General features: G+C 71.6%; 148 protein-coding genes and 12 pseudogenes. 80 read left to right on the top strand and 80 right to left on the bottom strand.

Features of this window, described 5'->3' with window-relative positions:
- Positions 1-190: 190 nt before the first annotated feature.
- Entirely contained in the window at positions 191-1,294 is a 1,104-nt protein-coding gene (locus tag RMT89_RS07600) for an XdhC family protein (protein WP_315883148.1), read from the top strand.
- 9 nt (positions 1,295-1,303) lie between these two features.
- Here the strand turns inward: RMT89_RS07600 and RMT89_RS07595 are convergent, their stop codons facing one another.
- Complete coding sequence (locus RMT89_RS07595) at positions 1,304-1,798, bottom strand: metallophosphoesterase (RefSeq protein ID WP_315883147.1); 495 nt, start codon at positions 1,796-1,798, stop codon at positions 1,304-1,306.
- A gap of 112 nt (positions 1,799-1,910) precedes the next feature.
- Here RMT89_RS07595 and RMT89_RS07590 point away from each other — a divergent pair, with 112 nt between their 5' ends.
- The 4 genes and pseudogenes from RMT89_RS07590 to RMT89_RS45895 all read left to right on the top strand — a co-directional run bounded on the left by RMT89_RS07590 (position 1,911) and on the right by RMT89_RS45895 (position 5,280).
- The gene (locus RMT89_RS07590; RefSeq protein ID WP_315883146.1) at positions 1,911-3,836 is read left to right on the top strand and encodes a glycosyltransferase family 2 protein; all 1,926 of its coding nucleotides are present in this window, start codon (positions 1,911-1,913) and stop codon (positions 3,834-3,836) included.
- Between the two features lie 4 nt (positions 3,837-3,840).
- Positions 3,841-4,437, top strand: a complete 597-nt coding sequence (gene rfbC, locus RMT89_RS07585; RefSeq protein ID WP_315883145.1) for a dTDP-4-dehydrorhamnose 3,5-epimerase — start codon at positions 3,841-3,843, stop codon at positions 4,435-4,437.
- A 194-nt stretch (positions 4,438-4,631) separates the two neighbouring features.
- A pseudogene (locus tag RMT89_RS45900) lies at positions 4,632-5,045 on the top strand (methyltransferase); the annotation flags it as partial.
- The gene (locus RMT89_RS45895; protein WP_399497726.1) at positions 4,969-5,280 is read left to right on the top strand and encodes a methyltransferase; all 312 of its coding nucleotides are present in this window, start codon (positions 4,969-4,971) and stop codon (positions 5,278-5,280) included. The pseudogene RMT89_RS45900 and the gene RMT89_RS45895, both read left to right, overlap by 77 nt.
- Here the strand turns inward: RMT89_RS45895 and RMT89_RS07575 are convergent, their stop codons facing one another.
- From RMT89_RS07575 to RMT89_RS07550, 6 genes are read right to left on the bottom strand one after another with little or no spacing between them, the layout of a single operon-like run.
- Positions 5,281-6,081 carry a class I SAM-dependent methyltransferase gene (locus tag RMT89_RS07575; RefSeq protein WP_315883143.1) on the bottom strand — a complete coding sequence of 267 codons (801 nt, stop codon included), beginning with the start codon at positions 6,079-6,081 and terminating at the stop codon, positions 5,281-5,283.
- Positions 6,078-6,941, bottom strand: coding sequence for a dTDP-4-dehydrorhamnose reductase (gene rfbD, locus RMT89_RS07570; RefSeq protein ID WP_315883142.1), 864 nt, complete (start codon positions 6,939-6,941; stop codon positions 6,078-6,080). Before rfbD ends, RMT89_RS07575 begins: the two co-directional genes overlap by 4 nt.
- Positions 6,938-7,918: a dTDP-glucose 4,6-dehydratase gene (rfbB, locus tag RMT89_RS07565; RefSeq protein WP_315883141.1), complete on the bottom strand. Its 981-nt coding sequence runs from the start codon at positions 7,916-7,918 to the stop codon at positions 6,938-6,940. The genes rfbD and rfbB overlap by 4 nt, the downstream gene beginning before the upstream one ends.
- Entirely contained in the window at positions 7,915-8,982 is a 1,068-nt protein-coding gene (locus RMT89_RS07560; protein WP_315883140.1) for a glucose-1-phosphate thymidylyltransferase, read from the bottom strand. The genes rfbB and RMT89_RS07560 overlap by 4 nt, the downstream gene beginning before the upstream one ends.
- Positions 8,983-9,020: 38 nt before the next feature.
- Positions 9,021-9,440, bottom strand: a complete 420-nt coding sequence (locus RMT89_RS07555; protein ID WP_315883139.1) for a CBS domain-containing protein — start codon at positions 9,438-9,440, stop codon at positions 9,021-9,023.
- Positions 9,441-9,487: 47 nt separating this feature from the next.
- The gene (locus RMT89_RS07550; protein ID WP_315883138.1) at positions 9,488-11,941 is read right to left on the bottom strand and encodes a SpoIIE family protein phosphatase; all 2,454 of its coding nucleotides are present in this window, start codon (positions 11,939-11,941) and stop codon (positions 9,488-9,490) included.
- Positions 11,942-12,128: 187 nt separating this feature from the next.
- Here RMT89_RS07550 and lanKC point away from each other — a divergent pair, with 187 nt between their 5' ends.
- The 4 genes from lanKC (at position 12,129) to RMT89_RS07530 (ending at position 18,514) form a co-directional block, all read left to right on the top strand.
- The gene (gene lanKC / locus RMT89_RS07545) at positions 12,129-14,735 is read left to right on the top strand and encodes a class III lanthionine synthetase LanKC (protein WP_315883137.1); all 2,607 of its coding nucleotides are present in this window, start codon (positions 12,129-12,131) and stop codon (positions 14,733-14,735) included.
- A 58-nt stretch (positions 14,736-14,793) separates the two neighbouring features.
- Entirely contained in the window at positions 14,794-14,910 is a 117-nt protein-coding gene (locus RMT89_RS07540; RefSeq protein ID WP_315883136.1) for a SapB/AmfS family lanthipeptide, read from the top strand.
- 83 nt (positions 14,911-14,993) lie between these two features.
- Positions 14,994-16,670: an ABC transporter ATP-binding protein gene (locus tag RMT89_RS07535; RefSeq protein WP_315883135.1), complete on the top strand. Its 1,677-nt coding sequence runs from the start codon at positions 14,994-14,996 to the stop codon at positions 16,668-16,670.
- A complete protein-coding gene (locus tag RMT89_RS07530) occupies positions 16,667-18,514 on the top strand; it encodes an ABC transporter ATP-binding protein (RefSeq protein WP_315883134.1) in 1,848 nt (615 codons plus the stop codon). Before RMT89_RS07535 ends, RMT89_RS07530 begins: the two co-directional genes overlap by 4 nt.
- On the opposite strand, the pseudogene RMT89_RS45890 reads toward RMT89_RS07530, so the two are convergent.
- A pseudogene (locus RMT89_RS45890) lies at positions 18,437-18,997 on the bottom strand (LuxR C-terminal-related transcriptional regulator); the annotation flags it as partial. The gene RMT89_RS07530 and the pseudogene RMT89_RS45890 overlap by 78 nt on opposite strands.
- Before the next feature lie 246 nt (positions 18,998-19,243).
- Between RMT89_RS45890 and RMT89_RS07520 the strand changes: the two are divergent.
- Positions 19,244-21,391 (top strand): SpoIIE family protein phosphatase, encoded by a 2,148-nt coding sequence (locus tag RMT89_RS07520; RefSeq protein WP_315883133.1) that lies wholly within the window; start codon positions 19,244-19,246, stop codon positions 21,389-21,391.
- A gap of 280 nt (positions 21,392-21,671) precedes the next feature.
- On the opposite strand, the gene RMT89_RS07515 is transcribed toward RMT89_RS07520, so the two are convergent.
- The gene (locus RMT89_RS07515) at positions 21,672-23,000 is read right to left on the bottom strand and encodes a S1 family peptidase (protein ID WP_315883132.1); all 1,329 of its coding nucleotides are present in this window, start codon (positions 22,998-23,000) and stop codon (positions 21,672-21,674) included.
- Between the two features lie 189 nt (positions 23,001-23,189).
- Between RMT89_RS07515 and RMT89_RS07510 the strand changes: the two genes are divergently transcribed.
- From RMT89_RS07510 to RMT89_RS07455, 12 genes are all read left to right on the top strand, one after another.
- Positions 23,190-23,603 carry a PaaI family thioesterase gene (locus RMT89_RS07510; RefSeq protein WP_315883131.1) on the top strand — a complete coding sequence of 138 codons (414 nt, stop codon included), beginning with the start codon at positions 23,190-23,192 and terminating at the stop codon, positions 23,601-23,603.
- Between the two features lie 477 nt (positions 23,604-24,080).
- Complete coding sequence (locus RMT89_RS07505) at positions 24,081-24,296, top strand: type A2 lantipeptide (protein ID WP_315883130.1); 216 nt, start codon at positions 24,081-24,083, stop codon at positions 24,294-24,296.
- 115 nt (positions 24,297-24,411) lie between these two features.
- Entirely contained in the window at positions 24,412-25,218 is an 807-nt protein-coding gene (locus RMT89_RS07500; RefSeq protein WP_315883129.1) for an HlyD family efflux transporter periplasmic adaptor subunit, read from the top strand.
- Positions 25,215-27,437 (top strand): NHLP family bacteriocin export ABC transporter peptidase/permease/ATPase subunit, encoded by a 2,223-nt coding sequence (locus RMT89_RS07495; RefSeq protein WP_315883128.1) that lies wholly within the window; start codon positions 25,215-25,217, stop codon positions 27,435-27,437. Before RMT89_RS07500 ends, RMT89_RS07495 begins: the two co-directional genes overlap by 4 nt.
- Position 27,438: 1 nt before the next feature.
- Positions 27,439-30,255, top strand: coding sequence for an NHLP bacteriocin export ABC transporter permease/ATPase subunit (locus RMT89_RS07490; protein WP_315883127.1), 2,817 nt, complete (start codon positions 27,439-27,441; stop codon positions 30,253-30,255).
- A gap of 273 nt (positions 30,256-30,528) precedes the next feature.
- Positions 30,529-32,031 carry an MFS transporter gene (locus RMT89_RS07485; protein ID WP_315883126.1) on the top strand — a complete coding sequence of 501 codons (1,503 nt, stop codon included), beginning with the start codon at positions 30,529-30,531 and terminating at the stop codon, positions 32,029-32,031.
- Positions 32,032-32,124: 93 nt separating this feature from the next.
- Positions 32,125-33,132, top strand: a complete 1,008-nt coding sequence (locus RMT89_RS07480; protein WP_315883125.1) for a Ppx/GppA family phosphatase — start codon at positions 32,125-32,127, stop codon at positions 33,130-33,132.
- A gap of 26 nt (positions 33,133-33,158) precedes the next feature.
- Positions 33,159-33,341 (top strand): hypothetical protein, encoded by a 183-nt coding sequence (locus RMT89_RS07475; protein ID WP_315883124.1) that lies wholly within the window; start codon positions 33,159-33,161, stop codon positions 33,339-33,341.
- A gap of 97 nt (positions 33,342-33,438) precedes the next feature.
- Positions 33,439-34,476, top strand: coding sequence for an iron-containing redox enzyme family protein (locus RMT89_RS07470; RefSeq protein WP_315883123.1), 1,038 nt, complete (start codon positions 33,439-33,441; stop codon positions 34,474-34,476).
- Positions 34,477-35,151: a HemK2/MTQ2 family protein methyltransferase gene (locus tag RMT89_RS07465; RefSeq protein ID WP_315883122.1), complete on the top strand. Its 675-nt coding sequence runs from the start codon at positions 34,477-34,479 to the stop codon at positions 35,149-35,151.
- Positions 35,105-35,329 (top strand): CDGSH iron-sulfur domain-containing protein, encoded by a 225-nt coding sequence (locus RMT89_RS07460; RefSeq protein WP_399497713.1) that lies wholly within the window; start codon positions 35,105-35,107, stop codon positions 35,327-35,329. Before RMT89_RS07465 ends, RMT89_RS07460 begins: the two co-directional genes overlap by 47 nt.
- 143 nt (positions 35,330-35,472) lie before the next feature.
- Positions 35,473-36,273 (top strand): VOC family protein, encoded by an 801-nt coding sequence (locus tag RMT89_RS07455; RefSeq protein ID WP_315883120.1) that lies wholly within the window; start codon positions 35,473-35,475, stop codon positions 36,271-36,273.
- A gap of 149 nt (positions 36,274-36,422) precedes the next feature.
- On the opposite strand, the gene RMT89_RS07450 is transcribed toward RMT89_RS07455, so the two are convergent.
- Positions 36,423-36,857, bottom strand: a complete 435-nt coding sequence (locus tag RMT89_RS07450; protein ID WP_315883119.1) for a protease inhibitor — start codon at positions 36,855-36,857, stop codon at positions 36,423-36,425.
- Positions 36,858-37,181: 324 nt separating this feature from the next.
- Between RMT89_RS07450 and RMT89_RS07445 the strand changes: the two genes are divergently transcribed.
- The 4 genes from RMT89_RS07445 (at position 37,182) to RMT89_RS07430 (ending at position 41,402) form a co-directional block, all read left to right on the top strand.
- The gene (locus RMT89_RS07445; RefSeq protein WP_315883118.1) at positions 37,182-37,745 is read left to right on the top strand and encodes a hypothetical protein; all 564 of its coding nucleotides are present in this window, start codon (positions 37,182-37,184) and stop codon (positions 37,743-37,745) included.
- A 164-nt stretch (positions 37,746-37,909) separates the two neighbouring features.
- Positions 37,910-39,475, top strand: coding sequence for a cytosine permease (locus RMT89_RS07440; RefSeq protein ID WP_315883117.1), 1,566 nt, complete (start codon positions 37,910-37,912; stop codon positions 39,473-39,475).
- The gene (locus RMT89_RS07435) at positions 39,472-40,161 is read left to right on the top strand and encodes an alpha/beta hydrolase (protein WP_315883116.1); all 690 of its coding nucleotides are present in this window, start codon (positions 39,472-39,474) and stop codon (positions 40,159-40,161) included. Before RMT89_RS07440 ends, RMT89_RS07435 begins: the two co-directional genes overlap by 4 nt.
- 71 nt (positions 40,162-40,232) lie before the next feature.
- Positions 40,233-41,402, top strand: coding sequence for a lactate 2-monooxygenase (locus RMT89_RS07430; RefSeq protein ID WP_315883115.1), 1,170 nt, complete (start codon positions 40,233-40,235; stop codon positions 41,400-41,402).
- 164 nt (positions 41,403-41,566) lie between these two features.
- Here the strand turns inward: RMT89_RS07430 and RMT89_RS07425 are convergent, their stop codons facing one another.
- The 3 genes from RMT89_RS07425 to RMT89_RS07415 form a co-directional block, all read right to left on the bottom strand.
- Positions 41,567-43,150 carry an RICIN domain-containing protein gene (locus RMT89_RS07425; RefSeq protein WP_315883114.1) on the bottom strand — a complete coding sequence of 528 codons (1,584 nt, stop codon included), beginning with the start codon at positions 43,148-43,150 and terminating at the stop codon, positions 41,567-41,569.
- Positions 43,151-43,638: 488 nt separating this feature from the next.
- Entirely contained in the window at positions 43,639-44,016 is a 378-nt protein-coding gene (locus tag RMT89_RS07420) for a toxin Doc (RefSeq protein ID WP_315883154.1), read from the bottom strand.
- A 3-nt stretch (positions 44,017-44,019) separates the two neighbouring features.
- Complete coding sequence (locus RMT89_RS07415) at positions 44,020-44,265, bottom strand: hypothetical protein (RefSeq protein ID WP_315883113.1); 246 nt, start codon at positions 44,263-44,265, stop codon at positions 44,020-44,022.
- Positions 44,266-44,339: 74 nt separating this feature from the next.
- Between RMT89_RS07415 and RMT89_RS07410 the strand changes: the two are divergent.
- Positions 44,340-45,075, top strand: a pseudogene (locus tag RMT89_RS07410) (cytochrome b N-terminal domain-containing protein); the annotation flags it as partial.
- Between the two features lie 15 nt (positions 45,076-45,090).
- Positions 45,091-45,537, top strand: a pseudogene (locus RMT89_RS07405) (hypothetical protein); the annotation flags it as partial.
- Between the two features lie 739 nt (positions 45,538-46,276).
- On the opposite strand, the gene RMT89_RS07400 reads toward RMT89_RS07405, so the two are convergent.
- The 3 genes from RMT89_RS07400 to RMT89_RS07390 form a co-directional block, all read right to left on the bottom strand.
- Complete coding sequence (locus tag RMT89_RS07400) at positions 46,277-47,410, bottom strand: effector-associated domain 2-containing protein (RefSeq protein ID WP_315883112.1); 1,134 nt, start codon at positions 47,408-47,410, stop codon at positions 46,277-46,279.
- A 34-nt stretch (positions 47,411-47,444) separates the two neighbouring features.
- Complete coding sequence (locus tag RMT89_RS07395; RefSeq protein ID WP_315883111.1) at positions 47,445-49,688, bottom strand: glycoside hydrolase family 9 protein; 2,244 nt, start codon at positions 49,686-49,688, stop codon at positions 47,445-47,447.
- A 143-nt stretch (positions 49,689-49,831) separates the two neighbouring features.
- Entirely contained in the window at positions 49,832-52,924 is a 3,093-nt protein-coding gene (locus tag RMT89_RS07390) for a glycoside hydrolase family 2 TIM barrel-domain containing protein (protein ID WP_315883110.1), read from the bottom strand.
- Between the two features lie 255 nt (positions 52,925-53,179).
- On the opposite strand from RMT89_RS07390, the gene RMT89_RS07385 reads away from it, so the two are divergent.
- Together RMT89_RS07385 and RMT89_RS07380 are read left to right on the top strand one after the other, a co-directional pair.
- Entirely contained in the window at positions 53,180-55,555 is a 2,376-nt protein-coding gene (locus tag RMT89_RS07385) for a SpoIIE family protein phosphatase (RefSeq protein ID WP_315883109.1), read from the top strand.
- An 80-nt stretch (positions 55,556-55,635) separates the two neighbouring features.
- Positions 55,636-56,289 (top strand): DUF4232 domain-containing protein, encoded by a 654-nt coding sequence (locus RMT89_RS07380; protein ID WP_315883108.1) that lies wholly within the window; start codon positions 55,636-55,638, stop codon positions 56,287-56,289.
- Between the two features lie 12 nt (positions 56,290-56,301).
- Here RMT89_RS07380 and RMT89_RS07375 read toward each other — a convergent pair whose 3' ends face one another.
- Both RMT89_RS07375 and RMT89_RS07370 read right to left on the bottom strand, forming a co-directional pair.
- On the bottom strand, positions 56,302-58,119 hold the full coding sequence (locus RMT89_RS07375; protein WP_315883107.1) for an RICIN domain-containing protein: 1,818 nt from the start codon (positions 58,117-58,119) through the stop codon (positions 56,302-56,304).
- 280 nt (positions 58,120-58,399) lie between these two features.
- Complete coding sequence (locus tag RMT89_RS07370; protein WP_315883106.1) at positions 58,400-59,335, bottom strand: helix-turn-helix domain-containing protein; 936 nt, start codon at positions 59,333-59,335, stop codon at positions 58,400-58,402.
- A 64-nt stretch (positions 59,336-59,399) separates the two neighbouring features.
- Between RMT89_RS07370 and RMT89_RS07365 the strand changes: the two genes are divergently transcribed.
- Positions 59,400-60,197 carry a phytanoyl-CoA dioxygenase family protein gene (locus RMT89_RS07365; RefSeq protein WP_315883105.1) on the top strand — a complete coding sequence of 266 codons (798 nt, stop codon included), beginning with the start codon at positions 59,400-59,402 and terminating at the stop codon, positions 60,195-60,197.
- 118 nt (positions 60,198-60,315) lie between these two features.
- On the opposite strand, the gene RMT89_RS07360 is transcribed toward RMT89_RS07365, so the two are convergent.
- The gene (locus RMT89_RS07360) at positions 60,316-61,284 is read right to left on the bottom strand and encodes an aldo/keto reductase (protein WP_315883104.1); all 969 of its coding nucleotides are present in this window, start codon (positions 61,282-61,284) and stop codon (positions 60,316-60,318) included.
- Positions 61,285-61,463: 179 nt separating this feature from the next.
- On the opposite strand from RMT89_RS07360, the gene RMT89_RS07355 reads away from it, so the two are divergent.
- On the top strand, positions 61,464-62,324 hold the full coding sequence (locus RMT89_RS07355; RefSeq protein WP_315883103.1) for a hypothetical protein: 861 nt from the start codon (positions 61,464-61,466) through the stop codon (positions 62,322-62,324).
- A gap of 35 nt (positions 62,325-62,359) precedes the next feature.
- On the opposite strand, the gene RMT89_RS07350 is transcribed toward RMT89_RS07355, so the two are convergent.
- From RMT89_RS07350 to RMT89_RS07335, 4 genes and pseudogenes are all read right to left on the bottom strand, one after another.
- The gene (locus RMT89_RS07350) at positions 62,360-63,277 is read right to left on the bottom strand and encodes an adenosine kinase (protein ID WP_315883102.1); all 918 of its coding nucleotides are present in this window, start codon (positions 63,275-63,277) and stop codon (positions 62,360-62,362) included.
- Positions 63,278-63,377: 100 nt separating this feature from the next.
- Positions 63,378-63,911, bottom strand: a complete 534-nt coding sequence (locus RMT89_RS07345) for a flavoprotein (protein ID WP_315883101.1) — start codon at positions 63,909-63,911, stop codon at positions 63,378-63,380.
- 9 nt (positions 63,912-63,920) lie between these two features.
- Positions 63,921-64,139 (bottom strand): annotated as a pseudogene (locus tag RMT89_RS07340) (DUF1348 family protein); the annotation flags it as partial.
- A gap of 210 nt (positions 64,140-64,349) precedes the next feature.
- Complete coding sequence (locus RMT89_RS07335) at positions 64,350-64,541, bottom strand: ferredoxin (protein WP_315883100.1); 192 nt, start codon at positions 64,539-64,541, stop codon at positions 64,350-64,352.
- A gap of 136 nt (positions 64,542-64,677) precedes the next feature.
- Here RMT89_RS07335 and RMT89_RS07330 point away from each other — a divergent pair, with 136 nt between their 5' ends.
- Positions 64,678-65,127: a nitroreductase family deazaflavin-dependent oxidoreductase gene (locus tag RMT89_RS07330; protein ID WP_315883099.1), complete on the top strand. Its 450-nt coding sequence runs from the start codon at positions 64,678-64,680 to the stop codon at positions 65,125-65,127.
- Between the two features lie 63 nt (positions 65,128-65,190).
- On the opposite strand, the gene RMT89_RS07325 is transcribed toward RMT89_RS07330, so the two are convergent.
- Entirely contained in the window at positions 65,191-66,159 is a 969-nt protein-coding gene (locus RMT89_RS07325) for a cation diffusion facilitator family transporter (RefSeq protein WP_315883153.1), read from the bottom strand.
- Positions 66,160-66,252: 93 nt separating this feature from the next.
- On the opposite strand from RMT89_RS07325, the gene RMT89_RS07320 reads away from it, so the two are divergent.
- Together RMT89_RS07320 and RMT89_RS07315 are read left to right on the top strand one after the other, a co-directional pair.
- Positions 66,253-67,263, top strand: coding sequence for a glutathione S-transferase C-terminal domain-containing protein (locus RMT89_RS07320; protein ID WP_315883098.1), 1,011 nt, complete (start codon positions 66,253-66,255; stop codon positions 67,261-67,263).
- Between the two features lie 9 nt (positions 67,264-67,272).
- Positions 67,273-67,602, top strand: a complete 330-nt coding sequence (locus tag RMT89_RS07315) for a DUF4235 domain-containing protein (RefSeq protein WP_315883097.1) — start codon at positions 67,273-67,275, stop codon at positions 67,600-67,602.
- Positions 67,603-67,621: 19 nt separating this feature from the next.
- Here RMT89_RS07315 and RMT89_RS07310 read toward each other — a convergent pair whose 3' ends face one another.
- From RMT89_RS07310 to RMT89_RS07300, 3 genes are all read right to left on the bottom strand, one after another.
- A complete protein-coding gene (locus RMT89_RS07310) occupies positions 67,622-68,014 on the bottom strand; it encodes a VOC family protein (protein WP_315883096.1) in 393 nt (130 codons plus the stop codon).
- 79 nt (positions 68,015-68,093) lie between these two features.
- The gene (locus tag RMT89_RS07305; RefSeq protein WP_315883095.1) at positions 68,094-68,558 is read right to left on the bottom strand and encodes a pyridoxamine 5'-phosphate oxidase family protein; all 465 of its coding nucleotides are present in this window, start codon (positions 68,556-68,558) and stop codon (positions 68,094-68,096) included.
- 60 nt (positions 68,559-68,618) lie between these two features.
- Positions 68,619-69,332 carry a TetR/AcrR family transcriptional regulator gene (locus tag RMT89_RS07300; RefSeq protein ID WP_315883094.1) on the bottom strand — a complete coding sequence of 238 codons (714 nt, stop codon included), beginning with the start codon at positions 69,330-69,332 and terminating at the stop codon, positions 68,619-68,621.
- 124 nt (positions 69,333-69,456) lie between these two features.
- Between RMT89_RS07300 and RMT89_RS07295 the strand changes: the two genes are divergently transcribed.
- From RMT89_RS07295 to RMT89_RS07285, 3 genes are all read left to right on the top strand, one after another.
- Positions 69,457-70,950, top strand: a complete 1,494-nt coding sequence (locus RMT89_RS07295; protein WP_315883093.1) for an APC family permease — start codon at positions 69,457-69,459, stop codon at positions 70,948-70,950.
- 10 nt (positions 70,951-70,960) lie between these two features.
- Entirely contained in the window at positions 70,961-72,592 is a 1,632-nt protein-coding gene (locus RMT89_RS07290; protein WP_315883092.1) for an amidohydrolase, read from the top strand.
- Between the two features lie 180 nt (positions 72,593-72,772).
- Positions 72,773-74,482 carry a hypothetical protein gene (locus RMT89_RS07285; RefSeq protein ID WP_315883091.1) on the top strand — a complete coding sequence of 570 codons (1,710 nt, stop codon included), beginning with the start codon at positions 72,773-72,775 and terminating at the stop codon, positions 74,480-74,482.
- A gap of 48 nt (positions 74,483-74,530) precedes the next feature.
- Here RMT89_RS07285 and RMT89_RS07280 read toward each other — a convergent pair whose 3' ends face one another.
- The 5 genes from RMT89_RS07280 to RMT89_RS07260 are packed head-to-tail and all read right to left on the bottom strand — an operon-like array spanning position 74,531 to position 78,854.
- On the bottom strand, positions 74,531-75,778 hold the full coding sequence (locus RMT89_RS07280) for a cytochrome P450 (protein ID WP_315883090.1): 1,248 nt from the start codon (positions 75,776-75,778) through the stop codon (positions 74,531-74,533).
- Positions 75,775-76,380, bottom strand: a complete 606-nt coding sequence (locus RMT89_RS07275) for an ATP/GTP-binding protein (protein WP_315883089.1) — start codon at positions 76,378-76,380, stop codon at positions 75,775-75,777. The genes RMT89_RS07280 and RMT89_RS07275 overlap by 4 nt, the downstream gene beginning before the upstream one ends.
- Positions 76,361-76,732 (bottom strand): DUF742 domain-containing protein, encoded by a 372-nt coding sequence (locus RMT89_RS07270; protein ID WP_315883088.1) that lies wholly within the window; start codon positions 76,730-76,732, stop codon positions 76,361-76,363. Before RMT89_RS07270 ends, RMT89_RS07275 begins: the two co-directional genes overlap by 20 nt.
- Complete coding sequence (locus tag RMT89_RS07265; protein WP_015655861.1) at positions 76,729-77,139, bottom strand: roadblock/LC7 domain-containing protein; 411 nt, start codon at positions 77,137-77,139, stop codon at positions 76,729-76,731. Before RMT89_RS07265 ends, RMT89_RS07270 begins: the two co-directional genes overlap by 4 nt.
- A complete protein-coding gene (locus tag RMT89_RS07260) occupies positions 77,136-78,854 on the bottom strand; it encodes an ATP-binding protein (RefSeq protein WP_315883087.1) in 1,719 nt (572 codons plus the stop codon). Before RMT89_RS07260 ends, RMT89_RS07265 begins: the two co-directional genes overlap by 4 nt.
- A 282-nt stretch (positions 78,855-79,136) precedes the next feature.
- On the opposite strand from RMT89_RS07260, the gene RMT89_RS07255 reads away from it, so the two are divergent.
- Positions 79,137-79,499, top strand: a complete 363-nt coding sequence (locus tag RMT89_RS07255) for a DUF1304 domain-containing protein (protein ID WP_315883152.1) — start codon at positions 79,137-79,139, stop codon at positions 79,497-79,499.
- Complete coding sequence (locus tag RMT89_RS07250) at positions 79,496-80,059, top strand: TetR/AcrR family transcriptional regulator (RefSeq protein ID WP_315883086.1); 564 nt, start codon at positions 79,496-79,498, stop codon at positions 80,057-80,059. Before RMT89_RS07255 ends, RMT89_RS07250 begins: the two co-directional genes overlap by 4 nt.
- Positions 80,060-80,062: 3 nt before the next feature.
- Here RMT89_RS07250 and RMT89_RS07245 read toward each other — a convergent pair whose 3' ends face one another.
- Positions 80,063-80,917 (bottom strand): hypothetical protein, encoded by an 855-nt coding sequence (locus tag RMT89_RS07245; RefSeq protein ID WP_315883085.1) that lies wholly within the window; start codon positions 80,915-80,917, stop codon positions 80,063-80,065.
- Positions 80,918-80,977: 60 nt separating this feature from the next.
- Positions 80,978-81,937, bottom strand: a complete 960-nt coding sequence (locus RMT89_RS07240; RefSeq protein WP_315883084.1) for a helix-turn-helix domain-containing protein — start codon at positions 81,935-81,937, stop codon at positions 80,978-80,980.
- Positions 81,938-82,008: 71 nt separating this feature from the next.
- Here RMT89_RS07240 and RMT89_RS07235 point away from each other — a divergent pair, with 71 nt between their 5' ends.
- Entirely contained in the window at positions 82,009-82,959 is a 951-nt protein-coding gene (locus tag RMT89_RS07235; RefSeq protein WP_315883083.1) for an NADP-dependent oxidoreductase, read from the top strand.
- A 135-nt stretch (positions 82,960-83,094) separates the two neighbouring features.
- Here the strand turns inward: RMT89_RS07235 and RMT89_RS07230 are convergent, their stop codons facing one another.
- The gene (locus RMT89_RS07230) at positions 83,095-84,201 is read right to left on the bottom strand and encodes an NAD(P)-dependent alcohol dehydrogenase (RefSeq protein ID WP_315883082.1); all 1,107 of its coding nucleotides are present in this window, start codon (positions 84,199-84,201) and stop codon (positions 83,095-83,097) included.
- Positions 84,202-84,213: 12 nt separating this feature from the next.
- Complete coding sequence (locus tag RMT89_RS07225) at positions 84,214-85,668, bottom strand: aldehyde dehydrogenase family protein (protein WP_315883081.1); 1,455 nt, start codon at positions 85,666-85,668, stop codon at positions 84,214-84,216.
- A 115-nt stretch (positions 85,669-85,783) separates the two neighbouring features.
- Here RMT89_RS07225 and RMT89_RS07220 point away from each other — a divergent pair, with 115 nt between their 5' ends.
- Both RMT89_RS07220 and RMT89_RS07215 read left to right on the top strand, forming a co-directional pair.
- Positions 85,784-86,221, top strand: coding sequence for a MarR family transcriptional regulator (locus RMT89_RS07220; RefSeq protein ID WP_315883080.1), 438 nt, complete (start codon positions 85,784-85,786; stop codon positions 86,219-86,221).
- Positions 86,222-86,440: 219 nt separating this feature from the next.
- Positions 86,441-86,821 carry an anti-sigma factor antagonist gene (locus RMT89_RS07215; protein WP_315883079.1) on the top strand — a complete coding sequence of 127 codons (381 nt, stop codon included), beginning with the start codon at positions 86,441-86,443 and terminating at the stop codon, positions 86,819-86,821.
- Between the two features lie 6 nt (positions 86,822-86,827).
- Here the strand turns inward: RMT89_RS07215 and tuf are convergent, their stop codons facing one another.
- From tuf to RMT89_RS07200, 3 genes are read right to left on the bottom strand one after another with little or no spacing between them, the layout of a single operon-like run.
- Positions 86,828-88,021, bottom strand: a complete 1,194-nt coding sequence (gene tuf, locus RMT89_RS07210; RefSeq protein ID WP_315883078.1) for an elongation factor Tu — start codon at positions 88,019-88,021, stop codon at positions 86,828-86,830.
- Between the two features lie 56 nt (positions 88,022-88,077).
- A complete protein-coding gene (locus RMT89_RS07205) occupies positions 88,078-89,031 on the bottom strand; it encodes a ribose-phosphate pyrophosphokinase (RefSeq protein WP_315883077.1) in 954 nt (317 codons plus the stop codon).
- A 60-nt stretch (positions 89,032-89,091) separates the two neighbouring features.
- Positions 89,092-90,267 (bottom strand): cytochrome P450, encoded by a 1,176-nt coding sequence (locus RMT89_RS07200; RefSeq protein ID WP_315883076.1) that lies wholly within the window; start codon positions 90,265-90,267, stop codon positions 89,092-89,094.
- Between the two features lie 141 nt (positions 90,268-90,408).
- On the opposite strand from RMT89_RS07200, the gene RMT89_RS07195 reads away from it, so the two are divergent.
- Complete coding sequence (locus RMT89_RS07195) at positions 90,409-91,074, top strand: DUF4230 domain-containing protein (protein ID WP_315883075.1); 666 nt, start codon at positions 90,409-90,411, stop codon at positions 91,072-91,074.
- On the opposite strand, the gene RMT89_RS07190 is transcribed toward RMT89_RS07195, so the two are convergent.
- The 7 genes from RMT89_RS07190 to RMT89_RS07160 form a co-directional block, all read right to left on the bottom strand.
- A complete protein-coding gene (locus tag RMT89_RS07190) occupies positions 91,075-92,838 on the bottom strand; it encodes a complex I subunit 5 family protein (protein WP_315883074.1) in 1,764 nt (587 codons plus the stop codon).
- Positions 92,838-93,188 carry a sodium:proton antiporter gene (locus RMT89_RS07185; protein ID WP_315883073.1) on the bottom strand — a complete coding sequence of 117 codons (351 nt, stop codon included), beginning with the start codon at positions 93,186-93,188 and terminating at the stop codon, positions 92,838-92,840. Before RMT89_RS07185 ends, RMT89_RS07190 begins: the two co-directional genes overlap by 1 nt.
- Positions 93,185-93,925, bottom strand: a complete 741-nt coding sequence (gene mbhE, locus RMT89_RS07180; protein ID WP_315883072.1) for a hydrogen gas-evolving membrane-bound hydrogenase subunit E — start codon at positions 93,923-93,925, stop codon at positions 93,185-93,187. The genes RMT89_RS07185 and mbhE overlap by 4 nt, the downstream gene beginning before the upstream one ends.
- A complete protein-coding gene (locus tag RMT89_RS07175; protein WP_315883071.1) occupies positions 93,922-94,182 on the bottom strand; it encodes a DUF4040 domain-containing protein in 261 nt (86 codons plus the stop codon). Before RMT89_RS07175 ends, mbhE begins: the two co-directional genes overlap by 4 nt.
- On the bottom strand, positions 94,175-94,507 hold the full coding sequence (locus RMT89_RS07170; RefSeq protein ID WP_315883070.1) for a hypothetical protein: 333 nt from the start codon (positions 94,505-94,507) through the stop codon (positions 94,175-94,177). The genes RMT89_RS07175 and RMT89_RS07170 overlap by 8 nt, the downstream gene beginning before the upstream one ends.
- Positions 94,500-94,952: an MrpF/PhaF family protein gene (locus RMT89_RS07165; RefSeq protein WP_315883151.1), complete on the bottom strand. Its 453-nt coding sequence runs from the start codon at positions 94,950-94,952 to the stop codon at positions 94,500-94,502. The genes RMT89_RS07170 and RMT89_RS07165 overlap by 8 nt, the downstream gene beginning before the upstream one ends.
- Before the next feature lie 77 nt (positions 94,953-95,029).
- Positions 95,030-95,206, bottom strand: coding sequence for a hypothetical protein (locus RMT89_RS07160; protein ID WP_315883069.1), 177 nt, complete (start codon positions 95,204-95,206; stop codon positions 95,030-95,032).
- Between the two features lie 208 nt (positions 95,207-95,414).
- Between RMT89_RS07160 and RMT89_RS07155 the strand changes: the two genes are divergently transcribed.
- Both RMT89_RS07155 and RMT89_RS07150 read left to right on the top strand, forming a co-directional pair.
- The gene (locus RMT89_RS07155; RefSeq protein ID WP_315883068.1) at positions 95,415-95,963 is read left to right on the top strand and encodes a VanZ family protein; all 549 of its coding nucleotides are present in this window, start codon (positions 95,415-95,417) and stop codon (positions 95,961-95,963) included.
- 75 nt (positions 95,964-96,038) lie between these two features.
- A pseudogene (locus tag RMT89_RS07150) lies at positions 96,039-97,036 on the top strand (IS5 family transposase).
- A gap of 199 nt (positions 97,037-97,235) precedes the next feature.
- Here the strand turns inward: RMT89_RS07150 and tgmB are convergent.
- From tgmB to RMT89_RS07135, 3 genes are all read right to left on the bottom strand, one after another.
- The gene (tgmB, locus tag RMT89_RS07145; RefSeq protein WP_315883067.1) at positions 97,236-98,189 is read right to left on the bottom strand and encodes an ATP-grasp ribosomal peptide maturase; all 954 of its coding nucleotides are present in this window, start codon (positions 98,187-98,189) and stop codon (positions 97,236-97,238) included.
- A gap of 14 nt (positions 98,190-98,203) precedes the next feature.
- Entirely contained in the window at positions 98,204-98,395 is a 192-nt protein-coding gene (gene tgmA / locus RMT89_RS07140) for a putative ATP-grasp-modified RiPP (RefSeq protein WP_315883066.1), read from the bottom strand.
- 223 nt (positions 98,396-98,618) lie between these two features.
- Entirely contained in the window at positions 98,619-99,395 is a 777-nt protein-coding gene (locus tag RMT89_RS07135) for a sulfite exporter TauE/SafE family protein (RefSeq protein WP_315883065.1), read from the bottom strand.
- Between the two features lie 185 nt (positions 99,396-99,580).
- Here RMT89_RS07135 and RMT89_RS07130 point away from each other — a divergent pair, with 185 nt between their 5' ends.
- Entirely contained in the window at positions 99,581-100,813 is a 1,233-nt protein-coding gene (locus RMT89_RS07130; protein WP_315883064.1) for a ricin-type beta-trefoil lectin domain protein, read from the top strand.
- A 3-nt stretch (positions 100,814-100,816) separates the two neighbouring features.
- Here RMT89_RS07130 and RMT89_RS07125 read toward each other — a convergent pair whose 3' ends face one another.
- Positions 100,817-101,053 (bottom strand): hypothetical protein, encoded by a 237-nt coding sequence (locus tag RMT89_RS07125; RefSeq protein WP_315883063.1) that lies wholly within the window; start codon positions 101,051-101,053, stop codon positions 100,817-100,819.
- A 101-nt stretch (positions 101,054-101,154) separates the two neighbouring features.
- Here RMT89_RS07125 and RMT89_RS07120 point away from each other — a divergent pair, with 101 nt between their 5' ends.
- From RMT89_RS07120 to RMT89_RS07110, 3 genes are all read left to right on the top strand, one after another.
- A complete protein-coding gene (locus RMT89_RS07120; RefSeq protein ID WP_315883062.1) occupies positions 101,155-102,186 on the top strand; it encodes a PHP domain-containing protein in 1,032 nt (343 codons plus the stop codon).
- Between the two features lie 56 nt (positions 102,187-102,242).
- Positions 102,243-102,899, top strand: coding sequence for an HAD family hydrolase (locus RMT89_RS07115; protein ID WP_315883061.1), 657 nt, complete (start codon positions 102,243-102,245; stop codon positions 102,897-102,899).
- 302 nt (positions 102,900-103,201) lie between these two features.
- Complete coding sequence (locus tag RMT89_RS07110; RefSeq protein WP_315883060.1) at positions 103,202-104,230, top strand: SDR family oxidoreductase; 1,029 nt, start codon at positions 103,202-103,204, stop codon at positions 104,228-104,230.
- Positions 104,231-104,259: 29 nt separating this feature from the next.
- Here RMT89_RS07110 and RMT89_RS07105 read toward each other — a convergent pair whose 3' ends face one another.
- From RMT89_RS07105 to RMT89_RS07095, 3 genes are all read right to left on the bottom strand, one after another.
- Positions 104,260-104,475, bottom strand: a complete 216-nt coding sequence (locus RMT89_RS07105) for a hypothetical protein (protein WP_315883059.1) — start codon at positions 104,473-104,475, stop codon at positions 104,260-104,262.
- Positions 104,476-104,541: 66 nt separating this feature from the next.
- Entirely contained in the window at positions 104,542-105,801 is a 1,260-nt protein-coding gene (locus tag RMT89_RS07100; RefSeq protein ID WP_315883058.1) for an ROK family protein, read from the bottom strand.
- A gap of 44 nt (positions 105,802-105,845) precedes the next feature.
- Positions 105,846-106,811, bottom strand: coding sequence for an aminoglycoside phosphotransferase family protein (locus RMT89_RS07095; protein ID WP_315883150.1), 966 nt, complete (start codon positions 106,809-106,811; stop codon positions 105,846-105,848).
- A gap of 189 nt (positions 106,812-107,000) precedes the next feature.
- On the opposite strand from RMT89_RS07095, the gene RMT89_RS07090 reads away from it, so the two are divergent.
- From RMT89_RS07090 to RMT89_RS07075, 4 genes are all read left to right on the top strand, one after another.
- The gene (locus RMT89_RS07090; protein ID WP_315883057.1) at positions 107,001-107,495 is read left to right on the top strand and encodes an FBP domain-containing protein; all 495 of its coding nucleotides are present in this window, start codon (positions 107,001-107,003) and stop codon (positions 107,493-107,495) included.
- A 60-nt stretch (positions 107,496-107,555) separates the two neighbouring features.
- Complete coding sequence (locus RMT89_RS07085; RefSeq protein ID WP_315883056.1) at positions 107,556-108,800, top strand: FUSC family protein; 1,245 nt, start codon at positions 107,556-107,558, stop codon at positions 108,798-108,800.
- Positions 108,801-108,825: 25 nt separating this feature from the next.
- Entirely contained in the window at positions 108,826-109,857 is a 1,032-nt protein-coding gene (locus tag RMT89_RS07080; RefSeq protein ID WP_315883055.1) for a hypothetical protein, read from the top strand.
- Between the two features lie 157 nt (positions 109,858-110,014).
- Positions 110,015-111,199 (top strand): lactonase family protein, encoded by a 1,185-nt coding sequence (locus RMT89_RS07075; RefSeq protein WP_315883054.1) that lies wholly within the window; start codon positions 110,015-110,017, stop codon positions 111,197-111,199.
- Here RMT89_RS07075 and RMT89_RS07070 read toward each other — a convergent pair.
- Both RMT89_RS07070 and RMT89_RS07065 read right to left on the bottom strand, forming a co-directional pair.
- Positions 111,167-111,892, bottom strand: coding sequence for a DUF2470 domain-containing protein (locus tag RMT89_RS07070; RefSeq protein ID WP_315883053.1), 726 nt, complete (start codon positions 111,890-111,892; stop codon positions 111,167-111,169). The genes RMT89_RS07075 and RMT89_RS07070 overlap by 33 nt on opposite strands.
- Positions 111,893-111,988: 96 nt before the next feature.
- Complete coding sequence (locus RMT89_RS07065) at positions 111,989-112,600, bottom strand: TetR/AcrR family transcriptional regulator (protein ID WP_315883052.1); 612 nt, start codon at positions 112,598-112,600, stop codon at positions 111,989-111,991.
- 109 nt (positions 112,601-112,709) lie between these two features.
- On the opposite strand from RMT89_RS07065, the gene RMT89_RS07060 reads away from it, so the two are divergent.
- On the top strand, positions 112,710-114,188 hold the full coding sequence (locus RMT89_RS07060) for a cytochrome P450 (protein WP_315883051.1): 1,479 nt from the start codon (positions 112,710-112,712) through the stop codon (positions 114,186-114,188).
- 330 nt (positions 114,189-114,518) lie between these two features.
- Here RMT89_RS07060 and RMT89_RS07055 read toward each other — a convergent pair whose 3' ends face one another.
- From RMT89_RS07055 to RMT89_RS07010, 11 genes and pseudogenes are all read right to left on the bottom strand, one after another.
- Positions 114,519-115,349, bottom strand: a complete 831-nt coding sequence (locus tag RMT89_RS07055; RefSeq protein WP_315883050.1) for a pentapeptide repeat-containing protein — start codon at positions 115,347-115,349, stop codon at positions 114,519-114,521.
- Between the two features lie 237 nt (positions 115,350-115,586).
- A pseudogene (locus tag RMT89_RS45885) lies at positions 115,587-115,649 on the bottom strand (hypothetical protein); the annotation flags it as partial.
- Between the two features lie 34 nt (positions 115,650-115,683).
- Positions 115,684-115,926, bottom strand: a pseudogene (locus RMT89_RS07050) (PIG-L deacetylase family protein); the annotation flags it as partial.
- Positions 115,927-115,947: 21 nt separating this feature from the next.
- Positions 115,948-117,249: an alpha/beta fold hydrolase gene (locus RMT89_RS07045; RefSeq protein ID WP_315883049.1), complete on the bottom strand. Its 1,302-nt coding sequence runs from the start codon at positions 117,247-117,249 to the stop codon at positions 115,948-115,950.
- A 101-nt stretch (positions 117,250-117,350) separates the two neighbouring features.
- On the bottom strand, positions 117,351-118,376 hold the full coding sequence (locus RMT89_RS07040) for a LacI family DNA-binding transcriptional regulator (RefSeq protein ID WP_315883048.1): 1,026 nt from the start codon (positions 118,374-118,376) through the stop codon (positions 117,351-117,353).
- Between the two features lie 79 nt (positions 118,377-118,455).
- A complete protein-coding gene (locus tag RMT89_RS07035; protein WP_315883047.1) occupies positions 118,456-119,868 on the bottom strand; it encodes a BNR repeat-containing protein in 1,413 nt (470 codons plus the stop codon).
- Positions 119,869-119,883: 15 nt separating this feature from the next.
- Positions 119,884-120,204, bottom strand: a complete 321-nt coding sequence (locus RMT89_RS07030) for an L-rhamnose mutarotase (protein WP_201047760.1) — start codon at positions 120,202-120,204, stop codon at positions 119,884-119,886.
- A gap of 17 nt (positions 120,205-120,221) precedes the next feature.
- Positions 120,222-121,304 (bottom strand): rhamnose ABC transporter substrate-binding protein, encoded by a 1,083-nt coding sequence (rhaS, locus tag RMT89_RS07025; RefSeq protein WP_315883046.1) that lies wholly within the window; start codon positions 121,302-121,304, stop codon positions 120,222-120,224.
- A 40-nt stretch (positions 121,305-121,344) separates the two neighbouring features.
- Positions 121,345-122,358, bottom strand: a complete 1,014-nt coding sequence (locus tag RMT89_RS07020) for an ABC transporter permease (protein WP_315883045.1) — start codon at positions 122,356-122,358, stop codon at positions 121,345-121,347.
- On the bottom strand, positions 122,351-123,391 hold the full coding sequence (locus RMT89_RS07015) for an ABC transporter permease (RefSeq protein ID WP_315883044.1): 1,041 nt from the start codon (positions 123,389-123,391) through the stop codon (positions 122,351-122,353). The genes RMT89_RS07020 and RMT89_RS07015 overlap by 8 nt, the downstream gene beginning before the upstream one ends.
- Positions 123,388-124,905, bottom strand: a complete 1,518-nt coding sequence (locus RMT89_RS07010; protein WP_315883043.1) for a sugar ABC transporter ATP-binding protein — start codon at positions 124,903-124,905, stop codon at positions 123,388-123,390. Before RMT89_RS07010 ends, RMT89_RS07015 begins: the two co-directional genes overlap by 4 nt.
- A 272-nt stretch (positions 124,906-125,177) precedes the next feature.
- Between RMT89_RS07010 and rhaI the strand changes: the two genes are divergently transcribed.
- From rhaI to RMT89_RS06980, 6 genes are all read left to right on the top strand, one after another.
- The gene (rhaI, locus tag RMT89_RS07005) at positions 125,178-126,338 is read left to right on the top strand and encodes an L-rhamnose isomerase (protein ID WP_315883042.1); all 1,161 of its coding nucleotides are present in this window, start codon (positions 125,178-125,180) and stop codon (positions 126,336-126,338) included.
- Between the two features lie 114 nt (positions 126,339-126,452).
- Positions 126,453-128,492, top strand: coding sequence for a bifunctional aldolase/short-chain dehydrogenase (locus RMT89_RS07000; protein ID WP_315883041.1), 2,040 nt, complete (start codon positions 126,453-126,455; stop codon positions 128,490-128,492).
- Positions 128,493-128,500: 8 nt separating this feature from the next.
- Positions 128,501-129,928: a rhamnulokinase family protein gene (locus tag RMT89_RS06995; protein ID WP_315883149.1), complete on the top strand. Its 1,428-nt coding sequence runs from the start codon at positions 128,501-128,503 to the stop codon at positions 129,926-129,928.
- A 70-nt stretch (positions 129,929-129,998) separates the two neighbouring features.
- Entirely contained in the window at positions 129,999-130,754 is a 756-nt protein-coding gene (locus tag RMT89_RS06990) for a (Fe-S)-binding protein (protein ID WP_315883040.1), read from the top strand.
- Positions 130,751-132,229 carry a LutB/LldF family L-lactate oxidation iron-sulfur protein gene (locus tag RMT89_RS06985; protein WP_315883039.1) on the top strand — a complete coding sequence of 493 codons (1,479 nt, stop codon included), beginning with the start codon at positions 130,751-130,753 and terminating at the stop codon, positions 132,227-132,229. The genes RMT89_RS06990 and RMT89_RS06985 overlap by 4 nt, the downstream gene beginning before the upstream one ends.
- Positions 132,226-132,882 carry an LUD domain-containing protein gene (locus tag RMT89_RS06980; RefSeq protein WP_315883038.1) on the top strand — a complete coding sequence of 219 codons (657 nt, stop codon included), beginning with the start codon at positions 132,226-132,228 and terminating at the stop codon, positions 132,880-132,882. The genes RMT89_RS06985 and RMT89_RS06980 overlap by 4 nt, the downstream gene beginning before the upstream one ends.
- 135 nt (positions 132,883-133,017) lie before the next feature.
- Here RMT89_RS06980 and RMT89_RS06975 read toward each other — a convergent pair.
- Positions 133,018-133,461 (bottom strand): annotated as a pseudogene (locus tag RMT89_RS06975) (alpha-L-rhamnosidase); the annotation flags it as partial.
- 256 nt (positions 133,462-133,717) lie between these two features.
- Here RMT89_RS06975 and RMT89_RS06970 point away from each other — a divergent pair.
- Positions 133,718-134,071: pseudogene (locus RMT89_RS06970) on the top strand (ATP-binding cassette domain-containing protein); the annotation flags it as partial.
- 105 nt (positions 134,072-134,176) lie between these two features.
- Here the strand turns inward: RMT89_RS06970 and RMT89_RS06965 are convergent.
- Positions 134,177-135,103 (bottom strand): hypothetical protein, encoded by a 927-nt coding sequence (locus tag RMT89_RS06965; protein ID WP_315883037.1) that lies wholly within the window; start codon positions 135,101-135,103, stop codon positions 134,177-134,179.
- Positions 135,104-135,279: 176 nt separating this feature from the next.
- On the opposite strand from RMT89_RS06965, the pseudogene RMT89_RS06960 reads away from it, so the two are divergent.
- A pseudogene (locus RMT89_RS06960) lies at positions 135,280-135,503 on the top strand (ATP-binding cassette domain-containing protein); the annotation flags it as partial.
- Positions 135,500-135,759 (top strand): annotated as a pseudogene (locus RMT89_RS06955) (ABC transporter permease); the annotation flags it as partial. The pseudogenes RMT89_RS06960 and RMT89_RS06955, both read left to right, overlap by 4 nt.
- A gap of 44 nt (positions 135,760-135,803) precedes the next feature.
- Here the strand turns inward: RMT89_RS06955 and RMT89_RS06950 are convergent.
- Positions 135,804-136,370, bottom strand: coding sequence for a TetR/AcrR family transcriptional regulator (locus RMT89_RS06950; protein ID WP_315883036.1), 567 nt, complete (start codon positions 136,368-136,370; stop codon positions 135,804-135,806).
- A 120-nt stretch (positions 136,371-136,490) separates the two neighbouring features.
- Here RMT89_RS06950 and RMT89_RS06945 point away from each other — a divergent pair, with 120 nt between their 5' ends.
- Both RMT89_RS06945 and RMT89_RS06940 read left to right on the top strand, forming a co-directional pair.
- On the top strand, positions 136,491-137,348 hold the full coding sequence (locus tag RMT89_RS06945; protein WP_315883035.1) for a MoxR family ATPase: 858 nt from the start codon (positions 136,491-136,493) through the stop codon (positions 137,346-137,348).
- A complete protein-coding gene (locus RMT89_RS06940) occupies positions 137,345-138,703 on the top strand; it encodes a VWA domain-containing protein (RefSeq protein WP_315883034.1) in 1,359 nt (452 codons plus the stop codon). The genes RMT89_RS06945 and RMT89_RS06940 overlap by 4 nt, the downstream gene beginning before the upstream one ends.
- Here RMT89_RS06940 and RMT89_RS06935 read toward each other — a convergent pair whose 3' ends face one another.
- Positions 138,704-139,405: an SDR family oxidoreductase gene (locus tag RMT89_RS06935; RefSeq protein ID WP_315883033.1), complete on the bottom strand. Its 702-nt coding sequence runs from the start codon at positions 139,403-139,405 to the stop codon at positions 138,704-138,706.
- A gap of 193 nt (positions 139,406-139,598) precedes the next feature.
- On the opposite strand from RMT89_RS06935, the gene RMT89_RS06930 reads away from it, so the two are divergent.
- On the top strand, positions 139,599-140,573 hold the full coding sequence (locus RMT89_RS06930) for an NAD(P)-dependent alcohol dehydrogenase (protein WP_315883032.1): 975 nt from the start codon (positions 139,599-139,601) through the stop codon (positions 140,571-140,573).
- A gap of 6 nt (positions 140,574-140,579) precedes the next feature.
- Here RMT89_RS06930 and RMT89_RS06925 read toward each other — a convergent pair whose 3' ends face one another.
- From RMT89_RS06925 to RMT89_RS06910, 4 genes are all read right to left on the bottom strand, one after another.
- On the bottom strand, positions 140,580-140,942 hold the full coding sequence (locus tag RMT89_RS06925) for a cupin domain-containing protein (RefSeq protein WP_315883031.1): 363 nt from the start codon (positions 140,940-140,942) through the stop codon (positions 140,580-140,582).
- A gap of 157 nt (positions 140,943-141,099) precedes the next feature.
- A complete protein-coding gene (locus RMT89_RS06920) occupies positions 141,100-142,074 on the bottom strand; it encodes a pyridoxal-phosphate dependent enzyme (protein ID WP_315883030.1) in 975 nt (324 codons plus the stop codon).
- Complete coding sequence (locus RMT89_RS06915; RefSeq protein ID WP_315883029.1) at positions 142,071-142,766, bottom strand: PAS domain-containing protein; 696 nt, start codon at positions 142,764-142,766, stop codon at positions 142,071-142,073. The genes RMT89_RS06920 and RMT89_RS06915 overlap by 4 nt, the downstream gene beginning before the upstream one ends.
- Positions 142,767-142,977: 211 nt before the next feature.
- The gene (locus tag RMT89_RS06910; RefSeq protein WP_315883028.1) at positions 142,978-143,151 is read right to left on the bottom strand and encodes a thiamine pyrophosphate-binding protein; all 174 of its coding nucleotides are present in this window, start codon (positions 143,149-143,151) and stop codon (positions 142,978-142,980) included.
- Between the two features lie 193 nt (positions 143,152-143,344).
- Here RMT89_RS06910 and RMT89_RS06905 point away from each other — a divergent pair, with 193 nt between their 5' ends.
- Complete coding sequence (locus RMT89_RS06905; RefSeq protein WP_315883027.1) at positions 143,345-144,067, top strand: FAD binding domain-containing protein; 723 nt, start codon at positions 143,345-143,347, stop codon at positions 144,065-144,067.
- A 10-nt stretch (positions 144,068-144,077) separates the two neighbouring features.
- Here the strand turns inward: RMT89_RS06905 and RMT89_RS06900 are convergent, their stop codons facing one another.
- Both RMT89_RS06900 and RMT89_RS06895 read right to left on the bottom strand, forming a co-directional pair.
- A complete protein-coding gene (locus tag RMT89_RS06900; protein WP_315883026.1) occupies positions 144,078-148,043 on the bottom strand; it encodes a tetratricopeptide repeat protein in 3,966 nt (1,321 codons plus the stop codon).
- A complete protein-coding gene (locus RMT89_RS06895; protein WP_315883025.1) occupies positions 148,040-148,477 on the bottom strand; it encodes a hypothetical protein in 438 nt (145 codons plus the stop codon). Before RMT89_RS06895 ends, RMT89_RS06900 begins: the two co-directional genes overlap by 4 nt.
- Positions 148,478-148,806: 329 nt before the next feature.
- Between RMT89_RS06895 and RMT89_RS06890 the strand changes: the two genes are divergently transcribed.
- A complete protein-coding gene (locus tag RMT89_RS06890) occupies positions 148,807-150,240 on the top strand; it encodes a Gfo/Idh/MocA family oxidoreductase (RefSeq protein WP_315883024.1) in 1,434 nt (477 codons plus the stop codon).
- Positions 150,241-150,285: 45 nt separating this feature from the next.
- Positions 150,286-150,714 (top strand): DUF5959 family protein, encoded by a 429-nt coding sequence (locus RMT89_RS06885; protein ID WP_315883023.1) that lies wholly within the window; start codon positions 150,286-150,288, stop codon positions 150,712-150,714.
- 2 nt (positions 150,715-150,716) lie between these two features.
- On the opposite strand, the gene RMT89_RS06880 is transcribed toward RMT89_RS06885, so the two are convergent.
- A complete protein-coding gene (locus RMT89_RS06880) occupies positions 150,717-151,922 on the bottom strand; it encodes an MFS transporter (protein ID WP_315883022.1) in 1,206 nt (401 codons plus the stop codon).
- A gap of 72 nt (positions 151,923-151,994) precedes the next feature.
- On the opposite strand from RMT89_RS06880, the gene RMT89_RS06875 reads away from it, so the two are divergent.
- The 3 genes from RMT89_RS06875 to RMT89_RS06865 are packed head-to-tail and all read left to right on the top strand — an operon-like array spanning position 151,995 to position 154,506.
- Positions 151,995-153,455 (top strand): helix-turn-helix domain-containing protein, encoded by a 1,461-nt coding sequence (locus RMT89_RS06875; protein ID WP_315883021.1) that lies wholly within the window; start codon positions 151,995-151,997, stop codon positions 153,453-153,455.
- Positions 153,452-154,072, top strand: a complete 621-nt coding sequence (locus tag RMT89_RS06870) for a S8 family serine peptidase (RefSeq protein WP_315883020.1) — start codon at positions 153,452-153,454, stop codon at positions 154,070-154,072. The genes RMT89_RS06875 and RMT89_RS06870 overlap by 4 nt, the downstream gene beginning before the upstream one ends.
- A 26-nt stretch (positions 154,073-154,098) precedes the next feature.
- Positions 154,099-154,506 (top strand): MBL fold metallo-hydrolase, encoded by a 408-nt coding sequence (locus RMT89_RS06865; protein WP_315883019.1) that lies wholly within the window; start codon positions 154,099-154,101, stop codon positions 154,504-154,506.
- A 15-nt stretch (positions 154,507-154,521) separates the two neighbouring features.
- On the opposite strand, the gene RMT89_RS06860 is transcribed toward RMT89_RS06865, so the two are convergent.
- Positions 154,522-155,022, bottom strand: coding sequence for a hypothetical protein (locus RMT89_RS06860; protein ID WP_315883018.1), 501 nt, complete (start codon positions 155,020-155,022; stop codon positions 154,522-154,524).
- A 175-nt stretch (positions 155,023-155,197) separates the two neighbouring features.
- On the opposite strand from RMT89_RS06860, the gene RMT89_RS06855 reads away from it, so the two are divergent.
- On the top strand, positions 155,198-155,560 hold the full coding sequence (locus RMT89_RS06855) for a hypothetical protein (RefSeq protein WP_315883017.1): 363 nt from the start codon (positions 155,198-155,200) through the stop codon (positions 155,558-155,560).
- 179 nt (positions 155,561-155,739) lie between these two features.
- Positions 155,740-156,186 carry a large conductance mechanosensitive channel protein MscL gene (gene mscL, locus RMT89_RS06850; protein WP_315883016.1) on the top strand — a complete coding sequence of 149 codons (447 nt, stop codon included), beginning with the start codon at positions 155,740-155,742 and terminating at the stop codon, positions 156,184-156,186.
- 194 nt (positions 156,187-156,380) lie between these two features.
- Here mscL and RMT89_RS06845 read toward each other — a convergent pair whose 3' ends face one another.
- Together RMT89_RS06845 and RMT89_RS06840 are read right to left on the bottom strand one after the other, a co-directional pair.
- The gene (locus RMT89_RS06845) at positions 156,381-157,847 is read right to left on the bottom strand and encodes a WGR domain-containing protein (RefSeq protein ID WP_315883015.1); all 1,467 of its coding nucleotides are present in this window, start codon (positions 157,845-157,847) and stop codon (positions 156,381-156,383) included.
- 183 nt (positions 157,848-158,030) lie between these two features.
- A complete protein-coding gene (locus RMT89_RS06840) occupies positions 158,031-158,639 on the bottom strand; it encodes a DUF998 domain-containing protein (RefSeq protein ID WP_315883014.1) in 609 nt (202 codons plus the stop codon).
- 123 nt (positions 158,640-158,762) lie between these two features.
- Between RMT89_RS06840 and RMT89_RS06835 the strand changes: the two genes are divergently transcribed.
- The 5 genes from RMT89_RS06835 to RMT89_RS06815 all read left to right on the top strand — a co-directional run bounded on the left by RMT89_RS06835 (position 158,763) and on the right by RMT89_RS06815 (position 167,903).
- Positions 158,763-160,124 carry an acyltransferase gene (locus RMT89_RS06835; RefSeq protein ID WP_315883013.1) on the top strand — a complete coding sequence of 454 codons (1,362 nt, stop codon included), beginning with the start codon at positions 158,763-158,765 and terminating at the stop codon, positions 160,122-160,124.
- 294 nt (positions 160,125-160,418) lie between these two features.
- Entirely contained in the window at positions 160,419-162,404 is a 1,986-nt protein-coding gene (locus tag RMT89_RS06830) for a beta-galactosidase (RefSeq protein ID WP_315883012.1), read from the top strand.
- Between the two features lie 16 nt (positions 162,405-162,420).
- Positions 162,421-164,556, top strand: coding sequence for an alpha-galactosidase (locus RMT89_RS06825; protein ID WP_315883011.1), 2,136 nt, complete (start codon positions 162,421-162,423; stop codon positions 164,554-164,556).
- Between the two features lie 44 nt (positions 164,557-164,600).
- A complete protein-coding gene (locus tag RMT89_RS06820; RefSeq protein ID WP_315883010.1) occupies positions 164,601-166,112 on the top strand; it encodes a glycoside hydrolase family 43 protein in 1,512 nt (503 codons plus the stop codon).
- Between the two features lie 36 nt (positions 166,113-166,148).
- Complete coding sequence (locus RMT89_RS06815; protein WP_315883009.1) at positions 166,149-167,903, top strand: cellulase family glycosylhydrolase; 1,755 nt, start codon at positions 166,149-166,151, stop codon at positions 167,901-167,903.
- Positions 167,904-168,087 lie beyond the last annotated feature (184 nt).

The raw sequence follows: 168,087 nt of genomic DNA, 5'->3' as shown, positions 1-168,087 counted from the left end.
CACAGCCCGCGGCGCTGGAACACGCGGCGGCCGTGGTGAAACGAGCCCACGATGCGTGACGTTCTCCCGGCGCTGGGAGCCTGGTACGCGGCCGGACTGGCCCCGGCCGCTGCCGCGTGCCGACGCGCTCGCCCAAGGCCACAGCCCGCGGCGCTGGAACACGCGGCGGCCGTGGTGAAACGAGCCCACGATGCGTGACGTTCTCCCGGCGCTGGGTGCCTGGTACGCGGCCGGATCGCCGTTCGGGCTTGCCACGGTCGTCGCGACGAGCCGCAGCGCGCCGCGTGATCCGGGGGCCGTGATGGCCGTGGGGCCGGGCGACGAGGTCGTGGGGAGTGTGTCGGGTGGCTGTGTCGAGGGGGCGGTGTTCGAGCTGGCCCAGGAGGTGGTGGCGAGCGGCGAGGCACGCCTGGAGACCTTCGGGTACAGCGACGAGGATGCCTTCGCCGTGGGGCTGACCTGCGGTGGCGAGATCACTCTCCTCGTGCGGCCGGTGACGGCCGCCGACGATCCGTCCTTCGGCGCCGTCGCGGAGTCCGTCGCCGCCGGTGAACCGGTCACCGTGGCGTCCGTGGCCGACGGGCCCGCACCGCGCGGGGCGACCCTCGCGGTCTGGCCCGACCGGGTTCTCGGCACGCTGGGGACCGAGGGGCTGGACGCGGCGGTCACCGCCGACGCGCGCGGCGAACTCGCCCTCGGTGTCACGGAACTGCGCCACTACGGGCCGCACGGCGAGCGCCGTGAGGACGCCGTCGCCGTCTTCCTGCACTCCTTCGCGCCGCCGCCGCGGATGCTGGTCTTCGGCGCGATCGACTACGCGGCCGCCGTCGCCCGGATCGGCGACTTCCTCGGCTACCGGGTCACCGTGTGCGACGCCCGCCCGGTCTTCGCCACCCCCAAGCGCTTCCCGGAGGGCGTCGAGGTGGTCGTGGACTGGCCGCACCGCTATCTGAGCGGCACCGACACCGACGGGCGCACGGTGATCTGCGTCCTCACCCACGACCCGAAGTTCGACGTACCGCTGCTGGAGGAGGCCCTGCGCAGGCCGGCCGCGTACATCGGGGCGATGGGCAGCCGCCGTACCCATGACGACCGGATGCGACGGCTGGCCGCGGCCGGGCTCACCGGGGCCGAGCTGTCCCGGCTGCGCTCTCCGGTGGGGCTCGACCTCGGGGCGCGTACGCCCGAGGAGGTCGCCGTGTCGGTCGCCGCCGAGATCGTCGCCCTGCGCTGGGGCGGCACCGGCGCCCCGCTGACAGCGACCGCCGGCGCCATCCATCCACCGGGCGCGTGAAGCATGAAGTCATGGAAGGCGGTGCAGTTCCACGTCCGTGAGGCTGCCGTCGGTGACCGAGGCGGTGACGTAGGTGCAGTGCGGCTGGCGGCGCCGGTCGGTCGGGGAGCCCGGATTGAGCAGGCGCAGTCCGGTCGGCGCGGTGGTGTCCCACGGGATGTGGCTGTGGCCGAACACCAGGACGTCCAGGTCGGGGAAGCGCGCGGCGCACCGTATCTCGCGGCCCGCCGCCGGGCCCGTCTCGTGGACCACACCGAAGCGCAGGCCGCCGAGGTCCGCGCGGGCCACTTCGGAGAGGCGGGCCCGCAGATCGGGGCCGTCGTTGTTGCCGTACACGCCGATCAGCCGGCGGCTGCGGCTCTCCAGCAGGTCGAGGGTGGCCGTGTCGACCCAGTCACCGGCGTGGATCACCACGTCGGCGCCCGGGAGTTCGGCGAGGAGCTGTTCGGGAAGTGCGCGGGCGCGCCTGGGGAGGTGGGTGTCGGACATCAGCAGCAGACGCACTCCGCCAGGCTACGGCCCCGGCCCGGGCGGAGGTGGCAAGCGACGGGGAGCGGGTTAGCATCGGGCGAGACCCATACAAGGCAGGCGACGACCCGAGGGGACTTCGAGCGCGATGCCGGTCAAGGTCAGCGTCATCGTTCCCGTGTACAACCCGGGGGCGTACATCGAGGACTGTGTCTCCTCGCTGCTGCGGCAGTCCCTGCCCCCGGACGAGTACGAAGTGATCTTCGTCGACGACGGCTCCACCGACGACACGCCCGGCCGGCTCGACGAGCTCGCCGCCGAGGAGCCCCGGGTGACCGTCATCCACCAGGAGAACTCCGGCTGGTCGGGCAAGCCCCGCAACGTCGGCGTCGCCGCCTCCCGCGGCGAGTACGTGATGTTCGTGGACAACGACGATCACCTCGGCGACGAGGCGCTTGAGCGGATGTACGACTACGGCGTGGCGAACGGCGCCGATGTCGTCGTGGGAAAAATGGCCGGTCAGGGCCGCGGGGTGCCGGTGGAGCTGTTCCGCCGCAACCATCCGCGGGCCACCGTGGAGAGCGCGCCGCTGATCGACAGCCTCACCCCGCACAAGATGTTCCGCCGCGCCTTCCTCGACCGCATCGGCCTGCGCTTCCCGGAGGGCAAACGCCGCCTTGAGGACCACGTCTTCGTCACCGAGGCGTTCCTGCGGGCGGACAACGTCTCGGTGCTCAGCGACTACGTCTGCTACTACCACGTCCGCCGGGACGACGCCGCCAACGCGGGCTTCCAGCGCTTCGACCCGGTCGGCTACTTCAAGAACCTGCGCGAGGCCCTGGACGTCGTCGAGCGGTACACCGAGCCGGGACCGGTGCGCGACCGGCTGTTCCGCCGCTGGCTGCGCGTGGAGATGGTCGAACGGATGCGCGGCAAGCGGCTGCTGGCCATGCCCGCCGACTACCGCAAGGAGATGTTCCGGGAGATCCACTCCGTCGTCGTCGAGCGGTTCGGGCCCGGTGTGGCGGCCGGTCTCCAGCCCACCCAGCAGGTGGTGGCCGCGCTGATCGCCGCCGACCGGTTCGGCGATGTGGAGGCGTTCGCCGAGTGGGAGGCGGGCATCGCCCTCAAGGCCGTCCCGGAGGGACTGGAGTGGGAGGACGGCACCCTGCGGGTGTCCTTCGCCGCGGAGTACCACTCCGGCGGGGCGCCGCTGACGTTCAGTGCCACCGGTGGCGGCGATCCGCTGCAGGCCCCGCCGAAGGACGTCACCGAGGCCATCGCCTGGGTGGGCGCCGACACCGTCGCCCGGTTCGGCTCCGCGACCGCGGATCTGCTGCTGCGTCAGCGCTCCAATGCCGCCCAGTACTTCCAGCCGGTGCAGTTCACCCGGGAGACCGTGCCGACCGAGGACAGGGGACGCTTCCGGCTGGTGCTGCGGGCCACGGCCACCGTGGATCCGGCACAGGCGGCCGGGGGCGCTCCCCTGGCCGGCGGGCTGTGGGACGCCGTGGTCCGGGTGAAGCTGGGCGGCTGGACCAAGGAGTGCCGGCTCGCCCCTGCCCCGCGCGCCGAGCGCCCCACGGCGCACGCCGGTGTCGTCGCCGGGCGTGTGGTGCTGCCGTACTGGACCGCCCGGCACCTCACGCTCGCCCTGGACGTCGACCGCGCGAGCCGGAACCTCGGGCTCGGGCGCATCGCGCTGGAGGAGATCGCCGTCGCACACGACCGGCTCAGCGCCCCGGTGCCGTTGTACGTCCCGGGCGACACCGACGTGCTGCTGCGGCTGACCGCGCGGGCCAGGGAACTGGACGCGGCCGGCACGCTGTCCCCGGCGCCCGGCGGATCCGGGGCGCTGCTGACGGCCGCGCTGCCCGCACTGGTGATGGGCGGGACGACCTGGCGGACCGCGCTGGTCCCGGTCCCGGACGCCACCGAACAGCGGCCGCTGGCGCTGCCGTTCGCGCTGCGCTCGGGAGCGCACGGGGTGCAGGTGGGCCGCACGCCGGGGCCCAGCGTGCTGCGCCGGCTGGTACGCAAGGCGAAGGCCCGGCTCAGGGCCGCACGGAGGTGACGGAGTGCGTTCACTGGGGATCGACGGTGCCTGGGTGCTGGAGCCCAAGGTCTTCCCGGACGACCGGGGCAGCTTCCACGAGTGGTACCGGGGCGAGGAGTTCCGCGAGGCCACCGGCCACGACCTGACCCTCGCCCAGGCCAACTGCTCCGTCTCCCGGCGGGGCGTGGTGCGCGGGGTGCACTTCTCCGATGTGCCGCCCGGTCAGGCCAAGTACGTGACCTGCGTGCGGGGCGCCGTCCTGGACGTGGTGGTCGATCTGCGCACCGGTTCCCCGGCGTTCGGTCAGTGGGAGGCCGTACGGCTCGACGACGACACCCGGCACGCGGTGTTCCTCGCCGAGGGTCTCGGGCACGCCTTCATGGCGCTCACCGACGACGCCACCGTCATCTACCTGTGCTCCACCGGCTATGCCCCGGACCGGGAGCACGGCGTGCACCCCCTCGACCCGGACCTGGCGCTGCCCTGGCCCGAGGGCGTGGAGCCGGTGCTGTCCCCCAAGGACGCCGAGGCGCCGACCCTGGCCCAGGCGCTGCGCACCGGGCTGCTGCCGTCGTACGAGGACTGTGCCGCCCGCTACCGGACGCTGCGCGGCGGCTAGATACCGGCCCGGCCCCTGACCGGAGTTCGAGCTTCCCGCGACCGGTGCGCGGCATCGTCGGTGGCGGTGTGACGGCCCCTTCTCAGTGAGGAGACGGGCGCGACGACAAGCTCGATCGGTGAGTCGTACGACCCCCTCGGCGCGCATCTGCAGGACCCGTACCCCTTCTTCGCGCTGGCCCGTGATTCGAGGCAGTGTTCGGCATGCCGGCCTTCGACTCCATCGGCCGGGATCCGGAACTGTCCGCCCTGTTCAACAAGGCGATGGCGGAGACGGCACAGGGCGCGGCCGACGTGGTGGCGGCCGGCTACGACTTCTCCGGCGTCCCCACCGTCGTGGATGTCGGCGGCGGCAACGGCACCCTGCTCGGGGCCCTGCTGACCGCGCACCCCGACAGCCGGGGCGTCCTCTTCGACACGCCGACCGGGGTGCGGGAGGCCGCCAAGGTGCTCGCGGACGCCGGCGTCGCCGACCGCTGCGAGATCACCACGGGCGACTTCTTCACCTCCGTACCGGGCGGGGGCGACGCGTATGTCCTCAAGAGCGTCATCCACGACTGGGACGACGACCTGGCGCGCACCGTCCTGCGACGCTGCCGCGAGGCCATGCCCGACCACGCGAAAGCTGCTCCTCGTCGAGCCGGTCCTGCCGGGCGAGAACGGCCCCGCGGCCGAGCTCAGCGTTGTCCTGAGCGATCTGAACATGCTGGTCATGGCCGGAGGCCGGGAACGCACCGAGGCGGAGTACGCCGCCCTGCTCGACTCGGCAGGCCTCGAACTGACCCGCGTGGGCGAGCCGCTGACACCCACCCACTTCCAGGTGCTGGAAGCAGTGCTCCGCTGATCAGCGGCCGGTGAGGTCTTCCAGGAGGCGCCGCAGCGGTGGCCAGCCCCGGGAGCGTGCGACGCCGAGATTCCTGGCCCGGGCCAGGGGGCGCCAGAAGCGCGCCTCCAGCAGGGCCTCGGGGCGTACCGCTCCGGTCCGCTCCAGGATCGACTCGGGCACCTTCTGCGGATCGGGCACGTCGTACTCGGCGACGATCTCGTCGTACTTGTCCCGCAGCACGGTGTTGTGCGGGTCGGCGCCGAACACCACCAGCTGTCCGGTGGGTTGGGTGTCGACGAGGACGGCGACCAGGTCGGGGCGGTGGCGGGCGAGGATCTCACTCAGCTTGTAGACGTCGCCGGTCCAGGCGCCGGTGTGGCGGTCGCGGGCCGCCTCGTCGATGTTGCGCGGCAGCATGTCGTCGAAGACGATCACACTGGCCCAGTCGGAGTGCTGCTCGACGTTGATGAAGTCCCGCAGCGCGTACTCGAACAGGTGCATGCCGTCGATGAACGACAGATCGAGGGTGGTGCGCCGCCAGTGGCCGACCGGGCTGCGGCCCCGGCGCAGGTTGCGCACGGGATGGCGGCCGCCCTTGAGGTGGGCCAGGGGGTTGTCGCGGGCGAAGAAGTCGTCGCTGGTGGCCTTCACCAGATGGACGTCGCAGCGGATCTCCGTGACCACCTTGAACGCGGGGTCGATCGCGATGCTCGGCACCCGGGACAGTCTGAGGCTGCGACCGTCGTTGACGCCGATCTCCAGGTAGTTGCGGTTGGCGGTGACCTTGTGCAGTTCCTTCAGGAACTCATGGCGTTTCACGAAGGGGACTCCTTGCGGATCCGGGGAAGTGCCTCGTGCAGGGCGGTACGCCAGTCGCGCAGCGGCGGCAGGCCGAGCGTCTGCCAGCGGCCGTGCGCGAGGGCGCTGTACTGGGGGCGGGGCGCGGGCCGGGGGAAGGCCGCGCTGTCGGTGGGGCGCACCCGCTCGGGGTCGGCGCCGAGCAGCCGGAACACCTCACGGGCCAGCTCGTACCAGCTCGCCTCGCCCGAATTGGTGGCGTGCACAATGCCGTTGACGTCCGGGCCGAGGTCGGCGATACGGGCCGCGACATCGGCGCTCCAGGTGGGCTGCCCGCGCTGGTCGTCGACCACGTCGACGGTGGGGCGGCTCGCTTCCAGGCCGATCATCGTCCGCACGAAGTTCGGGCCGCGGACGCCGTAGAGCCAGGCGGTGCGCACCACCGTGCTCGCCTCGGGGAGTTCCTCGCGCACGGCCTCCTCCCCGGCGAGTTTGGTGCGGCCGTAGGCGGTGCGCGGGCCGGGCGGATGGTCCTCGGGGTACGGGGTGGCGCGCGAGCTGCCGGAGAAGACGTAGTCGGTGGAGACGTGGATCAGCCGGGCGCCGTGGGCGGCGCAGGCGCGGGCCAGCAGACGCGGGCCTTCGCCGTTGACGCGCAGGGCGGTCGCCTCGTCGGTCTCGGCGTCGTCCACGGCCGTGTAGGCGGCGCAGTTGACGACGGTCTGCGGCCGGTGCGCGGCGAACGCCCGCTCCAGGGAGCCGGGTTCGGTGATGTCCAGGGCGTGGTGGCCGAGGCCGGTCACCTCGGCGCCCCGCGCGCGGAGTTCGGCGACGACGTCGTGGCCGAGCATTCCGCCCGCGCCGGTGACCAGCCACCTCATCCGTGCTCCTCGGCCGCCCGCCGCTTCAGCGGTTCCCACCAGGCCCGGTGGGCGCGGTACCAGTCGACGGTCTCGGCGAGCCCGGCGCGGAAGTCGTGCCGGGGCCGGTAGCCGAGTTCCTCGCGGGCCTTGCTCCAGTCGACGGAGTAGCGCAGATCGTGGCCCTTGCGGTCCGCCACGTGCGTCACCCGGTCCCAGTCCGCCCCGCACGCCTCCAGCAGCAGTCCGGTGAGCTCCTTGTTGCTGAGTTCGGTGCCGCCGCCGATGTTGTAGATCTCGCCAGGGCGGCCCTGGGCGCGGACGAGTTCCACGCCGAGGCAGTGGTCGTCGACGTGCAGCCAGTCGCGGACGTTGAGGCCCTCGCCGTAGAGCGGGACCTGATGGCCGTCGAGGAGGTGGGTGACGAAGAGCGGGATGACCTTCTCGGGGAACTGGCGCGGGCCGTAGTTGTTGGAGCAGCGGGTGACCCGCACGTCCAGGCCGTGGGTGCGGTGGTAGGACAGGGCGAGCAGGTCGGAGGAGGCCTTGGAGGCGGAATACGGCGAGCTGGGCCGCAGCAGGTACTCCTCGGTGGAGGAGCCGGAGTCGACGGAGCCGTACACCTCGTCGGTGGAGATGTGCACGAAGGTCGACACACCGCCGCGCAGGGCACCCTCCAGGAGGGTCTGGGTGCCCACGACATTGGTCAGGACGAAGTCGGACGCCCCGGTGATCGAGCGGTCCACATGGGACTCCGCGGCGAAGTGCACCACCTGGTCGGCCTGGGCGGTGAGCTTGCCGACGAGTTCGGCGTCGCGGATGTCGCCCTGGACGAACTCAAGGCGCGGATGGTCGAGGGGGAGGTTGTCGAGGCTGCCGGCGTAGGTCAGCTTGTCCAGCACGGTGATCTGCGGCGCGTCGGGCGCGTCGGAGGCGAGCAGCATGCGGACGTAGGCCGAACCGATGAACCCGGCGGCGCCGGTGACGAGGAGGTTCATGTGTGGATCTGCACCTTGCTGTGGTCGCCGAGGACGAAACGGTGGGCACTGGGGACGTGGTGCGCCGGCGTCACCTCGGCGTGCCGGCCGATCAGGGAGGACTCGATACGGCCCACTCCGGCGATCGAGGAGTCCCGCAGCACGATGGAGAACTCCAGCTCGCTGTCGGTGATCCGGCAGTTCTCGGCGATGGAGGTGAACGGGCCGACGTAGGAGTTGTCGACGAGCGATCCGGCGCCGATGACGGCGGGGCCGACGATGCGGGAGTTGACGATCCGGGCGCCCTCCTCGACGACCACCCGGCCGACCGTCTCGGACAGTTCGTCGACCTGGCCGTCGATCCGCCGGTCGAGCCCTTCCAGGACCGTCCGGTTGACCTCCAGCATGTCGTCGACGTTCCCGGTGTCCTTCCAGTAGCCCTTGATGACGGTGCACCGGACGTCGGCGCGGGCGTCGATCAGATGCTGGATGGCGTGGGTGATCTCCAACTCGCCGCGCCAGGACGGCTCGATGGCGCGCACCGCCGCATGGATGGCGGGGGTGAAGAGGTAGACGCCGACCAGGGCGAGGTCGCTCTTGGGGTGCTCGGGTTTCTCCTCCAGGCCCACGACCTGTCCCGCGCCGTCGAGTTCGGCCACGCCGAAGGCGCGCGGGTCGGGGACACGGGTGAGGAGGATCTGGGCGTCGGGGCGATTGCTGCGGAACTCCTCCACGAGGCCGCTGATGCCGCCGACGATGAAGTTGTCGCCGAGGTACATCACGAAGTCGTCGTCGCCGAGGTAGTCCCGCGCGATCATCACCGCGTGGGCCAGGCCCAGAGGGCGTTCCTGGGGGATGTAGGTGATCTGCAGACCGAACTTCGAGCCGTCGCCCACCGCGTCCTGGATCTCCGCGGCGGTGTCGCCGACGATGACGCCGACATCGGTGATGCCTGCTTCGGCGATGGATTCCAGCCCGTAGAACAGCACAGCCTTGTTCGCAACCGGTACCAGCTGTTTGGCCGATGTGTGAGTGATCGGCCGCAGCCGTGTGCCGGCTCCACCGGACAGCACGAGAGCCTTCATCTGGTTCACCATAGCGTCGATCCCGCGTAACCGACTGGTCAGATGTTGGGCCGTGCGGCACTGATGTCGCCGAGCGCCGTGTCCGGATCGCGCTCCATCGCCACGTCCCCGAGGGCGACGATGCCCACGGGACGGCCTTCGTCGACGACCGGAATCCGCCGTACGGCGTGCTCGCGCATCAGCCGTATCGCGTGGTCCAGGTCCTCGTCGGGTCCTACGGTGACCAGGTCGTCGCTGCACGCCCCGGCCACCGTGGTCTCCTCCGGGTCGCCGCCCTCGCACAGGGACCTGACGACCAGGTCGCGGTCGGTGACCAGGCCGCGCAGCCGGTCGTCGTCCATCACCAGGACGGCTCCGAGGTCCCGGTCGCGCATGATGCGGGCCACCGCCGCCACGGAGGCCTGCGGGCCCACGGTGGCCGGGGCGCCGGTCATGATGTCGCGGACGTGCTGGGCCATGACGTACTCCTTCGCCGGGGGTCGATGGACCCCCGGGTACCCGGGACTCAGCGGTTCAGCTGGATCTCGCTCCAGACCTGTTTGCCGCCGCTGACCGGGAGCGTCCCCCAGGACGCCGACATGGCCTCGACCAGGAGGATGCCGCGGCCTCCGGTGGCCTCCCAGCCGATGCTGGTGGGTTTGACGGGGCTGCGGGGCGAGGTGTCGGCGACGGCGACCCGCAGCCGGCTGTTGATCAGGGTGAGGTCGAGGCGGACCGGGCCCTCGGTGTGCACGAGGGCGTTGGTGACGAGTTCGGAGACGACCAGCAGGACCGCGTCGGTCTGGCCCGTCAGGTCCCAGGAGCGCAGGGTGCGGCGGGTGAAGCGGCGGGCGTGGCCGACCGCCTCGGGCACCCGCCACACCGTCCAGCTCTCGCGCAGCGGGCGCAGCTCCATGCCGTCGTAGCGCATCAGCAGCAGGGCGACGTCGTCGCTGCGGCGGGCGTTGCCGAGCAGGGCGTCGGCGACCAGGCCGAGGTGGGCCGGGTCGGCGGCGGCCAGGCCGCGGGCGAAGCCGTCCATGCCCACGTCGATGTCGGCCTCGACGGACTCCACCAGGCCGTCGGTGGTGAGCGCGATGAGGGTGCCGGGCTGGAGCCGCAGGGGGCTCATCGGGAACTCGGCCTGTGTCATCACGCCGAGCGGGGGTCCGCCCTCGGCCTCGGCGATGTCCGTTGTGCCGTCCGGGTGGCGCAGCACCGGCGGGAGGTGTCCGGCGCGGACGCACCAGGCGGTGCCCTCCTCCAGGTCGACGTCGACATAGGCGCAGGTGGCGAAGAGGTCGGTCTCCAGCTCCATCAGCAGCCGGTTGGCGTGGGAGACGACCACGTCGGGCGGGTGGCCCTCGGCGGCGTAGGCGCGCAGGGCGGTGCGCATCTGGCCCATCAGGGTGGCGGCGGCCGCGCTGTGGCCCTGGACGTCGCCGATGACGAGGGCGACGTGGTTGTCGGGCAGCGGGATCACGTCGTACCAGTCGCCGCCGAGCTCCAGACCTGCCGTGCTCGGCAGATAGCGGGCGACGGCCTCCGCGCCGGGCAGCCGGGGCAGTCTGCGGGGCAGCAGCTGGCGCTGGAGCATGCCGACGAGTTCGTGTTCGGCGTCGAAGGCGCGGGCCCGCATGAGGGCTTGCCCGGTGAGTCCGGCGGAGGCGATGAGCAGGGCGCGTTCGTCGGGTCCGAAGTGGTGCGGGGCGTCCCAGCCGATCAGACAGGCGCCCGCCATCCGGCCGGCGGCGGGCAGCGGCAGGACGGCCAGGCCGCCGGGGCCGACGTCGGCGAGGGCGGGTTCCAGCGGGGTGCCGGCCGGCCAGATCTGGGCGCGGCCCTCGCGCAGGGCCGCGGCGAGGGTCGGCATCGCGCGTACCGGCGCGTCGGGCCACTCGGTGCGCCACTCCAGGCGCCACAGCTCGGGCCAGGACTCCGGCTGGGGCGGGTCGAGGACGGTGACGACGAGCCGGTCGTTCTCCAGCTCCGCCAGCGCGATGCGGTCGGCGCGCAGGGGGGCGCGCAGGGCGGCGACCACGGCCTGGCTGACATCGCGGACGGTGCCCGCCGTGGCGAGGGCGGCGGCCAGCCGCTGGACACGGGCCACGTCGGTGACGTCGGAGCGCAGCTTCGAGGCGTCGGCGACGGTGCCCGCGAGCCGCGCCGGCTGCCCCTCGCCGCCGGGCACCAGCCGCCCGCGCAGCCTGAGCCACTTGGGCGGGCCGGCCGGCTGGAGCACCCGGAACTCCAGCTCGCGGTCGCCGATGGACATGTGGTCGGCCTCGACGACGGACATCAAGGAGGGCAGGTCCTCGGGCACGGTCAGGCCCAGCAGGGTCTCCACCTTGCCGTCGAACTCGTCCGGGCCGATCCCGAACAGGTCCAGGATGTCGTCGCCGGCCTCGACGCGGCCGGTGTCCATGGCGAGGCTGAAGGCGTTGGACTGCAGTTCGCCGCCCTCGGCGCGCGGTACCGGGGCGGGGTAGGCGAGGGCGTTGGCGATCAGGTCCAGACAGTCGCGGTCCTCGGCGTCGAACCCGTCGGGGTACTCGCTCACCGCGACCAGACAGCCCCCGTCGTCCTCCGCTCGCGCGGGCAGCACCGCCAGATGGAAGTCGCCCGCCGACGCCCGCCGGGACTGGGCGCGGTCGGCGAGTTCCTTCGGCCCGAGCCAGGCGGGCCGCCCGGTGTGGTGGGCGTCGGCCAGCGCGGAGCCGCCGGTGGCGGCATAGCTGTCGCGCAGTCCGTACTGGGTGCGCGGGGCGCCGGCCCACTCGACCAGGCACAGCAGCTCGCCGTCCTCGGTCAGCGTGTACACGGCGGCGAGGGCCGCGTGGGCGAAGACGAGCGCTTGTTCGAGGATGCGGCGCAGCCGGTCGGGCGCCTCGGGATCGTCGGTGACCGTGTTGAGGGCATCCTTGGCACGCTGCCTTCTCGATCTGCTTCTCGCAGCGCCCTCACCGCCCACGTTGGCCATTACAGCGCTTATGAGACACGTGCGCAGCCCCTGTGCGCGTTCGATGGAGTGCTTGCGAAGGCTGGGCTCGAAACCCACCGAACAAGTCTTGACGCATGCGTTCCGCACGGTGGTCTGGTGACAGAGACGACTGTCCGCGCCCCGCCGCCCCCTGGAAGCTCGTTGCCGGGCCATCGAAGGGGGAGGTATGGACAAGCGGTACGAGGTGTACGCGCTCGCCGACCGGCACTTCTACGAGACGCCGGACCGGCTGTCCGCGGGTGCGCGCCGGACGGCGCCGCTGTACGAGACGGCGCGGCGCGAGGTGCCGGACGGCTGGGACGCCGCCCGGATCGGCGACTGGCTGAACCTGACTCCGCTCGGCCCGGACGGCGCCCCGGTGGCCGGGCCGTCCCAGGGCTGGAAGATCCATGCCTCGGCCACCCGGGCGAACGCGGAGCGGATCGCGGCGATCGTGTGGGACTACTGCGTGCCGCGGCGCATCCCGTTCAAGTTCGTGCCGGGCCCGCATCTGCTGCACTTGCGCAACACCAAGTACGCGGCCCGCGACAGCAGCGGCAAGTTCGTCACCGTCTATCCCGCCGACGAGGAACAACTGCACCTCGTGCTGCGCGAGTTGGGCACGCTCCTGGAGGGTTTCGAGGGGCCGTACATCCTGACCGACCTGCGCTGGTACGACGGTCCGCTCTATGTGCGCTACGGCGCCTTCGCGCGCACCTTCGTCGTCGACGAGCGGGGGGCGCTGGTGCCGGCGGTACGGGACGGCGAGGGGCGGCTGGTGCCGGACCGGCGGGCACCGTCCTTCCAGGTCCCGGAGTGGGTGACGTTGCCGGCCTTCCTCGAACCGCACCTGGCGGCGCGCAACACGACGACGGTGGGCGAGCTGCCGTACCGGATCGAGAAGGCGCTGCACTTCTCCAACGGCGGCGGGGTGTACGCGGGCACGGACACCCGGGACGGGAGCCGCGTCGTCCTCAAGGAGGGGCGGCCGCACGCGGGGCTGGCCTCCGACGGGGCGGACGCGATCGCCCGGCTGGAGCGGGAGAAGCACGCGCTGGAGCAGGTGGCCGGGACGGGGGTGGTGCCGGAGGTGCGCGACTGGTTCACCCTCGGCGACCACCGGTTCCTGGTGATGGACTTTCTGGAGGGACGGCCGCTCAACTCGTGCGTCGCCGAACGGCATCCGCTGCTGACGCCGGATCCCGATCCGAAGGACGTCGCCGACTACACGGCCTGGGCGCTGAAGATCTACGGCGGCGTGGAGCGGGCGGTGGAAGCTGTCCACGCGCGCGGCATCGTCTTCAACGACCTGCACGTCTTCAACATCATGGTCGCGCCCGACGAGGAGTCGGTGTCCCTGCTCGACTTCGAGGCCGCCGCCCCGGTCGCCGAGCAGGGCCGCCAGGTGGTCGCCCACCCCGGCTTCTTCGCCCCACCGGACCGTACGGGCGTCGAGGTCGACCGCTATGCGCTGGCCTGTCTGCGGATCGCCCTGTTCCTGCCGGTCACCACGTTGTTCGTGGTCGACCGGGGCAAGGCGGCCCATCTTGCGGAAGTGATCCTCGGTCAGTTCCCGGACGTGCCGGGGGAGTTCCTTCAGGAGGCGGTTTCGGAGATCACCCGGAACACCGAGGCCCCGGCCGCGGCGCCCCGCTCCTTCGTGGAGCCCGGCGACTGGCCGTTCAGCCGCGACTCCATGGTCAAGGCGATCCTCGCCTCGGCCACCCCGGAGCGCGACGACCGGCTCTTCCCCGGCGACATCACACAGTTCTCCGACGGCGGAGGCCTCGGACTCGCGCACGGCGCGGCCGGTGTGCTGTACGCGCTGGACGCGGTCGGCGCCGAGCGGTACGAGGAGGGCGAGCGCTGGCTCCTCGCCCGGACCGCGCCGCCGCCGACGGGCACCCCGCTCGGGCTGTACGACGGTTTGGCGGGCGTCGCCCACGTCCTGGACCGCCTCGGCCACCGGCAGCGCGCCCTCGACCTGGTCGAGTCGATCCTCGCCGAGCGGTGGCAGAACCTCTCCTCCGACCTGCACGGCGGCCTGGCAGGACTCGGCCTGGTCCTCGGTGAACTCGCGCACAGGACCGGCGAGTCCGAGCTGCGGATCCGTGCCGCCGAGGCCGCCGACATCCTCGTACGGCGTCTCGCGGAACCCCTTCCGGACACCCCCCGGCGGCGCCGGGCCGGGCTGCTGCGCGGGGCGAGCGGGCCCGCGCTCTTCCTGCTGCGCCAGTACGAACACACCGGTGACGCGCGCTTGTTGGCGGCGGCGGGGGTGGCGCTGCGGCGGGACCTGGACTGCTGTGTGCGGCACGAGAACGGCTCGCTTGAGGTCGACGAGGGCTGGCGGACGCTGCCGTACCTCGGTGAGGGCAGTGCGGGCATCGGCATGGTCCTGGACGACCATCTCGCCCATCTCGCCGACGCCGAAGGGGAGTTCGAGCAGGCCCGCGCCGGCATTCTCACCGCCGCCACCTGCCGCTTCTACGTGCAGCCGGGCCTGCTGCAGGGCCGGGCCGGCACGATCCTGCACCTCGCCCGCACCAGCACGCCCGGCGCGAGCCCGGAACGGCTCGCCGGCCAGATCGCCGGGCTCGGCTGGTTCTCCATGTCCTACCAGGGCCAACTGGCCTTCCCCGGGCACCAGATGATGCGGCTGTCGATGGACCTGGGCACCGGAACGGCAGGGTGCCTGCTCGCGCTCGGCGCGGCCCTCGACAGCGAGACAGACGCCCACCTGCCGTTCCTGCCGCCGCTCGGGCGGCCCCCACAGCGCGGTTCCGCGAACTGACGGAGCCGTGATCCAACCCCGTCCCCACGGGTGACCACACCTACGGAAGGAAGACACCATGGCACTTCTCGACCTGCAGACGATGGAGTCCGACGAGCAGACCAGCACGGGCGGCGTGAGCACCCTCAGCCTGCTGTCCTGCGTGAGCGCGGCGAGCATCACGCTCTGTCTCTGACCAGCACCGTGCGACCACGGCCCCGGGCGGTCCGCTCCCACCAGGGAGGGCCGCCCGGGGTCCCGCACACCGAGAGGGCGCCCATGACCACGCGCACCACAGAGCCCGGCCCGCTCGGTCCGGCCCCCGCCCGCTGGCTGGCCCTGTGCCTGGCGAGCACGGCCGCCACCGGCGCCGGGCTGCTGCTGCCCGCCGCGCTGGGCCGCACCCTGGACCTGCTGCTGGCCGACGCCCCGGCCACCCGCTGGGTCCTGTACTGCGCCGCGCTGGTCCTGCTGCTCGCCCTGCTCGACGCGGGCGAGACCGTGCTCGGCGGCACGGTGGACGCCCGCACCACCGGCTGGCTGCGCCGGCGCCTGAACCGTCAGGTCCTGGCCGTGGGTCCGCGCGCCGCCGACCGCTTCGGGTCCGGAGACCTCGTCGCCCGCCTCGTCGGCAACGCCGCGCAGGCCGGCACGGCACCGGCCGCCCGCGCCGCCCTGCTCGCCGCGCTCGCCGGACCGGCCGGCGGATTCGTGGCCCTCGCTCTGATCGACCCCTGGCTCGCGGCCGTGCTGCTGGCCGGGGCACCCGTGCTCGCGCTGCTGCTGCGCGCCTTCAGCCGCGACACCCGGGACTGTGTGGCCCGCTACCAGGAGGTGCAGGGGCGCATCGCGGGGGCGCTCTCGGAAGCCATCGGCGGACACCGCAGCATCCAGGCGGCGGGCACGGCGCAGCGGGAGACGGAGCGGATCCTCAGGCCGCTGCCCGAGCTGTCCCGGGCCGGCCGTCGCATGTGGCGGGTGCAGGGGCGGGCCGCCGGGCAGTCCGCCGCCGTGGCCCCGCTGCTCCAGCTCGGGGTCCTCGCCGTCGCGGGATTCCTCCTCACCCGGGACCGGCTGACGGTGGGTGAGCTGCTCGCCGCGTCGCGGTACGCGGTGCTGGCGACGGGCGTCGGCGTGCTGGTGGGACAGCTCGCGAGCCTCGCCCGCGCCCGGGCCGCCACCGGGCGGCTCGCGGAGGTGCTCACCGAACCGTCCCCGGCCTACGGGGACCGCCGGCTGCCGCCCGGCCCCGGCCGTCTTGAGCTGCGCGGGGTGATCGCGCTGCGCGGCGGGCGGGCCGTCCTCGACGGGATCGATCTCGTCGTGCCCGGCGGGAGCACGCTCGCCGTGGTGGGCCGCTCGGGCTCCGGCAAGTCCCTGCTCGCCGCGGTCGCCGGGCGCCTGGCCGACCCGGACGCCGGGGAGGTCCTGCTCGACGGGGTGCCTCTGCGCGAGCTGTCCCACGACGAGCTGCGCGGGGCGATCGGCCACGCCTTCGAACGCCCCGCCCTGCTGGGCGGCACGCTCGAAGAGGAGATCGGCCTCGGCCCGGTGCCCCGCTCCCCCGCCCGGGTCCGGGAAGCGGCCCGCAAGGCCCACGCGGACGAGTTCGTGCGCCGGCTGCCCGCCGGTTACGCCACGCTCTGCGCCGACGCGCCACGCTCCGGCGGGGAGTCCCAACGCCTGGGCCTCGCCCGGGCGTTCGCCCACGGCGGCCGGCTGCTCGTCCTGGACGACGCCCTGTCCAGCCTGGACACGGTGACGGAGGCGCTGATCACCGACTCCCTGATGGGGGAGGGCACCCGGCTGCTGATCGCCCACCGGCCCGCCACCGCGGCCCGTGCGGACGCCGTGGCCTGGCTGGACGAGGGGCGGATCCGGGCGGTCGGACCGCACGAGAAGCTGTGGGAACTGTCCGGCTACCGGGCGGCGTTCGCGGACGGGGAGCGGCCATGAATCTGCCGCGTCTGGGGCTGCGGTTCCTGCGGGAGCGGTGGCGGGTCGGCGCGCGGCTCGCGGTCTGGTCGGTGCTGGAGACCGGGCAGACCTTCCTCACCGGGTACGCGCCCGCGCGCGCCCTCGACGACGGGTTCCTGGCGGGACGGACGGGCACGGGCGTGGCCTGGCTCGCGGTGGCCGGGCTCGGGGTGCTCGTCGGGGCGTACGGGACGGCGCGGGTGTACGCCGCGGTGGCCGAACTGGTCGAACCGCTCAGGGACGGTCTGGTGTCGCGGGTCGTGGCCCGCGGAGTGCGGGAGGGTGACTCCGCGGCGCTGTCCGGGCTCACCCAGCAGGCCGAGATCGCGCGGGACACGTTCGCCGGTCTTGTGCTGGTGTCGCGTTCGTTCGTGTTCACCGCCGTGGGCGCGCTGGTCGGCCTGTTCTCGCTGGCCCCGCCGCTGCTGCTGGTCGTCGGGGTGCCGCTGCTCGCCGGGGTGGCCCTGTTCGTGGTGACGCTGCGGGCGCTGGCCCGTCGGCAGGAGGCGTTCCTCGTCGCCGACGAGGCGCTCGCCGAGCGGTTCGGCGCGGTCTGCCCCGGCTTGCGGGACATCACGGCGGCCGGGGCCGAGGAGCCGGTCGCCGCCGGCACCGGGGAGCGGATCGACGCCGAACAGCGGGCCGCATGCTCCCTCGCCCGCTGGGGCGTGCTGCGCGTGGTCTCCCTGACGATCGGCGGCGAGCTGCCCATCGTGCTGCTGCTGGCCACCGCGCCCTGGCTGCTGCGCCACGGCGTCACCCCGGGCGCCCTGGTCGGCGCGCTCGCCTACATCACCCAGTCCCTGCTGCCCGCCCTGCGCAACCTCGTCCACGGCGTGGGCACCAGCGGCTCGCGGCTGGCGGTGGTGCTGCGCCGCCTGCTCCGCGGGGCCGTACCGCACGAAGAGCCACCGCTCCAGCTCCCCCGCCCCTGCGAGGTGACCTCCGGCACCCCCGCGCTCTCCCTCGCCTCCGTCACCTTCGCCTACGGCCCCTGCGCGGCCCCCGTCGTCGAGGACCTCGACCTCGTCCTCCCGCCGGGCGCCCACCTCGCCGTGGTGGGTCCGAGCGGCATCGGGAAGTCCACGCTCACCGCACTGATCGCCGGGCTGCTGGAACCCGGCCGGGGCACCATCCGGGTGTGCGGGCACCCGGTGCCGGGGCCCGGGGCCGCGGTGCGTCGCGTGCTCATCCCGCAGCAGGCGTATGTCCACACCGGCACCCTCGCCGAGAACCTCGGGCAGCTTCGGCCGGATCCCGTGCCCGAGGCGGAACTGCTCGCCGCGGCGGACGCGGTGGGGCTGCTGCCGCTGCTGGAGGCCCTCGGCGGGCCCGGCGCCCCCGTCGAACCGGCGGCGCTGTCCGCCGGAGAGCGGCAGCTCATCGCCCTGACCCGGGCCTATCTGTCGTACGCCCCGCTCGTCCTGCTCGACGAGGCGACCTGTCATCTGGACCCGCGGGCCGAGGAGCGCGCGGAGCGGGCCTTCGCCGCGCGGCCCGGATCCACCCTGGTCGTGGTGGCGCACCGCATCAGCTCGGCCCGCCGCGCCGACCGGGTCCTGGTCATGGACGGCCGCGCGACCGCGTACGGCACGCACGGCGAGCTGCTGCGGCGCTCGGCCCTGTACCGGGACCTCGTCGGGGGCTGGACGCCCGTACCCTCACAGCCAGCCCTCGCCCTGCGAGATCCGGATCGCGTCGATGCGGTTGCGGGCCCCGGTCTTGCGGGTGATGGCCGCCATGTAGTTGCGCACGGTCCCGTTGGACAGGTGCAGACTCCCGGCGATCTCCGCGACGGAGGCCCCCTCGGCTGCGAGGACTAACACGCTCAGCTCCCGTCTGGTCAGCGGCATTTCGGCGGCGCGGAGGAACCCGAAGCCCAGCGAGTCGTCAACGAAGCGTTTCCCTGCGGCGACCAGCCGGATCCCCTCCACCAGGCGCTCCGGCGCACCCTCCTTGTCCACGTAGCCGAGCGCCCCCGCCTCCGCCGCGCCCTTCAGCAGACCCGGCCGGTTCCCGCTGGCCAGGACGAGGAGCCGGGGCGGCGGCATGCCCGGAACGCGTTCGTGGAGCTCACCCAGCGGCGGTATCCCGTAGGTGTCCGCGCACTCCAGGTCGGCCGCGCAGACATCCGGCCGCACACTGCGCAGACGGGCCAAGGCGCTGCGCCACGGGGCGTGGAACACGCCGAGGTCCGATTCCCGGCGCAGCCAGTCCGCCAGGACCGATCGGACCAGACACTCGTCGTGCACCAGAAGAACCCGGATCACTGATCGTCCCTTCGCGTCGCCGTTCGCCGGTTCCATGGGTGAGGTGCGCGTGCCCCATTTTTCGCGCCGCCCCTCCGTCCTGCGCGCGTAGAACCAGCCATCACGGGGCGCGGGGGCGCACTTCCGGCTCCCGTGCCCCGGCAAGCGCTTCTACTGCGGGGCATGGGCCGGGACCGAGGGGGTACACCCCGGGCCTCCGCGGCCGGTCCCGCTCGCCGTGCGCGCCGGGCCGCCAGGAGGGAGATTTGTTCCCTGGGACCCGTCACCCGGCCGTGCGAGGAGGTGGTCGGCGTGTCCGACGGGCAACCGTCCGCCCAGGCACCGGCGACCGCCCGGACGCGGGTTGGCCGACCGCTGCTGTCGCTCGCGCTGGCCTCGATGATGGACGAGGTCCACGCGCACTCCGGCGCGGTCTATCTGCTGGCCGGCCAGGAGCCGGTCCTGGAGATGGCGGTGATGGCGGGACTCCCCCGGGCGTTCGCGGCGCCCTGGGAGCGGGTGGGGCTCAGCGCGCCGATCCCGGTGGCCGACGCGGTGCGCGAGCGGCGGCTGGTGTGGGTGGGCGGCGAGGAGGAGATGGCCCGCCTGTATCCGCGGATCTCCGTCGTCCTGCCCTACCCCTTCGCGCTCGCGGCGCTGCCGGTGGCCACCGAGTCCACGGCCTACGGCGCGGTCTTCGTGACCTGGCCGGGATCGCACCCGCCCGAGCTGTCCGACCGGGAGCGCACCCATCTGAGCGCCGCCTGCGACCGGCTCGCCGCCCGGCTGGCCCGCGCCCTGGAGGACAGCGTCCCGGTGCTGCCCGAGCCCGATCTGCTCGCCGCCCCCGTCCTGGCCGGTGCCGCCGGCACGCTCGGCACGGTCGAGTCGGCGCGGATGGTGGCCCGGCTGCCGTACGGGCTCTGCTCGCTCGATCTGCACGGACGGATCTCCTTCGCCAATGCGGCGGCGGCCGAGCTGATCGGCGTCCCGGTGAGCCAGTTGCTGGGCGCCCAGCTGTGGGCGTCGGTGCCGTGGCTCAACGACCCGGTCTACGAGGACCGCTACCGGGCCGCGCTGTTCAGTCAGCAGACCACCTCTTTCATGGCGCTGCGTCCGCCGGGCGACTGGCTGTCGTTCCGGCTGTACCCGAGCACCAGCGGGCTCACCGTCCGCGTCACCCGGGCGCGGGCCGTGACCGAGATGAACCGGGTGCCCCGCCCGACCGCCGACACCCCCTCCCGGCTGGTCACCATCTCTCAGGTGCTGAGCCTGGCCGGAGCGCTCACCGAGGCGGTGAGCGTGCAGGACGTGGTCCAGCTGGTCGCGGACGAGATCGCCCCGGCCGTGGGCAGCCAGGCCCTGGTGGTGCTCGGCTCCCGGGCGGGCCGACTGCATGTGCTGGGCCACCACGGCTATCCGGACGCGCACGTCGTGGAGCGGTTCGACGGCCTGCCGCTCAGCGAGCGGACCCCGGGCACCCATGCCCTGACCACAGGTGTGCCGGCGTTCTTCGAGGACCAACAGCAGTTGGAGCGGCTGTATCCGGCCCGGGAGGCCACGCCCGACGGATTCGCCGCCTGGGCCTATCTGCCACTGATCGCCTCCGGCCGCCCCGTCGGAACCCTCGTGCTCACCTACGCCGAACCGCACTCCTTCCCCGCCGACGAGCGGGCGGTGCTGACGAGTCTGGGCGGGCTGATCGCGCAGGCCCTGGAGCGGGCGGTGCTCTACGACGCCAAGCACCAGCTGGCCCATGGCCTCCAGGCGGCCCTGCTGCCGCACTCGCTGCCGCCGCTGCCCGGCATCGACGCGGCCGCCCGCTATCTGCCGGCCACTCAGGGCATGGACATCGGCGGCGACTTCTACGACCTGGTGCCCGCGCAGGGACAGGCCGCGGCGGTGATCGGGGACGTGCAGGGCCACAATGTGACGGCGGCCGGTCTGATGGGGCAGATCCGTACGGCCGTACGGGCGTACACGACCGTGGGGCAGCCGCCCGGGGAGGTCATGCGCAGTACCAACCGGCTGCTGATCGACCTGGGCGCCGATCTGTTCGCGAGCTGCCTGTATCTGCGGCTCGATCCGGAGCACGGGCGGGCCGTGATGGCCCGGGCGGGTCATCCCCCGCCGCTGCTGAGACGGCCGGACGGGCGGGTGCGGGTGCTGGACCTGGCCGGGGGGCCGCTGCTGGGCATCGACGGCTCGGCCACCTATCAGACGACGCAGGTCGATCTGGCGCCCGGATCCGTGCTCGTCCTCTACACCGACGGGCTGATCGAGTCCCCGGGCACCGACATCGAGGAGGCGCTCGCCGATCTCGGGCGGGTGCTCGGGGAGGCGGGTGACCTGCCGCTGGACCAGCTGGCCGATCACCTCGTGGAGTCCTGCGCGACGCCCCGGGGGCGGATCGACGACGTGGCTGTGCTGCTGTTGCGGGCCCGGAGCTGACACGCTCGCTGGATCTGACCTGCCGTGTGGTCGCGTACGCGCTGAGGCGGCCGGCGGCCGGCTGTCCGAGGGCGTCCATGAAGACGTTCCCCAGGCTGGGCTGGACGGGGAAGGCGCCGAGGTCGGATCCCGCGGCCCGTGGGATCGGGGGTCACGATGGCGGCGCCGACGTCCCCTTGCGTACGGCCCGGGTTGTCGTCCACCACAGGGCCGCAGCGGTCCGGGTGGCCGGCCCTCCCGCCGAAGGGCCGGCCACCCGGAGTCGTCCGGTGACGCGGGGTCAGCGCGTGTCGGTCAGGCCGGACTCGTCGGCCGCGCCGGCACCGGCTTCCTCACCGGCACCCGCACCTGCCTCCTCGCCGCCGACATCCTGGCCTGCGCCGGCCTCTTCACCGGCGCCCGCCTCCTCGCCGACGCCGGCCTCTTCACCGGCGCCCGCCTCTTCACCGGCGCCGGCTTCCTCGCCCGCGCCGGCGCCGCCTGCCGCGTCACCCGCGCCGAGGGTCGCGCCCACCGCTTCAAGCGCGGTCGTGACCGGCTGGAAGAACGTCTCGCCGCCCACCGTGCAGTCGCCACTGCCGCCCGAGGTCAGGCCGATCGCGAGGCCGTCCTGGGTGAACAGCGAGCCGCCGCTGTCGCCGGGCTCGGCGCAGACGTCGGTCTGGATGAGCCCGGTGACGGTGCCCTCGGGGTAGTTGACTGTGGCGTCGAGGCCGAGGACCTGACCGTCGCTCAGACCGGTGGTGCTGCCCATCCGGAAGACCTGGAGGCCCACCTCGGCGTCCGCGGCCTGGCTGATCTGGACGGTCTGCCCGCCGCCGACGTTGACGTCGCTCGGCGCCTCGGTGGCCGGGTCGTCGTACTTGACCAGCGCGAAGTCGCCCTCGCCGGGGAAGGTGGCCTGGTCGACGGTGGCGATCGGCTCGCCGCCCTCGGCGTCCGACCACGCCTCGGCGGCGACCCCGCAGTGACCCGCCGTCAGGAAGGCCGGGGTGCCGTCGCCCGCGGTGACGTTGAAGCCGGCCGAGCAGCGGGCGCCACCGGCGAAGATAGCGTCGCCGCCGGAGAGGAAGGTCTTGAAGGTGCCCTCGGACTTCTTGATGGTCGCCATGCCGGAGCCGAGGCTCTCCACGGTCGACTCCAGCTGGTCCCACTTGGCGCCGGTGACGGTGCTGTCGGCGGTGACCAGGATCTTGTTGGTCCGGGGGTCGACGGCCCAGGCGGTGCCCGGGATGGTCGCCTCGGACTTCAGGGTCTGCGCACCGGCGTCCAGTTCGGCCAGGCTGTTGTCGACCTCGCGGACGGTCGCGCCGGCCTTCTTCGCCTGGACGATGATGTTGTTGTTGTCGCCCGGCACCACATTGACGACCAGCTGCTGGCTGTCGGCGTCGTAGTACGAGCCGGCGAAGGCGTCGCCGAGCAGTCCGGCGAGCTGTGAGGCGAGGTCCGAGGCGTCCGCCGCCTTGAGGGTCCTGGGCGCTGCGGCGTCGTCCGAGGCGCCGTCCTGGGACGCGTTGGCCTGGGGCAGCAGGATGGCCGCCGCTCCGAGCGCCGCCACACCGCCCGCCGCTATCGCGGCCTTGCGCTTCGGCATTCGCTTGTGACTCAACCTTCTCGACCTCCTGGGGGGACGGGGTCCGTGCCGCCTTGTCCGCGGCGGCTGTTCGGGGCGCCTGGATGGCCAGTGGTACGCACGGGTCACTCGGGGCGTTCAATTCCGTTTCCGGGCGCCCCACGCGAAACGCCGATTCGGCCAAGGGCCGCGTCCCCTCGGCCGGGGCCGGGAACAATCCCCCATATGACGATGACCACCGCCGAAGCCGACAAGATCCTCGCCGACAGCTTCGCCCCTTGGGTGCTCGAACTGGGCCTCACCGTGGAGGGGTTGGACAGCCATCGCGCGATCCTGCGTCTGCCCTGGTCGGACCGGCTGGCCCGGGAGGGCGGGGCGCTGTCGGGCCAGGCCCTGATGGCGGCGGCCGACACCGCGACGGTGATCGCCGTGTCGGCGGCGCGCGGGGCGTACGGGCCGATGACGACGGTGCAGCAGTCCACCTCGTTCCAGCGCGCGGTGTCCGGATCGGATGTCCTGATCGAGGCGGTGGTCACCAAGCTGGGCCGCCGGATGGCGTTCGCCGACATCACGATGACCGACGGCGGGACGGGCGAGATCGCGGCCCGGGCGAGCACGGTCTACGCGATTGTGGGCTGAGGTCCTCGGCGGTCGCGGACTGACACGCACCGCATCCGGTCGGCAACGGTCCGTTGCGGGCACCTGGCGGAATCCCGGCTTCAGCGAATCTGCACATCGAATGCCCAACCAAGGCACCGGCGACCGCATCCCCACACAACCCGCTACCGTCAGTTACACCATTGGGGCGGGAGTGTCGCATTCGCCTTCCGTCCGGCAAGAGCGCGCACGAGCCGATGCCGTGACGCATGTGAAGAAGTCGCCGACAAGCCGTGCGCACGCCTGCACGGATGACCGCTTCTGAGGCTCAAGTGCCCAGGTGAGGCAGTTGGTTGATTGGAAGCGCGCACCCGCAGCGTGCTTTGATCCATCGCACCGCGGGGGCCGCAACGGCACCCGGAAACGGGCGCCGGGCGCCTGCGGTCGCGGCCGTCCATCTGTCCCCCAGAGGGGGCCGCTCCCCCCTTGTGAAATACCCATACGAAGGGAAGTTCCATCATGAACTCCACCCCCCAGGTTGAGACCGTCGAGATCTCCGACGCCGAGCTGGACAACGTCTCCGGCGGCCTTTCCGTGAACGCCCTCGGCACCGTCACCGGCCTGGTGGACGGCATCGCCCCGGTTTCCGGCCTGGTCGGCACGGTCGTCGGCACCGTCGAGGGTGCGACCGGCCTGAACACCGCCCCGGTCACGAACCTGGTCGCCGGTCTCTGATCGCGCCTTTTTGTGACGTCGAGTCCCGGAGCCGTACCCCGGCTCCGGGGCTCTTCGGGTGCCCCAGAGCTCCCGTATGCCGTAACAGCTCTCCCGCACAGGTGAGGGAAGTTCCTTGCAGTTCCGCCAACAGGCCCTCGCCAAGCTCCAGTCGCCGGAGGAGCTCGATCTTCCGGTGCGTTTCGCCCGTCCTCAGGGCTGGCTCACGCTGTCCGTGACGGTCGTCGTCATGGCGGCGGCCTCCGTGTGGGCGGTGACCGGCTCGGTGGCCTCCACGGTCGGCGCGCCGGCGATCCTCACGTACGGACAGGGCAGTTACATCCTGCAGAGCCCGGTCGCCGGGCAGGTCACCGCGGTCCTCGCCGAGCAGGGCGAGCGGCTGCCGGCCAACTCCCCCGTCCTGAAGGTCCGTACGGCCGAGGGCGACACGATCGTGCGCACGGTCGCCGCGGGCCGGGTCACCGCGCTCGCCGCCACCATCGGACAGATCATCTCCACCGGCGCGAATGTCGCCGCCGTGGAGAAGGTCGCCCGGGCGGAGGACCCCTTGTACGCGACGGTGTACGTGCCCGCCGAGAACGCGGCCTCCATCCCGGCCGACGCCGTCGTCGACCTCACCGTCCAGTCGGTGCCCGCCCAGGAGTACGGCGTGTTGCGCGGCCATGTGAAGTCGGTGGACCGCAGCGCCCAGTCCGCGCAGTCCATCACCTCCTTCCTCGGCGACAGCCAGCTCGGCGAGCAGTTCACGAAGGACGGCAGGCCGGTGGCCGTTCTGGTGAAACTGGACAAGTCGCCAGACACGAAGAGCGGTTACCGGTGGTCGTCCGCGGACGGGCCGCCGTTCTCCCTCACCTCGATGACCATGGCCGACGCCTCGGTCCGGCTCGCCGACCAGCGTCCCGTCGACTGGCTGCTGCCATGAGCGCCGCGCAGGACACCCGGGGCCGCCGACGCGCCGCCCCGCCGAAGAGACCCGTACCCAAGGGCAGGGCCAAGACGGTCCGCACCCCCACCGTGCTCCAGATGGAGGCCGTGGAGTGCGGCGCCGCCTCCCTCGCGATGGTGCTCGGCCACTACGGCAAGCACGTGCCGCTGGAGGAGCTGCGCATCGCCTGCGGTGTCTCGCGTGACGGCTCGCGCGCCAGCAACCTCCTCAAGGCCGCCCGCAGTTACGGCCTGACGGCCAAGGGCATGCAGATGGACACGGCCGCCCTCGCCGAGGTGAAGACCCCGGCCGTGCTGTTCTGGGAGTTCAACCACTACGTCGTCTACGACGGCATGGGGCGCCGCTTCGGGCGCCGCGGGGTGTACATCAACGACCCCGGCAAGGGCCGCCGTTTCGTCCCCATGGAGGACTTCGACGGCAGCTTCACCGGTGTCGTCCTGGTGATGGAGCCCGGCGAGGGCTTCAGCAGGGGCGGCCGCAAGCCGGGGATCCTCGGCGCCATGCCGGCCCGGCTGCGCGGCACCGCGGGGGCGATGCCCGCCGCGGTGCTGGCGAGCCTGCTGCTGGTGGTGGTCGGCGCGGCGGTGCCCGCGCTCAGCCGCACCTACATCGACATGTTCCTGATCGGGGGCCAGACCTCCCTGCTCGGCGTGCTGTTCGCGTCGATGGGGGCGTCCGTCCTGCTCACGATCGTCCTGACCTGGCTGCAACAGGCGAACCTGCTGCACGGCCGGATCATCTCCTCCACCCTCTCCAGCGCCCGATTCCTGCGCCATCTGCTGCGGCTGCCGGTGACCTTCTTCTCCCAGCGCAGCCCCGCCGACCTGGTGCAGCGCCTGCAGTCCAACGACGCGGTGGCCGAGACCCTGGCCCGCGATCTGGCGGCGGCGGGCGTGGACGCGGTGGTCGTCATCCTGTACGCCCTCCTGCTGTACACCTACGATCCGCAGCTCACCGCCGTCGGCATCGGGGTCGCCCTGCTGAACATCGTGGCGATGCGGGTGGTGATCCGGCTGCGCGCCACCCGTACGGCGAAGCTGCGCGCGGACAGCGCCCGGCTCACCAACACCGCCTACACCGGCCTTCAGTTGATCGAGACGATGAAGGCGACCGGCGGCGAGGACGGCTACTTCCGCAAGTGGGCCGGACAGCACGCCACCACCCTGGAGGAGCAGCAGCGCCTCGGGGTGCCGAGCGCCTGGCTGGGCGTGGTCGCGCCGACGCTGGCGACGCTGAACAGTGCGCTGATCCTGTGGATCGGCGGTATGCGCGCGGTCGAGGGCCATATATCCGTCGGCCTGCTGGTCGCCTTCCAGGCCCTGGTCACCCGCTTCACCGCCCCGCTGACCCGCCTCAACGGCGTCGCGGGCCGCATCCAGGACTTCGCGGCCGACGTGGCCCGCCTGAAGGACGTCGAGAACTTCCAGGCGGACCCGCTCTACGACCGCCCTGGCGGCGCCGACTCCACGCGCCGGCTGCAGGGGCATGTGGAGCTGCAGAACATCACCTTCGGCTACAACCCGCTGGACAAGCCCCTGTTGGCCGGCTTCGACCTCACCGTCGGCCCGGGCCGACAGGTCGCCCTGGTCGGTGGCTCGGGCAGCGGCAAGTCCACCGTGTCCCGGATGATCTCGGGTCTGTACACGCCGTGGGAGGGCGTGATCCGTATCGACGGACAGCGGCTGGACGACATCCCGCGCGGCGCCCTCGCGGCCTCCGTCTCCTTCGTCGACCAGGAGGTCTTCCTCTTCGAGGGCACCGTCCGGGACAACGTGGCGCTGTGGGACCCGTCCATCCCGGACGACGCGGTGATCGAAGCCCTGCGGGACGCGGCCCTGTACGACGTGGTCATGCGCCGCCCCGGCGGCATCCAGAGCCGGGTCGAGCAGGACGGCCGTAACTTCTCCGGAGGGCAGCGCCAACGCCTGGAGATCGCGAGGGCGTTGGTGCGCCGGCCCAGCATCCTGGTGCTGGACGAGGTGACGAGCGCGCTGGACGCCGAGACCGAGCTGGTCGTGATGGACAACCTGCGCAAGCGCGGCTGCGCCTGTGTGGTCATCGCGCACCGGCTGAGCACCGTACGCGACAGCGACGAGATCGTCGTACTCGAACACGGAACGATCGTGGAGCGCGGCCGGCACGAGGAGCTCGTCGCGCGCGGCGGCGCGTACGCGACGCTGGTCAGGGAGCGGTGAGATGACGTCCGTGCACGAGGGCGATCTCGTCCTGAACGCGCTCGGTTCGATGGGCAGCCGGATCGACTGCGCCGGGTTCAACCGCCTCGACCTCGAAGGCCCGCAGGTGCTGTGGCTGGTCGCGTCCGGCGCCGTGGACCTGTTCGCGGTCGACGCCGAACAGCAGGGCCACTGGCACCACTTGGGCCGCCTGGAGGCGGGCTCGCTGCTGCTGGGCCCGGTCGCGGGCCCGCAACACACCTTGGTGGCACGCCCGTTGCGCGACTGCGTGGTGCACCGCATCGGACTGCGCGAGCTGTACCAGCCCGCCCACACGCAGACCTGGTCCTACGACGAGTACGGCAACCCGCAGTACGTCCCGCCGACCACGAGCCCGCTGGAGTACGCGCTCGCCCTCGGCGTCGGCCGCAGCCTGTCCATCCTCTTCCAGGCGCCGATGGCCACGGAACGCGCCGCCGAGATCACCGACGACGACGTCTTCTGGATGCAGGTCCCGCCCGGCAGCGTCCAGTACGGCTCCCTGTACGGCCAGGAGGCCGCCGCCGACCTGCTGATGGACCCGGCGGTCTGGCAGTCGATGGTCGACCAGCAGTACCGCCTGCTCACGACGCTGGACCGCTGGATCGAGCAGTTGGAGCGCACCCACGAGACACGGACCGCGGAGGGCATCAGGGCCGGGGAGGCGGTGCGCGCGCAGGCCGACCGGACGCTGCTGGCGTCCATCGGCAAGCGCAGCGACAAGCGCACGACGGACGCCGACTCGGACGCCGGCTACGCGGTCTGCAAGCTGGTCGCCGAGGCGGCCGGGATCGCGCTGGCCGAGCCCGCGCAGAGCGGCACCGAGAGCGACCGTCTCGACCCGGTCGAGCGGGTGGCCATCGCCTCCCGCGTCCGTACCCGGGCCGTCCGCCTCGACGGCCGCTGGTGGCGGGACAACATCGGCCCGCTGGTGGGCCGTCGGGCCCTGTCCGGGGCGCCGGTCGCGCTGCTGTGGCGGCGCGGCGGGTATGTCGCCGTACACCCGGCGACAGGCCGCGAGACGCCGGTCGAGAAGGCCAACGCGGAGGAGTTCGAGCCGCGCGCGGTGATGTTCTACCGGCCGCTTCCCGACCGTGCGCTCAGCCCGCTGAGGCTGCTGCGGTTCAGCATGCGCGGCACCGGTGGCGATCTGACGAACCTGCTGCTGAGCGGCCTTGTGACGGTCGCGATCGGCGCGCTGGTGCCGATCGCGACGGGCAAGGTGCTCGGCCAGTTCGTGCCGAAGGCGCAGACGGGCCTGATCGTCCAGGTCTGTCTGGCGGTGATGGTCAGCAGTGTGGTGGCCGCGGCCTTCATGCTGCTGCAGAACCTGACCGTCCTGCGCCTGGAGGGCCGGATCGAGTCGACCCTCCAACCGGCCGTCTGGGACCGGCTGCTCAGGCTGCCGACGAAGTTCTTCACCGAGCGCTCGACGGGCGAGCTGGCGAGCGCGGCGATGGGCATCAGCGCGATTCGCCGTCTGCTGGCGGGAGTCGGCCCCACGGTCGCGCAGTCGGTGACCGTCGGCGCGATGAATCTGGGCCTGCTGCTGTGGTTCAGCGTCCCGATGGCGCTCGCGGCGATCGGCATGCTGGTGGTCATCGCCGCGGTGTTCCTGGGGCTCGGGCTGTGGCAGGTGCGCTGGCAGCGGCGTCTTGTGGTGCTCGGCAACAAGCTCAACAACCAGGCCTTCCAGACCCTGCGCGGACTGCCCAAGCTCCGGGTGGCCGCCGCCGAGAACTACGCGTACGCCGCCTGGGCCGCGCAGTTCGCCCGCAGCCGGGAGCTCCAGCAGAAGGTCGGCCGGATCAAGAACCTCACGACGGTGCTGGGCGCGGTCTATCTGCCGCTGTGCACCCTGCTGATGTTCATGCTGCTGGCGGGCCCGGCCCGCGGGTCGATGTCGGCGGCGGCGTTCCTCACCTTCAACACCTCGGTGACGATGCTGCTGACGTCCGTCACCCAGATCACCGGCGCGTTCGTCTCGGCGGTGGCCGCACTGCCGCTGTTCGAGGAGATCAAGCCGGTGCTGGACGCGACCCCCGAGGTACGCACGGCGAGCACCCGCCCGGGCCCGCTCACGGGCGCGATCGAGGCCCGCCGTCTGTCCTTCCGGTACTCCGACGACGGCCCGCTGGTCCTGGATGACGTCTCCTTCTCCGTCCGCCCGGGCGAGTTCGTGGCGGTCGTCGGCCCGAGCGGCTGCGGCAAGTCGACGCTGCTGCGCCTGCTGATCGGCTTCGACAGACCGGTCTCGGGCAGTGTCCTGTATGACGGCCAGGACCTGGCCGCCCTCGACCAGTCCGCCGTACGGCGCCAGTGCGGCGTGGTCCTCCAGCACGCGCAGCCGTTCACCGGCTCCATCCTGGACGTCATCTGCGGCACCGAGCCGTACACGCCGGAGGAGGCGATGGCGGCGGCGGAGATGGCGGGGCTCGCCGAGGACATCAAGCGGATGCCCATGGGCCTGCACACGATCGTCTCGGGCAGCGGCGCGATCTCCGGCGGTCAGCGGCAGCGTCTGATGATCGCGCAGGCGTTGATCCGGCGGCCCCGGATCCTCTTCTTCGACGAGGCGACGAGCGCGCTGGACAACGAGACACAGCGGACGGTGATCGAGAGCACGAAGGCGCTGAACGCCACGCGGATCGTGATCGCGCACCGGCTGTCGACGGTGCTGGACGCGGACCGGGTGATCGTGATGGAGGACGGGAAGGTGGCGCAGGAGGGGGCGCCGGGGCAGTTGCTGGCGGAGACGGGCGGGCGGTTGCACGAGTTGGTGCGGCGTCAGTTGGCGTAGAGGCCGGCCTGGTTCTCGGCTACGGCGCCGATCACAACAGGGGTGTCCTGTCGCGCCCATCGCCCCCCAGCTGACCGTGGGCCTGCCGCACGGCGTCGTGCAGCGGTGATCGCGCCGCCGCTGTTGCCGGGGACATGCCCGGCCGCCCAGACACTCACCTTGCCAAGCGAAACGTTGCCGTTTCGCTGAAACTGCTCTAGGCTCGATGTGTACGAAACCGTTTCGTTCAGGACGGGCACTCGTCCGGGCGACTTTCCCTGGAGTGGTTTCCCCATGTCCCAGAAGACCGTGACCGACAGCGCACCGGCGCGTGCGGCCGCACAGCCGGCCGCCGCCTCGGCGAAGCGGTGGTGGATCCTCGCGATCGTCGCCCTGGCGCAGCTCATGGTGGTGCTGGACGCCACCATCGTGAACATCGCCCTGCCCTCGGCCCAGGCCGACCTCGGCTTCTCCGACGGCAGCCGGCAATGGATCGTCACCGCGTACGCCCTGGCGTTCGCCTCCCTGTTGCTGCTCGGCGGCCGGACAGCGGACCTGTTCGGCCGTAAGCCCGCCTTCCTGATCGGGGTCCTCGGCTTCGCCGCCGCCTCCGCGCTCGGCGGCGCCGCAACCAGCTTCGAGATGCTGGTCGTCGCGCGTGCCCTGCAGGGCGTCTTCGGCGCGCTGCTCGCTCCGGCGGCGCTCTCGCTGCTGAACACCACGTTCACCGACGCCCGGGAGCGCGCCAAGGCGTTCAGCGTGTACGGCGCCATCGCCGGGGCCGGCGGTGCGGTGGGCCTGCTGCTCGGCGGGGTGCTCACCGACGCGCTGGACTGGCGCTGGACGCTCTACGTCAATGTGCCGATCGCCCTGGTCGCCCTGGCCGGTGGCTGGCTGCTGCTGTCCAACCACCGCGACGCCACGAACTCCAAGCTCGACGTGCCGGGCACGATCCTGGTCGCCGCCGGTCTTTTCGCCGTGGTCTACGGCTTCTCCAACGCCGAGAGCCATGACTGGGGCTCCCCCCTGACCTGGGGCTTCCTGCTCGCGGGCGGAGTGCTGCTGGCCGCCTTCGCCTGGTGGCAGACCCGGGCCGCGCACCCGCTGCTGCCGCTGCGGATCCTGCTCGACCGCGACCGCGCGGCCTCCTTCCTCGCGGTGCTCATCTCCGGCGCGGGCATGTTCGGCGTGTTCCTCTTCCTGACCTACTACCTCCAGCTCAACCTCGGCTTCAGCCCGACGAGGACCGGAGTCGCCTTCCTGCCGATGGTCGCCGCGCTGATGGTGACGGCGCAGGTCGGCACCACGGCCCTGGTGCCACGGATCGGGCCGAAGGCCGTGCTGCCGCTGGGCTTCGCGATCGCCGCCGGGGGCATGGCCTGGCTGACCGGGATCGGCGTCGGCTCGGACTACGCGACGGACGTGCTGCCCCAGCTGATCGTCATCGGCCTCGGCCTGGGCCTCGTGATGCCGCCCGCCATGCAGCTGGCCACCGGCGGGGTGGCGGCCGAGGACGCCGGTGTGGCCTCCGCGACGGTCAACGCCATGCAGCAGGTGGGCGGTTCGATCGGCACGGCGCTGCTCAGCACGCTCGCCGCGAGCGCGGCGACGGACTACCTCGCCGGTCGGGACGCCACCAGCAAGGTGGTGCGGGCGCAGGCGACGATCGAGAGCTACACCACCGCCTTCTGGTGGTCGGCGGGTCTGTTCGCCGCCGGTTCGGTGATCGCGTTCTTCCTCTTCCGGCGCGGGGTGCCGGAGCAGGACCCCTCCGCCGCACCGGTCGTCCACATGTGACCGTCCTGTCACCTGGCCGAAGAGGGACCGCCGTCCGCAGGGAGACGGCGGTCCCTCGTTCGTTCCCCGGGAAAACGGGGTACTCACGGCGCCATGCGAATCAGCGTGGTGGATGTGGGCTCGAACACGGTCCGGCTGGTGGTGGCGGACGCCCAGGACGGCGTACCGCTCCCGGTGCACACCGCCAAGTGGCGACTGCGGCTGTCCGAGTACGTCAGACCGGGGGACGCGATTCCGGAAGAGGCCGTCGAACGGCTGGTCGGCGCCGTCGCCGAGGCGAGCAGGACCGCGACGCGGTGGCGGGCGGCCGAACCGCTGGCCTTCGCCACGGCCGTGGTGCGGGCCTCGCCGAACCGGCGCGAGGTGCTGTGCGCGATCCGGGCGCGGACGGGAGTGGATCTGTGCACCCTGCCCGGTGAACTGGAGGCCGAGCTGACCTTTCTCGGCGCACGGCGGTGGATGGGCTGGCGGTCGGGGCCGCTCGCCCTGCTGGACATCGGCGGCGGCTCGCTGGAGGTGGCGTTCGGCCGGGGCCGGCTGCCGGACTTCGCGGCCTCCTTGCCGCTCGGCGCGGGACGGCTGACCCATGAGTTCTTCGACGGCGGCGATCCGCCGTCGTCCGAGCAGGTGCGGGCGCTGCGCCGCAAGGTGCGCCATCAGCTGCGGGACGTCGCGGCACGGATCCGCTGGGAGGGTCCGCGCACGGCGGTGGCGACCTCACGGACGTTCCAGCAGCTGGGCCGCTTGTGCGGGGCGGCGCCGGGGCGCGACGGCCCGTTCGTGGAGCGCCTGCTGCACCGCCGTGACCTGCGCGAGGCCGCGGACCGGCTGGCCGCGCTGCCCGCCGCCGAGCGCGCCCGGCTGCCGGGCATCTCCGCGCCCCGGGCCGCGCAGAGCCTGGCCGGCGCGGTGGTCGGGCACACGGCGATGAAGCTGACCGGACTGAGAACGGTCACCGTCTGCCCGTGGGCGATCCGCGAGGGAGTCCTGCTGCGCCACATCGAGGACGGCGCGTCCTGGTGGGCGCAGGTCGCCCGCGTCGCCGACGAGCCGCCCGCGCGCGACCCGGTGCCGTTGCGCGTCGCGGGCGCCACCAGCTGAAGGCCCGGCCGAGGAAGGGAGACCCCATGAGCCACGATCGCGAGCATCCCGAGGAGAAGCCGGAGACAGCTCTGGAAGAGGTGCTGCGCGAGATCACGGACGCCGAGCACCGCACCCGCGACTCGGACGAGCAGCGCCGCCGCAGGGGCGAGGCCGCCGAGGCCGTCACCCCCAACACCCGGGCCCAGGAGGAGTCCGAGGGCGACTGAGCGTCCCGGCCCCGGTGGGCACCGACCGCGGCGGCGGGCCCACCGGCCGGTCGGCCCACGCACGGGTGGCCGTGCGCCGCCCGGGTACCCGGCCCGCATGGCACACGATCGCGAGGCACCCCGGCTGCCGGCCGCCCGGGGCCCGGTGTCCGAAGGAGTCGTCCGGTACCTGCGGGACGCGGGTCCGCTGCCGCGAGGCGCCGAGCTCGCGGGCGGCGACGTCTACGGCGACGACCTCCAGCTCGCCCTGTACATCTGCTACGAGCTGCACTACCGCGGCTTCCCCGGCGTGCCCGCCGACCACGAGTGGGACCCGGACCTGCTGCGGGTCCGCGCGGCGCTGGAGCACCGGTTCCTGTCCGCCCTGCGCTCGGACGCCCCGGCCCACGAGGGCGTGCAGGACGCCCTCGCCGACCTGCTCGTCGAGCCGGTGGAGAGCACGGGTGTCACCCACTTCCTGTGCGAGAAGGGCGAGTTGTGGCAGCTGCGCGAGTACGCGGCGCTGCGCTCCCTCTACCACCTGAAGGAGGCCGACCCGCACGCCTGGGTGCTGCCCCGGCTGTGGGGCCGGGCCAAGTCGGCCATGGCGGCGGTGGAGTTCGACGAGTACGGCGGCGGCCGCCCCGAGCGGGTGCACGCGCGTCTGTTCGCCGACCTGATGACGGACCTCGGCCTGGACCCGTCGTACGGCCGCTATCTGGACGCGGCGGGCGCCGAGCCGCTCGCCACCGTGAACCTCATGTCCCTGTTCGGTCTGCACCGTGTCCTCAGGGGCGCCCTCGTCGGCCACTTCGCGGCCGTGGAGATCACCTCGTCGCCCGGTTCCCGACGGCTGGCGGAGGCCATGCGCCGCACCGGAGCCGGGCCCGCCGCCGAGTACTTCTACGACGAGCACGTCGAGGCGGACGCGGTGCACGAGCAGGTCGTACGGCACGACGTCATCGGCGGGCTGCTGGAGGAGGAGCCGCATCTGACGCCGGACGTCGCCTTCGGCATCGACGCCACCTCTCATGTCGAGGACCGGCTGGCCGCCCGGCTGCTCACCGACTGGCAGGCGGGCAGGTCGGCGCTGCGCGTCGCGCTGGACGCCGCCCCGGGAGCCCGCCAGGGTTCGAAATCACCCCATATCTCCTGAATGCCGGGGTACCCGGAGCCGGTGGACATTCTGGTGCTGCCGGGCGTGTACGCCCCTCAGGAGGACACCGAGCTGCTGGCCGACGCTCTCGCCGACGAGCCGCTGCCGAGAGGCGCGGAGGTCCTCGACGTGGGGACCGGATCCGGCGCGCTGGCGCTCCAGGCGGCGCGCCGGGGTGCACGGGTGACCGCGGTGGACGTGTCGTGGCGGGCGGTGTGCACGGCGCGGCTGAACGTCTGGCGGACCGGCCTTTCGGTGCGGATCCGGCACGGAAACCTCTTCGCCCCCGTGCGCGGGCAGTCCTACGACCTCATCCTGTCCAACCCGCCGTACGTGCCCACACCCGTCGCCGATCCCGAGCCGCACGGCCCGGCCCGCTCCTGGGACGCGGGGAACGACGGGCGGCTCGTCCTGGACCGCATCTGCGGGGAGGCGCCCGCTCTGCTGCGGCCCGGCGGGGTGCTGCTGGTCGTGCACTCCGCGCTCAGCCGCCCCGGCCGGACCGTGGACCGGCTGCGCGAGTCCGGCCTGAAGGCGGCCGTGTCCCGGCGACAGCGGATCGCCTTCGGTCCGGTACTGCGCGGGCGCGCGCCGTGGCTGCGGGAACGGGGGCTGCTATCGGCGGCCGATGAGAAGGAAGAGCTGGTGGTCGTCCGTGCCGAACGCCCGGTCTGAGCCGCCCCGCCGGATCAAGGTCCAGCGCCGGGGCCCGCTGCTGCTGGAGGGACCCGTCGAGGTCGAGTTGGAGGACGGCACCGTCGTCACCTCCGACCGCTTCCGCGTGGCCCTGTGCACCTGCCGTCGCAGCCGTCGCTACCCCTGGTGCGACACGAGCCACCGCGACCGCGCCTGAGAACCCGTCGGCGGTGGTGCGATGAGTTCCGGGGGCGGGGGCGGTCCAAGCTTCAGGAGTCGGCCGTACGGCCTCTCGGTCGCCCTGCGCGACCCAGGGGCCGGTGCCAGGCTGGCATGCACGGACCTTCGAAGGGAAAGCTCATGATCACCACCGACCCCGTCCCCGGCGCCCCCTGCTGGCTCGACCTCGGCGCTCCCGACGTCCCGGCCGCCGCGGCGTTCTACGGCGCCGTGCTCGGCTGGCAGTACGAGGCCATGGAGGGCGGCGAGGACATGGAGGGCGGGATGTTCCGCAGGGACGGCAAGATCGTCGCCGGGCTCGGCAAGCTCACCGAGGAGGGTGCGCGCTCGGCCTGGATGATCTACTACAACGTCGCCGACGCGGACGCCACCACCCAAGCGGTCGAAAAGGCGGGCGGCACCGTGCGCGTCGCCCCCATGGACCTCGGCGAGTGGGGCCGCATGGCCCAGTTCAGCGATCCGCTGGGCGGCCAGTTCGCCGTCTGGCAGCCCGGCACCAACGGGGGCGTGGAGCTGGTGGACGCGCCGGGCTCGCTGTCGTGGACGGAGCTGTACACGAGCGACGCCGAGGGCGCGAAGAAGTTCTACGGCGATCTCTTCGGCTGGTGGTACAGCGACATGGAACTGCCGGGCGGCGGTGGCGCGTACACCCTGATCACCCCGGCGGGGCTGCCCCAGGAGCGGATGCAGGGCGGCATCATGGCCCTGCCGAAGGAGCACCTCGCGCTGACGGGCGGCAAGCCGTACTGGCACCCGGTCTTCGACGTCGAGGACTGCGACGCCGCGGTCGCCAAGGTCACCGAGAACGGCGGCAGTGTGCAGATGGGCCCGGAGGACGCCGAGGACGTCGGCCGGCTCGCCGTCTGTGTCGACCCGTCGGGCGCGGACTTCGTGGTGCTGAGGCCGGTGCCCAGGAGCTGACGCGGGCTCTGAACCCGAGGTGCCGGCCGGGTGGCCCCACTCCGCCCGGCCGGCCCTCGGTACGAGATCACAAGGTCCCACGACAGAACTCGCACTCCCCAGCTACGAGCCGCTGCACTTGTTCACGGGAGCCGTGCGATCCCGGTCCCTCAGAAGGCGAAGACACTCGCCCCGAGGGAGCTCTTCACACACTCGTTGGAGAAGGTCCGCTCATAGGAGACGCGCTCGCCCCGCCAGACGCCGTCGACCGTGACGACGACGGGGTCGTACTCCCTGGTGCACAGCATGTCGTCGGCGCTCGCGAGGGCGTCGAAGTCCCCTTGGGCGGCGCGCAGTTCGGCGCAGGCCTGGCCGGCCGCCGGGTGCGTGCCGGAGGGCGCGGGGGCGCAGAGGAGGGTGACGGCGCGCTCCGGGGCGGCGAGCGCCGCGCTCTCACCGTGCGCCATGGTGAGCACGAGCGCGGAGGGGGCGTAGAGCGAGGCGGGCGCGTTGCCGGGGGCCGCGGGGGCGGCTCCGGCGAGGGGGCCGCAGACGGCGGCTGCCGTCAGGCCGAGGGTCGCTGCCCAGCGCGCGGTGTTCCGCATTGTGTGCATCCTTCCGCTTGAATCGGGGGTGTGCCGGATGCCGCCCGATCGGGCCGGAACCGGCGAGCGCGAGTCTGCCGAGTCCGGCGCCGGAACACACATCGACCCCATGTGTTTCAGTAACCTTTCGTGTTGAATCAGTGGCGTGAAGTAACGGAATTCGAACGTTCCAACCCCCTGGGTGGGCGGTTCTTGATCGCCCGAAGCAGCCAAGTGGCCGAATTCCATGCGCTCCTTAATAGGCCTGAAACATTCCGATTCCGCTCTGGGCCGATCTCTCCGCGACCCCTTGTGTTCGTGTTCGAGCGGAGTAATCGTCATTACATGATTACGACAGAGCAGCGAGAGAAGCTGCGCGGCTGGTTCGCCGGCCGCCTGCCCGACGATCTCTTCGAGCAGCTGACCGAGGTCACGGTCGACCGCGAGGAGATCACGGTGATCGGCCGCATCCCCGAACCCCGGCTCGCCGAGGACGCCTCGGACGCCGAGCGGGACGCGGCCGTCCAAGGACGCGTCCAGGAGTTCCGCGAACGCACCCGGGAGGACCGGATGGCGGTGGCCCGCGAGGCCGAGCACCGGTTCGGCCGGAAGGTCTCCTGGGGCGTGGAATGCGGCGCCGAGCGCGCCCTGTTCACGCATGTCGCCGCGCCCGTGATGACCCGGCTGCGCCAGCGCGAGCGCCAGGTGCTCGACACGCTGATCGCCGGCGGGGTTGCGCGCAGCCGGAGCGAGGCCCTGGCCTGGTGCGTACGGCTGGTCCAGCGCCACACCGACGACTGGCTCGCCGAACTGCGCGAGTCCCTGGAACACGTCCAGCGGGTACGGGCGCAAGGGCCCGACGCGTCGGTGGTGGAGGATTCATCCACTGACGAAGCCAAAGATGGATGAACCGTCACCTGGTCCAGCTCTTGACCTCGGCCGTACGGTCGGCAGATCCCTGAGGGACGGCCTGACTTCGCCGCGCACACCCCCGCGCCGGCGAACGGCCGTCCCCTCCCCGCCGCCGCGCCACCCCCGCGCTCCACCGCCCGCCCCCGCCGCTGGAGCCCCTTGTGTCCCCGACTCCCCCGTCCCTCACCGAGGTCGAGGCCCACGGCGTCGACCGCATCCCCGACGCCGACCGCACCGCCACCCCGCTGGATCTGTTCCGGCTCGCCTTCGGTGGCGCCAACACCTTCTCCACCTGCGTCCTCGGCGCCTTCCCGATCCTGTTCGGGCTCTCCTTCTGGCAGGGCCTGGCCGCCACCCTCCTCGGGGTCGTCGCGGGTGCGCTGATCCTGTGCCCGATGGCCGTGTTCGGCCCGGTCAACGGCACCAACAACGCGGTCTCCTCTTCCGCGCACCTGGGTGTGCACGGACGTGTGGTCGGCTCGTTCCTCTCCCTGCTGACCGCGGTCGCCTTCTTCTCGATCTCCGTGTGGAGCTCCGGCGACGCCCTGGTCGGCGGTGCCCACCGGCTCTTCGGCCTCAGCCGCGGCGATCTGTCGTACGTCGTCGCCTACGCGCTGTTCGCCGGGCTCGTCCTCGCGGTGTGCGTGTACGGCTTCCGGTTCATGCTGTTCGTCAACAAGGTCGCGGTGATCTCGGCGAGCCTGCTGTTCGTGCTCGGCGCGGTGGCCTTCGCCGGCGACTTCGACCCCTCGTACGCGGGCGTGTTCACCGACTCCGCCGACGCGGCGACGCAGTCGCTGTTCTGGCCGTCCTTCATCGGCGCCGCGCTGATCGTGCTCTCCAACCCGGTGTCGTTCGGGGCGTTCCTCGGTGACTGGTCGCGCTACATCCCCGCGAGCACCCCGCGCCGCAAGGTGATCGGCGCCGCGTTCCTGTCGCAGATCGCGACCCTGCTGCCGTTCGTGTTCGGTCTGGGGACCGCGAGCATCATCGCCAACAGGGCGCCCGAGTACGTCGATCCGGCCGCCCCCGACTTCGTCGGCGGACTGCTCGCCATCTCGCCGGGCTGGTTCTTCCTGCCGGTCTGCCTGATCGCGCTGATCGGCGGCATGTCGACGGGCACGACCGCGCTGTACGGCACCGGGCTCGACTTCTCGTCCGTCTTCCCGCGGCTGTCCCGGGTGCAGGCGACGGTGCTGGTCGGCACGCTCGCCATCGCGTTCATCTTCATCGGGCGGTTCGGCCTGAACCTGGTGCAGTCGATCTCCACCTTCGCCACGATGATCATCACCTGCACCACTCCGTGGATGGTCGTGATGATGCTGGGCTTCTGGACCCGGCGCGGCTGGTACGACCCGGACGCCCTGCAGGTCTTCAACCGCCGTCAGCGCGGCGGCCGTTACTGGTTCGCGCACGGCTGGAACTGGCGCGGCATGACCGCCTGGTGGGTCTCCGCGCTGCTCGGTGTGCTCTTCACCAACATCCCCGGCCAGTTCGTCGGCCCGTTCGGCGACCTCGCGAGCGGCGTCGACATCAGCCTGCCGCTGTCCATGGCCGTGGCCGCCGTCCTGTTCCTGACCCTGCTGCGGCTGTTCCCCGAACCCCGGGCGGTCCACGGCCCCGAAGGCGCGCGGCTGGCCCGTACGGTCGACGTGCCGGTGCCGCCGGTCACCGGGCCCGGCGCCGAGGGGCCGTTGTCAGACCCGTCGGTTACGTTGCGGGCATGACTCACTTCGTACTGGTGGCAGGAGCATGGCTCGGGGCGTGGGCGTGGGACGAGGTGGCGGCGGAGCTGCGGGCCGCCGGGCATGAGGTCCATCCGCTGTCGCTGTCGGGCCTCGCCGAGAAACAGGGCGAGCCCGCCGGGCAGCAGACCCATGTCCAGGACATCGTCGACGAGGTCGAGCGGCTGGATCTGCGGGAAGTCGTCCTCGTGGGGCACAGCTACGCGGGTGTGCCGGTGGGGCAGGCGGCGGAGCGGATCGGTGAGCGGCTGGGCCGGGTGGTGCTCGTCGACGCCCACGTCCCGGTCGACGGCGAGTCGTTCCTGTCCGGTTGGCCGAGCGACGCCGTGCGGGAGGCCATCGCCGCGCACAACGGCTTCTGGCCGTGCCCGGAACCGGCCGAGTTCGCCGGTCAGGGGCTGACGGACGACCAGGTGGCGAAGTTCGTCACCGGCGCCACCTCGCACCCCGGTGCCACGCTCACCGAACCGGCCGTCCTGTCCCGCCCGTTCGGCGAGCTGCCCGGCACCTACGTCACATGCCTCCTGGACGGCGAGGAGCCATGGGGCGCGGCGGCCGAACTGCTCAAGAGCGAGCGCTGGAATCTGGTGAACCTCGACACCGGGCACTGGCCGATGTTCTCGCGCCCGCGCGAACTCGCCGCGATCCTGGAGGCGTCGGCCGGCTGACCACCCCTCCCTACTGGTCGGTATGGTCTGCGTACTGCGCGTTCTCAGCGACGAGAGGCGGGATGTACGACATGGCCAAGCACTGGGCGGACTTCCAGTACGAGATCTACCTGAACGGCATGACGGGTGCCGTACCCCGGCTGCCCACCGACCTGACCCGGCTGGAGGAGCTGACCGAGCAGCGCCTCGGCCCGGGTCCGGTCGGCTACGTCGCCGGAAGCGCCGGGGACGGCAGTACCGCCCGCGCCAACCGGGCGGCCCTGAAGCGGCACCGGATCGTGCCGCGCATGCTGCGGGATGTGCACGAACGGGACCTGTCCGTCGAGGTGTTGGGGCGGGCCCTGCCCGCGCCGCTGGCGCTGGCCCCGGTCGGCGTGCTGTCGATCATGCACCCGGACGCCGAGTCGGCCGCCGCCCGCGCCGCCGCCGCGCAGGGCGTGCCGTACATCCTGTCCTCGGCCTCCAGCACGCCCCTGGAGCAGGTCGCCGAGGCGATGGGGGACGCCGAGCGCTGGTTCCAGCTGTACTGGCCGAGGGACCCGGAAGTGGCCCGGAGTTTCCTGAACCGCGCGAAGGCGGCCGGGTACACCGCCCTGGTGGTCACCCTGGACACCCCGCTGCTGGCATGGCGGCCCCGCGATCTGGACCAGGCGTATCTGCCGTTCCTGCACGGTGTGGGCACCGCCAACTACTTCACCGACCCGGCGTTCCAGGCGGGCCTCGCCAAGCCGGTGCACGAGGACCCGAACGCCGCCGTGATGCACTTCGTGGGGATGTTCGCCGACCCCGGCAAGACCTGGCCGGACCTGGCGTTCCTGCGCGAGAACTGGGACGGCCCGATCGTCCTGAAGGGCATCCTGCACCCCGATGACGCTCGTGCGGCGGCCGACGCCGGGATGGACGGGGTCGTCGTCTCCAACCACGGGGGCCGGCAGGTGGCCGGTTCGATCGCGGCGGCCGACGCACTGCCCGGGGTCGCGGCGGCGGTCGGCGACCGACTCACCGTCCTGTTCGACAGCGGGATCCGCACCGGCGACGACATTTTCAAGGCGCTCGCGCTCGGCGCGCGGGCGGTGCTGGTCGGACGGCCGTACGTGTACGGGCTCGGGCTCGACGGACAGGCCGGTGTCGAGCACGTCATCCGCTGTCTGCTCGCCGAACTCGACCTCACCCTCGCCCTGTCGGGACACGCGGGCCCCGCCGGCCCGAGCCCCGCCGACCTGGTCGAGGAGTCCGCATGAACGTCCTCGCCGTCATCGCCCCGCACGTCGGCGGCCGGAACGTCGGAGCCGGACTCGGCCACGCTCTTTCCCGCCGAGGCGAACGTCACCGTCGTCGAGACGGCGGACGAGGACCCGGCCGCCCTGCGCACGTTTCCTGTCGGGCGAGCCGCCCCGGGACGTGGTCAGCCAGCGCCGCCGGACGGCGCGGCGACCGACAGCGAGCCGGATTTCGCCGACTCCCCCGGATCGGCCAGCCAGCGCTGGTCGTCGGAGCCGTTGCGGACCTTGACTACGATGTCAGAGCCCGCTTCGCCGTTGGTCGAGGTGAGGGCGAGCCGTTCGTCCCAGCGGGGCAGCAACTCGCCCTGCACGGTGAGGTCGTAGCGGACATCGCCGGCGCGCTCGCCGTCCTCGTCGGCGCACCGTCCGAGCACGACGACCCCGGCGTCCACATGCGAGTCCAGGCACAGCCCGGGCTCCGCGGCACTGCGCAACAGCCCGTCCTCCTCGTACGACCACTGCTGGGTGTCCGCCGCCGAGCATGCCGCGAGCTCGGTCCCGGCGCCGGCCTTCGGCTCGTCGCTGATGTCCAGGCACAGGTCGGCTCCGGCGTTGCGCAGCCTGGTCTGCCGTGGCGGGACGGGGAGCTGGGCGGTTCCCGGGGGTGCCGTGGTCACCGTGGGCGGGGCCTGGGCGCCGGTGTTGGCGTCCGTCGCCGAGGCGGCCGGACTTGAGCCGTCGTCGTCGGACCAGACGCCGGCGGCGAAGACCGACGCGAGCAGCCCCGCCGAGGCGATGCCGACACCGGTGAGCAGCACCCGGGACGGTCGCGGCCCCTCCGCCACCCGGCGCGCCTGCGCGGGGATACGGGCCAGGAGGCGTCGGCGTCCGCCGCCGTGCCGGGCCGAGCCGCGAGGGCGGGGGCCCTGCTGGGTGCGGCCCGGGCGGGACTCCAGATAGCGGCGGGCGCCCCAGCCGAGGACGGATTCGGCGAGCAGGGTGCCCAAAGCGCCCTCGAAATGGCTCAGTTGTTCGGCGGCGGAACGGCAGTAGCGGCACTCCGAGAGATGCTGCTGGACGTCCGGCAGCAGGGCTCCCCCGCGGCGAATGGGGACGTCGAGGAGCCGGTTGTAGAAGCGGCAATCCTTCGTCGGAGCGAGTTCTCGATGGGCAAGTACACAGCCCTCACGGAATTTTTCACGCGCTTGTTCGAGCGCGACCGACGCGGTGTCGGTATCCATGCCGAGCAGTCCGGCGGGCACGGTTATCGCTTCCGCCTCCACCTCGGTGTGCCAGAGCAGACACCGGGCCAGTCCGGGAAGGGCGTTGAATGAACGTCCGGCCAGCTTGCGATTTTCCGGAGTCATGGACTTCGCGGCCCGCATACCGCGACCGCCGGCCGGTTTCCCGAGATCCGGCAGGACAACCGATATTCGCTCCTCGGCCGCCCACACCCGGACCGTGTCGCGCACGGCGACCAGCAGCCGGGGGCGCAGGGCCGTGGCCGGTTCGCCGAGCGCCAGCCGGTCGAGGACCTGGTGGAAGGCGGCGGAGGTGACCATGGCGGCGGACTCCGTCCGGGAGGCGAGGCAGATCACCGCGTATTCCTGGGCGGGTCGCCAGTGTCGCGCCATCAGCAGGGCGACCGTATGGGTCGTCTCGCCGTCCGGTCTGCCTCTGAGGCGGGCGGCCAGTGCTTCGTCCGATTCCTCGGGGACGCCGGCGGGCGGGGGGTAAGGGGGGCGAGGGGGGTGGGGGGTGGGCACTGAGCGGATTCCTTCCCACGCGCAGAAGAACAGCGCGGGGAGCGTGAATTCACCAACCCCCATCCGGGACCGATCCCCCATCGGTACGAATGCGACCCGGCTTTACCCCCCGCACGGGCACTTAACCCTTGCACAAAACACTCACGGCCAACAAGGCACTCGGGCAACATCCGCACCTTTGAAAGAAAGTCAGAAACGACGGCAACTCCCGTCACCCGCGCCGACTTTCGGCTTTGCCCTGCGCCCCGTGTGAATCACGCACCCGCGCCGGAGCGCCACGCACGCTCCCCGCGCGGACGGCCACGTAGTGAAGTGGAACCGGCCCCTCGGAAGGCCCCGCACAGGACGGCGGCTCTCCTGTGCGAACGGCCGCCGACCTCGTTCCTCCCGCCCTCGGTCGGCGGCCCCGAGGGGGGCGGACCCGGCCGGCGGCCCCAGAGCCCCGGATCCGGATCCGGATCCGCCAAGGCCTCGGCCGTCCCAGAGCCTCAGATCTGCCAGGAGCGCAGGCGGTCCGCGGCGCCGAAGACGTCGGTCTTGCCGTCGATCAGGTCCCGGGTGAGGTCGACGAGAGCGCCGTAGGGCGGATCGATGCCGACGCCGCTGACGAACATGTAGGCCACGGCCGTGGCACAGGCGAACCGGGCGTTGGCCGCGGGCAGCGGCTTGAGCAGGGCGAGGGTGTGCAGCAGGGCGGCCGCCCGCCAGGCCGGGTCGGAGTTCACGCCGAGGCGCGGCGGGTCGACACGGTGCCGGGCGACGGCCGCGACCAGCGCCGAGAAGTCGTTGATCGTGGGCTGGTCCGGCAGGACCTCCTCGTGCCGCTGGAGCAGCCAGGGCACGTCGATGTGGATGACGGGTGCCATCACTCAGGCCGCCCGCCCCTCGCCCTTGGCGGGCGGTTCGTCGTCCGGGAACGCTTCCGCGAACTCGTCGGCGTGCGAGGCGAAGAACCGGCGGAAGGCCTCCGCGCCCTCCTGGAGCGCCCGGTGCCGGGCGATGTCGGCCGCCGCCGCCTCCCGTACGAGCGCCTTCATCGACGTACCGCGCTCCTTGGCGATCTGCCGCAGATCCTCAAGTTCGCGGTCGCTGAACTCCACGTTGAGAGCTGGCATGACCTCACGGTACCGCGCGGGTACTTACCCGTAAATACCAGCAGGTCAGATGGGGTGTACAACGGTACCTTCCGGGAGCGAGCACGCCGGACGATCTGCTGTCGGGCACCGGCCTCAGGTTCGTCAACGGCGCGCTGCTGTCCGTCCCGATCGTGGGGACGTACCTGTCGATGTTCCTGTTCGGCGGCGAGTTCCCCGGCGACGACATCGTGGCGCGCTTCTACTCGCTGCACATCCTGATCATGCCGGGCATCATGGCGGTCCTGGTCGTCGCGCACGTCCTGCTGGTCGTCTACCACAAGCACACCCAGTTCGCGGGCCCCGGCCGTACCGAACGCAACGTCGTGGGCGCCCCGTTGATGCCGGTGTATCTGGCGAAGGCGGGCGGGTTCTTCTTCCTGGTCTTCGGCACCCTCACCCTGCTCGCCGCGGTCGCCACGATCAACCCGGTCTGGGCGTACGGCCCGTTCCGCGCCGACCAGGTCTCCACGGGCGCCCAGCCCGACTGGTACCTGGGCTTCGCGGAGGGCCTGGTGCGGGTGATGCCGGGCTGGGAGATCAGCCTGTGGGGGGCACACACTGGTCCTCGGCGTGCTGATCCCGATCGTCGTGTTCCCCCTGATGCTGGTGCTGATCGGCGTCTACCCGTTCCTGGAGTCCTGGATCACGGGCGACAAGCGCGAGCACCACCTCCTGGACCGCCCCCGCGACCACCCGGTCCGCACAGGTCTCGGCGCGACCTGGAGCAGCCTCTACCTGGTACTCCTGGCGGGCGGCGGCAACGACATCGTGGCGACCCAACTGCACCTGCTGCTGCTGTTCTGCATGAAGGACGCGCCGGGCGGCCACGGCCCGGACGGCCTGGCGTGTCTCGCCGCCGCCCTGGACCTGCTGGATCCGGGCTCCGCGGAGTCCCTGCTGATGTTCCGGCTCTGCGACGAGTGGCGGGCCGCGCGCACGCTGCCGGCCGAATTCGCCGAGTCCTGGGCCCTGTTGGCGGACTGCCTGAAGGCGCTGCGACTCCCCGACGACGAGCGCCGGCGCCTGCTGGCCCGGGCGACCCTGTCCCGATTACGCACCCCGCCCGACCACTCCACCACGCCCTGGTCGGACTTCCTCTACCTCGTGGGACAGAACACGGCACCCGGACAGGTACCGCCGTGGATGGCGTACCTGGACGAGGCCTCGGCCTGGATGGACGCGCCGCACCGCCAGGAGATCCGCGCGATCAACCGACAGCGCGCCGTGCGCTGGGAGTTCGGGGAGACGCTCGACCGCCGACGCTACGGCCGGCAGGCGGAGCGGCAGCCGGCCATCCATGACGAGCACCTCGCCATCCGGATCATGCCGGCGCCCTTCGACGAGGGCCACTACACGGTGTCGTACTGGTTCCACTCCGATGCCCGGGGGCCGGACTTCGAGGGGCGGGACAGCGCGGTGATCCCCTTCGCCGATCTCCAGCGCACGGTCAGCGAGGTGATCTCCGAGGTGGAGCGGGCCGAGGGCGACCGTCCGGGGCAGCTGCGGCTGGAGCTCGTGCTGCCGCTGGAACTGATCAACCTGCCCGTGGCGCGCGTGCGTCGCCTGGACCCTTCGCCGGTGGAGCAGAGCATCCCGAAGGAGACGTCGTCGAGACGGTGCGGCCGCAGGGGCTGCGCGGAGCTCTCGGATTCCTCGACGGCTTCACGTGACGTGCCCACGAACGCTTTCCTCACCCACGGTCTCCACGGCCCCGGACCGGTCGGATCCGACGTGCAGCGCAGACTGCCCGCCGAGGCGGAAGGTGAGGCGGATCTCGGTCAACTGGGCTCGCTGCCACCCCTGGTGCTGAACGGCCGGTCGACGCCGGCGAGCAGCATGTCCACCGCGGGCCGCAGGGCGACCTGGCCCACCTGGGGAAGCTCGTCCAGCGAGAGGTGGGACAGGCGGGGCAGCCAGGACTCGACGCTCGCGGACTCCGCCGCATCACGGGACTCGTACATGGGGCCCGATCGTAGGGACCGCGGGCACCTCACGCAGACGCCTCGACGATCAGCCGGTGCGCGCTCTCCGCCTCCGGACTGCCCCCCGCGCACAGCAGCACCGCTTCCGCCAACTCCCGGAGCGCGCCCGGGCGGCGGGCGCAGGTGCGCAGGATGCTGATGGTGTCCATGCGGGGGCGGCTGTGCCGGGGGATGGCGGCCCGGACGCCGATTCTCAGGAGGCCGAGGATCTCCTCCCGGCCCTGTGGTTCCACGAACTCCTCCACCGCCAGGAGAGCGTCCGTCAAGGCGCGGAGCCGGTCGGGGGCGAGGTCGGCGTGTGCGGGGACGGTGGGTTCGGGGCCGCCACGGGAGAGGAGCTGGCCCTCGTCGCCGTCCCAGGTGCGGGACCACAGGTAGGTGGGGGTCTGTGCCGCGTGCCCCTCGGCGCGCAACCGGGAGAATCTCTCGCGCAGGCGGTCCATCACCACGCCCGGGTCCGGTGGCCAGCCCATGCCGACCGTCTCGTCGTCGGTGAGGACCGCCAGTGCCTCACGGCTGAACAGGCCCGTCCCGGGGACGGACAGGTTCGTCGCCGCCTCCCCCGGCCGGGCCGCGAACAGCACCGCCTGGTCGCGTGCGGTCCGCGGCATCGGCGTGCCGTAGTCCTCACGCGGCAGTTGGCGTCGGGCGCGCCACGGGTTGTGCAGCAGCTGGCAGGCGTCGACCAGCCAGATCTGGCGCGGGTGGCGGAGCGCGGCACGGTAGTACGTCAACAGCGCGTCGAAGTCCAGGTTGAGCGGGTCGTCCGCGGTGGCGTCCGCGTAGAAGAGCCGCCGTCTGCCTTCCGCGTCCACCACGCCGTGCCCGCCCCACACCACCCACAGCAGCTCGCTCGGCTCCGCCGCGACGGTCCGCAGCAGTGTGCTGTGCACGGTGGCCCGGTCCGCGCCGAGGACGGTGTACGGCACCTTCGGCGCGGCTGCCGCCCGCTCCGGCGGCGCGGACAGCAGCGCGGTGATCCGCTCGGGCGGCACACCCCGGGCGAGGAACCAGTCCGCGAACCGCAGCGCGTCGGACACGGGGCCGTCCAGCGCCCAGTGCGACCCCGCCTCGTAGGCGTCGACGCCCACCACGACGACGGTCGTGCGGCGGGGATCTGCGTGCGGAACCGGTGAGTTCATGCGCCCAGTGTGCCGCCCGAGCGGGCTCAGCGGGTCACCCTTGGTCCGCCACGAAGGACGCCATCCGGGTCAGTGCCGAGTTCCAGTTGATGGTGTGCTCGTTGGTCGACCAGGACTGGATGTCGTCGATGTAGCAGAACTGGCCGACGCAGCCCTGGAGTTTGCTCTGTGCGAAGGGGTCCTGGATGCTGGAGTTGGGTCCTCCGGCGAGGGTGCCGACCGGCGGGTTCGGCTGGTTCGGGTCGAGCTGTTTGGCGTACCAACGGGAATGTTGATTCTTGGAGTAGACCTCGCCGTAGCCGGTCACGTACGAGATGTTCAGCGCGTTGCGGCCGAAGAGGTAGTCCATGCTCTGCAGCGCGCCGTCCCGGTACTTGGATGCTCCCGAGATGTCGTACGCGGTCGCGATGACCACCGCGTTGTGCAGGATCTGGTGGTTGGAGCCCCAGTCGTAGAGGTTGCCCTCGGGGGCGTAGGGCATGCCGTATGCCTGTGACTTCAGCGTGGCCAGGTAGCGGTCCGCTCCCTTGATCACGGACTGGCGCACCTTGTCGCGGCCGGGCAGTCTGTTCGGCACGGTCGCCAGGTCGAGGCGGGCCGCTGCGGCGGTCCTGGCCCAGTCGTAGCCATTGGCGCCGAAGATGTCGGCCGTGTGGACCGGGGAGTTCAGGACGCGGTCCGCGAACTGCTTCTCGCCGGTGGTGAGATACAGCTCGGCGGCGGCCCAGTAGAACTCGTCGGTGACGTTGTTGTCGGCGTAGGCGCCGCCGCCGGTGCCGTCGCTCTCGGAGGCGTACCGGTCGGGATGCGCGAGCGCCGCCGACCATGCCTTGCGGGCGGCGGCCAGCGCCTTCGCGGCGAAGTCCCGGTCGTACGGCTTGTACAGGCGCGCGGCCTGCGCGGCCGTCGCCGCCAGGTTCAGGGTCGCCGCGGTCGACGGCGGATGCAGTTCACGCTTCTGCGGATCGTCGCTCGGCAGCAGCGGCAGTCCTGTCCACTGCTCGTCATGGATCTTGTGGTGGGCCATGCCGGCCAGCGGCTTCCCGTCGGGCACCTGCATCTTCAGCAGGAACTCCAGCTCCCAGCGGGCCTCGTCGAGGATGTCCGGCACGTTGTTGCCGCTCTCGGGAATGGCGAGGGTACCGTCGCCCAGCCGCTCCGGCTGTCCGGTGCGGGCATGCAGCGCGCGCTCGTAGGTGCTGAGCAGCTCCCACACCGAAATACCGCCGTTGACGACGTACTTGCCTTGGTCGCCGGCGTCGTACCAGCCGCCGGTGACGTCGAGGGTGTAGTCGCACACGCCGGGCTGGCAGGGCACGGCCCCGTCGCCCTGGTTCGGTGTGACGCCGACGTGGCCCGCCGGACGGCCGTAGCCGGGCCGCAGATCATCGCGTATCGCGATGCCGCTGCGCTGCGTGTAGTAGTACTTCGCGGCGTCCAGGCGCAGCCGCTCGTAGGCGCTCGCGTCGATGTCGAAGGGGCGGCTGGTCTCCCCGTCGGCGACCAGGGTGAGGCCGGTGCCGCGGGAGCGGTAGGAGCCGAAGTCGATGGTGTGGACGTTCTGCCCGGAGGAGGCGTCGGTGCCGCGCGGCACGGTCCAGCCACGGGCGACCACGGCTCCGCCGGCGCCGCGAAGCTGCCACGGCAGCCGCTCGGTCGCGTCGGTGACGAGGGTGGCGTTCTTGGGTCCGGCGGGCAGATAGGCGACCTGGTTCACCCGCACCCGAGGCCCGGTGTCGGGCTCGTAGGGCTCCGGCTCCACACCGCCCACCAGCGAGACGTCGTCCATGCAGAACCGCCAGGCGTCCGCGCTGCCGCCGACCTGGAGGCCGACCTGTCCCTGCGCGGTGTCGACGGGTGCGGTGAAGGTGTACGAGTAGCGGTTCCCGGAGACGCTGAGCTGCGGGGCGACCTCGAAGTAGGTGTCGTACGGCGCCACTTGGAGGCCGACGATCGCGCGCACGACGTTGGCGTCGGGTACTCCGGAGGCGGTGAAGGAGAAGCGGTACGACTCTCCCTTGACCAGGGTGATGTCGTTCTGGCCGATGGCCGCGTCCCAGCGGTTGGTGGTGCCGCCGGGCACGTCCGCGCAGAGCTGTCCGTCGGACAGGCCCGCGGTGACGTTGCTGCTCGTCCACCACGGTTCGGTGGTGGTCTCGAAGGTGCCGTTCCTGACCTGTTCGACCTCGTCGGCGCCGGCCACGGGGGCGGGCAGGGCGATCAGCGCCGCTCCGAGCAGGGTCGTCAGCGACAGTACGGCGGTTCTGCGTCGTTTCACGCCTGGGCTCCTCGGGGGGAGGTACGGGCGACGCTCTCGTGGGAGCGCTCCCAGATGCGGACGCAGGACATGCTTGTTGCCGGTGTGACACGCCGTCAACGGTCCGGACAGGACTGCTTCCCGCCCGGACCGGGAAGGCGACCTCAGACGCCCGGCGCCTCCAGCTTGCCGATGCGGATCGCGCCGCGCGCCTGACCTGGGTGGGCGCTGGTCAGCGTGAGGCGCAGCCGGGAGCCGCGCACCGGGTCGAAGGTGATCGCGGTCGGAGTGTCGGAAGCGGTGGCCCAGTCGACCGAGACCCCGGTTGCCCCGGCCCATCGGCGGCCGTCCCAGACGTCGACCTCGATGGCGGCGGGCAGGGTGTGCGTCGCGTCGACGGTGAAGGAGACCTCGGCCCTGTCGAGGGTCCGGAGGCGCCCGAAGTCGACGCTCACCCAGTCCTCGGCCCGCGCTCCGTCGAAGGCGGGCAGCAGAGCCGTGGCCGCCTTGTGGAAGCCGTTGGACCAGCCGGTGGCCGGATCGCCGTCGAGCATGGCGGCCGGGAGGGTGTCGGGGCGGCCGGAGTAACTGGCGTCCGCGTGCGGGTGGTTCACCGGTGCCGGAAGGTCCGGCTCGAAGGACGCGGCCGGGGTGAGCGCGACCGGGTCGGCACGGGTGGTGCGCACGGTGAGCGTGCCGGCCCGCAGCCCGTCCGCCCGTGCGGTCACCTTCAGCGTGCCCGCCTTCGTCCCGGACCGCACGATGGCGAGTGCCTTGCCGTGGAAGGCGGTCCGGGTGCTCGCCTGGTAGCGCTCGGCGCTCTCCTGACGGCCGTTGTCGAGTCCGGCGAGCGAGCCGCCGGCCACGTCGAAGGCGATCAGGTCCTCGGCGTCGGGCACCACCACTCCACGGGCGTCGACGACCTCGGCCGTCACGAACACCAGCGAACGGCCGTCGGCGGCCAGGGAGTCACGGTCGGCGCTGAGCCGTACGGCGTGCGGCTTCCCGGCGGTCCGCAGCACATCCGTCGTCACGACCTTGCCGTCGCTGCGCGCGACCGCCTTCAACTCGCCCGGTTCGTACGCCACTTCCCAGGTCAGATGGAGTTTGCCCGCGCTGCCGTTCGGGCTGGTGTAACTGCCGGGCCAGGGGCCGTCGGTGAAGGTCTTGTCGTCGCCGGTCGCCTCGGTGGTCTCCAGGTAGACCCGGCCGTCGGTGGTCTTCTTGGTGTCGAAGGTCCGGGTCCCGAGGGAGCGTCCGTTGAGGAAGAGCTCGACGGTGTCGACGTTGGCGTACGCCCATACCTCGACCGTGTCGCCCTTCTCGTGGTTCCAGGTCATCGGCAGCAGATGGACCATGGGCTCGCTCGTCCACTGGCTCTGGAACAGGTAGTACATGTCCTTGGGGAACCCGGCCGTGTCGACGGCGCCGAAGAAGGAGGCCTTCACGGGGAAGACGTCGTACGGCGTGGGCTCCCCGAGGTAGTCGATGCCGGACCACAGGAACTGTCCCGTGAACCACTTCCGGTCCCGGTCCTTCTTGTGCCCGTACTCACCGCTCATGGTCCAGGAGGCGAGGTTGTTGTCGTACGACGAGGTCGCCCGCTTCCCCGGGGTGTAGTTCTCGCCGGTGTTGAGGCGCTCCGGCTCCTGGTAGGTGCCGCGGCTGGAGGTCTCCGAGGAGGACTCGGACTCGAAGAGGAACAGGTGCGGGTAGGTCGCGTGCAGGGCGTCGACGGACTTCGCGGTGTTGTAGTTGAGACCGAGGCCGTCCAGCTTGGCGAGCATCCGGTCGGCCGCCGAGCCCTTGGCCGGAAGTCGCCGGTACTTGTCGGAGCCGATGACCAGCGGGCGGGTGTCGTCGGCGGCGCGGATGGCGTCGATGACACGGTCGGCCATGGCGAGCCCGGCGGTGGAGGTGGAGTCGGGGACCTCGTTGCCGATGGACCACAGGACCACAGCTGGACAGTTGCGGGCCGCGAGCACCATCTCGGTGGCGTCCCTGTCGCCCCACTCGTCGAAGAACCGTCCGTAGTCGTAGCGGTTCTTGCCGGTGCGCCAGCAGTCGAACGCCTCCACCATCATCACCACACCCATCTCCTCGCAGACCTGGAGGACTTCGGGCGCGGGCGGGTTGTGGGAGGTGCGCAGGGCGTTGACGCCCATCGACTTCATGATGGTCATCTGTCTGCGGACGGCGTCGATGTTCACGGCGGCACCGAGCGCGCCCAGGTCGTGGTGGAGATCGACACCCCGGATCTTGGTGTAGGCGCCGTTGAGGAAGAAGCCCTCGTCCGGGTCGAAGCGGAAGGTGCGGATGCCGAAGGGGGTGCGGTAGGTGTCCACGGTCCGTCCGCCGACGCGGAGTTCGGTGTGGAGGGTGTAGCGGTGCGGGGCCTCGAAGTCCCACAACTTCGGTTCGGGGACGGTGAGTTCATGGGTCTCGGTCGCCCGGTCGGTGACGGCGGCGATGGAGGACGCGCGGGCCACCGTCCGGCCGCCGGGGCCCGCGATCCGCGAGACGACCTCGACGTCCGCCCCGCTGCCGGAGCCGTTGACCACGGAGGTCCGCACCCGCACCAGGGCGCGCTCCCCGGTGACCTCCGGGGTCGTGACGTACGTGCCCCAGCGCGCCACGTGCACCGGCTCTGTCACCACGAGCCGGGCCTCGCGGTAGATGCCGCTGCCGGAGTACCAGCGGCTGCTGGGGAGCTGGTTGCGGACCATGACGGCGAGGACGTTCTCGGTGGTGCCGTCGGTGTGCAGCAGCCCGGTGAGGTCGAGGGCGAAGCCGGTGTAGCCGTAGGGATGGCGGCCGATCTCCTGGCCGTTGCAGTGCACGACGCAGTCCATGTAGACGCCGTCGAACTCCACCGAGATCCGCTTCCCGGCGAGGGCGGGCGGCAGGGTGAAGGCGAGCCGGTACCAGCCGAGGCCGCCGGGGAAGAAGCCGGTGCCGCTGGTGGTGCCGTGCTCGGTGGTCGGGGCGAGCTCGATGCTCCAGTCGTGCGGAACGGCGGTCTCCCGCCACGCCGAGTCGTCGTACGCGGGGTCGGCGGCGTCGGCGTACGCGCCGGTCGGATCGGTGATCCCGCCCGGGTTGACCAGGGCGAACCGCCAGCCGTCGCGCAAGGGCACGGTACGGCGGCCGGAGCGCCCCCCGGCGGCCTCGGCGGCCTGCGCCGGGGTGCCGATCAGCGCTCCGGCGGCCGGCGTGGCCGTGGAGGCGATCAGAACCGATCTGCGAGTGACCGTCATGGCGGCTCTCCCTCATCAGGGCCCAGAAGTAATCACAACTGATCGTGAACACACGGATTCTGACGGGCGGACACACAGCAGCGTCAAGAGCCATGAGAAAGCGCTTGCGCCTCAGAGGTCACAACGGCCGGATTTCGACCTTGACTGTTCGACCGCCCGCACAGGGGGTTCCCCGTCCGCCCGGGGCGCCGACGCACTACGCTGGAACTCAGGTGACCACCGGTCACTGTGAGTGTCCGCGTTGGAGTGGCGACGATGAGCCCGCACGACCCGATCGACGACGCCGCGACGGCTCGGGCCGTCATCGACGAACACGGCACCCTGGTCGAGTGGAACGCCGGCGCCCGGCGACTGCTGGGCTGGCCGGCCGCCGACGTCGTGGGCCGCCCCGCCGCCGAGCTGCTGGCCGACGGCTCGGTTCCCGTCCCGGAGGGCCCCCGCTGGGACGGCACCGTCCCCTTGCGCCATCAGGACGGCCACCGGGTCCGGGTGTGGCTGCTGGCCCACCACCGCCCGCCGCGCGAGGACGGCCCGGCCCACTGGCTCGTGGTCACCCCGCTGGAGCCGGGCGGCCCCCGCTCCCCCGACGACCCGCTGGCCACGGCCGCGCTCACCCAGTCGCCGTGCGCCGTCGCCGTCTATGACGAGCGGCTGCGGCTGCGCCGGATCAACGACGCCATGGCCGAGGTGATCGGGCTGCCCGAGGACCGCATCCAGGGGCTCAGACTCTCCGAGATCGGCGGCAAGGCGCAGAGCGAGGAACTTGAGGGGCACATGGCCGATGTGCTCGCCACCGGACGGGCCCGGGACGTGCAGATGTACATGCGCGCCGGCGGTGAGACCCGTGCGCACGCCTGGCTGGCCCGGATGGCTCCCGTCACCGACGGTCACGGACGGGTGCGGGGCGTGTGCCTGGCCGCCCATGACTTCACCGACAACTACCTCTCCCGGGAGCGGCTCCAGCTGGTCAACGAGGCCAGCGTGCGCATCGGCAGCACCCTCGACGTCACCCGGACGGCACAGGAGCTCGCCGATGTCTGCGTCCCCGCGCTCGGCGACTTCGTCAGCATCGACCTCCTCGACCCCGACGAGGAGGGCGGGGGCCCGCCGGCGCCGGTCTCGGCTCCGGTCGGACTGCGCCGCGCCGCCCACCGGTCGATCAACCCGGGCAGCCCGGAGGCCGTCGTGAAACCGGGGCACCTGGAGCTCTACCCCGCCGAGTCCCCGCAGGCCGCCTCGCTGACGGCGGGCCGCACCGTCGTCGCCACGGTGCCCTCCGGCGACCTCGACGCCTGGCTGAGCTGGGACCGCAGGCGCAGCGCCCGGGTCCAGGAGTACGGCATCCATTCCACGATGTCCGTGCCGATCCGGGCCCGGGGCCTGACCCTGGGCGTCGCGGTGCTCACCCGGTTCCGCCGCCCCGACCCCTTCACCCCCGACGACGTGCTGCTCGCCGAGGAGATCACGGCCCGCGCGGCCGTCTGCGTCGACAACGCCCGCCGCTACTCCCGCGAACGCGAGACCGCGCTCGCCCTCCAGCGCAGCCTGCTCCCACGGGGACTGCCCCGCACGCCCGCCGTCGACGCGGCCTCCCGCTATCTCCCGGCGGCCCGCTCCGGGGTCGGCGGCGACTGGTTCGACGTGATCCCGCTGTCCGGGATGCGGGTCGCGCTGTGCGTCGGGGACGTGGTCGGCCACGGCATCCAGGCCTCGGCGACGATGGGCCGGCTGCGCACCGCCGTCCGCACCCTCGCCGACATCGACCTGGCCCCGGACGAGCTGCTCACCCACCTCGACGACCTGGTCGTCCGGCTGTCCGAGGAGGCCGGCGGGGAGGGCAGCCCGGGTGAGGTCGGTGCCACCTGCCTGTACGCCGTGTACGACCCGGTGTCACGGCGCTGTGCGCTGGCCCGGGCCGGGCATCCGCCGCCCGTGATGGTCCCGCCGACGGGTGCGCCCCGGCGGATCGACATGCCCGCCGGGCCGCCGCTCGGCTTCGGCGGGCTGCCGTTCGAGTCGGCCGAGCTGGATGTGCCCGAGGGCAGTGTGCTGGGGTTCTTCACCGACGGTCTCCTCGAGAACCGCGCACGCGACGTCGACGCCGGCCACGCGCTGCTCCTGGACGCCCTGGCGATCCCCACCGAGTCGCTGGAGGAGGCCTGCGACCGGATCCTGCGTGCCCTGCTCCCGCCCGGCGGTGCCCCCGACGACGTGGCGCTGCTGCTGGCCCGCACCCGGGGTCTGCCCGCCTCCCAGGTCGCCACCTGGGACATCCCCGCCGACCCGGCGCTGGTCTCACCGATCCGCAAACAGGTCGTCGACCAGCTCGCCTCGTGGGAGCTGAGCGCGGCGTCGTTCACGGCCGAACTGGTGGTGAGCGAACTGGTCACCAACGCCATCCGGTACGGCTCGCAGCCGATCCGGCTCCGGCTCATCCATGACGCGACCACACTGATCTGCGAGGTGTCCGACGCCAGCCACACGGCCCCGCATCTGCGCCGTGCCAAGACCTGGGACGAGGGCGGCCGGGGGCTGCTGCTGGTCGCCCAGCTCACCCAGCGCTGGGGCAGCCGGCACACCGCCCAGGGCAAGACGATCTGGGCGGAACTCGCCCTCCTCGACCTGGACTGAGCGGGCGTCCGCTTTCCGCGTTTCTCCTTGAGTACGGCGGACACCCGGGAATGTGACGAACCCTCAGGAGCGTGGAGAACATGGCGAACACGTCCTCGTCGGTGCGCCGGGCCGCGCTGCTCGTGAGTGCGGTCGCGACGCTCGGCGCACTGACCGCCTGCGGCAGCGCCGACGGCACCACGACCGCTCCCCCGCAGCCGCCGCCCACCTCGCACGACCGCACGGCCGCCGGCTCCCCGAGCGAACAGGGCGCCGCCACCGAACCGGCGCCCTCCCCCTCACAGGCGGCCGGAGGCACCGAGAAGCCGGCCCGCTGCCACACCGGCGAACTGCGCGCCGAGGTCGGCCGCATGGATCCCGGTGCCGGCCAGCGCAACGTCCCGATCGTCCTGACCAACGCCTCCGCACGCACCTGCACGGTGTACGGCTATCCGGGCGCCGCCTTCGTCGACGCGTCCGGCGAGCAGCTCGGCCCGGACCCCGAGCGCGCTCCCGGCTCACCGGCGCGCGTGACGCTGGCGCCGGGTGACAGCGCGTGGGCGGGTCTTTCGTACTCCAGCCCGGAGATCAGCGGGGCGCGAACCGCCCGTCCGGCGGCGCTGCTGGTGACCCCGCCCGACGAGCGGGAGCCGATCGAGGTGCCGTGGACGGCGGGTGCGGTGCCGGTGTCCGGCAACGCGTCCTCGGTGTCCTTGACGGTGTTCGCCCCCGGCTCGGGGCCCGGACAGTCCTGACGGCCCTGGTGTTCAGCGGCGTCCGCCGCCGTAACCGCCGCCGCCCCAGCCACCGCCCCAGCCGTTGTCGTGGTCCCATGAGCAGGAGTACCGGTCGCTGTAGCAGTCGGTGGCCGAAGGCGTCGGTGTGGGCGACGGGGTCGCGGTGGCCTTCGGGGTCTTCGCCGGCGTGGGTGTGGGCTTCGGCGCGGGTGGCGCTACCGGGGTCGCGGGTTCGGCCCAGTTGACCGCCTCCAGCTGGAGTTCGGGCCTGGAGGTGTCGATCACCCAGCGCTGGGCGGTGTCGTCCTTGCGGGTCTTGAGGACCAGCGCGCCGGAACCGTCGGTGGCGGCGGGCGTCAGGGCAAGCTCCTGGTCCCCGCGCGGGACCAGGGTGCCCTGGAGCGTGAAGTCGTAGCGGACCTCTCCGGTGTCCGTGCAGGAGTCGAGCCGCACCGAGTAGCCGAGGCCGGAGTCCAGACACAGTTCGGGATCGGCGGCGCTGCGCAGCCGGCCGTCGGTCTCGTACACCCACTGCTGGCCGGCCTGGGCGGAGCACTCCGCGAGTTCGGTCTCGGCGCCCTTGACCACCTTGCCGCCGACGACGCCGACGCACAGCCCGGAGGCGATGTTGTACAGCCGCCCGGTCAGCGTGCCCTGCGCCGCCTCCTCGGCCCCGGCCCACGAGGGGCCGGTCGTGGGTGTGCGGCCCTGGGAGCCGGTGCCCTCGGTGGCCCGGCCGCCGTCGGCGGGAGCTGTGTCGCCCTCCGAGCCCAGGGCGGCCCACAGCACCAACGGCACCACGACCAGCGCGCCGACGGTCACGACGCCGACGGTGAGATTGCGCCGCCGCACGGCACGGCGGGCGGCCTTGCGGGCCGTACGGCGGCACGAGGACGGCGGGGCCGCCGTCGGGGGTGTGTCACGCGCTTGGCCCGCGCCGAAGTTCTCCCCCACCACGGTCGCCGCCTCCGCCACCGGCACGCTCTCGTCGTCCGCGCTGCGCGCCCTGGACTCCACGTACTCCCGCGCGCCCCACCCGAGCACCGCCTCCGCCAGGGCCGGGCCGAGTCCGTGGTTGAAGCAGTCCAACTGGTCGGCGGTGTCCCGGCAGTGCTTGCACCCGTCCAGGTGCCCGCGCAGGTCGGGGTCGATGTCGACGCCGCCGCGCCGATAGGTGACGTCGAGCAGCCGCAGGTACTGGCGGCACTCCTGGTCGGGAGCGAGCTCCCGGTGGACCTGGAGGCACTCCTCGCGCAACCGGTCGCGGGCACGGCCGAGTTCGACGCGGGCGCCCTCCTCGTCCAGGCCCAGCAGCCCGGCCGGGATCCTCAGCGGTTCGGACTCGACCTCGGTGTGCCACAGGAGACAGCGGGCCGACTGGGGCAGCCGCTGGAAGGCGCCGGACAGCAGCCGGCGGTGGGCGGGCGGCAGCAGGCGGGCGGCGGCGCGCTCGCCGCCGGCGGCGCCGGTCCGCAGCTCGGGGTGGAGCAGTTCGCGCCGCTGATCGGTGTCCCACCCCCCCGCGACACGCCGTACGGTGAGCAGGAGTTGAGGGCGCCACGCGGAGGTCGGTCCGGTCTGCCGCAGGGTCTGCCCGAAGAGCCTGGTGAATGCCGCGGTGGTGAGCATGCCGGCGGCTCGGGCGGTGCTGGTGCACAGCCGCGCGTAGGCGAAGCCCGCCGCCCAGTGCCGGTCGAGGAGTTCACCCACGGGCTGCAGCGCGGGCGACGCCCCCGTCCACTTCTTGAGTTCGGCGCTCAGTTGCGCGTCCGTCAATTCGAGGAGGTGGGCGTTTCCTGGGGAATTCGGCAAGCCTGCGTCGTGCACGCGGCATTCCTCCGAGGGCATGCGGCATTAAATGGTCCATACCAAAGGGTATGCTCCGGGCGCGGCTCTTTTGAAGCGTCAGGGCGTATGGGAGCGAGGCACACCTTTGCACAGGTCAGCAGCAGGGAACAAGAGTTCCCGGGGTTTTGCGCACGGTGTGCGCGGCTCAAGTAATTGAACACGTGTCAGTAAAGGTTCGAGGCGTCTCACCCTCGGGCCGGACAATCGTATTCATTGAGCGCGGGGCAGATGCCTCCACAACCATTACGGCCACCCATCAGGCTGGTCGTGCGGCCGGAAATCACGGCCCGCCAGGACCCTGGTCCACGCCCGCAACCATTGGGCCGTTCACCCGGTAGGCGCCGGGCGGGGTGCCGTAGCGTTCGCGGAACACCCGGTTGAAGTGAAAAGGACTGGCGAATCCCGAAGCCGCCGCGATCCGTTCCACGGACAGGTCGGTGCCCTCCAGCAGCCGTGCGGCATGGCGCAGCCGCGCCTCGCGCAGCGCGCGCATCGGCGGCACGCCGAGTTGCCGGGTGAAGAGATGGGCGAACCGGGACGGCGACAGGGCGACGTGTCCGGCGAGCGAGCGGACGGTGTGCGCGGCGCCCGGGTCGGCGGCGATCAGGGACTCCGCCCGGCGCACCCGGGCGTCGACTCCGGGCGGGGGCGAGGGGGTGCGCGCGGTGGCGGCGGTGAGCAGGACGGCCTCCTCCAGGGCGCACAGGGCGAGTTCGCGGGCCGCCGAACCGTGGGCCACGGCGACCCGGTCCGCCTCGGCCCCGGTCTCGGGCGGCGCGCCGGTGCCGGTCCATCGGGCGTCGGCGAGCATCCGCCGGAACGCCGCGCCGACACGGTCGTGCAGGGCGTGCGGGGTCGGCGAGACGACGTACAGGCCGTCCCCGGCGTCGTACGGCCGCAGCCAGGCCTGCCACATCGGCCGGGCCTGGCAGTGCGCCCACCAGAACTGCCAGTGAAGGGCACCGGGTTCGACGCCGTAGCGGTGCCGGACGCCGGGCGCGAGCACCACGAGGTCGCCGGGCGATGCCCGGGCTTCCGCCGCGCCCTGGCGCAGGCGGCCATGGCCGCCGGTGGTCCAGGTGAACAGCCAGCTGTCGGCGCCTTCCGGCCGGTTGACGCTGTACCCCGCCGCTTGATCGAAGCGGCCGACGACCACCAGACCGGGCGGCGGGGCCGGGTCGGCAGTCTCAGGCAATCCGTCAGCAACCACGGGCATCCTCCTCGGGCGGGCGTCGGCCTAGCGTGACGTACGGATACCCCCTGACCGAAGGAGTGGACGCATGACAGCCACGGACATCGACGCCGGGCTCCGGCAGTTCCGTGAGGACGGGTTCATGGTCGCGCGCGGGCTGTTCGGATACGACGAGATCGACCGGTTGTGCGAGCGGTTCGCGGCGCTGCACGCGGGCGGGCCGGTGCCGGGGCATTTCGAGCCGCGGGCGGCGGACGGCGATCCGTTGCTGGTCCATCCGAGGGTGATGCAGCCGCATGAAATCGACGAGTTGTCGCTGCGGGTGCTGCTCGATCCCCGACTGCGCGCGGTGCTGGAACGGCTGCTCGGCGAGGAGGTGCTCGCGGCGCAGAGCATGTTCTATTTCAAGCCACCGGGCGCTCGGGGGCAGGCGCTGCATCAGGACAATTTCTATCTGCGGGTGGAGCCGGGCACCTGTGTGGCGGCGTGGATCGCGTGTGACGTGATCGACCGGGAGAACGGCGGCCTTGAAGTCGTACCCGGCACCCATCGCATGGAGCTGTTCTGCCCGGAGGAGGCGGACGAGCAGGTGTCCTTCGCCCGGGAGCATGTCCCGCCCCCGCCGGGACTTACGGCCGTGCCCATCGATATGGCGCCGGGGGATGTGCTGTTCTTCAACGGCAGCCTGGTCCACGGTTCTCGGCCGAATCGCAGCGCCGGTCGGTTCCGGCGGTCGTTCATCGGCCACTATGCGGGGCGGTCGGCCGAGCGGATCGGTGGCTACTACCGGACCCTGTCGATGCGCGGTGAGCGGGTTGCGTTGCCGGAGAGTGCGGGGGCGGGTCCGTGCGGAACCGAGTTCGGGGTCCCGCACGGACCGCACTAGGAGACCACTGAGAATCTTGAAAACCCGCCCGACTTGCACCGGATTGCCCCGATCGACTTTTGCGGGCGAACCTGGGCGATCGGGGCGGCCCAAGCAAGATCTTCAGGACACTTCTAGGTCAGTGCCCGACGATGGCCCGCGCGGTGTAGGGCTGCTCCAGCTCCTCGATCTCCTTCTCGCTCAGCGTCAGTTCGACCGCCGCTGCCGCGTCCTCGATGTGCTGGGGCTTCGCGGCGCCGACGATCGGGGCCGCCACCGTGTCGCGATGCAGCAGCCAGGCGAGAGCGACCTGGGCGCGTGGGACTCCTCGGTCGTTCGCCACGCGGGTGACCGCCTCCACGATCGTGCGGTCGCTCTCCTGGTAGAGGCGGCTGCCGAAGTTGTCGCCCGCGCTGCGTTCGGTGACGGTGCCCCAGTCGCGGGTGAGGCGGCCCCGGGCCAGCGGACTCCAGGGCAGTACGCCGACGCCCTGGTCCGCGCACAGGGGCAGCATCTCGCGCTCCTCCTCGCGGTAGAGGAGGTTGTAGTGGTTCTGCATGGACACGAACTTGGTCCAGCCGTACCGCTCGGCGGTGTACTGCATCTTGGAGAACTGCCAGGCGTACATCGAACTCGCGCCGATGTAGCGCACCTTGCCGGCCTTCACCAGATCGTGCAGCGTCTCCATCGTCTCCTCGACCGGGGTGTGCGGGTCGAAGCGGTGGATCTGGTAGAGGTCGACGTAGTCGGTGCCGAGGCGGCCGAGGCTGTGGTCGATCTCCGCCAGGATCGCCTTGCGGGACAGGCCCGCGCCGTTGGGCCCGGGCCGCATCCGGCCGTTCACCTTGGTGGCCAGCACATACTCGTCGCGCCGGGCGAAGTCGGCGAGCGCCCGGCCCACGATCTCCTCGCTGGTGCCGTCGGAGTAGACGTTCGCGGTGTCGAAGAAGTTGATGCCCGCTTCGAGCGCCTGACGGATCAGCGGGCGGGACGCCTCCTCGTCGAGCGTCCAGTCGTGCACGCCTCGGTCGGGCAGCCCGTAGGTCATGCAGCCCAGACAGATCCGCGACACGTCCAGGCCCGTCGAACCGAGCTTCACGTACTGCATCGTTGCTGCTCCTGCCTTCGGGGTCGGTACCAGGGGGAGCGTACGACGTGGCGTGCGCCGCGCATTGCTGCCCGCAGGTGACCGTGCGGCGTGGGAGCGGCCCGGTGGCCGGATCACTCGCGCATTCTCGGCGCAGTGGACCGGCGTCCGGCCGGTCGCGGCCGTACGGGAGGAACGCGGTGCGGACACGTCCGACCAGGCTGAGGATTCTGCTCGGGGCGGCCGCGGCGCTGCCGCTCGGCGTCGTGGCGCCGGCGTGGGCCCTGCCGGACCCGCCGCCGGCACCGGCTGTGGTGGGTCCGGCGACGCTGTGCGCGCCGGCCGGGGTCCTGCAGGGGCCCGGCGGGCAGCGGGCCTCGGTGTCGCTGTGCCTGGGCAGCGGTACGCCGATGATGGCGGTCTCGGCCCCCGCGACCTGCCGCCGGGCCGGCTCGCCCGCCCGCTCGGCCTGTCTGACCTCGGGGACCTGGACCGCTCGGCGCGACGGCGTGGCGGTCGCCTCCGGGACCCTGCCCGGCTCGCGCGAGTACCCCGGACCCGGCACCTACGACATCGAGGCCGAGGTCCGGGTCCGCTCCGATCCTGCGGGCGTGGACCTGAGCGGAACGGTCCGGGCCACCCTCACGCTGAGCGCGCCCAAGGCGGCGCCCACGCATCGCGTCGAGGTCGACCGCGGCACGCTGCGGCGCGGTACGGCGACGACCCTGACGTACAGGGTGCACCGCGACAGCGAACGGGGCGACGGCAGCGCACGGTTCGAGCTCATCGGCGAGGAGGCCTCCGGGGTGGAGCTCACCACCGACGATGCCCGTTGCGTCAATCCGCTGGTCGGCCGCCACCCCTCGACGGCCCGGAACCTGTACGCCCTCGACTGCGCCCTGACCGACCTCCAGCCGGGGCGCCCCGCCACCGTGGTCGTCCGGGTCGCCCTGCGGGACACCTGCTCCACGGTCGTCTCCAAGCTGGGCTACTGGATGCCCCAGGGGCAGGCGCTCTACACCGGCGGCATGCTGGCGGGGCCGACGGCGGAGTGCGTCTGACCCGGCTCGGACCTCCCGGGCGCCGTAACGGCGCGTCATACGGGGTCCGCGGCCAACTCTGCGACACGCGCCTGGAGTTCGGTGCGGTCGATGGCGTCGGTGCGGGCGGACGGCACGGTGCAGGCGTGGGCCCCGGCGACGGCGCCGTACAGGGCGCAGCGGGCGGGGTCCTCGCCGCCCAGCCAGCCGAGCAGGAAGGCGGAGGCGAAGGCGTCGCCCGCGCCGTTGGAGTCGACCACCGGGGCGGGCGGGGTGACGGCGGGGATGTGTGTGAGCGCCTCGTCGGCCAGCAGGTAGGCGCCGTCGGCTCCGGCGGTGGCGACGACGACGCGGGCCCGGCCGCGGGCGGCGATGTCCCGCATGGTGCGCTCGTGGTCGGCGAGGGCGGTGGTCGACAGGAAGACGAGGTCCGAGGCGAGGGCGAAGGGCTCGTGGTGGGGGTTGGCGCCGTCCCAGTTGTGCAGGTCCGTCGAGATGGTCAGCCCGGCCTCCCGCAGCAGCGGCAGGGCTTGGGCACAGGGGTGGGTGATGACGACATGCGCGTGCCGGGCGGCGGCGGCCAGGGTGCGCACGGTCCCCTCCGGGAAGCGGTCGGCCTCCCTGGAGCGCGTGTCGTCGTACAGGGACAGCCGGCGCCCGTCGGGGCCGACCAGGTTGACCGCCCGCTTGGTGCCCGCGGGCTGCGGTACGGCGGTCAGCGGGATGCCGTGGTCGCGGTGGAGGGCGCGGACCAGGTCGCCCTCCGCGTCGTCGCCGATCATGTCGAGGTGGTGGGTGCGCAGGCCCAGGGCGCTCAGACCGAGCGCCACGAAGTCCCCGCTCTGTCCCGCGCGGGTCTTGATGCCGGGCCGGATCAGGTAGCTGTCGGCGTACGGCAGGGGCAGTTCGGGGACGTGGACGATCGTGTCCACGCCCGCGCCGCCCAGGACGAGGACGTCGGTCTCGGTGCGCATGGGGTTGGCTCGTTCCTCTCGGCTCGGAGAGGTGAGTCAAACAGCCCGGCACCAGGACTGCAACAACTTGCAGTAATTTACGGCAAGTTGTGAACGGCGCCTACGGAATGTCCAACAGGTCCAGCGCCCGCTCCCAGCCGAACTCCGGCCGACTGCCGCCCCCCTGGGGATCCCCGGTGTACGGCTCACCGAAGTGGACGCCCATCCCGCGCAGCCGCGCCAGGCTCTCCTGGTAGGCGGGGTGGGCGGCGAGCGCGTCGGCCACGCAGGGCAGGGCGGCGACGGGGACGCCGAGGCCGTACGCCTCGCACAGAGTGGCCACGGCGAGCGTGTCGGCCAGGCCCTGCGCCCACTTGTTGACGGTGTTGAAGGTGGCGGGCGCGACGACTACCGCGTCCGGCGGTGGGAAGGGGCGCGGATCCGCGGGAGTGCGCCAGGCCGAGCGGATCGGGCGGCCGGTCAGCGCCTCGACGGCGGCGGTGTCGAAGAAGCCGTTCATCGCGACGGGCGTCGCGATGACACCGACCTCCCAGCCCCGCTCCTGCGCGGCGACGACGAGCTTGCTGACGCCGGCGGCGATCCCGGCGGCGCAGACGACGACGTAGAGGAAGGGTTTTCCGGCCTGTTCGCTCATCCGCGCACCCTACTGAACGGGCAGCGGCTCCTCCCCGCGCGGGCCGAGGATCCGGCGCTCGTGCTCCTCGATGCGGACGTCGTTGATGCCGGCCTCCCGCCGGGTCATCAGACCGTGCGCGTCGAACTCCCACAGCTCGTTGCCGTACGACCGCCACCACTGGCCGTCGGCGTCGCGGCACTCGTACTGGAAGCGGACCGCGATCCGGTTGCCGTCGAAGGCCCACAGGTACGGGCAGCAGCCGCCGGAGCGGGGCGGCGGTGCGGGCGATCCCGAGGACACGGCGCTGCTCGGCGACTCGGTGGGGCTGGCCCTGCTGGTCGTCCTGGACCGGCTGGAGGGTCACCGTCGAGGGCGAGCGGATCCTTTCCTACGAGGTGATCGCCGATCCGGACCGGCTCGGCCGCCTGGAGGTGGCCGTACTCGATCCGCCGCGGCTCAGTCGGACACGGTGATCGCGCCGACCGGGCAGGCGCGGGCCGCCTCGCGGAGCATCGGACCGCCCGAGCCGGTCTCGTGGCCGGGGAGCAGGGTGCTGAAGCCGTCGTCGTCCTGGGTGAAGACGCCTGGCGCGGCCAGCGCGCACTGTCCGGCGCCGATGCAGACGTCCTTGTCGATGTCGATGTGCATGACCGTCAGCCTCTTACCAGGTCACGGGGAGGTCCAGCATCCCCTGGCTCGTGTCGCGCGCCGGGCGGATGAAACGCGCAGGCATCTGTGTTGAAGCAGAGAGTCAGTCGCGGAACATGACGATGGGACCGATGCCATGCCTCTTGAGGGCGAGTACGAACCCAGCCCGACCCAGTGGGTGCGCGAGCAGGTGGAGCTGTACGAGAGCTCCGGCGGCACGAAGGGGACGACCCTGCAGGACACCGGCTGGCCGGTGATCCTGCTCACCACCCGGGGCGCCAGGAGCGGCAAGATCCGTAAGACGCCGTTGATGCGGGTGGAGCACGAGGGCCGCTACGCCGCGGTCGCCTCGCTGGGCGGGGCGCCCAAGCATCCGGTCTGGTACCACAACGTCAAGGCCGATCCCCTGGTGGAACTCCAGGACGGCCCGGACAAGCGGGAGATGACGGCCCGTGAGGTCACTGGCGCGGAGAAGGCGGAGTGGTGGGAGCGTGCCGTGGCGGCGTATCCGCCGTACGCCGACTACCAGGAGAAGACCGAGCGCGAGATTCCGGTGTTCGTACTGGAGCCCGTCGAGGGCGACTGACGGCCCTCGGAGAAATTCTTGTGCCCGGGACGCATGAAGCCGCGTCCGCAGGGCACCCGTGCGTCAGGCCCCGCCGCGTTCCCCCGTCGCGGCGGGGCTTTGCCACGCCTCCTGGGCGGCGCGGTCGGTGATGTCCAGGAAGATCTGTTCCGCCTCGGGCACGGCGTCGGCGACGGCCCGCTTGATCCGTACGGCGACCTCCTCGACCTCCTCGCTGTCCAGGCCCGGTACGAGGTCGACCCGGGCGGCGATCAGGGCCGTCTCCAGTCCCGTCTTCATGGTGAACAGCGCCTCCACGCTGTCGATCTCGGGCTGCTCCCTGAGCAGCGACCGGATCCGGTCCGCCGCCTCGGGGTCGGCGGCCTCGCCGATCAGCCGGTCGCGGGCGTCGCGGCCCAGACGGTAGGCGACGTAGACGAGCAGGGCGCCGATGGCGAGGGAGGCGGCCGCCTCGTAGACCGCCTGGCCGGTGACCATGTGCAGGGCCATGCCCGCGAGGGCGAGGCTCACACCGAGGACCGCGGTGCCGTCCTCGGCGACGACGGTGCGCAGGGCCGGGTCGCGCAACCCGCCGTCGGCGAGGCCGCCCTGCCGGTGCGCCTGGTGCAGGGCCCGGGCGAGCGACGTGCCCTCGGCGAGGAGGGCGACGCCGAGCACGATCATGCCCGCGACATAGCCCTCCAGCTTCTTCTCGGTGCCGTTCCTGAGGGCCTCGAAGCCCTGGAAGAAGGAGAAGCAGCCGCCCATGACGAAGATCCCCACGGCGGCGAGCAGCGACCAGAAGAAGCGTTCCTTGCCGTAGCCGAAGGGGTGCCGGCCATCGGCGGGGCGGCGGCTGCGGCGCAGGGCGGCCAGCAGGAACACCTCGTTGACGCTGTCGGCCACCGAGTGGGCAGCCTCCGACAGCATCGCGGGTGACTGGGCGATCAGGCCGCCGACCGTCTTGGCCACGGCGATGACGAGGTTGGCCGCGAGCGCCACCAGCACGGTGACCCGCGTCCTGCGGTCCGCCCTTGTCGCCTCGCCGCTCATCATCGCCGAATGCCCGGGAAGGGGCGGATCACACCGTGCCGACCGGCGAAATCGGGGGACCCGGTGAATGTCCGCCAGGGAAGGAGGGGCGTGATGCCCGACGACGGCAACGCGGCCTACGGCCACAGGTCGTTCAAACGGTCCCCGAGCCATTTCACCGACCGGATCACCGCCGACGGCCGGGACGGCTGGCCGGTGGAGGCGGGCCGCTACCGGCTGGTCGTCAGCCGTGCCTGTCCGTGGGCGAGCCGGGCGGTGATCTCGCGGCGCCTCCTCGGCCTGGAGGACGCCCTGTCGCTGGCCGTCGCCGATCCCATCCAGGACGACCGCAGCTGGCGCTTCACCCTCGACCCGGACGGCCGCGACCCCGTTCTCGGCATCCGCTTCCTCGCCGAGGCCTACGACGCGCGCGAGAAGGACGCCCCGGGCGGGGTGAGCGTGCCCGCGATCGTGGACGTGCCGAGCGGTCAGCTGGTCACCAACGACTATCAGCGCATCACCCTGGACCTGGCCACGGAGTGGACGGCCCTGCACCGGGACGGGGCGCCGGATCTGTATCCGCGGGAGCTGCGGAGCGAGATCGACACGGTGATGGCGGAGGTCTACGAGGACGTCAACAACGGTGTGTACGCGGCCGGGTTCGCCGTGGACCAGGAGGAGTACGAGGCGGCCTGCGCGGGCGTGTTCCGCAGGCTGGAGCTGCTGTCCCGGCGGCTGGAGGAGCAGCGGTATCTGGTCGGCGACACGATCACCGAGGCGGACATCCGGCTGTTCACCACGCTGGTGCGTTTCGACGCCGTCTATCACGGTCACTTCAAGTGCAACCTGCGGAAGCTGGCGGAGAATCCGGTGCTGTGGGCGTACGCCCGCGATCTCTACCAGACGCCCGGGTTCGGTGACACCGTCGACTTCGACCACATCAAACGGCACTACCACCAGGTGCACACCGGTATCAATCCGACCGGCATCGTGCCCCTCGGACCGGATCTGTCCGGCTGGCGGAGCCCGCACGGCCGCGAGAGGCTGGGCGGCCGGCCCTTCGGCACCGGCACCCCGCCCGGGCCGCTACCCGCGGCCGAGACGGTTCCGGCCCTGACCGCATAGGAGGCAGACATGGCCAAGAAGGACAAGCAGCAGAAGCTCAAACTCCCCCTGGCCTACAAACCCCTCGGGTTCGTGATCGGCTGGGCGGGCGGCACGCTCGCGGGTCTCGCCTTCCAGGCGACGTGGAAGGCGATCCGGCACGAGGACGACGCCCCCGATCCACTGGACCGGGAGCGCGGCTGGGGCGAGGTCCTGCTGGCCGCCGCGCTGCAGGGGGCCATCTTCGCGGTCGTTCGCAGCGCCGTGAACCGCACGGGCGCGAAGGCCGTCGAGCGGACCACGGGCGTGTGGCCGTCGGACGGGAAGAAGGACGACAAGAAGGCCGAGGCGGCCTCCTGACCGCCCCGCCTCCGCTCGGCTAACCCCGCTTCGGCGCCGTCGGTGTGACCCGGCGCAGGGTGAAGGAGTGGCCGGCCGGGTCGGCGTACCCGCGTTCCTCGAAGGGGCCGGAGACGTCCTTGGTCTCCAGCGGGCGCCCGCCCAGGCCGATCACCCTGCGCTCGGCCTCGTCCAGGTCCTCCACCACGAAGTCCAGATGCGCCTGGAGGGAGTTCTCCGGGCGCGGCCAGCTCGGCGGGGTGGCGTTCACATCGCGGCGGAACGCCAGCCGGGTGCCGCCGGCGCCCCTGATCTCCACGCGGTTGGCGGTCGCGTCGGTCTGCTCGGCCTCCAGCAGCTCCTTGTAGAACACGGCGAGCTTCTCGGGCTCGGCACAGTCGAGCACCACCACGCCCGCTTTCACCAGTGCCATGTCTCCTCCGTACGGTTCCGGGCGCGGAGCCGAACTGCCCCGCCGCCCTCCACCGTTCGGATATCCCGGCGCGGGGAAATCAGTCCGCGACCAGCCACGCTCCGTCGCGCATCAGCTCGCGCCCGGCGAGCTCGTTCGCCTCGCGCCAGGCCTGGACGCGCTGCGGCCGCACCCGGAAGTACCGGTAGTCGGTGGTGAGTTCGCGCGGGTCGAAGCCGGTCTTGGCGGCGAACCGGTCCCCCTCACCCGCGCGCAGCTCGGCCACGGTCAGCGCGTCGACGGCGCCGTCGATCATCACCACGTCACGGGTCGGCCCGAGGCCTGTCCGCACCGTGCCGGTCGCCTGGAGGTTCCGGCCGGTGGGACTGGCCGCCGGGGTCGCGAGGAGCAGCGTCTCACCGTCCCAGAGGAAGGACAGCGGCACGAGGTACGGCGCTGACCCGTCGGCCCCGGCGGTGGCGACCCACACGTCCTCGTCGTGCTCCAGGCGGTGCAGGGTGTCGAGCTTGCGCTGCTTCGGGGGACGTGCGGGCGGTGGGGTCATCGGGGACAGCCTCCTGGCGGGACGTCATCGGTCGGTGCGGCCCAGTCTGGCAGCGGATGATCACGTACGTCCCTGGATTTCCGCGAGCCGCGTGGCCGCCGCCCCGAGCAGCAGGTCCAGGGCGGCCGGATAGGAGCTGCGCCGCATGTCGGCGACGAGATGGCGGGCGGTCGCGGCGATGTGCGGGTGGGTGTCGGCGGGCAGCCGGGCGTACGTCGCCTCCCAGACCGCCATCTCGGCGTCCCGGGCGGCCTTCGGCAGGGCCAGGCTGGCCGAGTCCAGCGCGGCGAAGGCGAGCGCCTGGTCGACGAAGGCGTGGTAGACGCGCACCGCCTCGGCGTCGGGGAAACCGGCTCCGCGCAGCACCCCGAGGCCGGTCTCCACGGCCTGGATCTCGTGCACCCGCCCGGTCACCCGGTAGGAGCTGAGCACGGCGGCGCGGGGGTGGGTGAGCGCCCCGGCGTGGATGCGCAGGCCCAGGTCGCGCAGGTCGGCACGCCAGTCGCCGGTCGGCCGCCAGATCCGCAGCGTCCGTCCGATCAGCTCGTCGGCGATGGCGAGCATCAGGTCGTCGGTGTGCCGGAAGTAGCGGTACAGGGAGCTGGGGTCGGCGCCCAGGGCCCGGCCCAGACGGCGCACGGACAGCGCCTCGGCGCCGTGCTCCTCGATGAGCCGCAGCGCGGTGGCGACGATCAGCTCCTCGGACAGGACGACGCCCTGTTTGGTGGGGCGTCTGCGCCGCCGGTCGGCGGCCGGGACGACACGGTCGCTCATGGTTGCCTCCGTGGTGCCGGGTGGCCCCACCTTATGACAACACCGTTGACCTGTGAAGTGCACGGCCAGTTTCATGTGCGGTCACCGGGGCCGACCAGGCCCCCTGGTGCGAGCGGAGCCCGCCATGACCGACACTCCCCCAGCCGTGGACCCACCCGCGCTGCGCAAGTCCCTCGGCGTCCTCGACGGCGTCGCCATCGCCGCGTCCAGTACGGCGGCCACGACCAGCATCGGGATCGGTCTCGGCGTCACCGCCGGGGTGGTCGGCCTGCATCTGCCGGCGATCATGCTGCTGGCGTTCCTGCCGGTGCTCGGCATAGCGGGTGCCTACGCCCGCCTCAACCGCGTCGAGCCGAACGCGGGCAACGGCTATGTATGGGTGGGCCGTTCGCTCACTCCCTGGCTGGGCTTCATGGTCGGCTGGGTGAGCATCGTGGCCGTGGTGGCGTTCCTCGCCTACACCACCGCCGTCACCGGATCGGCCGTCATCCAGCTCGCCGGGGACGCCGGGCTGCGCCGGCTGGGCGGCCTGAGCCTGGACCCGGGCTCGACCGCGCAGACGACCGCGGTGGGCATCGTGGTCCTGGCCGCGGTCACCGTGACGGCCGTGACCGGCGTCCGCAAGGCGGCCCGCCTGCAGGGCTGGCTGCTGGTCTTCGAGTACGCCGTCCTGCTGGGCTTCTGCGGATACGGCATCGTCACCGGACCGCACGCCTTCAGCCTGAGCTGGTTCGACCCGTTCGCGATCCCCTCGGCGACGGCGCTCGCCCAGGGGATGCTGCTGTCGGTGTTCTGCTACTGGGGCTTCGAGGCGGCGTTCACCGTCAACGAGGAGGTCCGCGACCCCCGCGACGCGTCCCGGGCCGGTTTCACCACCCTGTTCACCATGCTGGCGCTGTTCCTGCTCGGCTCGGTCGCCTTCCAACGCGTCCTGTCCGAGGACGAGTTGGCCGGTCATGGCGCCGAGGGACTGGCGTTCTTCGGCGACCGGCTGGCCTCCCAGCCGCTGGCGGCCCTCCCCCTGGTGGCGCTGATGTTCTCGGCCGTCGCCTCGCTCCAGGCGGGGGTGATCCCGGCGGCCCGGGGCATGTTCGCGATGAGCCGGGACCGTACGCTCGGCCCGGTGTGGTCCAAGGTCAGCCCCCGGTACGGGACTCCGGCCGCCGGGACGCTGCTGATCGGCGCGCTCGCGGCGGCGGTCGCGACGCTCGCCCTGGTCATTCCGCGCCTCGCCGACATGATCATGGCGACCGTGACCGCGGTGGGCATCATCGTCGCCCTGTCCTACGCCCTCACCGCACTGGCCGCCGCCGTCCGCTTCCGTTCCCTGCTGCGCGAGGACTGGCCGCAGGGGATACGGGCCGTGGTGCTGCCCACGCTGAGCGCCCTGACCCTGCTCGGGCTCGGCGGATACCTCGGCTGGTCCTTCTACACCTCCGCCGACCACTTCGAAGTCAGCGCCGACAACGGCTGGTTCCTGCTGGCCACGCCCCTGGCGATGATCGCCTCCGGCTTCCTGGCCGCCGCCTGGGCCCGCTACGTACGCAAGTCACCGTACTTCCGCACCGGCCGGGGCTCCGACGCCGAAGCCCCGCAACTGATCCCGACCGCCCCTTAGGAAACGGAACATGCACGCAGATCTGCTCTTCACCGGCGGCCCCGTCCTCACCCCCGAGGGCCGTACCGCCACCGCCGTCGCCGTCACCGGCGGCCGCATCACCGCCGTAGGACGGGAGGAGGTACGGGAACTCGCCGGACCGCGGACCGAAGTGGTCGACCTGGCAGGGCGGCTGCTGCTGCCCGGCTTCCAGGACGCGCACGTCCATCCGGTACCGGCGGGCCTTGAGCTCACCCAGTGCGATCTGACCGGCGCCAAGACGGCCGCCGAGTCCGTCGCCGCCGTGCGCGTGTACGCCGAGGCGCATCCCGAGCGGGAGTGGATCACCGGCGGCGGCTGGTCCATGGAGGCCTTCGAGGGCGGTACGCCGACCAAGGAGCTGCTGGATGCGGTCGTGCCCGACCGGCCGGTGTATCTGCCCAACCGCGACCACCACGGCGCGTGGGTCAACAGCCGGGCCCTGGAGCTCGCCGGCGTCACCCGCGACACGCCCGACCCGGCCGACGGGCGCATCGAGCGCGACGCGGCCGGTGAGCCGAGCGGCACGCTCCAGGAGGGGGCGATGCGGCTGGTCGGCCGGCTCACCCCGCCCGCCACGCCGGAAGACCGGCTCGCCGCTCTGCTGCACGCCCAGCGCCATCTGCACTCCCTCGGCATCACCGCCTGGCAGGACGCGCTCGTCGGTGACTTCCTCGGCATGGACGACCCGGCCGAGGCGTATCTGGCGGCCGCCCGCGACGGATCGCTGACCGCGCGTGTCGTCGGCGCCCTGTGGTGGGACCGCGGACGCGGGGCCGAGCAGATCCCCGAACTCGTCGAACGCCGGGAGGCGTTGCGGTACGGCCGGTTCCGGGCCGGCACCGTGAAGCTGATGCTCGACGGGGTCGCCGAGAACGGCACCGCGGCGCTGCTCGACCCCTACTTGGACAAGTGCGGCTGCGCCACCGCCAACCGGGGCACCAGCTTCGTCGACCCGAGTCAACTCCCCAAGTACGTCACCGAGTTGGACGCGCTCGGCTTCCAGTGCCACTTCCACGCGCTGGGCGACCGGGCCGTACGCGACGCCCTGGACGCGATCGAGGCGGCGCGCGCGGCGAACGGACCGAGCGACACGCGGCCCCACCTGGCCCATCTCCAGATCGTGCACCCCGACGACGTACCGCGGTTCGCGGCGCTCGGGGCCACGGCGAACATCCAGCCGCTGTGGGCCGCGCACGAACCGCAGATGGACGAGCTGACGATCCCCTTCCTCGGGGCCGAACGAGCCGGGTGGCAGTACCCGTTCGGCGCGCTGCTGCGTTCCGGTGCCCGGCTCGCGGCGGGCAGCGACTGGCCCGTCAGCAGCCCCGACCCGCTGGAGGGCGTCCATGTCGCGGTGAACCGGGTGGCGCCGGGCAGTGCGGGGCCGGTGTTCCTGCCGGGTGAACGCATCGGACTCGCCGAGGCGTTGACCGCCTACACGGCCGGATCGGCATATGTGAACCACCTGGACGACACCGGAGTGGTGCGGCCCGGGGCGCTGGCGGATCTCGTGGTCCTGGACCGGGATCCGTTCGCCGTTCCGCCGGAGGAGCTCTCGGCGACACGGGTGGCGCTGACCTATGCGGGGGGCGAGCGAGTATACGCAGCTCAAGTGGCTTGAGCAGTAACGGATATCACGGTCGGGTCACGGTGTAGATCATTTACGCTCTGGGCAGTCTCGTTCCGCTTCTCGATTCAACTTTCGCATCGGGAAGGCGAGTTCGAATCAGCGGGCGGTCGTGCGACCGCCCCGGCCGCAGGGCGCGGGGGACCTTGCGCCACGTCTCCCGAAAGGAAGCACATGCCTCAGGACGTCCGGTTCGACGTCACCGACAGCTTGCTCCCGACGCAGCCGAGCGCCCGGCTCCAGGCGGGAAACGCCCTGGCCCGCCTCCTGGTGACACACATCAATGGGTGCACCGAGCAGTACCGAGATGGCCAGAACGCCGCTCAGCAGCGGCTGGACGCACTCCGCTCCCCCCACTCCAGCACCACGCTGCATGTGGAGGGAGCCCTCCAACTGGCGCCGCGCGCGTTCCTCCCGCCCGACGAGGAGGGCTACGCGAGGTTGGGGCGGCTCGACTCCAGCCTGCGCGTGATCGAAGCGGCCTTCCCCCAGGTCAGCACCGATATCGAGGTCTGCCGACTGACCTCCATGATGCTGGAAGGGGCCTGGAGGAGCCGGGCACTCACGCCGCCGCACGAGGACGAGCAGACAACCGTCTGCCCCTGCCCTCTGTGCCGGCGGCTGCCCACGCCCCCCGAACGCACAGTGGCTGACTACCGCTGGCGGCAGAGCGCCGGTCGTCCCCTCACCGTCAAGACCTGGCCGTACCGCCGGGAACTCGACAGCGTCCTGACCGGTGGATGGTCCGTGGTCCGGCAGATGAACGACCTGGAGCGAGACCTCGGCTACCGCCACCGCTTCGAGGACGACATCCTCCTCTTCCACGAGTACAAACGCGTGATCGACACCATAGACACCACGCAGCTCACCCAACTCATCGAAGGCCGCCTGGCCGAGAGTTTCAGCACCAACAGCGCACGGGCCCTGGTCTGCGGCCTCTACGCGGCCCACAAGCGATCCGTCGACGAGTACTGGCTCCAGCAGCACCACGCGGGCAGCGTCACGCTCCCCCAGACCAACCCACTCGGCCAGAGCACCTACTCAGCCCTGCAGATGATGGACTGCCTGTTCTGGCACGTCTCCCCCGACACCGAACTCTGGCAGGAAGAGCACCTCGCCTCCCTGCTGCTGTGCCGCGTCGTCGACGACATGACCGACGTACGGGTCGACGCGCTCACCGGCGAGATCAGCAACTTCTGGCTCGCCGACCTGCCCACCCACACCAAGGCCCTCTACGCCGCCTGCGCCATCGCCCTCATCAAGTACGGCTGCATGCCCGAGGCGCATTCCTCGATGTGGAACACCTGGCTGATGACCAGCACCGTCGTCTGGATGGGGCTCACGGGCCGCCACGCCCTGTGGTTCGACGGCATCACCCAGGGCCTCCCCCCGGCCCAGGAGTGCCCGCTGTGCGACCTTCAGCCCAACGCCTGCACCGGCATCCTCACCCACGGCACCACCCTCACCATCGCCCCGCGGCCCTCCGCACCGGCTCTGAGCACCCGGACGGCCGAGCTGTCCGCGCGCTGCCGAGCCCAACACCCGGAGACCTGGCCCCTCTTCGACGCCGAGCTCCATGCCTTCGAAGCGCTGCACGGCCCCTGGCACGGCAACACCGACAGCACTTGGGAGATCCTGCGCCGCACGTACATCGCCGCTGTGGAGGCATCCCGCGCCGCACCGTCCACGGCCCGCGCCCGTCAGGTCCAACAAGACTCCGGCGCGGTCGGATCCGAATTCTTCTACGCCCTGTACGACCCTCGGACCGGGAGGGAGGACACCGCACTGCTCGCCTACATGTTCGGCTGCGCCCACCCGCATTTCCTCTGGAACGCCACGGGATACCGTCCCTCGGACCTCGCAGGCGACTGGCTCGACGGATAACGCCGCTGCCCGGCCGGGTGACCCGGCCGGGCAGCGGCGTCTGAGGGCCTATACCTCGAACTCGACCGGCAGGCTGTCCAGCTGGGACATCCATGTGGACGCGGTCGAGGTGAGCTCCTCCGGCGGCACGGCCAGGCGCAGGCCCGGCAGACGGTGCAGCAGGACGTCCACCGCGATCTCGATGATGGACATCCCGATGTTCTGCCCGGGGCACTCGTGGGGGCCCGCGCCGAACGCCAGGTGCGCCTGGTTGCCCTGCACCGAGACACCCGGGTCGGGCCGGACCTCGGGGTCGAGGTTGCCCGGGGCGAGACCGAGGACGAGCAGGTCGCCCTCCTCGATGCGGTGCCCGCCCAGTTCGACATCGCTGGCGGCGAAGCGCCCCGGCAGGACGGCCAGCGGCGGAGAGTTCCACATGGCCTCCTCCACCACCGCCGAGACGGTCAGCTGACCGCTGATCAGCCCGGAGAGCCGGGTGGAGTCGGTCAGGACCAGCTCCAGCACCCGGGCCAGCAGGTTGGTCGTGACGTGCGCGGCGATCAGCACCGCGCGCAGGTGGGCCACGACCTCGTCGTGGTCGAGAGCCGCGTGATGCTCCAGCAGGCCGGTGGCGAGGTCGGAGCCGGGTTCGGACCGCCTGCGCTCGGCGAGTTCACCGAAGATCTCCCTGATCACGCCGTCGTGCATGACGGCGTCCTCGCCGCCCTTCATCACCTGGGCGCAGGACTCGACCAGGCGCCGCCCCTCCGCTTCGGCAAGCCCCAGAATGCGGGCCACCACGAGCATCGGCAGTAAATCGGCGTAGTCCGCCACCAGATCGGCGCGGCCGGAGCCCGCGAACGCGTCGATCTGCTTGTTGGCGAAGTGCGTGGCGTGGCGCCGGATACCGCGGTCGGCGGCGGACTGCAGCCCGTCGCTGACGGCACCGCGCAGTCGGCGGTGAGCCTCGCCGTCCTGGGACACACAGTCGGGGCGCCAGGCGAGCATCGGAACCAGCGGGGAGTTGTCCGCGACCCGGCCCTCCCGCCAGTCCCGCCAGATCCGCCCGTCCCGGGCGAACTGGCGGGGATTGTCGAGCACTCGCCGGCTGTCCCGGTAGCCCAGGACCAGCCAGGCGGGGATGTCGCCCTCCAGCAGCACCGGCGCGACGGAGCCGTGCTCCTTGCGCAGCCGCTCGTAGATGCCGCGCGGGTCGGTCGCCGCCTCGGGCCCGTACAGCCGGGCCGGTTCTGCCGAACCGTGCGCGACCGGGCAGCCGCGGGGGGCGTCGGGACTGTCGAGGTTCTGGTCGTTCATCGGGGCTCCAGTGCGACGGCAGAGCGTTCCTTCAGATGACGCATCAGGGTGATCAGTACATCTCGGCTGGAGGCCCGGTCGCGGGCGTCGCAGACCACGACCGGGGTGTGGGGGGAGATGTCCAGGGCGTCCCGTATCTCCTCGATGGGGTGTTCCTTGGAGTCGGGGAAGACGTTGAGGGCGATGACGAAGGGCACCTCCTGCCGCTCCATCTCCTCGATGGCCCGGAAGCTGGAGGCGAGCCGGCGGGTGTCCACCAGCACGACCGCGCCGAGCGCGCCCTTGAACAGGCCGTTCCACAGGAACCAGAAGCGTTCCTGGCCCGGCGTCCCGAACAGGTACAGCATCAGGGTGTCGTTGATGCTGATCTTGCCGAAGTCGAGGCTGACCGTGGTCTCCGTCTTGTCGGCGACACCGATCAGGTGGTCGACGTCCGCGCTCGCCTGGGTGAGGGTCTCCTCCGTGGTGAGCGGCTTGATGTCGCTCACCGAGCGGACCATGGTGGTCTTCCCGGTGCCGAACCCGCCGGCGATCATCACCTTCACCGAGCGGGTGCCACCGGCCGAAAGACCACCGGGGTGGTCAAAGCCTTTCAAGTCCACTGAGTACCTCCTCAAGGAGCGCGAGGTCGGGCCCGCGGCCGGCGCCGTGCACCGGGATGGGGTCACGGGCTTCGACGCGGCCTGCCTCCAGCAGATCCGCCAGCAGCACCGCGAGAATGTTGAAGGGCAATCCGAGGTGGGCGCCGAGTTCGGCCACCGACAGCGGATCGCGGCAGCGCCGCAGGATCTCCTCGTGCTCGTGCTGCATGCCCGGTACGGGGGCCACACGGGAGACGATGAGGGTCGCCACGTCCAGGCTCGACGCCGAACCGCCCGGTCCGCTGCGCCCCTTGGTGAGGACGTAGTAGCGCTCAAGACCGGACGGGTCCGTGGGCCGGCGGGGAGCACTCATCCAGAGTGCTCCTCCAGGCGCGGAGTGGTGCCGAGCAGCTCGCCCATTCTGCGCGCCAGGTCCCTCATCTGGTGTCCGAGCAGCCCCTGGTCGAGGCCCTCGCGGGCGAGGACACCGAGATACGTCTCCACCCCGGCCCGTACGACGAACAGGTGACCGCCGTCGACCTCGATCATCGCCAGCCGGAGCTGCCCCGCGTATTTGGGGAACTGCTCGGCGACCGGCTGGGCCAGCGCCTGGAGGCCGGCCACCACGGCGGCGAAGCGGTCGACGTCGTCGGGGTCTTCGGCGCCGTAGGAGGTGATGGCCTTGCCGTCGCTGGAGGCCACCAGGGCGAAACGGATCTCCGGGATGGACTCCACGAGATCGCGGAGCGCCCAGCTCACGTCGGTTCCCTGCTGCGTCATACGGACTTGTCGCTCTCTTCGGTGTGGTGCTCGGTGGACTCGCGCCCGGCGGTGACGTCGTCGCCGGCCCCGCTGTCGCTCTCGCCGGACTCCCGGCCGGCGGTGGCGAAGGCGGCCAGACCGGCGAAGGACGCGTCCGGCGGGACGGCCGCGACCGCGGTCCCCTCGCTGCGTTCGGTGCGTTCGGCCGGCTCGTGGCGGGCCGCCTCGCTCCGCTTGCTGCGGCGCCGGGGCAGTCCTCCGGGCGTGGTGTCCACATCGTCACCCGCGACCGTCTCGGCCGGCGCGATGGCGACGGCGGTACGGGAGGCGGGCTCCGTCGCGGTCGCGGCCGGGGCGGTGGCCGCGGCGGACGCCGGGAGCGGGCTGAAGTACTTGTGCGGGACCACGATCACCACCGAGGTGCCGAGCCACGGCGAGTCGGCGTAGGTGACCCGGATGCCGTAGCGACGGGCCAGCGCGCCGACGACCCTGAGTCCGATGCTGGCGTCCTCCGAGATACCGCCGAGTCCCGCGCCGGGCGCGGTGCCGGCCAGGGCGTGCTCGGCCTCGCGCTTCTTCTCCTCGCTCAGGCCCTTGCCGGAGTCCTGGATCTCGATGCCGACGCCGTTCGGCACCTCCTTGCCGGAGACGACCACCGGCTCGGTGGGCGGCGAGTAGCGGGCCGCGTTGTCCAGGACGTGGGCGAAGATCAGCGTGAGGTGGTCCACCAGGCCGCCGTCGACGCCGAGTTCGGGCAGATGACGTACCTCGACGCGGTGGAAGTCCTTGATCCGGCCGATGCCGCCGCGGACCACGCTGAGCAGCCGCTGCGGCTCCTGCCACTGCCGGCCGGGGCGGTCCGAGCCGCCGAGCACACCGATGCTGGCGGCGAGACAGTCGGCGGGGCCGATCGCCTGGTCCAGCTCCATCAGACCGCGCGCCACGGACGGCAGCCGTCCGTGCTCGCCCTGCATCTCGTGCAGGCGCCCGCGCAGCTTGCTGGTCAGGACGTGGATACGGTTGCCGATGCTGATCACGGCCTGCTCGGCGGAGGTCGAGCGGTTGAACTCCGCCTCGACACCGATCAGGGAGGTCCGCAGGACCTTGCGCAGCTCGGCCTGGAGCTCGGAACTGACCTTGGCGCACTGGTTGACGGCCGGCAGCAGGTCGTCGACCGCCTCTCCGGCGCGCAGCCGCTCCAGCGCCTCGGGCAGCTGCTCACCGGCGAGGCGCGCGACCGCGTCGTGCTGGTGCGTCAGCTGTTCCTTGTAGACCTCGGCCTGGTCGGCGAGCTGGGCCTCGTAGGACTGGGCCTGTCCGGCCAGCCGCTCCTCGAACGCCCGGGCCTGCTCGGCCAGTTGCGCCTCATAGGCGCCGGACTGCTCGACGAGCCGGCCCTCCACGGCGGCGCGCTCGCCCTCCCGGGCCACGCGCTCGGCCGCGAACTTCCGCTCCAGGCCCGCCACGTGCTGCTGCCACTGCTGCGAGTGCCCGGCCTGGGAGGCGCGGAACTCGCTCTCGGCGCGGCGCAGTTGCGTGCGGGTGCGGATCAGGAGCCGTACGCACACGGTGCTGGCCGCGGTGGCCGCGGCACCGGCGACGACGGCGGTTATTCGCTCGGAGCTCATGAATGTCGCGGCAACCGTCCCGCCTCCTAAGGCCAGCGGCATCAGCCACCAGCTGTACCAGGCGACAGGGGCCCGCGCCGCCGGGGGCGGAGTGGCGAGTTCCATCTGCATCCTTCGAACCAACACGATCGAACAAGGGGGGTGTGCAAGGGGACCGCACTCATGAGTACGCACCGCGAGCGAACCGAACGCGATCGGGTCAACTCGCAGCGCCGTACGGGAGCTTATCGGGTTCGAGGACCAAAGGATCAACCATGCCCGGTCCATGGAGGTGAGGGTTCCGTCACTCTCCGCCAGGAATCGGTCCGAATCGAACATGGACAGATGTCCATGTACAGTGGACACCTGTCCAGGATCTGGTCGGGAAACATGGAGAGCGGAGCAGCCATGGAAACGGTCGCGAACGTGCTGGTGGGCCTGGTGGCCGCGCTGCACCTCTACATCCTGGTGATGGAGATGTTCCTGTGGCAGAAGAAGCCCGGGCGAGGGCTGCACGGCTTCGAGCCGGACATGGCCCGCGCGACCGCTCCGATGGCCGCCAACCAGGGCCTGTACAACGGCTTTCTGGCGGCCGGTCTGGTCTGGGGTCTGATCGCGGCCGACCCCACGGGCCACCGCGTCCAGATCTTCTTCCTGTCCTGCGTGGTGATCGCGGGCGTGTTCGGCGCGGCCACCGCGAACCCCCGCATCCTGATCGCGCAGGCGCTGCCCGGCGCGCTCGCCCTGGCCGCCGTGCTGGTCGCCGGATGAGCACGCCCCCGCCCGAGGAGCCACGGGCCGCCCGCACCCGGGAGCGGCTGCGCCGGGCCCTGCTCGACGAGTGCGCCGAGCGGCCGCTCGCCCGGGTCTCGGTGGCCGCGGTGGTACGCCGCGCCGAAGTCGGCCGGGCCACGTTCTATCTGCACTACGACGGCCTGGAGGCGCTGGCCGTCGACGCCTGCGCGGACGTGGTGCGGGAGGCGGTGGAGGCGCTGCACGCCTGGCGGGGCCGCCCGGACCCGGTGCACGCGCCGCCCGCGCTGGTGGAGTTCTTCGCGTCCCTCGCTCCGCACGCCGGGCTGTACCGGGAGTTGCTGAGCCCGGGCGGCGGCGGCCCGCTCGGCCGGGTCCTGCACCGCGATCTCAGGGCGTACAGCCTGCGCGAGCGGGAACTGGCCGGGGCGGCGGACGCGCCCCTCGTCGCGTCCGCCGTCGCCGCCACGTTCGCCGGGGTGCTGGGCGACTGGCTGCACGGCCTGATCGAGGCCACGTCCGAGGAAGTGGCCCATCAGGTCTGGCAGTTGCTGGTCGCGCTGCACGCCAGCCGGTGACAACTACTTGCAGCCGTACCCGTCCTTCACCAGGGGCCAGGCCTCGACGCCGTCCGGGGTGCGGACGTACGCCTGCGTCGGGTCGGCGTCCGTGAGCCACAACTGACGGTCCTCGTACCGGTATCCGGTGTCGCGGGCGTCGGCAGGCAGCCTGGCGTCACCGTCGTAGGCGGAGGTGAGCATCCCGGGCGGGAGCACGCTGCCGGGGTCCCGGGCGTACGACCTGGCGTCCTCGCCCCAGCCCGTCGCCAGGAAGTGGGCCGTCTCCCAGTCGCAGTGGTTCGGTCCCACGTTGCTGTGCACCGTCGTGATCGGCACCCGCCGTCCGTCCCGGTCGGTCCAGATCTCGTACCCCTGCGAGTCGGTGAAGCTCTCGGGGAGTTCGGCCGGATCGCAGGAGGCGCTGGTCTCCGGGCCCCAACCGGGGCGGTTCTTCCGGCCCTTGGCGACGATCACCGCGACCTTGGTGCGGCCCTCGACGTCGAGGGAGTACAGCACCCGGTCGCCCTCCCGGCGCTCCTCGCGGTAGCCGGTGCGCGGGACGTCCGGCTGTTCGATGTCGAAGTACGCTTCCAGCCCCTCCGCCGGAGTGGAGCCCCCGTCGCCCTCGCTCCACGGCCCGCTGCCGCCACCCGAGTGGATCTCCCCGTCGCACTCCAGCGCGCGGCCCGCGGCGCCGGACTCGATGCGCACCGCCCGCGGGCTGTCCTCGTCGAGGTTCTTCGCGGGCACCTGCAGCGGCCCGCTGTACGGCGTGGCCGGTGCGGCGCCCTCGACGACCAGGCCCTCCCCGTCGTCACCGCAGCCCACCGCGGTCACGGCCACCGCGAACACCACCGCCATCAGCCTGGTGCGCATGCCCATCCCCGTCCGCCATTGCGTTCCTCGCTCCTCCGACGCGGCTGCGGACAAGAACGTTCAGGCGCGGCCGGATTCCTGGAACGTGCGCCGGTAGGCCTGCGGCGAGACCCCGATCGCCGCGTGCAGATGCTGGCGCAGGGAGGCACCGGTGGCGAAGCCGACCTCGCCGGCGATGTGGTCCACCGGCAGATCGCTGGCCTCCAGCAGGTGGCGGGCCCGGGCGACGCGCTGCTGGACGATCCAGCGGCCGGGGCTGAGGCCCACCTCGTCGTTGAAGCGGCGGGCGAAGGTGCGCCGGCTCATCCGGGCGTGCGCGGCGAGGTCGGCCAGTGTGAGCGGTTCGCCGAGGCGTTCGAGGGCCCAGGCGCGGGTGGCGGCGGTGCCGGCGGCGCCCTCCTCGGGGACCGGCTGCTCGATGTACTGGGCCTGGCCGCCGTCCCGGAAGGGCGGTACGACACAGGCGCGGGCGACGAAGTTGGCGAGCCTGCTGCCGTGGTCCTTGCGGACCAGATGGAGGCAGACGTCGATGCCGGAGGCGGCGCCGGCCGAGGCGAGGATGCGGCCGTCGTCGACGAAGAGGACATCCGGGTCGAGGTCGATGTGCGGGTACATCCGCCGGAAGTGGTCGACCAGGTGCCAGTGGGTGGTGGCCTTGCGGCCGTCGAGCAGTCCGGCCGCGGCGAGCACGAAGGCGCCGGTGCAGATGGAGACGATGCGCGCCTCGGGGCGGATCAGCGCGAGGGCGGCGCTGACCTCGTCGGGGAGTTCCTCGGTGATGTGCGCGGGGTCGATCGCCGCGATCACCACGGTGTCGGCGGTGTCCAGGATCTCGGGGCCGTGTGCGACGCCGATGGTGAAGTCGGCGTTGCTGCGCACCGGCCGCCCGTCGACGGAGCAGGTCAGCACCTCGTACCGGCCGTCCGCCGCGCCGAGGATCCGGGCGGGGATACCCAGTTCGAAGGGGTAGACCCCGTCGAGCGCCAGGACGACCACGCGTTCTTTGTGCCGCTTCACCATGGCACGATCCTATCGAAGGTTGGCAATCGTGCCATTTCCCGGGCTCGCCGTCCAGGGCAGGCTGAATGACCATGAGCACTGTGAACACCATGCGCGCCATCGGTCAGGACGTCCTCGGCGGTCCCGAGGTCCTCAAGGAAGTGGAACTGCAGCGGCCGTCGCCGCGCCCCAACGAGATCCTCGTCCGGATGCGGGCGGCCGGGCTCAACCCGACCGACTGGAAGCACCGCGAACACGGCGGCTTCCTGGGACAGCCGCCCTTCGTCCTCGGCTGGGACGTCTCCGGCGTGGTCGAGCAGGTCGGCATCGGCGTCGCCCGCTTCCGGCCCGGTGACGAGGTCTTCGGCATGCTGCCGTACCCCTTCGGCCATGGCTCGCACGCCGAGTTCGTCACCGGCCCGGCCCGCGCCTTCGCCCTGAAGCCGGCCGTGATCGACCACGTCCAGGGCGGGGCGCTGCCGCTGGTGTCCCTGACCGCGTGGCAGGCGCTGGTGGAGACGGCCGGGCTCCGGCCGGGGCAGCGGGTGCTGATCCACGCGGCGGCCGGCGGGGTGGGGCATGTGGCCGTGCAGATCGCCAAGGCGCGCGGCGCGTATGTCATCGGCACGGCGAGCGAGGGCAAGCACGACCTCCTGCGCAAGCTGGGCGCGGACGAGCTGATCGACTACCGGTCGACGGACTTCACCGAGGCCGTGCGGGACGTCGATGTCGTCCTGGACACGATCGGCGACGACTACAGCCTGCGTTCGCTGCGCGTGCTGCGTCCGGGCGGGCTGCTGGTGTCGATCCTGCCGGTCGGCTCGGACGAGCTGTACACGGAGGCCGAGCGGCTCGGTGTGCGCGCGCTGCGGATGCTCGTCGACGCCTCGCACTCCGGGATGAAGGCCATCGCGGACCTCGTCGAGCAGGGCGCGCTGCGCGCCACGATCGCCGGGACCTTCCCGCTGGCCGGCGCCGCCGAAGCACACCGCCTCGGCGACACCGGCCGGACCACCGGGAAGCTGGTCCTGCTGGGCGAGTGACCCGTGGCCCAGTGCCGCGGCAGGCGACGTTTGCCCGTCAGGGAGCGGCGTCCGGTGCGTGCCCTCGGCGTGCCGGCCGGAAGCCCTCGTACTGGACGCACCTGGGCTTTCGGCCGGTGCGGCGAGAGTGGGTTCCTAGAACACCAGCACGGGCTTGACGGCCTTGCCCGCGCGCATGTCCCGCACCGCCTGATCGATGTCCGCGAACGGATAGCTGCTGATCAGGCGGTGCAGCGGCAGCCGCTCCTCCTTCACCAGCCGGACCAGGGCGGGTACGAAGGTCTGCGTCTCGGCGTCGCCGAGGGTGAGCCCGACGATGCGCTTGCCGCCCAGCAACCCGTTGACGTCCAGGGCGACTTCGGTCCCGAACGGCGGGGCGCCCACGACGACCAGGGTGCCGCGGGCGGCGAGCGCGTCGACGCCCTGGCGCAGCACGCCGACGTTGCCGGTCGTCTCGACGACACCGTCGGCGCCCCGGCCGCCGGTGATCTCCGCGAGGGCTTCCCCGAGGTCCTCCTCGGCCGCGTCAATGGTGTGGGTGGCGCCCAACTCGCGGGCCAGGGCCAGGCGTTCGCCGACCCGGTCGACGGCGATGACCGTGGTGGCGGGGGTGAGCGCGGCCGCCATCACGGCCGACAGACCGACGGCACCCGCGCCGAGCACGACGAGTGTGCTGCCGGTCGTCGGATTCAGTACGTTCCACACGGCGCCGACACCGGTGAGGACCCCGCAGCCGAGCGGGGCGAGGGACTCCAGCGGCACGTCGGGATCGACCTTGACCAGGCTGCGCTCGTCGGCCAACGCCCGCTCGGCGAACGAGGACTGGCCGAAGAAGTGGCCTCCCAGCGGCTCGCCGGCACGGCTGAGGGTGCTGGTGCCGTCGGCCCGGCGACCGCCGATGAGGTTCAGCGGCAGCCAGGCGGCGCAGTACGCCGGGTGTCCTCCCCGGCAGTCCCGGCAGCCGCCGCAGGAGGTGAAGGACAGCACGACATGGTCGCCCGGCGCGACCCCGGTGACGGCCGGGCCGACGGCCTCGACGACACCGGCGCCCTCGTGGCCGAGGACTCCGGGCAGCGGGAAGGGCAGTCCGCCGCTCGCGACGGAGAGGTCGGTGTGGCACAGGCCGGCCGCCACCATCCGGACGACCGCCTCGTGCGGGCCGGGGTCGTCCAGGACGACGTCATTCAGGGCGAACGGCGCGCCGCCGGACTCGACGACGGCGGCACGGGTGGGGATGGGCATCGCAGAGGCTCCTCAGTCGAGCGAGACGACGACGGACTTGACCTTGGTGTAGGCGGCGAGCGCCTCGGGGCCGTACTCGCGGCCGAACCCGGAGTCCTTCACCCCGCCGAAGGGGACGGCGGGGTCGAGCATCGCCCAGTCGTTGATCCAGACGATGCCCGCCTGGAGCCGCTCGGCGACGCGGTGGGCGCGGGCGAGGCTGCCAGTCTGGATGCCGGAGGCGAGGCCGTACGGCGTGGAGTTGGCGAGGGCGACGGCCTCGTCCTCGGAGTCGAAGGGCTGAACGGTGAGGACCGGCCCGAAGATCTCCTCCTGGACGACGCGGGAGTCGTTGGGCAGGTCGGCTATCACGGTGGGCCGGTAGTAGTAGCCGCCATCGAGATCGAGCCGCTCACCGCCGCAGACGATGCGGCCGCCCTCCTTGCGGGCCAGGTCGACGTACTCCTCGACCTTCCTCAGGTGCTTCTCCCCCGCCATCGGGCCGACGACCGTCTCGGGCCTGCGCGGATCGCCGACGGGGACGCCGGGGACGGCCTCGGCGAGGATGCGCAGCAGGGTGTCGTGGACCGGGCGGGCCACCAGCAGCCGGGGGCCGCCCATGCAGAACTGGCCGGTGTTGAAGACGAATGCCTTGATGACGGCGCCGACCGCCTTCTCCAGGTCGGCGTCCTCGAAGACGATGTGGGCGGCGTTGCCGCCGAGTTCCATGGTGACGGGCTTGAGGGCCTCCCCCGCGGCGCTCGCCACGTGCCGGCCGACCGCGGTGGAACCGGTGAAGGCGACCTTGTCCACCCCCGGGTGGCGCAGGAGGGCCTCGCCCGCCCCGGGGCCTGTGCCGGTGACGACGTTGACCACGCCGTCCGGGACACCTGCCTTCTGGAGCAGTTCGGCCATGAACAGGGCGCTGAGCGGGGTCTCGTCGGCGGGCTTGTGGACGATGGTGTTACCGGCGGCGAGCGCCGGGCCGAGCTTCGAACCGGCCAGGATCAGCGGGAAGTTGAAGGGCGTGATCGCGGCGACCACGCCGAGCGGCTCGCGGCGGGTGTAGGCGAGTGCGTTCAGGGGAGTGTCTCGGTTGGCGCCGTGCAGGGAGTGGGCGAGGGCGGCGAAGTGCTCGTAGTCGTTGGCCGCGTTGGTGACGTCGACGGCGTGGCACAGGGTGATGGGCTTGCCCACGTCGAGGCTCTCCAGCCGGGCGAGGTCGTCGGCGTTCTCGCGGATCAGCTCGGCGACGCGGTGCAGCACCCGGCCGCGCTCGCGTCCGCTCAGCCCGGACCAGGTGCCGCTGTCGAAGGCCTCCCGGGCGGCCTGCACGGCCGCGTCCACGTCGGCGGGGCCCGCCGCCGCGGCCGTGGTGACGACGGTGCCCCGGGACGGGTCGACCACCTCGGTGCGCGCCCCGTCGGCGGCCTCGCGCCACCGGCCCCCGATGAACAGTCGGCCGGGTTCGATCTCGAAGGTGGTCATCGCCACTCCTCAGCTGTATCGCCAAGATTTCAACCAACAGGATTCCTGTTGATTCATCGTCTGGTTCGCAGTCTCATTACAGACAGGTTTCCTGTCAATGCCCTAGGCTCGGACCATGACCGGCACCCAGACGACCAAGGCACCTCCGTCGCTTCTCTACATGGTGAAACAGGTGGAGCTCGTGGTGCGCTCCCACCTGGACGAGCTGGTCAGGGCGTCGGGGATCACCGCGCTCCAGTACACGGCGCTGACCGTCCTGCAGCGGCACGACGGACTGTCGGCGGCCCAGCTGGCCCGCGACTCGTTCGTCACCGCCCAGTCCATCGCCGACCTCGTACGGTCACTGGAGACCCGCGGTCTGGTCCGGCGGGAGCGCAATCCGCGCAACCGGCGCGAGCTGCTGATCCTGCTCACCGCCGACGGGCGCGAGCTGCTGGCCCGGCACGAGGGGCCGGTGCGGGAGCTGGAGGAGCGGATGGTGCGGGATCTCACCGCACACCAGGCCGAGCAGTTTCGCCAGGCCCTGTCGAAGGCCTGGCACGCACTGTCCTGACCCTGCCCGAAGACCCCGGCGCGCAATTGACAGACATATGTCAATCGAACATGCTCAGATTCACTCCATCGAGGGTAACTTGCAGTGCGGGGAACGGTTTTGCTCGCACTCGGTGCCCGGTGACGGCCCAGCGCTCGTACGCTCGCTGCACGATGTCACCCCGGCCCCCGGTGACCTGCAACCCCGCCGCCGAAGGAGCAGGTTGGAGGCGATGTCGTCGTGCAGCAGGAGCCTGCGCCGCTCACCCGCCACTTGCGCGTCCGCCAGGACCGGGGGCATACGGTGCTGGAGTTCCACGGCGAGATCGACATCGCCGCGGCCGTCGAACTCCTCCCCTACCTGGACCGGATGACGGCCCGCCCGCACGCGCGCATCGTGATCGACCTGCGGCCCGTGGAGTTCTTCGACTGCTCCGGGCTGCGGCTGCTCTACCGGGCGCGCGGCCGGGTCCTCGACCAGGGCGGACAGCTCCATCTGGTCTGCGTCCATCCGCTCACCCTGCGCGTGCTGCGGCTGACCGGCCTGGCCCGGCTGCTGCCCCCGCATCCGACGCTGGACGCGGCCCTGGGCCAGCCCGAGGCCACGTCCGGCTCGGTGTGAGGGCGGCTACTTCACGATCCTGGTGACCTGACCGGCGCCCACCGTCCGCCCGCCCTCCCGGATCGCGAACTTCAGCCCCTCCTCCATCGCGACCGGCTGAATCAGCTGGACGTACATCGTGGTGTTGTCGCCCGGCATCACCATCTCGGTGCCCTTCGGCAGCGTCACCACGCCCGTGACGTCGGTGGTGCGGAAGTAGAACTGCGGGCGGTAGTTGTGGAAGAACGGCGTGTGCCGGCCGCCCTCGTCCTTGGACAGGATGTACGCCCGCGCCTCGAACTCCCTGTGCGGGGTGACCGACCCGGGCTTGATGACGACCTGCCCGCGCTCGACGTCCTCCCGCTTGACCCCGCGCAGCAGCAGCCCGACGTTCTCCCCGGCGCGGCCCTCGTCGAGGAGCTTGCGGAACATCTCGATACCGGTGACGGTCGTCTTCGTCTTCTGTTCGTGGATGCCGATGATCTCGACCTCGCTGTTGACATGCAGCGTGCCGCGCTCGATCCGGCCGGTGACGACGGTGCCGCGGCCGGTGATGGTGAACACGTCCTCGATCGGCATCAGGAACGGCCGGTCCACGTCCCGCTCCGGCTGGGGCACGAACTCGTCGACCGCCGCCAGCAGCCGCAGGATCGACTCGGTCCACGCGGGATCGCCTTCCAGCGCCTTGAGCGCGGAGACCTGGACCACCGGGACCTCGTCACCGGGGAACTCGTACGCGCTGAGCAGCTCGCGCACCTCCAGCTCGACCAGTTCCAGGATCTCCTCGTCGTCGACCATGTCGGTCTTGTTGAGCGCGACGACGACATACGGCACACCGACCTGCCGGGCCAGCAGCACATGTTCCTTGGTCTGCGGCATCGGCCCGTCGGTCGCGGCGACGACCAGGATCGCGCCGTCCATCTGGGCCGCGCCCGTGATCATGTTCTTGATGTAGTCCGCGTGCCCCGGACAGTCGACGTGCGCGTAGTGCCGCCGCTCCGTCTGGTACTCGACATGGGCGATCGAGATGGTGATCCCGCGCTGCCGCTCCTCGGGCGCCTTGTCGATCTGGTCGAACGGCGTATACGGGTTGAGGTCGGGGAACTTGTCGTGCAGCACCTTCGTGATGGCCGCCGTGAGCGTCGTTTTGCCATGGTCGATATGACCGATGGTGCCGATGTTCACGTGCGGCTTGGTCCGCTGGAACTTCGCCTTCGCCACCGCTGGCCCTCCTGGTCACCTGGGTGATGCCGGGGTCGCCTTGCCCTCCCTCCTGTCTATTCGTTTCCCAGCGCGTCGAACAGGGCGCTGACGGACTCGCCGTTGTGAATACGGCGTACGGCCTCGGCGAGCTGCGGGGCGACGGTGAGCACCCGAAGCATCTCGGTGCGCTCCTCCTCCGGGACCGGCACGGTGTTGGTGCACACGATCTCCAGGACGTCGGGCTGCTCACCGATCCGCTTGAGCGCACCGGACGTGAACAGTCCGTGGGTACAGGCGACGCGAATCGAGCGCGGCCCCAACTCCCGCAGCCGGTCGAGGAGTTCGAGGACGGTGCTGCCCTTGGCGATCTCGTCGTCCAGCACGATGACATCGCGGCCGGCGACATCGCCGATGACGGAGTTGATGCTCACCCGGTCGTCCGCGAACCGCTGTTTGGCGCCGGCGGCCACCTGGGCGCCGAGCATACGGGCGAAGGCGGCGGCCTCCTTGGCGTTGCCGAGGTCGGGCGAGACGACGGTCGTGCGGGACAGGTCGTAGTGGCGGAAGTGGGTGGCCAGTTCGCGCAGGGCGTGCAGATGGTCGACGGGGACCGAGAAGAAGCCGTGCACCTGGGGCGAGTGCAGCGTCATGGCGAGGACCCGGCCGGCTCCGGCCGCGACCATCAGATCGGCGACCAGACGTCCGCCGAGCGAGATCCGGGGCTGGTCCTTCTTGTCGGAGCGGGCGTAGGAGTAGTGCGGCATGACCACGGTGATCCGCCCGGCGGAGGCCCCGCGTGCCGCGTCGCACATCAGCAGCAGTTCGACGAGGTGTTCCTGGACCGGGGCGACGAGCGGCTGGATGAGGAAGACGTCCCGCTCCCGGCAGTTGGCCTGGAGCTGTACCTCCAGACAGTCGTTGGCGAACCGGCTGACCCGGGTGGGGCTGAGCGGCACCCCCAGATGCGCGCAGACCTCCGCCGCCAGTTCGGGGTGGGCACTACCGCTGAACACGGCGATGTCTCGCACGAATCCGCTCCTCGCATGATCATTCCGGCTGCCGGCCTCATGCTACTGAGCGGATCCGTCTCACCATGACACGGGCAGCCGCCGTGGGCTGCGGGTGAGCTGTCCCTCCCGCCAGTCGATGGTGGCGGCGCCGAACTCGGCGCGCAGCCCCGGGAAGCGGGCGGCGAGGCGGTGCAGTGCGATGCCGAGTTCCAGACGGGCGAGCCAGGCGCCGAGGCAGTGGTGGGGTCCGGCGCCGAAGACCACGCTGGGCACGTTCAGGGGCGTGAACAGGTCCGGCGGGCCGGGCGGGAAGACCTCGGGGTCGCGGCTCGCGGAGTTGGTCTGGACGGCGACGACACTGCCCGCGGGGATCTTCACCCCGCCGACCTCGGCGTCCTCGACGGCCCGGCGGATCAGGCCGGGCAGCAGCCGTCCCTCGCTGAGCGGGACGGCGCGCAGGAGCTGCTCCACCGCCATCGACGCGGCCTCCTGGTCCTGGCCGAGCCGGGGCCAGGCCTCCCGACGGTCGGTGAGGAGGTAGACGAGGGCGTTGCCGAGGGCGGTCATGGTGGTCTCGTGTCCCGCCACGACCAGACCGCACACCAGGGACACCAACTGCCGCTCGTCGACGCCGAGTCCGTCCCCCGCCGTCACCAGCGCACTGACCAGGTCGTCCCCCGGCTTGCGCCGTCGCTCGTCGACCAGTTCCGCCGCGAAGGCACCGAACTCCCGCATGGCCGCCCCCACTTGCTCGGCGGTGTGCGCTCCGCCGGACAGGGCGTGGTCGGCCCAGGAGCGGATCCGGTCGCGGTCCACGTGCTCCAGACCCATCAGCCGGCAGATCACCGACACGGGCAGCGCCAGCGCGAACCCGTCGACGATGTCGGCCGGCCTGGACCGCTCGGCGAAGGCGTCCAGCAGTTCCTCGACGACCGAGGCCACCCAGGGCCGCCAGCGGGCGACGGCACGCGGAGTGAAGGCCCGCTGCACGGTCCCGCGCAGCCGCTGATGGGCGGGTCCGTCCTGGTTGAGCAGCCCGCTTGGGTCGTCGAGCAGATTCGGTACGACGAGCAGCGGCGGGGCGTCCGGCGCGTGCAGGGAGCTGCGGTCGAACCGTGGGTCCATGAGCACCTGCCGCACCTCGGCATGCCGGGTCACGATCCACACCGGGGTGCCGGTGGCGAGAGTGCCGAGCCGGGGCGGTCCTGGCACGGGGAACGTGACGCGGTGCATGGGGCGAAGGGGACGGCTCATCGGTGTCTCCTGGCCGAAAGATGGGCGGGCCCTCACGCTAATGCGCCCCACCTGCCTCCGTCAGGGGCACCAATCGGCCAACCAGCCTGTCTCACAAGGCCTTTGGGGGGCATCCGAACAGTAGGAAGGAGGGCCGTCGCCATGACGACTCCCATCAGACGCCTCCCCAGGCGCATGCCCGGCTGGGCCAAGGCGGTGAGCGCCGTCGTGCTGGTGCTCGCCGTACTGTTCGCCGGGATCGGGCTCAGCGTGCTCCCGGGTCTGAAGGACCTCTTCGGCACGGAGACCAACGACCGCTCGGGCCCCGCACTGCTGGAGTCCATCCAGGACATCAGCCGTTACGATGCCGCCTCGGGCAACTTCCAGGTCGTGGTGGACCTGGAGAAGGACGCCAAGTACCTGCCCGACGCGATCCGCGGCTCCCGCACCCTGTATGTCGGGGCGGGCACCGTGGACGCCTACGTCGACCTCGGCAAGGTCGGCGAGAACGACGTCAAGGTCAACGACGACCGTACGTCGGCCACGCTCCGGCTGCCGCACGCGGCACTCGGGGAGCCCGCCCTCGACCCCGACCGCTCCTACGCCGTCTCCAAGCAGCGCGGGCTGCTCGACCGGATCGGCGATCTTTTCTCGGACAACCCCAACAGCGAGCAGGCGGTGCAGAAGCTCGCCGCGAAGCACATCGGCGACGCCGCGAAGGAGAGCGAGCTGACGAAGCGCGCCGAGGGCAACACCACCGGCATGCTCAAGGGCCTGCTGCGCTCGCTCGGGTTCAAGGAGGTGAAGGTCACCTACGAGGCCGCCTGATCAGGCCGCCAGGACACCGGGCAGGGCGAGCGCACCGAGCACCACGGCGCCCACCAGCAGCCAGGCCACGTAGTCCCCGACGTGGCCGGACTGAAGGCGCCTGAGCGGATCCGCCCAGCCGGGTGCGGCGAGCCACCTCGGGCGGGCCACGGCGACGGCGGCGAGAGCGGCGGCCAGCAGGGTCGACAGCAGGCCCAGCAGCACCCCGGCCGGGGTCCAGTGCACGGAGGCGACCACGGCGCCCGCCGACCCGGCCTCGTTGACGGAGTGCGCGACGACGTCGGCGAAGCCGGGCGCCACGCCCACGGCGAGCGCGCCGGCGAGCAGCAGCGCGGGGACCGCGGTCATGGTGTCCGGGACCCGGCTGAGCCGGTGCCGGGTCTCGGGCCGCTCGCCGGAACCGGTGGTCTCGTAGTCGGTCGCGTCGCCCGGGGCGGGGCCGAGGCCGAGGAAGACGCGTGCGGCGACCCGCAGCACCGCCCCGGCGGTCAGCGCGGTCGCCGCCACGTACAGCACGGTGAGCGGGCCGCCGACGGCCTCCTCGGTGAGCGCCTTGCCGAGCGCGGTGCCGAACGGGGGCAGGCCGGCGAGGGCGAGCGCGCCGATGGTGAACAGCACGGCGACTCCGCGCAGTTCCCGGGCCTGTCCGTGCAGGGCGTGCTCGTCGACGCTGCCGTAGCGGTCCAGCAGGATGCCCGCGCAGGCGAACAGGGCGGCCTTCACTCCGGCGTGGCCGAGGATGTACAGCGCGACCCCGTCGTCGGCCTCGGGGGTCAGCACGCCGATGCCGGTCAGGAAGAGTCCGGTGTGCGCGACCGTGGAGTAGGCGAGCAGCCGTTTGATGTGCCGCTGGTACCAGCACATGACGGCGCAGATCGCCGCGGTGAGCGCGCCGAGCGTCACCAGCACCCGCTCCAGGTCGGCGGGCGGGACGCCACCGGGCCCGGCGAAGACGGTGCCGTACGCCCGCCAGACGCCGTACACGCCGAGTTCGACCATGACGCCCGAGAGCAGCATGCACACGGGCGTGGGGGCGACGGCGTGGGCGTCGGGGAGCCAGAAGTGAAAGGGCACCGCCGCCGCCTTGACCAGCATTCCGGTCAGGACGAGGACGAAGGCCGCGAGGACCAGTGCGTCGGGCGGGCCGTGCGCGTCCAGGCCCCGGCCGATCTGGCTCATGGCGAGTTCGCCGGTACGGCCGTACAGCAGCGCGATGCCCATCAGCATGGCGTACGCGCCGAGCGAGGTGACGACGGCGAAGGTCAGGGCGCCCTGCACCGCCCGGGCCTCCTCGACCCGGTGACCGGTCAGCGCGTAGGCGACGACGCTCATCAGCTCGAACCACACGAAGGCGTTGAACAGGTCGCCCGCGACGGCGAATCCGCACATGCCCGCCTGGAACAGCAGCATCAGCGCGGGGAAGGACCCGGCGTGCCTTCGCGGCGGTTCGTCGAAGTAGTGCCAGGAGTACGCCAGGGCCGCGAGGGTGAGCAGGGAGGCGAGGGCGGCCATGCCGAGGCCCGGGCCGTCGCCGACCAGGACGATACCGACGCCGCGGCCGTCCACGGGGGTCCAGCCGCCGACCCATTCGACGTACGGCGGTGAGGAGTTCAGCAGCAGCACCAGCGCGAGGGCGGCGGTGCCGGCCGAGAAGGCGCAGCCCATGGACTCGGCGGCGACCCGGGGCAGCCGGCGTCCCCCGGCGACCAGCAGGGCGGCGCCCAGCAGCGGGACCGCGATGAGCAGCGGCAGCAGGTCGTCCATCAGCCGCGCAGCTCGGAGAGCTCGTCGGGGTCGACGGTGCCGTGCCGTTTGGCGATCTGCACCACGAGGGCGAGGAGCAGGGCGGTGACGGTGGCGCCGACCACGACGTCGGTGAGGGCGAGGGCCTGGACGACCGGGTCGACGACGGGCCGGGAGCCGGGTTCGATGTCGGAGAAGACGGGCGCGGTGGCGTCGTCGCGGTAGCCGACGGCCAGCAGCAGCACGTAGGTGGCGGACTGGCACACGCTCAGACAGCCGACCGCGTGGATCAGATTGCGGCTGGTGGCGAGGCCGTAGCAGCCGGCCAGGAAGATCCACGCGGCGACCAGGTAGGGGAACACGTCCATCATGTGCCGTTCTCCTCCTCGATCTCGACGGCCTGGTCCAGGAAGCGGGCGAGCAGGACGACGACCGCGCAGGCGACCTCCATGCCGACGGCCGCGTTCAGCAGGGGCACGGTGCCGCCGGAGGACAGCGTGTTGAACGTGCCGTAGGGCAGCAGGGTGTTGGCGAGGAACGAGCCGGCGCCGATCAGACAGGCGAGGCCGGTGACGAGGTAGGCGGAGACGGCGAGCGCGTCGCCGACCTCGTACAGGCCGACCGGGCGGATGCGTTCCAGGGCGCGGTAGTCGGCGCCCAGGTAGAGCAGGTGCAGGGCGGTCGCGGCGACGACGCCGCCCTGGAAGCCGCCGCCGGGGCTGAGCTGGCCGTGTGCGATGACGTAGAGGCCGGTGAGCAGGGCGACGGGCAGGACGGCGAGGGCGTAGCGGCGCACCGGGCGGGCCACGTCGGCGGGTTGGGGCTTCGCGCGGTGTTCGTCGCGGGTCTGGCGGAGCAGGACGACGCAGCCGAGGACGGCTGCGAACAGGATGCTGATCTCGCCGAGGGTGTCGAAGGCGCGCTGGTCGAAGTTGACTGAGGCGACGGTGTTGGCGGTGTGCCGGGCGAGCGACTCGTGCACGGCGCGGTCGCCGTAGGGGTGGCGGTCGCCGCCGAAGGCGGGGAGTTCCAGGCAGGCGGCGGCGAGCAGCGCGGCGAGCCCCGCGCAGCCGGTGGCGACGAGCCAGAGCCGGGTGCGCCGGTTCACCGCTCGCGTCCCTTGCGCCGACGGGGGCGTTTGACCTTGCGGACGGCGAGCAGCATCAGCAGCGGGGTCAGGGCGGAGCCCACCGCGAGCTGCGAGAGCGCGACGTCGGGCGCCTGGAGGACGGTGAACAGCACCGCGAGCACGGTCCCGAGGACAGCGAGGACGAGGGCCTGGTGCACGGGTTCGCGGACCAGGACGGCGGTGGTCGCGCACCCGGCGACAAGGAGCAGCGCCACCAGCATCACGGCGTCAGCCACCGCGCACCCCCGACAGGCCGAGGGCGCGGGCACCGATGAACTCCCCGCCGGCCAGCAGCCCCACCACCCTCACCGCGCCGACACCGCACACCCCCGACAAGCCACCCGCCACGGCGCGGGCACCGATGAACACCCCGCCGGCCAGCAGCCCCACCACCCTCACCGCGCCGACACCGCACAACCCCGATGGGCCGCCCACGATGAACTCCCCGCCGGCCAGCAGCCCCACCACCCTCACCGCGCCGACACCGCACACCCCCGATGGGCCGCCCACGATGAACTTCCCGCCGACAACCAGCACCCCGACCCCCACCACGTCAGCCACCGCGCACCCCCGCGATACCGCCGGCCAGGGCGCGGGAGGCGATGACGTTGCCGCCGATCAACAGCGCGCCGGTGACCAGGAGTTTGACCAGGGCCCGGCTCGGTCCGGTGACGGCGCACAGCACCAGCACCACTGCCGCGCCGAGGCCTGCCGCGGCCCAGCTGACGCCCCAGGCGCGCGGCGGGTCGGCGGCCAGTTCGTCGGCGAGCAGCCGGGCGAAGACGAGGGTGCCGACGGGGCCGAGCAGGGCGAGGACGAGGGCGACATCGGCGTAGGACGGGCGGTCGTAGGCCTGGGCGAGGAGGAGCAGCCCGGGGCAGGCGAAGGCGGTCGAGAGGTTCTGGGCCACGACGCGGCGCCGCAGCGGTCCGGTGGCCACCCCGCCCAGGGCCACCGCCCCGCCGGCGGCGAGGACCAGGCCCGCCGTGAGGAGCCAGCCGTTCACTACGCGGTCACCGCCCGCCGTGAGGAGCCAGCCGTTCACTACGCGGTCACCGCGCGCCGTGAGGAGCCAGCCGTTCACTACGCGGTCACCGCCCGTCGTGCGGCGGTGGCGGCAAGGGCGCCGAGACCTGCCGCGCCCGCGCCGACCGCGAGTTCGAGGATGTCCACCGCGCTGATGAGCACCAGCCACAGCGCGACGAGCGCGGCCCACCAGGCCAGGAACTCGGCCGTGGCGAGCACCGTCCTGCGCCTCATCCGCCACCTCCCTCACCGATGCGGCGAGATGTCCGTTTACGCCGCTTTGCGCGCCATCCAAGCACCGTGCCCGGTGAGGGGCGTGACGGCGCGCGGGTCTCCGCCCGGAGTGCCCCGGGAGCGGCCGGAGAAACGACTCGGCGGCATCCTCGGCCGCTGGGCGGGTAACCGCCTTGTCACACAGGGAAGTTGAAGACTGGAGGACCGAATGGCCCGTGCAGCCTCACGTTCCCGCATCGGGGTGCGCCGTCGGCGCACCCGTAAATCCGCACCGGCGGCCGAGCCCGAGCGGCCGAAGTCCCGGTCCGCCGACACGCTCCGCTTCCTGGCCCGGCTGGTGGCGATGCTGTGCGCGTTCACGCTGATGGTGGCGTTCGCGGTGGTGCTCGCCAAGCTGACCCTGGAGCCCTCCCCCGCCTCGGAGTCCCTGACGCACACCAACATGCGTCCGGGCCGGTCGATCAGGGCCTATCTGGACCAGCCCGAGCTGCGCGACGCCGTCCGGCAGATCGGCGGGAACCTGCTGCTGGGCATCCCCTTCGGAGTGCTCGCCCCGGTCCTCGCACCGAAGGCGCGCGGACCGCTGCGGGTGCTGCTGCTGACGGCGACGGTGATGCTCCTGGTCGAGTTCGCCCAGGGCGCCCTGGTCACCGGCCGCGCCTTCGACATCGACGACGTCATCCTGAACACCACGGGGGCGCTCATCGGCTATCTGCTGCTGGGGCGGCGGCTGGGGCGGGCGGTGCATGCGCGCTAGGGCCTGTTCTGAGTTGAGATCACGGGATCGGTCATTCCCGCTTCAGGAGGGTGCTGGCTGCGGTAGACCGGTCGCGTGACTCGTGGTGATCTGACCGATGCCGAGTGGGAGTTGATCGAGCCGCACCTGCCGTTGGGGGCGTTCGGACCGATCCCTGACCTGCGCAGCTACTTCAACGCGGTGATGTGGCGGTTCCGTACCGGCAGTCCCTGGCGGGATGTGCCGGCAAGCTACGGCTCCTGGTCGACGATCTACGACCGGTTCCGGATGTGGGCGCGTGACGAGGTCTTCCAGACCCTCATGGACGCGATGATCGCCGAGGCAGCCGCCCGCGACGATGTCGATCTCAGCCTGGTCAGCGTGGACTCGACCGTTGCCCGCGCACATCACCACGCGGCGGGCATGGTCGTCGACCCGGAGCTCCTTGAGGACCTGGAAAAGGCCATGGCGGAGGAAAAGGGGCTGCAGCAAAGGGGCAAAACGACCCCGTAGGAGAGGGATCCGCGGACATGGAGGATCCCGAGCGGGAACAGCGCCGCGCCGTGCGCCGACGACGCAGGGCCCGGCTGCGGGCCGCCGAACTGGGGCGCTCCCGGGGCGGGCTCACCAGCAAGGTCCACCTCGCCGTTGAGCGGCGCTGCCGCCCCCTGTCCATCATCATCACCCCCGGTCAGGCCGCGGACAGCCCGCGCTTTATCCCCGTCCTGAAGAAGATCAAGGTCCGCGGCCGGGTCGGTCGTCCCAGGACCAGGCCGGACGCAGTGGCCGGCGACAAGGCTTACTCCTCCCGCGCCAACCGCGCCCACCTGCGCAGACGCAACATCAAGGCGGTGATCCCGGAGAAGGCCGACCAGGCCGCCAACCGCAAGAAAAAGGGACACTCCGGCGGCCGCCCGGTCAGCCACGACGCCGCGCTCTACAAAGATCGCAACACCGTCGAGCGCGCCATCAACAAGTTCAAGGAATGGCGAGGGCTGGCCACCCGCTACGACAAGACATCCGAGAGCTATGCCGCCGGGCTCCACCTGCGCGGATCCATCCTCTGGTTACGCAGCCTGCCAGCCCTCCCGTGATCTCAACTCAGAACAGGCCCTAGGGGGTGTTTTGAAAGTCCTGTGCGGTGCCCGCGGTGTTCGGTGCGTGCCCTCGGCGTGCCGGACGAAGGCCCTCGTACTGGACGTACTTGGGTCTTTGGCCGGTGCGGCGAGGGTGCGTGCCGGGCGCCGTGGGTGCTGTGCGGGACTTTCAAAACACCCCCTAGCGCCTTCGACGTCAGCGGCGCCCCAGGACCCGGCGGTCCGCCGTGCGATGGGCCAGCCAGTGCGCGACCGCCGCGGAAATGGGCTGTCCGGTATCCAGTTCGACGAAACCGAACTGGCCACCCTGGTTGCACTCCAGGAACCACCACAGGCCGTCCTCGTCCTCGGCGAAGTCGAAGGCGGCGTACGCCAATGAGGCGAGGGCGACGTACTCGCGCACCGAGCTCGCGATGCGTTCGGGTACGGCGACCGGCTCCCAGGCGTGCCCGGTCTCGCCGTAGCGCCCGTCGACCTGGTCCGGCTCGGCCGTCTTCCGTGCGGCGAACAGCCGGGCACCGACACAGGTCAGCCGGATGTCGGCGCGCTTGGGCACGTACCGCTGGAGCAACGCGGGACCGGCCGCGACGGCGGAGAAGTCCGCGTCGGGGCCGATCAGCGTCGTGGGCAGGGCCACCGCGGGTTCTCCCGGCGGCGGACCCGAGGCGGACTTCACCACCACATCCCGGTGTTCCTCGGCGAACTCCCGCGCCAGGCGCGGCGAGGTCGTGAACACCGTCGGCGGTACGGCGAAGCCGCTGAGGTGGGCGATCCGCAGCTGCCAGGGCTTCAGCCGGGCCCGCTCCGCGTCGCGCGGGTGGTTCATCCACCGCGCGGGAGCGGAGTACAGCATGCCGTACAGCGCCTGCCGGGTCTCGGCGGTCAGCCACGGCGAGGGGTGTGCCGCGTGCGCCGCCGGTTCGCCGGGCCTGCGCATCCATACCGAGCGCAGGCCGCCCATGCTGAGCACGTGCCCGTTGACCGATAGGTGGCCGGCGAAGTCGCCGTGCGCGTAGTCGGCGGACAGGACGGCCTTGCCGGGCAGATCGGCGGGGTTCAGGCGCATCACGGGGGTTCCCGTGGCGTGCAGCCTGGCCACCACCATGTCGGCGGTGACGTCCTCCTCGGACGTAAGGATCAGTACGGTCATGCGGTGACGGGTCCTCAGTCGTCGAAGTGCGTCTGGGAACCCGCGGTGGACGTCGTGGTACCGGCCGCGAGGAGGAGCTCCCGGTCCATGACGGCCGGGCGGCCGTCGGGCAGCACGTTCAACTGACGTGCGGCGTCGAAGCTGTACGGCGTCACCATGGTCGTAGGCCCGCTGGGACAGGCGTAGTTGAGGGTGAACGGTCGCACTCGAAAAACCTCCAGAAGTCGCGCGGCACCCGCGTACAGTCCCTTACGCGTCTGTTGCGTAAGGGATTCATCACTTTCGGCTACATGGGAGTGAAGGTCGTCACATCACCTGCATCATCTGCATCAGATGCACCGCGAGTTGACACTTTCCCCACATATAAACCATCGGATGCCGCGCCGCAGGTTTCACACCGTCACGAGGCGCTCAGCCGGCGTCAGCGCGTCAGCGCGTCAGCATCACGAGGATGGCCGTGGAACCGACCGTCACGATGAGCGCGCGCAGGACGGCGGGGCTCAGGCGGCGGCCCACGCGGGCGCCGAGCTGCCCGCCCGCGGCGGAACCGATCGCGAGCAGGGCGACGGCCCTCCAGTCGAAGTCGGCGGCGACGAGGAAGAACAGTGCGGCGACCGAGTTGACGACGGCGACGAGAACGTTCTTGACGGCATTGAGGCGTTGCAGGTCGTCGTCGAGGGACAGGCCCATCAGGGACACGTAGATGATGCCTTGGGCGGCGGAGAAGTAGCCGCCGTAGACGCTCGCGAGCGTCAGTCCGGCGAGCAGGAGCGGGCCGCCGTCGGGGCGGGCGGATCGGCCCGCCCGGGCGCGGCGTTGCCGCATGCGTCCGCGGATCAGCGGCTGGACGGCGACCAGGACGAGGGCGAGGCCCACCAGGACCGGCACGACCGTCTCGAACACCTCGGCGGGCAGGGCCGGCAGCAGCGCGGCACCGGTGACCGCGCCGAGGGCGGCACCGGCGCTCCACAGGGCGATGCGCCGGCCCCGGCCGCGCAGTTCGGCGCGGTAGCCGAGGGCGCCGCCGAGCGAGCCGGGGATCAGGCCGAGCGCGTTGGAGACGGTGGCCGTGACGGGCTGCAGGCCGGTCGCCAGCAGGACCGGGAAGGAGATCAGGGTCCCGGAGCCGACGACGACGTTGACGGCACCGGCGGCGAGACCCGCGCCCAGAACGGCGAGCATCTCCCCGAGGTGTGCGGGGTTCATGGCGGCGAGCTCAGGAAGCCGGGGTTTCGGCGGAGACCGAAGGGTGCCCCGGGGAGCGCTCAACTCATGGTCCGGACCAGGGTATTGACGGGCCCTTAGCTCACGCCTTGAATCAAGAGGCGACACCTTCACCCCCCACCTCGATCGGCGCCCTGCCCCACGAGACGCCGACGGAAGGGAGAGTCGTGCCCTCTTCCCGCAGAATCCGCACCTGGCTGCTGGCCGCGCTGTCGGCCGCCCTGGTCGCCACCGCCGCCACAGGACCCGCCCGAGCGGAGGACGAAGCGGACGCTGGCGTCGCCGCGGTGACGTTCTCCGACACCTTCGACGGGCCCGCCGGCTCCGCGGTCGACTCCTCGAAGTGGCAGGTCGAGACCGGCGACAACGTCAACAACCACGAGCGGCAGTACTACACGGCGGGCAACCGCAACGCCGCCCTCGACGGCCAGGGCCATCTGGTCATCACGGCCCGGCGCGAGAACCCCGCCAACTACCAGTGCTGGTACGGCACCTGCCAGTACACCTCGGCCCGGCTGAACACCGCGGGGAAGTTCACCGCGCAGTACGGGCGCATCGAGGCGCGTATCAAGGTGCCGCGCGGGCAGGGCATGTGGCCCGCGTTCTGGATGCTGGGCACCCCCGTCAACTGGCCGGACTCGGGCGAGATCGACATCATGGAGAACGTCGGCTTCGAGCCCTCCACGGTCCACGGCACGATCCACGGCCCCGGCTACTCCGGGTCGGGCGGCATAGGCGCCGCCTACTCGCTCCCGAACGGACAGGCCTTCGCCGACGCCTTCCACACCTTCGCCGTCGACTGGGCGCCCGACTCGATCACTTGGTCCGTGGACGGCAACGTCTACCAGCGGCGCACACCCGCCGACCTCGGCGGCCGGCAGTGGGTCTTCAACAAGCCGTTCTTCCTGATCCTCAACCTGGCGGTGGGAGGCTACTGGCCCGGCGACCCGGACGGCTCCACGGTCTTCCCGCAGCAGATGGTGGTCGACCACGTGACCGTGACCACCGCCGACACCCCCACGGGCGGCGCGATCAGGGGCCTGGCCGGCAAGTGCGTCGACGTCGCCGGCGCTAACTCCGCCAACGGCACCCCCGTCCAGCTCTACGACTGCAACGGCACCGCGGCCCAGCAGTGGACCGTGGGCACGGACGGCACGATCCGGGCGCTCGGCAAGTGTCTGGACGTCACCGGCAACGGCACCGCGGACGGCAGCCCCGTCCAGCTGTGGGACTGCACCGGCGGCCCCAACCAACGCTGGACCGTCACCGCGGCACGCGACATCGTCAATCCGCAGGCCGACAAGTGCCTGGACGTGACCGGCAACAACTCGGCCAACGGCACCCGGCTGCAGATCTGGTCCTGCACGGGCGGCGCCAACCAGAAGTGGACCGTCGGCTGATTCCTAGTGCCGGGTCCAGGTGAACTTGTCGCCGCCGACCCAGCGCACCACATCCGGGTCGTCCAGATCATGGACCGTGATGCCGAACGCTGCGGCGGCGGACAGGACGTCGGTGACGGCTTTCGCCTCACCCACCACAATGCCGTCGATCTCCACGATGCGGAACGGCGGCGTGCCCGGCTGGACCCCGAGCACCATGATCCGGGGGTGGGAGATGTACGGGCTCGCGATTTCGGTCATGCAATAGAGCGTAAAGCGGATCCGGCCGTTCCGACCCGGCGAGCGGCCGGTCCGTCGTGCGGACGCCGCGCCCGTGGGGAACCCTGGAGGCGGAGGTGGCGATGGATCCCGTTGAGGCACTGGAGCGGATCGCCTTCCTGCTGGAGCGGTCCCTTGCGCCCACCTATCGGGTGCGGGCCTTTCGCACCGCGGCCCGGGCACTGGCGGCGCTGCCGGAGGCGGAGCTGCGCGAGCGGGCCGCCGCCGGGACGCTGGAGTCGCTCAGCGGCGTCGGCCCGAAGACGGCACAGGTGGCGCGGGAGGCGCTGGCCGGACAGGTGCCCGGCTACCTGGAGAAGCTCCAGGCCGAGGCGGCGACCGGGGAGAACCGGGCCGGACTGCGGGCACTGCTGCGCGGGGACTGCCACCTGCACTCCGACTGGTCGGACGGCGGCAGCCCGATCGAGGAGATGGGCCGGACCGCGGCCGAGCTCGGGCACGAGTGGGCGGCGCTGACCGACCACTCCCCCCGGCTCACGGTGGCCCGCGGGCTCTCGGCGGAGCGGCTGCGCGAGCAACTGGAGGTGGTGGCGGCGCTCAACGAGACCTGGGCGCCGTTCCGGCTGCTGACCGGCATCGAGTGCGACATCCTCGAAGACGGCTCCCTGGACCAGGAGCCGGAGCTGCTGGAGCGGCTGGACGTGGTGGTGGTCTCGGTCCACTCCAAGCTGCGGATGGACGCCCGCTCGATGACCCGGCGCATGGTGGCCGCCGTACGGAATCCGCACTCCGATGTGCTCGGGCACTGCACAGGGCGGCTCATCACCGGGCGCGGGCGGCCGGAGTCGCAGTTCGACGCGGACGCCGTGTTCGCCGCCTGCGCGGAGACCGGCACGGCCGTGGAGATCAACAGCCGGCCCGAGCGGCTCGACCCGCCGCGCCGGCTGCTGCGGCAAGCGGTGGAGGCGGGGGCGCTGTTCTCGATCGACACCGACGCGCACGCGCCCGGCCAGCTGGACTGGCAGGTCCTCGGCTGCGCCCGGGCCGAGGAGTGCGGGGTGCCCGCGGACCGCGTGGTCACCACCTGGACGCTGGAGGAGCTGCTGGCCTGGACCCGGGAGCGGCAAGTGCCGTCACGCGTGGCGGGCTCCTGACGCGGTACCCGTGCGGCACGCGCGCACGGACACGACAACGGCGAAGGGACGGGCGTATGGGACGCGCGGCCGTGTTCGACGTCGACGGCACGCTCGTCGACACCAACCATCTGCATGTGGCGACCTGGTGGGAGGCCTTCCGGCAGGCGGGCCACCGGGTACCGATGCACGCCATCCACCGCGCGGTCGGACTCGGCTCCGACGACCTGATCGCCCATCTGCTCGGCGACGACCGGGACAAGGCGGGCGACGAGGAGCTGAGCGCCGCCCACAAGGCGCTGTACGGGCAGTACTTCGACCGGCTGCCCCCGCCGGCGGACGCCGGACGGTTGCTGCGGCGGCTGCGCGACGACGGCTGGACGGTGGTGCTGGCCACCTCGGCCGGCGGCGCGGAACTGGGCGCGCTGCGGCGGGCGATCGCCGCGGACGACGCCATCAGCGCGACAGCGAGCGCGGACGACGTCGAGCGGGGAAAGCCCGCGCCCGAGCCCGTGGAGCACGCGCTGGAGCTGGCCGGGGTTCCCGCCGAGCACTCGGTGTTCGTCGGGGACACGGTGTGGGACATGCGCGCGGGCACCCGGGCCGGGGTGCGGTGTGTCGGCGTGCTGTGCGGGGGCATTCCACGGGCCGACCTGGAGGAGGCGGGCGCGCAGGCGGTCTACGACGATCCCGCGGACCTGCTGGCATCGCTCGCGGAGAGTCCGTTCGCCTGAGGTGACACGGATCACCGGCGGCCGTGGAACACCCCAGGGTGGTTGCCCGTTGAACGATGCGTGGGTACGGATGGGACAGTGTCCCCGGGCCTCACCTTTTGCCCACAGGGACGATCGTTCGGCTGAAGCCCTGTGGAGCCTTTCGCCGAGAGGCGACCGCCATCCGTACCCGCCCTTGATCGCCCCGATCGTGATTCCCCCGTCGCGGTCGGGGCTCTGTGCCCGGCCTTGTCGGGTGCCGTGCCTTTTCGGCGTCATGGGGGTACTCGGCCAGTCCCCGCAGCAGCCGAGAGGAGCCGAAGGTGACCAGCGCACAGGACAGCAGGATCGTCGTCACCGGCGCCACCGGTAACGTCGGTACGAGTGTGGTGCGGCTCCTCTCGGAGGACCCCGAGGTCGGCTCGGTGCTGGGTCTGGCCCGCAGGATCCCGGATTGGTCGCCGCCGAAGACGGAATGGGAGGCGGTCGACCTGGCGTCCGCGCAGGCCGATCTGGTGAAGCTCTTCGCGGGCGCCACCGCCGTCGTCCATCTGGCCTGGGCGTTCCAGCCCACCCATGATCCGGCGGCGACCTGGCGGACGAACGTGCTGGGTGGCATCCGCGTGTTCGACGCGGTGGCCGAGGCGAGGGTGCCGACGCTGGTCCACGCCTCGTCGGTCGGCGCGTACTCGCCGGGATCGAAGGACCACGCCGTGGACGAGTCGTGGCCCACGCACGGCTGGCCGGACGCCGCCTACTGCCGGGAGAAGGCCTATCTGGAGCGGACGCTGGACACCTTCGACCGGGCCCACCCCCGGGTGCGGGTGGTGCGGATGCGGCCCGCGTTCCTGTTCAAGCGGGAGTCGGCGAGCGAGCAGCGCAGGATCTTCGGCGGACGCTTCCTGCCGGGGCCGCTGGCGCGCCCGGAGCTGTTGCCGTTCCTGCCCGACATCCCCGGTCTGCGGGTGCAGGCGCTGCACACCGACGACGCGGCCGAGGCGTACCGGCTCGCGATCGGCTCGGATGTGCGCGGCGCCTTCAATCTGGCGGCCGAGCCCGCGGTGGACGCGGCCCTGCTGGGCGAGATGTTCGACGCCCGTCCGGTACGGCTGTCGCGCACGGCGGCCCGCTCGGCCATCGCCGCCGCGTGGGGGCTGCATCTGCTGCCGGCCTCGCCGCATCTGTTCGACGCGGTGCTGCGGCTGCCGCTGATGGACTGCACCCGCGCCCGCACGGAGCTGGGCTGGAGCCCGCAGCACTCGGCCTCCGAGGTGCTGCAGGAGTTCCTGCGCGGTCTCCAGCGCGGTGAGGGCGCGGACACGGAGCCGCTGCGGGGCCGCAAGGCGAGCTGAGAGCGGGGCGGCAATCTGCCGCCCCCTGGTCAGGCCGTTGACTCGTCCGGCGCAGGGTGCTCGGGGTTCACGTTCGCGTCCCGCGGTGCTCCCTTGCGGGCCGTCCCGGCCTCGTCGGAGTCGGGGACGTCGTCGTCCTGTTCCTCGTCCTCGGGGGCGGGGTCCACGTCCCAGGGGTCCAGGCCCTCTCCCGCCTGCTGGTCCGGCAGGTCCCGCGGGACGGGCTCGCCGTTCTCCTCGGTCACGGCGTCCTCCTTCCCTCGCGTCGCCAGAGGCCCACGCGAGTACCTCCGGTGGCCCGCGGCGAAACGTCAGCGCGGCGTGCGTTCCTCCAGCGCCGCCCGCCACGCGGGCTGCGGGGCCTCGGGGGCGGGGTCGGCGCGGCGGCCGCCGTGGGTGAAGAAGTCCGCGAGCGGAAGGATGGCGGCTCCGACGGTGACCGCGTCGGGGCCAAGACCGCCGAGGTCGATCGTGACCCGCTCGGCGGGGTGGCGCAGCGCGTACGCGGCCGCGTGCCGGCGTACGTCGGGCAGCAGCGCGGGGCCGAGCCTGAGGCCGGCCCAGCCGCCGATGAGGATCCGCTCGGGCTGGAAGAGGTTGATCAGGTCGGACAGGCCCGCACCGATGTACTCCGCGGTCTCCTCCAGCAGCGGCCGGGCCCCGGGATCGGCGACCAGCGCGGTCAGGGCGCTCTCCTGGCCGGCCCCCTCCGGCGGGCGCCCGCCGCTCTCGCGCCAGCGGTCGAGGAGGGCCTCGGCACCGGCGTAGGCCTCCAGGCAGCCGAGCGCGCCGCACCGGCAGCGGCGCCCCGCGACCCGTACGGTCAGATGCCCGGCTTCGACCGCCCGTCCGTCCTCGGCCTCCGGGGTGACCACACAGGCGCCGACGCCGGAGCCGAAGAGCACGACGATCGCGCTGCCGGCGCCGCGTCCCGCGCCGAACCACATCTCCGCCTGGCCGAGGGTCCGGGCGCCGTTGTCGATGAAGTACGGGACCGCCGCGGGCAGGGCGCAGCGCTCCCGGAGCAGCGACTCCAGCGCCACCGCGTCCCAGCCGACGGTCTGCCCGTGCACCACGGCCCCGCGGTCGGGCGTGTGCTCGACGATGCCCGGGACGCCGATCCCGACGCCGAGCAGCCGCTCCGGGGCGGTGCCCGCGGTGGCGAGCACCTCGGTGAGGGCGTCGCGGATGTGCCCGACGACGACCTCGACCTCGTACCCCTCAGAGCCCAACGGCCGCTCCGCGCGGGCGAGTTCGGTCAGCGCCAGGTCGAACAGCTCGACCCGCACCCGGGTCTCGCCGACATCGACGCCGATCATGTGGCCGCTGCCGGGCGCCACCCTCAGCAGGGTGCGGGGCCGTCCGCCGTCGGAGTCGACGTTGCCGGCCTCCTCCAGCACTCCGTCCGCGAGCAGGTCGGCGACGACATTGCTGACCGAGCCGGAGCTGAGTCCGGTGGCCGGACCGAGCTCGAAGCGGCTGAGGGGGCCGTCGAAGTAGAGGCGCTGGAGGACGATCGAGCGGTTGGCCCGCCGGAGATCACGTACCGTGCGCCTGTTCCGCCCCACCATGTGGCTCCCCCTTCGACACGCCGTCCGACCTGGAAGATACCGGCTCAGCGGCTCAGCTCGGAGATCTCGTCCAGAGCGGCGACGAGCTCGGGCCCGACGGCCTCCCGCGCCCATCGCCGGCGCCCCTCGTCGACGGCGCGCGGGACGGTCTCCGTGAGCATGATCAGGTCGAGGTAGGCGCGGTACAGGGCGAGTCGGAGCCGGGTGGAGGGGTCGAACTCGACCAGACCACCGGCCTCCCGGTACCCGGCGAGGAAGGCCGCGTCCTTCTCGATGTCCCCGAGCAGCGCCAGGGAGACGAAGTCGGCGACCGGGTCGCCCCAGAACATCCGCTCCCCGTCGATGAGACCCCCGATGCGCGGCACGCCGGCCGAGCGGTCCACCAGGATGTTGCCCGGCCACAGGTCGAAGTGGACCAGGCAGGCGACGGTGACCTCGTCGAGCGCGGGGGAGGCGGCCCGGAGCGTGTGGGCCACCTCCTCGACAGGACGGGGCAGCCAGGGCCGGTAGCGGCGGGCGTCGTCGAGGACGGCGTCGAGCATGCCGGTGAAGGCGGTCCGCCAGTCGGCGGCGAGCGGGCCGAGGGCGCCGGACGGGTAACCGAACGCCGAGCCGCTCACCCGGTGCAGCCGGGCCACCTGACGCCCCAACTCTGCGCGCAGTTCCTGCTGTTCGGCATCCGTGAGCGAGCCGTCCCACGGATCTCCGGGGCAGGCCGTCATCAGCAGCTCACCCGAGGTGGTGGCCACGACACGCGGCGCCGGTACGCCGACGGTGGCGGCGGCGCGATAGAACTCCGCCTCGGAGACCAGCAGTTCCCGCTCGTGCCGCAGCCCCGGCACGGTCTCGGCGGGCGGCACCTTCAGCACATAGCGGCTGCCGTCGGCGAGCAGGAGCTCCTCCACGGTGTTGTAGGTGCCGCCGGTCAGCGGGCGGACGCGTGCGAGCTCACCGGCCGGCAGCCCCGCCACGCCCAGAATCCGCCGTGCCCGTTCCCAGGAGTCCGCCACCGCGCCCCCACCCCTCCCCCTCGGCCGGCCGGGCCCGTCGGCCCGCGGCCGGTGCTTGCCGTACAGGGTACGAAAGGCCTCCGCACCCTGGCGTTCGAAATTCACTGGACCCTCCTGGAGAATGGCGCTTAGCCTTAGCCAGAAACCTAGGGCGCCTAGGTTTCCCGCCGCACACTTCAGGAGGCCCCGATGAAAGCACTCACCGAGCCCGAGATCCGCAACTCCTTCATCAACTGCTCCAAGGGTGAGGCCAAGCGGCTCGCCGTACCCCGGGATCTCGATCACCTTCCGTGGGACGACCTGGACTTTCTGGGCTGGCGAGATCCAGGGGCGCCCGACCGCAGCTATCTCGTCACCGAGCGGGACGGGCGGCTCGTCGGGGTCACTCTCCGGTTCCCCTCCTCTCAGCGCGGGTTTCTGCACCGCAGCATGTGCTCGCTGTGTCTGACGACCCATCGGGGCGGCGGCGTCTCGCTGATGACCGCGCGCAAGGCCGGTCCGGCCGGCCGGGAGGGCAACTCGGTCGGCCTGTACATGTGCACCGACCTCGACTGCTCCCTCTACGTCCGCGGCAAGAAGCTCCCGGACTCGGGGGCCCGCTTCGAGGAGAGCCTGACGCCGGCCGAGCAGATCGCGCGGACCGAGGGCAATCTGAAGGCGTTCCTGGACAAGCTGTACGCCTGAGCGGCGGGGCAGCGGCCGGGATCGTGTTCGTTGCTCCGCGAGAGGGGAACAACCCCAAGGATGCAAGACGTACAGGAGTGGCGGGTGTCGCGGCAGCGGCTGATGAAGCGGCGCCGGGACCCCGTGGTCGTACAGGCGCTGCGCTCGTCGGCCGCGGCGACGATCGCGTACGTCCTCGCCCTGCGCCTGAGCCCCGACGACGCGCCGCCGCTCACCGCTCCCCTGACCGCGCTCCTGGTCGTCCAGGTCACCCTCTACGCCACCCTCACCAACGGCATCCGCCGGGTGAACTCGGTGGTCGCGGGCGTCCTGGTGGCCATCGCGTTCAGCCTGCTGGTGGGTCTGACCTGGTGGAGCCTGGCCCTGCTGATCGTGGCCTCGCTGGCCGTGGGCCATCTGGTCCGGGTCGACGAGTATGTCCCCGAGGTGGCGATCAGCGCGATGCTGGTGCTCGGCGTGACCGCCGTCGGCGACTACGCCTGGGCGCGCGTGGTGGAGACGCTGATCGGGGCGGTGGTGGGCCTCGCCATCAATGTGCTGCTGCCGCCGCCGGTGTGGGTGGGCGAGGCGGGCGAGTCCATCGAGGGCCTGGCCCGCCGGGTGCGGCAGTTGATGCTGAGCATGGGCGAGGAGGCCGCGGGCCGCACCCCCGTGGAGCGCGCGGCCGCCCGGCTGCACGAGGCGCGCCGCCTCGACCACGACATCGTCGGGGTGGACGCGGCGCTCCGGCAGGCCGAGGACAGCCTGCGGCTCAATCCGCGGGTCCGCGAGGGCGTGCTGCACCGGGTGGTGCTGCGCACCGGCCTGGACACCCTGGAGATCTGCACCGTCGTCCTGCGGGTGATCGCCCGTACCCTCACCGACCTGGCGAAGGAACGGGATCCCGAACCGCTGTTCGCACCGGAGATCGGCGCCTCGGTGGAGCAGCTGCTGTCCGAGATCGCCGACGCCATGGTGAGCTTCGCGGTGCTGGTCACCGCCCATGTCAGCGAGAACGCCGAGTCCGCGGAGGAGCGGCTCACCACCGAGCTGCGCCATGCCGCGGCGACCCGCGACAAGCTCGCCCAGCTGCTGCTGGAGGAGGTCCAGCGCGACGCCCGCCAGTGGCAGCTGCACGGCGCGGTGCTCACCGAGGTCAACCGCATCCTCGACGAGCTGGACACCGAGCACCGCTCGCGCCGGCTGCTGGAGGAACTCGACCGGGTCTCGCAGGAGCAGCGCGAGCGCATGCCGCGGCTGACGCGGTTCCGGGAGAGCATGCAAGGGGGCAGGAACCGTCTGGCCGCCGTCCGTCGTTCTAGGTGACGAAGTCACAAAAGGGGGCGTGTGCATGAGCGGCGACGGCGTACGGATCGACGGGAACACCCTGCGGCTGCCGGGCGGGGTGGCGGTGCGGTTCGTCCGCACCCTGCGGCTGCCCGAGACGGGGACGCATCCGCTGCCGCCCGGTCTTGGCGAGTTCCCGCTGCGGCGGGTGGCGGACTTCCCGGACACGGTTCCCGAGGCATGGCGGGCACGCGGCGGTGTGATGCTGCCGATGTATCTGCGCGAGGCGATGTGGCTGAGCTTCGCCGGCACCACCGAGCCCGCGGCGCTCCAGGTCGGCGTCGGCAAGGTGTGCGCGGTCTCCGGCAAGCCATGGAGCAACCGGCTGATCCGGGACCCGCAGAACTACGTCGTCCTCCCCCGCCAGCCCTGGCTGGACGGCATCAACTCCGGCCAGGGCACGGTCCGCCAGTTCGTGGCCGTCCCCCTGGGCCTCGGGGCGACCGTCGAGGGCCAGGTGACCGGCGAGGAGGTCTGGGGCGGCGTCCAGCTGCAGTCGTTCCCGCTCGGCCCCGAGGCGCTGGCCCGCTGGCGCGAGCAGGAGCGGCTGCGGGCCGAGCGGACGCGGGCGTTCACCGCGCCCGGGGGTTACGGCGCCGCGATGCCGATGGCGATGGCCGCGCCGGCCGCCCCCGGTGCGGCGCCCAGATCGGCCCCCGCGATGGGCCTGGGCGTCGGCGGCTCCATGCGTCAGGAGGTCTACCGGGACGACCGCCCGGCGACGGACTGGGCCGAGGAGCCGGCCGGCCGGGTCTTCGTCCACCTGGTGACACCCCCGGAGTGGCGCCGTATCACCGGCGAGGAGCCGCCCCCGTCCCCGGTGAACCGCGCGGCCTACACGCGCGCGGGACTGCCCTGGTTCGACTACTACGACGACCAGGCGCAGGATCTCGCCCCCACCGGCACGCTGGAGGCCGTCAAGCCCGTCGGCGACTGGATCGGCGACGACCACGAGCCCTGGCAGCAGCCGTCACCGGGCCAGGTGAAGCCCCTGAAGGACGCGCCGGGCAAGCCGGTGGAGGACGGGGACTGGTAGCCCGCCGGTGTGCGCCGGCCGACACCCGTCGGCCGGCGGCTGCGGCACGCAGGGCAGACCCGGGGGAGACCGACACCGGTAGCGCCCCTCGGTTGCACCGGCCGGGTGGTCCACGCCAGGGTGGCTGTCGCGACGACGGACGACTGAAGGTGTGGACATGGGCAGTGGGGGCGTGAGCAGGCGCCGGTTCGTCGGCGCCCTCGCGGGAACCGCCGCCGCGGTGGCGCTCCCGGCCTGCGACGAGGCCTCGGCACCGGCGAAGGAGACGACGGAGGCCACCCCGAGCGCCTCGCGCGAGGCCGCCAGACCCTCCGGCCCCCACCCGCTGTACCTCGGCACGTACACCTCGGCGGAAGGCGGCGGCAAGGGCATCGGTGTCGCCTCGTACGACTCCGCCACGGGCCGGATCACCGGCGAGGGAACCATCGCGGGCATCGCCGACCCGTCGTATCTCGCGCTGCATCCGAACGGCCGCACGCTGTACGCCGTGAACGAGCGGAAGGACGGTGCCGTGACCGCGGTCCGGCGGTCCGACCGCAGGGTCCTGGGCAGCCGGAGCACGGGCGGGGCGGCCCCGTGCCACCTGTCGGTGCATCCGGGCGGGCGCTTTCTGTTCAGCGCGAACTACGGCACCGGCAGTGTGGCCGTGCACCCCGTCGACACCTCGGGTGCGCTCGGGGAGCGCACCGACCTGGTCACCCACTCCAGTCCGGCGCCGGGCCCGGGCCAGGACGGACCGCACGCCCACCAGATCGTCACGAGCCCCGACGGCGGCCATGTCCTCGCCGTCGACCTGGGCACGGACACGGTGTACACCTACCGCCTCGACGAGTCGAAGGGCACGCTCGCCGAGGTCTCCCGGGCACAGACCCGCCCGGGCGCGGGGCCGCGCCAGCTGACCTTCCATCCCGGCGGCCGGTACGCGTATCTCGCCAACGAGGTCGACAACACCGTCGCCGTCTGCGCCTACGACCCCGGAACCGGCGGTATCACCGTCGGCGACGCGCAGTCCACGGGCACCGGCTCGGGCACCAACTACCCGGCGCAGCTCGTGGTGACGCCGAACGGGCGGTACGCCTTTCTCGCCAACCGGGGCCACAACAGCCTCTCCCGGTATGCGGTGGAGGCGGACGGGGCCCGGCTCAGGCTGCTGGGAACTGTGCCGGTGGCCGGGGACTTCCCGCGCCAGATCGCCCTCGCGCCGGACGGCGGGCCGCTGTTCGCGGCGAACCAGCGGTCGAGCACCGTGAGCGTCTTCCACGTCGACGAGGACAGCGGTGAACTGCGGCTCGCGGGCGAGCCGTTCGCGTCACCCGTCGCCGTCTGTGCGCTGCCGCTGTAGCGCCCGCGGGCAGGACGCGGCGCTCGCCTGTCCGAGCAGCACATGCATGCGCTCGGTGAGCTGGGCGACGTCGTCGGCGGGGCGGTGGAAGGGCAGTCGTACGTCGCCGTGGGCGCGGGTGCGCTCGATGCGCAGCGTCAGTCCGTGCCGGTCGACGGCGAGGGGCTGGACGCGGACCACGCCGTGCAGGCTCTCGGGCTCGACGAGCCGGGTGAGCCGTTCGACCGCGTCGGAGTGGCAGTCGGCGAGGTGGGTCAGCAGCCGGGCCTCGGCCGTGGCCAGCGGGTCGGGCGCGGCGGCGGCGAACTCGTCGAGGTCGACGACGACGGCACCGCTCGGCTCCCGCAGCACCACACGGGTCGCCCGGAAGGCGAGGTGGCCCTCCTCGGCGCCGAACCAGCCGGCGATCCACAGCCGGGCCCGGATACGGTTGCGTACGGGGACGGGCGCGACGTCGGCGAACTCCAGCACCGCGGACGGCTCTCCGCGCGGCGCGCAGATCGCGGCCGTGACCAGGGCGCTGTCCTCGGGCACCTGCAGCAGCACCCGGCCGTCGTCGGCGACGGTGTGCGCGCCGACGAACTCCTCCCGGCTGCCCTCCGCGGTCACCGCGCAGGACCACGCCGTGGCGAGCACCGACCGGGCGCGTTCCGCCGCGGCAGGCGTGGCCGTCCAGTTCTGGCTGTCACCCATTCCCGAACCTCCTTAGGTAAGCCTTGCCTAACCTATCGAAGATCGGGGCGCACGCCAACCACCAGCCGCGATCGTGCGCGGCGTCACGGGACGCGTTCAGGGAGCGATGACACCCAACAGGGCGCGGGCGCACAGGTCGCGCACCTCATCCCGGGTCAACTCCTCCGAGCCCCGCAGCCACTCCAGGCAGACAGCGGTGGTGAACGCCAGCCAGCCCCGCACCGCGAACCGGATGTCGGGGCGCCGCTCGAAGACCGGGCCGAACTCGGGGTCCACCGCCACCGCCGCGAGGATCTGCTTCTCCTGTGCGGCCAGGGCCCGCCGGTAGACCTTGCGCACGGCCCGGTCGCCGGAGGCCTCGGCGCGATGGAAGGCGCGGAAGCCGTGCGCGTGCTCCTCGACGTACGCGAGATATGTGTCGAGGTGCGCGGTGAGCTGTTCACGCACCGGGATGCCGGGCACGGCGGCCGTCATCTTCAGCATGCGCGCGCTCTCGCGGTCCACCACGGCGGCGAAGAAGTCCCGCTTGGTCGGGAAGTAGTGGTACAGCAGCCCGCGCGAGACCCCGGCGATCCCGGCGACCTGCTCGATCCACACCTCGTCGTACGGGCTCTCCGAGAACAGCCGCGCGCCGACGGCGAGGAGTTGCTCCCGGCGCTCCTCGGTGCTGAGCCGACGGCGGGTGCGCTCGCCCTGGTTCGCGCTCATGTCCGCACCTTACTTGACGCCGGTTCAACAACCGGACCAGACTGAAGCGGCACTATTGAACCCACGTACAACAGACTCAACCTGCCGCAGGATCAAGGGAGATCGCGTCATGGCCGAGACGACGAGGTCCGCGCTGCCCAAGGGGTTCCGCAGTGCCGAGCAGGGCTGGCCCGAGCTGCACCGCATCCCGCACCCGCCCCACCGGCTCCCGCTGCTCGGCGACGTCCTGGGCGCGAGCCGGACCAGACCGCTGCAGGACTCCGTGCGGTACGCGCGCCGGCTGGGGCCGATCTTCCGGCGCAAGGCGTTCGGCAAGGAGTTCGTGTTCGTGTGGGGCGCGGACCTCACCGCCGACCTGGCGGACGAGACACGGTTCGCCAAGCACGTCGGCCTCGGCATCGCCAATCTGCGGCCGGTCGTCGGGGACGCGCTGTTCACGGCGTACAACCACGAGCCCAACTGGCAGCTCGCGCACGACGTCCTGGCCCCGGGGTTCAACCGGGAGGCCATGGAGGGCTATCACTCGATGATGCTGGACGTGGCCGGGCGGCTGACCGACCACTGGGACCGGGCGGCCGGGGCCGGCCGGACGGTGGACGTGCCCGGCGACATGACCAAGCTGACCCTGGAGACCATCGCGCGCACCGGTTTCGGCCACGACTTCGGCTCCTTCGAACGGTCCCGGCCGCATCCGTTCGTCACGGCGATGGTCGGCACGCTCGCCCACGCGCAGCGGCTGAACACCGTGCCCGCGCCGTTCCTGCTCCGCAGGTCCGCCCGGCGCAACGAAGCGGACATCGCCTATCTCAACCACACGGTCGACGACCTGGTCCGGGCCCGCCGTACGACGAGCGGGGACGGCGACCTGCTCGACCGGATGCTGGAGACGGCCCACCCGGAGACCGGGGAGCGGCTCTCGGCCGAGAACGTCCGCCGCCAGGTCATCACCTTCCTGGTGGCCGGCCACGAGACGACTTCCGGCGCGCTGTCCTTCGCCCTGTACTACCTCGCCCGGCACCCGGACGTCGCCGCCCGCGCCCGCGCCGAGGTGGACCGCGTCTGGGGCGAGGCGGACCTGCCCGGCTACGAGCAGGTGGCCAAGCTGCGGTACGTACGCCGGGTCCTGGACGAGTCCCTGCGCCTGTGGCCGACCGCGCCCGCCTTCGCGCGGGAGGCCCGCGAGGACACGGTGCTGGCCGGGGAGCATCCGATGCGGCGGGGCGCCTGGGCGCTGGTGCTCACCCCGATGCTGCACCGGGACCCGGAGGTCTGGGGCGCCGACGCCGAGCGCTTCGACCCGGACCGCTTCGAGCCGAAGGCGGTACGGTCCCGCCCTCCGCACACCTTCAAGCCATGGGGCACCGGGGCACGGGCCTGCATCGGCCGCCAGTTCGCCCTGCACGAGGCCACGCTCGTCCTCGGCCTGCTGCTACGCCGCTACGCGCTCCTGACGGACCCCGCCTACCGACTGCGCGTGACGGAGCGGCTGACGCTGATGCCGGAGGGGCTGCGCATGGGGCTGGAGCGCCGCGCTGCTGCCGAGGTCGGCTCGCAGCAGCGGTGCCCCGTGGGCGAGGCTGGGGACTGACTCGCGCTGCGCAGCGCCGGGCCGGATCGGCGAGCGGCGTCGGAGCGAGGGGCTCGGCGCGGCAGCGTCGGAGCGACGCCACTCGCCACGCCGGCGTGAATGGCGCGGCCCCCGCGCCGCCCGCACCCTGCTCCACCGGATCGCCCACCAACGCGCGCCACCCAATCCGTGGACCGCGCCACCGAACCCGGCAGCCTGCTCCCCCACGCCGCCCCCGACCTGCTCCACCGGATCGCCCACCAACGCGCGCCACCCAATCCGTGGACCGCGCCACCGAACCCGGCAGCCTGCTCCCCCACGCCGCCCCCGACCTGCTCCACCGGATCGCCCTCAGGCGCGCGCCGCCCAATGTGTGGGCCGCGCCAGCGATCCCGGCAGCCTGGTCTTCTCGCTCCCCCGGGCCGCGTTCAGCTGCGGCTGGGTCAGGAAGAAGGCGTCCGTCAGGTCCGTGTCCGTGAGGTCGGCGTCGCGCAGGTCGGCGCCCAGGAGGTCCGCGCCGCGCAGGTCCGCGCCCGTCAGGTCGGCGGCGATCAGATACGCGCCGCGAAGGCTGATGCCTCGCAGGTCGGCGCCCTTGAGGCGGGCGCCCATCAGGTCGGCGCCCCTTCTGTCCTTCCGGCGGCCGCGCAGACCCGCCCGCGTCAGCTCGCTGGCCTGCATCAGGACCGCACCCACCTCCTGCCGGTGCGCGCCCACGTCCAGCCGGGCCAGCTCCTGCGGGCTTCCCGCGGCAAGCTCCTCGGTCTTCTTCAGGAGCCGGCGCAGATCGGCGTGGACAGGCCGGGCCGCGGGCAGGGTGAGGGCCTCGGTGAGGTACCAGAGGAGTTCGTGCAGCTGACGGACGACCGGGAACACGTCGAACATGCGCCGGGCGTCCTCGGCGGATCCGGTACGCCAGTCCTGGCCGCCGAAGGTGACCTGCGAGACCCGCTGTCCGGCGCCGAAGCAGTCGTAGACGGTGCAGCCCGTGAAGCCCCGCTGCCGCAGCCGCGCGTGGATGCCGCAGCGGTGATCGTCCTGGAGGTTGCGGCAGGGCGTCCCGGCCCGCTTGTCGACCGCGAAGTCGGCGGACGCGGCGAAGGGCAGGGCGACGCAGCACAGCCCGAAGCAGTTCGCGCAGTCGCCGCGCAGGTCGGCCGGGTCGAGGGTGAGGACTCGCATACCGACCAGCCTACGGGCGACCGTCCGCCGCTCAGCCCCCCAGGTCAGGCAGGTCCAGCCGGGCCAGCCGCTCGGGGTCGGCCAGGATGTACATACCGGTGATACGGCCGTCGGCGATGGTGAGCCCGGTGATCGACAGCAGCTGTCCGTCGGGCGCGTTGAGCATGCCGAGCTCGCCGTTGACCAGGACGAACTGGTCAGCCAGCCGCCGAGGTTGCGGACGTCCTCGGTGTCGCTGCGGCTCAGTTTCAGCCAGGCCTCCTGGACGGCGTCCTCCGCCTCGGCGAGCGAGCCGAGCATGCGGTAGGCCACGGCGTTCAGATGGTCGCGGTGCTCCTCGAACCGCTCGGCCAGTATCAGCCCCTCGGTCGTCATCGGCCGAACACCTCGAACGGGTGTCGATGCCGGCCGCGCCCCGGGACGCCAGGACGTAGGCGATCTCCCGGCCCCGGTCGGTCCACGCGGCGACGGCCGCCGAGCACCCGTACTCCAGGTCGTCGGGGTGTGCCACGACGGCGAGGGCGCGCTGCCAGTCCTCGGGCATGGGCCGGAGCTGCGTGATCAACTGATCGGTCATGCCCGCAGATCAGCCCCGCTGTCACACCTCGTCGCGCGCCAGCGCCAGCAGACGGTCCAGTACCCGGGGGCCGCCGGCGCGCACTCCGTCGTGCTCGAACTCGTCGGTGACCCAGGTGCGCAGACCACGGATGGCGCGGGCGGTCCGCAGGGAGTGGGCGGTGTCGACGTACATGTCGTCGTGGTAGACGGCCGCGGCGACCGGGACCTCGTTGGCGGCGAGCCGGTCGGGGTCGTACAGGGGCAGCCAGCCCCGGTTGCGGGCCAGGTCCTCCGCGGTCTCGCGCAACGGGCGCAGGGCGGGGTCGTTGTCGAACATCCAGGGGTGCACGGACTCGCCGGTGAACAGCAGCGGACCGTCCCCGGCCAGGGTCTTGGCGGCGTCGAACTGCGGGAACTCGCCGCGCACCCGTTCCGCGGCCCAGTCCGTGCCGCCCGGGTCCTGGCCGTAGATCGCCTCGTGCAGCAGCGCGTACAGGGGATGGCCCGCATACGACAGCAGCCCCTGGACCTCCTCCTGGAAGGAGTCCGCGAGGGCGGTGCCCCGCGGGGTGCGGACGAAGGCGTCCTCCAGGAGGAAGTGCAGCCGGTGGCTGCCGTCCCCGCGGCCGAGGAGGATGCCCAGGGACTGGAAGGCCTCGACGGTGAACCGGTAGCCGTTCGGCAGGACGACGTCGTGCTGCAGCAGGTGCTCGGCGATCCGCCGGGCCCGCTCGACGTCCTGCGGGTAACGGGCGTAGTGGGCGGCGACCTTGCGTTCGATGCGCGGGTAGGCGGCCCGGTAGACGTCGTCGGCGGTCGCGTCGAGGGACGGCAGTCCGCCGGTGATGAGGGCGGAGCTCAGGCCCTCGGGCGCGCGGGACAGATAGGTGACGGTGCAGAAGCCGCCGAAGCTCTGGCCGAGGACGGTCCAGGGTGCGCCGCCGGTGACCTGGCGTCGGATGGCCTCGCAGTCGCGGACGATGGAGTCGGCGCGGAAGTGCGCGAGGTAGCCGGCCTGTTCGGCGGGGCCGCCGCGCAGCGGGAGCGTCTGGCGGTTGGCCGGGGTGGAGGCACCGGTGCCGCGCTGGTCCAGGAGCAGCACCCGGTACTCCGTCAGCGCCCGCTTCAGCCAGGCTTCCCGGCCGACGAACCGGTTCGCCCCGAAGCCGGGTCCGCCCTGGAGGTAGAGCAGCCACGGCAGGTTCTGCCCGGCCTTGTCACCGGCGACGACCTCGCGGGCGTAGAGCTCGATGGTCTCCCCCGCCGGGTCGTCGTGGTCGAGGGGCACGGTGAAGCGGCGGTCGGTGAGGACGACGCCGGGCTGGCGGTAGGTCGCGGTCAACAGGGCTCCCGGGACGGACGGATGGTCGGGCGCGTCCCAGTTCAGCACATGTCCGTCCGATATCCGATCCCCGGGATCATGAAATCGTACTGAACGCCGGATCAGCGGGCGGACAGGCTGGAGCGCCGCACCACCAGCTCGGGCTGGAGCACCACGCGCCGGTGCTCGTGGCCGCGCGCGCCGCCCTCGCCCTCGGTCTCCTCCAGCAGCAGGTCCGCGGCGAGGGCGCCCATGGTGACGGCGGGCTGGCGGACCGAGGTGAGGGGGACGGCCGCGGCGGCGGCGAACTCGATGTCGTCGTAGCCGACGATGGCGAGGTCGTCGGGGACGCTGACGCCGGCCGCGTACATCGCCTGCAGGACGCCGAGGGCGAGCAGGTCGTTGGCGCAGAAGACGGCGGTGGGTCGGTCGGCGAGGCCGAGCAGGCGGGCCCCGGCGTCCCGGCCCGCGGCGACGTCGAGCCGCTCGCTGGGCAGTTCGCGCATCACCTCGGGGCCGAGACCCGCCTCGGCGAGCGCGGACAGCGCACCGGTGCGGCGGTCGCGGACCTGGTTGAGGCTGGGCGGTCCGCTGACGTAGGCGATGGAGCGGTGCCCGGCGTCGACGAGGTGGCGTACGGCCAGCGCGCCGCCCGCGACGTCGTCGACGGAGACCGAGCACTCGGTGGTGCCCTCGGCGACCCGGTCGACGAGGACGAAGGGGATGTTGTGCCGCCGGAACGTCTCGATGTTGCGCCCGGTGGCGTCGGCGGGGGTGAGCAGCACTCCGCGCACCCGCTGCTCGGCGAAGAGGGAGAGGTACTCGGCCTCCTCGGACGCGTTCTGCGCGCTGTTGCAGACCATCACGCCGAGTCCGGCCTCGCGCGCGGCCCGCTCGGCGCCGCGCGCGACGTCCACGAAGAAGGGGTTGCCCATGTCGAGGACGAGCAGCCCCATGATCCGGCTGCGGCCCGCGCGCAGCTGGCGCGCGGACTCGCTGCGGACGTAGCCCAGCCGGTCGATCGCCGACAGCACCCGGGCCCGGGTCTCGGTGGCGACCGAGTCCGGACGGTTGATGACGTTCGAGACCGTGCCGACGGAGACTCCGGCGGCGCGGGCGACGTCCTTGATACCCACCGACTGGGCCATCAGGCAGGAACCTCCGGGTGAACGAGGGGCGGCGGGCGGGCCTTCACATTACCGTCATGCCGCCCTTGGACGGCATCGGTCAGACAGGGAGCCGGAAGTCGACGACACGGAGCGCGGAGGGTGTCGTACCGCTGGACTTCACCTGGTACATCACCGACAGGACGTCATCCTGCGCGATCCGCGTCTCGTCGATGACGACCTCGCCGAAGGCGTTCAGCCCGGCCCCGTCGTACAGCAGCGTCCAGTCGGTGTACCCGGACGCCCTGGAGGCGCCGGCGATCCGGCCGAACGGGAGGATCGCGTACGCGTTGTCGTACTTGTCCAGGACCAGTTTGGTGCGCTGGCTGGAACTGAGGGGGACCGGGATCTCGGTCTTCTGCCAGGTGCCCGAGGCGTTCTTGCGGACGTGGAAGGCGCGTCCGTTGGCGGTGCGGTCGGCGACGTAGTTCGTCGTGCACTGGCCGAAGCGGCCGGGGACATAGCTGATGATCGCGTGCGGCAGGCCGGCGGAGTCGGTGAACTGGCTCTCCTGGTTCATCAGGGAGTGGTCCGGGTTCAGCGGGTCCACGACGAGCCCGGCGTCGGTGACGGCGACCTTGTCGGAGCCGCCGGTGGTGCCGACGACCGTGCCGGCGTTGTTGCGCCAGGTGCGGCCGCGGTCGTCGGAGTAGACGTAGCCGGTGTCGTGGTTGGTGATGCCGCCGCCGTTGCACATCACGGCGTTGTTCTGCTCGCGCCAGGTGAAGAAGGAGTGCAGCCGGCCGTCCCGGTCGTAGTCGATGCCGTGCAGGTACATGTTGCGGGCGGTCGAGGAGCCGCGCTCGCTGGTGTACGTGCCCGTCGAGCTGGTCCACTCCCCGAGCGCGGTCCACTTGGTGCCGTCGTACTCGGCGAGGGCGTTGCGGCCGTTGCCGGAGACGGCGACCCGGTAGCTGAGCTGGAGGCGGCCCTCGGGGGTGGCGATGAACTGGGGGTAGGTGAACTGGCTGGTCAGCGTGAGGCCGTCCAGCGTGGACTGGGGTGCGCCGAAGCGGTCGGCGGTCCAGGAGAGACCGGCCGGGTTGTCCATCAGGCCGGCCACCGACTTGACGTAGGTGAAGCCGTCGCTGTGCGAGTCCATGTTCAGGTGCAGGCGGCCGTCGATGCGGGAGACGCCCATGGAGATCACGTTGTGCGAGTCGTTGTACCGGAGCGTGTGGCCGACCTTGACGGTGGACCAGGTGCTCGCGCCGAGCGCGCGCCGGCCGACGACGGCGTTGCGGTCGGCGGTGTACCAGACGGCGTACTGGTAGCCCTTGTAGGTCAACAGGCCGTTCTTCTGGAACGAGTTGTTGTTGACCAGGCCGTCGTAGGAGACGAAGAAGATGGCCTGGGTGTCGAGCGTGGTGGTACCGGTCAGGGTGACGGAGGGGCCGGGGTCGGCGGCCCGCGCCGTGCCCGGGGTGGCCACCGCGGCCAGCAGCGCGGTGGTCAGCACAGTGCGTCTTCTCATGAAAGCAACTCCGGCTCAGGCTAGATGGAAGACTTCGGTGAGGGGTTTCATCGCTTCGTCGGGTCGGGCGCCGTCCAGCGACTCGAAGAACGGCGCCATCTCCGCCTGCCAGCGGGCGTTGACCTCGGTGGCCTCCATGCCGGCCTGGGCGGCGGCGAAGTCCTCGGTCTCCAAGTAGCCGACCAGCAGGCCGTCTTCACGCAGGAAGAGCGAGTAGTTGTGCCAGCCGGTGGCCGAGAGCGCGTCGAGCATCTCCGGCCATACGGCGGCGTGCCGCTCGCGGTACTCGTCGAGGCGGTCCGCCCGGACCTTCAGCAGAAAGCACACACGTTGCATCAACAGCCCCCTGGTGATCAGAAGTTGAACTGGTCGATGTTGTCCTTGTTGAACACGGTCGGCTTGCCGAGGCTGATCACGCCGTCCTTGCCGATCGTGTACTCGCCCATGTCACCGGCGGTGAAGGTCTCGCCCTCCTTGCCGGTGATCTGCCCGGACACCAGCGCGACGGCGGTACGGGCGGCCAGCTCGCCGAGCTTCGCCGGGTCCCACAGCTCGAAGGCGTCGACGGTGCCGTTCTTGACGTACTTGCGCATGTCGTTCGGCGTGCCGAGGCCGGTCAGCTTGACCTTGCCCTTGTACTTCGAGCCGGACAGGTACTGGGCGGCGGCCTTGATGCCGACGGTCGTCGGGGAGATGATCCCCTTCAGGTTCGGGTACTCCTGGAGCAGGCCCTGGGTCTGCTGGAAGGACGCCTGGGCGTCGTCGTTGCCGTAGGCGACCTTGACCAGCTTCATGTCCTTGTACTTGGGATCCTTGAGCTCGTCCTTCATGAACTCGATCCAGGTGTTCTGGTTGGTCGCGGTCTGTGCGGCGGACAGGATCGCGATCTCGCCCTTGTAGCCGATCTGTTCGGCGAGCAGCTGCACCTCGGTGCGGCCGAGGTCCTCGGCGGAGGCCTGCGAGACGAAGGCGTTGCGGCAGTCGGCCTTGGTGTCGGAGTCGTAGGTGACGACCTTGATGTCGTTCTTCATGGCCTGCTTGAGCGCGGTGCACAGGGCGCCGGGGTCCTGCGCCGAGACGGCCATGGCGTCGACCTGCTGCTGGGTGAGCGTGTTGACGTAACTGACCTGCCCGGCGGTGTCGGTGGCGCTGGACGGGCCGACCTCCTTGTAGCTGGACCCGAGCTCCTTGAGGGCCGCCTCGCCGCCCTTGTCGGCGGAGGTGAAGTAGGGGTTGTTGACCTGCTTGGGCAGGAAGCCGACGGTCAGCCCCTTCTTGAGTTCGGCGTTGGGGTCGGCCTTGCCGGCGGTGGCGGCGGAGGCGTCCTCGTTGGCGACATCGTCCTTGGTGGTGCCGCCACAGGCGGTGAGGGCCAGGGCGAGGGAGGTGGCGGCGGCGAGTGCCGCGCAGGAACGACGGAGGGATGACTTGCGCATGACGGCTCTTCCTTACGGGAGGCTGGGGTGAGCGGAGGGTTTACGAGGTGGGGGTGGGGGCCTTGGACGCCGGCGCCGGGGCTGCTGCCCTGCGTCCGGCGCGGGCGACGGCGATCTGCCGTGCGACCCGGGGGCCGAGCACGGAGAGCACGAGCAGCACACCGGTGACGAGGATCTGCGACTGGGCGGAGACGTCCTGGAGGCTCATCACGTTCTGGAGCGCGCCGAGCAGGAAGACACCGGCGATCGCGCCGCCGAGCGTTCCCTTGCCCCCGTCGAAGTCGATGCCGCCGAGCAGCACCGCCGCGACGACGGAGAGTTCGAGTCCCGTGGCGTTGTCGTAGCGGGCGCTGGCGAAGTGCAGGGCCCAGAAGATGCCGGTGAGGGAGGCCATCAGGCCGGTCAGCGTGAACAGGATCAGCTTCTGGCGCTTGACGCGGATGCCGGCGAATCGCGCGGCCTCCTCGCTGGCGCCGATCGCGAACAGCGACCGCCCGAACGGGGTGGCGTGCAGGGCGACCACCGCGATGGCCAGCAGTACCAGGAAGGGCAGGAAGGCGGACGGGATGAAGGTGTCGCCGATCCGTCCGGAAGCGAACTCCAGGTACGGGGTGGGGAAGTCGGTCACCGCGTCGGAGCCGAGCACGATCTGTGCGATGCCCCGGTAGGCGGCGAGGGTGCCGATGGTGACGGCGAGGGACGGCAGTCCCAGCTTGGTCACCAGCAGACCGTTGATCAGTCCGCACACCACACCGAGCAGCAGACAGATCGGAATGATCGCTTCGATCGTCATGCCCTGGTTCCACAGGACGCCCATCACGGCGCCCGAGAGACCGGCGGTGGAGGCGACCGAAAGATCGATCTCGCCCGAGACGACCAACAGCGTCATCGGCAGGGCGATCAACGCGATCGGAAGGGTGTTCCCGATCAGGAACGACAGATTGAGCGAGTTTCCGAAACCGTCGACGAATCCGAAGGACAGCAGGAGCACGACGATCAGAAGGGCGCCCACCACCGTGTCCCAGCGGACCGCGCGCGTCAGGGAGTCAGGCATGGCGGGCGTTCCTCTTCTTCAGGGCCGAGGCCACGCGCAGCGCGACGACCCGGTCGACCGCGATGGCGAGGATGAGCAGGATGCCGTTGATGGCGAGCACCCACACCGAGCTGACGCCGAGGGCGGGCAGCACGCTGTTGATGGAGGTCAGCAGCATCGCGCCGAGGGCGGCGCCGTAGACGCTGCCGGAGCCGCCGGTGAAGACGACACCGCCGACCACGACCGCGCTGACGACGGTGAGCTCGTAGCCGTTGCCGGTACCGGAGTCGACGTTGCCGAACCGGGCGAGGTACATCGCGCCGGCGAGGCCGGCCAGCGCCCCGCAGAAGGTGTACGCGGCGAGGATCCGCTTGCGGACCGGGATGCCGGCGAGGCGGGCGGCCTCCGGATTGGAGCCGAGCGCGTACAGCTCGCGCCCGCTGCCGTAGTGCTTGAGGTAGTACGCGGTGGCCACCAGCACCGCCAGCGCGATCATCGCCGGCCAGGGCACCGCGGAGATGCCGCCGGAGCCGAAGTCGACGAAGCCGTCCGGGAGGTCGGCCGCGGTGATCTGCCGGGAGCCGACCCAGATCGAGTCGATGCCGCGGATGATGTACAGCGTGCCGAGCGTGACGACGAGCGCGGGCACCTGGCCGAGGCTGACCAGCAGGCCGTTGAGCAGGCCGAAGCCGATACCCATCAGGACCGCGAGAACCACGGCCACGACGGGGTTGCCGCCGCCCTGGAGATACGTACCGGCGGCGAAGGCGCTGATGCCGAGCGTCGAGCCGACCGACAGGTCGACATTGCGGGTGATGACGACCAGGGACTGGCCGACGGCGACCAGCACCAGGATGGTCGCGTTGAGCAGCAGGTCCTTGATGCCCTGTTCGGTGAGGAACTCGCTGTTGCCCGCCTGGGTGACGGCGATCATCACCAGGAAGACGAGCAGGATGGCCAGTTCGCGCATCTTGAAGACGCGGTCGACGAGCCGGGTGCCACTGGACTTGGGCACCTCAGCGACGGGGGCTTGCTGAGGGGTGGTCACCGTCATGCGGCGGCCCTCCCCGTGGCTGCGGCCATCACGGTTTCCTCGGTGGCTTCGGAGCGTGCGATCTCGGCGGTGAGCCGGCCCTCGTGCATCACCAGCACGCGGTCGGCCATGCCGAGGATCTCGGGCAGGTCGGAGGAGATCATCAGGACGGCGACCCCGTCGGCGGCGAGCTGGGAGAGCAGCCGGTGGACCTCGGCCTTGGTGCCGACGTCGATGCCACGGGTCGGCTCGTCGACGATGAGCACCTTGGGGCCGGTGGCGAGCCACTTGGCGAGGACGACCTTCTGCTGGTTGCCGCCGGAGAGGGTGTTCACGGTGTCGGCGATCCGGGCGTACTTGACCTGGAGCTTGACGGCCCAGTCGAGGGAACGGCTGCGCTCGGCGCCGCGGTCCATCAGCCCGGCCTTCACGGTCGTACGCAGCCCGGTGAGCCCGATATTGCGCTCGATGGACATGTCCATCACCAGGCCCTGGGCGCGCCGGTCCTCGGGGACGAGGGCGAGCCCGGAGGCCATGGCGGTGGAGGGGGCGCCGTTGACCAGGGCCTTGCCTCCCACGGACACCTCGCCGGCGTCCCAGCGGTCGATGCCGAACACGGCCCGCGCGACCTCGGTGCGGCCCGCGCCGACCAGCCCGGCGAGGCCGACGATCTCACCGCGCCGCACGTCGAAGGAGACGTCGGTGAAGACGCCCTCGCGGGTGAGGCGGCGGACGCTGAGGGCGACCTCGCCCGGTTCGACGTCCTGCTTGGGGTAGAGCTCGTCGAGGTCGCGGCCGACCATGCGGCGGACCAGGTCGTCCTCGGTCATGCCGTCGATCGGCTCGCCGGCGATCCAGGCGCCGTCGCGCAGGGTGGTGACCCGCTGGCAGATCTGGAAGATCTCCTCCAGCCGGTGTGAGATGAAGAGCACGGCGGCGCCCTGTTCGCGCAGGGTGCGCACGACGCCGAAGAGACGGGCGACCTCGCTGCCGGTGAGGGCGGCGGTCGGCTCGTCCATGATCAGGACCCGGGCGTCGAAGGAGAGCGCCTTGGCGATCTCGACGATCTGCTGGTCGGCGATGGACAGACCGCGCGCCGGGCGGTCGGGATCGAGTTCGACGCCGAGGCGCTCCATGAGAGCCAGGGTGGCGGCGTGGGTGGCCTTGTGGTCGATCCGGCCGAGCGCGCGGCGGGGCCGGCGGCCCATGAAGATGTTCTCGGCGATCGACAGGTCCGGGAAGAGGGTCGGCTCCTGGTAGATCACGGCGATGCCGGCGTCCCGGGCGTCGCCGGGGCCGTGGAAGACGGTGGGCGCGCCGTCGAGCAGCACGTGGCCGGCGTCCGGCCGGTGCACTCCGGCGAGCGTTTTGATGAGGGTCGACTTGCCCGCGCCGTTCTCTCCGGCGAGGGCGTGCACCTCCCCGGGGAACAGCTCCAGGGAGACGTCCCGCAGGGCGCGGACCGCGCCGAAGGACTTCGAAACGTCCCTCAGCGCAAGAACCGGGGCCGGACCCGTGGTGGACGGGTGGGTCATGGGGGCTCCTCGACGACGTCGGCGGGACGGCCCTCGCGACGTCGTGAAAGGTTTCAACTTGGTTGCCGGGACGTTAGGCACGCCGCCCATGTCACGTCAATGGGTCCGTATCGAAAAAGTTTCGATGAACGAAGGTCACGGCGGGGTCACGAGCAACAGCCTTGAGCTTGGGGCTTGACACCCCTTCGGGGGGCTCATAGCTTCCCGTCTTGAATCGTTTCACAGTGATGCGTTTCTGAAGACTTTCCGCCCCGACGTCACAGGAGCCCTAAGTGACCGACCTCGCAGCGGTGAAGGCCGCGCTCAAGACCCAGGCCGTCGAGACGCCGTCGTGGGCGTACGGGAACTCGGGGACCCGGTTCAAGGTGTTCGCCCAGCAGGGGGTGCCGCGGACACCGCAGGAGAAACTTCAGGACGCGGCGCAAGTGCACGCGTTCACGGGGGTGGCGCCGACGGTGGCTCTGCACATCCCGTGGGACAAGGTCGAGGACTACGCGGCTCTCGCCAGGTTCGCCGAGGAGCGGGGGGTGAAGCTGGGTGCGATCAACTCCAACACCTTCCAGGACGACGACTACAAGCTCGGCAGCATCTGCCATCCCGAGGCGGAAGTGCGCCGTAAGGCCGTCGATCATCTGCTGGAGTGCGTCGACATCATGGACGCGACCGGCTCCGCCGATCTGAAGCTGTGGTTCGCCGACGGGACGAACTATCCCGGGCAGGACGACATCCGTGCACGGCAGGACCGGCTGGCCGAGGGGCTGGCCGAGGTGTACGAGCGGCTCGGGGACGGGCAGCGGATGCTGCTGGAGTACAAGTTCTTCGAGCCGGCCTTCTACACGACGGACGTTCCGGACTGGGGGACGGCGTACGCGCACTGCCTCAAGCTCGGGCCGAAGGCCCAGGTTGTCGTCGACACCGGACACCATGCGCCTGGTACCAACATCGAGTTCATCGTCGCCACGCTGCTGCGGGAGGGGAAGCTCGGTGGATTCGACTTCAACTCGCGGTTCTACGCCGACGACGATCTGATGGTCGGGGCCGCCGATCCCTTCCAGTTGTTCCGGATCATGTACGAGGTGGTCCGGGGTGGGGGGTTCACCTCCGAGGTCGCGTTCATGCTCGATCAGTGTCACAACATCGAGGCGAAGATTCCGGCGATCATCCGGTCGGTGATGAATGTGCAGGAGGCGACGGCGAAGGCGCTCCTGGTGGATCGCGTCTCTCTTGCCGAGGCGCAGGCTTCCGGGGACGTGCTCGGAGCGAATGCCGTGGTCATGGACGCGTACAACACCGATGTGCGGCCGCTTCTTCGTGAGGTGCGGGAGGAGATGGGGTTGGACCCCGAGCCCCTTGCCGCGTACGCGCGGTCCGGGTGGGCCGAGAAGATCGTTGCTGAGCGGGTTGGAGGGGAGCAGGCCGGTTGGGGCGCGTGAGCGTCTGCCCGGTTCTGTTCGTCGCGGGGTGCGGGTTGTGTGTGGCTGATCGCGCAGTTCCCCGCGCCCCCAGGGAAGTGCACTCGCCCTTTCTCAAGAAGTAAGGAATGTTCCATGGCCATCCATCCCGAAGCCGCCGCTCTCCTCTCCCGTTCGCATCGGCTCGGCTCCGACCCCCGTAACACCAACTACGCCGGCGGCAACGCCTCCGCCAAGGGAACCGACATCGATCCCGTCACGGGGGGTGACGTGGAGCTGATGTGGGTCAAGGGGTCCGGTGGGGATCTGGGGACGCTCACCGAGGGCGGGCTGGCCGTGTTGCGGCTGGATCGGATGCGGGCGCTCGTCGATGTGTATCCGGGCGTCGAGCGCGAGGACGAGATGGTCGCCGCCTTTGACTACTGTCTGCACGGCAAGGGGGGCGCCGCGCCCTCCATCGACACCGCCATGCACGGGCTCGTCGAGGCCGCTCATGTCGATCATCTGCATCCGGATTCCGGAATCGCGCTCGCCTGTTCCGCCGACGGGGAGAAGCTGACCGCCGAGTGCTTCGGCGACACCGTGGTGTGGCTGCCCTGGCGGCGGCCCGGGTTCCAGCTCGGACTCGACATCGCCGCCGTGAAGGCCGCCAATCCGCAGGCCATAGGGTGTGTGCTCGGTGGGCACGGGATCACCGCCTGGGGTGAGACCTCCGAGGAGTGCGAGCGGAACTCGCTGCACATCATCCGGACCGCCGAGGCGTTCCTGGAGGAGAAGGGGAGAACGGAGCCCTTCGGGCCCGTCATCGAGGGGTACGAGGCTCTCGGCGCCGGCGAGCGCGGGGAGCGGGCCGCGGCTCTCGCGCCGTACATCCGTGCCGTCGCGTCTCAGGACAAGCCTCAGGTGGGGCACTTCACCGACTCCGAGGTCGTCCTCGACTTCCTCGCCCGCGCCGCGCACCCCCGGCTCGCGGCGCTCGGCACCTCCTGCCCTGACCACTTCCTGCGCACCAAGGTCCGGCCGCTCGTCCTCGACCTGCCGCCGAGTGCCCCGCTGGAGGAGGCCATCGCGCGGCTGGAGGAACTGCACACCGCCTACCGCGAGGAGTACGCCGCCTATTACCAGCGGCACGCCGTGGCCGACTCCCCCGCGATGCGCGGCGCGGATCCGGCGATCGTGCTCGTTCCCGGTGTCGGTATGTTCTCCTTCGGCAAGGACAAGCAGACGGCCCGGGTCGCCGGTGAGTTCTACGTCAACGCCATCAATGTGATGCGTGGCGCCGAGGCGGTGTCGTCGTACGCGCCGATCGAGGAGTCCGAGAAGTTCCGCATCGAGTACTGGGCGCTTGAAGAGGCCAAGCTTCAGCGGATGCCGAAGCCCAAGCCGCTCGCGACCCGGGTCGCGCTGGTGACCGGGGCCGGCAGCGGGATCGGGAAGGCCATCGCGCATCGGCTGGTCGCCGAGGGCGCGTGTGTCGTCGTCGCCGATCTCAACGGTGAGAACGCCGCCGCCGTCGCCGAGGAACTCGGAGGGCCGGACAAGGCCGTCGCCGTGACCGTCGACGTCACCTCCGAGGAGCAGATCGCCGACGCCTTCAAGGCCGCCGCGCTCGCCTTCGGCGGTGTCGACCTGGTGGTGAACAACGCCGGGATCTCCATCTCCAAGCCACTGCTGGAGACTTCGGCCAAGGACTGGGACCTGCAGCACGACATCATGGCCCGCGGGTCCTTCCTGGTGTCGAGGGAGGCGGCCCGCGTGATGATCGCGCAGCAGCTCGGCGGCGACATCGTCTACATCGCCTCCAAGAACGCCGTCTTCGCCGGTCCCAACAACATCGCCTACTCCGCCACCAAGGCCGACCAGGCCCACCAGGTCCGGCTGCTCGCCGCCGAGTTGGGTGAGCACGGCATCCGCGTCAACGGCGTCAACCCGGACGGCGTGGTGCGCGGCTCGGGGATCTTCGCCGGTGGGTGGGGTGCCCAGCGGGCCGCCGTGTACGGGGTCGAGGAGGAGAAGCTGGGTGAGTTCTACGCCCAGCGCACCCTCCTCAAGCGGGAGGTCCTGCCGGAGCATGTCGCCAATGCCGTCTTCGCCCTCACCGGCGGGGACCTGACGCACACCACGGGACTGCACGTCCCGGTCGACGCCGGCGTCGCGGCCGCCTTCCTGCGGTGAGCGGGTCCGTGAAGTCGTACGCCGCGGTCGACCTCGGCGCGTCCAGCGGACGTGTCATGGTCGGCCGCGTCGGCCCCGACAGCCTGGAGCTGACCGAGGCACACCGGTTCGCGAACCGGCCGGTGCGGGTGCCGGAGGGGCTGCGATGGGACGTCCTCGGGCTCTACGCGGGCGTACTGGAAGGGCTCAGGACAGTCGGGCAGGTCGATTCCGTCGGCATCGACAGCTGGGCCGTGGACTACGGCCTGCTGGACGCGGACGGGACGCTGCTCGGCAATCCCGTGCACTACCGCGACTCCCGTACGGAAGGGGTCGCGGAGAAGGTGTGGGCGACCGTGCCCGCCGAGGAGCTGTACGCGGCCACCGGACTCCAGTACGCGCCCTTCAACACCCTGTACCAGCTAGTGGCCGATCATCTCGCCGGTGCGCAGCGCCTGTTGCTCATCCCCGATCTGCTGACGTACTGGCTCACCGGCGAGCAGGGCACCGAGCTCACCAACGCCTCCACCACCCAGCTCATCGATCCCCGCACCCGCGACTGGTCGTACGACATCGCCGCCCGGCTCGGCATCGACCTGGATCTGTTCGCCCCGCTGCGGCAGCCCGGTGACCCGGCCGGGTTCCTGCGGCCCGAGGTGCTGGAGGAGACGGGGCTGGCCGGGCCGGTGCCGGTCACCGCGGTCGGTTCGCACGACACCGCCTCCGCCGTGGCCGCAGTCCCGGCCGCCACCGGTGAGCGGTTCGCGTACATCTGCACCGGGACCTGGTCGCTGGCCGGTCTGGAGCTGGAGGCTCCGGTGCTGACCGAGGAGAGCCGGGCCGCCAACTTCACCAACGAGCTGGGGCTCGACGGCACGGTCCGGTACCTGCGCAACATCATGGGCCTGTGGCTGCTCCAGGAGTGCCTGCGCGCCTGGGGCGAGCCGGATCTGGGCGGGCTGCTGCTCCAGGCGGCCAAGGCGCCGGCACTGCGGTCGGTGGTGGACGCGGGCGGCGCGGCGTTCCTCGCGCCGGGCCGGATGCCGGAGCGGATCGCCGAGGCCTGCCGGGACTCCGGTCAGCCGGTGCCCGAGTCGCCCGCCGAGATCACGCGCTGCATCCTCGACTCGCTCGCCCTGGCCCACCGCAGGGCCGTCGCCGACGCCCAGCGGCTGGCCGACCGGCCCGTCGATGTCGTGTACGTCGTCGGGGGCGGCACCCGTAACGCCCTGCTCTGCCAGCTCACCGCCGACGCCTGCGGGCTGCCGGTGGTGGCGGGTCCGACGGAGGCGGCGGCCCTCGGCAACGTCCTGGTCCAGGCCCGGCCGCACGGACTGGTGCGGGACCTCGCGGACGGGCGGCAACTGCTCACCCGTACCCAGCCGTTGACCCGGTACGAGCCACGGGGCGACGCCGCCCGGTGGCGCGAGGCGGAGGCCCGGCTCGCCCACGGGTGAGCGGGTCTCCCCCGGGCCGCGACCCCGCACTACCCTGCACTCATCCGATGATCGACGACAAGGAGCCGCGATGCGTGTCGCTCTGTTCCTGACCTGTGTCAACGACACGCTCTATCCGGACACCGGGCGCGCCGTGGTGAAGCTGCTGACCAGGCTCGGTGTCGAGGTCGACTTCCCGATGGCCCAGACCTGCTGCGGGCAGGCGCACTACAACACCGGCTACCGCCATGGCGCGGAGCCACTGGCCCGGCATTTCTCCGATGTCTTCGGGGGGTACGAGGCGATCGTCACCCCGTCCGGGTCGTGCGGGGCGATGGTGCGGGAACTGTACCCGCGGATGGGCGAGCGGGCGCGGGCGGAAGGGCGCGGGGACACCCTCGCGGCCACCCTCGCGCTCGTCGTGCCGAAGACCTACGAGCTGACGGAGTTCCTGGTGGATGTGCTGGGGGTGACGGACGTCGGGGCGTACTACCCGCACAAGGTGACCTACCACCCGGCCTGTCACGGCCTGCGCGGACTCGGTCTCGCCGACAAGCCCCAGCGGTTGCTCCAGGCGGTCAAGGGACTGGAGCTGGTCGAGCTGCCGGGCGCCGACGAGTGCTGCGGCTTCGGCGGCACCTTCGCCGTGAAGAACTCCGATGTCTCGGCGGCGATGGGAGCCGACAAGGTGCGCAACGCCGAGTCGACGGGCGCGGAGGTGCTGTGCTCGGCCGACAACTCCTGTCTGATGCACATCGGCGGGACCCTGGCCCGGCTCAGGACCGGGATGCGGCCCGTCCACATCGCCGAGATCCTGGCGAGCACGGAGGAGGAACCGGCCGTATGAGCGGGACGTTCGTAGGCATGCCGGCCTTTCCGAAGGCCGCGCACGAGGCCGTGCACAACCAGACCCTGCGCGGCAATCTGCGCCACGCCACGCACACCATCCGCGGCAAGCGGGCGAGGGCCGCGGCCGAACTCGACGACTGGGCACAGCTGCGGGACGCGGGCGCGCGGATCAAGGACCACACGCTCCGTCACCTCGACCGCTACCTCGTGCAGTTGGAGGAGTCGGTCACCGCGGCGGGCGGCACCGTCCACTGGGCCACCGACGCCGACGAGGCCAACCGGATCGTCGCTGAGCTGGTGAAGGCGACCGGGGAGTCGGAGGTAGTCAAGGTCAAGTCGATGGCCACCCAGGAGATCGGGCTCAACGAGGCCCTGGAGGCGGAGGGCATCCGCGCCTACGAGACCGATCTCGCCGAGCTGATCGTGCAGTTGGGAAGGGACAGGCCCTCGCACATCCTGGTCCCGGCGATCCATCGCAACCGCGGCGAGATCCGGGACATCTTCGCCCGCGAGATGAGTGAGTGGGGCCGCCCCGCCCCCGACGGCCTCACCGACACCCCCGCCGAACTCGCCGAAGCCGCACGCCTGCACCTGCGCGAGAAGTTCCTGCGCGCCAAAGTCGGCATCTCCGGCGCCAACTTCATGGTCGCCGACACCGGCACCCTCGTCGTCGTGGAGTCCGAGGGCAACGGCCGCATGTGCCTGACCCTGCCGGAGACGCTGATCTCGGTCGTCGGCATCGAGAAGATCGTGCCGACCTGGCAGGACCTGGAGGTGTTCCTGCAGACCCTCCCCCGCTCCTCCACCGCCGAGCGCATGAACCCGTACACGAGCACATGGACGGGCACCACGGACGAGGACGGGCCGCAGAACTTCCACCTCGTCCTCCTCGACAACGGCCGCACCGACACCCTCGCCGACGAGGTCGGCCGCCAGGCCCTGCGCTGCATCCGCTGCTCCGCGTGCCTCAACGTCTGCCCGGTGTACGAGCGGGCGGGCGGCCATGCGTACGGCTCGGTCTACCCGGGCCCGATCGGCGCCATCCTCAGCCCCCAACTGAGGGGCACGGCAAGCGAGATCGACGCCTCCCTGCCGTACGCCTCCTCTCTGTGCGGCGCCTGTTACGAGGTGTGCCCGGTCGCCATCGACATCCCCGAGGTGCTGGTGCATCTGCGGGAGCGGGTCGTGCAGGGCGGGCAGGTCATACAGCGCGGCAACAAGGTCGTGCTGCAGCCGGCGAAGGGGCACGCCGCCGAACGCGCGGCCATCCGGGCGGCGGGCTGGGCCTTCGCCCGCCCGGCGGTCCTGCGCACCGGCCAACGACTCGCGTCGCGGACCCGGCGCCTGCATCCGCGCAGTCTGCCCGGTCCCGGCAAGGCGTGGAGCGACACCCGGGACCTGCCCGCGGTGCCGCCCGAGCCGTTCCGGGACTGGTGGAAGCGGACGCAGGGTGGAAAGGACGGCGCCAAGTGAGCAGCAGGGAACGCATTTTGGGCCGGGTACGGCGCGCGCTGGCCGACGTGCAGGGCGAGGACGCCCCGATCGAACGCGCCTATCTGAGGGAGCACGGGGAGCGCAGCATCGAGCAGACCGTGGATCTGCTCGCCGAGAACCTCGCGGACTATCGGGCGGTCGTGCACCGGTGCGCAGACGGGGAGTTGGCGGATCTGATCGCCGGGCTGCTTGCCGCGCGGGGCGCAAGGACGGTGCTCGTGCCGTCGGGCCTGCAGGCGCGCTGGCTCGCCAGGGCCGACGCGGAACAGGTCCAGGACCGGGCCGGGAGCACCCCGCACGAACTCGACCGCGTCGACAGCGTCGTCACCGCCTGCGCCCTCGCCATCGCCGAGACCGGCACCCTCGTCCTCGACGGCAGCCCCGACCAGGGCCGCCGTCGGATCACCCTCGTGCCCGACCACCACATCTGTGTCGTACGAGTGCCGGAGCAGGTCGTCTCCTCCGTGCCGCAAGCGCTCGAACTCCTCGACCCGACCCGGCCGTTGACCTGGATCTCCGGTCCTTCGGCGACCAGTGACATCGAGCTGGACCGGGTCGAGGGGGTGCACGGTCCGCGCACCCTGGAGGTGGTGCTGGTGAGCGGTCAGGCGAGCGCGGACATGAGCGCGTAGCGGCCGGAGGGCAGGCGGTACGAGGCGACGCCGTCGGTGAAGCCGGCGTACTCGACGCCCTCCGCGCGCGACAGGGGTGTCCGGCCCTCGCGGACGGTCTCGGGGTCGGCGGTGGGCAGGCGCAGGGTCGCGGTGCTCCGCGGTACGGCCGGTGGCGCGGGCCATGTCGGCCATGAGGCGGGCGCTGTAGCCGTAGTAGACGTCGCAGATGAGCTGGGTGCTGGTCGCCTGGAAGGCCAGCCAGTCGCCGAAGATCGCGCCCTGTCCGGCGTAGGTGTCGCCGGTGCGCTCACGGATCCAGTCCAGGTACGCCTTCATCGCCGGCCAGCTGCGGTCGATGACCGTGGTGTCGCCGGACATCTGCCACACCGTCCAGGGGACGACGACACCGCAGTCGGCCCAACCGCTGGCGGGGATGGGCTGGTTGTAGCGGGCGCCGGGGGCGATCCAGGTGAACTGGGCCTTGTCCTGGCCGTAGGTGCGTTGCGAGTCGATCAGCATGTCCTGGAAGTGGCTGAGGAAGTTGACCGCGTCGGCGTTGAGCAGGCCTGTCTTGGAGAAGAGTTGGGTGTCGCCGGTCCCGTTTGTGCTGTCGACTGCGTCGGTCATGCCGTTGTCCCTTCGGCTCGCTCGGAGTTGTATCGATTCAGCTCGGTCGGCGGTGGAAGCCAGTGGCAGATGCGAAACGTGTCCACCCGTTGAGCAGCGAAATATGTGGCAGATTCACACAGAACCGATCGGCTTCCATCGGCCGGATTGAAACCGCTCAAAAACGGAGTCCGCAATTCGCCAACGCTGGAGGGCCGGCCTCGGGCAGGGCGGTTGGCGTGCGGACATGATCCGGTTCGAGCAGGTCAGCAAGCGGCATCCGGACGGGACGACGGCCGTGGACGGACTCAGCTTCGAGGTGAACGAGGGTGAGCTCGTGACCCTCGCGGGCCCGTCCGGCTGCGGCAAGACGACGACCATGATGATGGTCAACCGCCTGATCGAGCCGGCCTCCGGGCAGATCCACGTCAACGGCGAGGACGTCATGACGGTCGACCCGGTGCGGCTGCGCCGCCGGATCGGGTACGTCATCCAGCAGGTCGGGCTCTTCCCGCACCGCACGATCCTCGACAACACGGCGACCGTGCCGACACTGGTCGGCTGGAAGCGGGCCAAGGCGCGGGCCCGGGCGGCGGAGCTGACTCCGGCGAAACTGCACGAGGCCCTGCGCCGCTCGGTGGACGCGGACGCGCTCGGTGTGCCGCGGTACCAGGTGCGGTTCGACTCCGTGGCGGACGCGTGACCGTCAGGCGCCCTTCGGCTTACGCGTCGACTCGCGCCCCAGGATGCCGAACGCCCACCGCTCGTTGAAGCCGGCGACAAAGCCTATGGCGCACCAGAACCCCCAGAACTCCGTGCCCTTGGCAGCCGATCCGGGGCTCCCGGCGGACGGGCAGATCTCGGCCGCGGTGGCCGGTACCTCGAAGACGGGCACGATACCGCCGCTGAGCAGGAAGTACACCGCGAGCGCGAGGATCCACCCGACGAACACCCGGTACACGCCCTCGTGGCGCATGCTGCGGGCCATCTGACCGGGCACGATCAGTCCGTCCCGGGCACTGTTCTGACGCTTCGTCAACTGCTCGGCGCTGCCCCGCAGCCGGACCAGCACACTGAGCACCGCCCCGAACGCGCCGACCCCGCCGCACACGAACGCGCCCAGTAAATGCCAGCGGTTGGTGCAGTTGAGGGTCACACCGAGCGCCTGGAGCAGTCCGACGCCCCACAGCAGCGGTACGAGGAGCAGCACCAGGCTGGCGGCGGAGCCCAGCGTCAGACCGACGTTGAGGCCGCGGCTGACGGCGGTCGCACTGTCCTGCGCGAGCCGTCCCCGCAGATCGGCTATCTCCTCGTCGAGGTACTCGACCAGGTGGTCGCTCGGCTTGGCGTCCTCCAGCCGCGGATCCCTCAGCGCGTTGCCGAGGACACGCTGCACGGTGACGCGCGCCGCGACTCGGGTGTTGCGCTCGAACGCGCGCTGCGAGGCGCCGTACAAGAGCTGTAGTTGTAGCTGCTGTTCGGGGTACAGGTCCCCGAACTTCACGTAGGCCGGGCCGAGTCCGGCCGGCACGATGTGGGTCAGTCCCTCGGGACGCAGATCGGTGTCCGCCCCCTCGACCGACTCGCGTAGTCCCTGCCACCACGTGTGGCGGCGTCCCCCGTCGACCGTCATGAGGTACCTGTACCCCCGCGCGGGACGGCCGGGAAGACGGCGCGCCGCACCAGTACCGTGACGGTTGTCACGGGCGCGTCACTTCAGCAGGCCCTTGTCCTGGAGACAGGCCCGGGCCACATCGGTCGCCAACCGCCCCCAGCACGTACGGGACGGACGACAGCGCGGTTGCCACGCTGCGGGATGCCGCTCCCCAGACCCTGCCGTGACCCTTCACCGCGTGAGGGGCCCCTCGGGCTCCGGCAGGACGACGCTGCTGCACTGCGCGGCGGGTCTGGACCGGCCGGACAGCGGGATCGTGCGGGTGGACGGCACCGAGCTGACCGGCGGTGACGAGACGGCGCTGACGAAGTTCCGGCGCGGGCGGATCGGGTTTGTGTTCCAGCAGGACAACGTGCTGCGCCCGGCCAGGTGCTGGGTGTGATGGGTGCCGAGGGGCTGATCCTGACGCTGCCCGGTGTGGTGTTCGGGGCGGTGGCGGCGCCGGCGGGAATCGTTCCGTTCACCGTGGTGCGCACCGACCAGGTGCTGCCGGGTGAGGTGTCCGGCATCGGCGCCAGGAGGTCGCCGTCACGGCGGCGACGCTGGGCACGAGCCTGGTGACGGCACGACGGGTGCTGCGGACTCCGGCGGTGGCGGCGGTCGCGGTGGCGTGACGGAAAGGGAGCAGCGGGGGGCGGTCGCTTCGGCGGCCGTCCGCTCACCGCATTCCGGCCGCGTCCATCAGTGCGGTGACCGTGGCGGTCGTCAGCCCGTCCAGCGTCTCGATCCGGGCGCCGGCGCGGGCACTCGCCCCGTCGAAGACCAGCATCAGCTGGCGGGCAAGCAGCTCAGGATCCCGTGCGCCACCCTCCTCGGCCCGGTCGCGGAGGGAGGCCTGAAGGCGCTCCTTGACCGTACGGGCGACGGTGCTCGCCGGGTGCTCGGGGTCCTTCAGCTCGACCAGGGCGGCCAGGAAGGGGCAGCCGCGGTAGTCGGGCAGCGTGGACGCCTCCTCCAGATGCCCGAACAGGTGCAGGATCCACTCGCGGGGTGGGGCAGCGTCCTGCGGGTCGCCCACCAGCCGGGCCTCGTACGCCGGGATCCGCCGCTCCAGGCTCGCCGCCAGGACCTCGTCCTTGCTCGTGAAGAGCTGGTACATCGAGCGCTTGGAGACACCGGCCGTCCGGCACAGCGCCTCCACTCCGATGGAGACGCCTTCCCGGTAGAAGAGCTCGCCGGCCGCGTCGAGGAGCCGGTCCTTGGTGGACGCCTTGTCTGTGGCCATACGGCGAGGTTACCGCGCGTCGGAGCCCTCGAAAACCGATCGGTATCCAGCTGGCTTTCCACGTGACACAAGCTCTGAACAAGCGCTTAGATAGGAGCAGCATCTGACCTGGAGGCCCCGTTGTTCACATCCGTCGACGACGTCGCCACGCGACTGGCCGAGACCGGCTACCTCGCCTCGCCCGCGGTCGCCACGACCGTCTTCCTCGCCGACCGGCTCGGCAAGCCACTGCTGGTGGAGGGCCCCGCCGGCGTCGGCAAGACGGAGCTCGCCAAGGCCGTCGCCGAGGTCGCAGGGGCCCGGCTCGTGCGCCTGCAGTGCTACGAGGGCGTCGACGAGTCCCGCGCGCTGTACGAGTGGAACCACGCCAAGCAGCTACTGCGCATCAGCGCGGGCCGCGACGAGACGTGGGACGAGGCGCGCACGGACATCTTCAGCGAGGAGTTCCTGCTCCCGCGCCCGCTGCTCACGGCGATCCGCGGCGACGACCCGAAGGTGCTGCTGATCGACGAGACGGACAAGGCGGACGTCGAGGTGGAGGGCCTGCTGCTGGAGGTGCTCAGCGACTTCCAGGTGACGGTCCCCGAGCTCGGCACCGTCACGGCCACCCGCCGCCCCTTCGTCGTCCTCACCTCCAACGCCAGCCGCGAACTGTCCGAGGCGCTGCGCCGTCGCTGTCTCTTCCTCCACATCGGCTTCCCCGACGAGGAGTTGGAGCGGAAAATCGTCCGGCTGAAGGTGCCGGGCCTCGACGAGGCACTGGCCCGTTCGGTCGTCCGGGTGGTGGGCGCGCTGCGCGCCATGGACCTGCGCAAGCTGCCGTCGGTGGCCGAGACCATCGACTGGGCGCGCACCCTGCTCGCGCTCGGCGCCGACACCCTGGACGAGACCGTCGTACGGGACAGTCTCGGCGTACTCCTCAAGCACCAGGACGATGTCCTGAAGGCCGCGGCCAAGCTCGACCTGGACGCCCTGTGACGACGCCCGCGGGGGTCGCCGAGCGGCTGACGTCGCTCGTCGCGGCGCTGCGGGCACACGGCATCCGGATCGGCACCGGCGAGACCGTGGACGCGGCGCAGGCCATGGCGGCGCTCGGGCTGACGGACCGGGAGCGACTGCGCGAGGGCCTGGCGGCGACGCTGTTGCACGGTACGGCCCAACGGCCGGTGTTCGACCCGGTCTTCGACCTGCACTTCCCGCGCGGTGTCGGCGCGCCGGAGCGCGAGGCGGCGGGGCGGGACGACCTGCGCGGCCGGCTGGCGGCGGCGCTCGCCGCGAACGACCAGGCGATGATGGGCCAGTTGGCCACGGAAGCGGTCGACGGCTTCGGCGGATACGGCTCCTCCCCCGCGTCGGACGGCTGGTCGTCGTACCAGGCACTCGACCGCATCCGCCCACAGACCCTGCTCGCCCGGGTCCGCGACGACATCCGTGCGCGGGGCGGGAGGCCGGGGTTCACCGACCGGCTGCTGGAGGACGAGATCCGCCTGCGCATCGAGGCCTTCCGGGCGCTGGTGACCGCGGAGGCGCGGCGCCGGGTGGCGGAGCGGCGCGGCCGGGACGAGATCGCCCGGCGTGCGGTGGCGCCGAGCGCCGACCGCGTGGACTTCCTGTTCGCGGGCAAGGCCCAACTGGCCGGACTGCGCAGGGCGGTTCAGCCGCTCGCGCGTAAGCTCGCGACCCGGCTGGCGGCCCGTCGGCGCCGGGCCGCGCGCGGCTCGATCGATCTACGGCGGACCCTGCGCGGTTCGCTGTCGACGGGTGGCGTGCCGATGAAGCCGGTGCTGCGCAGGCGGCGGCCGGCCCGGCCGGAACTGGTGCTGCTGTGCGACGTCTCGGGCTCGGTGTCCGGGTTCTCGGACTTCACGATGCTGCTGGTGCAGGCGCTGCACGACCAGTTCAGCAAGGTGCGGGTGTTCGCCTTCGTCAACCGCGTCGACGAGGTGACCGGCCTCCTGGTGCACGGCAGGGGCGACCCGGAGGGGCTCGGCGCCCGCATCCGGACGGAGGCCACGCTCACGGGCTGGCACGGCAGCAGCGACTACGGCATGGCGCTGGGCGAGTTCGCCGAGCGGTTCGGCGACGCGGTCGGCCCGCGCACCACGGTGTTCGTGCTCGGCGACGCGCGCACCAACATGAGCGACCCGAACCTCGCGGCCGTCCGGCAGATCGCCGAACGGGCGCGCCGCTTCTACTGGTTGAACCCCGAGCAGACCGCGAGCTGGGGCACGGGCGACTCGGCCGCGCCCGCCTACGCCGCGCTGGTCGAGATGCACGAGTGCCGCAACGCCCGCCAGCTCAGCGATCTCGTGTCCCGGCTGCTGCCGGTGTGATCAGGCCGCGAGCTGCGGGTAGAGCGCCGAGACGTCCGCGGACAGAGCGGCCTTGACCTGCCGGGAGATGTCGTCGGCCAGCACCTCGTAGGCGCCGGCCTCGATGCCGTCGAGGGCCTGCGCCGCCACACTCCCGGGCGTGGACTTCGGTGCGTCGATGTTCGCCGTCAGGTCGGTGTCGACGTAGCCGACGTGGAGGCCGGTGACCTCGATGCCGCGCGGCTTGAGGTCCAGGCGCAGGGAGTTGGTCTGCGACCACAGGGCGGCCTTGGAGGCGCTGTAGGAGCCGGCGAGCCCGATCCAGGACAGCACGGAGTGGACGTTGAGGATGTGGCCGCCGCCGTTGTGCTCGATGACCGGAACGAAGGCACGGGTGACCAGGAGCGGCCCGTAGAAGTTGGTCTCGAACTCACGTCGGACGTCCTCGACGGACGAGTCCAGGAAGTTGGCGTTCACGCTGGCGCCCGCGTTGTTGATCAGCAGAGTGACGTCCTGCGCCTGCTCTGCGGCGGCCGCGGCGGACGCCGGGTCGCCGACCTCCAGGGCCAGGGGTACGGCCTCGGGGTGGGTGACGCTGCGCGGGTCGCGGGCGGTGGCGTACACCTTCTTCGCGCCCCGCTCGTACAGGGCGGCGACCAGTGCCCGGCCGATCCCGCGGCTGCCGCCGGTGACCAGGGCGACGGAACCTTCGATGGTGGTCATGGGGACTCTCCCGACTCGCGCATGGCGATCTCACACGGCGAAAACCGATCGGTTTCCCTTCCTGGTTGCCAGCGTAAACCGATCGGTTTCCTCAGGGCAAGCGGGGGTCACCCCCAGGGGAAGAATCAGGGTTCGCCCCTGATGCCCGGCCCTGGCCGGATCCGTAGTCTCGAAGGTGGCGAAGGGGGAGGCCATGAAGGCAGTCGTGCAGGACCGGTACGGCTCGGCGGACGTGCTGGAGTTCAGTGACATCGAGCGGCCGGTGGCGGGGCCCGGTGAGGTGCTGGTGCGGGTGCACGCGGCGTCGGTCAACGCCTACGACTGGCATTTCATGCACGGCGACCCGAAGCTGGCGCGCGGGATGATGGGGTGGCGCGGGCCCAAGGCGCGGGTCAGGGGCCGGGACTTCGCGGGGCGGGTGGAGGCGGTGGGCAGCGGGGTCACGGATCTCGCACCCGGTGACGAGGTGTTCGGCGAGGCCGACGGCGCCTTCGCGGAGTATGTGTGCGCACCGGGCGACTCCGTGGGCCCGAAGCCGTCCAACCTCACCTTCGAGCAGGCCGCGGCGATACCCCTCGCGGGGAACACTGCCCTGATCGGCGTGCGGGACGTGGCCGCGGTGCGGCCGGGGCAGACCCTGCTGATCAACGGCGCCTCGGGCGGCGTCGGCACCTTCGCCGTGCAGCTCGGCAAGGCGTACGGCGCGGAGGTGACCGCGGTGTGCAGCGCGCGCAACGCGGACATGGTCCGCTCGCTCGGCGCGGACCATGTCATCGACTACGCGCAAAAGGACTTCACCCGCGCGGGCCGGCGCTACGACGTGGTGCTGGACCTGGTCGGCAACCACTCACTGACGGCGTTCCGGCGCGCGCTCACCCCGTCCGGCGCACTGGTGCTGTCGGGTGGCGGGGTGTACGAGGGCGGCAGCCTGCTGGGGCCCATGGGGCTGTTCTTCAAACGGCGTCTGATGGCGCCCTTCACGCGTCAACGGCTGCTCGAACTCCCCGCTCACCAGAGCAAGAAGAACCTGGCGGCCCTGAAGGAGCTGGCCGAGTCCGGGCGCATGGCGCCGGTCGTCGAGCGGACGTATCCCCTCAGCGAAGCGGCCGAGGCCATTCGGTACCTGGAGGTGGAGCACGCGCGCGCGAAGGTCGTCATCACGGTCTGAGCGTCGCTATTCCTTGGCCTTGGCGTACTCCGTCGCCATGACGCCCGCGAAGTCGTACAGGACGACCTGTTCGTCGCCCACGACCCAGGCGTCGTGTCCCGGCGGGATCACGAAGACGTCGCCCGGGCCGACTTCGACCTCGCCGCCGTCCTTCATCGTGACGTGCATCCGGCCCTGGACGACATAGCCGTTGTGGTGGACCTCGCAGCTCTCGGTCCCCGCGATCGGGGCCACGGACTCCGACCAGCGCCAGCCGGGCTCGAACGTGCCTACGGCGAAGTCGAGTCCGGTCAGGTGTACGGCTTCCAGGTGCCCTCTGGGGAAATCGCGCCTCTCGTCCGGCTTGTCGAGCGTCTTCACTTCGATCATCACGGCTCTCCCTTCCGGCCGCGCTCGGTACGGCCGGGGCCGGTCTCCGTCTCCCGACCGCCGGCGAGCGGCCCCGGCGGGGGCCGGACCCCACCCCTCCATCGTCCGCCCGTCCAGTCGGCGCCGCCATACGGGCGGCACCGGCCCCCGGCCGGTGTCAGCCGGCGCCTTCGCAGAGCCGGGCGAACCGCTCGGCGTCGACGTTGCCGCCGGAGACGATCACTCCGACCCGGCGCGGCAGCGCACCCGCCCGGCCGGAGAGAAGAGCCGCCAGTGGAGTGGCGCCGCTCGGCTCGACGGCGATCTTCAGGCGCTCGAAGGCGAACCGCATCGCCTCCCGGATCTCGTCGTCGCTGACCAGCGCGATGGCGTCGACGATCCGTCGGTTGACGGAGAAGGTGAGTTCACCGGGCGTGTGCAGGGCCTGGCCGTCGGCGATGGTCTTGGGCACCGGGATCTCGATGCGCCGCCCGGCTTCGAGGGACTGCTTGGTGTCGTCCCCGGCCTCGGGCTCGACACCGATCAGTCGCAGACCCGGGTACAGCCCCTTGGCGACGGTGCCGCTCCCGGCGATGAGCCCGCCGCCGCCGACCGGAGTCAGAAGCGCGTCCAACTCGCCGACTTCTTCGAGGAGTTCGAGCGCGGCCGTGCCCTGCCCCGCCATGACGTGGGGGTGTTCATAGGGCGGGATGACGGTCAGGCCCCGCTCGGCGGCCAGGGCCTCGGCGATGGCGACACGGTCGCCGGTGTAGCGGTCGTAGCTGACGATCTCGGCGCCGTAGCCCTCGGTCGCCCGCCGCTTGGAGGGCGGGGCGTCCTCGGGCATGACGATCACGGCGGTGGTGCCGAGTTCCCGGGCGGCGAGGGCGACGGCTTGGGCGTGGTTGCCGGAGGAGTATGCGGCGATGCCCCGGGCGAGTTGCTCCGGAGTCAGCCGGGAAGCGGCGTTGTAGGCGCCGCGGAACTTGAAGGCGCCCACGCGCTGGAAGTTCTCGCACTTGAGGAAGACCTCGGCGCCGACGAAGGCGTCGAGGGTGCGGGAGCGCAGGACCGGCGTGCGGTGGGCAACGCCCTTGAGGCGTACGGCCGCGCTGCGGACGTCGTCGAGGGTGAGGGGCGGGGTGCTGGTCACGCTGGTCCTCCATCGGGGTCGGAAGCCGGGCCGGTTGTGGCGCGTGCCTGGGCGAGGTAGCTGTAGGCGGAGGCGCGGGAGATGCCGAGCCGGGCGGCGACCTGCTCGACCGCGCGCCGCACGGCGAACACGCCCCGCCCGTCCAGACCGCGGAACAGCTCAAGACGCTGGTCGCGGTCGAGCTCCGCCCAGCCGCGGTTCTGCCGGAGCTGGTGGGCGTCGAGGATGGCGTCGACGACGGAGTCGATGTCGTTGCCGAAGGCGGTGACCGGCGCTTCTGCGCTGTCGCGGCCGATGCCGGCGAGGGCGCCGAGCAGGGCGTGGGCCTCGTTGACGGCGGTGACGTCCAGGTTGACGCAGAGGGCGCCGAAGACCTCGCCGGTGGAGTCCCGCAGCACCATGGTGGACGCCTTGACCAGCTTCCCGGTCCGGGTCCGGGTGACATAGTTGAGATCGTCGTCCGCCTCGGCGCCGCGGGCGACGATCCGCATGCCGATCTCGCTCATCACACCGCCGACGGACCGCCCCGTCACCGAGCCGGCGACCGCGACCACGGACTCCTCCGGCCGGCGGTAGTCATGCAGGACCACCTCGCACAGCGGCCCGAACGTCGCCACGAGGCCGTCCACGACGGGCGTCAGCGCCGCGATGATCGCGTCGCGCTCGGAATCCAGGGCCTGTCCGGCCGCCATCGCTCACTCCTGTCCGTGCCCGGTCACAGGGCTCGACGGCCTCCCCGTCGAGCCCCGTCCAGACTACACGTCCAGAGACTGTACAAGCAGTCCAAGCAATGTCAGTCGCGGACCGACCCCGGCGCACCCCCCAGCAGCAGCGGCCAGACGCTGGGCATCTCGCCCACCGGCACCTCGATCACCGAGGGCCCCGGCTCGCCGAGAGCCTCCTTCAGCGCGCCGGCGAGAGCGCAGGGCGCGTCGGCCAGATCGGGCCGCCGGCGGCCCGGGCGCGGCCGAGGGCGTCGAGGACATGGTCGAGCTGGACGCCCGGCACGCCGAAGACATGGCGTACGCCCTCCTGTTCGAGCTGCCGGACGAGCAGTTCCGCGCCGGTGCAGGTCACGTCAGCACCGCCTGCGACGGCTCGCGGGGCTCATCGGCCCCGCGTGCCGGTGGAGCTGGTGGTGCGCCGTAGCACTGCGCGGTGCCCCAGGGGGCGCGCGCAATGACACCGTGAACCCTGCATGCGCCCCCTGCCCGGCGGGGAGAATGCGATACGCGTGTGAACGAGACCCATCGGGAAAGCAGGCCGCTCCGTGTTGTTGCATCTGCCCACGTCCGTGTCGGAGGTCCAACAGCACATAGCCGAGGGGGCGCTGCCGATCGGCGGGGCGACGCTCGTGTGGGCGACCTTCCAGCGCGACGGCTTCCCGGACCGGGCCATGTCGCTGCGCCACCTGTCGGAGGCGAACGTCCTCGGACCCGAGACCCTGGGCTCGGCCGTGGTGCTGCAACGGATCGACGACCGGGTGCCGGAGGTGCTGCGCCGGGCGGCCGGCACCATCGGCACGGGCGCCGTACGCCGCGCCGCCACGGTCGGCGGCAACATCGTGGGCAGCACGCTGCGTTGCCTGCTCCCCGCCGCCCTCGTCCTGGACGCCCGCGCGACGGTCCTCGACGCGGCCGGCGTCTACGACACCGACCTGACGGAGCTCCTGGCGAAGGGCCCGGTCCTGCTCAGCATCAACTGGCGCACCCCGCTGGTCAGCGGCTACCACAAGCAGGACAGCGACCCCGGCGGCCCCCCGCCCTTCGTGGTCGCCACCGCCGTACACACCGAACCGAACGGCACGAAGCGGCTACGACTGGCAGTCCGCGACGGCTACGAGTTCCTGACCGCGACGGCGCCGTACGACACGGATGTCGAGGCGGTCCTGCACGCCGTGGAGAGCACGGACATCGGGGGGCTTCCCGCGGACGCGCGCGATGTGATCGGACGCCAGATCACGGACGTGCTGTCCCGCGGCGACAGCGGCTAGGCCATTCCGGTCAGTCGTCGGTTCGCCCCAGTGCCTCCAGAAGGGCGGCACGCTGCGATTCCGCCTCTCGCATGGCGGGCTCCGTGTCGGGGAGCTCTCGGTAGCGGGTGATGGCCTCGTCCGTGGCCGCGAGGGCGTCCTCGTGGCGGCCGACTGCCGCCAGGTCATGGCCGAGATCGAGAAGGCTGCCGGCAAGTTCCGGCTCCTGGGCGGCACCTTCGGTTGCCACGAGCCGCCGCAGGAGGTCCACGACTTCAAGGGTGGCAGTGAGTGCCTTGTCGTGGCGATCGAGCGACGTGAAGTAGTAGCTGAGGTTCCTCAGCGAGCCGACGAGAGCGGCTGCCTGCGCATCCACGTCGGCGCCCGTCGGCTGCCTGCGAACGCTGACAGCCTCCTCGGTCACGGCAATGGCTTCCTCATGGCGCCCCACACGCGACAAGTAGTGGCCGACATTGGTGAGTGCGGTGGCGAGGGCGCCCCGGCGCGCCACGGGACCGGCATCCGCCAGCTTCCGGTACAGGACAAGAGCCTCTTCGCTGGCGGCGAGAGCCTCCTCGGCACGATCCTGTTCCGCCAGGCAGTGGCTGAACGTGTCAAGTGCGTCGGCGAGGTCGAGCTCGTACTTGACGGGTTCGGATGCGGCCAGACCCCGGCAGAGAAGGACAGCCTCCTCTGCAGCTGTCAGAGCTTCCCCGGAGCGTCCCAGTGCCGAGAGGTCGTTGGTGAGATTTCCCAGTACGCGGGCCACATGGGCCTGGTGCACGGAGGGGTCGGCCACCGCCAGAGCCCGGTAATGGCCGAGGGCCTCTTCCGTGGCGGCCAGGGCCTCCTCATTCCGTCCTTGGAGCGTAAGGACGGAACTGAGGTTGACGAGTGTGCGAGCGAGGTGCGCCAGCTGTCCGGCAGGCTTGACCGCCACGTGCCGTCGACGGATCTCCAGCGCCTGCGCCATGGCGCCCAGGGCCTCCTCGTGACGGCCGACCGCCGACAGGTCCTGGCCGAGGTTGGACAGCGCCAAGGCGAGGGAGGGTTCATGGGTGACCGGCTCGGCCCCCGCCAGCCGTCGGTAGAGGCCAATAGACTCTTCGGTCACCGTCAGAGCCTTCTGATGGTGACCCAGCTCCGTCAACGCGCAGCTCTGGTTGGTGAGGGAGGCAGCGAAATCGGGTGTATGCGCGGCAGGGTTGGCCTCCACCAGTGACCGATAGAGACTCACAGCCTCGTCGATGGCGGCCAGCGCCTCCTCATGGCGCTCCATGTCCGAAAGGTCCTGGCTGAAGTTGGTCAGCGCACGAGCCAGGACGGGAGCGTGGGCGAGGGGAGTGTCCTGCATCAGCCAGCGGCTGAGGGCGACGGCACTCTCACCGGCCGTGAGGGCCTCCTCTCGGCGCCCCAGTTCCGACAGGCACTTGCCGAGGTTGTTGAGGGACAGGGCGAGAGGCATCCGGTGCACGGCAGGGTTGAACTCGGCCAGGCCCTGGTGGAGCGCCACGGCTTCTTCCGTGGCCGTCAGGGCCTGGGCATGGTGCCCCAGTTCCAGCAAGTGCCTGCCCAGGTTGGTGAGGGTGACGGCGAGAAGCGGCTGATAGGCGGCGGGATTGGCCTCCGCCAGAGGCCGATAGAGGCGCACCGCCTCCTCGACTGCGGCCAGAGCCCCTTGAGAAGGACCCGACGCAGAAAGACAGTGGCCGAGGTTGCCGAGCGCACGGGCCAGGTCGGCGGAGTGGGCAGCGGCGTTGGTTTCGGCCAGACGACGGTAGAGACCGACAGCTTCTTCCGTTGCGGCCAGAGCCTCTTGGGCGCGGCCCAGATCCGACAGCGCCTTGCCGAGATTGGTGAGGGCGAGCGCGAGGTCGGGTTCATGGGCTGCCGGATTGGCGTCCGACAGCCGTCGGTAGACCACGAGTGCCTCTTCCGCGGCCGCGAGGGCTTCCTCATGGCGCCCCAGATCCGACAGGCCCTTGCCGAGGTTGGTGAGTGCGCGCGCGAGGCTCAGTTCCTGCGCGCCGCCGGTCCCGGTGAGCGTCCGGTAGAAGGCGACGCCTTCCTCGATGAGCGGCAGGGCCTCCTTGTGACGGCCCAGGGCCGACAGGTGCCCGCCGCAGTCGGCGAGCGCACCGGCCAGGTACCTCAGGTACGTGTCAGGTTCGACTTCCGCGAGCACCCGGAAGTGCTGGACGGCCTCCTCACACGCGGCCAGGGCTTCCCGGGGCCGACCGACCGCCGACAGGTGAAGCCCCAGACCGGACAGGGAGTTGGCCAGGCCAGGACGGTAACCGGGATCTGCCCTGACAAGGTGGCGCCAGGCAGGCAGAGCGTCCTGGGCGGCGACAAGGGCCTCGATCCTCAGCCCGGCATTGTGGAGGCGCCGGGCGAGGCTGTCGCGTACCCGACCGTGCTGCACCGGATCCTGAGTCGCGCCCAGACGATGATGCGCCAGCCTGTACACGACCGTCGCGATGCCGACGTCGAGGTCCGTGTGGCGTTCCGCGGGCAGACACGGCTCGATCGCTTCCAGGACGGCGGGATCGACGCCGTCGAGGTTGGCGAGCGCCGCCAGTGCCGCGCCGCCGGCGTGCAGGGCCAGCTCAGGATGCTTCTTGAGCAGAGGGTAGAGCTCACCGGTGGCGATGTGCGGCCAACGGCGGGCGGTCTCGATCAGTACGATCAGGGCCTCGCGCGTCCAGGGCGCCGGCGCTCCAGGTGCGGTGAGCAGACGTTCGGCGGCGTGCTGGGCCCAGTCGTCGGTGACCGCGTCCGGTACGGGATGGTCCCCGGCAGGGATGGTCAGCCCGAGGAAGTCCTCGCCCAGGCGGTCGGGGTAGAGCGGTTCGAGAACGCTGTCGGGGCGGGCCGGCGGGTAGCAGTACTGATGGTCGTCCAGGAGGACGTTGGCCGTTTCGGTGGAGTCGGCAAGTCCCGCCTGGCGCAGTGCGGTCCAGCCGTGCGGGCGGGCCAGGGCACGGGTGAGGGTGGCGGTCAGGACGGTCCGGCCCATGGCGCTCGGAGTGCTGTTCAGGGGGTTGGACATGCGCTCGTGCAGGGCCGTCCAGTGAGCCCTTTCACGCTTGAGGAGGTACGCGGAGGCCCGGGCGGGATCACTGGGAGGCTGGTCACCGCGCATCCGTGCGTCGACGGCGGCCAGGGCGGCCATGTGAACGGTCAGGACCTGCGCGTAGTCGTCGTCGGTGTCCAGGTCGGGCGGCGGACTGATCGACGTGGCTTGGCCGTGGGGCAGGCCGAGGTGTTCGGCAAAGCGGTCGCGGGCCTGCTCGAAGAGCTGGCCGCGCGCCTGCGCAGTGGTGGCCAGCGGCGGCAGCGGGCGGGCGTCCGAGGGAGCGTCCAGTGCGTCGTCGAGCCACGTGGCCAGACTCTCCCACCAGGCCCCCGCCGGCCGGGCGAGCATCAGCACGCGCACCGGGAAGCCGCCCCGGTACAGAAGGGGCTCGCGCAGCAGCCTGCGCAGGTCCGGTACCGGCCACCGCTCGGCGTAGTCCACCACCAGAAGCACCCCACGGGTGGTGGCCTGGGGTGCCGTGGTGTCGAGGGGGTCCGCGCCGGCCTCGTTGACGGACGCCTGCCACACCGACCACTGTGCCCAACGGCTGAGTTCGGCGAAGTGTGCCGCCAGACGCGTCTTGCCCTGCCCGCCGGGACCGTGTATCAGACTGACGGCCAGGCGTTCCTCCGCGTCGTCGCGCCACTGTGTCAGCCCGTCCAGCTCCGGGCGCCGCCCGGAGAAGGCCACCACCTGGTGCCCCGCTCGCAGGAGCCGGGACGGCTGCTCGGCGAGGTCGCGGTGTCTGATCCGGCGAGGCGTCGAGGGGAAGTCCTCGATCCGGTACGCGCGCTGCCACTGGTAGACGAACTGGTTGTACTGGACGTTGCGCTGACCGCTCTGGAAGGGAGCGGGGCCGTGGAAGACATTTCCGGCCACTCCGGCGCCGTCGGACGGCGTCGGCGCGGAGGCGGTCATGTCAGCGGGCCGAAGCGATTGTCCTGCTTGTTCTGGTCACCGGCTTGGAACGCGGTGTTCCCCTGGAAGGTGTTGCCGTGCACCCCCTCTCCAGCGCCTGACTTGCGGCCGGCCTCTTCCAGCAGGGCCCGCAGGTCCTCCGCGGCTCGCTCACGCTCACTGTCGGCCAGGCTCTCCAACAAGGTCTCGATACGAGCCTGCCAACCAGCCTCCTGACGTGCCCTCACCTGCGCCGCCTCGCCGCCCTCGACGGCCAGCAGGTCTGCGGCACTGCGATCCAGCCGTTCCAGCTCCCTGCTCTCCGACTCGGCGTTCCCGCGTCCGAACCACCGTGCCAGCCGGGCCCGTAACCCCTCCCACGCGTCGGTTCCCGCCGCCTGAACCACTGCGGTTCCGCCCGCCGCGGCCAATGCCACCAAGGTCTCCGCGAGCATCGTGCCCCCTTGCCATGCCCGTTCCGCACCGATTCGCCTGACCGTAGCGACTCGCCACCCTCTGCAACATGCCGCAGGCAAGCAAATACGTTCAGTGACATGCGGCTCATACCGTCCCCGCCGTACGGGCCCCGGTCTGCGGCCCGGTTCACCTCTGTCCTCCACACGCGCCAAGCTAGCGCGAGATCAGACCAGTTGACAGTCCGCTTGCTCGTTTCTGCTCGCAACTCCTTCTTTTCAAGCACCTATTGACACACGGCGCTCCCGTGGACAAAGTCATGCGGCAGCAAGAGCAGCCGGCCGCCACGCATTAGGGAGCGATCCGCGCCATGCATGAAACCCCTGCTGTCTCACGCCGTACCGTCATGGGCGGTGCCCTGGCCTCCGGTGCCGTGGTCGCCGGACTCGGCACCAGGGCCTCCGCCGCCCCCGACGCCCCGACCGCCGAGGGCCCACCGTCCCGGCGTCCGGGCCAGAAATCGATGATCGGTGTGCCGTTCGGTGAGTATCCGACGGTCCGCGTCGGCATGATCGGGCTCGGGAACCGGGGCCACGGCATGTCCTCGGGCTGGGGCGCCGTCCCGGGATGCACCGTGACCGCCGTGTGCGACATCCGCGCCGACCGGGCCAGACGCACCGCCGACCGGCTCGTCGCCGAGGGCCGCCCCCGCCCGGCCGAGTACGGCGGCTCCGCCGACGCCTACGCGCGCATGCTGCGCCGCGACGACATCGAGCTCGTGTACATCGCCACCCCTTGGGAGTTCCACTACGAACAGGGCCGCGCCGCCCTGCTCGCCGGCAAGCACGTCCTCGTCGAACTCCCCATCGCCACCGAGCTGGACGAGCTGTGGGACCTGGTCGACACCAGCGAGCGCACCCGCCGGCATCTGATCCTGTCCGAGAACTGCTCCTACGGCCGCAACGAGCTGGCGATGCTGAAGATGGCCCACGACGGCCTGTTCGGCGAGGTCACCAACGGTCACGGCGGCTATCTGCACGATCTGAGAGCCCTGCTCTTCTCGGACACGTACTACACCGACTCCTGGCGGAGGTTGTGGCACACCCGCAGCACCGCGTCCTTCTACCCCATGCACGGCCTGGCCCCGATCGCGGCGGCGATGGACATCAACCGCGGCGACCGGATGACGATGCTGCGCGCCACGGCCACCGAGCCCCGTGGCCTCGCCGACTACCGCGAGCGCTTCATCCCCAGGTCCCACCCGAGCTGGAAGGAGACATACATCAACGGTGACCTCGTCACCTGTCTGATCGACACCGCGCAGGGCCGGGTGATCCGCGCCGAGCACGAGGTCAGCTCGCCGCGCCCGTACAGCCGTATCAACTCACTCGCCGGCAGCCGCGGCATCTTCGAGGACTACGCGGGGGTGACGTCCGCGGGCGGCGGCCGCATCTATGTCGAACCGGACCACAGCGACCACACCTGGCGGGCCTTCGACGCCTACCGCAAGGAGTTCGACCACTGGCTGTGGCTGAAGATCGGCGACGACGCGGAGAACAACGGCGGTCACGGCGGCATGGACTACGTCCTGCAGTGGCGTACGGTCCAGCAGATGCGCGCCGGTCTCGTCCCCGACATGGACGTCTACGACAGCGCGGTCTGGTGCTCCCCCATCCCGCTGAGCGTCAAGTCCCTCGCGGCGGGCGGCCGTCCGGTCCAGGTTCCGGACTTCACCCGAGGCTCCTGGGTCAACCGGCGCACGGGCCTCGACTCCCGCCCGAGCGAGATGCCTCCGGTCGTCTGACCGGCGGCTATTCTTCGGCCAGACAAGCGGACGGGGAGGGCACCGGTGACTGACGGACCGATCGATCTGATGCGCCTGGAGGGCGACGGCAACAGCGTCGTCCTGCGCATCACCGGGACGGACGGCCAGGGCGCCGCCGGGAGCCAGGTCCTGACCGGTGCCTTCCTCGTCGAGACGCCTTTCGTGAAGGGCAGTCTCCAGGTCTGGGTCTTCCCCCGTGAGCTGCGGGAGTGGCAGGAGGCGCTGGACGCGCTCGACGCCGGGCGGGACGTCGCGTGGCGTGAGTTCTCCCGGGGGCCCTCGGTGTTCGTCGAGCGCGACGTGGAGGAGGAGCGGGCGCACGTCACGGTGAAGGACAGCGCGGGGTCGCTGACGTCGGTCACGGTCACCGTACCGATGGACGACTCCTGGTTCGACGACGCCTATGAGCGCCTGGAGCTCGTCCGGAAGACCTGGCCTTCGGCCGAGGACTGACGCTAACGGACGCCGCCCGCTTCCGTCGTAGCCGGTACCGGGCGGCGCAGCAGATAGACGCCCGCCGTCGACACCAGCAGCGCCATGCACGCGATGAACACCAGGCCGGCGCCTTCCAGGCCGATCGGCCCGACGAGCAGGCCCACACCGATGACCGGTACCGAGATACCGGCGTAGGCCACCACGAACAGCGCCGAGATCACCGCCGCGCGTTTGTCCTCCTCTGACACCTGGGCCACCGCGGACAGCGCGCCGCGGAACGACAGGCCCTGGCCGGCGCCGCCGACGAGAGCGCTCAGCACCACCAGGGGCAGCAGATCCCAGCGCAGTGCGCCCGCCAGCAGCGCCAGGCCGGCGAGGAGCGCGATGCACCCCAGCGGCAGTGACCTGCCCACGCCGACCGGCCCGACGGCCAGCTGCCCTGCCGTGGACGCGAAGAAGGCCAGCGCGACCACCAGCCCGCTCACCGCGTGGTTGTGCACGTCCAGGGATTGGGCGAGGAAGGACGGGCTGACCGAGGTGAACACCCCGAACAGGGCGAACCCCACGAAGGACGCGGCCGCCGCCGGTCCGAAGACCGCCCGCACCCTCGGGGGCAGACCGGGCTTCTGCGGCCGTACGGTGTTCAGCGGCCGCCGCTCCCGCACCGTCTCCGGAAGCCACACAAGGACGGCGGCGGAGCAGGCCACCAGGGCGAGGTGGACCACGAACGGCAGATACAGCGGCCAGTCCGCGTACTGCGCGAGCACCCCGGCGATCAGCGGCCCGCAGCCCAGGCCGCCCATGTTCGCGGCGGTCGCCACGAACGTGGCCCGCGAGGCGCCGGGCGGTGCCAGTTCGAGGACGTACGCCGAGGCGGCCCCGGTGAACAGGCCCGCGGACAGGCCCGACAGCAGCCGTCCCACATACAGCCGGCCCAGGGCGGTGGCGCCCAGGAAGCAGACGGCGCTCGCGGCCGCGAATCCCAGGCCCCACCACAGCACCGGCCGTCTGCCCACGGCGTCGGAGGCGTTGCCCGCCAGCAGCAGCACGCCGATGACTCCGAAGGCGTACACGGCGTAGACGACCGTGACGGTGAGCTCGGAGAAGTCGAACTTCTCCTGGTACAGGCCGTAGAGGGGGGTCGGGAGCGTCGTACCGGCCATGCACACCGCGAACACCGCTCCGGCGAGCAGGCACGGGCGCCAGCCGCGAAGGTCACCGTCCATGGGCGGGAAGTCCTTCCGTCTCCGGTCACCCATACCCGAATGAAGATGGTCGTATCGGGTGTTCGGCGAGAGGTGTCGGGAGACGCGCGTCACTCGGGCCACTGGGAGTTCTTCACCCTGGCCCGGACCGAGGCGGCCACCGCCATCGGGCCGGTCGACACCCTCGTGGTCGCCGGAGCCGACCGGCTCGCCGAGCAGACCCCGGAAGCGGAGCTCCTGGCCGCGGCCGCCCACCTCGCCGAGCGGACACCCCGGGTCGCCTCGGTCTGCACCGGCGCCTTCGTCCTCGCCGAGCTGGGCCTGCTCGACGGACGCAGTGCGACCACACACTGGCGGCACGCCAACACGCTCGCCCGCCGCCACCCGCGGGTGCGCGTCGAACCGGACGCGCTCCACGTCCGCGACGGCCGCTATGTCACCTCCGCCGGCATCAGCGCGGGCATCGATCTGGCGCTCGCCCTGGTCGAGGCCGACCACGGAGCGGACACGGCAAGGGAGGCCGCCCGTGAACTGGTCGTCTTCATGCAGCGCCCAGGCGGGCAGTCGCAGTTCTCCACGGCCCTGGAGACCCCGCCGCCCCGCAGCGACCTGCTGGCCTCGCTGACCGCGTCCGTGCTCGCCGACCCGGCCGCCGACCACAGCCCGCCCGCCATGGCCGCGGCTGCCGCCCTCAGCACCCGGCACCTGACCCGCCTGTTCCGCACCGAGCTGCACACCACCCCCGCCCGCTGGGTCGAACGCGTCCGCCTCGACCGCGCGCAGCAGCTCCTCCTCGACGGCCACAGCGTCACCTCGGCGGCCCACCACAGCGGCCTCGGCAGCGACGAGACCCTCCGCCGCGCCTTCGCCCGCCACCTGGGCACCACCCCGACGGAATACCGCAGCCGCTTCACCACGACCCGGCCCCCGGCCGGCCCGCCACCGGGGCGCCTCGGCATGCCGGACCGCCCCGGAGGCCCAAAACTGGAGCTGTGCGGCCCGGCCCGCACACGGGGGCGCCGGCCCAGTAGGAGTGAGGCGCCCATGAGTGCGGACGCAAGACGCGTCGCCGTCGTCGGCGACTGCCCGTTACTGCGCAACGGCGTGGCCCATGTCGTCGAGGACGCCGACGGCTTCGCGCCCGCCCTCACCACCCGGTCGGCCGACGAGGCCGTGGACGCGCTCGGACCGGGTGACCTCGCGCTCGTGGACCTCCAGGTACCGGCCGCGTGTCTGTCGGACATGGTGGGACGGCTCACCGCCCGAGGCGTCTCGGTCCTGGTCTTCTCCTCGGGCCTGGACAACCACGCCGTGCCCGCCATGCGCGCCGGCGCCCACGGCTGCGTCAGCCGCCAGGCCGACGAGCGCGAGCTGCTGGCCGCCCTCCGTCTCGTCGCCGACGGCTGCTCCTACATCTCCGCGGATCTCGCCGTACGTCCGGACACCGAGCCGTCCTGCCGGGTCACCGATCGCGAACGGCAGATCCTGGAGCTGATCGCGCACGGGGAGACCGATCACGACATCGCCGGACGGGGGACGAGTTCTCCATCGTGACGGCCCTTCAGGCCATCCGGTACATCAATGAACAGGCGGGTCGGTTCGTCATCGCCGGGGCCAACATCAGCCTCTCGGTGCCGCATGACGTGGCGAGCCACTCCACCGGCTGGACCCCGGTGTGCATCGAATGCGACCGCCTGGTCCGCTCGGGGGTGGTGGTCCTGGCCGCGGCCGGGAACTCCGGGTACGCGGGAGCCGTACGCACGTTGGGCAAGGACTACCGCGGCGCCAGCATCTCCGATCCCGGGAACGCGGAGGCCGTCATCACGGTCGGTTCCACCCACCGCAGCAATCCGCACCGCCACGGCGTCAGCTACTTCTCCAGCCGCGGCCCCACCGGCGACGGCAGGCCGAAGCCCGATCTCCTGGCACCGGGCGAGGACATCGACGGGCCTGTGCCCGATCAGGGCGTCGCCGCACTCCACGGCACCAGTCAGGCGGCGGCGCATGTGAGCGGGGCCGCCGCGATGCTGCTGGCGCGCAACCGGGAGCTGATCGGGCGCCCGGAGCGGATCAAGCAGATCCTGTGCGCGACGGCGACGGATCTGGGCCGGGAGCGGTTCTACCAGGGATACGGCCTGGTCGACGTGTTGCGTGCGATGCAGTCCATCTGAGGGGCCGAGCTCGAAAGGAGCGTGCCATGTTCACCTTCGACTTCCTCAACGCTCGGCACGGAGATGCCTTCCTGGTGCGATGGGGGGCGCCGAAGGAACGGGCCATGCTCGTCGACGGCGGGCCGAGCCAGGTCTTCGAGACATCGCTGCGCGACCGCCTGTCCCAACTGGCTCCGGACGCCCAGGGCGCCCCGAGGATCGATGTCGTCTGTCTGTCCCACGTCGACGACGACCATGTGGTCGGGCTGCTCAAGCTGCTCAGACAGATACAGCGCGCCAGAGACGACCAGGAACCCGATCCCTTCGCCGTGAAGCGGGTCTGGTTCAACTCCGTGGACGAACTGGTGGACCGTGTTTCGCCCGGGCTGAGCGCCTCGACCCAGGAGATCGTCGACCGTGCCGGCGAGAACAGCAGTGCCGTCAGGGCCAGTTAAAACCAGGGCCGTGCCCTACGTGACGTGGCGGCCAAGCTGGGTCTCGACGGCAATCCCCTCTTCGACGGACCGCTCATCGAAGGCGAGGGGGCGACCCTCGACCAGCTGCAGATCACGGTGGTGGCCCCGGACGACGCCGCCCTGGAGAAGCTGACGGCGCGCTGGCTCAAGGCGCGGCAGCTCCAGGACCCGACCGTCATCACGTCGGCCTACACGGACGGCTCCATACAGAACCTCTCCAGCATCGTCCTGCTGCTGGAGCACGACGGCCGTACCGCACTGCTCACCGGAGACGCCAGAGGCGACCGCATCCTCGCCGGGCTGCGCGCCACCGGGCTGCTCAACGACGCGGGACCGCTCCGCGTCGACCTGCTGAAACTTCCTCACCACGGCAGTGATCGCAATGTGGAGAGCGACTTCTTCGACAGCATCCACGCCGATCACTACGTGATCTCCGCCGACGGAGTGAAACACCACCATCCCAGCGAGGAAACCCTGCGCATGCTCGTGCGGCACCGACGCGCCCGCCCTCCTCGACGGAGGCGTCTACGACAACACCGGCACGCAGTCCCTCGACAGCGAGCGCTACCGCGATGTCTTCCTGCTCGTCCTCAACGCCGGCGGCCTGCTGCGCCCCGGCGTCTACAGCGGCATCCCCGTCATCCGCGATCTCGCGCGCGCCAACTCCCTCTTGTATCGCCAGAGTACGGCGCTGCGCACGCGGCTGATCGTCGAGCGCTGCCAGCGTGGCCGAACCGCGGGCCCCGACGAACCGCTGCCCCCGGGCACCCGCAGGGGCGTCCTGGCGGGCCTGGCCACGGACTTCCCCCAGGACTCCGCCGGGCAGTTGGACGAGTGGCGGAACACCTTCGAAGAGCACCGCACCCACGACGGCCGCGATCTGGCACTCGTACCGACCGTCTTCGACGAACTGCAAGAACCCCTGTGCCGGGCCCTGGTGTACCGCGGCTGGTGGCTGGCGGGCGCCGGGCTCGCGGCCTTCCACCCACACCGCCTGCCGGAGATGGCCTCACTCAAGGCTCCGCCACTGTGACGGCCCTTGTTTGCGGGTGCAGTTCCTTGTCGAACGCGCTGTCATCACGCCGTCAGGTGGTTCACCGGAACTGATGAGCCGGGTGGACGCCGGAGAGAGCGACCGGCAGCATTGCCCGCCGGCGGCAATCCGGCCGCCCTGCCCTCGGCGCACAACGCGCCTCATTTCAGGAGTACTTGGTGTTCACAGGGTTTCGCTCGTTCCTGCTGCGCGGCAACGTGGTCGATCTGGCGGTCGGTATCGTGATCGGCGCCGCGTTCACCGCCGTTGTCACCGGCTTCGTCACCGCGTTCCTCACACCACTGATCGGTGTGGCGACCGGTGCGGTCGGCGACTTCAGCAAGCAGACGTTCACCGTCGGGGAGACCGTCTTCCCCTACGGCGCCTTCCTGAACGCCCTGATCAGTTTCGTGCTGGTCGCCGCGGTGATCTACTTCGCCGTGGTGCTGCCCGTGGGCCGGCTGCAGGAGCGTTTCAACCCGGTCAAGGACCAGCCGGTGGCCAAGACGGACTGCCCGGACTGCCTCAGCACCGTGCCCGCCGCAGCACTGCGATGCGCTTTCTGCACCTCCGAACTGGCAGGCCGCCCCGGATTCCCCGCCCAGGCAACCACCTCCGTGGGCTGACCGCCCTCGCGGGGACTGGACGGCTCGCATGCCGAGGTGACTCGTAGCCACACCTCCAAGGGCTACGTTCCTCCGGCCCTGCCGCTCCTTTGTGCATAGCGCCATGCGCGCTATGCACACCCAGCCTCCCGCCGCTGGAGCGCGGCGGCGCGTTGTGACGCGTCGAATGACGAGCACCGCCACCGCGCCGCCTGTCACACCAGACGTCTGATCTCTCCGCGCACTCGGTAGAAGCCACCCGAGGAGGAGTGCAACGCGTCCACCACATAGCGTGCGCCGGGCTCGCGTATCGCACGAGGGAACTGGACGTTCCAACTCGGCTCGTAGCCCTCGGAGACCACACGCACGCGCACTCGTCCTCCTTGCTCAAAGCACTCCACGACGACTCCGCTCCCCGCTGCGGGGACAGCGCTGACCGTGGCAACGGAGGCGGCCGTGGTCAGCGGTGCGTACGTCGGCAGCGCAGCCGCCAGTTTGATGTCCGCGGCAACCGGGACGGTGCCCGACTGAGCAGCGTTGATCGCGGCCTCGCTCGCGTCGATGCAGGCAAGTGAGCCGTCGGTGGAGACGATGTACAGCTTCTCGTCGTGGTACTGCATGGAGAGTGCCGAGCCGCCGCCGGTGCCGAGCTTCCACAGCCGGGTGCCATCGGCGGTGAAGCAGTAGACGGAGGAAGCGGAGTCACCCGCGAAGACGTACCGCCCGCCGGTGGACGTGGCACACGAGTACACCGCGGCGTCGCACTGATAGGAAGCCTCGACGGACCCGGAGGACTTGGCGAGCCGCTGGACGACCCGCCGTCCCGTCCCGGCGTAGACCGCGTTCTCCTCCTGCCATCCGAAGAGCACATTGCCGCTGGTCGCGGTGTGCCAGAGCTGGCTGGTGCCGTCCGCCGCGTAAGCCGTCACACCATGGCTGTGGCCGTGGTACACGGCACGGTCGTCGGCCCGCACCATCCACCCTTGCTCCCCGGACGAGTTGCGCGACCACTGGAGCTCGTCCTCATGGTCGATGACCGTCAGCCCGCCGCTGCGGTCGGAGACATTCAGCACGCCCGCGTGGATGTCCAGCCAGAAGATGTCCACCTCAGCCGCGATCTCGTAAGCGGCGAACGGCACCTTCGCCGACAGGTCGTACACCCGGCCGTCGTCACAGCCCGCGTAGATCCAGAAATCGTCCGCCACCAGGCACTTCACACCGTCGGGCAGGGAGTAGTGAGCCAGCACCTCACCGTCGTGGCTCAAGTTGTAGACGCTGCCGTTCTGGTTGCCGACCCAGCAGCGGTCCTCGTCCACATGGATACCGAACGCCGAGGCGCCCGTACGGAACCGCCACAGCACCGGGGCGGTCGCCCGCGCCGTGGACGGGGCGGACGTCACCTGACGGCGCGTCACGGGACGGGCCGCGCGCTGCCCCTGAACGGCGGGCGCATACCCCTTCCGCACCTTCTCGGCTATCTTCTTCGCCGCCGCTGCCTTCGCCTTCTCGGCGGTCGGAAAGGTGGAGGTCTGGCGCTGCCCGTCCACGCCGATCCGCCCGTACCGCACGGAGACGGTGGCCCCTTCGACGGTCACCTCGTAGAACTTGTGGGCACCGCCGCTTTCCTGAGACAGCTCCAGATACGTCGTGTTCCCCGACTGTCGTGCCTGCGCAGCGGACACAGCACACCCCTCCCCAAAGGCCCGATCGGCCGGTACGGCCGATCTCCGGTGACTCCAAACTAGTGGTCACCACTGACATCGACGGCTGGCCGGCTTGGGGGGTGACCCGAACGATCCGCTCGCCGCCATGGACGCTGCCGAGACCACGACCAAGGCGACGGCCGGACTTGGCAGCCCAGCCCGTCACGTGCGTTCAGCCGTCAGCCGTCGTTGTGCGGGATGGCGGAGACAGGAGACGACGACCACGAAGGGCCAGAGGGACTGCATGAACGTCACCAGGCGTTCGGCGACTCCGATGGTGCCCTGCTGACGCACCTCGAACAGAAACCAGACGGCGCCCATGCCCATCAGAGCGCTCGCGAGCAGTGAGGGCGTGGGCCGCAGGCCCCATGGGGCGGCTCCGTCTCGATGCGCGGCGAGAAGCGGCCACACCGCGAGGAGGGTGAAGCCGACCACGGCAACGGAACCATGGCGCAGGTCGCCCCGGCTGGTCGCCGCCGGTACCACCACCACCGCCAGGGCCGAAACGCCGCCGCCCGCCAGCGCCATACGGCCGGCGAACGCGGCCGCGCGCAATCCCCAGGCGGTGAGCAGGTGACAGACGCCGACGGCGAGCAGCGCCGCGGTCATCACCCAGAATCCCGCGGCTCCGCAGGCCGCCAGGACGCTGATCGTCTGCGTGGCCGAGTCATAGGCGGACCCCTCCAGCAGCGCCGCGATGGCCCACCCGGCCACCAGAAGAGCAGGCGCGCATCCGGACGAGAAGAACGCCCACCAAGGGACAAGTCGCATCAGACCACCGTAAATCGCCGATGGTTGTCCGCAGGACGAACACCACGAGGCCCGCCCGTTGTCTCACCCGGCCGCCCGGGCGGGTCGCCGATCGCCGTCGGTCGCCGTTCCTATGATGGCCGCATGCACGGCCTGCGCGAGCTCGCGGAGGGCACACCGCCGGAGCGGGAACGCTACATCGACCTGCTGCGGGCGCTGGCCATCGTCATCGTGGTGCTCGGCCACTGGACGGTCATCGTGGTCACCGGCGGGGCCGGCGGCCTGGACGGCTTCAGCGCCCTCGAAGTGCTGCCGTGGGGCCGCCCGATCACCTGGCTGCTCCAGGTGATGCCGGTGTTCTTCCTGGTGGGCGGGTTCGCCAACGCCGCCTCGCTGACGTCACGCACCCGTGGGCGCGGCGACGCCGGGGACTGGTTGCTCGACCGCAGCGCGCGACTCGTACCGCCGACGACCGTACTGCTGATGACACTTGCCGCCGCCGCGCTGATCGCCCGGCTGGCGGGTGTCGAACCGGTCGAGGTGGGACGGGCGGTGTGGCTGGCCTCGATCCCGCTGTGGTTTCTGCTCGTGTATCTCGTGGTGGTCTTCCTGACCCCGCTCATGCACCGCCTGCATCGGAGGTTCGGGCTGGTCGTGCCGCTGGTGCTGGTGGGGCTGGTCGCCGCGGGCGACGTGGTGCGGCTGGTGTCCGACGCGTCGGCGCCGCAGTGGGGCAACTACCTGTTCGCCTGGCTGGCGGTGCATCAGATCGGCTTCGCCTGGCAGGACGGGACGTTGCCGGTGCGGCCCACGGCGGCCGTGCCGCTGCTGGTGGGGGGTTCCGCGGTGGCGGTGCTGCTGACGGTGGCCGGCCCCTACCCGGTCAGCATGGTCGACGTCCCCGGTACGTCGTTTCGCAACCTCTCGCCGCCGACGCTCGCGCTGCTCGCGTTGGCAACGGCTCAGCTCGGGCTGGTGCTGCTGCTGCGCGACGCGGGGAACCGGTGGCTGCGAGGGTTCGGGCCGTGGATGGCCGTGATCGCCGTGAACTCGGTGATTCTGACCGTGTTGCTGTGGCACATGAGCGCGTTCGTGCTCGTCGCCTGTGCCGGGTACGCGTTCGGGCTGTTCCCGCTGCCCGAACCCCCTGGCAGGACAGGCGCCTGGCTGCTGTGGAAGCTGCCATGGCTGGTCCTGCTCCTCCTGGTGCTCGGCACGTTGGTGGCCGTCGTCGGCAGGGTCGAACGACGCGGTGCTGCTTCCTCGCGCAGTCCGTGGGCACCTCGGGCACTCGGCCGCCCCGGGCCCCGCGCCCTCGCGACCTGCATCGGTTACGCGGCCTGCGTGCTCGGTCTGCTCGGTGTCGCCGTCACCGGCCCGGCCGAGCACGGCACCCTGGGACTCCCGGCCGCGGGGCTGGCCGCCTTCCTGTTCGGCGCCGCCGTGCTCCGCGCGGCACGCGGCGTACGAGGCAGGAGACGCAACGGGGATCCCGCGGTCACCTGACGACGGATCAGCAAGACCTCTGACCCCTCGCGGGTGCGCCGACCCGCCCTCAAGACCCGTGTCGGCCGAGCGGCTGTCGAAGCGCTTCGACGATGACATTCTCCCTGTGGTCTGTCAATGGGCCCGTAAAAGAGAGCATCGCCCGGTCAAGGCCCTTGTTTCACACGAAACTTGTCCGTTAGCTTTCCCGCCGGGAAGTGAAGCGCTTCGACAGCCGCCATAGCAAGCACTGCCGCCACCCGCCCTGACGGTCTGTCAGCGCACGACTCGGCTCTCCGTACCGGAGGAAACGTCATGACGACTCGCAGCATCACCGACCGCCTGGGCGGCCTGGCCTTCGGCGGGGACTACAACCCCGAGCAGTGGGACGAGCCGGTCTGGAAGGAGGACGACGAGCTCATGCGCCGGGCCAGGGTCAATCTGGCCACAGTGGGCGTCTTCTCCTGGGCCCTGCTCGAACCGGAGGAGGGACGCTACGACTTCGCCTGGCTCGACGCCCACATCGACCGCCTGCACGCGAACGGCGTGGCCGTCGACCTCGCCACCCCGACCGCCTCCCCGCCGCCCTGGTTCACCCTGGCCCACCCCGACGCGCTGGCGGTCAGGGCCGACGGCACCCGCCTCGTCCACGGCAGCCGCGACACGTACTGCCTCGCCGCCCCCGCCTACCGCAGCGCGGCCCGCCGGATCGCCTCCGCGCTCGCCGAGCGATACGGCGACCATCCCGCCCTCGCGCTGTGGCACGTGCACAACGAGTACGGCACGCTCTGCTGGTGCGACCACACGGCCGCGGCGTTCCGGGTGTGGCTGCGCGCCCGCCACGGCTCACTGGACGCCCTCAACGAGGCCTGGGGAACGGCCTTCTGGAGCCAGCGCTACACCTCCTGGGAGCAGGTACTGCCGCCTCGCGCGACGCAGTGGCACAAGAACCCCGGCCAGGCACTGGACTTCCACCGCTTCTGGTCCGACGAGATCATCGCCGCCTACCGCGAGCAGCGCGACGCGATCCGCGCGCACAGCGACCGGCCGGTGACGACCAACCTGATGCTGCCCGCGTACCAGAACATCGACCTGTGGACCTTCGCCCGGGAACTCGACCTGGTCACCTGTGACCAGTACCCCGGCGCGCCCGGCCTGGCGGCCGCCGCCGACGTCGCCTTCCACGCTGACCGTGCCCGCTCCCTGGGCGGCGGCCGTCCCTGGCTGCTGATGGAGCAGGGCACCAGCACCGTCTACGACGGCGACCGGGTCCTCGCCAAGGACCCCGGTGACATCCTGCGCCACACCCTCGGCCACATCGCGCGGGGCTCGGAAGGCGCCCTCTTCTTCCAGTGGCGGCAGTCCCGGGCCGGCGCCGAGACCTGGCACTCGGGGATGGTGCCGCACGCAGGGCCCGACAGCCGGATCTTCCGCGAGGTCACACAGACCGGGGAGGCGGTCGCCCGCCTCGGCGACCTGGCGGGATCGACGGTGTCCGCGTCGGTGGCCGTGCTGCACGACCCGGACGCCTGGTGGGCACTCGGCGTGGACGGCCTGCCCTCCCCGGAGCTCGACTACCACTCGGCACTCGCCCGGGCGCACCGCACGCTGTGGGACGCCGGCGTCACGGTCGACTTCGCCCACCCCGAACACGAGTTGAGCCACTTCCCGCTCGTCGTCGCACCGGCCCTGTTCCTCCTCTCCGACCGGGCGGCCGAGAATCTGCGCCGTTACGTCGCCGACGGCGGGACGCTCCTCGTCCAGCACGCGAGCGGCTACGCCGACGAGCGCCTCCACGCCCGCCTCGGCGGCTACCCGGCCGCTCCCCTGCGCGAGGCAGTGGGCATCCGCGTCGAGGAGTACCGGCCACTGCGGCGCGGCGAGCGGATCGCCCTGTCGGACGGAACACAGGGCACGGTGTGGAGCGAGTCCCTGCGTACCGAGGGCGCGGAGACGCTCGCCACCTACACCCACGGCATGCTCACGGGCAGCCCCGCCCTCACCCGGCACCGCTCCGGCACCGGGCAGGGCTGGTATCTCTCCACCCGCCTGGACGACGCCGCCTACGCCGCCCTGGTCGGCCGCCTGCTGAAGGAGGCCGGCGTCGAACCGGGCGTACCTGGCCTGCCGGCCGGTGTCGAAGCCGTCACCCGGCACGCATCCGACGGCCGCCACTGGCACGTCCTGCTCAACCACACCCCCGAGGCCGTGTCCTTGCCGGACCCCGCCCACGATCTGCTCACCGATGAACTCACCCACGAACTGCCGCCCGGCGGTTGCGCGGTTCTACGCGGGCACTGACCTCGAAGGGGCCGCCATGACCACGGAACAAGGGACCTTCCACTGGGGGAACGGGGCCCTTCACCTCGAGATCGTCCTCGATGACGAGGGCAGTCCGCGCCTCACGCATCTCGGACCGCCCGGCGAAGCGCAGCGACTCCCCGGTGCGTCCCTGCCCCTGGTGGAGGTGACGGCCGCCGGTCATGGCCGTGGCTGGTCGGGCAACCGACTTGTGGGCACCGAACTCGGCGGGCGGCTGCGCCACCGGAGCCACCGCGCGACCCACGACGGCGACTGGCACACACTGACCGTGCATCTCCACGATCCGGAAACCGGTCTGGTAGCGGAGGTGACCTACCGGTCACCGGACGGCATCCCCGTGCTCCGCAGCGAGGTGACCCTGCGCAACGAAGGGCAGACCACGCTGCACCTGGAGTCGGTCAGCTCGCTCGCGGTGGGCTGCCTCACCCCGCAGGATCCGGCGGCCCTCGACGCCGCGGACCTGCTGTGGGCGGAGAACGACTGGCTCGCCGAATGCCGCTGGCAGCGACAGCCGATGCGCCTGACGACACCGGCCCTCAGCGGCCGCGTGAGCTACGGGCACGGCAGAGCCGGCTTCGCCCTCAACGGGCAGGGCGCCTGGTCCAGTTGCGGACGCCTCCCCATGGGCGGCCTGACGGACCGGCGTACCGGCCGCACCTGGGTGTGGCAGATCGAGCACAACGGCGGGGGCTGGCGCTGGGAATGCGAAGAGCGGGACAAGGCAGCCTACGCGGCGCTGTTCGGACCCACCGACACCCACCACGGCTGGCGGCACTCACTCGAACCCGGCGCCGTCTTCCGCACCGTACCCGCCGCGTTGTCCTTCAGCGCCGACGGCGGCCCGGACGAGGCGTTCGCCGCGCTGACCCGCTACCGCCGCGCCCAGCGCCGCCCGCACGCCGACCACCAGCGCCTTCCCGTCGTCTTCAACGACTACATGAACTGCCTGATGGGCGACCCCACGACCGAGAAGCTGGTGCCGCACATCGACGCGGCGGCCGAGGCGGGCGCGGAGTACTTCGTGATCGACGCCGGCTGGTACGACGGCGACAACGGCGGCTGGTGGGACACCGTCGGCGCGTGGGAGCCCGCCGCATCCCGGTTCCCCGGGGCGCGCGGCATCCACGAGGTGCTGGACCGCATCCGGGAGCGCGGCATGGTTCCGGGTCTGTGGCTGGAGCCGGAGGTGATCGGCGTACGCAGTCCGCTGGCCGAGTCCCTGCCCGACGAGGCGTTCTTCCGGCGGGGCGGGGTGCGCGTCACGGAGGCCGGCCGGCACCACCTGGACCTGCGCCACCCGGCCGCCCGTGCCCACCTGAACGAGGTCGTGGACCGTCTGGTCGGCGAGTGGGGCGTCGGGTACCTCAAACTCGACCACAACATCGACCCCGGCTCCGGCACCAGCGCCCACCCCGGGGAGGCCCCCGGCGCCGGACTGCTCGGCCACAACCGGGCGCATCTCGACTGGCTCGACGGCGTCCTCGACCGGTACCCGCAGCTGGTGCTGGAGAACTGCTCCTCCGGCGGCATGCGCTGGGACCACGCCATGCTCTCCCGGCTGCAGTTGCAGTCCACCAGCGATCAGCAGAACCTCCACCTGTACGCGCCCATCGCGGCCTCCGCGCCCACCGCCGTCACCCCCGAACAGGGTGCCGTCTGGGCCTACCCGCAGCCGGAGGACTCCCCGGACGAGGTGGCCTTCACCATGGCCAACGCGCTCCTCGGCCGGATCCATCTCTCCGGCCGCATTCCCGAACTCTCGCCGGAGGCCCGCGCCCTGGTCCACGAGGCGGTTGCGGCGTACAAGGCCATCCGCGCCGACCTGCCGGGGTCCGTGCCGTCCTGGCCACTGGGCCTTCCCGCCTGGGACGACCCCTGGATCGCCCTGGCCCTGCGCACTCCCGCCACCACCTACCTCACCGCCTGGCGCCGCCCCGGAACCGACGCCACGGCGACGCTCCACCTGCCCCACCTGCGGGAGGCCGCCGCCCGGGTCGACCTGCTCTACCCCTCGGTCAGCCGGGCCGTCTCCGCCTGGATGCCCGACACGGCCGAGCTGAGCCTGACCCTGCCCACCGCGCCGTCCGCCGTTCTGCTCCGCATCACCGCCACGGACCCCGGCCCTTCCTGAACCACCCCACGCCCGCAGCACGAATCGACGAGAGGACCTATCGGGTGCCCCCTCTGCGCCAGCCGGACGGACGCTTCGCCAACCCCGTGATCCCCGGCTTCCATCCCGACCCCAGCGTGTGCCGCGTCGACGACGACTACTACGTGGCCTGTTCCAGCTTCGAGTACTTCCCCGGGGTCCCCCTCTTCCACAGCCGTGACCTGGTGCACTGGACGCAGATCGGCAACGCCCTGGACCGGCCGGAACAACTGCGGCTGTCGGACGCGTGGTCCTCCGGCGGGATCTACGCGCCCACGCTGCGCCACCACGACGGCCGCTTCTGGCTGATCGTCACCAACTGCACCGAGGGCGGCGGCAACCTGATCGTCACCGCCACCGACCCCGCCGGACCCTGGTCGGACCCCATCTGGGCGCCAGGTGTCCCCGGCATCGATCCCGACCTGGTCTGGGACGAGGACGGCACGTGCTGGTGCACGGTCGCCGGGGTCTCGCAGGTCCGTCTCGACCCGTCCACCGGGCAGACGTACGGGACTCCGCACCGGCTCTGGTCGGGCAAGCCCGGCGCCAAGGCCCCGGAGGCGCCGCACCTGTACCGGATCGGCGACTACTGGTACCTGCTCATCGCCGAGGGCGGCACCGAGCGCGGCCACGGTGTCTCGATCGCCCGCGGCCGTACGCCCGCCGGCCCCTTCGAGCCGTGCCCGGCCAACCCGATCCTCACCCACCGCGGCACCGACCACCCCGTCCAGAACACCGGGCACGCGGACCTGGTCCAGGGACCCGACGGCTCGTGGTGGGCGGTACTCCTCGGCGTCCGCCCGGGCGGCGGCACGCCGGGCTGGCACGTGCTCGGGCGGGAGACCTTCCTGGCCCCCGTGACCTGGGTGGACGACTGGCCGGTCGTCGGCGAGGTCGCCCTGGATCTGCCCGAGCTGCCGTGGCCGCTCTCCCCCAGCCCTGTCGAGGAGCACCGGGACGACTTCGAACTCGCCGGACTGCGACCGTCCTGGATCTCCCTGCGCGACCGGCCCGCCGTCCACTGCACCACCAAGGAGCGCCCCGGCTGGCTGTCCCTCCGCGCGCGGGGCCGCTCCCTGGACGAGGCCGACGTGGTGTTCACCGGTCGGCGTCAGCAGCATCTGTCGTGCCGGGCACGCACTCTGATCGATACGGCGGAGGGAAGCGGCGGGCTCGCCGTCCGGCTGGACGAGCGGCACCACTACGCGATCGAGGCGTCCGGCACGCGGGTCCAAGTGATCGCGCGCGTCGGCTCGTTGCGGACGGTCGTAGCCACGCAGCCCGTGCCCGCCGGGCCGGTGGTCCTCGCCGTCACGATCACGGACCCGCCGCCCCCGCACGGCCCGACCACCGGACCCGACGTCGTCTCCCTCGGCGTCGAGCAGCCCGACGGCTCGTTCACCGAACTCGCGACCCTCGACGGCCGCTACCTGTCGACCGAGGTCGCCGGCGGCTTCACCGGCCGGGTCATCGGCATGTACGCCGCCGAAGGAACCGTCCACTTCGACTGGTTCGACTACGAGCCCCTCGACGGCTGAACCCACCGAACAGGTACCGACAGAAAGGAACGACACATGAAGCTGATACGGCAACCCGCACACCACCGCAGACGAGGCCCAGGCCGCCTGGCCGCCCTGCTGCTGACGCTGGTCGTCATGGTGGGGCTGACCGGCGGCACCGCGCTGGCCGCGCCCGACGGCACGAAGAAGGCGTCACCGTCGGCGGTCACTGTCCCGGCTTCCGCCATGGACGCCGTCGCGGCGATGCAGCCCAGCTGGAACCTGGGCAACACCCTGGACGCCATTCCCAACGAGGATTCCTGGGGCAACGGGCAGACCACCAAGGCGACGTTCGAGAAGATCGCCGCGGAGGGGTTCCGCAGCGTCCGCATCCCGGTCACGTGGAGCGGCCACCAGTCCGCCACCGCGCCGTACACCATCGACGCCACCTACATGGCACGCGTCAAGCAGCTCGTCGACTGGGCGCAGGACAGCGGCCTGTACGTCGTGCTCAATGTCCACCACGACTCGTGGCAGTGGGTCGAGAAGATCACGAGCGACCACGACAACGTGATGGCCCGCTTCAACTCCACCTGGTCCCAGATCGCCACGGCCTTCCGTGACGAGCCGCGCACTCTGGTCTTCGAGGGCATCAACGAGCCGAGCTTCGCCGGCGCCACGGATGCGCAGAAGTTCAAGTACCTGCGGGAACTGCAGACCGCGTTCCACTCCGTGGTCCGCTCCTCGGGCGGCGCGAACGCGAGCCGCCTGCTGAGCTTGACCACGCCGGGCGGCAGCCCCGACCAGGCGTTCATGGACGATCTGTACGCCACTATCACCGGGCTGAACGACAGTCAGCTCGTGGCGCAGGTGCACTTCTACAGCTGGTATCCGTTCAGCGTGAACGTCGCGGGCGGCACCCTCTACGACGCCACCGCGCAGAAGAACCTGGACGACACCTTCGCCAACATGTACAAGACCTTCGTCGCCAGGGGCATCCCGGTCTACATCGGCGAGTACGGTCTGCTCGAATATCCCAATCACTTCCGCCCCTCCCGCGTCGAGCGGGGCGAGGCGCTGAAGTACTACGAGCATGTCGGCTACACGGCGCGCAGGTACGGCATCACCACCGCCCTGTGGGACCCGTTCTCGTACCTGAACCGCGACACCCTCCAGTGGCGTGACCCGGCCCTGTTCGCCTGGATCAAGTCGAGCTGGACCACCCGCTCGGGCACGGCCTCCTTCGACAAGGTCTTCGTGCCGAAGTCCAGCCCGGTCACCGCCAAGTCGCTCACGCTGAACCTCAACGGCACCAGCTTCCGAGGGGTGTGGCAGGGCAACACCAAGCTGACCGCGGGACGGGACTACACCGTCTCCGGCAACCAGCTGACCTTCACCGCCAAGGCGCTGACCCGCCTGGTCGGCGACCGCGCCTACGGCGTCAACTCGACGCTCCAGGCCCGTTTCTCCAGAGGCCTGCCCTGGAACATCGACGTCGTCACCAACGACGTTCCGGTCCTGACGGACGCCACCGGCACCACCGAGTCGTTCGCCGTTCCCACCCGGTACCGGGGCAACGACCTGGCGACCATGCACGCCACGTACACCGACGGCAGCAACGCCGGCCCGACCGACTGGACGCCGTACCAGGAGTTCAACAAGGCGTTCTCGCCCGACTACCCGAACGGGACGATCATCCTGACCCCCGAGTTCCTCGGCTCGCTTCGCGACGGGGAACCGGCGACGCTGGTATTCCACTTCTACAGCGGCGCCAAGGTCACCTACCAGGTCACCAAGTCCGGCACCTCGGTCACCGGCACGGTCTCCTGACCGGCCACTCCTTCGCCCTGGCCGCCCGCTCCCCCGGGCGGCCAGGGTGGCGCTGGGGTCGGTTTCCTCGTCACCGGTCACGCGCGCATGGTTCGAAGCGCTTCACGAAGCTTGGAGAGCTGGATGGTCACCCTCGCCGAGGTCGCCCAGCACGCCGGAGTGTCGGCGAGCACGGTGAGCTATG

The organism is Streptomyces sp. P17 (assembly GCF_032436805.1).
Lineage (GTDB): Bacteria > Actinomycetota > Actinomycetes > Streptomycetales > Streptomycetaceae > Streptomyces.
The sequence above is the reverse complement of the archived record's forward strand: the minus strand, read 5'-3'. Positions and strand labels throughout refer to the sequence as shown.

Excerpts from the sequence above, each read along its gene's own strand:
- RMT89_RS07415 (WP_315883113.1), bottom strand. The coding sequence starts at position 44,265 with ATGCCAGCTCTCAACGTGGAGTTCAGCGACCGCGAACTTGAGGATCTG.
- RMT89_RS07335 (WP_315883100.1), bottom strand. The coding sequence starts at position 64,541 with ATGCACATCGACATCGACAAGGACGTCTGCATCGGCGCCGGACAGTGC.
- RMT89_RS07365 (WP_315883105.1), top strand. The coding sequence starts at position 59,400 with ATGACAGCCACGGACATCGACGCCGGGCTCCGGCAGTTCCGTGAGGAC.
- RMT89_RS07390 (WP_315883110.1), bottom strand. The coding sequence starts at position 52,924 with ATGACGGTCACTCGCAGATCGGTTCTGATCGCCTCCACGGCCACGCCG.
- RMT89_RS07380 (WP_315883108.1), top strand. The coding sequence starts at position 55,636 with ATGGCGAACACGTCCTCGTCGGTGCGCCGGGCCGCGCTGCTCGTGAGT.
- RMT89_RS07120 (WP_315883062.1), top strand. The coding sequence starts at position 101,155 with ATGGATCCCGTTGAGGCACTGGAGCGGATCGCCTTCCTGCTGGAGCGG.
- RMT89_RS45895 (WP_399497726.1), top strand. The coding sequence starts at position 4,969 with ATGTCCTCAAGAGCGTCATCCACGACTGGGACGACGACCTGGCGCGCA.
- RMT89_RS07100 (WP_315883058.1), bottom strand. The coding sequence starts at position 105,801 with ATGGTGGGGCGGAACAGGCGCACGGTACGTGATCTCCGGCGGGCCAAC.
- RMT89_RS07375 (WP_315883107.1), bottom strand. The coding sequence starts at position 58,119 with ATGCCCTCGGAGGAATGCCGCGTGCACGACGCAGGCTTGCCGAATTCC.
- RMT89_RS07035 (WP_315883047.1), bottom strand. The coding sequence starts at position 119,868 with ATGAGAAGACGCACTGTGCTGACCACCGCGCTGCTGGCCGCGGTGGCC.
- RMT89_RS07160 (WP_315883069.1), bottom strand. The coding sequence starts at position 95,206 with ATGAGGCGCAGGACGGTGCTCGCCACGGCCGAGTTCCTGGCCTGGTGG.
- RMT89_RS07125 (WP_315883063.1), bottom strand. The coding sequence starts at position 101,053 with ATGACCGAAATCGCGAGCCCGTACATCTCCCACCCCCGGATCATGGTG.
- RMT89_RS06880 (WP_315883022.1), bottom strand. The coding sequence starts at position 151,922 with ATGGACGGTGACCTTCGCGGCTGGCGCCCGTGCCTGCTCGCCGGAGCG.
- rhaS (WP_315883046.1), bottom strand. The coding sequence starts at position 121,304 with ATGCGCAAGTCATCCCTCCGTCGTTCCTGCGCGGCACTCGCCGCCGCC.
- RMT89_RS06825 (WP_315883011.1), top strand. The coding sequence starts at position 162,421 with ATGACCACGGAACAAGGGACCTTCCACTGGGGGAACGGGGCCCTTCAC.
- RMT89_RS07055 (WP_315883050.1), bottom strand. The coding sequence starts at position 115,349 with ATGCGAGTCCTCACCCTCGACCCGGCCGACCTGCGCGGCGACTGCGCG.
- rfbB (WP_315883141.1), bottom strand. The coding sequence starts at position 7,918 with ATGAACCTCCTCGTCACCGGCGCCGCCGGGTTCATCGGTTCGGCCTAC.
- RMT89_RS07360 (WP_315883104.1), bottom strand. The coding sequence starts at position 61,284 with ATGCAGTACGTGAAGCTCGGTTCGACGGGCCTGGACGTGTCGCGGATC.
- RMT89_RS07490 (WP_315883127.1), top strand. The coding sequence starts at position 27,439 with ATGACGTCCGTGCACGAGGGCGATCTCGTCCTGAACGCGCTCGGTTCG.
- RMT89_RS07280 (WP_315883090.1), bottom strand. The coding sequence starts at position 75,778 with ATGAACGACCAGAACCTCGACAGTCCCGACGCCCCCCGCGGCTGCCCG.
- RMT89_RS07460 (WP_399497713.1), top strand. The coding sequence starts at position 35,105 with ATGAGAAGGAAGAGCTGGTGGTCGTCCGTGCCGAACGCCCGGTCTGAG.
- RMT89_RS07445 (WP_315883118.1), top strand. The coding sequence starts at position 37,182 with ATGATTACGACAGAGCAGCGAGAGAAGCTGCGCGGCTGGTTCGCCGGC.
- RMT89_RS07505 (WP_315883130.1), top strand. The coding sequence starts at position 24,081 with ATGAACTCCACCCCCCAGGTTGAGACCGTCGAGATCTCCGACGCCGAG.
- RMT89_RS07495 (WP_315883128.1), top strand. The coding sequence starts at position 25,215 with ATGAGCGCCGCGCAGGACACCCGGGGCCGCCGACGCGCCGCCCCGCCG.
- RMT89_RS07400 (WP_315883112.1), bottom strand. The coding sequence starts at position 47,410 with ATGAACTCACCGGTTCCGCACGCAGATCCCCGCCGCACGACCGTCGTC.
- RMT89_RS07245 (WP_315883085.1), bottom strand. The coding sequence starts at position 80,917 with ATGCGCACCAGGCTGATGGCGGTGGTGTTCGCGGTGGCCGTGACCGCG.
- RMT89_RS06835 (WP_315883013.1), top strand. The coding sequence starts at position 158,763 with ATGCACGGCCTGCGCGAGCTCGCGGAGGGCACACCGCCGGAGCGGGAA.
- RMT89_RS07455 (WP_315883120.1), top strand. The coding sequence starts at position 35,473 with ATGATCACCACCGACCCCGTCCCCGGCGCCCCCTGCTGGCTCGACCTC.
- RMT89_RS07000 (WP_315883041.1), top strand. The coding sequence starts at position 126,453 with ATGGCCATCCATCCCGAAGCCGCCGCTCTCCTCTCCCGTTCGCATCGG.
- RMT89_RS07200 (WP_315883076.1), bottom strand. The coding sequence starts at position 90,267 with ATGAGCCGTCCCCTTCGCCCCATGCACCGCGTCACGTTCCCCGTGCCA.
- RMT89_RS06865 (WP_315883019.1), top strand. The coding sequence starts at position 154,099 with ATGTTCACCTTCGACTTCCTCAACGCTCGGCACGGAGATGCCTTCCTG.
- RMT89_RS07590 (WP_315883146.1), top strand. The coding sequence starts at position 1,911 with ATGCCGGTCAAGGTCAGCGTCATCGTTCCCGTGTACAACCCGGGGGCG.
- RMT89_RS06950 (WP_315883036.1), bottom strand. The coding sequence starts at position 136,370 with ATGGCCACAGACAAGGCGTCCACCAAGGACCGGCTCCTCGACGCGGCC.
- RMT89_RS07450 (WP_315883119.1), bottom strand. The coding sequence starts at position 36,857 with ATGCGGAACACCGCGCGCTGGGCAGCGACCCTCGGCCTGACGGCAGCC.
- RMT89_RS07465 (WP_315883122.1), top strand. The coding sequence starts at position 34,477 with ATGCCGGGGTACCCGGAGCCGGTGGACATTCTGGTGCTGCCGGGCGTG.
- RMT89_RS07535 (WP_315883135.1), top strand. The coding sequence starts at position 14,994 with ATGACCACGCGCACCACAGAGCCCGGCCCGCTCGGTCCGGCCCCCGCC.
- RMT89_RS07015 (WP_315883044.1), bottom strand. The coding sequence starts at position 123,391 with ATGACGGTGACCACCCCTCAGCAAGCCCCCGTCGCTGAGGTGCCCAAG.
- RMT89_RS07155 (WP_315883068.1), top strand. The coding sequence starts at position 95,415 with ATGGCCCGTGCAGCCTCACGTTCCCGCATCGGGGTGCGCCGTCGGCGC.
- RMT89_RS07070 (WP_315883053.1), bottom strand. The coding sequence starts at position 111,892 with ATGGGTGACAGCCAGAACTGGACGGCCACGCCTGCCGCGGCGGAACGC.
- RMT89_RS07325 (WP_315883153.1), bottom strand. The coding sequence starts at position 66,159 with ATGAGCGGCGAGGCGACAAGGGCGGACCGCAGGACGCGGGTCACCGTG.
- RMT89_RS07220 (WP_315883080.1), top strand. The coding sequence starts at position 85,784 with ATGACCGGCACCCAGACGACCAAGGCACCTCCGTCGCTTCTCTACATG.
- RMT89_RS07270 (WP_315883088.1), bottom strand. The coding sequence starts at position 76,732 with ATGAGTGCTCCCCGCCGGCCCACGGACCCGTCCGGTCTTGAGCGCTAC.
- RMT89_RS07250 (WP_315883086.1), top strand. The coding sequence starts at position 79,496 with ATGAGCACGCCCCCGCCCGAGGAGCCACGGGCCGCCCGCACCCGGGAG.
- RMT89_RS06890 (WP_315883024.1), top strand. The coding sequence starts at position 148,807 with ATGCATGAAACCCCTGCTGTCTCACGCCGTACCGTCATGGGCGGTGCC.
- RMT89_RS07530 (WP_315883134.1), top strand. The coding sequence starts at position 16,667 with ATGAATCTGCCGCGTCTGGGGCTGCGGTTCCTGCGGGAGCGGTGGCGG.
- RMT89_RS07240 (WP_315883084.1), bottom strand. The coding sequence starts at position 81,937 with ATGGTGAAGCGGCACAAAGAACGCGTGGTCGTCCTGGCGCTCGACGGG.
- RMT89_RS07080 (WP_315883055.1), top strand. The coding sequence starts at position 108,826 with ATGAGCGGCGACGGCGTACGGATCGACGGGAACACCCTGCGGCTGCCG.
- RMT89_RS06840 (WP_315883014.1), bottom strand. The coding sequence starts at position 158,639 with ATGCGACTTGTCCCTTGGTGGGCGTTCTTCTCGTCCGGATGCGCGCCT.
- RMT89_RS06965 (WP_315883037.1), bottom strand. The coding sequence starts at position 135,103 with ATGACGGTCGACGGGGGACGCCGCCACACGTGGTGGCAGGGACTACGC.
- RMT89_RS06915 (WP_315883029.1), bottom strand. The coding sequence starts at position 142,766 with ATGGCGGCCGGACAGGCCCTGGATTCCGAGCGCGACGCGATCATCGCG.
- RMT89_RS07065 (WP_315883052.1), bottom strand. The coding sequence starts at position 112,600 with ATGAGCGCGAACCAGGGCGAGCGCACCCGCCGTCGGCTCAGCACCGAG.
- RMT89_RS07385 (WP_315883109.1), top strand. The coding sequence starts at position 53,180 with ATGAGCCCGCACGACCCGATCGACGACGCCGCGACGGCTCGGGCCGTC.
- RMT89_RS06900 (WP_315883026.1), bottom strand. The coding sequence starts at position 148,043 with ATGACCGCCTCCGCGCCGACGCCGTCCGACGGCGCCGGAGTGGCCGGA.
- RMT89_RS07010 (WP_315883043.1), bottom strand. The coding sequence starts at position 124,905 with ATGACCCACCCGTCCACCACGGGTCCGGCCCCGGTTCTTGCGCTGAGG.
- RMT89_RS07040 (WP_315883048.1), bottom strand. The coding sequence starts at position 118,376 with ATGGCCCAGTCGGTGGGTATCAAGGACGTCGCCCGCGCCGCCGGAGTC.
- RMT89_RS07330 (WP_315883099.1), top strand. The coding sequence starts at position 64,678 with ATGCCTCTTGAGGGCGAGTACGAACCCAGCCCGACCCAGTGGGTGCGC.
- RMT89_RS07540 (WP_315883136.1), top strand. The coding sequence starts at position 14,794 with ATGGCACTTCTCGACCTGCAGACGATGGAGTCCGACGAGCAGACCAGC.
- RMT89_RS06830 (WP_315883012.1), top strand. The coding sequence starts at position 160,419 with ATGACGACTCGCAGCATCACCGACCGCCTGGGCGGCCTGGCCTTCGGC.
- RMT89_RS07190 (WP_315883074.1), bottom strand. The coding sequence starts at position 92,838 with ATGGACGACCTGCTGCCGCTGCTCATCGCGGTCCCGCTGCTGGGCGCC.
- RMT89_RS07085 (WP_315883056.1), top strand. The coding sequence starts at position 107,556 with ATGCAAGACGTACAGGAGTGGCGGGTGTCGCGGCAGCGGCTGATGAAG.
- RMT89_RS07475 (WP_315883124.1), top strand. The coding sequence starts at position 33,159 with ATGAGCCACGATCGCGAGCATCCCGAGGAGAAGCCGGAGACAGCTCTG.
- RMT89_RS07550 (WP_315883138.1), bottom strand. The coding sequence starts at position 11,941 with ATGGCCAACGTGGGCGGTGAGGGCGCTGCGAGAAGCAGATCGAGAAGG.
- RMT89_RS07310 (WP_315883096.1), bottom strand. The coding sequence starts at position 68,014 with ATGGCACTGGTGAAAGCGGGCGTGGTGGTGCTCGACTGTGCCGAGCCC.
- RMT89_RS07230 (WP_315883082.1), bottom strand. The coding sequence starts at position 84,201 with ATGCCCATCCCCACCCGTGCCGCCGTCGTCGAGTCCGGCGGCGCGCCG.
- RMT89_RS07430 (WP_315883115.1), top strand. The coding sequence starts at position 40,233 with ATGGCCAAGCACTGGGCGGACTTCCAGTACGAGATCTACCTGAACGGC.
- RMT89_RS07295 (WP_315883093.1), top strand. The coding sequence starts at position 69,457 with ATGACCGACACTCCCCCAGCCGTGGACCCACCCGCGCTGCGCAAGTCC.
- RMT89_RS07260 (WP_315883087.1), bottom strand. The coding sequence starts at position 78,854 with ATGGAACTCGCCACTCCGCCCCCGGCGGCGCGGGCCCCTGTCGCCTGG.
- RMT89_RS06925 (WP_315883031.1), bottom strand. The coding sequence starts at position 140,942 with ATGATCGAAGTGAAGACGCTCGACAAGCCGGACGAGAGGCGCGATTTC.
- RMT89_RS07510 (WP_315883131.1), top strand. The coding sequence starts at position 23,190 with ATGACGATGACCACCGCCGAAGCCGACAAGATCCTCGCCGACAGCTTC.
- RMT89_RS06815 (WP_315883009.1), top strand. The coding sequence starts at position 166,149 with ATGAAGCTGATACGGCAACCCGCACACCACCGCAGACGAGGCCCAGGC.
- RMT89_RS07020 (WP_315883045.1), bottom strand. The coding sequence starts at position 122,358 with ATGCCTGACTCCCTGACGCGCGCGGTCCGCTGGGACACGGTGGTGGGC.
- RMT89_RS07135 (WP_315883065.1), bottom strand. The coding sequence starts at position 99,395 with ATGAACCCCGCACACCTCGGGGAGATGCTCGCCGTTCTGGGCGCGGGT.
- RMT89_RS07315 (WP_315883097.1), top strand. The coding sequence starts at position 67,273 with ATGGCCAAGAAGGACAAGCAGCAGAAGCTCAAACTCCCCCTGGCCTAC.
- RMT89_RS07555 (WP_315883139.1), bottom strand. The coding sequence starts at position 9,440 with ATGGCCCAGCACGTCCGCGACATCATGACCGGCGCCCCGGCCACCGTG.
- RMT89_RS07115 (WP_315883061.1), top strand. The coding sequence starts at position 102,243 with ATGGGACGCGCGGCCGTGTTCGACGTCGACGGCACGCTCGTCGACACC.
- RMT89_RS07320 (WP_315883098.1), top strand. The coding sequence starts at position 66,253 with ATGCCCGACGACGGCAACGCGGCCTACGGCCACAGGTCGTTCAAACGG.
- RMT89_RS07285 (WP_315883091.1), top strand. The coding sequence starts at position 72,773 with ATGCCTCAGGACGTCCGGTTCGACGTCACCGACAGCTTGCTCCCGACG.
- lanKC (WP_315883137.1), top strand. The coding sequence starts at position 12,129 with ATGGACAAGCGGTACGAGGTGTACGCGCTCGCCGACCGGCACTTCTAC.
- RMT89_RS07435 (WP_315883116.1), top strand. The coding sequence starts at position 39,472 with ATGACTCACTTCGTACTGGTGGCAGGAGCATGGCTCGGGGCGTGGGCG.
- RMT89_RS07420 (WP_315883154.1), bottom strand. The coding sequence starts at position 44,016 with ATGGCACCCGTCATCCACATCGACGTGCCCTGGCTGCTCCAGCGGCAC.
- RMT89_RS07185 (WP_315883073.1), bottom strand. The coding sequence starts at position 93,188 with ATGATGGACGTGTTCCCCTACCTGGTCGCCGCGTGGATCTTCCTGGCC.
- RMT89_RS06990 (WP_315883040.1), top strand. The coding sequence starts at position 129,999 with ATGCGTGTCGCTCTGTTCCTGACCTGTGTCAACGACACGCTCTATCCG.
- RMT89_RS07370 (WP_315883106.1), bottom strand. The coding sequence starts at position 59,335 with ATGCCCGTGGTTGCTGACGGATTGCCTGAGACTGCCGACCCGGCCCCG.
- RMT89_RS07235 (WP_315883083.1), top strand. The coding sequence starts at position 82,009 with ATGAGCACTGTGAACACCATGCGCGCCATCGGTCAGGACGTCCTCGGC.
- RMT89_RS07345 (WP_315883101.1), bottom strand. The coding sequence starts at position 63,911 with ATGAGCGAACAGGCCGGAAAACCCTTCCTCTACGTCGTCGTCTGCGCC.
- RMT89_RS07225 (WP_315883081.1), bottom strand. The coding sequence starts at position 85,668 with ATGACCACCTTCGAGATCGAACCCGGCCGACTGTTCATCGGGGGCCGG.
- RMT89_RS07060 (WP_315883051.1), top strand. The coding sequence starts at position 112,710 with ATGGCCGAGACGACGAGGTCCGCGCTGCCCAAGGGGTTCCGCAGTGCC.
- RMT89_RS07560 (WP_315883140.1), bottom strand. The coding sequence starts at position 8,982 with ATGAAGGCTCTCGTGCTGTCCGGTGGAGCCGGCACACGGCTGCGGCCG.
- RMT89_RS07090 (WP_315883057.1), top strand. The coding sequence starts at position 107,001 with ATGAAAGCACTCACCGAGCCCGAGATCCGCAACTCCTTCATCAACTGC.
- RMT89_RS07600 (WP_315883148.1), top strand. The coding sequence starts at position 191 with ATGCGTGACGTTCTCCCGGCGCTGGGTGCCTGGTACGCGGCCGGATCG.
- RMT89_RS07265 (WP_015655861.1), bottom strand. The coding sequence starts at position 77,139 with ATGACGCAGCAGGGAACCGACGTGAGCTGGGCGCTCCGCGATCTCGTG.
- RMT89_RS07485 (WP_315883126.1), top strand. The coding sequence starts at position 30,529 with ATGTCCCAGAAGACCGTGACCGACAGCGCACCGGCGCGTGCGGCCGCA.
- RMT89_RS07350 (WP_315883102.1), bottom strand. The coding sequence starts at position 63,277 with ATGCGCACCGAGACCGACGTCCTCGTCCTGGGCGGCGCGGGCGTGGAC.
- RMT89_RS07305 (WP_315883095.1), bottom strand. The coding sequence starts at position 68,558 with ATGACCCCACCGCCCGCACGTCCCCCGAAGCAGCGCAAGCTCGACACC.
- RMT89_RS07075 (WP_315883054.1), top strand. The coding sequence starts at position 110,015 with ATGGGCAGTGGGGGCGTGAGCAGGCGCCGGTTCGTCGGCGCCCTCGCG.
- rfbD (WP_315883142.1), bottom strand. The coding sequence starts at position 6,941 with ATGAGGTGGCTGGTCACCGGCGCGGGCGGAATGCTCGGCCACGACGTC.
- RMT89_RS06935 (WP_315883033.1), bottom strand. The coding sequence starts at position 139,405 with ATGACCACCATCGAAGGTTCCGTCGCCCTGGTCACCGGCGGCAGCCGC.
- RMT89_RS07195 (WP_315883075.1), top strand. The coding sequence starts at position 90,409 with ATGACGACTCCCATCAGACGCCTCCCCAGGCGCATGCCCGGCTGGGCC.
- RMT89_RS06985 (WP_315883039.1), top strand. The coding sequence starts at position 130,751 with ATGAGCGGGACGTTCGTAGGCATGCCGGCCTTTCCGAAGGCCGCGCAC.
- RMT89_RS07470 (WP_315883123.1), top strand. The coding sequence starts at position 33,439 with ATGGCACACGATCGCGAGGCACCCCGGCTGCCGGCCGCCCGGGGCCCG.
- RMT89_RS07480 (WP_315883125.1), top strand. The coding sequence starts at position 32,125 with ATGCGAATCAGCGTGGTGGATGTGGGCTCGAACACGGTCCGGCTGGTG.
- RMT89_RS07030 (WP_201047760.1), bottom strand. The coding sequence starts at position 120,204 with ATGCAACGTGTGTGCTTTCTGCTGAAGGTCCGGGCGGACCGCCTCGAC.
- RMT89_RS07255 (WP_315883152.1), top strand. The coding sequence starts at position 79,137 with ATGGAAACGGTCGCGAACGTGCTGGTGGGCCTGGTGGCCGCGCTGCAC.
- RMT89_RS07300 (WP_315883094.1), bottom strand. The coding sequence starts at position 69,332 with ATGAGCGACCGTGTCGTCCCGGCCGCCGACCGGCGGCGCAGACGCCCC.
- RMT89_RS06930 (WP_315883032.1), top strand. The coding sequence starts at position 139,599 with ATGAAGGCAGTCGTGCAGGACCGGTACGGCTCGGCGGACGTGCTGGAG.
- RMT89_RS07290 (WP_315883092.1), top strand. The coding sequence starts at position 70,961 with ATGCACGCAGATCTGCTCTTCACCGGCGGCCCCGTCCTCACCCCCGAG.
- tgmB (WP_315883067.1), bottom strand. The coding sequence starts at position 98,189 with ATGACCGTACTGATCCTTACGTCCGAGGAGGACGTCACCGCCGACATG.
- RMT89_RS06895 (WP_315883025.1), bottom strand. The coding sequence starts at position 148,477 with ATGCTCGCGGAGACCTTGGTGGCATTGGCCGCGGCGGGCGGAACCGCA.